The 225,560-nt window shown below is 71.1% G+C and carries 206 protein-coding genes, 4 pseudogenes and 1 riboswitch; of the genes and pseudogenes, 84 read left to right on the forward strand and 126 right to left on the reverse strand.

The annotated features are described in order from the left end of the window. Positions 1 to 320: 320 nt before the first annotated feature. Entirely contained in the window at positions 321 to 962 is a 642-nt protein-coding gene (locus tag ACZ49J_RS10340) for a DNA-3-methyladenine glycosylase (protein ID WP_467450988.1), read from the reverse strand. A gap of 172 nt (positions 963 to 1,134) precedes the next feature. On the opposite strand from ACZ49J_RS10340, the gene ACZ49J_RS10345 reads away from it, so the two are divergent. From ACZ49J_RS10345 to ACZ49J_RS10355, 3 genes are all read left to right on the forward strand, one after another. Further along, the gene (locus ACZ49J_RS10345) at positions 1,135 to 1,917 is read left to right on the forward strand and encodes a sporulation protein (protein ID WP_467450989.1); all 783 of its coding nucleotides are present in this window, start codon (positions 1,135 to 1,137) and stop codon (positions 1,915 to 1,917) included. Between the two features lie 41 nt (positions 1,918 to 1,958). Beyond that, complete coding sequence (locus ACZ49J_RS10350; RefSeq protein ID WP_467450991.1) at positions 1,959 to 2,498, forward strand: YbhB/YbcL family Raf kinase inhibitor-like protein; 540 nt, start codon at positions 1,959 to 1,961, stop codon at positions 2,496 to 2,498. Between the two features lie 169 nt (positions 2,499 to 2,667). After that, the gene (locus ACZ49J_RS10355; protein WP_467450992.1) at positions 2,668 to 3,174 is read left to right on the forward strand and encodes an HNH endonuclease; all 507 of its coding nucleotides are present in this window, start codon (positions 2,668 to 2,670) and stop codon (positions 3,172 to 3,174) included. 106 nt (positions 3,175 to 3,280) lie between these two features. On the opposite strand, the gene ACZ49J_RS10360 is transcribed toward ACZ49J_RS10355, so the two are convergent. From ACZ49J_RS10360 to ACZ49J_RS10370, 3 genes are all read right to left on the reverse strand, one after another. After that, a complete protein-coding gene (locus ACZ49J_RS10360) occupies positions 3,281 to 4,240 on the reverse strand; it encodes an SPFH domain-containing protein (RefSeq protein ID WP_467450993.1) in 960 nt (319 codons plus the stop codon). Between the two features lie 130 nt (positions 4,241 to 4,370). Beyond that, entirely contained in the window at positions 4,371 to 4,802 is a 432-nt protein-coding gene (locus tag ACZ49J_RS10365) for an NfeD family protein (RefSeq protein WP_467450995.1), read from the reverse strand. Positions 4,803 to 4,921: 119 nt separating this feature from the next. After that, entirely contained in the window at positions 4,922 to 5,713 is a 792-nt protein-coding gene (locus tag ACZ49J_RS10370; protein WP_467450996.1) for an ABC transporter ATP-binding protein, read from the reverse strand. A gap of 168 nt (positions 5,714 to 5,881) precedes the next feature. On the opposite strand from ACZ49J_RS10370, the gene ACZ49J_RS10375 reads away from it, so the two are divergent. Next, positions 5,882 to 6,670, forward strand: a complete 789-nt coding sequence (locus tag ACZ49J_RS10375; RefSeq protein WP_467450997.1) for a hypothetical protein — start codon at positions 5,882 to 5,884, stop codon at positions 6,668 to 6,670. 234 nt (positions 6,671 to 6,904) lie between these two features. Here ACZ49J_RS10375 and chpE read toward each other — a convergent pair whose 3' ends face one another. From chpE to ACZ49J_RS10390, 3 genes are all read right to left on the reverse strand, one after another. Next, positions 6,905 to 7,153, reverse strand: a complete 249-nt coding sequence (chpE, locus tag ACZ49J_RS10380; protein WP_467450998.1) for a chaplin ChpE — start codon at positions 7,151 to 7,153, stop codon at positions 6,905 to 6,907. 168 nt (positions 7,154 to 7,321) lie between these two features. Next, complete coding sequence (locus tag ACZ49J_RS10385; protein ID WP_467450999.1) at positions 7,322 to 7,963, reverse strand: response regulator; 642 nt, start codon at positions 7,961 to 7,963, stop codon at positions 7,322 to 7,324. Continuing rightward, complete coding sequence (locus ACZ49J_RS10390; protein ID WP_467451000.1) at positions 7,956 to 9,101, reverse strand: GAF domain-containing sensor histidine kinase; 1,146 nt, start codon at positions 9,099 to 9,101, stop codon at positions 7,956 to 7,958. The genes ACZ49J_RS10385 and ACZ49J_RS10390 overlap by 8 nt, the downstream gene beginning before the upstream one ends. A 243-nt stretch (positions 9,102 to 9,344) precedes the next feature. Between ACZ49J_RS10390 and ACZ49J_RS10395 the strand changes: the two genes are divergently transcribed. From ACZ49J_RS10395 to ACZ49J_RS10405, 3 genes are all read left to right on the forward strand, one after another. Then, positions 9,345 to 10,043: an SDR family NAD(P)-dependent oxidoreductase gene (locus ACZ49J_RS10395; protein ID WP_467451001.1), complete on the forward strand. Its 699-nt coding sequence runs from the start codon at positions 9,345 to 9,347 to the stop codon at positions 10,041 to 10,043. Beyond that, complete coding sequence (locus ACZ49J_RS10400) at positions 10,040 to 11,170, forward strand: S-adenosylmethionine:tRNA ribosyltransferase-isomerase (protein WP_467451003.1); 1,131 nt, start codon at positions 10,040 to 10,042, stop codon at positions 11,168 to 11,170. The genes ACZ49J_RS10395 and ACZ49J_RS10400 overlap by 4 nt, the downstream gene beginning before the upstream one ends. A gap of 303 nt (positions 11,171 to 11,473) precedes the next feature. Beyond that, a complete protein-coding gene (locus ACZ49J_RS10405; RefSeq protein WP_467451005.1) occupies positions 11,474 to 12,130 on the forward strand; it encodes a transglycosylase SLT domain-containing protein in 657 nt (218 codons plus the stop codon). Positions 12,131 to 12,305: 175 nt separating this feature from the next. Here ACZ49J_RS10405 and ACZ49J_RS10410 read toward each other — a convergent pair whose 3' ends face one another. After that, positions 12,306 to 14,861 (reverse strand): ABC transporter ATP-binding protein/permease, encoded by a 2,556-nt coding sequence (locus ACZ49J_RS10410; protein ID WP_467451007.1) that lies wholly within the window; start codon positions 14,859 to 14,861, stop codon positions 12,306 to 12,308. 241 nt (positions 14,862 to 15,102) lie between these two features. On the opposite strand from ACZ49J_RS10410, the gene ACZ49J_RS10415 reads away from it, so the two are divergent. Together ACZ49J_RS10415 and serB are read left to right on the forward strand one after the other, a co-directional pair. Next, positions 15,103 to 16,959 (forward strand): streptophobe family protein, encoded by a 1,857-nt coding sequence (locus ACZ49J_RS10415; protein WP_467451008.1) that lies wholly within the window; start codon positions 15,103 to 15,105, stop codon positions 16,957 to 16,959. 586 nt (positions 16,960 to 17,545) lie between these two features. Then, complete coding sequence (serB, locus tag ACZ49J_RS10420; RefSeq protein ID WP_467451009.1) at positions 17,546 to 18,754, forward strand: phosphoserine phosphatase SerB; 1,209 nt, start codon at positions 17,546 to 17,548, stop codon at positions 18,752 to 18,754. 66 nt (positions 18,755 to 18,820) lie between these two features. On the opposite strand, the gene ACZ49J_RS10425 is transcribed toward serB, so the two are convergent. The 4 genes from ACZ49J_RS10425 to ACZ49J_RS10440 all read right to left on the reverse strand — a co-directional run bounded on the left by ACZ49J_RS10425 (position 18,821) and on the right by ACZ49J_RS10440 (position 21,538). Further along, positions 18,821 to 19,339: a SixA phosphatase family protein gene (locus tag ACZ49J_RS10425; protein ID WP_467451010.1), complete on the reverse strand. Its 519-nt coding sequence runs from the start codon at positions 19,337 to 19,339 to the stop codon at positions 18,821 to 18,823. Positions 19,340 to 19,550: 211 nt separating this feature from the next. Then, complete coding sequence (locus ACZ49J_RS10430) at positions 19,551 to 19,766, reverse strand: hypothetical protein (RefSeq protein ID WP_467451011.1); 216 nt, start codon at positions 19,764 to 19,766, stop codon at positions 19,551 to 19,553. A 181-nt stretch (positions 19,767 to 19,947) separates the two neighbouring features. Next, a complete protein-coding gene (locus tag ACZ49J_RS10435; RefSeq protein WP_467451012.1) occupies positions 19,948 to 20,064 on the reverse strand; it encodes an SGM_5486 family transporter-associated protein in 117 nt (38 codons plus the stop codon). A 76-nt stretch (positions 20,065 to 20,140) separates the two neighbouring features. Beyond that, positions 20,141 to 21,538: a CynX/NimT family MFS transporter gene (locus tag ACZ49J_RS10440; protein ID WP_467451013.1), complete on the reverse strand. Its 1,398-nt coding sequence runs from the start codon at positions 21,536 to 21,538 to the stop codon at positions 20,141 to 20,143. A 69-nt stretch (positions 21,539 to 21,607) separates the two neighbouring features. Here ACZ49J_RS10440 and ACZ49J_RS10445 point away from each other — a divergent pair, with 69 nt between their 5' ends. Further along, entirely contained in the window at positions 21,608 to 22,351 is a 744-nt protein-coding gene (locus ACZ49J_RS10445; RefSeq protein WP_467451014.1) for a FadR/GntR family transcriptional regulator, read from the forward strand. Here the strand turns inward: ACZ49J_RS10445 and ACZ49J_RS10450 are convergent. The 3 genes and pseudogenes from ACZ49J_RS10450 to fabG form a co-directional block, all read right to left on the reverse strand. Next, positions 22,335 to 22,688 (reverse strand): annotated as a pseudogene (locus ACZ49J_RS10450) (hypothetical protein); the annotation flags it as partial. The gene ACZ49J_RS10445 and the pseudogene ACZ49J_RS10450 overlap by 17 nt on opposite strands. 213 nt (positions 22,689 to 22,901) lie before the next feature. After that, the gene (gene fabI, locus ACZ49J_RS10455; RefSeq protein ID WP_467451015.1) at positions 22,902 to 23,669 is read right to left on the reverse strand and encodes an enoyl-ACP reductase FabI; all 768 of its coding nucleotides are present in this window, start codon (positions 23,667 to 23,669) and stop codon (positions 22,902 to 22,904) included. A gap of 3 nt (positions 23,670 to 23,672) precedes the next feature. Beyond that, positions 23,673 to 24,389 (reverse strand): 3-oxoacyl-[acyl-carrier-protein] reductase, encoded by a 717-nt coding sequence (gene fabG, locus ACZ49J_RS10460; protein WP_467451016.1) that lies wholly within the window; start codon positions 24,387 to 24,389, stop codon positions 23,673 to 23,675. A gap of 249 nt (positions 24,390 to 24,638) precedes the next feature. On the opposite strand from fabG, the gene ACZ49J_RS10465 reads away from it, so the two are divergent. Genes ACZ49J_RS10465 through tyrS form a run of 3 tightly spaced genes read left to right on the forward strand, consistent with a single transcriptional unit; the run spans position 24,639 to position 28,879 of the window. Further along, positions 24,639 to 26,162 carry a TldD/PmbA family protein gene (locus tag ACZ49J_RS10465; RefSeq protein ID WP_467451018.1) on the forward strand — a complete coding sequence of 508 codons (1,524 nt, stop codon included), beginning with the start codon at positions 24,639 to 24,641 and terminating at the stop codon, positions 26,160 to 26,162. Further along, positions 26,159 to 27,553, forward strand: coding sequence for a metallopeptidase TldD-related protein (locus ACZ49J_RS10470; protein ID WP_467451019.1), 1,395 nt, complete (start codon positions 26,159 to 26,161; stop codon positions 27,551 to 27,553). Before ACZ49J_RS10465 ends, ACZ49J_RS10470 begins: the two co-directional genes overlap by 4 nt. Before the next feature lie 57 nt (positions 27,554 to 27,610). Continuing rightward, the gene (gene tyrS / locus ACZ49J_RS10475) at positions 27,611 to 28,879 is read left to right on the forward strand and encodes a tyrosine--tRNA ligase (protein ID WP_467451020.1); all 1,269 of its coding nucleotides are present in this window, start codon (positions 27,611 to 27,613) and stop codon (positions 28,877 to 28,879) included. A gap of 120 nt (positions 28,880 to 28,999) precedes the next feature. Here the strand turns inward: tyrS and ACZ49J_RS10480 are convergent, their stop codons facing one another. Continuing rightward, positions 29,000 to 29,275: a GlsB/YeaQ/YmgE family stress response membrane protein gene (locus ACZ49J_RS10480; protein ID WP_467451329.1), complete on the reverse strand. Its 276-nt coding sequence runs from the start codon at positions 29,273 to 29,275 to the stop codon at positions 29,000 to 29,002. Positions 29,276 to 29,519: 244 nt separating this feature from the next. On the opposite strand from ACZ49J_RS10480, the gene ACZ49J_RS10485 reads away from it, so the two are divergent. Together ACZ49J_RS10485 and ACZ49J_RS10490 are read left to right on the forward strand one after the other, a co-directional pair. Beyond that, positions 29,520 to 29,939 (forward strand): DUF3099 domain-containing protein, encoded by a 420-nt coding sequence (locus tag ACZ49J_RS10485; protein ID WP_467451022.1) that lies wholly within the window; start codon positions 29,520 to 29,522, stop codon positions 29,937 to 29,939. Between the two features lie 244 nt (positions 29,940 to 30,183). After that, positions 30,184 to 30,441, forward strand: a complete 258-nt coding sequence (locus ACZ49J_RS10490) for a hypothetical protein (RefSeq protein ID WP_467451023.1) — start codon at positions 30,184 to 30,186, stop codon at positions 30,439 to 30,441. 22 nt (positions 30,442 to 30,463) lie between these two features. Here the strand turns inward: ACZ49J_RS10490 and moaA are convergent, their stop codons facing one another. The 3 genes from moaA to ACZ49J_RS10505 form a co-directional block, all read right to left on the reverse strand. Beyond that, positions 30,464 to 31,453 (reverse strand): GTP 3',8-cyclase MoaA, encoded by a 990-nt coding sequence (gene moaA / locus ACZ49J_RS10495; protein WP_467451024.1) that lies wholly within the window; start codon positions 31,451 to 31,453, stop codon positions 30,464 to 30,466. Between the two features lie 189 nt (positions 31,454 to 31,642). Next, positions 31,643 to 33,268, reverse strand: a complete 1,626-nt coding sequence (locus tag ACZ49J_RS10500; RefSeq protein WP_467451025.1) for a solute symporter family protein — start codon at positions 33,266 to 33,268, stop codon at positions 31,643 to 31,645. Next, complete coding sequence (locus ACZ49J_RS10505; protein ID WP_467451026.1) at positions 33,265 to 33,621, reverse strand: DUF485 domain-containing protein; 357 nt, start codon at positions 33,619 to 33,621, stop codon at positions 33,265 to 33,267. Before ACZ49J_RS10505 ends, ACZ49J_RS10500 begins: the two co-directional genes overlap by 4 nt. Before the next feature lie 423 nt (positions 33,622 to 34,044). Here ACZ49J_RS10505 and ACZ49J_RS10510 point away from each other — a divergent pair, with 423 nt between their 5' ends. Next, positions 34,045 to 35,592, forward strand: coding sequence for a S8 family serine peptidase (locus tag ACZ49J_RS10510; protein WP_467451027.1), 1,548 nt, complete (start codon positions 34,045 to 34,047; stop codon positions 35,590 to 35,592). Positions 35,593 to 35,680: 88 nt separating this feature from the next. Then, positions 35,681 to 37,201: a S8 family peptidase gene (locus tag ACZ49J_RS10515; RefSeq protein ID WP_467451028.1), complete on the forward strand. Its 1,521-nt coding sequence runs from the start codon at positions 35,681 to 35,683 to the stop codon at positions 37,199 to 37,201. An 89-nt stretch (positions 37,202 to 37,290) separates the two neighbouring features. On the opposite strand, the pseudogene ACZ49J_RS10520 reads toward ACZ49J_RS10515, so the two are convergent. Then, a pseudogene (locus ACZ49J_RS10520) lies at positions 37,291 to 37,387 on the reverse strand (ribonuclease Z); the annotation flags it as partial. A 6-nt stretch (positions 37,388 to 37,393) separates the two neighbouring features. Beyond that, positions 37,394 to 37,474: pseudogene (locus ACZ49J_RS10525) on the reverse strand (histidine triad nucleotide-binding protein); the annotation flags it as partial. Between the two features lie 513 nt (positions 37,475 to 37,987). Between ACZ49J_RS10525 and ACZ49J_RS10530 the strand changes: the two are divergent. Next, positions 37,988 to 38,983, forward strand: coding sequence for a CopD family protein (locus tag ACZ49J_RS10530; protein ID WP_467451029.1), 996 nt, complete (start codon positions 37,988 to 37,990; stop codon positions 38,981 to 38,983). On the opposite strand, the gene ACZ49J_RS10535 is transcribed toward ACZ49J_RS10530, so the two are convergent. Next, entirely contained in the window at positions 38,883 to 39,608 is a 726-nt protein-coding gene (locus tag ACZ49J_RS10535) for a lysoplasmalogenase (RefSeq protein WP_467451030.1), read from the reverse strand. The genes ACZ49J_RS10530 and ACZ49J_RS10535 overlap by 101 nt on opposite strands. Further along, entirely contained in the window at positions 39,605 to 40,492 is an 888-nt protein-coding gene (locus ACZ49J_RS10540) for a sterol desaturase family protein (RefSeq protein WP_467451032.1), read from the reverse strand. The genes ACZ49J_RS10535 and ACZ49J_RS10540 overlap by 4 nt, the downstream gene beginning before the upstream one ends. A 220-nt stretch (positions 40,493 to 40,712) precedes the next feature. Here ACZ49J_RS10540 and ACZ49J_RS10545 point away from each other — a divergent pair, with 220 nt between their 5' ends. The 3 genes from ACZ49J_RS10545 (at position 40,713) to ACZ49J_RS10555 (ending at position 42,927) form a co-directional block, all read left to right on the forward strand. Continuing rightward, positions 40,713 to 41,687, forward strand: coding sequence for a DEDDh family exonuclease (locus tag ACZ49J_RS10545; protein WP_467451034.1), 975 nt, complete (start codon positions 40,713 to 40,715; stop codon positions 41,685 to 41,687). A gap of 130 nt (positions 41,688 to 41,817) precedes the next feature. Continuing rightward, positions 41,818 to 42,051: a hypothetical protein gene (locus tag ACZ49J_RS10550; protein ID WP_467451035.1), complete on the forward strand. Its 234-nt coding sequence runs from the start codon at positions 41,818 to 41,820 to the stop codon at positions 42,049 to 42,051. A gap of 78 nt (positions 42,052 to 42,129) precedes the next feature. Next, a complete protein-coding gene (locus tag ACZ49J_RS10555) occupies positions 42,130 to 42,927 on the forward strand; it encodes an SURF1 family cytochrome oxidase biogenesis protein (RefSeq protein WP_467451330.1) in 798 nt (265 codons plus the stop codon). Between the two features lie 7 nt (positions 42,928 to 42,934). Here the strand turns inward: ACZ49J_RS10555 and ACZ49J_RS10560 are convergent, their stop codons facing one another. From ACZ49J_RS10560 to ACZ49J_RS10575, 4 genes are all read right to left on the reverse strand, one after another. Continuing rightward, positions 42,935 to 43,888, reverse strand: a complete 954-nt coding sequence (locus tag ACZ49J_RS10560) for a hypothetical protein (protein ID WP_467451036.1) — start codon at positions 43,886 to 43,888, stop codon at positions 42,935 to 42,937. 159 nt (positions 43,889 to 44,047) lie between these two features. Beyond that, positions 44,048 to 44,251 (reverse strand): YbdD/YjiX family protein, encoded by a 204-nt coding sequence (locus tag ACZ49J_RS10565; protein WP_467451037.1) that lies wholly within the window; start codon positions 44,249 to 44,251, stop codon positions 44,048 to 44,050. Further along, positions 44,248 to 46,437: a carbon starvation CstA family protein gene (locus tag ACZ49J_RS10570; protein WP_467451039.1), complete on the reverse strand. Its 2,190-nt coding sequence runs from the start codon at positions 46,435 to 46,437 to the stop codon at positions 44,248 to 44,250. The genes ACZ49J_RS10565 and ACZ49J_RS10570 overlap by 4 nt, the downstream gene beginning before the upstream one ends. A gap of 88 nt (positions 46,438 to 46,525) precedes the next feature. Then, positions 46,526 to 46,759, reverse strand: a complete 234-nt coding sequence (locus ACZ49J_RS10575) for a DUF3311 domain-containing protein (protein ID WP_467451040.1) — start codon at positions 46,757 to 46,759, stop codon at positions 46,526 to 46,528. 168 nt (positions 46,760 to 46,927) lie between these two features. Here ACZ49J_RS10575 and ACZ49J_RS10580 point away from each other — a divergent pair, with 168 nt between their 5' ends. From ACZ49J_RS10580 to ACZ49J_RS10595, 4 genes are read left to right on the forward strand one after another with little or no spacing between them, the layout of a single operon-like run. Beyond that, positions 46,928 to 48,490 (forward strand): sodium:solute symporter family protein, encoded by a 1,563-nt coding sequence (locus ACZ49J_RS10580; RefSeq protein WP_467451042.1) that lies wholly within the window; start codon positions 46,928 to 46,930, stop codon positions 48,488 to 48,490. Beyond that, positions 48,487 to 49,098 carry a sigma-70 family RNA polymerase sigma factor gene (locus ACZ49J_RS10585; RefSeq protein WP_467451044.1) on the forward strand — a complete coding sequence of 204 codons (612 nt, stop codon included), beginning with the start codon at positions 48,487 to 48,489 and terminating at the stop codon, positions 49,096 to 49,098. Before ACZ49J_RS10580 ends, ACZ49J_RS10585 begins: the two co-directional genes overlap by 4 nt. After that, positions 49,095 to 49,412 (forward strand): hypothetical protein, encoded by a 318-nt coding sequence (locus tag ACZ49J_RS10590; protein ID WP_467451046.1) that lies wholly within the window; start codon positions 49,095 to 49,097, stop codon positions 49,410 to 49,412. Before ACZ49J_RS10585 ends, ACZ49J_RS10590 begins: the two co-directional genes overlap by 4 nt. A 52-nt stretch (positions 49,413 to 49,464) precedes the next feature. Continuing rightward, a complete protein-coding gene (locus ACZ49J_RS10595) occupies positions 49,465 to 50,220 on the forward strand; it encodes an SDR family oxidoreductase (RefSeq protein ID WP_467451048.1) in 756 nt (251 codons plus the stop codon). 11 nt (positions 50,221 to 50,231) lie between these two features. On the opposite strand, the gene amaP is transcribed toward ACZ49J_RS10595, so the two are convergent. The 5 genes from amaP to ACZ49J_RS10620 all read right to left on the reverse strand — a co-directional run bounded on the left by amaP (position 50,232) and on the right by ACZ49J_RS10620 (position 52,824). After that, positions 50,232 to 50,810, reverse strand: a complete 579-nt coding sequence (amaP, locus tag ACZ49J_RS10600) for an alkaline shock response membrane anchor protein AmaP (protein ID WP_467451049.1) — start codon at positions 50,808 to 50,810, stop codon at positions 50,232 to 50,234. Positions 50,811 to 50,816: 6 nt separating this feature from the next. Beyond that, positions 50,817 to 51,500 carry a DUF6286 domain-containing protein gene (locus ACZ49J_RS10605; RefSeq protein ID WP_467451051.1) on the reverse strand — a complete coding sequence of 228 codons (684 nt, stop codon included), beginning with the start codon at positions 51,498 to 51,500 and terminating at the stop codon, positions 50,817 to 50,819. Then, entirely contained in the window at positions 51,497 to 51,883 is a 387-nt protein-coding gene (locus ACZ49J_RS10610; protein ID WP_467451052.1) for an Asp23/Gls24 family envelope stress response protein, read from the reverse strand. The genes ACZ49J_RS10605 and ACZ49J_RS10610 overlap by 4 nt, the downstream gene beginning before the upstream one ends. After that, positions 51,880 to 52,065, reverse strand: a complete 186-nt coding sequence (locus tag ACZ49J_RS10615; RefSeq protein WP_467451054.1) for a hypothetical protein — start codon at positions 52,063 to 52,065, stop codon at positions 51,880 to 51,882. Before ACZ49J_RS10615 ends, ACZ49J_RS10610 begins: the two co-directional genes overlap by 4 nt. Positions 52,066 to 52,335: 270 nt before the next feature. Next, on the reverse strand, positions 52,336 to 52,824 hold the full coding sequence (locus tag ACZ49J_RS10620) for an Asp23/Gls24 family envelope stress response protein (protein ID WP_467451056.1): 489 nt from the start codon (positions 52,822 to 52,824) through the stop codon (positions 52,336 to 52,338). An 87-nt stretch (positions 52,825 to 52,911) separates the two neighbouring features. Between ACZ49J_RS10620 and ACZ49J_RS10625 the strand changes: the two genes are divergently transcribed. After that, entirely contained in the window at positions 52,912 to 53,655 is a 744-nt protein-coding gene (locus ACZ49J_RS10625) for a nucleopolyhedrovirus P10 family protein (RefSeq protein WP_467451057.1), read from the forward strand. Positions 53,656 to 53,831: 176 nt separating this feature from the next. Here the strand turns inward: ACZ49J_RS10625 and ACZ49J_RS10630 are convergent, their stop codons facing one another. The 3 genes from ACZ49J_RS10630 to ACZ49J_RS10640 form a co-directional block, all read right to left on the reverse strand. Beyond that, entirely contained in the window at positions 53,832 to 54,635 is an 804-nt protein-coding gene (locus tag ACZ49J_RS10630) for an enoyl-CoA hydratase/isomerase family protein (protein WP_467451058.1), read from the reverse strand. Between the two features lie 140 nt (positions 54,636 to 54,775). After that, complete coding sequence (locus ACZ49J_RS10635; protein ID WP_009337982.1) at positions 54,776 to 54,997, reverse strand: helix-turn-helix domain-containing protein; 222 nt, start codon at positions 54,995 to 54,997, stop codon at positions 54,776 to 54,778. A 381-nt stretch (positions 54,998 to 55,378) separates the two neighbouring features. Continuing rightward, on the reverse strand, positions 55,379 to 56,977 hold the full coding sequence (locus ACZ49J_RS10640) for an ABC-F family ATP-binding cassette domain-containing protein (RefSeq protein ID WP_467451059.1): 1,599 nt from the start codon (positions 56,975 to 56,977) through the stop codon (positions 55,379 to 55,381). Positions 56,978 to 57,395: 418 nt separating this feature from the next. Here ACZ49J_RS10640 and ACZ49J_RS10645 point away from each other — a divergent pair, with 418 nt between their 5' ends. Continuing rightward, positions 57,396 to 57,809 (forward strand): VOC family protein, encoded by a 414-nt coding sequence (locus ACZ49J_RS10645; RefSeq protein WP_467451060.1) that lies wholly within the window; start codon positions 57,396 to 57,398, stop codon positions 57,807 to 57,809. Positions 57,810 to 57,825: 16 nt separating this feature from the next. On the opposite strand, the gene ACZ49J_RS10650 is transcribed toward ACZ49J_RS10645, so the two are convergent. The 3 genes from ACZ49J_RS10650 to ACZ49J_RS10660 all read right to left on the reverse strand — a co-directional run bounded on the left by ACZ49J_RS10650 (position 57,826) and on the right by ACZ49J_RS10660 (position 61,686). Continuing rightward, entirely contained in the window at positions 57,826 to 59,238 is a 1,413-nt protein-coding gene (locus ACZ49J_RS10650; RefSeq protein ID WP_467451061.1) for a hypothetical protein, read from the reverse strand. Between the two features lie 302 nt (positions 59,239 to 59,540). After that, the gene (locus ACZ49J_RS10655) at positions 59,541 to 60,665 is read right to left on the reverse strand and encodes an alpha/beta hydrolase (protein WP_467451062.1); all 1,125 of its coding nucleotides are present in this window, start codon (positions 60,663 to 60,665) and stop codon (positions 59,541 to 59,543) included. Between the two features lie 289 nt (positions 60,666 to 60,954). Beyond that, positions 60,955 to 61,686: a class II aldolase/adducin family protein gene (locus tag ACZ49J_RS10660; RefSeq protein WP_467451063.1), complete on the reverse strand. Its 732-nt coding sequence runs from the start codon at positions 61,684 to 61,686 to the stop codon at positions 60,955 to 60,957. A gap of 195 nt (positions 61,687 to 61,881) precedes the next feature. Here ACZ49J_RS10660 and ACZ49J_RS10665 point away from each other — a divergent pair, with 195 nt between their 5' ends. The 10 genes from ACZ49J_RS10665 (at position 61,882) to cobI (ending at position 75,710) form a co-directional block, all read left to right on the forward strand. Further along, positions 61,882 to 62,631, forward strand: a complete 750-nt coding sequence (locus ACZ49J_RS10665; protein WP_467451065.1) for a lysozyme — start codon at positions 61,882 to 61,884, stop codon at positions 62,629 to 62,631. A gap of 273 nt (positions 62,632 to 62,904) precedes the next feature. After that, positions 62,905 to 64,140 (forward strand): inorganic phosphate transporter, encoded by a 1,236-nt coding sequence (locus ACZ49J_RS10670; protein ID WP_467451066.1) that lies wholly within the window; start codon positions 62,905 to 62,907, stop codon positions 64,138 to 64,140. Positions 64,141 to 64,159: 19 nt separating this feature from the next. Then, complete coding sequence (locus tag ACZ49J_RS10675; protein WP_152778041.1) at positions 64,160 to 64,381, forward strand: hypothetical protein; 222 nt, start codon at positions 64,160 to 64,162, stop codon at positions 64,379 to 64,381. 120 nt (positions 64,382 to 64,501) lie between these two features. Further along, a riboswitch (cobalamin riboswitch) is annotated at positions 64,502 to 64,642 on the forward strand. 110 nt (positions 64,643 to 64,752) lie between these two features. Next, positions 64,753 to 65,694, forward strand: a complete 942-nt coding sequence (locus ACZ49J_RS10680; RefSeq protein WP_467451067.1) for a cobalamin biosynthesis protein — start codon at positions 64,753 to 64,755, stop codon at positions 65,692 to 65,694. After that, complete coding sequence (locus ACZ49J_RS10685; RefSeq protein WP_467451068.1) at positions 65,691 to 67,199, forward strand: cobyric acid synthase; 1,509 nt, start codon at positions 65,691 to 65,693, stop codon at positions 67,197 to 67,199. The genes ACZ49J_RS10680 and ACZ49J_RS10685 overlap by 4 nt, the downstream gene beginning before the upstream one ends. Further along, entirely contained in the window at positions 67,196 to 70,849 is a 3,654-nt protein-coding gene (cobN, locus tag ACZ49J_RS10690) for a cobaltochelatase subunit CobN (RefSeq protein WP_467451069.1), read from the forward strand. The genes ACZ49J_RS10685 and cobN overlap by 4 nt, the downstream gene beginning before the upstream one ends. Then, positions 70,846 to 72,861 (forward strand): putative cobaltochelatase, encoded by a 2,016-nt coding sequence (locus ACZ49J_RS10695; protein ID WP_467451072.1) that lies wholly within the window; start codon positions 70,846 to 70,848, stop codon positions 72,859 to 72,861. Before cobN ends, ACZ49J_RS10695 begins: the two co-directional genes overlap by 4 nt. After that, on the forward strand, positions 72,861 to 73,460 hold the full coding sequence (cobO, locus tag ACZ49J_RS10700; protein ID WP_467451073.1) for a cob(I)yrinic acid a,c-diamide adenosyltransferase: 600 nt from the start codon (positions 72,861 to 72,863) through the stop codon (positions 73,458 to 73,460). Before ACZ49J_RS10695 ends, cobO begins: the two co-directional genes overlap by 1 nt. A gap of 7 nt (positions 73,461 to 73,467) precedes the next feature. After that, a complete protein-coding gene (locus tag ACZ49J_RS10705; RefSeq protein WP_467451074.1) occupies positions 73,468 to 74,982 on the forward strand; it encodes a cobyrinate a,c-diamide synthase in 1,515 nt (504 codons plus the stop codon). Then, entirely contained in the window at positions 74,979 to 75,710 is a 732-nt protein-coding gene (gene cobI, locus ACZ49J_RS10710) for a precorrin-2 C(20)-methyltransferase (protein ID WP_467451075.1), read from the forward strand. The genes ACZ49J_RS10705 and cobI overlap by 4 nt, the downstream gene beginning before the upstream one ends. A gap of 23 nt (positions 75,711 to 75,733) precedes the next feature. On the opposite strand, the gene ACZ49J_RS10715 is transcribed toward cobI, so the two are convergent. Then, a complete protein-coding gene (locus ACZ49J_RS10715; protein WP_467451076.1) occupies positions 75,734 to 76,462 on the reverse strand; it encodes a ZIP family metal transporter in 729 nt (242 codons plus the stop codon). Between the two features lie 165 nt (positions 76,463 to 76,627). Between ACZ49J_RS10715 and cobM the strand changes: the two genes are divergently transcribed. The 6 genes from cobM to cobC are packed head-to-tail and all read left to right on the forward strand — an operon-like array spanning position 76,628 to position 83,128. Continuing rightward, positions 76,628 to 77,521, forward strand: a complete 894-nt coding sequence (cobM, locus tag ACZ49J_RS10720) for a precorrin-4 C(11)-methyltransferase (protein ID WP_467451077.1) — start codon at positions 76,628 to 76,630, stop codon at positions 77,519 to 77,521. Beyond that, positions 77,518 to 78,768, forward strand: a complete 1,251-nt coding sequence (cbiE, locus tag ACZ49J_RS10725) for a precorrin-6y C5,15-methyltransferase (decarboxylating) subunit CbiE (RefSeq protein ID WP_467451079.1) — start codon at positions 77,518 to 77,520, stop codon at positions 78,766 to 78,768. Before cobM ends, cbiE begins: the two co-directional genes overlap by 4 nt. Then, positions 78,765 to 80,456: a precorrin-3B C(17)-methyltransferase gene (cobJ, locus tag ACZ49J_RS10730; RefSeq protein WP_467451081.1), complete on the forward strand. Its 1,692-nt coding sequence runs from the start codon at positions 78,765 to 78,767 to the stop codon at positions 80,454 to 80,456. Before cbiE ends, cobJ begins: the two co-directional genes overlap by 4 nt. A 5-nt stretch (positions 80,457 to 80,461) precedes the next feature. Then, positions 80,462 to 81,097 (forward strand): precorrin-8X methylmutase, encoded by a 636-nt coding sequence (locus ACZ49J_RS10735; RefSeq protein WP_467451331.1) that lies wholly within the window; start codon positions 80,462 to 80,464, stop codon positions 81,095 to 81,097. After that, positions 81,094 to 82,041, forward strand: coding sequence for a sirohydrochlorin chelatase (locus ACZ49J_RS10740; protein WP_467451082.1), 948 nt, complete (start codon positions 81,094 to 81,096; stop codon positions 82,039 to 82,041). Before ACZ49J_RS10735 ends, ACZ49J_RS10740 begins: the two co-directional genes overlap by 4 nt. Continuing rightward, on the forward strand, positions 82,031 to 83,128 hold the full coding sequence (cobC, locus tag ACZ49J_RS10745) for an Rv2231c family pyridoxal phosphate-dependent protein CobC (RefSeq protein WP_467451084.1): 1,098 nt from the start codon (positions 82,031 to 82,033) through the stop codon (positions 83,126 to 83,128). The genes ACZ49J_RS10740 and cobC overlap by 11 nt, the downstream gene beginning before the upstream one ends. Positions 83,129 to 83,916: 788 nt before the next feature. Here cobC and ACZ49J_RS10750 read toward each other — a convergent pair. From ACZ49J_RS10750 to ACZ49J_RS10770, 5 genes are all read right to left on the reverse strand, one after another. After that, positions 83,917 to 84,822 (reverse strand): SCO1860 family LAETG-anchored protein, encoded by a 906-nt coding sequence (locus tag ACZ49J_RS10750; protein WP_467451085.1) that lies wholly within the window; start codon positions 84,820 to 84,822, stop codon positions 83,917 to 83,919. A gap of 212 nt (positions 84,823 to 85,034) precedes the next feature. Further along, positions 85,035 to 86,126, reverse strand: a complete 1,092-nt coding sequence (locus ACZ49J_RS10755) for an amidohydrolase family protein (protein WP_467451086.1) — start codon at positions 86,124 to 86,126, stop codon at positions 85,035 to 85,037. An 18-nt stretch (positions 86,127 to 86,144) separates the two neighbouring features. Continuing rightward, complete coding sequence (locus tag ACZ49J_RS10760) at positions 86,145 to 86,939, reverse strand: amino acid ABC transporter ATP-binding protein (RefSeq protein ID WP_467451087.1); 795 nt, start codon at positions 86,937 to 86,939, stop codon at positions 86,145 to 86,147. Next, positions 86,936 to 87,784 (reverse strand): amino acid ABC transporter permease, encoded by an 849-nt coding sequence (locus ACZ49J_RS10765; RefSeq protein ID WP_467451089.1) that lies wholly within the window; start codon positions 87,782 to 87,784, stop codon positions 86,936 to 86,938. The genes ACZ49J_RS10760 and ACZ49J_RS10765 overlap by 4 nt, the downstream gene beginning before the upstream one ends. Further along, complete coding sequence (locus tag ACZ49J_RS10770) at positions 87,781 to 88,626, reverse strand: transporter substrate-binding domain-containing protein (RefSeq protein ID WP_467451090.1); 846 nt, start codon at positions 88,624 to 88,626, stop codon at positions 87,781 to 87,783. Before ACZ49J_RS10770 ends, ACZ49J_RS10765 begins: the two co-directional genes overlap by 4 nt. Positions 88,627 to 88,828: 202 nt before the next feature. Here ACZ49J_RS10770 and ACZ49J_RS10775 point away from each other — a divergent pair, with 202 nt between their 5' ends. The 6 genes from ACZ49J_RS10775 (at position 88,829) to thpD (ending at position 94,635) form a co-directional block, all read left to right on the forward strand. After that, positions 88,829 to 89,932, forward strand: coding sequence for a pyridoxal-phosphate-dependent aminotransferase family protein (locus ACZ49J_RS10775; protein WP_467451091.1), 1,104 nt, complete (start codon positions 88,829 to 88,831; stop codon positions 89,930 to 89,932). A gap of 442 nt (positions 89,933 to 90,374) precedes the next feature. Beyond that, the gene (locus ACZ49J_RS10780; protein ID WP_467451092.1) at positions 90,375 to 90,914 is read left to right on the forward strand and encodes a DinB family protein; all 540 of its coding nucleotides are present in this window, start codon (positions 90,375 to 90,377) and stop codon (positions 90,912 to 90,914) included. Positions 90,915 to 91,283: 369 nt separating this feature from the next. Further along, complete coding sequence (ectA, locus tag ACZ49J_RS10785; protein ID WP_467451093.1) at positions 91,284 to 91,844, forward strand: diaminobutyrate acetyltransferase; 561 nt, start codon at positions 91,284 to 91,286, stop codon at positions 91,842 to 91,844. Between the two features lie 115 nt (positions 91,845 to 91,959). Continuing rightward, positions 91,960 to 93,231 carry a diaminobutyrate--2-oxoglutarate transaminase gene (gene ectB / locus ACZ49J_RS10790; protein ID WP_467451094.1) on the forward strand — a complete coding sequence of 424 codons (1,272 nt, stop codon included), beginning with the start codon at positions 91,960 to 91,962 and terminating at the stop codon, positions 93,229 to 93,231. A gap of 92 nt (positions 93,232 to 93,323) precedes the next feature. After that, positions 93,324 to 93,722 (forward strand): ectoine synthase, encoded by a 399-nt coding sequence (locus ACZ49J_RS10795; protein WP_467451096.1) that lies wholly within the window; start codon positions 93,324 to 93,326, stop codon positions 93,720 to 93,722. Positions 93,723 to 93,735: 13 nt separating this feature from the next. Continuing rightward, positions 93,736 to 94,635 (forward strand): ectoine hydroxylase, encoded by a 900-nt coding sequence (thpD, locus tag ACZ49J_RS10800; RefSeq protein ID WP_467451332.1) that lies wholly within the window; start codon positions 93,736 to 93,738, stop codon positions 94,633 to 94,635. Positions 94,636 to 94,733: 98 nt separating this feature from the next. Here thpD and ACZ49J_RS10805 read toward each other — a convergent pair whose 3' ends face one another. The 7 genes from ACZ49J_RS10805 to ACZ49J_RS10835 form a co-directional block, all read right to left on the reverse strand. After that, positions 94,734 to 95,765, reverse strand: coding sequence for a maleylpyruvate isomerase mycothiol-dependent enzyme family protein (locus ACZ49J_RS10805; RefSeq protein ID WP_467451097.1), 1,032 nt, complete (start codon positions 95,763 to 95,765; stop codon positions 94,734 to 94,736). A 31-nt stretch (positions 95,766 to 95,796) separates the two neighbouring features. Next, positions 95,797 to 96,414 (reverse strand): RNA polymerase sigma factor, encoded by a 618-nt coding sequence (locus tag ACZ49J_RS10810; RefSeq protein WP_467451098.1) that lies wholly within the window; start codon positions 96,412 to 96,414, stop codon positions 95,797 to 95,799. An 89-nt stretch (positions 96,415 to 96,503) separates the two neighbouring features. Then, the gene (locus ACZ49J_RS10815; protein WP_467451099.1) at positions 96,504 to 97,553 is read right to left on the reverse strand and encodes an aminotransferase class V-fold PLP-dependent enzyme; all 1,050 of its coding nucleotides are present in this window, start codon (positions 97,551 to 97,553) and stop codon (positions 96,504 to 96,506) included. Positions 97,554 to 97,681: 128 nt separating this feature from the next. Continuing rightward, positions 97,682 to 98,416 (reverse strand): DsbA family oxidoreductase, encoded by a 735-nt coding sequence (locus tag ACZ49J_RS10820; protein WP_467451333.1) that lies wholly within the window; start codon positions 98,414 to 98,416, stop codon positions 97,682 to 97,684. A gap of 83 nt (positions 98,417 to 98,499) precedes the next feature. Then, on the reverse strand, positions 98,500 to 99,018 hold the full coding sequence (locus tag ACZ49J_RS10825; RefSeq protein WP_467451100.1) for a GNAT family N-acetyltransferase: 519 nt from the start codon (positions 99,016 to 99,018) through the stop codon (positions 98,500 to 98,502). A 52-nt stretch (positions 99,019 to 99,070) separates the two neighbouring features. After that, complete coding sequence (locus ACZ49J_RS10830) at positions 99,071 to 99,679, reverse strand: DUF1349 domain-containing protein (RefSeq protein WP_467451101.1); 609 nt, start codon at positions 99,677 to 99,679, stop codon at positions 99,071 to 99,073. Between the two features lie 169 nt (positions 99,680 to 99,848). Next, on the reverse strand, positions 99,849 to 101,378 hold the full coding sequence (locus ACZ49J_RS10835; protein ID WP_467451102.1) for an aldehyde dehydrogenase (NADP(+)): 1,530 nt from the start codon (positions 101,376 to 101,378) through the stop codon (positions 99,849 to 99,851). Positions 101,379 to 101,525: 147 nt separating this feature from the next. Here ACZ49J_RS10835 and ACZ49J_RS10840 point away from each other — a divergent pair, with 147 nt between their 5' ends. Continuing rightward, on the forward strand, positions 101,526 to 102,299 hold the full coding sequence (locus ACZ49J_RS10840) for an IclR family transcriptional regulator (RefSeq protein ID WP_467451104.1): 774 nt from the start codon (positions 101,526 to 101,528) through the stop codon (positions 102,297 to 102,299). A gap of 143 nt (positions 102,300 to 102,442) precedes the next feature. Beyond that, the gene (locus ACZ49J_RS10845) at positions 102,443 to 103,897 is read left to right on the forward strand and encodes a peptidoglycan D,D-transpeptidase FtsI family protein (protein WP_467451106.1); all 1,455 of its coding nucleotides are present in this window, start codon (positions 102,443 to 102,445) and stop codon (positions 103,895 to 103,897) included. 95 nt (positions 103,898 to 103,992) lie between these two features. Here ACZ49J_RS10845 and ACZ49J_RS10850 read toward each other — a convergent pair whose 3' ends face one another. Beyond that, positions 103,993 to 105,444 carry an NCS2 family permease gene (locus tag ACZ49J_RS10850; protein WP_467451107.1) on the reverse strand — a complete coding sequence of 484 codons (1,452 nt, stop codon included), beginning with the start codon at positions 105,442 to 105,444 and terminating at the stop codon, positions 103,993 to 103,995. A 268-nt stretch (positions 105,445 to 105,712) separates the two neighbouring features. On the opposite strand from ACZ49J_RS10850, the gene ACZ49J_RS10855 reads away from it, so the two are divergent. The 3 genes from ACZ49J_RS10855 (at position 105,713) to ACZ49J_RS10865 (ending at position 108,112) form a co-directional block, all read left to right on the forward strand. Next, on the forward strand, positions 105,713 to 106,273 hold the full coding sequence (locus ACZ49J_RS10855; protein ID WP_467451108.1) for a SigE family RNA polymerase sigma factor: 561 nt from the start codon (positions 105,713 to 105,715) through the stop codon (positions 106,271 to 106,273). After that, entirely contained in the window at positions 106,270 to 107,130 is an 861-nt protein-coding gene (locus ACZ49J_RS10860) for a hypothetical protein (protein WP_467451110.1), read from the forward strand. Before ACZ49J_RS10855 ends, ACZ49J_RS10860 begins: the two co-directional genes overlap by 4 nt. A 175-nt stretch (positions 107,131 to 107,305) precedes the next feature. Continuing rightward, positions 107,306 to 108,112 carry a pectate lyase gene (locus ACZ49J_RS10865; RefSeq protein ID WP_467451111.1) on the forward strand — a complete coding sequence of 269 codons (807 nt, stop codon included), beginning with the start codon at positions 107,306 to 107,308 and terminating at the stop codon, positions 108,110 to 108,112. Between the two features lie 644 nt (positions 108,113 to 108,756). Here the strand turns inward: ACZ49J_RS10865 and ACZ49J_RS10870 are convergent. Continuing rightward, positions 108,757 to 109,134: pseudogene (locus tag ACZ49J_RS10870) on the reverse strand (right-handed parallel beta-helix repeat-containing protein); the annotation flags it as partial. Between the two features lie 235 nt (positions 109,135 to 109,369). On the opposite strand from ACZ49J_RS10870, the gene ACZ49J_RS10875 reads away from it, so the two are divergent. After that, complete coding sequence (locus ACZ49J_RS10875; protein WP_467451112.1) at positions 109,370 to 111,613, forward strand: glycoside hydrolase family 43 protein; 2,244 nt, start codon at positions 109,370 to 109,372, stop codon at positions 111,611 to 111,613. 171 nt (positions 111,614 to 111,784) lie between these two features. Here ACZ49J_RS10875 and ACZ49J_RS10880 read toward each other — a convergent pair whose 3' ends face one another. From ACZ49J_RS10880 to ACZ49J_RS10965, 18 genes are all read right to left on the reverse strand, one after another. Then, positions 111,785 to 112,951 carry a dienelactone hydrolase family protein gene (locus ACZ49J_RS10880; RefSeq protein ID WP_467451113.1) on the reverse strand — a complete coding sequence of 389 codons (1,167 nt, stop codon included), beginning with the start codon at positions 112,949 to 112,951 and terminating at the stop codon, positions 111,785 to 111,787. Next, a complete protein-coding gene (locus ACZ49J_RS10885; protein WP_467451114.1) occupies positions 112,938 to 114,053 on the reverse strand; it encodes a pectinesterase family protein in 1,116 nt (371 codons plus the stop codon). Before ACZ49J_RS10885 ends, ACZ49J_RS10880 begins: the two co-directional genes overlap by 14 nt. Before the next feature lie 16 nt (positions 114,054 to 114,069). Continuing rightward, a complete protein-coding gene (locus ACZ49J_RS10890; protein ID WP_467451117.1) occupies positions 114,070 to 115,371 on the reverse strand; it encodes a pectate lyase family protein in 1,302 nt (433 codons plus the stop codon). A 61-nt stretch (positions 115,372 to 115,432) separates the two neighbouring features. Further along, positions 115,433 to 116,230, reverse strand: a complete 798-nt coding sequence (locus ACZ49J_RS10895) for a rhamnogalacturonan acetylesterase (RefSeq protein WP_467451118.1) — start codon at positions 116,228 to 116,230, stop codon at positions 115,433 to 115,435. A 172-nt stretch (positions 116,231 to 116,402) separates the two neighbouring features. Beyond that, positions 116,403 to 117,755 (reverse strand): ABC transporter substrate-binding protein, encoded by a 1,353-nt coding sequence (locus ACZ49J_RS10900; RefSeq protein WP_467451120.1) that lies wholly within the window; start codon positions 117,753 to 117,755, stop codon positions 116,403 to 116,405. A 208-nt stretch (positions 117,756 to 117,963) separates the two neighbouring features. Then, complete coding sequence (locus ACZ49J_RS10905; protein ID WP_467451121.1) at positions 117,964 to 118,476, reverse strand: hypothetical protein; 513 nt, start codon at positions 118,474 to 118,476, stop codon at positions 117,964 to 117,966. Positions 118,477 to 118,576: 100 nt separating this feature from the next. Further along, positions 118,577 to 120,139, reverse strand: a complete 1,563-nt coding sequence (locus ACZ49J_RS10910; protein WP_467451123.1) for a glycoside hydrolase family 43 protein — start codon at positions 120,137 to 120,139, stop codon at positions 118,577 to 118,579. Then, a complete protein-coding gene (locus tag ACZ49J_RS10915; protein ID WP_467451124.1) occupies positions 120,136 to 120,981 on the reverse strand; it encodes a DUF6807 domain-containing protein in 846 nt (281 codons plus the stop codon). Before ACZ49J_RS10915 ends, ACZ49J_RS10910 begins: the two co-directional genes overlap by 4 nt. 4 nt (positions 120,982 to 120,985) lie before the next feature. Further along, on the reverse strand, positions 120,986 to 122,161 hold the full coding sequence (locus ACZ49J_RS10920; RefSeq protein ID WP_467451126.1) for a Gfo/Idh/MocA family protein: 1,176 nt from the start codon (positions 122,159 to 122,161) through the stop codon (positions 120,986 to 120,988). Beyond that, positions 122,158 to 123,456: a pectate lyase family protein gene (locus ACZ49J_RS10925; protein ID WP_467451128.1), complete on the reverse strand. Its 1,299-nt coding sequence runs from the start codon at positions 123,454 to 123,456 to the stop codon at positions 122,158 to 122,160. The genes ACZ49J_RS10920 and ACZ49J_RS10925 overlap by 4 nt, the downstream gene beginning before the upstream one ends. Next, on the reverse strand, positions 123,453 to 124,355 hold the full coding sequence (locus tag ACZ49J_RS10930) for a carbohydrate ABC transporter permease (RefSeq protein WP_467451130.1): 903 nt from the start codon (positions 124,353 to 124,355) through the stop codon (positions 123,453 to 123,455). The genes ACZ49J_RS10925 and ACZ49J_RS10930 overlap by 4 nt, the downstream gene beginning before the upstream one ends. Beyond that, entirely contained in the window at positions 124,352 to 125,287 is a 936-nt protein-coding gene (locus ACZ49J_RS10935) for a carbohydrate ABC transporter permease (RefSeq protein ID WP_467451131.1), read from the reverse strand. The genes ACZ49J_RS10930 and ACZ49J_RS10935 overlap by 4 nt, the downstream gene beginning before the upstream one ends. A gap of 142 nt (positions 125,288 to 125,429) precedes the next feature. Beyond that, positions 125,430 to 127,253: an L-arabinonate dehydratase gene (gene araD / locus ACZ49J_RS10940; protein ID WP_467451132.1), complete on the reverse strand. Its 1,824-nt coding sequence runs from the start codon at positions 127,251 to 127,253 to the stop codon at positions 125,430 to 125,432. Beyond that, positions 127,250 to 128,161 carry a dihydrodipicolinate synthase family protein gene (locus ACZ49J_RS10945; RefSeq protein ID WP_467451134.1) on the reverse strand — a complete coding sequence of 304 codons (912 nt, stop codon included), beginning with the start codon at positions 128,159 to 128,161 and terminating at the stop codon, positions 127,250 to 127,252. The genes araD and ACZ49J_RS10945 overlap by 4 nt, the downstream gene beginning before the upstream one ends. Then, positions 128,158 to 128,814, reverse strand: coding sequence for a GntR family transcriptional regulator (locus ACZ49J_RS10950; RefSeq protein WP_467451135.1), 657 nt, complete (start codon positions 128,812 to 128,814; stop codon positions 128,158 to 128,160). Before ACZ49J_RS10950 ends, ACZ49J_RS10945 begins: the two co-directional genes overlap by 4 nt. Positions 128,815 to 129,027: 213 nt before the next feature. Further along, the gene (locus tag ACZ49J_RS10955) at positions 129,028 to 129,777 is read right to left on the reverse strand and encodes an MBL fold metallo-hydrolase (protein ID WP_467451136.1); all 750 of its coding nucleotides are present in this window, start codon (positions 129,775 to 129,777) and stop codon (positions 129,028 to 129,030) included. Between the two features lie 99 nt (positions 129,778 to 129,876). Next, the gene (locus ACZ49J_RS10960) at positions 129,877 to 130,146 is read right to left on the reverse strand and encodes a hypothetical protein (RefSeq protein ID WP_467451138.1); all 270 of its coding nucleotides are present in this window, start codon (positions 130,144 to 130,146) and stop codon (positions 129,877 to 129,879) included. A 219-nt stretch (positions 130,147 to 130,365) separates the two neighbouring features. Further along, positions 130,366 to 130,995, reverse strand: coding sequence for a TIGR03086 family metal-binding protein (locus ACZ49J_RS10965; RefSeq protein ID WP_467451140.1), 630 nt, complete (start codon positions 130,993 to 130,995; stop codon positions 130,366 to 130,368). A 146-nt stretch (positions 130,996 to 131,141) separates the two neighbouring features. On the opposite strand from ACZ49J_RS10965, the gene ACZ49J_RS10970 reads away from it, so the two are divergent. From ACZ49J_RS10970 to ACZ49J_RS10985, 4 genes are all read left to right on the forward strand, one after another. After that, positions 131,142 to 132,374, forward strand: coding sequence for an MFS transporter (locus ACZ49J_RS10970; RefSeq protein WP_467451141.1), 1,233 nt, complete (start codon positions 131,142 to 131,144; stop codon positions 132,372 to 132,374). A gap of 213 nt (positions 132,375 to 132,587) precedes the next feature. Then, positions 132,588 to 133,880 (forward strand): ABC transporter substrate-binding protein, encoded by a 1,293-nt coding sequence (locus tag ACZ49J_RS10975; protein WP_467451143.1) that lies wholly within the window; start codon positions 132,588 to 132,590, stop codon positions 133,878 to 133,880. Position 133,881: 1 nt separating this feature from the next. Next, entirely contained in the window at positions 133,882 to 134,907 is a 1,026-nt protein-coding gene (locus ACZ49J_RS10980; protein ID WP_467451145.1) for a carbohydrate ABC transporter permease, read from the forward strand. After that, entirely contained in the window at positions 134,897 to 135,769 is an 873-nt protein-coding gene (locus tag ACZ49J_RS10985; RefSeq protein ID WP_467451147.1) for a carbohydrate ABC transporter permease, read from the forward strand. The genes ACZ49J_RS10980 and ACZ49J_RS10985 overlap by 11 nt, the downstream gene beginning before the upstream one ends. A 78-nt stretch (positions 135,770 to 135,847) precedes the next feature. On the opposite strand, the gene ACZ49J_RS10990 is transcribed toward ACZ49J_RS10985, so the two are convergent. Further along, complete coding sequence (locus tag ACZ49J_RS10990) at positions 135,848 to 138,811, reverse strand: glycoside hydrolase family 2 TIM barrel-domain containing protein (RefSeq protein WP_467451149.1); 2,964 nt, start codon at positions 138,809 to 138,811, stop codon at positions 135,848 to 135,850. A gap of 198 nt (positions 138,812 to 139,009) precedes the next feature. Then, on the reverse strand, positions 139,010 to 140,053 hold the full coding sequence (locus tag ACZ49J_RS10995) for a LacI family DNA-binding transcriptional regulator (protein ID WP_467451150.1): 1,044 nt from the start codon (positions 140,051 to 140,053) through the stop codon (positions 139,010 to 139,012). Positions 140,054 to 140,370: 317 nt separating this feature from the next. Here ACZ49J_RS10995 and ACZ49J_RS11000 point away from each other — a divergent pair, with 317 nt between their 5' ends. After that, entirely contained in the window at positions 140,371 to 141,972 is a 1,602-nt protein-coding gene (locus ACZ49J_RS11000; protein WP_467451152.1) for a GxGYxYP domain-containing protein, read from the forward strand. A gap of 462 nt (positions 141,973 to 142,434) precedes the next feature. Here the strand turns inward: ACZ49J_RS11000 and ACZ49J_RS11005 are convergent, their stop codons facing one another. Beyond that, positions 142,435 to 143,607, reverse strand: a complete 1,173-nt coding sequence (locus ACZ49J_RS11005) for a hypothetical protein (protein WP_467451153.1) — start codon at positions 143,605 to 143,607, stop codon at positions 142,435 to 142,437. Beyond that, positions 143,604 to 144,575 (reverse strand): 5-dehydro-4-deoxyglucarate dehydratase, encoded by a 972-nt coding sequence (locus ACZ49J_RS11010; protein WP_467451155.1) that lies wholly within the window; start codon positions 144,573 to 144,575, stop codon positions 143,604 to 143,606. Before ACZ49J_RS11010 ends, ACZ49J_RS11005 begins: the two co-directional genes overlap by 4 nt. A gap of 247 nt (positions 144,576 to 144,822) precedes the next feature. Between ACZ49J_RS11010 and ACZ49J_RS11015 the strand changes: the two genes are divergently transcribed. The 6 genes from ACZ49J_RS11015 to ACZ49J_RS11040 all read left to right on the forward strand — a co-directional run bounded on the left by ACZ49J_RS11015 (position 144,823) and on the right by ACZ49J_RS11040 (position 150,898). Then, entirely contained in the window at positions 144,823 to 145,632 is an 810-nt protein-coding gene (locus ACZ49J_RS11015) for an NAD-dependent epimerase/dehydratase family protein (protein WP_467451156.1), read from the forward strand. Between the two features lie 264 nt (positions 145,633 to 145,896). Next, complete coding sequence (locus ACZ49J_RS11020; RefSeq protein ID WP_467451158.1) at positions 145,897 to 146,667, forward strand: DeoR/GlpR family DNA-binding transcription regulator; 771 nt, start codon at positions 145,897 to 145,899, stop codon at positions 146,665 to 146,667. Between the two features lie 85 nt (positions 146,668 to 146,752). Then, positions 146,753 to 148,123 (forward strand): ABC transporter substrate-binding protein, encoded by a 1,371-nt coding sequence (locus ACZ49J_RS11025; RefSeq protein ID WP_467451160.1) that lies wholly within the window; start codon positions 146,753 to 146,755, stop codon positions 148,121 to 148,123. Then, positions 148,120 to 149,058 carry a carbohydrate ABC transporter permease gene (locus ACZ49J_RS11030; RefSeq protein ID WP_467451162.1) on the forward strand — a complete coding sequence of 313 codons (939 nt, stop codon included), beginning with the start codon at positions 148,120 to 148,122 and terminating at the stop codon, positions 149,056 to 149,058. Before ACZ49J_RS11025 ends, ACZ49J_RS11030 begins: the two co-directional genes overlap by 4 nt. Further along, positions 149,055 to 149,912: a carbohydrate ABC transporter permease gene (locus tag ACZ49J_RS11035; protein ID WP_467451164.1), complete on the forward strand. Its 858-nt coding sequence runs from the start codon at positions 149,055 to 149,057 to the stop codon at positions 149,910 to 149,912. The genes ACZ49J_RS11030 and ACZ49J_RS11035 overlap by 4 nt, the downstream gene beginning before the upstream one ends. Next, a complete protein-coding gene (locus tag ACZ49J_RS11040; protein WP_467451166.1) occupies positions 149,909 to 150,898 on the forward strand; it encodes a zinc-dependent alcohol dehydrogenase family protein in 990 nt (329 codons plus the stop codon). Before ACZ49J_RS11035 ends, ACZ49J_RS11040 begins: the two co-directional genes overlap by 4 nt. A 232-nt stretch (positions 150,899 to 151,130) precedes the next feature. On the opposite strand, the gene ACZ49J_RS11045 is transcribed toward ACZ49J_RS11040, so the two are convergent. Next, positions 151,131 to 151,706 carry a CGNR zinc finger domain-containing protein gene (locus tag ACZ49J_RS11045; RefSeq protein ID WP_467451168.1) on the reverse strand — a complete coding sequence of 192 codons (576 nt, stop codon included), beginning with the start codon at positions 151,704 to 151,706 and terminating at the stop codon, positions 151,131 to 151,133. A 103-nt stretch (positions 151,707 to 151,809) separates the two neighbouring features. Between ACZ49J_RS11045 and ACZ49J_RS11050 the strand changes: the two genes are divergently transcribed. Then, positions 151,810 to 152,982: an epoxide hydrolase family protein gene (locus tag ACZ49J_RS11050; protein WP_467451170.1), complete on the forward strand. Its 1,173-nt coding sequence runs from the start codon at positions 151,810 to 151,812 to the stop codon at positions 152,980 to 152,982. Positions 152,983 to 153,045: 63 nt separating this feature from the next. Here the strand turns inward: ACZ49J_RS11050 and ACZ49J_RS11055 are convergent, their stop codons facing one another. After that, entirely contained in the window at positions 153,046 to 153,552 is a 507-nt protein-coding gene (locus tag ACZ49J_RS11055; protein WP_467451172.1) for a GNAT family N-acetyltransferase, read from the reverse strand. Positions 153,553 to 153,776: 224 nt separating this feature from the next. Here ACZ49J_RS11055 and ACZ49J_RS11060 point away from each other — a divergent pair, with 224 nt between their 5' ends. Beyond that, positions 153,777 to 154,010 (forward strand): hypothetical protein, encoded by a 234-nt coding sequence (locus tag ACZ49J_RS11060; RefSeq protein WP_467451174.1) that lies wholly within the window; start codon positions 153,777 to 153,779, stop codon positions 154,008 to 154,010. 74 nt (positions 154,011 to 154,084) lie between these two features. Beyond that, positions 154,085 to 155,302, forward strand: a complete 1,218-nt coding sequence (locus tag ACZ49J_RS11065; RefSeq protein WP_467451334.1) for a TerD family protein — start codon at positions 154,085 to 154,087, stop codon at positions 155,300 to 155,302. A gap of 96 nt (positions 155,303 to 155,398) precedes the next feature. On the opposite strand, the gene ACZ49J_RS11070 is transcribed toward ACZ49J_RS11065, so the two are convergent. The 5 genes from ACZ49J_RS11070 to ACZ49J_RS11090 form a co-directional block, all read right to left on the reverse strand. Further along, the gene (locus ACZ49J_RS11070) at positions 155,399 to 156,409 is read right to left on the reverse strand and encodes a sugar kinase (RefSeq protein ID WP_467451175.1); all 1,011 of its coding nucleotides are present in this window, start codon (positions 156,407 to 156,409) and stop codon (positions 155,399 to 155,401) included. A gap of 65 nt (positions 156,410 to 156,474) precedes the next feature. Then, a complete protein-coding gene (locus ACZ49J_RS11075; RefSeq protein ID WP_467451176.1) occupies positions 156,475 to 157,248 on the reverse strand; it encodes an amino acid ABC transporter ATP-binding protein in 774 nt (257 codons plus the stop codon). After that, the gene (locus ACZ49J_RS11080) at positions 157,245 to 157,895 is read right to left on the reverse strand and encodes an amino acid ABC transporter permease (protein WP_467451178.1); all 651 of its coding nucleotides are present in this window, start codon (positions 157,893 to 157,895) and stop codon (positions 157,245 to 157,247) included. Before ACZ49J_RS11080 ends, ACZ49J_RS11075 begins: the two co-directional genes overlap by 4 nt. Continuing rightward, positions 157,895 to 158,638 carry an amino acid ABC transporter permease gene (locus tag ACZ49J_RS11085; protein WP_467451180.1) on the reverse strand — a complete coding sequence of 248 codons (744 nt, stop codon included), beginning with the start codon at positions 158,636 to 158,638 and terminating at the stop codon, positions 157,895 to 157,897. The genes ACZ49J_RS11080 and ACZ49J_RS11085 overlap by 1 nt, the downstream gene beginning before the upstream one ends. Before the next feature lie 52 nt (positions 158,639 to 158,690). Next, positions 158,691 to 159,479: an ABC transporter substrate-binding protein gene (locus ACZ49J_RS11090; RefSeq protein ID WP_467451181.1), complete on the reverse strand. Its 789-nt coding sequence runs from the start codon at positions 159,477 to 159,479 to the stop codon at positions 158,691 to 158,693. 304 nt (positions 159,480 to 159,783) lie between these two features. Here ACZ49J_RS11090 and ACZ49J_RS11095 point away from each other — a divergent pair, with 304 nt between their 5' ends. Next, the gene (locus ACZ49J_RS11095) at positions 159,784 to 160,614 is read left to right on the forward strand and encodes an IclR family transcriptional regulator (RefSeq protein WP_467451182.1); all 831 of its coding nucleotides are present in this window, start codon (positions 159,784 to 159,786) and stop codon (positions 160,612 to 160,614) included. 215 nt (positions 160,615 to 160,829) lie between these two features. Here the strand turns inward: ACZ49J_RS11095 and ACZ49J_RS11100 are convergent, their stop codons facing one another. From ACZ49J_RS11100 to ACZ49J_RS11120, 5 genes are all read right to left on the reverse strand, one after another. Then, positions 160,830 to 161,846 (reverse strand): 1-aminocyclopropane-1-carboxylate deaminase, encoded by a 1,017-nt coding sequence (locus ACZ49J_RS11100; protein ID WP_467451183.1) that lies wholly within the window; start codon positions 161,844 to 161,846, stop codon positions 160,830 to 160,832. A gap of 38 nt (positions 161,847 to 161,884) precedes the next feature. Beyond that, positions 161,885 to 162,538 carry a GntR family transcriptional regulator gene (locus ACZ49J_RS11105; RefSeq protein WP_467451335.1) on the reverse strand — a complete coding sequence of 218 codons (654 nt, stop codon included), beginning with the start codon at positions 162,536 to 162,538 and terminating at the stop codon, positions 161,885 to 161,887. 102 nt (positions 162,539 to 162,640) lie between these two features. Then, complete coding sequence (locus ACZ49J_RS11110; protein ID WP_467451185.1) at positions 162,641 to 164,224, reverse strand: TROVE domain-containing protein; 1,584 nt, start codon at positions 164,222 to 164,224, stop codon at positions 162,641 to 162,643. A gap of 523 nt (positions 164,225 to 164,747) precedes the next feature. Further along, the gene (locus tag ACZ49J_RS11115; RefSeq protein ID WP_467451186.1) at positions 164,748 to 166,202 is read right to left on the reverse strand and encodes an alkaline phosphatase PhoX; all 1,455 of its coding nucleotides are present in this window, start codon (positions 166,200 to 166,202) and stop codon (positions 164,748 to 164,750) included. A gap of 529 nt (positions 166,203 to 166,731) precedes the next feature. Next, complete coding sequence (locus ACZ49J_RS11120) at positions 166,732 to 168,198, reverse strand: hypothetical protein (RefSeq protein ID WP_467451187.1); 1,467 nt, start codon at positions 168,196 to 168,198, stop codon at positions 166,732 to 166,734. A 453-nt stretch (positions 168,199 to 168,651) separates the two neighbouring features. Here ACZ49J_RS11120 and ACZ49J_RS11125 point away from each other — a divergent pair, with 453 nt between their 5' ends. Beyond that, the gene (locus ACZ49J_RS11125) at positions 168,652 to 170,478 is read left to right on the forward strand and encodes an endonuclease/exonuclease/phosphatase family protein (RefSeq protein WP_467451189.1); all 1,827 of its coding nucleotides are present in this window, start codon (positions 168,652 to 168,654) and stop codon (positions 170,476 to 170,478) included. Between the two features lie 72 nt (positions 170,479 to 170,550). Here ACZ49J_RS11125 and ACZ49J_RS11130 read toward each other — a convergent pair whose 3' ends face one another. The 7 genes from ACZ49J_RS11130 to ACZ49J_RS11160 all read right to left on the reverse strand — a co-directional run bounded on the left by ACZ49J_RS11130 (position 170,551) and on the right by ACZ49J_RS11160 (position 175,359). After that, positions 170,551 to 171,288, reverse strand: coding sequence for an SRPBCC family protein (locus ACZ49J_RS11130; protein ID WP_467451190.1), 738 nt, complete (start codon positions 171,286 to 171,288; stop codon positions 170,551 to 170,553). A gap of 29 nt (positions 171,289 to 171,317) precedes the next feature. Beyond that, on the reverse strand, positions 171,318 to 171,956 hold the full coding sequence (locus ACZ49J_RS11135) for an ArsR/SmtB family transcription factor (RefSeq protein WP_467451192.1): 639 nt from the start codon (positions 171,954 to 171,956) through the stop codon (positions 171,318 to 171,320). 89 nt (positions 171,957 to 172,045) lie between these two features. Then, positions 172,046 to 172,750 (reverse strand): antibiotic biosynthesis monooxygenase, encoded by a 705-nt coding sequence (locus ACZ49J_RS11140; protein ID WP_467451193.1) that lies wholly within the window; start codon positions 172,748 to 172,750, stop codon positions 172,046 to 172,048. A gap of 546 nt (positions 172,751 to 173,296) precedes the next feature. After that, on the reverse strand, positions 173,297 to 173,836 hold the full coding sequence (locus ACZ49J_RS11145) for a DUF3618 domain-containing protein (RefSeq protein ID WP_468348784.1): 540 nt from the start codon (positions 173,834 to 173,836) through the stop codon (positions 173,297 to 173,299). Continuing rightward, positions 173,833 to 174,270, reverse strand: coding sequence for a phage holin family protein (locus ACZ49J_RS11150; RefSeq protein ID WP_467451196.1), 438 nt, complete (start codon positions 174,268 to 174,270; stop codon positions 173,833 to 173,835). Before ACZ49J_RS11150 ends, ACZ49J_RS11145 begins: the two co-directional genes overlap by 4 nt. A 52-nt stretch (positions 174,271 to 174,322) precedes the next feature. Further along, positions 174,323 to 175,219 (reverse strand): hypothetical protein, encoded by an 897-nt coding sequence (locus ACZ49J_RS11155; protein WP_467451198.1) that lies wholly within the window; start codon positions 175,217 to 175,219, stop codon positions 174,323 to 174,325. Beyond that, positions 175,216 to 175,359, reverse strand: a complete 144-nt coding sequence (locus ACZ49J_RS11160; protein ID WP_467451199.1) for a hypothetical protein — start codon at positions 175,357 to 175,359, stop codon at positions 175,216 to 175,218. Before ACZ49J_RS11160 ends, ACZ49J_RS11155 begins: the two co-directional genes overlap by 4 nt. A 190-nt stretch (positions 175,360 to 175,549) precedes the next feature. Here ACZ49J_RS11160 and dapA point away from each other — a divergent pair, with 190 nt between their 5' ends. Further along, positions 175,550 to 176,482, forward strand: a complete 933-nt coding sequence (gene dapA / locus ACZ49J_RS11165; protein WP_467451200.1) for a 4-hydroxy-tetrahydrodipicolinate synthase — start codon at positions 175,550 to 175,552, stop codon at positions 176,480 to 176,482. Here the strand turns inward: dapA and ACZ49J_RS11170 are convergent. The 5 genes from ACZ49J_RS11170 to ACZ49J_RS11190 all read right to left on the reverse strand — a co-directional run bounded on the left by ACZ49J_RS11170 (position 176,463) and on the right by ACZ49J_RS11190 (position 181,133). Next, on the reverse strand, positions 176,463 to 177,686 hold the full coding sequence (locus tag ACZ49J_RS11170) for a WD40 repeat domain-containing protein (RefSeq protein ID WP_467451201.1): 1,224 nt from the start codon (positions 177,684 to 177,686) through the stop codon (positions 176,463 to 176,465). The two genes, dapA and ACZ49J_RS11170, sit on opposite strands and share 20 nt — an antisense overlap. Continuing rightward, a complete protein-coding gene (locus ACZ49J_RS11175) occupies positions 177,683 to 178,243 on the reverse strand; it encodes a SigE family RNA polymerase sigma factor (RefSeq protein ID WP_467451203.1) in 561 nt (186 codons plus the stop codon). The genes ACZ49J_RS11170 and ACZ49J_RS11175 overlap by 4 nt, the downstream gene beginning before the upstream one ends. A 183-nt stretch (positions 178,244 to 178,426) precedes the next feature. Further along, positions 178,427 to 179,416: a 2,3,4,5-tetrahydropyridine-2,6-dicarboxylate N-succinyltransferase gene (dapD, locus tag ACZ49J_RS11180; RefSeq protein WP_467451204.1), complete on the reverse strand. Its 990-nt coding sequence runs from the start codon at positions 179,414 to 179,416 to the stop codon at positions 178,427 to 178,429. Positions 179,417 to 180,273: 857 nt separating this feature from the next. Next, positions 180,274 to 180,813: a TetR/AcrR family transcriptional regulator gene (locus tag ACZ49J_RS11185; RefSeq protein ID WP_467451206.1), complete on the reverse strand. Its 540-nt coding sequence runs from the start codon at positions 180,811 to 180,813 to the stop codon at positions 180,274 to 180,276. After that, positions 180,813 to 181,133 (reverse strand): DMT family transporter, encoded by a 321-nt coding sequence (locus tag ACZ49J_RS11190; protein ID WP_467451208.1) that lies wholly within the window; start codon positions 181,131 to 181,133, stop codon positions 180,813 to 180,815. Before ACZ49J_RS11190 ends, ACZ49J_RS11185 begins: the two co-directional genes overlap by 1 nt. A gap of 334 nt (positions 181,134 to 181,467) precedes the next feature. Here ACZ49J_RS11190 and ACZ49J_RS11195 point away from each other — a divergent pair, with 334 nt between their 5' ends. Next, positions 181,468 to 183,168 carry a hypothetical protein gene (locus tag ACZ49J_RS11195; protein WP_467451336.1) on the forward strand — a complete coding sequence of 567 codons (1,701 nt, stop codon included), beginning with the start codon at positions 181,468 to 181,470 and terminating at the stop codon, positions 183,166 to 183,168. 55 nt (positions 183,169 to 183,223) lie between these two features. On the opposite strand, the gene ACZ49J_RS11200 is transcribed toward ACZ49J_RS11195, so the two are convergent. Genes ACZ49J_RS11200 through ACZ49J_RS11215 form a run of 4 tightly spaced genes read right to left on the reverse strand, consistent with a single transcriptional unit; the run spans position 183,224 to position 186,996 of the window. Beyond that, a complete protein-coding gene (locus ACZ49J_RS11200; RefSeq protein WP_467451209.1) occupies positions 183,224 to 184,522 on the reverse strand; it encodes an NAD(P)/FAD-dependent oxidoreductase in 1,299 nt (432 codons plus the stop codon). Next, positions 184,519 to 185,313: an amino acid ABC transporter ATP-binding protein gene (locus ACZ49J_RS11205; protein ID WP_467451211.1), complete on the reverse strand. Its 795-nt coding sequence runs from the start codon at positions 185,311 to 185,313 to the stop codon at positions 184,519 to 184,521. The genes ACZ49J_RS11200 and ACZ49J_RS11205 overlap by 4 nt, the downstream gene beginning before the upstream one ends. Then, positions 185,310 to 186,077 (reverse strand): amino acid ABC transporter permease, encoded by a 768-nt coding sequence (locus tag ACZ49J_RS11210; protein ID WP_467451212.1) that lies wholly within the window; start codon positions 186,075 to 186,077, stop codon positions 185,310 to 185,312. Before ACZ49J_RS11210 ends, ACZ49J_RS11205 begins: the two co-directional genes overlap by 4 nt. Positions 186,078 to 186,093: 16 nt before the next feature. After that, entirely contained in the window at positions 186,094 to 186,996 is a 903-nt protein-coding gene (locus ACZ49J_RS11215; protein WP_467451214.1) for a substrate-binding periplasmic protein, read from the reverse strand. Positions 186,997 to 187,227: 231 nt separating this feature from the next. On the opposite strand from ACZ49J_RS11215, the gene ACZ49J_RS11220 reads away from it, so the two are divergent. Together ACZ49J_RS11220 and ACZ49J_RS11225 are read left to right on the forward strand one after the other, a co-directional pair. Continuing rightward, the gene (locus tag ACZ49J_RS11220; RefSeq protein WP_467451216.1) at positions 187,228 to 188,451 is read left to right on the forward strand and encodes a CdaR family transcriptional regulator; all 1,224 of its coding nucleotides are present in this window, start codon (positions 187,228 to 187,230) and stop codon (positions 188,449 to 188,451) included. A 295-nt stretch (positions 188,452 to 188,746) separates the two neighbouring features. Beyond that, positions 188,747 to 189,628: an AbfB domain-containing protein gene (locus tag ACZ49J_RS11225; RefSeq protein ID WP_467451217.1), complete on the forward strand. Its 882-nt coding sequence runs from the start codon at positions 188,747 to 188,749 to the stop codon at positions 189,626 to 189,628. Between the two features lie 110 nt (positions 189,629 to 189,738). On the opposite strand, the gene ACZ49J_RS11230 is transcribed toward ACZ49J_RS11225, so the two are convergent. The 8 genes from ACZ49J_RS11230 to ACZ49J_RS11265 are packed head-to-tail and all read right to left on the reverse strand — an operon-like array spanning position 189,739 to position 196,300. Further along, the gene (locus ACZ49J_RS11230) at positions 189,739 to 190,071 is read right to left on the reverse strand and encodes a metal-sulfur cluster assembly factor (RefSeq protein ID WP_131569140.1); all 333 of its coding nucleotides are present in this window, start codon (positions 190,069 to 190,071) and stop codon (positions 189,739 to 189,741) included. After that, the gene (gene sufU / locus ACZ49J_RS11235; RefSeq protein WP_467451219.1) at positions 190,068 to 190,535 is read right to left on the reverse strand and encodes a Fe-S cluster assembly sulfur transfer protein SufU; all 468 of its coding nucleotides are present in this window, start codon (positions 190,533 to 190,535) and stop codon (positions 190,068 to 190,070) included. Before sufU ends, ACZ49J_RS11230 begins: the two co-directional genes overlap by 4 nt. 19 nt (positions 190,536 to 190,554) lie before the next feature. Next, entirely contained in the window at positions 190,555 to 191,811 is a 1,257-nt protein-coding gene (locus ACZ49J_RS11240; protein WP_467451221.1) for a cysteine desulfurase, read from the reverse strand. Next, positions 191,808 to 192,572, reverse strand: coding sequence for a Fe-S cluster assembly ATPase SufC (sufC, locus tag ACZ49J_RS11245; RefSeq protein WP_031105882.1), 765 nt, complete (start codon positions 192,570 to 192,572; stop codon positions 191,808 to 191,810). Before sufC ends, ACZ49J_RS11240 begins: the two co-directional genes overlap by 4 nt. A gap of 7 nt (positions 192,573 to 192,579) precedes the next feature. Next, positions 192,580 to 192,900 carry a non-heme iron oxygenase ferredoxin subunit gene (locus ACZ49J_RS11250; protein WP_215153832.1) on the reverse strand — a complete coding sequence of 107 codons (321 nt, stop codon included), beginning with the start codon at positions 192,898 to 192,900 and terminating at the stop codon, positions 192,580 to 192,582. After that, the gene (gene sufD, locus ACZ49J_RS11255; protein ID WP_467451222.1) at positions 192,897 to 194,081 is read right to left on the reverse strand and encodes a Fe-S cluster assembly protein SufD; all 1,185 of its coding nucleotides are present in this window, start codon (positions 194,079 to 194,081) and stop codon (positions 192,897 to 192,899) included. Before sufD ends, ACZ49J_RS11250 begins: the two co-directional genes overlap by 4 nt. A 57-nt stretch (positions 194,082 to 194,138) precedes the next feature. Then, the gene (gene sufB, locus ACZ49J_RS11260; protein ID WP_467451223.1) at positions 194,139 to 195,560 is read right to left on the reverse strand and encodes a Fe-S cluster assembly protein SufB; all 1,422 of its coding nucleotides are present in this window, start codon (positions 195,558 to 195,560) and stop codon (positions 194,139 to 194,141) included. After that, a complete protein-coding gene (locus tag ACZ49J_RS11265; RefSeq protein WP_467451224.1) occupies positions 195,557 to 196,300 on the reverse strand; it encodes a helix-turn-helix transcriptional regulator in 744 nt (247 codons plus the stop codon). Before ACZ49J_RS11265 ends, sufB begins: the two co-directional genes overlap by 4 nt. 173 nt (positions 196,301 to 196,473) lie before the next feature. Between ACZ49J_RS11265 and ACZ49J_RS11270 the strand changes: the two genes are divergently transcribed. The 4 genes from ACZ49J_RS11270 to ACZ49J_RS11285 all read left to right on the forward strand — a co-directional run bounded on the left by ACZ49J_RS11270 (position 196,474) and on the right by ACZ49J_RS11285 (position 200,124). After that, on the forward strand, positions 196,474 to 197,310 hold the full coding sequence (locus ACZ49J_RS11270) for an AAC(3) family N-acetyltransferase (protein ID WP_467451226.1): 837 nt from the start codon (positions 196,474 to 196,476) through the stop codon (positions 197,308 to 197,310). Between the two features lie 11 nt (positions 197,311 to 197,321). Then, complete coding sequence (locus ACZ49J_RS11275; RefSeq protein ID WP_467451227.1) at positions 197,322 to 198,245, forward strand: ABC transporter ATP-binding protein; 924 nt, start codon at positions 197,322 to 197,324, stop codon at positions 198,243 to 198,245. Next, positions 198,242 to 199,045 (forward strand): ABC transporter permease, encoded by an 804-nt coding sequence (locus tag ACZ49J_RS11280; protein ID WP_467451228.1) that lies wholly within the window; start codon positions 198,242 to 198,244, stop codon positions 199,043 to 199,045. The genes ACZ49J_RS11275 and ACZ49J_RS11280 overlap by 4 nt, the downstream gene beginning before the upstream one ends. Positions 199,046 to 199,116: 71 nt before the next feature. Continuing rightward, positions 199,117 to 200,124, forward strand: coding sequence for a COX15/CtaA family protein (locus tag ACZ49J_RS11285; protein WP_467451229.1), 1,008 nt, complete (start codon positions 199,117 to 199,119; stop codon positions 200,122 to 200,124). Positions 200,125 to 200,148: 24 nt separating this feature from the next. On the opposite strand, the gene ACZ49J_RS11290 is transcribed toward ACZ49J_RS11285, so the two are convergent. From ACZ49J_RS11290 to ACZ49J_RS11305, 4 genes are all read right to left on the reverse strand, one after another. After that, a complete protein-coding gene (locus ACZ49J_RS11290; protein WP_467451230.1) occupies positions 200,149 to 200,904 on the reverse strand; it encodes a nucleotidyltransferase domain-containing protein in 756 nt (251 codons plus the stop codon). Positions 200,905 to 200,921: 17 nt separating this feature from the next. Continuing rightward, positions 200,922 to 202,028, reverse strand: a complete 1,107-nt coding sequence (locus ACZ49J_RS11295) for an amidohydrolase family protein (RefSeq protein WP_467451232.1) — start codon at positions 202,026 to 202,028, stop codon at positions 200,922 to 200,924. Between the two features lie 203 nt (positions 202,029 to 202,231). Then, positions 202,232 to 202,588: a hypothetical protein gene (locus ACZ49J_RS11300; protein WP_467451233.1), complete on the reverse strand. Its 357-nt coding sequence runs from the start codon at positions 202,586 to 202,588 to the stop codon at positions 202,232 to 202,234. A gap of 93 nt (positions 202,589 to 202,681) precedes the next feature. Beyond that, positions 202,682 to 203,644 (reverse strand): heme o synthase, encoded by a 963-nt coding sequence (locus ACZ49J_RS11305; RefSeq protein WP_467451337.1) that lies wholly within the window; start codon positions 203,642 to 203,644, stop codon positions 202,682 to 202,684. 485 nt (positions 203,645 to 204,129) lie between these two features. Here ACZ49J_RS11305 and tkt point away from each other — a divergent pair, with 485 nt between their 5' ends. From tkt to pgl, 5 genes are read left to right on the forward strand one after another with little or no spacing between them, the layout of a single operon-like run. Beyond that, on the forward strand, positions 204,130 to 206,217 hold the full coding sequence (tkt, locus tag ACZ49J_RS11310) for a transketolase (protein ID WP_467451235.1): 2,088 nt from the start codon (positions 204,130 to 204,132) through the stop codon (positions 206,215 to 206,217). Between the two features lie 34 nt (positions 206,218 to 206,251). Continuing rightward, a complete protein-coding gene (gene tal / locus ACZ49J_RS11315; RefSeq protein WP_467451237.1) occupies positions 206,252 to 207,394 on the forward strand; it encodes a transaldolase in 1,143 nt (380 codons plus the stop codon). A gap of 4 nt (positions 207,395 to 207,398) precedes the next feature. Further along, positions 207,399 to 208,937, forward strand: a complete 1,539-nt coding sequence (zwf, locus tag ACZ49J_RS11320; protein WP_467451239.1) for a glucose-6-phosphate dehydrogenase — start codon at positions 207,399 to 207,401, stop codon at positions 208,935 to 208,937. Next, on the forward strand, positions 208,934 to 210,079 hold the full coding sequence (opcA, locus tag ACZ49J_RS11325; RefSeq protein ID WP_467451240.1) for a glucose-6-phosphate dehydrogenase assembly protein OpcA: 1,146 nt from the start codon (positions 208,934 to 208,936) through the stop codon (positions 210,077 to 210,079). Before zwf ends, opcA begins: the two co-directional genes overlap by 4 nt. Next, positions 210,076 to 210,858: a 6-phosphogluconolactonase gene (gene pgl / locus ACZ49J_RS11330; protein ID WP_467451241.1), complete on the forward strand. Its 783-nt coding sequence runs from the start codon at positions 210,076 to 210,078 to the stop codon at positions 210,856 to 210,858. The genes opcA and pgl overlap by 4 nt, the downstream gene beginning before the upstream one ends. A 114-nt stretch (positions 210,859 to 210,972) precedes the next feature. On the opposite strand, the gene pgi is transcribed toward pgl, so the two are convergent. The 11 genes from pgi to uvrC all read right to left on the reverse strand — a co-directional run bounded on the left by pgi (position 210,973) and on the right by uvrC (position 225,503). Beyond that, the gene (gene pgi, locus ACZ49J_RS11335) at positions 210,973 to 212,625 is read right to left on the reverse strand and encodes a glucose-6-phosphate isomerase (RefSeq protein WP_467451243.1); all 1,653 of its coding nucleotides are present in this window, start codon (positions 212,623 to 212,625) and stop codon (positions 210,973 to 210,975) included. Between the two features lie 276 nt (positions 212,626 to 212,901). Beyond that, positions 212,902 to 213,237, reverse strand: a complete 336-nt coding sequence (locus tag ACZ49J_RS11340; protein WP_003957010.1) for an RNA polymerase-binding protein RbpA — start codon at positions 213,235 to 213,237, stop codon at positions 212,902 to 212,904. A 227-nt stretch (positions 213,238 to 213,464) separates the two neighbouring features. Continuing rightward, entirely contained in the window at positions 213,465 to 213,695 is a 231-nt protein-coding gene (gene secG / locus ACZ49J_RS11345; protein ID WP_040258376.1) for a preprotein translocase subunit SecG, read from the reverse strand. Positions 213,696 to 213,810: 115 nt separating this feature from the next. After that, positions 213,811 to 214,587, reverse strand: coding sequence for a triose-phosphate isomerase (tpiA, locus tag ACZ49J_RS11350; RefSeq protein ID WP_467451246.1), 777 nt, complete (start codon positions 214,585 to 214,587; stop codon positions 213,811 to 213,813). 5 nt (positions 214,588 to 214,592) lie between these two features. Next, positions 214,593 to 215,804 carry a phosphoglycerate kinase gene (locus ACZ49J_RS11355; RefSeq protein ID WP_467451248.1) on the reverse strand — a complete coding sequence of 404 codons (1,212 nt, stop codon included), beginning with the start codon at positions 215,802 to 215,804 and terminating at the stop codon, positions 214,593 to 214,595. 188 nt (positions 215,805 to 215,992) lie between these two features. Continuing rightward, positions 215,993 to 216,997: a type I glyceraldehyde-3-phosphate dehydrogenase gene (gene gap / locus ACZ49J_RS11360; protein WP_467451249.1), complete on the reverse strand. Its 1,005-nt coding sequence runs from the start codon at positions 216,995 to 216,997 to the stop codon at positions 215,993 to 215,995. Positions 216,998 to 217,231: 234 nt separating this feature from the next. Continuing rightward, positions 217,232 to 220,183: a M14 family metallopeptidase gene (locus ACZ49J_RS11365; RefSeq protein ID WP_467451250.1), complete on the reverse strand. Its 2,952-nt coding sequence runs from the start codon at positions 220,181 to 220,183 to the stop codon at positions 217,232 to 217,234. A gap of 190 nt (positions 220,184 to 220,373) precedes the next feature. Next, positions 220,374 to 221,363, reverse strand: a complete 990-nt coding sequence (gene whiA / locus ACZ49J_RS11370; RefSeq protein WP_467451252.1) for a DNA-binding protein WhiA — start codon at positions 221,361 to 221,363, stop codon at positions 220,374 to 220,376. Further along, positions 221,354 to 222,424, reverse strand: coding sequence for a gluconeogenesis factor YvcK family protein (locus ACZ49J_RS11375; protein WP_467451253.1), 1,071 nt, complete (start codon positions 222,422 to 222,424; stop codon positions 221,354 to 221,356). The genes whiA and ACZ49J_RS11375 overlap by 10 nt, the downstream gene beginning before the upstream one ends. Next, a complete protein-coding gene (gene rapZ / locus ACZ49J_RS11380; RefSeq protein ID WP_467451254.1) occupies positions 222,421 to 223,446 on the reverse strand; it encodes an RNase adapter RapZ in 1,026 nt (341 codons plus the stop codon). Before rapZ ends, ACZ49J_RS11375 begins: the two co-directional genes overlap by 4 nt. After that, positions 223,443 to 225,503 (reverse strand): excinuclease ABC subunit UvrC, encoded by a 2,061-nt coding sequence (uvrC, locus tag ACZ49J_RS11385; protein WP_467451255.1) that lies wholly within the window; start codon positions 225,501 to 225,503, stop codon positions 223,443 to 223,445. The genes rapZ and uvrC overlap by 4 nt, the downstream gene beginning before the upstream one ends. Positions 225,504 to 225,560 lie beyond the last annotated feature (57 nt).

Consider the following 225,560-nt stretch of genomic DNA (forward strand, 5'->3'; position numbering starts at 1 on the left):
CCCGAGAGACTCTCTCGCGGCTTTCCTCCGGGCGCTTCCCTTCGGTGTTTCCGACTCTATCAGATCCTTTCGGGCCCGATTCCCCGTCGGAGGGGTTTTCGTCGGCGGGGGGTTTCCCTTTCGACGTCCACTACGTTAGCCGATTCCCTCGCGAAACTCATAATCGAGTTCCGCAGGCCTCGAATTCAGGCATGCGGGCACACCGAATTCGCCCCTGCTGAGGGAAGTCGTAGGTAGTGGGTTGGCCGCTTCCGGCTGCTGACTGAACGCAGTACCGGCTCAAGCGGCTCGGGCTACATTACGGATCTCACGGGGACGCGTCAAGTTCGGCGGCGACGGGGGGTGTGGGCCCGATACGGGCTCACCGTGGGGTCGTTGGCGATCCAGTAGCGCCAGGGGTGGACCCCTCCGTCGCCGGCGACTCCGGTCCTGGGGCCGCTGCGTACCTGGTCGGGGGCGACGGGAGTGCCGATCAGGATGCTGAAGGGGCTGTCGGGGCCCGCACAGGCGTCCGCGCCGTCGAGGGCCCGGTCCACGCTCAGGGCCGTGGCCAGGCGGGCCGGGCCTTTGGCCAGTTCCTTGTCGTTACGGGCCGAGACGCGATGTTTGCGAGCGAGCTCAGCGCCCACTATGACTTCGCCGGCCCGGAGCAGAACCGCGCTCGCTCGCCCCTCCGGGCCGCACACCAGGTTCATGCAGTGCCACATCCCGTAGGTGAAGTAGACGTACACATGGCCGGGCGGACCGAACATCACGCCGTTGCGGGGTGTGCGGCCGCGATAGGCGTGGGAGCCGGGGTCGTTCTCACCGTCGTACGCCTCGACCTCGGTGAGGCGGAGTTCGATCGGACCGTCAGGGGTGCTGCGTACGAGGACACGGCCCAGGAGGTCCGGTGCGACCTCGAGCACGGGTCGGTCGAAGAAGTCGCGGGTGAGGGGCGTACGGTCGGGGGTCGCGATCATGGCGTACGAGCGTAGTCCAGATGGGTGGGTTCCGATGGGTGGCCAGGCGGCGCCCGGCTTGGAAGGGTGAGGGCGCGGAACCGGTCACGGCTGGATCGCGTTTGTAGGGATCAAGGATCCGTACGGACAGGGCTTCACATACAGGACAGGCGTTGCCTGGGGAGGAAGAGACATGGGGTTCAAGCGGCTGCTCGCGAGTCTGGGAGCCGGTGGTGCTTCGGTCGAGACGGTGCTGACCGAGGTCAACGTCGTTCCGGGTGGTGTCGTCCAGGGTGAGGTGCGTATCCAGGGCGGCTCGGTGGACCAGCAGATCGAGGCGCTGTCGGTCGGGCTGCAGGCCAAGGTCGAGGTCGAGGGCCAGGACACGGAGTACAAGCAGGACATCGAGTTCACGAAGGCGCGGCTCGGTGGGGCCTTCGAGCTGAAGGCCGAGGCGGTCCACGCGGTGCCGTTCGGCCTGGAGATCCCGTGGGAGACGCCGATCACGATGATCGACGGTCAGGCCCTGCGCGGGATGAACATCGGTGTGACGACCGAGCTGGAGATCGCGCGGGCCGTCGACTCCGGTGACCTGGACCCGATCAACGTGCACCCGCTGCCGGCGCAGCAGGCGCTCCTGGACGCCTTCATCCAGTTGGGCTTCCGCTTCAAGAACGCGGACCTGGAGCGCGGGCACATCCGGGGGACGCGGCAGAAGCTGCCGTTCTACCAGGAGATCGAGTTCTTCCCGCCGCAGCAGTACCGCGGCCTGAACCAGGTCGAGCTGAGCTTCGTGGCGGACGAGCACGAGATGGACGTCGTGCTGGAGATGGACAAGAAGCCGGGTCTGTTCGGCGAGGGCAGCGACACCTTCCGCTCCTTCAAGGTGGGGCTGAACGACTTCCAGGGAACCGACTGGGCCGGGTACCTGAACCAGTGGCTGTCCGAGGTCGGCAGCAAGCGCAACTGGTTCTAGGCTCGTCAGCGAGCGATTCCAACCCATCAGGAGGTACCGAGGTGACCGAGCCCAACAGGCCGCCGCTTCCCCATGACTTCCATCCGGTCGTGCCGTCGTTCACGGTCACGAGCAAGGAGGTCGCGCCGGGAGCGACGCTGCAGGACGCTCAGGTCTACGCGGAGGGGAACACTTCGCCGCAGCTGCGCTGGGAGGGCTTCCCGCCGGAGACCAAGAGTTTCGCCGTGACGTGCTACGACCCTGACGCCCCCACGGGCAGTGGGTTCTGGCACTGGGTGGTGTTCGACATCCCGGCCTCGGTCACCGAGTTGCCGACGGGTGCGGGCACGGGCACGTTCGAGGGGCTTCCGGAAGGCGCGGTGCACGCGCGCAACGACTACGGGACGAAGGACTTCGGCGGTGCCGCACCGCCCCCCGGGGACCCGGCGCACCGCTATGTGTTCACGGTGTACGCCGTGGACCAGGAGAAGCTCGGCCCGGATTCGGACGCCTCGCCCGCGGTGGTGGGCTTCAATCTGCGGTTCCACACGCTGGCGCGAGCTCAGCTGATCGGTGAGTACGCGGCTGTCGCCGACAGCTGAGCTGATGCGGATCGCAGCAGACTGACGTTCATTGAACGTTTGCCCGCCTCTGGTCTTGGAATTGATCAGAGGCGGGCATTTTTTATTGCGTTGTCCATCTCGGCGTGCCCGGCCAGAGTTGATCCAAGCCCGCCAGGGGGTGGGCCGATTGCACGGGAGGTGGGCTGGAATGCGGGACACGCTGGTACTGAACGCGAGCTTCGAGCCGCTGTCGACGGTGACGCTGAACCGAGCCGTCGTGCTGGTGCTGCAGGACAAGGCCGTCGTGGAGCAGGCCCACCCCGAGCTGCGCATGCGCGGAGCCGCGGTCGACATACCGGCGCCCAGGGTGATCAGACTCTGCAGGTACGTACGGGTGCCGTTCCGAAGACAAGCTCCGTGGTCGAGGCGGGGTGTCCTGGTGCGTGACCGGCACAGGTGCGCGTACTGCGGCAGGCGGGCGACGACCGTGGACCATGTGGTGCCGCGGTCGCAGGGCGGTCAGGACACCTGGCTGAACACGGTGGCGTCGTGCGCGGAGGACAATCACCGCAAGGCGAACCGAACGCCGGAGGAGGCGGGCATGCCGCTGCTGCGGCAGCCGTTCGAGCCGACTCCGGCCGATGCGATGTTGCTGGCGCTGGGCCAGGACGACTTCGAGGCGCTGCCGGGGTGGCTTGCGCAGCCCGCGGCGTAGGGGGCTGAGGGTCTTTGGGGAACTGCGGGCCGGCTGTGGCTGGTCGCGCAGTTCCCCGCGCCCCTTCAGGGCGCAGGTTCCGCACCCGCGCCCGTAAACGACCTCATCAGTCAGTAATCGACGGCTTCTCTCGGCGCTCCGTGCCCGTGGCCTGGCCGGGGACGGTGCCCGCGCCGCCTGAACCGCCGGTCATCGGGCCGAAGTTGCCGATGGCGCCGGAGAGGCCCTTGAGGGCGTCGCCGATTTCGCTGGGGACGATCCACAGCTTGTTGGCGTCGCCCTCGGCGATCTTCGGGAGCATCTGCAGGTACTGGTACGAGAGCAGCTTCTGGTCCGGGTCTCCGGCGTGGATGGACTCGAAGACCGTACGGATCGCCTGGGCTTCGCCCTCTGCCTTGAGGGCCGCGGCCTTGGCCTCACCCTCGGCGCGCAGGATCGCGGACTGCTTCTCACCCTCGGCGGTGAGGATCTGCGACTGGCGGATACCTTCGGCGGTGAGGATCGCGGCGCGCTTGTCACGGTCGGCGCGCATCTGCTTCTCCATCGAGTCCTGGATGGACGTCGGGGGCTCGATGGCCTTGAGTTCCACACGGTTGACGCGGATGCCCCACTTGCCGGTGGCCTCGTCGAGGACTCCGCGCAGGGCAGCGTTGATCTCCTCGCGGGAGGTGAGGGTCCGCTCCAGGTCCATGCCACCGATGATGTTGCGGAGGGTGGTCACGGTGAGCTGCTCGATCGCCTGGATGTAGCTGGCGACCTCGTATGTGGCGGCCCGGGCGTCGGTCACCTGGTAGTAGATGACGGTGTCGATGTTCACGACCAGGTTGTCCTGGGTGATCACCGGTTGGGGCGGGAAGGGGACGACCTGTTCACGCAGGTCGATGCGGTTGCGGATGGTGTCGATGAACGGGACCACGATGTTCAGGCCCGCGTTGAGTGTCCGCGTGTAACGGCCGAAGCGCTCGACGATGGCGGCGCTGGCCTGCGGGATGACCTGGATGGTTTTGATCAACGCGATGAAGACCAACACCACCAGAATGATCAGGACGATGACGACCGGTCCCATCGTGTTCCCCGTACCCTTCTCCGCCTCGGTACTTCCGGAGGATCTTATGCCTGTTGAAGATCTTGCTGGTCGAGTCTGACAGAACGCGGACTGCCAGGTCGAGCGTTCGGCCGAGTTGCGTTGTACGAGGTCACATGATGATCGCCGTGGCTCCCTCGATGTCCACGACGTCCACTTCCTGGCCCACTTCGTAGGTCTGTCCGGCGTCGAGAGCGCGTGCCGACCACACTTCTCCGGCGAGCTTTATCCGGCCGCCTCTGCCGTCGACCGTTTCCAGTACGACGGCGTGCTTGCCCTTCAAAGCGTCGACGCCGGTGGCGAGTTGGGGCCGCTGGGAGCGGTGCCGGGCCGCGATGGGGCGTACGACGGCGATGAGTGCCGTGGAGACGACGGCGAAGACGACGACTTGGAGCACGATACCGGCACCGAGTCCCGCGGCCGCGGCGCCGGCGACGGCGCCCACGGCGAGCATGCCCAGTTCCGGCATCGCGGTCACAACGAGCGCGACCCCGAGCCCGGCCGCGCCGACCAGCCACCACACCCATGCGTCGATGCTGTCCACACCGTCATGGTAGGACCGTGTTGGTTCCGCCGACAGAGCGCGTGATCAAGTTGAGGCCGTCCGTCCCGGGTTGGGGGGCCGGAGGGCCCAACTCTCGGGCGGAAAAGAGGCCTTGACGCTCAGGTCAGCGGCAGGCCCTGGGCGGTCCAGCGGTCGCCGACCTGTTCGACGACCAGCGGGAGGCCGAAGCAGAGGGAGAGGTTGCGCGAGGTGAGCTCCAGCTCCAGCGGGCCCGCGGCGAGGACCTTGCCCTGGCGGATCATGAGGACGTGGGTGAAGCCGGGCGGGATCTCCTCGACGTGGTGCGTGACCATGATCATGGAGGGCGCGATCGGGTCGCGGGCGAGACGGCCGAGACGGCGTACGAGGTCCTCGCGGCCGCCGAGGTCGAGGCCGGCGGCGGGCTCGTCGAGGAGCAGCAGCTCGGGGTCGACCATCAGTGCACGGGCGATGAGGGTGCGCTTGCGCTCTCCCTCGGAAAGGGTGCCGAACTTGCGGTCCACGTACTCGGTCATGCCGAGGCGGTCGAGGAAGGCTCGGGCGCGCTGCTCGTCGACCTCCTCGTAGTCCTCGTTCCAGGTGGCCGTCATACCGTAGGCGGCGGTCAGCACGGTCTGCAGGACGGTCTGGCGCTTGGGGAGCTTCTCGGTCATCGCGATGCCGGCCATGCCGATGCGCGGGCGCAGGTCGAAGACGTCGACCTTGCCGAGGGTGTCGCCGAGGATGGTGGCGGTGCCCTTGCTGGGGAAGAGGTAGCTGGAGGCGAGGTTGAGGAGGGTCGTCTTCCCTGCGCCGTTGGGGCCGAGGATGACCCAGCGCTCGCCCTCCTTGACCGACCAGGAGACCTGGTCCACCAGAGCCCGGCCCTCCCGGACCACGGATACGTCCTCCAGCTCCAGAACATCGCTCATGAGCGCGCTGTCTCCCCTTGCAGTGTCGCCTGTCTCGGCTGTCGGCCTTGGCTCGGCTGTCGCGTACGCCGGTGGGCGCCGCCCTCGCCTGTGGTGCGCGGCCCCCAAGGAAATCTACGCCACCGGCCGGGCGGTCCATCCCCTCGGTCGGTCCTTAGGGTGGTGGGCATGCTCTCGGAACCACGCTCAGGACTTCTCGCTTCATGGGGAAATGCCCTCTTGGCTGGACTTGTCCCGCCGGACGACGCGGTGGACGCGATCGTCGGTGAGGACGCCGTGCACCGGGTCGACGGGCTGCCCGGGGAGTCGGCGCCGGTCGGTCTGACGCTGGCGCTTGGGCGGCTGCGGTCGTTGGGTGCGACCGGGCTGCGGGTGGCGCTGCCCGCGCCGGGGCATCCGCTGGGGCTGAGCGGGCCGCCGGAGTTCAATGCGCGGGCGCTGGACGCGGAGGAGGCGGTGATCTGTCACGGGGCGGCGCTCGGGCTGGTGCCGGAGGTGTGCGAGGCCGGGCCCGAGGGTGATGTGCACGTGGAGGTCGTCTGGCACTGTCTGGCCGTGCGAGAGGCTCCGCCGGCCGATGTGCCGTCCCTCGGGGAGGCCGAGCGGGAGCTCGCGGAGGCTCTGCGGGAGGCGACGGAGGTGCTGTCGCGGCTGGACGTGGCGGGCTCGGGGCCTGTGGCGGAGGCGGCGATCGACGCGTACCGGGCGCGGGCCGAGCGGGGGCGTGAGGTGTTGGCGCCGGGGTATCCGCCGCGGGCGGTGCGGGTGCTGGAGTTGGCTCAGCGGGTGGGGTTGCTGGTCTCGGTGGCGTATGAGCGGGGGCATGGGGGTGCGGTGAGTGCGTCCGAGATGGCGGCTCGGGCGGATGCCTTGCGGCCGGTGGAGCGGACGGCTCGGCGGGCGCTTGTCGCCGCGTACAACTCCGTTGTGGAGGAGCGGGAGCGGGGGGTGCGCTGACGTCTTTGGGTGCCCGGCGTGGGGGCGCTCTCCCTGGGGGCTGCGCCCCCAGACCCACGCTGGGGCGGCATGGGGTGGGTGAGTTCGTGCGGACTGTGCGTGGCTGGGCGCGCAGTTCCCCGCGCCCCTCTCGGCCTGGCGGACTCGTCCTCAAGCGCCGGACGGGCTACTCATGACTGACCGGCCCCCGGGAGGTGTTCTGGGGGCCGGTGGTCGTGGTGGGTGGGGTGGGCCTCAGTGGTTGACGCCCAGGTTGCCGAAGGCCGGGTTCAGGACGCCGATGACGTTGACGGAGTTGCCGACGGCGTTCACGGGAACGTGGACCGGAGCCTGGACGAGGTTGCCGGAGGCCACGCCCGGCGAGCCGATGGCCTTGCCGCTCGCGTGCGCCCCGCCTTCGGTGGCGGAAGCCATACCGGCACCGGCGGCAACCAGGCCACCGGCCACGAGGGTGACAGCAGCGGCCTTCTTCAGGTTCTTCACTTCTTCAGTCCTCCTTGGCGATCACTGCGGCAAGCGCCGCAGCACGCACTGAAGAACGGCCGGGGCCCGGAACAGGATGCGCCATCCGGGTGACATACACACGACGGTATGAATCTCGGCCTGGACCGTAACTTTCTGAATTGCCGCTCATCGCATCAATCCCACTGGTCACCTCGTCGCACCGTGACGCACCGCCCACAGCGCGGCCTGGGTGCGGTCGGCCAGGTCCAGCTTCATCAGGATGTTCGAGACATGGGTCTTGACCGTCTTCTCGGAGAGGACGAGGGCGCGGGCGATCTCGCGGTTCGAGCGTCCGTCGGCGATCAGGCCGAGCACCTCGCGCTCCCGCTCGGTGAGTGAACCGCCTCTGCCCTGGCCCGAGTTGGTCTCCTCCTGGGAGAGGAGCGCGCCGGCGACCTCGGGCTGGAGAAGGATGTGCCCGGCGTGCACCGAGCGGATGGCGCCGGCGAGCGCGTCGGGGTCCACGTCCTTGTAGACGTACCCGGCGGCTCCGGCGCGCAGGGCCGGGACCACCGTGCGCTGCTCGGTGAAGCTGGTGACGATCAGTACCCGCGCGGGGTTGTCGAGCGCGCGCAGTTCGCGCAGGGCCTCGATGCCGTCCATGCCCGGCATCTTGACGTCCATGAGGACGATGTCGGGCTTCAGCTCCTGGGCGCGGGCGACGCCCTCCGCGCCGTCGGAGGCCTCCCCCACGACCTCTATGTCGTCCTGCACCTCCAGGAAGGTGCGCAGGCCGCGGCGGACCACCTGGTGGTCGTCGACGAGCAGCACCTTGATTGCGTCAGCCACCGGGAACCTCCATCTCGATCGTGGTGCCCTTCCCGGGCGCCGATTCCACGGTCAGGCGGCCGCCGACCCCACTCGCCCGGTCACGCATGGAGACCAGGCCGAGGTGGCGTCCCGCGCGGCGTATGGACGCGGGGTCGAAACCGCTGCCGTCGTCGGTGACGCGCAGGACCGCCGCGCCGTCGTGCCGTTCCAGTGCGACCTCGACCCGCTCGGCCCCCGAGTGACGCAGCGCGTTGTGCAGGGCCTCCTGGGCGACGCGCAGCATCGCTTCCTCCTGCGCCGCGGGCAGGGCGCGGACGCCGCGGCTGGTGAAGGTCACGCGCGCGTCGTGGGCGCGGTCGAGGACCTGGACCTGTGTGCGCAGGGTGGCGACGAGGCCGTCCTCGTCGAGGCCCGCGGGGCGCAGCTCGACCACGGCGGCGCGCAGTTCGTCCGCGGCCTCGGCGGCGAGCGCGGCCACCTGCTGGAGCTCTCCCTTGGCGCGGCCGGGGTCCCGGTCGACCAGGGCGGCCGCGGCCTGGGCGGTCAGGCGCAGGGAGAACAGTTTCTGGCTGACCGCGTCGTGCAGTTCGTGGGCGAGGCGGGAGCGCTCCTCGGCGATGGTGAGCTCGCGGCTGCGCTCGTAGAGCCTCGCGTTCGTCAGGGCGATCGCGGCGTGCTGGGCGAGGATCGACAGCAGGTCCTCGTCCTCCGCGGTGAAGCCGCAGCCGCCTTCCGGCTTCGGGCACCTCTTGTTGGCGAGGAAGAGAGCGCCGATGATCTCGTCGCCGTCCCGGATGGGCAGGCCCAGGAAGTCGGCCAGCTCGGGGTGGGCGCTGGGCCAGCCTTCGAACCGGGGGTCCTTGCGCACGTCGGCGAGGCGCTCCGCCTTCGCCCCGCGCAGCATCGCGGCCAGGATGCCGTGCTGGCGCGGGAGCGGGCCGATGGCCTTCCACTGCTCGTCGCTCACTCCGTCGACGACGAACTGGGCGAAGCCGCCGTGGTCGTCGGGGACGCCCAGCGCCGCGTACTCCGCGTCGAGCAGCTCGCGGGCGGAGGCCACGATCGTCTTGAGGACGTCGCGCACCTCCAGGTGCCTGCTCATGGCCAGCAGCGCGGAACTCACCGCGGCGAGGCCGGACCGTGGACCTTGGCTCATGACCTCACGGTACCGGCGGGCTGTGACATCGCGGATCGGGCCTGTGGCGGCCTCCGCCTGGGCCGCGGGACCTAGGGCGAAGGGCCCTGGTCCCTTGCGGCCCGCGTACGAGGTGACCCGGACGGCCCGGTTCCTACGGTGAAGGCGTCCGACGAGAGCGGACGGCCGTCGGCGCCCGTGGGGGGGTCGGCGGTCCGAAGGCCCCGCCGGGAGCGGTGGTCACGGGACGAGGGGACGGATGTCATGCCGGTAGCGGTCATCACGGGGGCTTCGAAGGGACTGGGGCGGGCGCTCGCCACCGGTCTGGCGGAGCGCGGCTGGGACCTGGTGCTCGACGCCAGGACCGCGGATGTCCTCCAGGGGACGGCGAAGGAACTGTCCGCGGCGTACGGGACCCGCGTGGAGGCCCTCGCGGGGGATGTCGCGGACGCCGGGCACCGGGCCGGCCTGGTGGCGGCGGCGCGCCGGCTCGGCGGTGTCGACCTGCTGGTGAACAACGCGAGCGCCCTGGGCGCCGAGCCGCTCGTACGGCTGGACGAGCTGCCGCTGGAGGGGCTGCGGCGTGCGCTGGAGGTGAACGTGGTCGCCGCACTGGGTCTCGTCCAGGAGGCGCTGCCGCTGCTGCGGGCCTCCGGGGCGGGCGCGGTGATCTCCGTCAGCTCCGACGCGGCCGCCGAGGCGTACGAGACGTGGGGCGGGTACGGGGCGTCGAAGGCGGCGCTTGACCATCTGTCGGCGGTGCTCGCCGAGGAGGAGCCCGGGCTGCGGGTGTGGGCGGTCGATCCCGGGGACATGGGTACGGACCTGTACGCGGCGGCCGTGCCGGACGACGACGGTCCGCGGCCGGAGCCGGCCAGTGTCGTACCGGCCTTCCTGCGCCTGGTCGACGAGCGTCCGGCCAGTGGCCGCTACGGTGCGCCCTCCCTGCTGGAGGGTCGATGACGACCGCGGTGAGCGTTCCGGAGGAGCTCTCGGCGCGGGTGCCGGCCGAGCAGCGCGGTCCCGGTCTGGAGCGGGACGCGGTACGGCTGCTCGTCTCGCGCGGTACGGAGGTGTCGCATCACACGTTCGTGGAGCTGCCGCGGTTGTTGCGGGCCGGGGACCTGCTCGTGGTCAACACCTCACCCACGCTGGCGGCCGCCGTGGATGGTCACGTCGGGCACGCGCGCGTGGTGGTGCACTTCTCGACGCGGGGCGACGACGGGCGGTGGGCCGTCGAGCTGCGGGATCCGGACGGGAGGGGCACCACGCGCGCGCGGGCGGGTGGGCCCGCGGGAACGGAGGTGCGCCTGCCGGGGGACGTACGGCTCGTTCTGGAGGAGCCGCTGAGCGCGCGCGGTGCCCGGCTGTGGTGGGGGCGCGTGCCGGTGGGGGACGTTCCGCGGTTGCTGCGGGAGCACGGGCGGCCCATCCGGTACGCGTACACGGAGCGGGACCAGCCGCTGTCGGCGTACCAGACGGTGTTCGCGTTGCCGTCGGACGACGGTGCGGGCAGTGCGGAGATGCCGAGTGCCGCGCGGCCCTTCACCGGGCGTGTGGTGGCGGAGCTGGTGAGCCGGGGCGTGCAGTTCGCTCCGGTCACGCTGCACACGGGGGTGGCGTCCGCGGAGGCGCACGAGCCGCCGTATCCGGAGCGGTTCGCCGTGCCGGAGGCGTCGGCTCGGCTGGTCAACGCGGCGAGGGCAGAGCGAGCAAGGCGCGAAGCGCTTCCTTGGAAGGGTGGAGGTGGGAGACGGGAGGGCGGGCGGATCATCGCGGTGGGTACGACGGCCGTGCGGGCCGTGGAGTCGGCGGCCGGGCCCGACGGGGTGGTGCGGGCAGCGGAGGGCTGGACCGGTCTTGTCGTGACCCCGGAGCGCGGGGTGAGGGTGGTGGACGGGCTGCTGACCGGACTGCATGAGCCGGAGGCCTCGCACCTGCTGATGCTGGAGGCGGTCGCGGGCCGCGCGGCGGTCGACCGGGCGTACGGGGAGGCGCTGCGCGAGCGCTATCTGTGGCACGAGTTCGGAGACGTGCACCTCGTTCTCCCGGCTTCAAGGCCTCACATAGCGCATTGCGGCAGCAACTGATGGTGAGACGATCACCAGGGCGATGTGAGGCCGCACATAGGGCGCGCATCACGTACGAAGTTCCCTAGGAGGAGCAAAAGGGGCATATGAGCGGGACAGACGTACCTATCTGTCCCGTTTTGTCGTTCCCCGCTCCACTATGCAGGGTCGTACGTCACACCTTTGCCACGGCATTTTGCGGCCGCTAAGAATTGCTCTCGTCGCTCGGCGCCGCGGTTTTTCCCGCGGCGCTTGTGCTGGAAACACCGTGTCCCCACCGGCCTCAGAGCGACCTCCCCGAGCTATTCGAAGAGGTCAATCAGCATGCCCAAGTTCACCACCATCGTCGGTCGTAGTCGTGCCCTGCCCAAGGCCCACAAGCTGTCGCTTGCGGGTGTCGCGGGCCTCGGTGCCGCCTCCGTCGCCCTCACCCTGCTGCCGGGTGGCGGGCAGGCCACGGCGGCAGACACGGCCGCACCCGCCGCCCAGGTGGTGTCCAGCCAGCAGCAGGCCAAGGACGTCAAGGCCGAGGAAGCCGCCAAGAAGAAGGCCGCCGAGGAAGCCGCCAAGAAGAAGGCCGAGCAGGAGCGCGCGAAGAAGGAGGCCGCGAGCCGGTCCGCCCAGCGCGTCCCTGTGAAGGCGATCGCGGCGAAGACCTACCCTGACAACCTCGACGGGTGGATCCGCGAGTCGCTGGACGTCATGAAGAAGCACAAGATCCCGGGTTCCTACGACGGCATCAAGCGCAACATCCTGCGTGAGTCATCCGGCAACCCCAAGGCCATCAACAACTGGGACATCAACGCCCAGAACGGCATCCCGTCGAAGGGCCTGCTGCAGGTCATCCCGCCGACCTTCAAGGCCTACCACGTCGAGGGCACCTCCTGGGACATCTACGACCCGGTCGCCAACATCACCGCCGCCTGCAACTACGCGGCCGACCGGTACGGCTCCATGGACAACGTCAACAGCGCGTACTGACGCCGGCGAGGACCTCGCTCCGCGCGCACGCGGAACACGAACGCCGAAAGGGCGGCACCCTCCTGACGGGTGCCGCCCTTTCGGGCCACTTCATGGGCCGTACAAAGTCGACTGCTGACGGAGACGGCTGCTGACGGAGACGACTGCTGACGGAGACGACTGCTGACGGAGTCGACTACTTGCGCATGACCTCCGGCTCGTGGCGGCGCAGGAACCGGGCCACGAGGATGCCGCAGACCACGCCGAGGGCGATCAGGGCGGCCATGTCCAGCGCCCAGACACCGACCGTGTGATCCCACAGCGGGTCGGTCGCGGTCGGGTCGTCCTTGTTCGGGTTGACCAGGTTGAAGTCCAGCGTGGCGCCGGCGGCGGCCACCGCCCAGCGGGACGGCATCAGGTACGAGAACTCGTTCGCGCCGACGGAGCCGGTCAGGATGAACAGGCAGCCGGTGAAGACGACCTGGATGATCGCGAACATCACCAGCAGCGGCATGGTCTTCTCCGCCGTCTTGACCAGCGCGGAGATCACCAGGCCGAACATCATCGAGGTGAAGCCGAGCGCCATGACCGGCAGGCAGAGTTCCAGCTTGGTGAGGCTGCCGAGGACCAGACCCTCCTCGGGGACCTCACGCGCGCCGAAGCCGATCCCACCGACGATCAGGCCCTGGACCATGGTGATCATGCCGAGCACGATGACCTTGGACATCAGATAGGCGGAGCGGGACAGACCGGTCGCACGCTCCCGTTCGTAGATCACCCGTTCCTTGATCAGCTCACGGACGGAGTTGGCCGCACCGGCGAAACAGGCGCCGACGGCGATGATCAGCAGGACGGTGGTGGCGGTGCCGTTGGGGATCCGCAGGCCGTTGGCGCGCGGCTCGTTGGGCAGCAGGGTGTTGCCGGAGTCGATGAGCAGGCTGACCGCGCCGAGCACGGCGGGCAGGATCAGCATCAGGGCCATGAAGCCCTTGTCGGACGCGATGACCGACACGTATCTCCGGACGAGGGTGAGCAGCTGGGAGCCCCAGCCCTGTGGCTTGGGCGGGCGCATCTGCTGCGGCGGAGGCATGTGGACGGACTGGGGGGCGACCGCGTCGATGTCCGCGGCGTACATCTGGTAGTGCTGCGAGCCCTTCCAGCGGCCCGCCCAGTCGTAGTCGCGGTAGTTCTCGAAGGCGGAGAAGACGTCGGCCCAGCTGTCGTAGCCGAAGAAGTTGAGGGCCTCCTCCGGCGGGCCGAAGTAGGCGACGGCACCGCCGGGCGCCATCACGAGCAGCTTGTCGCACAGCGCCAGCTCGGCCACCGAGTGGGTGACGACGAGGACCGTACGGCCGTCGTCGGCGAGACCGCGCAGCAGCTGCATCACGTCGCGGTCCATGCCCGGGTCGAGGCCGGAGGTCGGCTCGTCCAGGAAGATCAGCGACGGCTTGGTGAGCAGCTCCAGGGCCACGGAGACGCGCTTGCGCTGGCCGCCGGACAGGGACGTGACCTTCTTGTCCTTGTGGATGTCCAGCTTGAGCTCGCGCAGCACCTCGTCGATGCGGGCCTCGCGCTCGGCGGCCGTGGTGTCGGCGGGGAAGCGCAGCTTGGCCGCGTACTTCAGCGCCTTCTTGACGGTCAGCTCCTTGTGCAGGATGTCGTCCTGCGGGACCAGACCGATGCGCTGGCGCAGCTCGGCGAACTGCTTGTACAGGTTCCTGTTGTCGTACAGGACGTCGCCCTGGTTGGCCGGGCGGTAACCGGTGAGGGCCTTCAGCAGGGTCGACTTGCCGGAGCCGGACGGGCCGATGACCGCGATCAGCGACTTCTCGGGGACGCCGAAGGAGACGTCCTTCAGGATCTGCTTGCCGCCGTCGACCGTGACGGTCAGATGGCGGGCGGAGAAGGAGACCTCACCCGTGTCGACGAACTCCTCGAGGCGGTCGCCGACGACGCGGAACGTCGAGTGGCCCACGCCGACGATGTCGTTCGGGCCGAGCATCGCCGAGCCGCTCTTGGCGATCGGCATACCGTTGACGTACGTGCCGTTGTGCGAGCCGAGGTCACGGATCTCCATCCGGCCGTCGGGGGTGGCGTGGAACTCGGCGTGGTGGCGGGAGACCTGGAGGTCGGAGACGACCAGGTCGTTGTCCAGGGCGCGGCCGATACGCATGACGCGGCCGAGGGCGAACTGGTGGAACGTGGTCGGGCTGCGGTCGCCGTAGACCGGCGGCGCCCCCGCGGCACCACCGGGTCCCTCATGTCCGTAGCCGTCGGCCGCCCGGGCCTGCTGGTGGGGTACCTGCGCCTGCTGCGGCTGCGGCCAGGCCTGTTGGGGTGCGGACTGCTGTGATGCGGCCTGCTGCGGTGCGGACTGCTGGGCCGCCCACCCCGGGTTCGCGCCCTGAGCCGCGTAGGGCTGCTGCCGCGGCTGTGCCTGCGGTGTGGCGACGGGGGCGGCCGTGCCGGTCAGGCTCAGGCGCGGGCCGTCGGTCGCGTTGCCGAGGTGTACGGCCGAGCCGGGGCCGATCTCCAGGTGGTGGATCCGGTGGCCCTGCACGAAGGTGCCGTTGGTGCTGCCGTGGTCCTCGATGACCCAACCCCGGCCAGCGAAGCTGATCGTGGCGTGACGCCAGGAAACTCTGGCGTCATCGAACACGATGTCGCCCTGCGGATCACGCCCGAGCGTGTATGCCCTGGACGGGTCGAGCGTCCAGGTTTGTCCATTCGATTCGAGTACGAGTTCCGGCACTCCACGCCCCACTGAGTTGTCCCCCGAGATACCCCCAACACAGGGAGTCTAGGGATGTCGAACATCGGGGGGAACTATTTCAGGCTCAGCCCGCTGACTGAAAGTCGGACCTTGTGAAGCGAGCGGACGAGGGCGTCGACTGGTCCCGTTGACGGGGTTGAAAACGGGCCGGAGAGTGGTAATCCGACGCGAGGGGGACATCCGCGGTGGAACACCGCGGAGCGGATCGGGGGGTCTGACCATGAGCAGCGGTACCTCGCAGCAGGCCGAGGGCGTCCCCTGGGGGGACGTCCTGCTCTCCGCGATCGCCGCTGTGAGCTGGGCGTTGATCGGTATGGCGGGGACAGCCGCGCTCGGTCTGCATCTGCTCGAAGCGGACTCGGCGGGCTCGCTCGGGCCGATGACCGCCGCGGCTGTGGCGCTTGGTGCGGGTGGTTCGGTCACGCCGTCCGGTGATGTCTCCGTCTTTGGCCTGGAAGGAATGGAGGCGACCACCGCCATACAGATCTCGCCACTCGGGGTGGGGCTCGTGGGAGCGCTCCTGCTGTCGTGGTTCTTCCTGCGCTCCCTGCGCGGGGCGGGAGTTGTGATCGCCCCCGCCGAACTCCTCGCACGCGCGGGCGCGGTGGTCGTCCTGTTCGTCGCCATGCTGGGTGGGCTCGCCTGGGCCGGGCACAGCGTCATCACCCTCGACGGCGGTTCGCTGGGGCTCGACGACATGCCCGGTGGGGACGGACTGGGCGGCGTCGAGGTGCCCGGACTCGGCGACGTCGGCGGGCTGCTGCCGGACCGGCTGGGCGACCTCATGGACGCCGAGGCGAAGGTCGGCTTCACGGTGGACACCGCGCCCACGCTGCTCGGCGGCCTGGCCTGGTGCGTCGGCGTCCTGGTGATCGCTCTGCTGGCCTCGCGCCGCACTCCCCTGCCGCCGGGCTGGGGCGCGGTGCACCGGGTGGTACGACCCGCCGCGTCTGCCCTGGTCAGCGTGTTGCTCATGGCGGTCCTCGCGGGGTTCGCGGCAGCGGCGTACGCGGCGATCGGTGACGACAACCCCCGGCGGATCGCGGGCGCGGCCCTGGTCGGTGCGCCCAACGGGGTCTGGCTGGGCATCCCGATCGGCCTCTTCGTGCCGTGGAACGGCAGGGCCACCGGTGAACTGGCGGGCCTGCTGCCCGACCCGCTCGACGAGCTGCTAGCCGCTGACTCGGACCAGCCCGTCACGCTGGGCCGGCTGGCCGAACTGGACAGCAGGGTCTGGCTGCTGGGAGTTGCGGCGGCCCTCATGATGCTGCTCGCGGGGGTACTGACCGCCGCACGTACGCCTTTTGTACGGGTATCGCGCGGGGCAGTTGTGGGGAGGCGGACCGGTGCGGATGGACCGGGCGGGGGTGCACTCGGGTTCGCGGGGCTCTGCGCACTTCGGCTGAGCATCGCGACGGCACTGGCACTGCCTCTGCTGGCCTGGCTGACCGAGGTGTCCGTGGACGCCTCGCTGTCGGTGCTCGGCTTCGACGCGTTCGGGGCCGGCATAGAGCTCCACGGGAATCTGGGGATGGCGCTGCTCCTGGGCGCGCTGTGGGGGGCGGGGGCCGGGGCCGCCGGGGCGTTGCTGGCGTGCGCGAGCGGAGCGGCGGGACGCAGTGCGTCGGGGTGGGCGCGGGGAGACGTGGGGTCGCACGGAGCTGGAGGGCTGAAGGGGCCTGGTGAGACGGGGGGCGCCCAGCACTCGTCGGGGCCCTACACGCCGAGTGCGCCGTTCCGGCCGCCGAACCCGGACACCAACCCGTACTTGCGGCTGCCGGACGAGACGCGGGGACGGGGCGACGGCTCCCGGCAGGGTGCCGGGGAGCAGCAGGGAAGCAGGGGGCGTGCCGGCAGTGCGCCACCGCCGGGCGCCGCGGGGCCCGGGCAGGGGACCGATGTGTACGGTGCGCCCACGGTCGACCGGCCGGTCACACCGCCACCGCCGAGGCCTCCGCGGCGTCCCCGGTCGGGTTCACGGGACTGGCCCGAGCCGCCACCCCCGCCGGACGACCTGCCCCCGCCGCCACCGCCACCACCGCCACCGCCACCACCGCCGAGGCCGTGGGGGCGCTGAGGCGGCGAGGGCTCGGGGAACGCGGCCACCCACGCCCGCGGTGCCACTGGTCCGGGCGCGCCGCCGGTCCAGGTGCGCCACCGGTCCGGGCACGGCACCGGTCCAGACGTGCCACCGATCCAGACGGACGTCGTCGGTCCGGGCGCCGCCGGTCCAGGTGCGCTGCCGATCCGGGCGCTGCCAGCCCAGGCGCGCCACCGGTGGGGCGCTGAGGCGGCGAGGGCTCGGGGAACGCGGCCACCCACGCCCGCGGTGCCACTGGTCCGGGTGCGCCACCGGTCCGGGCACGGCACCGGTCCAGGCGCGCCACCGATCCAGACGGACGTCGTCGGTCCGGGCACGGCACCGGTCCAGACGCGCTGCCCATCCGGGCGCGCCACCGGTCCAAGCGCGCCACCGGTCCGGGCGCTGCCGACCCGGGTACGCCACCCATCCAGGCGCGTCCCCGATTCCGGCGCGCCCCCGATCCAGGCGCACGTCGTCGGTGATCAAGGAGTACGTCATCCGCGCGCAACCCATTGTTCGCCGCCCGCTGGGGGGACCTCAGAGGCGGTGGGCACCGCGCGCCGGATACGGTGGGAACACCATGAGCGCTTCACAGACCTCTGACGTCCCCACTCTCCTTGTCAAGATCTTCGGCAAGGACCGGCCGGGTATCACCGCCGGGCTCTTCGACACCCTCGCCGCCTACTCCGTCGACGTGGTCGACATCGAGCAGGTCGTCACCCGTGGCCGGATGGTGCTGTGCGCGCTCGTGACCGAGCCGCCCGGCGGGCGCGAGGGTGATCTGCGGGCCACCGTCCACGGCTGGGCCGAGTCCATGAAGATGCAGGCGGAGATCATCTCCGGCCTCGGAGACAACCGCCCGCGAGGCCTCGGGCGCTCCCTCGTCACGGTGCTCGGGCATCCGCTGACCGCCGAGTCGACGGCCCGCATCGCGGCCCGGATCACGGCGACCGGCGGCAACATCGACCGTATCTTCCGGCTCGCCAAGTACCCGGTGACGGCGGTCGAGTTCGCCGTGTCCGGTACGGAGCCGGAGACCCTGCGAACGGCCCTGGTGACCGAGTCCGCTGCGCTGGGCGTGGACGTGGCGGTGGTGGCGGCCGGGCTGCACAGGCGGGCCCAGCGGCTGGTGGTCATGGACGTGGACTCGACGCTCATCCAGGACGAGGTGATCGAACTCTTCGCCGCGCACGCCGGATGCGAGAAGGAGGTCGCCGAGGTGACGGCGGCCGCGATGCGCGGCGAGCTGGACTTCGAGCAGTCGCTGCACGCGCGCGTGGCGCTCCTCGAGGGGCTCGACGCCTCCGTGGTGGAGAAGGTGCGCAGCGAGGTACGGCTCACTCCGGGGGCGCGCACGCTGATCCGTACGCTGAAGCGGCTGGGCTTCCAGGTCGGAGTCGTCTCGGGTGGGTTCACCCAGGTCACGGACGATCTCAAGGAGCGGCTCGGGCTCGACTTCGCGCAGGCCAACACGCTGGAGATCATCGACGGCAGGCTCACGGGCCGGGTCGTCGGCGAGATCGTGGACCGGGCGGGCAAGGCGCGGCTGCTGCGGCGGTTCGCGGCCGAGGCGGGCGTGCCGCTGGCACAGACGGTGGCGATCGGTGACGGTGCGAACGACCTGGACATGCTCAACGCGGCCGGTCTGGGCGTCGCCTTCAACGCCAAGCCGGTGGTGCGGGAGGCCGCGCACACCGCGGTCAACTTCCCCTTCCTCGACACGGTCCTCTACCTGCTGGGCGTGACCCGCGAAGAGGTCGAGGCGGCGGACATGAACGAGGACGTCTGACCCGGCACGGCTGTGTGAGGGGCCCGGCACCGATGGTGCCGGGCCCTCGTCGTGGCGATGTGGGCCTTACTCCGTGGGCGCCCAGTAGTCGAGCAGTGTGGCCACGCCCGGCTCCAGGGTCTTCCAGGTGCCGTCGAAGGAGAGCACTGCGAAGGCCGCGGCGGGGTAGCCGCGACGGCTCATCCGCTCCCGGGCGTCGCCCTCCGAGTGGCCGGCCAGGATGTCGGCCAGGCCCTGGACGCCGGGGTTGTGGCCGATCAGGAGGACGTTCTGGGCGTCGTCGGGGAGTTCGTTGAGCACGGCGATCAGCTCGCCGGGTGAGGCCTCGTAGATCCGCTCCTCATAGACCGTTTTCGGCCGATGGGGCAGCTCCTGGACTGCGAGCTTCCAGGTCTCGCGGGTGCGGACCGCGGTGGAGCAGAGGGCCAGGTCGAAGGGGATGCCGGAGTCGGCCAGCTTGCGGCCGGCCACGGGGGCGTCCTTGCGGCCCCGGTCAGCGAGCGGCCGCTCGTGGTCGGAGACCTGTGGCCAGTCGGCCTTCGCATGCCGGAAGAGGACAATCCTGCGGGGTTCTGCGACGCTCATGCGTCCCAGCTTCGCATGAAACACGCCACGGGGCGCAGGGAGTTGGCGAGCGCCTCCGGGGCTCGCGGAAGCGGTTGCCGCTGGTCGCGCTCCCCTCCGCCGCCCCGCGCCGTCTTTCCGGCGGCGTCGCGAGGCCTGACGTCCCCGGAATTCCCGGGTAACGCCACCCCGTGTCGCGGCACGGGGCTTGTCACGGTACGCCGTGCCCTCATCACCGTATGCCGTGCAGCAGTGCCTGCTGTATCCGCTCGAAGATCTGGGTGAGCGCGGGGTCGGAGGTCGCCGCGTGGGCGTCCGCGGGGTTGAGGATCAGGAGCAGGAGGGAGACGAAGGCGACCGCGGGCAGGACGAGGGCCCACCAGGGCAACCGGATGTCGACGCCGCCCGTGGTCGCCGGGTGGGGCCGGGTGCGCGTACGGGCCGACATGCCGCCTCCGTGGGTCCTCGAGTGGTCCGTGGACCGCGTCCTCGCGGCCACATCTCGAAGTTACGGAACGGGGGCGCGGCGGCCCATCCGGTGATCCACCCACTTGACCCTGACCCTTACCCCCTAGGGGATGGGGGGCCAGCCCCACCATGGGCTGCCGGGCGACGGTCCGGGCGCGTCCTCAGGGCGAGGCGATCGTCGCGATGACGGCGATGATCACGAAGATGGCGAAGAACGTGCCGAAGACGAGCAGCAGCTTCTTCTGGCCGTTCTGGGGGTTCGGGTCGAGCACGGGCATGGCGCCAGTCTCGCACCCTTCGTCCGCCCGGCCGCCAGTGGGTCTGTGTCTTTGCGGAACCAGACCCTCCCCCTGCTCAGCGCACGGCCTGGTCCTCCACGGTCCGGTCGCGGCCCGCCAGGACGCCCATCACGATCTGCGGGACCATGAGGCCCGCCATGAGGGCGAGCGGCAGCCCCCAGCCGCCGCTGTGCTGGTAGAGGACGCCGACCAGGAGCGGGCCCGGGATCGAGATCAGGTAGCCGGTGCTCTGCGCGAAGGCGGACAGCTTGGCGACGCCCGCGGGGGTCCTCGCCCGCATCCCGACCATGGTCAGAGCCAGCGGGAAGGCGCAGTTCGAGATCCCTAGCAGCAGCGCCCACGCCCAGGCGCCGCCCGCCGGAGCGACGTACAGGCCCCCGTACCCGGCGAGCCCGCACACGCCCAGGGCCACCACGATCGGGCCCTGGTGGGGAAGGCGCGTGGCGAGCCGGGGGATCAGGAAGGCCAGGGGCACGCCCATCGCCATCGTGACGGCGAGCAGCAGGCCCGCTGTGCCGGCCGGGACGCCCGCGTCGCGGAAGATCTGCGCCATCCAGCCCATCGTGATGTACGCGGCGGTGGCCTGGAGTCCGAAGAACACGGCGAGCGCCCAGGCCGTACGGCTCCGGGTGATGCGCAGCGCGTCGGGGTCCTGGCGGGAGGACTGCGCCCTCCTGGAGGCGCGGTCGCCCGCGTCGGCGGCAGGGCCGGTCTTCCGCGCGCGTGCCACCGCGGGCCACGGCAGCGCGGCCGCCGCCGCGAGCAGTGCCCACGAGGCGAGGCCCGACTGCCAGTTCCCGCCAAGGGCGTCGGTCATGGGGACGGTGATCGCCGCGGCGGCCGAGGTGCCGAGCGCCAGGGCCATGGAGTACAGGCCGGTCATGGAGCCCACCCGGTCCGGGAACCAGCGCTTGACGATCACCGGCATCAGGATGTTGCTGACGGCGATGCCCATGAGGGCGAGCGCGCTGGCGGCCAGGAAGCCTGCCGTGGTCCCCGCGTAGGGCCGAACGGCGAGGCCGGTGGCGATCGCGACCATGCCGGAGCAGACCACGGCGCCCGGTCCGAAGCGGCGGGCGAGGCGGGGTGCCATACCGCCGAAGACCGCGAAACAGAGGGGCGGTACGGAGGTGAGGAGTCCGGCGACGCTGCCGCTCATGCCGAGCCCGTCACGCACCTCTTCGAGGAGGGCGCCGAGGCTGGTGATGGCGGGGCGCAGGTTGAGCGCGGTCAGCACGATGCCGACGACCACGAGACGCGTCGCCCACGCGCGCGTGGAGGCCGCTTCGCCAGGGGACTCGGCCCCCGCGGAGCCGGCGTCGGCTCCTGCGGAACCGGCCTCGGCTCCCGCGGAAGGACGGTCGGTTCCACTGCCGCCGAAGCCGGTTCCATGGGTTTCGGTCGTCGGTCGGGATGTCGTCCGTATGCCCTCGCGTGCCATGCGACCCATCATAGAATCATAGGATGATTTGCTGTCCAGTCCCGGTACTCCACTCCCCGGGCTCCGTGCGAAGGTAACGCCATGCCGCTGAGCCATCCCCGCCGTTCGGCACTGTCCGAGCAGGTCATCGCAGCGCTGCGGAACCAGATCACCTCGGGCGAGTGGCCGATCGGTTCCCGCATCCCCACCGAGCCCGAGCTGGTCGAGCAGCTGGGCGTGGCCCGCAACACGGTCCGCGAGGCCGTACGCGCGCTCGCCCACAACGGCCTGCTGGACATCCGTCAGGGCTCGGGCACGTACGTCGTCGCGACCAGCGAGCTGGCCGGAGTGATGCACCGCCGCTTCGCGGACTCCGACCCGGACCACATCGCCGAGCTGCGCTCCGCGCTGGAGTCGAGCGCCGCCCGGCTGGCCGCCGGCCGTCGCACCGAGAAGGACCTCAAGCAGCTCGACGCGCTGCTGGTCCGGCGCGAGGAGGCCTGGGCGTCGGGCGACGCGGAGGCCTTCGTGGCAGCGGACGCGACCTTCCACCTGGCGGTGGTGGCCGCGTCCCACAACGACCCCATGACGGCGGTGTACGCCGATCTGAGCGAGGTTCTGCGGGACTGGCTGCGCTGGGACGTCGGCGAGGAGCTGACCCCGGAGACGTACATGGAGCACACCCGGCTCGTCGACGCGATCCGCGCGGGCGACCGGGAGGCGGCCGCCGCGGAGGCCGCGAGCTATCCGTTCACGTGCCGCCCCGGTCGTCCGAGCCCCGGTCGTCCGAGCCCCGGCCGTCCGAGCCCGGGTCGTGCGGAGGGAGCCGCACCCGCTGGTGACTGACCCACGCCGAGCGGACTTCCTTCCAGCAGCGGCCGGTGAGCCGCACGGTCCGCGCGGGTCCCACCTCCGCCGGGGAGCCGTCGCTGTCGAGGTCCCACCAGCGGTCGCACTCGATGTGCAGGCGTACGCGGTCGGTGTCCACATAGGCGTTGTGGCAGTACGCCACCACGCGGGAGCCCGTGACGTTCGTACGGCACTCGGCCCCGAACGGATCGTCCTCGGCGGGCGGTCGGCCGCCCAGGGGCGCCGGCGCGTGGGGTACGGCCTCGTACGGCAGAAGCGTCAGGAGGGCGGCGACGGCCACGGTCACCGGGGCGAAGCCGCGGGACGGACGCACAAGGAAGACGCGCACAAGGGTGACCTCCTCGGCCGGGCTCGGGAGGGAACGCACGTGGTCACGCGTAATCCAGACTGCGAGTCGCCGTCCTCCGCCGCCCGGCCGGATGGGCCGAACGGGGGACGCACGGGGCACTCGGGGACACGTCGAGGGCCCGCATCCGCAAGGACGGAAGCGGGCCCTCGGTCGTCGTCGAGGCCTCAGCGGCAGCGGTCACGCACCGATCGCGTGCAGACCGCCGTCCACGTGGATGATCTCGCCAGTGGTCTTCGGGAACCAGTCGCTGAGCAGGGCGACCACGCCGCGGCCGGCCGGCTCGGGGTCCTTGAGGTCCCACTCCAGGGGCGAGCGGTTGTCCCACACCGCGGCCAGTTCGCTGAAGCCCGGGATGGACTTGGCGGCCATGGAGGCGAGGGGGCCGGCGGAGACGAGGTTGCAGCGGATGTTCTGCTTGCCCAGGTCACGGGCGACATAGCGGCTGGTGGCCTCCAGAGCGGCCTTGGCCGGGCCCATCCAGTCGTACTGCGGCCAGGCGAACTTCGCGTCGAAGGTGAGGCCGACGACCGAGCCGCCGTTCTGCATCAGCGGCAGACAGGCCATGGTCAGCGACTTCAGGGAGTACGCCGAGACGTGCATGGCGGTGGCGACGGACTCGAACGGCGTGTTGAGGAAGTTGCCGCCGAGGGCGTCCTGGGGCGCGAAGCCGATGGAGTGCACGACACCGTCCAGGCCGCCGAGCTCCTCACCGACGATGTCGGCCAGCCGCCCGAGGTGCTCGTCGTTGGTGACGTCGAGCTCGACGACCTTGGTGGGCTTCGGGAGCTTCTTGGCGATGCGCTCGGTCAGCGTGGGCCGCGGGAACGCGGTGAGGATGATCTCGGCGCCCTGCTCCTGGGCCAGCTTGGCGGTGTGGAAGGCGATGGAGGACTCCATCAGCACACCGGTGATCAGGACGCGCTTGCCCTCGAGGATTCCGCTCATGGTTCAGTGACCCATTCCCAGTCCGCCGTCTACGGGGATGACGGCTCCAGTGATGTACGAGGCGTCGTTCGAGGCGAGGAACCGCACCGTCGCGGCGACCTCCTCGGGCTGCGCGTACCGGCCGAGCGGCACCTGCGCGACGATGTTCGCGCGCTGCTCGTCGGTGAGGACCTTGGTCATGTCGGTGTCGACGAAGCCGGGTGCGACGACGTTGAAGGTGATGTTGCGCGAACCGAGTTCACGGGCCAGGGAACGCGCGAAACCGACGAGGCCGGCCTTGGACGCGGCGTAGTTCGCCTGCCCCGGACCGCCGTACAGCCCGACGACCGACGAGATGAGCACGACGCGGCCCTTCTTGGCGCGCAGCATGGCGCGGTTGGCGCGCTTGACGACGCGGAAGGTGCCGGTGAGGTTGGTGTCGAGGACGGAGGTGAAGTCCTCCTCGGACATGCGCATCAGGAGCTGGTCCTTGGTGACGCCGGCGTTGGCGACGAGGACCTCGACCGGGCCGTGGGCGCCCTCGATCTCCTTGTATGCCTGCTCCACCTGCTCGCTGTCGGTGATGTCGCACTTGACGGCGAGGAAGCCTTCCTTCTGCAGGGCCTCCGGGTCACCGGAACGGTATGTGATCGCGACCTTGTCGCCGGCGTCGGCGAACGCACGGGCGATGGCGAGGCCGATGCCCCGGTTGCCTCCGGTGACGAGAACCGAGCGGCTCAACGGATCACCCTTTCATTAGCGGTGTGCCCGCCTGCCCGAACAGCTGGCTGACAAGCGGCTTCCCCGAAAACCTATCGGTCCGTTCGGCCGGGCGGGCAATCGGGCACCGACAGTGGCACACGGGAGTCACTGTCGGATCCCTACAGAAAGAGGCGACCGCCAAGGCCGCCGAACCGGAAAGACGTGGGCGCGGCGCCCGCGCGCGCGACATGATCGGACCCGACAGGCGACGACAGCAGGGAGAACTCGGTGCCTCATTCCATCGACGAAGCCTTCACGGCACTGCCCCTACGGGCCCTCGCCGACGCCGCGCTGGCACGCGCGCGTGCCCTCGGGGCCGAGCACGCGGACTTCCGGTTCGAGCGGGTGCGCAGCGCGGCCTGGCGGCTGCGGGACGCCAAGCCGGCCGGCTCGTCGGACACGACCGACCTCGGGTACGCGGTGCGGGTGGTGCACGGCGGGACATGGGGGTTCGCGTCCGGTGTGGACCTGACCATGGACGCGGCCGCGAAGGTCGCCGCGCAGGCCGTGGCCATGGCGAAGCTCTCCGCGCAGGTGATCAGGGCCGCCGGTTCCGACGAGCGGGTGGAGCTGGCCGACGAGCCCGTGCACGCCGAGAAGACGTGGGTGTCCTCGTACGAGATCGACCCCTTCACCGTGCCCGACGAGGAGAAGTCGGGGCTGATGACCGAGTGGAGCGCGCGGCTGCTCGCGGCCGACGGTGTCAACCATGTGGACGCCTCGCTGCTCACGGTGCACGAGAACAAGTTCTACGCGGACACGGCCGGGACCGTGACCACCCAGCAGCGGGTGCGGCTGCACCCGTCGCTGACCGCCGTGTCCGTCGACGAGTCCAGCGGGGAGTTCGACTCCATGCGCACGCTCGCGCCGCCCGTCGGGCGCGGGTGGGAGTACCTGACCGGCACCGGCTGGGACTGGGACGACGAGCTGGCGCGGATCCCGGAGCTGCTCGCCGAGAAGATGCGGGCGCCGAGCGTCGAGGCGGGCGTGTACGACCTGGTCGTGGACCCGTCCAACCTGTGGCTGACCATCCACGAGTCCATCGGGCACGCCACGGAGCTGGACCGCGCGCTCGGCTACGAGGCCGCGTACGCCGGCACGTCCTTCGCCACCTTCGACCAACTCGGCAAGCTGAGGTACGGCTCCGAGCTCATGAACGTCACCGGTGACCGCACCGCCGAGCACGGTCTCGCGACCATCGGGTACGACGACGAGGGGGTGGAAGGTCAGTCCTGGGACCTGGTGAAGGACGGGACCCTGGTCGGCTACCAGCTCGACCGGCGTATCGCCCGGCTCACCGGCTTCGACCGGTCCAACGGCTGCGCGTACGCCGACTCCCCCGGCCACGTGCCCGTGCAGCGCATGGCGAACGTCTCGCTCCAGCCGGACCCGGCCGGGATGTCCACCGAGGACCTGATCGGGGGCGTCGACCGCGGGATCTACGTCGTCGGTGACCGGTCCTGGTCCATCGACATGCAGCGGTACAACTTCCAGTTCACCGGACAGCGGTTCTTCAGGATCGAGAACGGGCGGATCGCCGGGCAGCTGCGGGACGTCGCGTACCAGGCGACGACCACCGACTTCTGGGGGTCCCTGGCCGCGGTGGGCGGTCCGCAGACGTATGTCCTCGGAGGCGCCTTCAACTGCGGCAAGGCCCAGCCGGGACAGGTCGCCTCGGTCTCGCACGGCTGCCCGTCCGCCCTCTTCAAGGGCGTCAACATTCTGAACACCACGCAGGAGGCCGGTCGATGAGCGCCCGCAAGAACAAGCCGCACGAGGTCGTCGAGCGTGCCCTCGAGCTGTCCCGGGCGGACGGGTGCGTCGTCATCGCCGACGAGCACTCGACCGCCAATCTGCGCTGGGCGGGCAACGCGCTCACCACGAACGGCGTCACGCGCGGGCGCACGCTCACCGTCATCGCCACCGTCGACGGCAAGGAGGGCACGGCGTCCGGTGTCGTGTCGCGGTCCGCCGTCACCGCCGACGAGCTGGAGCCGCTGGTTCGGGCCGCCGAGGCCGCCGCGCGCGGTGCGGGGCCCGCGGAGGACGCCCAGCCGCTCGTCTCCGGCGTGCCGGGGTCGCCCGAGTTCACGGACGCGCCCGCCGAGACCTCGTCCGCCGTGTTCGCGGACTTCGCGCCGGCGCTCGGGGAGTCGTTCGCCCGCGCGCGGGAGGGCGGACGCGAGCTGTACGGGTTCGCCAACCACGAGCTCGTCTCCAGCTACCTGGGGACGTCGACGGGGCTGCGCCTCAGGCACGACCAGCCGAACGGCACGCTGGAGCTGAACGCGAAGTCCCCGGACCGTACGCGCTCGGCGTGGGCCGGCAGGTCGACGCGGGACTTCAAGGACGTGGACCCGGCGGCCCTGGACGCGGAGCTGGCCGTACGGCTCGGCTGGGCCGAGCGGCGCGTGGAGCTGCCCGCCGGGCGCTACGAGACGCTGCTGCCGCCCACGGCCGTGGCGGATCTGCTGATCTACCAGATGTGGTCGGCGTCGGGACGGGACGCCGCCGAGGGCCGCACGGTCTTCAGCCGGCCGGGCGGGGGCACGCGGATCGGCGAGAAGCTGACCGAGCTGCCGCTGACGCTGCTCAGCGACCCGCACCAGCCGGGGCTCGAGTCGTCGCCGTTCGTGCTCGCGCACTCCTCCGGGGGCGACGCGTCGGTGTTCGACAACGGGCTGCCGCTGACCGCCACCGAGTGGATCAGCGGAGGCGAGCTGAAGCACCTGACGACCACGCGGCACAGCGCGGGCCTGACCGGGCTGCCGGTGACGCCGTCGATCGGGAACCTGGTCCTGGACGGGGGCGAGGACCGGTCACTGGAGGACATGGTCGCGGACACGGGGCGCGGGCTGCTGCTGACGTGCCTGTGGTACATCCGCGAGGTCGACCCGGCGACGCTGCTGCTGACCGGGCTGACCCGGGACGGTGTGTACCTCGTGGAGAACGGCGAGGTCACCGGCGAGGTGAACAACTTCCGGTTCAACGAGTCGCCGGTCGGCCTGCTGGGCCGGGCGACCGAGGCCGGACGCACGGAAAAGACGCTGCCGCGGGAGTGGAGCGACTGGTTCACCAGGGCTGCGATGCCCGCGCTGAGGGTGCCGGACTTCAATATGAGCTCTGTCAGCCAGGGCGTATAACCTCGTAGCCGGTAGTCACCCGACTGCCCGAGGATCTTTCAGGGAGATACGAGAACCGTGACGGACATCGTCGACGAGCTGAAGTGGCGCGGCGTGATCGCCCTGTCCACTGACGAGGACGCTTTGCGCAAGGCGCTCGCGGACGGTCCCGTCACGTTCTATTGCGGTTTCGACCCGACCGCGGCCAGCCTGCACGTCGGCCACCTGGTCCAGGTTCTCACCATGCGCCGCCTGCAGCGGGCGGGCCTGCGCCCGCTGGCGTTGGTGGGCGGCGCGACGGGCCAGATCGGCGACCCGCGCCCGACCGCCGAGCGCACGCTGAACGACCCGGAGACGGTCGCGAACTGGGTGACGCGCCTGCGCGGACAGATCGAGCCGTTCCTGTCCTTCGAGGGCGAGAACGCCGCCGTCATGGTGAACAACCTGGACTGGACGGCCGGAATGTCGGCCATCGAGTTCCTGCGGGACATCGGCAAGCACTTCCGCGTCAACAAGATGCTGACCAAGGACTCGGTCGCCCGTCGCCTGCAGTCCGAGGAGGGCATCAGCTACACGGAGTTCAGCTACCAGCTGCTGCAGGGCATGGACTTCCTGGAGCTGTACCGGCGGTACGGCTGCACGCTCCAGCAGGGCGGCAGCGACCAGTGGGGCAACCTCACGGCTGGTCTGGACCTGATCCACAAGCTGGAGCCGCACGCGGGCGTGCACGCGCTCGCGACGCCGCTGATGACCAAGGCGGACGGCACCAAGTTCGGCAAGACCGAGGGTGGTGCCGTCTGGCTCGACCCGGAGATGACGACGCCGTACGCGTTCTACCAGTTCTGGCTGAACGCGGACGACCGGGACATCTCCACGTACATGCGGATTCTGTCCTTCAAGTCCCGCGAGGAGCTGGAGGAGCTGGAGAAGCAGACCGAGGAGCGTCCGCAGGCGCGGGCCGCGCAGCGCGCGCTGGCCGAGGAGCTGACGACGCTGGTGCACGGGGCCGACCAGACGGCCGCGGTGATCGCCGCGTCCAAGGCCCTCTTCGGTCAGGGTGAGCTGACCGACCTCGACGACAGGACCCTGACCGCGGCTCTCTCCGAGGTGCCGCACGTCCAGGTCGCCGAGCTCGGTCCCGTGGTGGACCTCTTCGCCGAGGTCGGGCTGGTGCCCAGCAAGTCCGCCGCGCGGCGGACGGTGAAGGAGGGCGGGGCGTACGTGAACAACGTGAAGGTCGCCTCGGAGGACTCCGTGCCGGGCAAGGAGGATCTGCTGCACGGGCGGTGGCTGGTGCTGCGGCGGGGGAAGAAGAATCTGGCCGCGGTTGAGGTCACCGGAGTCTGATTCTTCCGTCGGTGTGGGCAGGCCACGGGGAGCGGGGGGCTGGTTCAGCGACGCCGCCGTGTACAGGCCGTATGTGGCTGGTCGCGCAGTTCCCCGCGCCCCTTACGGGGCTCTGCCCCCTCACACTCTCTCTCTGCGACCCCGCAGCGACGTGTACGCCATGTCGCCGAACAGGACGATCACGATCGCCGCCGCGAGCTGGAAGATGTGGCGGCCCCAGTCGATGCCGTCGGTCTCCTCGATGCCGAAGCCCCGGGCCATCGCGTTGCCGATGACGGCGCCGAGCATGCCGAAGATGGTCGTCAGCCAGAGCGGGCTGTGCTGCTTGCCCGGAATGATCGCCTTGGCCAGCAGGCCCAGGACGAAGCCCACGATGATCGCCCACAACCAGCCCATGGCTGCCTCCTCGTACGGCTCGGTGAGCTCTACACCCAGTCTCGGCCGGTACGGGGTACGGCGCATGCCGGGCGCGGCCGTACGCGCCGGGACACAGGCCGTGCGTCCCCTGACGGGTGCCCCGGTCTCGTAGGTGACGCAGACGCGGCGTAACGTTGGGCTTGTTCGGGCCCTGGTCCCAGAGCGGGTCCGGACCCGGGTACGTGCCGGGGGAGCGTCTGACGCAGGCGGGTGGTGGAACGTGATGCGGAAGCGGAGCGACGGCCAGGTCTTCCGGATCACCGGGGCCAGGCAGGGGCTCGCCGCCGACGTGCGCAGCAGGCAGCGGCGGTACGTCATCTCGATGTCGGTCCGCACGGTGTCGGTGATCGCGGCCGCGGTCCTGTGGAACGTCGAGCGGCACGTCGCGATCGTCGCACTGGTGCTCGGGGCGGTTCTCCCCTACATCGCCGTGGTGATCGCCAACGCGGGCCGGGAGAACGCGCCCTCGTTGCCGTCGACGTTCGTCACGGTCCCTCTGAAGCCGATGATCGCGCCGCCGCAGAGCGACGCCCGCGGCCAGGACCGTGACGGGGATGGGAAGGACTTCGCGGAATCCGTCCCGGAGGACGTCGGGGCCGACGCCGCGGCGGGCTTCGGCGGCGAACACCAGAAACGGACCTGACCGCCGGATTTCGCGGGAAAGCGGAATCCAACCGGCCGCCAAGCTCAGGAAAAGCTCAGATCAATCATGTTGTTCCGGTGCCGGGCGACGGGGTACCCGTGACATACTTCGTACGCGCTCCGCATCCCCCGTCGGAGCGACAGACCGACGCCGGGCAGCTCCCCCCGTGGCTGCTCGGCGTCGCTTTTTCCCGGCGCTTTTCCGTGGTGCGGGGCGTGGGCGCGGAGCGCGTTAGGGTCGGGATGTGATTCTCAACGTCCCCGGCGACGACCCCGGTTCCGAGCCGTCCTCACCGATCTGCTCCGCCAAGGGCTGCCGCGCCGACGCGGTCTGGGTACTGGCGTGGAACAACCCGAAGCTGCACACGCCGGAGCGGCGCAAGACGTGGCTCGCGTGCGAGGAGCATCGTGAGCATCTTTCGCAGTTCCTGGGCGTGCGCGGGTTCCTGAAGGACGTCGTGAAGCTGGAGGAGTGGAGCGCCCCCGAGGGCAGCGAGGGCTAGGCAGAGGACGTCCTGGGGATCGTCAGCCGCCGATCGCCGACATGGGCCGGTCCGGCTGGACGAAGGACGGGTCGTCCAGGCCCGCGCCCGCCTTCTTGCCCCACATCGCCAGCCGCCAGATGCGGGCGATCTCCTCGTCGGGGGCGCCCGAGCGGAGCGCGGCGCGCAGGTCGGTCTCCTCACGGGCGAACAGACAGGTGCGTATCTGGCCGTCGGCCGTCAGTCGGGTACGGTCGCAGGCCGCGCAGAACGGGCGGGTGACCGAGGCGATCACTCCGACGCGGTGGGGGCCGCCGTCGACGATCCAGCGCTCGGCGGGGGCGGAGCCGCGCTCGTCGGCGCCCTCGGGTGTCAGCTCGAAGCGGGTGCGCAGGGAGGCGAGGATGTCACCGGCGGTGACCATGCCCTCGCGCTTCCAGCCGTGCTGGGCGTCCAGGGGCATCTGCTCGATGAACCGCAGCTCGTAGTCGTGCTCCACGGCCCAGGCCAGCAGGTCCGGGGCCTCGTCCTCGTTCAGGCCGGGCATCAGGACCGAGTTGACCTTGACCGGGGTCAGGCCGGCCTCGCGGGCGGCGTGGAGGCCCTCGATGACGTCCTTGTGTCGGTCCCGGCGGGTGAGGGTCTTGAAGACGTCGGGGCGGAGGGTGTCCAGCGAGACGTTCACCCGGTCCAGGCCCGCCGCTTTGAGCGCCGTCGCCGTGCGCCTGAGGCCGATGCCGTTGGTGGTGAGGGACGTCTGGGGACGGGGTTCGAGAGCCGCGACGCGCTCCACGATGCCGACCAGGCCGGGGCGCAGCAGCGGCTCGCCGCCGGTGAAGCGGACCTCGGTGATGCCCAGGGTCCGGACCGCTATGTCGATGAGGCGGACGATCTCGTCGTCGGTGAGCAGGTCGGGCTTGGCCAGCCACTGCAGGCCCTCCTCGGGCATGCAGTACGTGCAGCGCAGGTTGCACCTGTCCGTCAGCGAGACCCTCAGGTCGGTGGCCTGCCGGCCGTAGGTGTCGATGAGCACGTGGGCCCCCTCCCTCGAAGCGGATCACCCATTCTCCGATACCTGTCGAGCCTACGTGACGCCACTGACAACAGGGCGGCCCGTTCTGCGGACCCGTTCTCGCGGACCTGTTCTCGCGGACCTGTTCTCACGGACGCGGCGCGGGGCCGCCGTAGAGATCTACGGCGGCCCCGCGGGCCGTGCCGGAACTCAGTGGGCCCCGGTGCCCGTGAGGGAGCGCACCTCGAGCTCGGCGTACTTGCCGGTGTCGGGCTCCTCCTTGGACAGGACCGTGCCGAGCCAGCCCATGAAGAAACCGAACGGGATGGAGATGATGCCCGGGTTCTTCAGCGGGAACCAGGCGAAGTCGACGTCGGGGAACATCGCCTTCGGGTCACCGGAGACGACGGGCGAGAACAGCACCAGGCCGACGGCGACGATGAGACCGCCGTAGATCGACCACAGCGCGCCCTGGGTGGTGAACTTCTTCCAGAACAGGCTGTAGAGGATGGTCGGCAGGTTGGCGGACGCGGCGACCGCGAAGGCCAGCGCGACCAGGCCGGCCACGTTGAGGTCGCGGGCGAGGGCGCCCAGGGCGATGGAGACGACGCCGATGAAGACGGTCGCCCAGCGGGCCGCCCGCATCTCCTCCTTCTCGCTGGCCTTGCCCTTCTTGATGACGTTGGCGTAGATGTCGTGCGCGAAGGACGACGACGAGGCGAGGGTGAGGCCGGCGACGACGGCGAGGATCGTCGCGAAGGCCACCGCCGAGATCGTGGCGAGCAGGATCGCGCCCCAGGCGGAGTCGACGCCGCCGAGGTGCAGGGCGAGCAGCGGTGCCGCCGTGTTGCCTGACGGGTTTGACTCGATGATCTCCTTCTGGGAGATCAGCGCGGCGGCGCCGAAGCCGAGGGCGATGGTCATCAGGTAGAAGCCGCCGATGATGCCGATGGCCCAGTTCACGGACTTCCGGGCGGCCTTGGCGTTGGGCACCGTGTAGAAGCGGATGAGGATGTGCGGCAGACCGGCGGTGCCGAGGACCAGGGCGATGCCGAGGGAGATGAAGTCCAGCTTGGAGGTACCGGTCGCGCCGTACTGCAGGCCGGGCTCCAGGAAGGCGGCGCCCTTGCCACTGTTCTCGGCGGCCGAACCGAGCAGGTCGGAGATGTTGAAGTTGAACTTCAGCAGCACCAGGAAGGTGATCAGGAGGGTGCCGCCGATGAGGAGCACGGCCTTGACCATCTGGACCCAGGTGGTGCCCTTCATTCCGCCGATGGAGACGTACACGATCATCAGGATGCCGACGAGGGCGACGATGGCGATCTTGCCCGCGTCGGTGGTGATGCCGAGGAGCAGCGAGACCAGGACGCCCGCGCCCGCCATCTGGGCCAGCAGATAGAAGATCGACACGACGATCGTGGAGGTGCCCGCCGCCGTGCGCACCGGGCGCTGGCGCATGCGGTACGCGAGCACGTCGCCCATGGTGTAGCGGCCGGAGTTCCTGAGCGGCTCGGCCACCAGGAGCAGCGCCACCAGCCAGGCGACCAGGAAGCCGATGGAGTAGAGGAAGCCGTCGTACCCGAAGAGGGCGATGGCGCCCGCGATGCCGAGGAACGACGCGGCCGACATGTAGTCGCCGGAGACCGCGAGTCCGTTCTGGAAGGCGCTGAACTGGCGTCCGCCCGCGTAGAAGTCGGCGGCGTCCTTCGTCTGGCGACCCGCCCAGACGGTGATGCCGAGCGTCGCCACGACGAACAGTGCGAACAGGGTGATGATCAGCGGCCGGTGCTCGCTGGCCTCGTTCGCGGCGAGAAAGGTCTGCTGTACGGGGCTCATGCGCCGCCCTCCATCCGGGACTTGATGGCCTCGGCCTTGGGGTCGAGCTTCGCGGCGGCGTGCCGCGAGTACCACCAGGCGATGAGGAACGTGGTGACGAACTGGGCGACGCCGAGGACGAAGGCGACGTTGATGTTGCCGAACAGCTTGGTGCCCATGAAGTCGCCCGCGTAGTTGGAGAGCAGGACGTACAGCAGGTACCAGGCGATGAAGGCGATGGTCAGCGGGAAGGCGAAGGAGCGGTGGGAGCGGCGCAGTTCACCGAAGTCCGCGCTCTCCTGGACCCGGACGAACTCCTCCGTCGGGGGGAGTTGGTGCTCTGTCTTCGAGGGGGGAGGTGCGTCGGTTGCCACGGAGTCTCCTCGCGTTGCGGTTTCGGGTGCCCCGGTGGACGGGGGTGACGACGGGGACGGGTCGTTTTCGGACATATGACGGCTCTGATCCTCAGGTAGATGTGGATCACCCCGGCCGGTGATGTCAGGTGCCCGGCGCGTGATCCGGCAGGGGGCCCGATGGTGCTCGGGCTCCCTGCTCAACGTCACGGCGGCGCGCGGGAACCGGTTCAAATGCCGTGCGGTTCTTTTCACAGGCGGTCGCAACTGGTCACAGGCTCGGCTCAGGCGAGGGGTTTCCCTGTACTTCGGCCGTCGTCGCCGGAAGTCGTTGCTGGCCAAGGACGGCGGGAGATAGCTTCGGCCTGCACCACCCGTCATGTACCTGCCCGGGCACCACGCGTGTCGCGGGCGGGTTTCGTTTCCGGATGATGTGGAGACCCCATGGCTCATCTGCCCTCGAGACGCCGTATCGCACTCGCGGTTCCGGTCGCCCTCTCGCTGACCGCCTCCCTCGGCTTCCTGCCGGGCGTCGCCTCGGCCGCGCCGCTGCCCTCGGCCGCCTCCGCCGCCTCGACCGCCTCGGCGACCGAGGACGGCCCGAACCTCGCGTACGTCGTCAACACGAAGGCGGACAAGCGGACCATCGCCTCCGTCAAGAAGGCGATAGCCGCGGCCGGCGGGACCGTCGTCATCACGTACGCCAAGATCGGCGTGATCGTGGTCCACTCGGCCAACCCCGGCTTCGGCGCGCAGATCCGGGCGGTGCGCGGTGTGCAGTCCGCGGGCGCCACCCGGACCACTCCCCTGGTCGCCGCGGGCACGACCGACGAGGGCGCCGCGGACTACCTGACGGCCGAGGAGGCCGCCAGGGTGAAGGCCGCGTCGGCGAAGGCCCCCGAGAGCGAGCCCCTGGAAGCCGACCAGTGGGACCTGCGGGCGATCGGCGCCGACAAGGCGGCGAAGATCAACCCGGGCAGCAGGAAGGTCACCGTCGCCGTCATCGACACCGGCGTCGACGACACGCACCCGGACCTCGCCCCGAACTTCTCCGCGTCCCAGTCGGCGAACTGCGTCGGCGGCGTCGCGGACACCAGCGAGGGCGCCTGGCGCCCGTACACGGCGGAGGACTACCACGGCACGCACGTGGCCGGTGAGATAGCCGCGGCCCGCAACGGCGTCGGCGTCGCCGGTGTCGCCCCGGGCGTGAAGGTCTCCGGCATCAAGGTCAGCGACCCGAACAACGGCCTGTTCTACCCGGAGAGCGTCGTCTGCGCCTTCGTGTTCGCCGCCGACCACGGTGTGGAGATCACGAACAACAGCTACTACGTCGACCCGTGGCTCTACAACTGCGTGGACGACCCCGACCAGAAGGCCATCGTCGACGCGGTCAACCGGGCCCAGCTGTACGCGCAGAAGAAGGGCCTGCTGAACGTGGCGTCGGCGGGCAACTCCAACCACGACCTCGCCTCCGACGCGATCGTCGACGACTCGAGCCCCGACGACTCGACCCCGGTCGAGCGCACCATCGACCCGAGCGAGTGCTTCGACGTGCCGACCCAGCTGCCGGGTGTCGTCACGGTCAGCGCGACGGGCGTGAAGAACCTCAAGTCGTACTACTCGACGTACGGCAAGGGCGTCGTCGACGTCGCCGCCCCCGGTGGCGACCGGCGCTACCAGCTCCCGGACACCCCGTCGAAGGACGGCCGGATCCTCTCCACCATGCCGAACGGGCAGTACGCGTTCCTGCAGGGCACCTCGATGGCGTCGCCGCACGTCGCGGGTGTCGCCGCGCTGCTGAAGTCGACCCACCCGTGGGCGAACGGCACCCAGCTGCAGCGGCTGCTGAAGGCGCAGGCGGACAAGACGGCCTGCCCCGCTTCCTACGACCAGGACGGCGACGGCACCCAGGACGCGGTGTGCGAGGGCGGCCCGAAGCTGAACGGCTTCTACGGGGCGGGCATCGTCAACGCGCTCAAGGCCGTCAAGTAGCCGCGGGTCCGGGCTGTTTGGTCCCCGGCACAGCCCGGACCGCTCGTACCGCGCACGTGACTCGTACCGCGAACGAACTGGAGACACCATGACAGCGCTTCGCAAGCGCTCCCGCCGCGTGGTGGCGATCCCGCTGGGGATGGCCCTGGCGACGGCACTCGCCGTCCTGCCGAACTCGACGGCGTCGGCCTCGCCCGCGGCCTCCCAGGAGACCGCCGCCGACGCCACCCCACTCAGCTACGTGGTCAACGTCCGCCCCGGGTACGGCACTTCCTCGTACGTGAAGAAGGCCATCGTCAAGGCGGGCGGCACGATCGTGACGTCGTACGACCAGATAGGCGTCATCGTCGTGCACTCCTCGGACTCGGGCTTCGCCGCGGCGATCCGCACGGTGCGCGGGGTGCAGTCGGCCGGTGCCACGCGCACCGCGCCGCTGCCCGCGCAGTCGACGGCCGACCTGGACACGCCGAAGGTGCTGACCGCCAAGGAGGCGGCCGCCGCCGACGCCGAGGCCGGCGAGGACCCGCTGCAGCCGTTGCAGTGGGACCTGCCCGCCATCAAGGCGGACAAGGCGCACGAGAAGTCGCTCGGCAGCCGGAAGGTCACGGTCGCCGTCATCGACACGGGCGTCGACGACACGCACCCCGACATAGCGCCGAACTTCGACCGCGAGGCGTCGGTGAACTGCGTGACGGGCAAGCCCGACACCACCGACGGGGCCTGGCGGCCCGGCGCGTCCGAGAGCCCGCACGGCACCCATGTCGCGGGCGAGATCGCGGCCGCGAAGAACGGTGTCGGGATGACCGGTGTGGCGCCCGGGGTGAAGGTGTCCGGCATCAAGGTGTCCACGCCGGCCGGCTTCTTCTACACCGAGGCCGTGGTCTGCGGGTTCGTGTGGGCGGCCGAGCACGGCGTCGACGTGACGAACAACAGCTATTACACGGACCCCTGGTACTTCAACTGCAAGGACGACCCGGACCAGAAGGCGCTCGTCGAGGCCATCACCCGGGCGTCCCGGTACGCGGAGCGCAAGGGCGCGGTGAACGTCGCGGCGGCGGGCAACGAGAACTACGACCTCGCCTCCGACGAGATCACCGACCCGTCGTCGCCGAACGACACGACGCCGTCGGACCGTGTGGTCGACCCGTCGGAGTGCCTCGACATCCCGACCCAGTTGCCGGGTGTCGTCACGGTCGCGGCGACGGGCGCGAAGGGCATCAAGTCCTCCTTCTCCAACCACGGCCTGGGCGTGATCGATATCGCCGCCCCGGGCGGCGACTCGACCCGCTACCAGACCCCGGCCCCGCCCGCCACCAGCGGCCTGATCCTGGGCACGCTGCCCGGCGGCAAGTGGGGCTACATGGCCGGTACGTCGATGGCGTCGCCGCACGTCGCGGGTGTCGCCGCGCTCATCAAGTCGACGCACCCGTACGCCCCGCCGGCCCTGGTGAAGGCGCTGCTGTACGCCGAGGCGGACGCCACCGCGTGCACGGACCCGTACGACATCGACGGCGACGGCAAGGTCGACGCGGTGTGCGAGGGGTCGAAGAACCGCAACGGCTTCTACGGCTGGGGTACCGCTGACGCGCTGGACGCGGTGACGAAGTAGGGCTGCGCGCAGGGATTCGGGCCGGGCGGTGTTGCACCGCCCGGCCCTTTCGCTGCGCTTGCCCTCTCGCTGCGGTTGCCCTCTCGCTGCGCAGCCGTCCCAGCGGAGCACGTACCCGTTGTGGTTGCGGTGGCGGGTCGGGACCTGGCTGGCGGTACCGAGGACCACCAGTTCGCGTACGGACACGGCGACTTACCCGGGAGGCCATTCGAGCCCGCGCCCGCCGATGACGTGCGCGTGCGCGTGGAAGACGGTCTGTCCGGCGCCACTGCCCTCTCGCTGCGCTTGCCCTCTCGCTGAGCTTTCCCTTTCGCTGAGCTTTCCCTTTCGTTGCGCGGCGCCTTGGTGCGGCTCCCTGCTGCGGCGCCTTGCTTGGTTTCGCCCCGCCGCCCCTACCCGTCCCACCCCCAGGGGCTCCGCCCCTTCGACCCCGCACGGGGCTCCGCCCCGGGCCCCGTTTTCGGGGGCCGGCCCCCGGGCCCTCGCTCCTCAAACTCCCCCAGCTACCGCTGGGAGGCGCCCCCAAGGGGCTGAATTGCCCCGGCCGGGGCTTGGATTCCCAGCCCGTCCGGCGTTTGAGGACGAGGCCGTCAGGCCGATGGCGGGGGTCTGGGGGCGCAGCCCCCAGGGATGGGACGGGTAGGGGCGGCCGGGGCGCGACCATCGGTGAGGCGTGGCGCGCTTGAATCGAGGGACGGGCCGAAGCGTACCTATGGGCGGAATACCGTATGCCCAGTTGTTTTCCATGACTTGCCCTGATCTGTGACAACTGGGGAAGCTCTGGGGGTGAGCTTGACCAGACCGACAGCCGACACCGCGCGTCCCGGTGTCGGGCGGGCCGTCACCGTACTCGTCCTGGTGGCCGGCGCCGCCCTGCTCCCGCTTCTCGGACCGCGTGTCGCCCTGGACGGCACCGGCGAGGCGGTGGCTCCGGGAGCCGGCGGCATCACCGTGCTGCGCACCGTGCTGTTCGCCGCGTTGTGCGTTCCGGTGGGCGAGTTGTTCGCGGCGTGGCTGGCGCGCCGGGTGCCGGGGGCGCCGGCGGAGGCGCCGCGCAGTTGGTCGCCGTACGCGGCCGCCGCCGGTTTCGTCGCCGCGCTGGGCCTCGCCTCGGTCGTGGCGACCGGCAACCTGGTGCCGCGGAGCCCCGCCGACATCGACATCGGGGGCCTCTACGAGACCCGGGACGGCACACTCGCCCTCCTGGAGGTGAACGCGTTCGCCGCGGCCGGCCTGTGCGCCCTCTCGCGCCGCCCCGCGACGCAGGCGTGGCCGCTCGTCGCGGTCGCCGTCGCGGAGGCCCTGCGCGCGCATCCGACGACCGAGCACGATCCCCTGGTCGGCAGCGGCCTGACGCTGGTTCACCTGGTGTGCGCCACCCTGTGGGCGGGCGGACTGTTCCACGTCCTGCGGATGTTCCGGCGGTGGGGCCTGCCGGACGTCACGGGGGCGGGTGCCGCGTTGCTGGGCCTCTACGCGCGCGTGGCGGCCGTTCTCCTTGCCGTCATCACCGCCACCGGGGTGTGGAGCACACTGCGCCGCATGCCGCCGGACACGGTCATGGAGCAGCTGACCGCGACGGCGTACGGACGCACCCTGCTCGCCAAGGTGCTCCTCGTGGCCGTCGTCGCGGTCCTCGCGCTGGTGGCGCGCGTCCGGCTGGCCCGCGCGAGCGACCCGCTCAGCGCCTGCTCCCCCGCGCGTGCGGAGGTGGTGGTGCTGGGCGCGACCGTCGCGGTGTCGGCGCTGCTGACGGCACTGCCGGTGCCGATCCGCTGGTGACGCCGGACGTGCCCCGTACCAGCAGATACTGGGCCGCGAGATAGGTGAGCATGATCCACAGGTCCGGGCGCGGAGGCTGCGGCCAGTCGGCGACACCGGTCGCGATGAGCGTGTCGGACAGCAGGAACAGCGCACCTCCGAGCCCGGCGACGGGTCCGGCCCGCCCGGCCCGGTGGGCCATGGCGGTGAGCAGCAGGCTGTACCCGGCGACGGGGACGCGCAGTTCGGCGGGCAGGCCGGGCCACAGCAGGGCGAGGGTGACGACGAGGACCGTGCCGTACCCGGCCGCCACGAGCACCGAGCGCCCGGACCCTCCGGATCGCCCGGCCCGCCCGCATCGCCCGAAGAGCAGCAGGTAGCACACGTGTCCGGCCGCGAAGCACCCCATCCCGGCCAGGAACGCGGGCTCCGCGTCGGACAGCAGCAGCACGTCCCCTCCCCAGCCGCACAGCAGCGCGGCGACCAGCAGCCCGGGGCCGCCTCGCACGTGGACATGGGCGGCGAGCAGCGGCATCAGCAGTGGTTTGGCGAGGGCGTGGCCCGGGGTGAATCCGGCGGCGAGCGACCCGAGGTCGACGGCGGCGGCGAGGGCGAAGAGGACGAGCGGCGCCCTGCCGCCTCTCACGCCACGGGCTCCGTGACCGTCGGGCCGGACGCCTGCGCCTGTCCCGTGTCCGGCCGCGCCGGTCGCCAGCCAGGGCCTCGGAACACCCGCCCGGCCCGCTCGCCCCAACTCCCGGCCGCCCGCAGGTCCCTGGCGATGGCGGCGTACTCGTGGGTGGCGACCCTCAGCGGGTTGTACGTGTCGATGTTCTTCGTCAGCCCGTACACCGGCCGCTCGGTCTCCGCGGTGAACGACCCGAAGAGCCGGTCCCAGACGATGAGGATGCCGCCGAAGTTCCGGTCCAGGTAGCCGCCCTGGGAGGCGTGGTGGACGCGGTGGTGCGAGGGCGTGTTGAAGACGAACTCGAAGGCCCGGTGCAGCGTGCCGATGCGCTCGGTGTGGATCCAGAACTGGTACACGAGGTTCGCGGAGGAGCAGAACGCGAGCGCGGCCGGATGCACCCCGAGGGCGACGAGCGGGACGTAGAACGGCCAGACGGTCCACGTCGTCCACGGCTGGCGCAGGGCGGTGGTGAGGTTGAACTTCCGGCTGGAGTGGTGCACGACGTGGCAGGCCCACAGGATGCGGACCACGTGGTGGCCGCGGTGCGACCAGTAGTAGAGGAAGTCCTGGGCGAGCAGCATCAGCGGGACGGTCCACCACAGCACGGGCACCCGCAGGGGCGTCAACTCGTAGACCGCCGTGTAGACGGCGACGATCGGGATCTTCCAGAGGAAGTCGAAGACGAGCGAGCCGAGCCCCATGCCGACGCTCGTCGCGGAGTCCTTCGCCTCGTACCCCGCCGCGTCGTCATCGGGATGGATCCGCACGCTCACCACCTCGACCACGGTGAGCAGGACGAAGGCGGGTATCGACCACAGCACGACATCGGGCAGGTTCGGCATGTGGGCACCGTAGAACCGCCGGTCAGCGACGGCTAGACGTTGTTACCCACAAGTATGACCGGTGGTACGCGCTTGCTTCTTGGCCACCTCCGCCAAGGGCGGTAGGCACTCACCCGAACACGCGCCCGTCTGGGAGGACTTGGTCAACCGCCCTCTGTCAGGGCCCGTTCGGGGTGGTGGGCGTTCGGGCTGTCAGTCGTGGCCCGTATCCTCAGTGACCATGCTCGAAGACCGTACGACCGCGCCGTCCGACGCACCTTGGCCGACCGCGTACCCGCGGGGGTACGCGGTCGTCGACGTGGAGACCACGGGCCTGGCCCGGGACGACCGCATCATCTCGGCGGCCGTCTACCGGCTGGACGCGCGCGGCGAGGTCGAGGACCACTGGTACACGATGGTCAACCCGGAGCGTGACCCCGGGCCGGTGTGGATCCACGGTCTGACGAGCGACATGCTCGAAGGAGCCCCGCTCTTCCAGGACATCGCCGAGGAGTTCTCCGCCCGTCTGGCGGACCGTGTGCTCGTCGCGCACAACGCCGTCTTCGACTGGTCGATGATCGCCCGGGAGTACGCGCGCGCGGAGCGTGAGGCTCCGGTGCGGCAGCGGCTGTGCACCATCACGCTCTCCAAGGAGCTGGGGCTGCCGCTGCCCAACCACAAGCTGGAGTCGCTGGCCGCCCACTTCGGCGTCGCGCAGCGGCGGGCGCACCACGCGCTGGACGACGCGCGCGTGCTGGCCGAGGCGTTCCGGCCGAGCCTGCACACGGCAGCGAGCCGGGGCGTACGGCTGCCGCTCCTCGAATGCAGGCCGCTGACCGAGTGGTCCGGCTCCGCGCACATCGGGCGGCAGTCCTCCGGGGGCTACGGGCCCGGGAGTTGGCGCCCGTCGCGCAAGCGGCCCCCGTGCCCGTACCCGAACCCGGGGCGCTACGAGGAGGGCAAACCGCTCAAGCAGGGCATGCGCGTCGCCTTCTCGGGGGACACCTCGGTCGACCGCGAGCTGCTGGAGGACCGCGCCGTCGAGGCCGGGCTGCACGTCGCGACAAGCCTGTCCCGGCTGACCAGCCTCCTCGTCACCAACGACCCGGACTCCGGCACGTCGAAGGCGGCCAGGGCCCGGCAGTACGGGACGCCGGTGATCGACGAGGCGGCGTTCGGGCAGCTGCTGCGGGACGTGGAGCCGGCGGAGGGGTGATCCCCGCGGCTCCGGGGAGGGGGCGGCGGGGTGACGGCGCGTCCGGGTGCCCCGGGCGTACGGGTGATTGGCCGGCGACTCGCCCCGCGCCCGCTCGCCCGCGCCGCGTCGGCGCCGCACCCTGTGGCGCATGACACGTTGCGAAGTCTGCGGAAACGACTACGGCATGACCTTCGAGGTGCACGCCCAGGGCGCGGTGCACGTCTTCGACTGCTTCGCCTGCGCGATCCACCGCATGGCACCCATCTGTGAGCACTGTCGCGTCCAGATCATCGGGCAGGGCGTCGAGGCGGACGGCCACTGGTACTGCGGCGCCCACTGCGCCCGCGCGGAGGGAAAGGCGGGCATCGTCGACCGGGTCTGAGCTACCGGAGAGGGCTGTCGCGGACCTCGGCGCCCACCCGCGTGCAGGCACCCCATGACCGAGTTGTACGGTCGTGGGGTGTACCGCTTCCTGTTGTCCCGGCAGTGGGTGATCCTCACGCTGGTCGCCCTCCTCCTCATCCCCACGATGATCAGGCTGGGCATCTGGCAGATGCACCGCTACGAGGAGCGCACCGCCAGGAACCAGCTGGTCGCCGACGCGCTGGGCGCCAAGCCGGTGCCCGTGGAGGACATGACCTCCCCCGGGCACACCGTCACCCGTGACGAGCGGTACCGCACGGTGACCGCGAAGGGCCGCTTCGACACCGACGACGAGGTCGTCGTCCGCCGCCGCACCAACTCCGACGACGAGGTGGGCTACCACGTCCTGACCCCGTTCGTCCTCGACGACGGCAAGGTCCTGCTCGTCAACCGGGGCTGGATCCCCTCGGACGGCCCGAGCCAGACCGCCTTCCCGAAGATCCCCGCACCGCCCCGCGGCGAGATCACCGTCACCGGGCGGCTCATGCCCGACGAGACGACCGCGGCGAGCGGCATCAAGGACCTCAAGGGGCTGCCGGACCGGCAGATCATGCTGATCAACAGCGAGGAGCAGGCCAAGCGCCTCGGCACCGAGGTGCTCGGTGGGTACATCGCGCAGACGGCACCGGAGCCGAAGGGCGACACCCCGGAGCTGATCGGCAGGCCCGGCGACGAGGACGCGGCGCTGAACTACGCGTACGCCATCCAGTGGTGGCTGTTCTCCGCGGGTGTCCCCGTGGGCTGGGTGATCCTGGTCCGCCGTGAACGCCGTGACCGCGCGGCGGCGGCCTCCGCCCCCGCCAAGGAGCAGGAGTCGGCCCCGGCACCGGCGTAGCCGTCCCTCACGTCCGGTGCCGGCCGGTGAGCCGGTCCCGCCAGTAGACGAACGTGCGTTCCGGCTCGGGCAGCAGGTCCCACGGGTGGCGTGTCATGTGGCGGCCGATGCGCCGGAAGACAGGGGCGGCCTCCCGGGGAAGGTGCGCTCGGGTCAGCGCGAAGGCCAGGACGTTGAGGTCGGTGACGGCTTCGGCGTGGGACACGGCGGCGGCGTGGAACCAGCCCCTCAGGGCCACGTCGATCTCCTGGCCCGCCCGGGGCTCCGTCCAGTCGCCGCTCGCGCCGAGCGCGGCGAGAGGCGAAGCCCCCTGGCGGTGGGCCGTCAGTTCGACGCGGGCCGCCACCGGAAGCAGCGCGACCGGCGACCCGTGCGGCGCACGGGCGGCGGCCTGCCAGGCGAAGTCCATCATGTCGGGGACCGTGCCGTGTCCGCGCGGGGACAGGTACCGCAGCAGCCGGTGGTACGACGTCCGCAGCCAGGGCGCGCGGTGGACGGCCTCGGTCCACACGGGAACCGCGTCCTTGACCGGCACGGCACAGGAGTGCATCAGGGACAGCAGCGCCAGCCAGGGGACCGGGTCCTCGGGGCAGGCCCCGGCGGCGAGCAGGCATGTCTGTTCGGCGCGGCGAACGGCGGCGTGTCCCTCGGCCGGCGCCCGGGTCGCCTCGACGTGGGCCCGCAGGACCAGGGCGTCCCCGTCGCCGGGCCGGTCGGCGGCCCACCGCTGCGAGACCGCGGCCGGGAGGCAGGCCGCCAGGACGGAGACCCGGTGGGCCCTGCGGTCCCAGTCGCGCCCCGTGGCATGCAGCAGTTCGGCCACGGGCTCCCAGAGGGGACGGGTCCGGCCCGCGCCGAGGCCGTGGAGCTGCTGGGTGGGCAGGAGTTCGGTCAGGGTCGTGTGCAGGGGGTCGTCGTCGAGCTCGGGGCGGATCAGCAGGGAAGGGCGGCGTCTGAGCATCTCGGGTCCCGCCAGGGGCGTTCGGGGGTGTCGGGGGTGTCGCTTCCGTCGCTTGGTGTCGCTTCGTGCCGCTTGGTGGAGCGGGGCGGGCGTGCCGTCAGGGCCGGTAGGACGCTGAGAAGGCACGCCCGCACCCGGCGGGTCACCGCCGTGCCGGGGTCAGCAGCAGCGGCCGGGGGACTCGCACTCACGCCGCAGGGTGCGCATCCGCTGGTACTCCCGGCGGGTGGGTACCGGGGCGCGCGGGTGGTGGCGGCGGTGACGTGCGCAGTAGCGGTCGTACTCGGCCTCGCCGGTCAGTTCCCGCGCGTACCAGAGCACGGTGCCGAGCACCTTGCGGACGGCGCTCCGGGCGGCCGTCATGAGCCGGCCCTTGCCGCCCCCACCAGCGACTCACCGTCGCGCTGCTCGGGCACGTCGATACGGGACTCGACGTACGGCGCCTCGGTCGTCGGCAGGGGTTCGGCGGAGCGCAGGGCGCGGACGCACACCACCGCGCAGTTGACCAGGACGACGAGGACCAGCAGCAGGAAGATCGCCATGATCACGCCGTCGACGGTGTTGTTGAGGACGATGGTGTGCATGTCGTCCGTGTTCGTGGCGCCCGGCAGCAGCTTGCCGGTGTCGATGGCGTCGGCGTAGAGGTCCCGCGCGGCGAAGAAGCCGATCTTCGGGTCGTCCGAGAAGATCTTCTGCCAGCCCGCCGTGAAGGTGACGGCCACGTCCCAGGCCAGCGGGATTCCGGTCACCCACGCCCAGCGCAGTTTGCCCGCCTTGATGAGCATCGTCGTAGTGACGGCGAGGGCGACGGCGGCCAGCAGCTGGTTGGCGATGCCGAACAGCGGGAACAGCTGCTTGATGCCGCCCAGTGGGTCGGTGACCCCGGCGTAGAGGAAGTAGCCCCAGGCGCCCACGACCAGGGCGCTGGTGATCCAGATGCCGGGCTTCCAGGTGACGCGGCCGATGGGCTTCCAGACGTTGCCCAGCATGTCCTGCAGCATGAAGCGGCCCACGCGGGTGCCGGCGTCCACCGTGGTCAGGATGAACAGGGCCTCGAACATGATCGCGAAGTGGTACCAGAAGGCCTTCATCCCGGCGCCGCCGAACACCCCGGAGAAGATCTCCGACATGCCCACGGCCAGGGTGGGGGCGCCTCCGGAGCGGCCCACCAGCGTCTGCTCCTCGACGGCCCTGGCGGCGGCGGTCAGCTGGTCCGGTGTGATGGAGAAGCCGAGGTTCTTCACGGCCTCCGAGGCGCTCTCCACCGTCGGGCCGAGCAGGGCCGCCGGGGAGTTCATCGCGTAGTACAGGCCGGGTTCGAGGACGCAGGCGGCGATGAGCGCCATGACGGCGACGAAGGACTCCGTGAGCATGGAGCCGTAGCCGATCAGCCGGACCTGGGACTCCTTCTGGATCAGCTTGGGGGTGGTGCCGGAGGAGACCAGGGCGTGGAAGCCGGACAGGGCGCCGCAGGCGATGGTGATGAACAGGAAGGGGAACAGGGACCCGGCGAAGACCGGCCCCGCGCCCGTCGAGGCGAACTCGGTCACCGACTCGGCCTTGAGCGCCGGAGCGGCCACCACGACGCCGACGGCCATCAGGGCGATGGTGCCGACCTTCATGAAGGTGGACAGGTAGTCACGGGGGGCCAGCAGCATCCACACGGGGAGCACGGAGGCCACGAAGCCGTAGCCGACCAGGCAGAAGACCAGGGTCTCCGGGCTCCAGACGAAGTACTCGGCGAGCGAGGAGTCCTGGATCCAGCCGCCGCCGAGGATCGCGAGCAGCAGCAGGGCCACACCGATGAGGCTGGTCTCCACGACCCGGCCCGGCCGCAGATAGCGCAGGTAGAAGCCCATGAAGAGGGCGATGGGGATGGTCATGGTGACCGAGAAGGTGCCCCACGCGGACTCGGCGAGCGCGTTGACGACGACCATCGCCAGCACCGCGAGCAGGATGATCATGATGGCGAAGACGCCGATCAGCGCGGCGGCACCGCCCACCCTGCCGATCTCGTCACGGGCCATCTGGCCCAGGCTCTTGCCGTCCCGGCGCATGGAGAGGAACAGCACGATCATGTCCTGGACGGCACCGGCGAAGATGACGCCCGCGATGATCCAGATCGTGCCGGGCAGATAGCCCATCTGCGCGGCCAGCACCGGGCCGACCAGCGGGCCCGCGCCGGCGATCGCCGCGAAGTGGTGGCCGAAGAGGACCCGCTTGTCGGTGGGGTGGTAGTCGACGCCGTCCTCGAGCCGTTCCGCGGGGGTGGCGCGGGTGTCGTCGACCTGGAGGACCCGGCGGGCGATGAACCGCGAGTAGAAGCGGTAGGCGATGGCGTACGAGCCGAGGGCGGCCATCACCAGCCAGACGGCCGAGATCTCCTCGCCCCGGGAGAGCGCGAGGACACCCCAGCCGACCGCGCCCAGCAGGGCGACGGATGTCCACAGGATGATCGAGCGAGGGGTCGGCCGGGACCGCGGAGACGGATCGGACGGTGGCCCGTCCGGCGCCGGACGGCCGGATTCGGGCATGACTGATGTGGGCATGGCGGCTCCTCACCTGAGCGGTGGTGTCGGTGGTACGGCGGTACGAGAGACGGGTGTACGGCGTACGGGACGTGCGGCAGTGCGCGGATCAGGGGTCGTGGCGCCGGTCGTGCCTGGTCAGCGCGTACGCGGCGAGCAGGCAGAGGCCGCACCCCGGTACCCAGGCGAGCTGGTACCAGTAGAAGAACGGCGTCCCGGCCAGTCGCGGACTCGCACCGGCGTACCAGGGGACCCACAGCAGCCCCGCCGCGGGCGCGAGGAGCAGCAGCGTTGCGGCGACGCGCCGTACGCGCCGTAGCCGGTGGTGTCCGGTGCGTGCCATGAGCTGCTCTCCTCTCCCGCTTGCTGTCGGTCTGTGCAAGAGTTGCCCACCCGCTGCACCTGGTTGACAGCGAATTTCCAGAAGATTTCCCGCCGGTTCCCTGTCCTCCGAACCGGCCGCCCGCGCAACCAACAGGCGAGGGCCCAGGCACACCAAGGACGGTGACCCATGGCGGATGGCGCCATGACCGCGACGTTCCTCGCCGTGATCGGCGGGGCGTCGCTGCTCGCCGTCACCGCGCGCCGTCTGCGCCCCGTCGACCGGCTGCCGTCGCTGGAGGGCTGGGCGCTCGCCGACCGCGGCCTCGGCCCGGTGTGGACCTGGCTGCTGCTCGGCGGCACGATCTTCACCGCGTACACGTTCACCGCGGTCCCGGGCCTCGCGTACGGCAACGGCGCGCCCGCCTTCTTCGCGGTGCCGTACACGGTGATCGTCTGTCCGCTGGCCTTCGTGCTGCTGAGCCGGCTGTGGACGGTGGCCCGCCGCCACGGGTACGTCACCGCCGCCGACTTCGTGCGCGGACGCTACGGTTCGCCGCCGCTGGCGCTGGTGGTGGCGCTGACCGGGATCCTCGCGACGATGCCGTATCTGGCGCTGCAGCTGCTGGGCATACGCGCGGTGCTGACGGCCGGGGGCCTGTACCCGAGGGGCGCGGCCGGGGACCTGGTGATGGTGGCGCTGTTCGCGGGGCTGGCCGTCGCCACCTACCGGCACGGGCTGCGCGCGCCGACCGTGATCTCGGCGCTCAAGGCGGTGGCCGTGTTCGTGTCGCTGACCGCCGTGTGCTGGCTGGTCCTGGAGCGGCTCGGCGGTCCGGGCGCGGTCTTCGAGGGCGCGGCGGAGCGGCTCGGCGGGACCGGCCCGGCGGACTCCGCTCTCCTGCTGTCCCCCGAGCAGCAGCCCGCCTACGCGACGCTCGCCCTGGGTTCGGCGCTGGCGCTGCTGATGTACCCGCACGTGCTGACGGCCGGTTTCGCCGCGGACGGTCCGCGCACCCTGCGCAAGGCCACGGTGGCGCTGCCCGCCTGGACGGGCCTGCTCGCTCTCTTCGGCTTCCTCGGTATCGCGGCGCTCGCGACGGGGGTGCGGGCGCCCGAGGGCGGGGCCGAGGCCGCGGTGCCGATGCTGGTGGACCGGCTGATGCCGGGGCCGCTGGCCGGGCTGGTGTTCGGCGCGATCACCGTGGGCGCGCTGGTCCCGGCCGCGGTGATGTCGATCGCGGCCGCCACGAGCTTCGTACGCAATGTCTACGTCGAGTACGTCCATCCGACGGCCACGCCGAAACGCCAGGTGCGCGTCGCCAAGGCGGTGTCGCTGACGGCGAAGGTGGGTGCTGTGGCGTTCGTGTTCGGGCTGCGCGACCAGGACGCCATCAACCTGCAGCTCCTCGGTGGCGTCTGGATCCTGCAGATCTTCCCGGCGGTGGCCGTGGGGCTGTTCACAAGGCGGCTGCATCCCCGGGCGCTGCTCGCCGGGTGGGCCGTGGGCATGGTGGCCGGGACGTTCCTGGTGGTGCGGGAGGGGTTCTCCTCGATCGTGCCGTTCGGCCCCGCCGACCGGCCGCTGGAGGTCTACGCGGGCCTGGCCGCCCTCGCCCTCAATCTGACCGTGACCGTGGTGGGCACCGCGGTCCTCGAACGGCTCGGCGTCCCGCGCGGCGCCGACCTGACCGACCTACCGTCCCGCCTGGCCGTCAGGCGGCGCCCCGAGACGGGAGCGAACAACCCGTGAGACGCAGACCCTTTACGCCCGTACCCGCGGCTGCCGCACCCCCCGCTCCCGTACGCGAGCCGCTCGTCCCGCGGCCCGCCGCCGAACCGCTCGCCCCGGCGGTGAGTGATCCGGAGGAACTGGAACGCGAGGCGGGCCTCGCCCGGCTGTTCGAGCTGCACTACTCGTCGATGCTGCGCCTCGCCGTGCTGCTCGGCGCCGACGACCCGGAGAACGTGGTGGCCGAGGCCTACTACCAGATCTACCGGAAGTGGCGGCGGCTGCGGGACGTCGAGGCGGCCGAGGCGTACCTGCGCTCCACGGTCTGCAACCTGACGCGGATGCGGATACGGCACCTGCAGGTCGCCCGCAAGCATGTGGAGACCCCGCCGGACGAGCTCGTCGCCTCCGCGGAGAGCACCGCGCTGCTCCACGACGACCAGCGCGTGCTGATCGACGCGTTGCAGCACCTGCCCGCCCGGCAGCGCGAGGCGCTCGTCCTGCGCCACTGGCTCGGGCTGAAGGAGAGCGAGATCGCCGCCGCGATGGGCATCTCCTGCGGTTCGGTCAAGACCCACACGGCTCGCGGCCTCGCCGCGCTGACCCAGGCGATGGAGGCCCGGCGATGAACGACACCTCACCGGACACTACTGAGGGCGCCTTTTCGGACCCTACGGCCGAGGACCGCACCGAACAGGAGCTGCGCGCGGCACTGGAGGCGCTGGCCGGCGGGGTCATGCCCGCTCCCGACGCGTACCGCACCGCCCGCGGCGACTGGCTGCGCCGCGAACGCCGGCGCCGGCTCGTCCTCGCCGTCCTGATCGCCGTCGTCTTCGCCCTCGCCACACTGATCGGCCTGTGGGTCCTGAACCAGGCCCCGTCCGACCCCGGCGTCATCTTCTCGGGCGGCGGAGGTCCAGTGGCGGGGACGGGTCCGGGCTGACCCGGGGAGGGGGCCCGGAGACGGACGGAACGGATGGGAGAGGATAGGGGCCATGGATCTTGGAGTGAAGGACCGTGTGTACGTCGTCACCGGAGCGACCCGCGGGCTCGGCAACGCGAGCGCGCGGGAACTCGTCGCCGACGGCGCCAAGGTGATCATCACCGGGCGGGACGAGAAGAGCGCCGCCGACGCGGCGGCCACGCTCGGCCCGAACGCCGTGGGCGTCGCCGCGGACAACGCCGACCCGCAGGCCGCGGCCCGGCTCATCGCCGCCGCACGCGAGCACTTCGGCGGGTTCGACGGCATCCTGATCAGCGTCGGCGGTCCGGCGCCCGGGTTCGTCGCGGACAACACGGACGAGCAGTGGACGGCCGCGTTCGAGTCGGTGTTCCTGGGAGCGGTCCGGCTGGCGCGGGCCGCGGCGGCGGAGCTCGGTGAGGGCGGTGTCATCGGTTTCGTGCTGTCCGGCTCCGTGCACGAGCCGATTCCGGGGCTGACCATCTCCAACGGGCTGCGCCCCGGTCTCGCGGGCTTCGCCAAGTCCCTCTCCGACGAGCTCGGTCCGCGCGGTATCCGTGTGGTCGGTCTGCTGCCGGCCCGTATCGACACCGACCGCGTACGGGAGCTCGACGGTCTCTCGGCCGACCCGGAGGCTACCCGCGCGGGCCACGAGTCCCGTATCCCGCTGCGCCGGTACGGCACGCCGGAGGAGTTCGGGCGCACGGCGGCGTTCCTGCTGTCGCCCGCCGCCTCGTACCTGACGGGCATCATGCTGCCGGTGGACGGCGGGGCACGGCACGGCTTCTGAGGCCTGCGCGCTCAGCTCACCCGCTCGGCCCTGTGCTTGACGCCTCGCAGGCGGACCTCGGCGGGGAGCGCGGCCAGCCCGGCCGAGTCACGGGCGTGTGCGAGGGCCTCGGTCGTCAGCCGGCTCAGGGCGTCCCCGGGGTCCGCGTGCGAGGCGAGCAGCAGCCGCATCCGCGCCTCCGGGGTGCGGCGCCGTCCGGTCAGCCGCGCCTGGGCGCGCTCCACGCCGTCCAGCTGCCCCGCCTCACCGGCGAGTACGCCCTCCAGGGCGCGCCCCCGCAGCAGGGCGCCCTCGCCGTCGCCGGTGTCGACGAGCACCTCGCCCAGCCGGTGGCGCCGCAGCACGGCGGTCAGCCACCACAGGGCGAGCAGCAGCAGGACCGCGAGTACGGCGATGACGGCGGGCCACCACCAGCCCTCGTCTCGCCACCGTGTCCGGGCGGAGTCGCTGAGCAGGACGTCGTCCCGCCCGTCGTGCACCCACCAGGACGGCGGGTCGGCTCCGAGCCCGACGGCGAGCACGGACCCTCCGGCCACGACGAGCAGCAGGCCGACGAGGCCCAGCAGCACCCGGTTGACGATCCTCAGCACCGGACCTCACCCCTTCCGTCCGGGACGCCGGACGTGTACGGCCAGCGCGGGCGGCCGGGACAGCCCGAGGCCCCGGATCCCGTCGGCGAGCGTGGCGTCGAGGTCGGCGCGCACCTCGTCGAGCTCGCGGAAGTGCGCGACCGCGCGGGCGTCGACCTTCCCGCGGCCCACGCGGACCCGGGCGCTCTGCACGCCCGCGACCTCCATGGCACGGTCACGCAGCGCGGTCGCCGCGGCCTCCCGGTGCAGTCCGGCCCGGACGTGGGGGTGTACGCGCCGCATCGGCAGCACGCCACGCAGCCCGGGGGTCAGGGCGAGAACGAGCAGCCAGAGGCCGAGCGCCGCGGCGACCGCGGCCCCGGCGAGCACCCACACGTCGTCCAGGGGACGTTCGGCGAGTTCCCGGGCGAGGGTCTTGCGCCACTGCATAGCGGGCCGGTCGGCGCGGACGGCGGCGACGTCGTACAGGAGGAGACCGCAGCCTGCGAGGAGCAGCAGCGCGACGACGCCCGCGGGGATGCGGCGCGAGGACCAGAAACGCCTCTCGTGGCCGTTCTCGCTGTCGAGGGCGGGCGGCGGGTCGTACCCGGCCGCCGACGTGGACTGGACGGGGTCGTCGCCGGACGCCTTCTCCATGACCGGCAGCCGCTGTGTGCCGTGCGTGCCTTCGGTGCCCTGCGACTCGCTCATCGGGTCCTCCCGTGTGCCGCGCCGGGAACGTGCGCGAGGTGCAGCCGCTCGACCAGGACGGCCACCTCGGGTACGTCCATCCCCGCCAACGCCTCTACCCGCTGGGTGACCCGGCGACGCACGGCGGCGCAGCGGGCGCCGATGTCGGAGGGGTAGTCGAGTTCGAGTCCGACGCGGATGCGCGCGGTCTCGTGATGGACGACGGCGCTGGCGTGCGGGGGCATGGCACCGGGCGGCAGCGCTTGCAGTGCCTCACGCGCCGCCTGCGAGGCGATCTTCGCCACGACGCGGTCGGCGATCCGGGTGGCGCCCCGGTCGGCCGGCGCGATGCCCGCGCCCGGCCGGTGGTCCTCGTCGGAGCGGCTGCCGTCCACGGGGGTCACCGCCGCCGGTCGCCACGCGGGCGGAAGAAGTCGCCGAGGTCCATGTCCCCCTCCAGGAGCCGGCCGACGACGAAGCCGATGGCACCCAGCGCCGCCACCAGCACGAAGGCACCGAAGCCGCCGAAGTACCCGGCGAAGCCCAGTGCCATTCCGGCGATCATGCCGATCACGGCCAAGTTCATGCTGTGCTCCTAGGGCTTGTGCGGGTGTATCAGGGCGCTCCCCTGGCTCTCTCGGGCGATTTCCCGGATCGCCAGGGGTTTGCTCAAACCATTCCCCGGCCGCCATTCCCGACTCGCGCGAGGCTTTCGGGCCCACCAGCGGTGGTTTCCCGTGGCTCGCTCAAGCCGGTTCGTTCAGGCCGGGCTCACTGCAGTCGCGTCACTGAGTTGGCTCACTGAAATCTGGCCCACTGAAACCGGGCTCACTGAATCGGGCTCACTGAATCGGGCTCACTGAAGGCGGCCCTCTTCTTCTTCCTCCTCGTCCGGCAGCTTCACGTCGCTGACCGCGATGTTCACCTCGACGACTTCGAGGCCTGTCATACGCTCCACCGCCGCGACGACGTTCTCCCGCACGTCGCGGGCGACGTCGGCGATGGACACGCCGTAGTCGACGACGATCTCCAGGTCGAGGGCGGTCTGCACCTCTCCGACCTCGGCCTTCACACCCCGGGTGACCGCCTTCGATCCGCCGGGCACCCGGTCCCGCACGGCCCCGAAGGTCCGTGACAGGCCGCTGCCCATGGCGTGCACACCGCCCACGTCCCGTGCGGCGAGCCCGGCGATCTTCTCGACCACTCCGTCGGCGATGGTGGTACGTCCCCGGGTGGCGGGGTCTCCCCCACCACGCCTGGTGGCCTTGCGGGTACCGACGCCCGGTGCCGGCGCCGTCTCGCTCTCGGGGTCCCCCGTCCGGTTCCGCTGCGTCATGTCGGTCATGCCGTACGTCCCTTCCGGTTTGTCCTCCTCCGACCACATTAAGTGGGGTTGCGTGGTCTCGCGCCAGGGATGCGGCAGGCTGGAGCAATGACGGTGGACGGATGGGCGAAAGCAGTACGGCAGCAGGTCGCGCTCGGGAGACTGCTCCCGCTGGGCGGCCCGCGCGACGGCGCGTGGATCACGGAGAAGGCGGCCGGCTCGGTCCTGCGCCGCGCGGGTGACTCGACACACGGGGTCCGGCTGGGCAGGCTGCGGATCTCACCGACTGATCCGGACGCGTCGTACGACCCCGCGGTGCCGCGTCCCCCGAGCGCGCTGCCGCCGGGGCCGCTGCGGATCGACGCGGACTTCCGGGCGTCGGCGGACCCCACGGCCCCCGCCACCGAATCCCTGCCGGCGACGGCGGCCCGGCTCCGGGCGTCGCTGGCCACCGCGGCGGAGGACCACCTCGGCCTGACGGTGACGGAGGTGCATCTGCGGGTGACGGACCTGCTGGACGCCGGCGAGGACACCGCGCCCGCCCCGCCCGACGAGGAGCGGCCCGGCGGTGAGCCCCCGCCCGAGCGGCCCGGCGACGGCGAGGAGGCCCGCGTGGCCGCTGCCGCGCTGTCCGTGCCGGGGGTGACCCGGCTGACCGGGGTCCTGGGCGGGCCGGACCGCGCGGTCCACATCGACAGCGGCCCCGCACTGCCACGCCGCCATGTGCGCGTGGAGGTGGCGGTCACGACCGGGGAACGCGTCCTCGACGTGGCGCGCGGGGTGCGCGCGGCCGTGGGGGAGGCTCTGCCCGGCCATCCGTCGGTGGCGGTCGTGGTGACGGCGGTGGACTGACGCGGGGTCCGGCGGTTCGGTCGTGCCGCCGCGGGCGGCGGCGCCGATGCTTGGCGGGCGGGGGCGCCTCGGGCGGAGTGGCTGACGCTGTCCCGCGGCTGCGGGCCCACTGCGGCTGGTCGCGCCCACGCGGCGGAGCCGCATGTTCAGCACAGGCCCGCGCCCCCTGCCCCCGTCTACTCCCCGATCCCCGCCAGGTCCCGCAGCCGGCGGGTCTGCGCGGCGCGTTCGGCCGCGCGCTGGTCGTCGTAGGTGCGGTCCTGTGCCCCGCGCACCAGCGCCTTGGTCTCGATGACGGCGTCGCGGGGTGCGGCGAGAACGGCGGACGCGAGATCGCTCACGGCGTCGTCGAGCTGGTCGGCGGGCACGGCGAGATTGGCGAGGCCCGTCCGCACCGCCTCCTCCGCCTGGACGAAGCGCCCGGTCACGCAGATTTCGAGCGCGCGACCGTACCCGACCAGGCTCACCAGGGGGTGGGTGCCCGTCAGGTCGGGCACAAGTCCGAGGCTGGTCTCGCGCATGGCGAACTGCACGTCGTCCGCGACGACGCGCAGGTCACAGGCGAGCGCGAGCTGGAAGCCCGCACCGATGGCGTGTCCCTGCACTGCGGCGATGGACACGATGTCGCTGCGCCGCCACCAGGTGAACGCCTCCTGGTACGCGACGATGATCGCGTCGAGCTCGGCGTCGTCGCTCCGCGCGAGATCGACGAACGACGGCTCTCCCTCGATTCCCTCGGGCGTGAACATCTGCCGGTCGAGCCCCGCCGAGAACGACTTGCCCTCGGCGCGCAGCACGACCACCCGGACTGAGCCCGGGAGCGCCCGGCCGACCTCGGCCAAGGCCCGCCACAGAGCGGGGCTCTGGGCGTTGCGCTTGGCCGGGTTGGTCAGCGTCACCGTGGCGAGCGCCTCATCGACGGTGAGGCGTACGCCGTCCTTGTCGAGTACGGGAGCGAGGTCCTTGTCGAGCGAGGTCATGGGCGCCTCCGGTGTGTGCGGTCGGTCGGGACGCCGTACGTCGTCGCACGACGGCGCCCTCAAGTGACTGCACAGTAACCACCCGGCCGGTCATCTGATCGACCGGGTGGTCACCGTCGAAGCCGATGAGCCGCCCGGCGTCAGGCCGACGTGGCCTTCTTGCCCCGCGTCGCCCCGCCGCGTCCTCGCAGCGTGACGCCCGACTCGCTGAGCATCCGGTGGACGAAGCCATACGAGCGGCCGGTTTCCTCGGCCAGCGCTCGGATGCTCGCACCGGAGTCGTACTTCTTCTTCAGGTCTGCCGCGAGCTTGTCGCGCGCGGCGCCGGTCACCCGGCTGCCCTTCTTCAGAGTCTCGGCCACCCGTGCCTCCTCATGGGAAGTGCGCTCTGGTCTCCTCATGATCACCCCTCCGGGGCGTGATGGCCACCCATTCGGCAAGGTCCGTGCGACAAGCTTGTGACGACAGGAGCACATCCCCACGAGCGGAATATGGAATTCCGCGCAAGCGTGTCCGTACGGCTGAACGGGTTGTTCCGCGAAGCGGCAGGTCAGGGGCGCGCGACGGCCGAGCCCCCGGCTCGGGAGGGCTCGGCCGCGAAATCGATGTAGGACACACCTCGGTACGAGGAGATCTCACACAGATGATGGATCACGGATCGGCCGAATGATCCATACGCAGTGGATCAGTCATTCGATCAAGCGGAAATGACCCCGCGGTGGCTTCCTGGTGACGTCCGGTGGTCAGGCCAGGGCGACGAGATCGGCGTAGTCGGCACCCCAGAGGTCCTCGATGCCGTCGGGCAGCAGGATGATCCGCTCGGGCTGCAGCGCCTCGACCGCGCCCTCGTCGTGGGTGACCAGGACGACCGCGCCCTTGTAGGTGCGCAGGGCACCGAGGATCTCCTCACGGCTGGCCGGGTCGAGGTTGTTGGTCGGCTCGTCGAGCAGGAGGACGTTCGCGGCGGAGACGACCAGAGTCGCCAGCGCGAGACGGGTCTTCTCTCCGCCGGAGAGGACCCCGGCCGGCTTGTCGACGTCGTCACCGGAGAACAGGAACGAGCCGAGCACCTTGCGCACCTCGACGAGGTCCATGTCGGGCGCGGCCGAGCGCATGTTCTCCAGCACCGTGCGGTCCGGGTCGAGCGTCTCGTGCTCCTGCGCGTAGTAGCCGAGCTTCAGGCCGTGGCCTTCGATCACCTGGCCGGTGTCGGGCTTCTCCACGCCGGCCAGGAGGCGGAGCAGGGTCGTCTTGCCCGCGCCGTTGAGGCCGAGGATGACCACGCGGGAACCCTTGTCGATGGCCAGGTCGACGTCGGTGAAGATCTCCAGCGAGCCGTACGACTTGGACAGGCCCTCGGCCGTGAGCGGGGTCTTGCCGCAGGGGGCGGGCTCCGGGAAACGCAGCTTGGCGACCTTGTCGGACTGGCGCACCGCCTCCAGACCCGCCAGCAGCCTGTCCGCGCGGCGGGCCATGTTCTGCGCGGCGACCGTCTTGGTGGCCTTGGCGCGCATCTTGTCGGCCTGCGCGTTCAGGGCGGCGGCCTTCTTCTCCGCGTTGGCGCGCTCGCGCTTGCGGCGCTTCTCGTCGGCCTCGCGCTGCTGCTGGTACAACTTCCAGCCCATGTTGTAGATGTCGATCGCCGCGCGGTTGGCGTCCAGGTAGAACACCTTGTTGACCACCGTGTCGACGAGGTCCACGTCGTGGGAGATGACGATGAAGCCGCCGCGGTAGGTCTTCAGGTAGTCGCGCAGCCAGACGATCGAGTCGGCGTCGAGGTGGTTCGTCGGCTCGTCGAGCAGGAGCGTGTCCGCGTCGGAGAACAGGATGCGGGCCAGCTCGATACGCCGGCGCTGACCGCCGGAGAGCGTGTGGAGCGGCTGGCCGAGCACCCGGTCGGGCAGGTTCAGCGCGGCGGCGATGGTCGCGGCCTCGGCCTCGGCGGCGTATCCGCCCTTGGTGAGGAACTCGGTCTCCTGACGCTCGTACTGCTTGAGCGCCTTCTCGCGGGTGGAGCCCTTACCGGTGGCGATGCGCTGTTCGTTCTCGCGCATCTTGCGCAGCAGTACGTCCAGGCCGCGCGCGGACAGGACGCGGTCGCGGGCGAGCACGTCGAGGTCGCCCGTGCGCGGGTCCTGCGGCAGGTAGCCGACCTCGCCGGAGCGGGTGACGGTGCCCGCGGCGGGGATTCCCTCGCCCGCGAGGACCTTGGTCAGGGTGGTCTTGCCGGCGCCGTTGCGGCCGACGAGGCCGATGCGGTCGCCCTTGGTGATGCGGAAGGAAGCGGACTCGATGAGGACGCGGGCACCGGCGCGCAGCTCGATACCGGAGGCGGAGATCACGGACAGACTCCAGGGCAGGGTCGTTGACGGCGGGGTGGGCGGCTGAGGGCGGTCACGCCGTCTAATGCGCGAGGAGAATGGCCATGAGGCCGATTCTAACGGGGGCGGCAAGCGGTTTTCCGCCCCCACCGCACGGGCCCACGTGGTCTCGGTCACCGAGGGCGGCGGGGGCCGGGCGGCGAACGCGGTCGGTGGCGGGGCGCAGCGTAGGGGGTGTGTGCCCCGGCGTCCGTGTGACACGGCGGCGCGTCCCCCGTACGGAGCACCGCCCGGTGACGCGCTCCGTGGAGTCGTACCAGAGTGGTGCGCGAGGGCCGGTTCCCGGCTCCCAGGGGCGTTGTCAGTGGCCGGTGCGAGACTGAGCAACAGGCCGGATTTCCGGCGGATTCCGGCACCGGGACATGAGGAAGTGATCGGCATGGCAGGAACGGGCGGCGGGCGTCCGAGCGTCTGTCCGACGCTGCTGTACGCGGACGCGAAGGCGGCGATCAGGCAGCTCACGGAGGCCTTCGGCTTCACGGCGCTGGCGGTGTACGAGGGCGAGGACGGCACGGTGCAGCACGCCGAGCTGGCGCAGGGCAACGGCGTGGTGATGCTCGGCTCCAAGGGCCGCGGCGGCGTCTTCGACAGCGCCATGAAAGGCGCCGGCACCACGGGGGTGTACGTCGTGGTGGACGACGTCGACGCACACCACCGGCGGGCCGTGGAGCACGGCGCGGAGATCCTGATGCCCCCGACCGACCAGGACTACGGGTCGCGCGACTACATGGCCCGGGACGCGGAGGGCAATGTGTGGAGCTTCGGCACGTACGCCCCTGAGACAGGCCCCTAGCTCTGCCGTCCGGGCGTCAGTCGCCGCCGGTGTGGACCTGGAAGGCGGCGCGGCGTACTGCCTTGGCCAGGGCGGGGTCGGGGTGTGCGGCGGCGAGGGCGACCAGGACCTGCACGGTGCGGGGGTGCCCCACGGCCCGGACCTCGGCGAGGAGGGCGGGCACGGTGGCCTGGACCGCGGACTCCAGGTGCCGTACGAGCAGCGGGGCCTCACCGTGGTCGGCCACGGCGGCGGCCGTGTCCACCCAGAGCCAGGTGGCCTCGTCGCGGGTGAGCACCTCGTGGGCTTCCTCGGGGTCGGCGCCGTCGTGCTCGGCGAGCCACAGCAGGGCGTAGGGCCGCAGCGGCGTCTCGTCGACCACGGCGCGTACGTCGGGCTCGGCGGGGGCGCCGACGACGCGGAGCGCCTCGAAGGCGAGGCCGCGCAGCAGGGCGTCCTCGCCGCGGGCGGCGTCGAGGAGTTCGGTGACGGCGCTGCCGACGGGGCGGGCGGCGAGCCAGGCGCGGTACTCGGCGCGGGCGGCGTTTGGCCGGAGCTGGGCGCAACCGCGGAGCATGTCCTCGGCGGAGACCTCGATGTTCCCGGCGGGGCTCTGCGCGGCGACGCAGATCTGCTCCAGCTTCACCCACACGGCCCAGCTGCCGAGCGGGGTGAGCGTGGCCTGTCCGTCGCCGTAGGTGAGGGCGCCGACGGAGGCGAGCGCGCGCAGGGCCCAGTCGAGGAGGGGGGCGAGCGGGGTGCCGTCCGGGCCCGGCTCCGGCTCCTGGGCGTCCGCGCCGGGGGCGGGCTGCGGCCCGAAGGGGATCTCACAGCGTTCGGTGCGCAGTTCGGTGACCCGCTGCTGAAGGAGGTCGAGGAGCTGCTCGACGGGGACGGGGCCGGCGGAGAGCTGGAGGAAGGAGAGGACCTGGGGCATCGCGGAGACGACCTCGGCGACGGCGGCGGGCTCGTGGTCCGCGGGTTCCGGGTGGGCGAGCGACCAGGCGTCGAAGAGGGCGACCCAGCCGCGCAGGACGGCGCTGTCGTCGCGGTTCCAGGCGCGCAGCCGCCAGCCGGGGCGGGCGGTGTCGCCGTGCACCTCGACGAGCCCGGCGAGACGTGCCGTGTCCCAGTCGTGGCGGACCTGATCCGGGGTCAGCCCCAGCTCGGCGGCCGCCCGTTCGGCGGTCGCCGCGGAGAGGGTGCCCTTGCCGTCGGAGCTCGCGCCCCCGCGGCCGGGGCGGAGGGCGGCGTCGGCCCAGCGGGCGACGCGGGCCGCGTCCGCCAGGCCGGCGCGGGCCATGCGGGCGAGTTCCGCCGGCGGCGGGGTGCCCTCCGGGGGGCGGGGGGCCGGTCGGCGGCGCTGGGTCACTGCTGCTCGTGGAGCGGCGGCCAGGTTTCGCGGGCTGACGAGTCGGAGCCTGGAGTCGCGCGGGTTACGGGACGTCACGGGGGCAGTCTTCCGGTTGACGGTCCGAAAACCCAAACGGAATGTCACGCGGGGCGACGGGGATGGCCAACGCACGGGCTCCACAAGGGCTTGACACGTGTGAGTGACGCCTTGCCCGGCCCGGAAGCGGAATGAGCGCCGCCGCCACGGGAGGGCGGGGACCGGGGGGCGTGGGCAGGGGCTGAGCGCGTATCGGCGCCTCGGTGGTCCCCGTCGTCACACAGCGCAGCACAGCCGCGCCGCCCTCAGGGGCCTCGCCGGTCACGTCAGCTACATCGCCATCCTCTACACATCAAGGGCGTCTACATCAAGGGCGTCAGGAAGCGGCGCAGGGCCTCCTCGTAGCCCGCCGGGTCGGCGTTCCACATGGCCCCGTGGGGGGCGTTGGGGACCGTGCGCAGGGCGACCTGGTTCGGGGTGCGGTCGGCGAGGGCGCGGGAGAGGGACCAGGGGGCGATCGTGTCGTCGGGGCCGTGGAAGATCAGGACCGGCACCTCGAACTGGTCGGGGGCGGCGGCCTGGACGCGGTCGCCGCGCAGGCCGGTGCGGCCCTGGGCGGCGCGGACGGCCAGCGGCAGCAGGGCGCCGGGAGTACGGCGGGCCGCCGCCAGGGCCCGCAGCGCGGTCTCCCAGCTCAGGACCGGCGAGTCCAGCACGAGGCCGGTGACGCGCTCGCGCAGGGCGGAGTGGGCGGCGGCGCGCAGGGCCATGGTGGCGCCGGTGGACCAGCCGTGCAGGACGACCTGCTGGGCACCGTGGTCCACGGCGTAGCGGATGGCCGCGTCGAGGTCGCGCCACTCGGTCTCGCCGAAGTGGTTCAGTCCGTCCGGGGACCGGGGCGCCCCGGGGTCGCCGCGGTAGGCGGGAACGAGGACGGGGATCCGGCGGTCGTGGAGGAACTGAAGGATGTTCAGGGCCTGTTCGCGGGTGGCGCCCAGGCCGTGCACCGCGATGACCCAGGTGTCGCGGGCGGCGGGCACGAACCAGGCGGGCATGGCGCCCAGTTCGCCGGGCACCTCGACGTCGGTGTGGTGGAGGCCGAGGGCGGCGCCCGGGTCACCGAGGTGGAGGTTCGGGGTGAACCACACCTTGTCGCCGGGTTCGAGGGTGCCGTGGGTGACGCGCTCCAGGCGGCGGACGACGGTGTCGGCGGAGTGGTCGGCCGCGTCCAGGACCGGGCCGACGACCGCGTGCGAGCCGTTGCCCGTGAGGCCGTACCTGCCGGGCCGCTGGGAGGCGAGGTCCCGGGTGAGCGTGATCTGCCCCGCGGCCGTCGCGTGGACGGTCAGCCGGGGTTCTGTGGGCAGCCGACCGCCCGCCGGCGCCTTCAGCGCGGCGTCACTGGCGAACCGGCCGACGGCGATGCTCGCCGCGCCGGCTGCGAGGGCGACGGTGGCGGCCGCGGCCGCGGCTTTGACTGTGCGCACGCCTCCAGTGTCCTGTCAGATAAAGCCCCCGGCCAGCGGGAGGACGGTTCGAGTGACGGCCCCGGTGGAAATCCGGGGAGCGCCCGGCGGACGTCCGGCAGGCATGTCCCCGCCGCCCGTTCCGCCGTCGCCGTCAACGCCGCGGGTGCCCTTCCCGGACCGCCTCACACCCCGTCCGCCCTTCCCCGTCCGCCCTCACCGGTCGCCCTTCCCCGTCCGCCCTCCCCGTCCGTCCTCACCGGTCGCCCTTCCCCGTCCACCCTCCCCGCCCGTCCTCACCGGTCCGCTTTCACCCCGGCTGCCCGTACCCCCGCAACCGCTCCCCCACCTCGGCCACCTGCTCGGGGCTCAGGAGCGTCGGGGTCAGTCCCGGCACGGAGGACGCGGTGAGCCAGACGCGGCACATCCACTCGAGTTGGGCCGTGCGGTCGTACGCCTCCAGGAGGGTGGATCCGTAGGTGAGCGTGCCGTGGTTCTGCAGGAGGCACGCTGTGCGGCCCTTCAGGGCCCGCAGCATGTTCTCGGCCAACTCCCGCGTGCCGTAGGTCGCGTACGGGGCAACCCGGACCGCTCCCCCGAGGGCGGCGGACATGTAGTGGATCAGCGGCAGTTCCCGTACGAGCGTGGAGACGGCCGTGGCGTGGACGGCGTGGGTGTGGACGACGGCGCGGGCGCCGGTGGCGCCGTAGACCGCCAGGTGCATGGGGAGTTCACTCGTCGGGCGGAGGGAGCCGAGGACCTGGCGGCCGTCGAGGTCGACGCCCAGGACGTCGTCGGGCGACAGCCGGTCGTACGGCACTCCCGTGGGCGTGGCCAGGATCGTGTCGCCGACGCGTACGGAGACGTTGCCCGACGTGCCGACGACCAGACCGTCGGCCACGGTCCGGCGGGCCGTCGCGACGAGTTCGTCCCACGCCCGCACCACCTGTTCCGGCACACCGCCTCCCCCTGCGGCGCCCGCACCCCCCTCGCTCCCCCGCGCGTCCCGTACGTCTCCCGAGTCCCGCCCCTGATCGGCCATGCCCCGATCCTGACAGGTCGCACGGCGGAGGTGGCGCCGAGCGGGGTGCGTGTAGGCCGGAAGGGCGGCCTCCGGCAGCGCCCTTATAGGGACAGGTCCCCTTCGGGCATGAATGGCCAGTGACCGCCCGTATTCCGGTGATCTTCCAGTAGCCTCTGGACGATTTTTCGCACACATCGCCATTCCGGGGGAAACATGGCCTGTGACCGCAAATCGACCCGTCACCGTTCCCGCCTCGTGGCGGCCTCGGTGGCGACGCTCGCGCTGGGGGGAACCGCTCTCGCCGAGATTCCCGTCGCGGCCGCGAGCAACCCCAGGGGACACGACGTCTCCTCACACCAGAAGAACGTGAACTGGCCGAAGGCGAAGTCGAAGGGCGCCAGGTTCGTCTACGTCAAGGCGACCGAGTCCCACACCTACCGCAACCCGTACTTCGGCCGGCAGTACAAGGGCTCCCGCGACGTGGGGCTGATCCGCGGCGCCTACCACTTCGCGGTACCGGACAAGTCGTCCGGCAGCACCCAGGCCGCGTACTTCGTGCGCAACGGCGGGGCCTGGCGCGCGGACGGCTGGACGCTGCCGCCGGCGCTCGACATCGAGTACCACCCGTACGACAGGCGGAGGAAGTGCTACGGCCTGAGCAGCAGCGGGATGGTCAGCTGGATCAAGGCCTTCAGCGACGAAGTGAAGCGGCGCACCGGCCGGCGTCCGGTGATCTACACGACCACGCACTGGTGGAAGACGTGCACCGGCAACAGCAGGGCCTTCGGCGCGGACCACGCCCTGTGGCTCGCGCGCTACAACTCGTCAGGGGCCGGCGAGCTGCCCGGGAACTGGACGTTCTGGACGATCTGGCAGCACGACAGCGACAGCGGCGCCCTGCCGGGTGACCAGAACCTGTTCAACGGGTCGATGACCCAGCTGAAGAGGTTCGCGAAGGGGTAGCGCTCCGCCGGAAGCGCGACGGCGAAGCCGCACATCGACACGGCCGCGCCCCTTCGTGGGCGCGGCGCCGCCTCCGGAAGGTATACAGAGGGTATGCGGAGCAGAACAGTCCGCATACGTTCGAACCCCAGCAGCCCAGGCACCCACCCCTCGCCACAAACGGAATGCCGACACCGCGATCGATACATCCCTCGGTTCAGCCCAGTTCATCTTCCGTTCACCCAGGTTGCCTACGGTCAACGTGCCACTGACGTCCGAAAGAAGCCCGGGTAAATGGAAAACTTCTCGCTGATCCTCGCGATCGTGGTCGTCACCGCGCTCGCGTTCGATTTTACGAACGGTTTCCACGACACCGCCAACGCGATGGCCACCACCATCTCGACCGGCGCGATGAAGCCCAAGGTCGCGGTGGCCATGTCCGCCGTGCTCAACCTTGTCGGCGCGTTCCTCTCCATCGAGGTCGCCAACACGATCTCGAAAGGTCTCGTCGACGAGACCGGTATACGACCAGAAGTGATCTTCGCCGCGTTGGTCGGCGCCATCCTCTGGAACCTGCTGACCTGGCTCGTCGGACTGCCGTCGAGTTCGTCGCACGCCCTCATGGGCGGTCTGATCGGCGCGACCGTCGCCTCGGCCGGCCTGGGCGCGGTGCACGGTGACGTCCTCGTCACGAAGGTACTGATCCCCGCCGTCGCGGCGCCGCTGGTCGCGGGCATCGCCGCGATGCTCGCCTCACGGCTGACGTACACCCTCGGCAAGAACGCCCACGAGAAGGCCACGTCCAAGGGCTACCGCGCCGGCCAGATCACCTCGGCCGGCCTGGTCTCCCTGGCCCACGGCACGAACGACGCCCAGAAGACGATGGGCATCATCACCCTGGCCCTGGTCGCCGGCGGCGCGATCGCCCCCGACTCCGACCCGCCGGTCTGGGTCATCCTCTCCGCCGGTGTCGCCATCGCGCTCGGCACCTACCTGGGTGGCTGGCGCATCATCCGCACGATGGGCAAAGGCCTGACCGACCTCCAGCCGCAGCAGGGCTTCGCCGCCCAGACCAGCGCGGCGACGGTCATCCTGGCCTCCTCCCACCTCGGTTTCTCCCTCTCCACCACGCACTCCGTCTCCGGCGCGGTGATGGGCGCGGGGCTCGGCCGCAAGGGCGGTGTGGTCCGCTGGTCCACGGCCACCCGCATGTTCGTCGCCTGGGGCCTGACGCTCCCGGCCGCGGCCGTGGTCGGCGCCGGAGCCGAGTGGGTGACCTCCTTCGGCACCTGGGGCACGACGCTGGTCGCCGTCTTCCTCGTCGCGTCCAGCGCCGCCATCTGGCTGCTCTCGCGCCGCGAGGTGGTCGACCACACCAACGTCAACGACACCGACGAGCCCGCCGGCGTCGTGACCACGGCCATCGCGGCGGTCACCCCGCCCCCGGCAGGCCCGCTCACCGACGACCTCGCGGCCACCGCCACCGTCTCCGCCGACACCCCGGCGAAGTCGTCGGCGCCCGCTCTCTGAGCAAGGGAAACACACCACCATGCACATCGACTGGGCAGCCCTCGGCTCCGTGTTCGGAGTCAGCCTCGTGGTCACCGTGGCCCTCGTCGGCCTCTTCACCCTCGGCATCGTCGGCCTCTCCAAGCGCGAGACGGCCACGGCCTCCGGCAACTCGGCGGCTCTCGCCACGACGGCGGCGTACGCGTGCTTCGCCGCCTGCGCGGCGGCGGTGGCGTACGGGATCTATCTGATCGTGGCCTGACACCGGCACACGACAGAGACACGCCAAGCAGTGGGGTGCGGGACGGATCACCGTCCCGCACCCCACTCGTATGTGGGCCTCAGCACACTCTCCCTTCGCAGGTCAACGGCAAGTTGACGCCCCTTCCAACCCCGTGGTGGACTGCCGGAGCCATGTACGGGCGGCAGAAGAGGAAGCCGGTGGAAGTCCGGCGCGGTCCCGCCACTGTGACCGGGGTAGCCATCCCCGGGAGTCAGGAACTCTCGCCGTCGGTCTCGTCGAACCAGGGCGTGGACACCCTGAGTGAGGACATATCGCCATGCTCGGCTGCCGATTGAGTGTCAGCACCACCGCCCTGCCGGAACCCGCGGCCACAGCGGTCGGCTGAACCGATGCGTGCCGATCGCGTGTTCGCGTACGGCGCCGCCGCCGGGCTCCTCGGTGACCTGCTCCTGGGCGATCCCCGCCGGGGGCACCCGGTCGCCGTGTTCGGGCGGGCCGCGGGTGCCGTGGAGCGGGTGTTGTGGCGGGACCACCGCGGGTGGGGCGCGCTGCACACCCTCGTGTGCGCCGGTGGCGCCGTCACGTTCGGAGCCGCCGCCGCTGGTGCCGTGAGAACGTCGTCCGCCGCCTCCGTCGCTCTGACCGGCGCGGCCACCTGGGCCGTCGTCGGGGGTACTTCGCTGGCGCGCGAGGCCAGGACCATCGGGCGTGCCCTGCGGACGGGGGACGTCGAGGGCGCCCGGACGCGGCTGCCGCATCTGTGCGGGCGGGACCCGCAGGCCCTCGACGCCGACGGGATCGCCCGGGCCGTCGTCGAGTCGGTCGCCGAGAACACGTCGGACGCCGTGGTGGGAGCCCTGGTGTGGGGTTCCGTCGCGGGAGTGCCGGGGCTGCTCGGGTTCCGGGCCGTCAACACCCTCGACGCCATGGTCGGCCACAAGTCGCCCCGCTACCGGCGCTACGGCTGGGCCTCCGCCCGGCTCGACGACCTCGCGGGGTGGCCGGGGGCCCGGCTCACCGCCGTCCTCGCCGCCGTGGCGGGCCCCGATCCCCGGGGGGCCGTTCGGGCGTGGCGAGCCGACGCGGGCCGGCACCCGAGTCCCAACGCCGGTCCCGTGGAGGCCTCGTTCGCGGGTGCCCTGGGGGTGCGGCTGGGCGGGACCCTGTCGTACGGCGGACGTGTGGAGCATCGGCCCGTGCTGAACGGGGAGGGGCGTGCCGTGGAGGTGGGCGACATCGAACGGGCCGTGCGCCTGTCACGGCGGGTGAGCTGGCTCGCGTTGGGGGCGGCCGTCGCCGTGAGGCTCGTCGCGAGGGGGCGGAAGGCATGAGCGGGGGTCTTCTCGTCGCCGGCACCACCTCGGACGCGGGCAAGAGCGTCGTCACCGCCGGGATCTGCCGGTGGCTGGTCCGGCAGGGCGTCAAGGTCGCGCCGTTCAAGGCGCAGAACATGTCCCTCAATTCGTTCGTGACGCGCGAGGGTGCCGAGATCGGGCGGGCGCAGGCCATGCAGGCCCAGGCCTGCCGGGTCGAGCCGACCGCGCTGATGAATCCCGTGCTGCTGAAGCCGGGAGGGGAGCAGAGCAGTCAGGTCGTGCTCCTCGGCAAGCCCGTGGGCGAGCTGAGCGCGCGCGGCTACCACGGCGGGCGGCAGCAGCAGCTCCTCGGCACCGTGCTGGACTGCCTCGCGGAGTTGCGGGGCACGTATGACGCGGTGATCTGTGAGGGCGCCGGTTCTCCCGCCGAGATCAATCTGCGGCGGACCGACATCGTGAACATGGGCATCGCCCGCAACGCCGGGCTTCCCGTCCTCGTCGTCGGCGACATCGACCGGGGCGGCGTCTTCGCGTCCTTCTTCGGGACCGTCGCCCTGCTGTCGCGCGAGGACCAGGCCCTGGTGGCCGGGTTCCTCGTCAACAAGTTCCGCGGGGACGTGTCCCTGCTGGAACCCGGCCTGGACATGCTGCACGGGCTCACCGGCCGCCACACGTACGGCGTCCTGCCCTTCCGGCACGGGCTCGGGATCGACGAGGAGGACGGGCTGAGGGTCTCCCTGCGGGGGACGGTACGGGAGTCGAACGTCGCCCCTCCGGTGGGTGAGGACGTGCTCCGGGTCGCCGTCTGCGCCATCCCCCTCATGTCCAACTTCACCGACGTGGACGCGCTGGCCGCCGAGCCGGGTGTCGTCGTGCGCTTCGTGGACCGGCCGGAGGAGCTGACGGACGCCGACCTGGTGGTGGTCCCGGGTACGCGCGGAACCGTACGGGCCCTCCAGTGGCTCAGGGAGCGCCGGCTCGCGGACGCCCTGGTCCGCAGGGCCGCGGAGGGACGCCCGGTCCTCGGCGTCTGCGGCGGCTTCCAGATCCTCGGCGAGCACATCGAGGACGAGGTCGAGAGCCGTCTGGGCCGCGTCGACGGGCTGGGGATCCTGCCCGTGCGGGTGCGGTTCGCCCGCGAGAAGACCCTCACCCGGCCGGAGGGGGAGGCCCTCGGCGAGCGGGTCGAGGGGTACGAGATCCATCACGGGGTCGCCGACGTCGTGGGTGGTGAGCCGTTCCTGGACGGCTGCCGGGTCGGCCAGACCTGGGGCACGCACTGGCACGGCTCGCTGGAGTCGGACGGTTTCCGGCGGGCCTTCCTGCGGGAGGTGGCCGCCGCCGCGGGCCGCCGCTTCGTACCGGCCCCCGACACGTCGTTCGCCGCGCTGCGCGAGGAACAGCTCGACCGGCTCGGCGACCTGATCGAGGAACACGCGGACACGGACGCGCTGTGGCGGCTCATCGAGTCGGGCGCGCCGCAAGGACTGCCTTTCATTCCACCGGGAGCGCCCGCATGAGCACAGTGTTGTTGTTGTCGACCGCCGACACCGATCTGCTGGCGGCCCGGGCCTCCGGTGCCTCCTACCGGATCGGCAACCCGACGCGGGTCGATGTCGCGGAGGAACTGCCGGGGCTGATCGAGGGCGCGGACGTCGCCGTCGTACGGCTGCTGGGCGGCAAGCGCGCCTGGGAGGACGGACTGGCCGCGCTCAGGGCGTCCGGCGTCCCGACCGTGCTGCTCGGCGGGGAGGCCGTGCCCGACGCGGAGTTGATGGCCGAGTCGTCCGTGCCGGCCGGTGTGGTGGCGGAGGCGCTGCGGTACCTCGTCGAGGGCGGGCCTGCCAACCTCACCGAGCTCGCCCGGTTCCTCTCGGACACCGTGCTGCTGACCGGCGAGGGCTTCGACGAGCCGCGGAAGATGCCGGAGTACGGCGTGCACGGCGAGCGGGCCCTCACCGAGGGCCGCCCCACCGTGGGCGTGCTCTTCTACCGGGCCCACGAGCTGAGCGGCAACACCGCCTTCGTGGACACGCTGTGCGACGCCATCGAGGCGCGCGGCGCCAACGCCCTGCCGGTGTACTGCGGTTCGCTGCGCGGCGCGGACGCCGGGCTGTACGAGCTCCTCGGGCGGGCCGACGCGCTCGTCGCCACCGTGCTCGCGGCCGGCGGCACGCACGCCTCTCAGGCGTCGGCGGGCGGTGACGAGGAGTCCTGGGACATCGGGGCGCTCGCCGACCTGAACATCCCGGTGCTGCAGGGGCTCTGCCTCACCTCCTCGCGCGCCGCCTGGGACGAGTCCGACGCCGCCCTCTCCCCCATGGACGCGGCGATGCAGGTCGCGATCCCGGAGTTCGACGGGCGGCTGATCACGGTCCCCTTCTCCTTCAAGGAGCAGGGCCCCGACGACGTCCCGGTGTACGTCGCCGACCCCGAGCGGGCCGCGCGGGTCGCCGGGATCGCCGTACGGCACGCGCGGCTGAGGCACAAGCCGAACACGGAGAAGAAGCTGGCGCTGGTCTTCACCGCCTATCCGACCAAGCACTCCCGGGTCGGCAACGCGGTCGGGCTGGACACGCCCGCGTCGGCGGTACGCGTGCTCGACGCGCTGCGGGACGCCGGGTACGGCCTGACCCAGTACCCCGACAACGGCGACGAGCTCATCCACCGCCTCATCGAGGCCGGCGGTCACGACGTCGAGTGGCTGACGGAGGAGCAGCTGGCCGCCGCGCCCGCGCGCGTGCCGCTGGCCGACTACCGGGCGTGGTTCGACAAGCTCGACCCGGAGCTGCGGGACGCGATGACCGAGGCGTGGGGCGAGCCGCCGGGCAGCCTGTACGTCGACGGGGACGAAATCGTGCTCGCCTCCCTGCAGTTCGGGAACGTCGTCGTGATGATCCAGCCGCCGCGCGGCTTCGGCGAGAGCCCGATCGCGATCTACCACGACCCCGACATGCCGCCCTCACACCACTACATGGCGGCGTACCGGTGGCTGGAGAACAGTTTCGGCGCGGACGCGATCGTGCACATGGGCAAGCACGGCACGATGGAGTGGCTGCCGGGCAAGGGGCTCGGGCTGAGCGGGAGTTGCGCGCCGGACGCCGTGCTCGGCGAGCTGCCGCTGGTCTACCCCTTCATCGTCAACGACCCCGGCGAGGGCACCCAGGCCAAGCGCCGCGGGCACGCCACGGTCGTCGACCACCTCGTCCCGCCCATGGCGCGTGCCGACACCTACGGCGACCTCGCCAAGCTGGAACAGCTCCTCGACGAGTACGCGCTCGTGTCCGACCTGGACCCGGCGAAGGCCCCGGCCGTCCGGGCGCAGATCTGGACGCTGGTCAAGGCGGCCGAGCTGCACCACGACCTGCACGTCGACGAGCAGCCCGAGGACGACGACTTCGACGAGTTCGTCATGCACATCGACGGCTATCTGTGCGAGATCAAGGACGTGCAGATCCGCGACGGCCTGCACATCCTCGGTGGCGGGCCGGTGGGCGAGCCGCGCGTCAACCTCGTGCTCGCCGTGCTGCGCGCCTCCCAGGTGTGGGGCGGGCAGGCGAACGCCCTGCCGGGGCTGCGCGCCTCGCTGGCCGCTCATTTCGGCCTGGTGGAGAAGGAGTTGCTCGCCGAGCCGGGTGCTCCGGTGAAGGTGCCGGTCGAGCTGACGGACCGGGTGGACGGCCCGTCCCGTACGGCCGCCGACGCCGTGGACCTGCTGGAGCAGCTGTGCCGGCGGGTCGCGGAGGGCATGGAGGAGCGCGGGTGGGACGCGGCGGCCGTGCCGTCCCTGGTGCGGGACGTGCTCGGCACCGAACTCCCCGACGCCGTCGCCGTGCTGGAGTTCGCGTGCACCGAGGTCGTGCCGCGGCTGGAGAGGACCACCGACGAGATCGGGCACATCCTGCGTGCCCTCGACGGTGGTTATGTCCCGGCGGGCCCCTCGGGCTCGCCCACGCGCGGGCTCGTCAACGTCCTGCCGACCGGCCGCAACTTCTACTCGGTCGACCCCAAGGCCATTCCGTCCCGGCTGAGCTGGGAGGTCGGGCAGTCGCTGGCGGACTCGCTGGTCGCCCGCTATCTGCAGGACACCGGTGAGTACCCGAAGTCCGTCGGCCTCACCGTCTGGGGCACGTCCGCGATGCGCACCCAGGGCGACGACATCGCGGAGATCCTGGCGCTGCTCGGCTGCCGCCCGGTCTGGGACGACGCCTCGCGCCGGGTGACCGGGTTCGAGGTCGTGCCGCTGGCGGAGCTCGGCCGGCCGCGCATCGACGTCACGGTCCGCATCTCCGGGTTCTTCCGGGACGCGTTCCCGCACGTGGTGGGCCTGATCGACGACGCGGTGCGGGCGGTGGCGGAGCTCGACGAGCCCGTCGGCCAGAACTACGTGAAGGCCCACGCCGACGAGGACACCGCCGAGCACGGCGACCGGCGGCGCGCGACGGCCCGGGTCTTCGGGTCCAAGCCGGGCGCGTACGGGGCCGGTCTGCTGCCGCTGATCGACGCCCGCAACTGGCGCTCCGACGCCGACCTCGCCGAGGTGTACGCGGTGTGGGGCGGTTACGCGTACGGGCGCGGGCTCGACGGGCGGGCGGCGCGCGGGGACATGGAGACGGCGTTCCGGAGGATCGCGGTCGCCGCGAAGAACGTCGACACCCGCGAGCACGACCTCGTCGACGCGGACGACTACTTCCAGTACCACGGCGGCATGGTGGCCATGGTCCGGCACCTGACGGGCGCGAGCCCCGAGGCGTACGTCGGTGACTCGGCCACGCCAGACCAGGTGAAGACCCGCACGCTCGGCGAGGAGACCCACCGCGTCTTCCGCGCCCGCGTGGTCAATCCGCGCTGGATGGCCGCGATGCGGCGCCACGGCTACAAGGGCGCCTTCGAGATGGCGGCGACCGTCGACTACCTCTTCGGGTACGACGCCACGGCCGGGGTCGTCGACGACTGGATGTACGAGAAGCTCAGCGCCGAGTACGTCTTCGACGCGGAGAACCGGGACTTCATGAAGAAGTCCAACCCCTGGGCGCTGCGCGGCATCACCGAGCGGCTGCTGGAGGCGGCGGACCGGGGGCTGTGGGCGGAGCCGGACGCGGACACGCTGGAGCGGCTGCGCGCCACCTACCTGGAGCTGGAGGGCGACTTGGAGGGCGACGAGAAGTGAGTGTTCCGTTTCCGTTCACGGCCGTCGTCGGCCAGGACGACCTGCGGCTCGCGCTGCTGCTGAACGCGGTGTCGCCCGCGGTGGGCGGCGTGCTGGTGCGGGGTGAGAAGGGCACCGCCAAGTCCACGGCGGTGCGCGCCCTGTCGGCGCTCATGCCTCAGGTGGACGTCGTCGCCGGGTGCCGCTTCTCGTGCGACCCGGCGGCCCCGGACCCCGCGTGCCCGGACGGGCCGCACGAGACGGGCGCGGGCGCGTCCCGTCCGGCCCGCATGGTGGAGCTGCCCGTCGGCGCCTCCGAGGACCGGCTCGTGGGCGCGCTGGACATCGAGCGGGCGCTCTCCGAGGGCGTGAAGGCCTTCGAGCCGGGGCTCCTCGCGGACGCGCACCGGGGGATCCTCTACGTCGACGAGGTCAACCTGCTGCACGACCACCTGGTCGACCTGCTGCTGGACGCAGCCGCGATGGGCGCGTCGTACGTGGAACGCGAGGGCGTGTCCGTACGGCATGCCGCGCGGTTCCTGCTCGTCGGGACCATGAACCCCGAGGAGGGCGAGCTGCGGCCGCAGCTGCTCGACCGGTTCGGGCTGACCGTGGAGGTCGCGGCCTCGCGGGAGCCCGAGCAGCGGGTGGAGGTCGTACGGCGGCGGCTCGCCTACGACGACGACCCGGCCGGTTTCGCCGCTCGCTGGGCCGACGAGGAGGCCGCCGTACGGGCCCGGATCGTGGCCGCGCGGGAGCTGCTGCCGTCGGTGCGGCTCGGCGACGGGGCGCTGCGGCAGATCGCGGCGACGTGTGCGGCCTTCGAGGTGGACGGCATGCGGGCCGACATCGTGATGGCCCGTACGGCGACCGCGCTGGCCGCGTGGGCCGGGCGGACCGACGTGCTCGCCGAGGACGTACGGCAGGCCGCGCTGCTCGCGCTGCCGCACCGGCGGCGGCGGAACCCCTTCGACGCGCCGGGGCTCGACGAGGACAAGCTCGACGAGACCCTGGAGGAGTTCGGGGAGCCGGAGGACGACGATCCGGACCCCGACGGGCCCGGCGGGGGCGGTCCGGGCGATGGCGGCCAGCCGCCGCAGGACGGCTCCGACGGTCCTGAAGGCGGCGACACGGGCGCACGGCCCGAGACCGGGGAGGGCGGGGAACCGCAGAACTCGGGTGCCGGTTCGGGCGAGCAGCAGCCCGTACGCGCCTCCGAGCCCTTTCGTACGAAGGTGCTGAGCGTGCCCGGCCTCGGCGAGGGTGCCGCCGGGCGGCGTTCGCGGGCGCGGACCGAGCACGGGCGGACCACGGGCGCCCGGCGGCCGCAGGGGGCGCTCACGAAGCTGCACCTGGCGGCGACCGTGCGGGCCGCCGCGCCCCATCAGCGGGCGCGGGGCCGGTCGGGGCCCGGGCTGGTCGTGCGCCGGGACGATCTGCGGCAGGCCACGCGTGAGGGGCGCGAGGGGAACCTCGTGCTGTTCGTCGTGGACGCCTCCGGGTCGATGGCGGCACGGCAGCGGATGAGCGCCGTGAAGGGGGCTGTGCTGTCGTTGCTGCTGGACGCGTACCAGCGGCGGGACAAGGTGGGGCTGGTGACGTTCCGGGGGTCGGCGGCGGAGGTCGCCCTGCCGCCCACGTCGTCGGTGGACGCGGCGGCGGCCCGGCTGGAGTCGCTGCCCACGGGTGGGCGGACGCCGCTCGCGGCCGGGCTGCTTCGTGCGCACGAGGTGCTTCGGGTGGAGCGGCTGCGGGATCCGGCCCGGCGGGCGCTGGTCGTCGTGGTGACGGACGGGCGGGCCACCGGCGGCCCGGAGCCTGTCGCGCTCGCGGGGAAGGCGGCCCGGCTGTTCGCGGCCGAGGGTGTCGCGTCCGTGGTCGTGGACTGCGAGTCGGGGCCGGTGCGGCTGGGGCTGGCCGGGCAGCTCGCGGGTGAGCTGGGCGGTACGGCGGTGACGCTCGACGAGCTGCGGGCGGACTCGATCGCCGGGCTGGTGAAGGAAGTTCAGGGAAGTTCGAGGAGGGCCGCGTAGTGCCGCAGGGGCAGCCGAGTGTGGTGCCGGACGACGGTCTGACGACTCGTCAGCGCCGTAACCGGCCTCTTGTCGTCGTCCACACGGGAATCGGGAAGGGCAAGTCGACCGCTGCCTTCGGGCTCGCTCTGCGCGCCTGGAACCAGGGGTGGCCCATCGGGGTGTTCCAGTTCGTCAAGTCGGCCAAGTGGAAGGTCGGCGAGGAGAACGCGCTGCGCGTACTGGGCGCGTCCGGTGAGGGCGGGTCCGTCGACTGGCACAAGATGGGCGAGGGCTGGTCGTGGGTCCAGCGCGACGATCAGATGGACAACGAGGAGAAGGCCCGGGAGGGCTGGGAGCAGGTCAAGCGGGATCTGGCGGCCGAGACGTACAAGCTGTACGTGCTCGACGAGTTCGCGTACCCGATGCACTGGGGATGGGTGGACACCGACGAGGTCGTCGACGTGCTCCGCGACCGGCCCGGGACCCAGCACGTCGTGATCACCGGGCGGAACGCGCCTGAGAAGCTCGTCGACTTCGCCGATCTCGTGACCGACATGTCCAAGGTCAAGCACCCGATGGACGCGGGCCAGAAGGGCCAGAGGGGCATCGAGTGGTGATGTTCTCGTGACGTCCTCGTCGTCCGTGCCCCGGCTGGTCGTCGCCGCGCCGGCCTCCGGCAGCGGCAAGACCACCGTCGCCACGGGGCTGATGGCCGCGTTCGCCGCGCGGGGGCTCGCCGTGTCCCCGCACAAGGTGGGGCCGGACTACATCGATCCCGGGTATCACGCGCTCGCCACCGGGCGGGCGGGGCGGAACCTCGACGCGTACCTGTGCGGGCCGGAGCTGGTCGGGCCGCTGTTCGCGCACGGGGCGCGCGGGTGTGATCTCGCGGTCGTCGAGGGTGTGATGGGGCTGTACGACGGGGCCGCGGGCGAGGGCGAACTCGCGTCCACCGCTCACGTCGCGAAGCTCCTGCGGGCGCCGGTCGTGCTGGTCGTCGACGCGTCGTCGCAGTCGCGGTCGGTGGCGGCGCTGGTGCACGGGTTCGCGTCGTGGGATCCGCAGGTGCGGGTCGGGGGCGTGATCCTGAACAAGGTGGGGTCGGACCGGCACGAGGTCTTGCTGCGGGAGGCGCTGGACTCCGTCGGAGTGCCGGTGTTCGGGGTGCTGCGGCGGGCCGAGCAGGTGGGTACGCCTTCGCGGCACCTGGGACTGGTGCCGGTCGCGGAGCGGCGGGCTGCCGCTGTCGAGGCCGTGGACGCCATGGCGGGGCAGGTGGCTTCGGGGTGCGACCTGGAGGGGCTGCTTGCGCTGGCGCGGACCGCGGGGGCGTTGCCGGGTGCGGCTTGGGACGCGGCTGAGGTGCTTGGTTCTTCGCCCCCGTCGCCCCTTCCCGTTCCCGACCTCGGGGGCTCCGCCTCCGAACCCCCGTATCGGCCTGAACGGCCTCGTCCTCAAACTCCCCCACTCTCGGCTTCGCTCGAGCGGGGGGACCCCCACGACGGGCTGGGGGGTGCGGACCGGCCTGATGGCGAAAGGCCGGTCGTCGCCTTCGCCGGTGGGCCCGCCTTCACGTTCTCCTACGCCGAGCATGCCGAGTTGCTCTCCGCCGCGGGCGCTGACGTCGTCATCTTTGATCCCCTGCGTGACGAGCAACTGCCCGACGGCGCCCGTGGGCTGGTCATCGGTGGCGGGTTCCCCGAGGTGTACGCCGCCGAGCTGTCCGCCAACGAACCCCTGCGCAAAGCCGTCGCCGCCCTCGCGGAGAGCGGTGCTCCCGTCGCCGCCGAGTGCGCGGGGCTGCTGTATCTGTGCCGGGAACTCGACGGGCAGCCGATGTGCGGGGTGCTCGACGCCGGGGCCCGGATGTCCGAGCGGCTCACGCTCGGGTACCGGGACGCGGTCGCCGTGAGCGACAGCGTCCTCGCCCCCACCGGGACCCGGATGCGGGGGCACGAGTTCCACCGGACCGTGGTCGAGCCGGGGGCGGGGGCGGATCCCGCGTGGGGCGTGCGGGCGCCGGACAGGCGCGTCGAAGGTTTCGTGCAGCGAGGCGTGCACGCGAGTTATCTGCACACCCACTGGGCGTCCTCGCCCGGTGTGGCCCGTCGGTTCGTGGAGAGGTGCCGGACGTCATGAGCAGCAGGCTGATCGGAGTCGGGGTCGGGCCCGGTGATCCCGAGCTGGTGACCGTCAAGGGAGTCAACGCCCTGCGGGCGGCCGGCGTAGTCGTCGTACCCGTCATGGACACCGGTGAGCCCGGACGGGCCGAGGCCACCGTGCTGCACTACGTGCCGGAGGAGAAGGTCGTACGGGTCGTGTTCGCGCTCAACGAGCGCACCGACCGGGAGCGGCGCGAGGCCGCGTGGGACGCCGCCGGGCGGCGGGTGGCCGAGCTGCTCGGAACGTACTCCTCCGTCGCCTTCGCCACCATCGGTGACCCGAACGTGTACTCGACGTTCACCTATCTCGCGCAGACGATCGTGGAGTTGGTGCCCGGGGTCGGTGTCGAGACCGTGCCCGGGATCACCGCCATGCAGGACCTCGCCGCCCGGTCCGGTGCCGTCCTGACCGAGGGAACCGAACCGCTGACGCTCGTGCCGGTGACCGCGGGAGCCGCCGCGCTGAAGGAGGCGCTGGGCGGGCCCGGCACGGTCGTCGCGTACAAGTTCGGGCGGCAGGCGCGGGAGGTGGCCGAGGCGCTGCGGGAGAGCGGACGGGCCGAGGGCGCCGTGTGGGGGTCCGCGCTCGGGCTGCCCGAGGAGTCCATCCGGTCCGCCGGCGAGCTCGGCGACGGCCCCCTTCCCTACCTCTCCACCCTCATCGCGCCCGCCCGGCGCGACGGCGGACGCGGCGGGAAGTTGTGAGCCGCACCGGTTCGAGAGCGGGGTCAGCCCGCCACTCCCACCACCAGCCAGATGAAGCCCGCGCCCGTCACCGTCGCCAGCAGGGTGGATCCCGCCGGGTGCTCGTGGTGTGCCTCGGGGAGGATCTCGGCGGCGGCGAGGTACAGCAACGCCCCGCCGAAGAAGCCGAGGTAGCAGCCGAGCGCCTGCTCGGGGATGGTGAACAGCAGGGTCGAGGCCGCGCCGGCCACGGGCGCCGCCGCGTCCGCGAACAGCATCACGAGGGCCCGGCGGCGGGCGTTCCCGTACAGGCTGGTGATCGTGTACGTGTTGAAGCCGTCCGCGAAGTCGTGGGCGATCACCGCGAGCGCCACGGCCGCGCCCATGCCGCCGCCCACCTGGAAGGCGGCGCCGATCGCGATGCCGTCCATCGCGCTGTGGCCGACCATCGCGGCGGCGGCCGTGAGACCGACCTCGGGAGTGCGGCCGTTCTTCTCCTCGGCCCCGTGCGCCGCCTGACGGGCCGCCAGCAGGCGTTCCACCATGTGGGCCAGCAGGAAACCGGCCACGAAGAGCAGCAGGGCCGCCGGTACGCCGTGGATCTCTTCGCCGGCCGCCTCCAGTGCCTCCGGCAGCAGGTCCAGGCCGACCACGCCCAGCATCAGGCCGCCGGCCAGGCCCAGCACCAGGTGACGGCGGTCCGTCACGCGCTGTGCCGTCCAGCCGCCGGCCAGCGTCATCAGGAACGCGCCGAGCGCGACGAAGACCGCCATGTGCCCTTGCTATCCGATCGGCGGGCGTTCACGTACGCGGCGCCCCGCACGACCCGCCACTCGCCCTAGGGCGAGAGCGGGCACCACCCCGAGCAGCGCCCGGCGTCACCCCCCCAGCACCACCCCCGAGCAGTACCAGCACCACCCCAGAGAGGACCGATCCCCATGGCCGATGCCCCCGCCGGCAAGGTGACCTTCGTCGGTGCCGGCCCCGGCGCCGCCGACCTGCTGACGTTCCGTGCCGCACGCGCGATCGCGGAGGCGGACGTCGTGATCTGGGCGGCCAGCCTCGTGCAGGCGGAGGTCCTCGACCACGCGCGCGAGGGTGCTCAGATCCTGGACTCGGCGACGATGTCGCTGGAGGACGTCGTCGCCGTGTACGAGCGCGCCCGCGAGGAAGGGCTGAAGGTCGCCCGTATCCACTCCGGTGACCCGGCCCTGTGGGGCGGCACGCAGGAGCAGCTCGACCGGTGTGCCCGGATCGGGATCGCGACCGAGGTCGTGCCCGGGGTGTCGTCCTTCTCGGCCGTGGCCGCGCTCGCCCAGCGGGAGCTGACCGTTCCCGAGGTCGCCCAGTCCGTGGTGCTGACCCGGCTCGGTGGCGGCAAGACGCCCATGCCGCCGGGTGAGGAGGTGCGGGAGTTCGCGCGGCACGGCACGACCATGGCGGTCTTCCTGTCCGCGGCCCGCAGCGGCCAGCTGGTGCGGGAGCTCCTTGAGGGCGGCTATCCGACCGGCACGCCGGTGATCGTCGCGTACCAGGCCACCTGGCCCGAGGAACTGGTCGTGAAGTGCACGATCGGGACGCTGGAGGAGACCGTGAAGGAGCACAAGCTGTGGAAGCACACGCTGTTCCTGGTCGGCCCGGCCCTTGACGCGCACGGCACGCGTTCGCACCTGTACCACCCGGGCCACTTCCACGGCTACCGGAAGGCCGACCCCGCGGCGCGCAGGGCCCTGCGTGAGGCGCGGCGGGACACGGCGGCAAGGGACACGGAGGCAACGCAGACCGCGGCAAGGGACACGGCCGAGGGTGCCGGGCGAGGGGCCACGCCGTGATCACCGTCATCGGTACGGGGACGGGGGCGCCCCTCACCCCGGACGCCAAGAAGGCGCTGGCCGGGGCGGCGCTGGTCGTGGGGGCGCGCAGGCATCTGGAGGCCTCGGCGCTGCCGAGCACGGTCGAGCGGGTCGTCCTCGGCCCGCTGGCGCCCGCCCTGGACGCGATCCGGGAGCACCTGGAGAAGGACGAGGAGCGGCGGATCGTCGTCCTCGCCTCGGGCGACCCCGGCTTCTTCGGGATCGTCCGGGTGCTGGCCCAGCGGTTCGGGTCGCGGCGCCTCGACGTGCGGCCGGGTGTGTCGTCCGTCGCCACCGCCTTCGCGCGGGCCGGGCTCACCTGGGACGACGCGGTGGTGGTGAGCGCGCACGGACGTGACCTGCGGACCGCGCTGAACGTGTGCCGGGCCCAGCCGAAGGTGGCGGTGCTGACGGGGCCCGGCTCCGGGCCCGCCGAACTGGGCGCGGGGCTCCGGTCGAGCGGGCGTGTCCTCGTGGTGGCGTCCGCGCTGGGCGACCCCCGGCGGGAGCGGATCGAGCGGGTCACACCGGCCGAGGCCGCGAGCCGCGGGTGGGGCCCCGCGGTGAACGTCGTGCTGTGCCTGGACGAGAAGCGGACGGTCGCCCCGCCGCGCACCGTGGCCGGGCCCGCGCCCCGGCCCGCCGGATGGGCCCTGGACGAGGAGGCGTTCGCCCACCGCGACTCGATGATCACCAAGTTCGAGGTGCGGGCGCTGGCGCTGGCCCGGCTCGGCCCGCGCCTCGGCGACCTGGTCTGGGACATCGGCGCGGGCTCCGGTTCCGTGGCCGTGGAGTGCGCTCGGCTGGGGGCCGCCGTGGTCGCGGTCGAGAAGACGCCGGACGGCGTGGAGCGGGTCCGCGCCAACGCGGCCGCGCACGGCGTCGACGTCCAGGTCGTGCACGGGGCGGCGCCCACCGTGCTGTCCGATCTCGACGATCCGGACGCCGTGTTCGTCGGCGGCGGGGGGCGCGAGCTGCCCGCCATCGTCACCGCCTGCGCCCGGCGCGCCCGGCGGACCGTGGTGGTCGCCATGGCGGCGCTCGACCGGGTTCCCGCAGTGCGGGAGGCGCTCGCCGGCGCCGGATTCGCGTGTGACGGCGTCCTGTTGCAGTCGTCGCGGCTGGCGCCGCTGCCGGGCGACGTGACCCGGCTGGCGGCGACCAACCCCGTCTTCCTGCTGTGGGGCGTGAGGCCTCCGGCACGTACCGAAGGAGTAGCCCAGTGATCGGCCTGATTTCCGCCACGGCGGCGGGCGCGGCCGCCCGTGACCGGCTGGCCGCTGCGTGGCCGGAGCGCACACGCGTGTACGACGGTCCCGTACGGGATGCCGTGCGGCGGGCGTTCGGGGAGTGCGAGCAGTTGGTGTGCTTCCTCGCGACGGGCGCGGTGGTCCGGCTTCTCGCCCCGCTGCTCGGCGACAAGGCGTCCGATCCGGGGGTGGTGTGCGTGGACGAGGCCGGGCGGTTCGCCGTGTCCCTCGTCGGCGGGCACGGGGGCGGCGCCAACGAACTCGCCGTGGAAGTGGGCGAGTTGCTCGGTGCGGAGCCGGTGGTGACGACCGCGACAGACGCGGTGGGCGTGCCGGGGCTCGACACGCTCGGGTGGCCCGTGGAGGGCGATGTCGCCGGGGTGACACGTGCTCTGCTGGACGGTGAGCCGGTCGTGCTGGAGACCGAGGTGGCCTGGCCGTTGCCTCCGCTGACGGTGGCGGACCGGGGTTCGTACGTCATCCGCCTCACCGACCGGGCCGTCGAGCCCGCCCGGCACGAGGTCGTCCTGCGTCCGCCGTCCCTCGTCGTCGGGGTGGGCGCCTCCCGGGGTGCTCCCGTGGAGGAGGTCCTCGGGCTCGTCGAGGGCGCCCTGCGGGACGCGGGGCTGTCCGTCCGCAGCGTGGCCGAGCTCGCGACCGTGGACGCCAAGGCCGGTGAGCCCGGCATCGTCGGGGCGGCCGAACGGCTCGGGGTGCCCGTGGTGACGTACACCGCTGAGGAGTTGGCCCTCGTCCAGGTGCCCAACCCGTCGGACGCGCCGCTCGCCGCCGTCGGCACGCCGTCCGTGGCCGAGGCCGCGGCCCTGGTGCGCGGTGGTGAACTCCTCGTCCCGAAGCGGAAGTCCGAGCGCGCGGACGGCCGTCCCGCCATGGCGACCTGTGCCGTCGTACGGCGGCCGGGGCGCGGGCGGCTCGCCGTCGTCGGCCTCGGTCCCGGCGCCCGTGACCTGCTCACCCCCCGCGCCCGGGCCGAACTGCGCCGCGCGTCCGTGCTCGTGGGCCTCGACCAGTACGTCGACCAGATCCGCGACCTGCTCCGGCCCGGCACCCGGATCCTGGAGTCGGGGCTCGGCGCCGAGGAGGAGCGGGCGCGTACGGCGGTCGCCGAGGCCCGGCGCGGGCAGGCGGTCGCGCTGATCGGCAGCGGGGACGCGGGGGTGTACGCGATGGCGTCGCCCGCGCTGGCGGAGGCGTCCGACGACATCGACGTGGTGGGTGTGCCCGGTGTCACGGCGGCGCTCGCGGCCGGCGCGATCCTGGGCGCTCCCCTCGGCCACGACCACGTGTCGATCAGCCTGTCCGACCTCCACACCCCGTGGGAGGTCATCGAGCGGCGGGTGCGGGCCGCGGCGGAGGCCGACATCGTCGTGACGTTCTACAACCCCCGCAGCCGTGGCCGGGACTGGCAGCTGCCGAAGGCGCTCGCGATCCTCGCGGAGCACCGGGAGCCGACGACTCCGGTCGGTGTCGTCCGCAACGCCTCACGGCCCGACGAGTCCAGCCGTCTGACGACGCTGGAGGCGCTGGACCCGGCGACCGTCGACATGATGACGGTCGTGACCGTCGGCAACACGGCGACCAGGGAGATCGCGGGGCGCATGGTGACGCCCCGTGGTTACCGATGGCAGGAGGAGGCCCAGTGAGCCAGGTGTTCCCCGAGGGCCGGGTCGTGCACCCGATCGAGGCGGAGTCCTTCCGGCGGCTGCGCGCCCGCCTGGACACCTCCCCCTTCCCGCCGCTGACCCGCGCGGTGGTGGAGCGGGTGATCCACTCGGCGGCCGATCTCGAGTACGCGACCGACCTCGTCATGGACGAGGGCGCGCTGGAGACGGCGCATGCCGCGCTGCACGCCGGGGCGCCGGTCGTCGTCGACGTGGAGATGGTCGCGGCGGGCATCACGCGCCGCGAGACCGTGTGCCGTCTCAAGGACGCGAAGTCCGGCCCGGGGCTGACGCGTTCGGCCCACGCGGTCCGGCTGGCGTACGAGGAGGTGGGCCCCGGAGCGCTGTGGGTGATCGGCTGTGCGCCCACCGCTCTGGAGGAACTGCTCACCCTGGACGCCCGTCCGGCGCTCGTCATCGGGCTGCCCGTCGGTTTCGTGGGCGCGGCCGAGTCCAAGGCAGCGCTGCGCGAGAGCGGGCTGCCCGCCGTCAGCAACGTCTCCGAGAAGGGTGGTTCGGCGGTCGCGGCAGCCGCGTTGAACGCCCTGCTGTACCACCCCGTATCGTCACCCACCACATCATTCACATCCCCCGTATCGCCCGTCTCGAAGGAGAAGTCGTGACCACCCCGTCCCCCGCCCTGCTCATCGCCGGTCACGGCACCCGGGACGACGCGGGCGCCGAGGCGTTCCGTTCCTTCGTACGGGAGCTGGGGCTCCGGCACCCCGAACTGCCCGTGGCGGGCGGGTTCATCGAGCTGTCCCCGCCGCCGCTCGGGGAGGCGGTGGCCGAGCTGGTGGAGCGCGGGGTGCGCCGTTTCGCCGCCGTGCCGCTGATGCTGGTGTCCGCCGGGCACGCCAAGGGGGACATCCCGGCGGCGCTGGCCCGCGAGAAGGAGCGCCACCCCGGGATCTCGTACGCGTACGGGCGCCCGCTGGGCCCGCACCCGTCGCTGCTGAACGTGCTGGAGCGGCGCCTGGACGAGGCGCTGGGCGGCGAGGGCCGTACTCCGGGGGACCGGGCCGATGTGACGGTACTGCTGGTCGGGCGGGGGTCCACGGACCCCGACGCCAACGCCGAGGTGCACAAGGCGGCGCGGCTGCTGTGGGAGGGGCGCGGGTACGCCGGTGTGGAGACGGCGTTCGTGTCGCTGGCGGCGCCGGATGTGCCGGCGGGCCTGGACCGGTGCGCGATGCTGGGCGCCCGGCGGATCGTGGTCCTGCCCTACTTCCTGTTCACGGGCGTCCTCCCGGACCGGGTGCGCCAGCAGACCGAGGGCTGGGCGGCCGCCCACCCCGAGGTCGAGGTGCTCTCGGCCGACGTCATCGGTCCCGAGCCGGAACTCCTCGACCTGGTGATGGAGCGGTACGAGGAGGCGGTGAAGGGCGACCTGCGCATGAACTGCGACTCGTGTGTGTACCGGATCGCGCTGCCGGGCTTCGAGGACAAGGTGGGCGTGCCGCAGCAGCCGCACTACCACCCGGACGACGACGGCCATCACGACCACCACGGTCACCACCACGGACATCATCACCACGGGGGGCACGCACACTCGCATGCGCACTGAACACGACGGCGGGCGCCCCGGCCCCGGTGGCGGCCACGACCTGCGGCACCACGGTGACGCCGAGGTCCGGGACGACGGGGCCGCGCTCACCGATCTCGCGGTGAACGTCCGCGCGGACACGCCTCCGGCGTGGCTGCGGGACCGCATCGCCGAGTCGCTGGCCGGGACGGGCCTCGCCGCCTACCCGGACGGCCGGGCCGCGCGGGCGGCGGTGGCGGCGCGGCACGGGCTGCCCGTGGAGCGGGTGCTGCTGACGGCGGGCGCGGCGGAAGCGTTCGTGCTGCTGGCGCGGGCCCTGAAGGTACGTCACCCCGTCGTGGTCCACCCGCAGTTCACGGAGCCGGAGGCGGCGCTGCGGGATGCGGGACATACGGTGGGCCGGGTGCTGCTGCGTGCGTCGGACGGGTTCAGGCTGGACCCGGGGGCCGTGCCCGAGGACGCGGACCTGGTGGTGATCGGCAACCCGACGAACCCGACATCGGTGCTGCACCCGGCGGGGATCGTCCGCGAACTCGCCCGGCCGGGGCGGACGTTGGTCGTGGACGAGGCGTTCATGGACGCCGTGCCGGACGAGCGTGAGGCGCTGGCGGGGCGGTCGGACGTACCTGGTCTCGTCGTTCTGCGCAGCCTCACCAAGACGTGGGGGCTGGCGGGGCTGCGGATCGGTTACGTACTGGCGGCGCCGGAGACGATAGCCGAGCTGGAGCGCGCCCAGCCGCTGTGGCCAGTGTCGACGCCCGCCCTCGCGGCGGCGGAGGCGTGTGTGTCGGCGGGGGCGCTGGCGGAGGCGGCTGCCGCGGCGCGGCGCATCGCCTTGGACCGGGCCCATCTCGTGGCCGGGCTGCGGGAGTTCGCGTCGGACGGGCTTGTGCTCGCCGAGCCCGCGGAGGGGCCGTTCGTGCTGGTGCGGCTTCCGCGTGCCGCGCGTGTACGGCACCACCTTCGGGATCTCGGCTTCGCCGTGCGTCGTGGGGACACGTTTCCCGGGCTCGATGAGGAGTGGCTGCGGGTGGCGGTGCGGGATCGGGTGACGGTGAACCGGTTTCTGCAGGCGCTGGACAGGGCGGTGACGTTGGCGGGGCGCTGAGGGGTTCGGTGGGGTGGGTTGTTCTCGCCCCCGCCGCCCCTACCCGTCCCATCCCCAGGGGCTCCGCCCCTTCGACCCCGCCAAGGGGGCCGCGCCCCCTGGACCCCCGTCCCTCTGGGGCTCCGCCCCGGACCCCGTTTCGGGGGCCGGCCCCCGGACCCCCGCTCCTCAAACGCCGGAGGGGCTGGATGGTGCGCGGCGGCGCTGGATGCATGCGGGGGCTGGATGGCGGCGGCAGGGTGGATGGTGCGGGCGGCGCTGGCACATGCGAGGCCGGGCTGGAGCGTGCGGGGTGCGCTGCACATGCGGGGCCGGGCTGAAGCGTGCGGGGTGCGCTGCACATGCGGGGCCGGGCTGGAGCGTGCGGGGTGCGCTGCACATGCGGGGCCGGGCTGAAGCGTGCGGGGCGCGCTGCACATGCGGGGCCGGGCTGAAGCGTGCGGGGCGCGCTGCACATGCGGGGCCGGGCTGAAGCGTGCGGGGCGCGCTGGCACATGCGAGGCCGGGCTGAAGCGTGCGGGGCACGCTGGCACATGCGAGGCCGGGCTGGGATTTCCCGCTGGGGCTGGGGGTTCCGGCTGGGGCTGGGGTTTTCCGGCTGGGGCTGGGATTTTCCGGCTGGGGCTTGAGTTTTCAGCCGAGGCCAGGCATATCCAGCCCGTCCGGCGTTTGAGGACGAGGCCGTCAGGCCGATGCGGGGGTCTGGGGGCGCAGCCCCCAGGGACAGGATGGGACGGGTAGGGGCGGCGGGGGCGAGGAAAAACCGGCCCCCGCCCCGGCCCCCGCCCTCAGCCCTTCCCCCTCCGCGCCACCGCCACCGCTCCCCCACCCACCGCGAGCAGCGCGACCGCCCCACCGGCGATGTACGGCGTCATCGAGTTGCCCCCGGTCTCCGCGAGGTCGGACCCGGAGCCGCCACCCTGCGGCTTCACCTCGGACACGGAGTCGGAGTCGGAGTCGGACGGCGAGGACGCCGCCGGCGACTCGCAGGTCGCGCCCGCCAGCGTGACCGTCCCCTCCACCTCGGCCACGTTCAGCTTCAACGGGTTGATGGACACCTTGAGTTCGAGGGCCGTCGCGGCGGCCGTACGGGACGTGGTCCCCGTACGGGAGAGGTCGAGGGTGACCTCCCCGACCCCCGGCACCTTGACCTCCGTCGTACCGCCCGCGGAGACCGTGACCTTCTTGCCGAGCACCGTCACCGCGCCCGCCACGTCGGACTCGGCCACCGGCTTCCGGCCCGCCTCGCACGTCGCGCGGGACGTCACGCTCTCCAGCTCGATCAGGGAGAGGAGCGGAAGACCCGGAACGTGGATCTTCGCGCCCGCGAGGTCGGTGCGGCCCTCGGCCTCCGTCGCGGACTCCGTCGCCTTCGCCGTGGCCACGTCCGCGCGCAGCACGCGGAACGGGCGGCCTCCGTCCACCCCGTCCAGCCGCGCGCTCAGCGTGCTCCGCTCGGCGTCCGCCGGTGCCTGCACCTCGTTGAGCGAGACCGCGAGGGGGACGTTCACGGTCTTGTTCGCCAGGTGCACGTCGAGTCCGGTGCGGAGCACGACGGCGCTCGCGCGACCGTGGTCCTCGGTCGCGTGGGCGGCGCCCGCGCCGGCCAGGACCGCGGGACCGGCGGTCATGACCGTGGCCGCCGCGGTGGCGGCCCAACGGCGTGCGGGCAGGCGGAAGTTGTTGCCGTTCAAGGGTGGGCTCCCAGGGAAGTATCGCTTCGGGACCCCGCAAGAATCGCGGACGGAGAGTGAACCGTCAGCAATCTGACGGGAGTTCACCCCTACGTGACGTTTCCGTGCACACCTTCGAATCCCTTGGCACGCACGTTCTCCACAGTCACCCCGGCCACCACGGGCCGGTTACCACGGCCCGGTCACCGCCGCCCGGCGACCTGCGCACCCTTTCAGCCGACCACCCTCCCGTTCAGCACCACGCGTCGCGGCGCCGCCAGCACCCGTACGTCGGCTCGCGGGTCGCTGTCGTAGACCACCAGGTCCGCGGGCGCCCCCTCGTCCAGCCCGGGACGGCCGAGCCAGCTGCGGGCGCCCCACGCCGTCGCCGACAGGGCCTGGACGGGCGGGATGCCCGCGGTGACCAGTTCGGCGACCTCCGCGGCCACCAGCCCGTGGGCGAGCGAGCCCCCGGCGTCGGTGCCGACGTACACCGGGATCCCGGCGTCGTACGCGGAGCGCACCGTGTCGTAGCGGCGTTCGTGCAGCCGCCTCATGTGCGCCGACCAGCGCGGGTACTTCCGCTCGCCGCCCTGCGCGAGACGCGGGAACGTCGCGATGTTCACCAGGGTGGGGACGATGGCGACGCCGCGGGAGGCGAAGAGGGGGATCAGGTCCTCGGTGAGGCCCGTCGCGTGCTCGATGCAGTCGATGCCCGACTCGACCAGGTCCTTCAGGGAGTCCGTCGCGAAGCAGTGGGCCGTGACGCGGGCGCCGAGGCGGTGGGCCTGAGCGATCGCCGCCTCGACGGCGTCCCGGGGCCAGCAGGCGGACAGGTCGCCGAGGTCCCGGTCTATCCAGTCGCCCACCAGCTTGACCCAGCCGTCGCCGCGCCGGGCCTCCTGGGCGACGTAGGCGACCAGTTCGTCCGGCTCGATCTCGTGCGCGAAGTCGCGGATGTAGCGGCGGGTGCGGGCGATGTGCCGGCCCGCCCGGATGATCTTCGGGAGGTCGTCGCGGTCGTCGATCCAGCGGGTGTCGGAGGGCGAGCCGGCGTCCCGGATCAGCAGGGTGCCCGCGTCGCGGTCCGTGACGGCCTGCTTCTCGGAGACGTCGTCGGGGACGGGGCCGTGGGTGTCGAGGCCGACGTGGCAGTGCGCGTCGACCAGGCCCGGCAGCGCCCAGCCCTCGACCGTACGCACGTCACGGGCACCGGCGGGGCGGTCGTAGGAGATCCTCCCGTCGACGACCCAGAGTTCGTCCCGGACGTCGTCGGGCCCCACCAGGACCCGCCCCTTCACGTGCAGCACCGTGCGATCGTTCATGCACCGCACCCTAATGACCTACTGGTCCGTCTTGCCCACCTGGTCCGATGTCTCCTCCGTCACCTCGGCCATGGCCGGGTCCAGGAGCCGGGAGAGGAAGTGGCGGGTGCGTTCGTGGCGGGGGTCGCCGATCACCTGTGCCGGGGCGCCCTCCTCCACGATCACGCCGCCGTCCATGAAGACGACCCGGTCGGCGACCTCCCGCGCGAAGCTCATCTCGTGGGTGACGACCATCATCGTCATGCCCTCGTTCGCGAGCATGCGCATGACGCCGAGGACATCGCCCACCAGCTCCGGGTCCAGCGCCGACGTCGGCTCGTCGAAGAGCATCACCGCGGGCCCCATGGCGAGCGCGCGGGCGATGGCGACGCGCTGCTGCTGGCCGCCCGAGAGGGAGGACGGGTAGGCGCCCGCCTTGTCCGAGAGCCCCACCCGCTGGAGGTTGTCCGCGGCCACCCGGGCCGCCTCCGCCTTGTCGCGCTTCAGCACCCGGCGCTGCGGCAGCGTGAGGTTCTCGGTCACCGTCAGGTGCGGGAACAGGTTGAACTGCTGGAAGACCATGCCGATACGGCGGCGTACGGCGTCGATGTCCACGTCCGGGTCGGTGACCTCGGTGCCGCCGACGAAGACCTGGCCCTTGTCCGGCTCCTCCAGCAGGTTGACGCACCTGAGCAGCGTCGACTTGCCCGAGCCGGACGGGCCGATGACACAGACGACCTCGCCCTGCTCGATCTCCAGGTCGATGCCCCGCAGGACCTCGTTCGCGCCGAACGACTTGTGCAGTCCGCGGACCTGGATCTCCGGTTCGCTCATTTCACGGCCTCCTGGGCCTTCGCCTCCATGCGGCGTACGACGAAGCCGAGCGGGATCGTGACCAGCAGATAGCACAGGCCGGCTACGAGGATCGGCGTGGAGTTGGCCGTCTGGCTGGCCAGGTCGCGGCCGAACTTGGACAGTTCGCGCTCCTGAAGGGTGACGCCGAGGAACAGCACCAGCGAGGAGTCCTTGAAGAGCAGGACGAGTTCGTTGGTGAGCGGCGGGAGGATGATCCGGAACGCCTGCGGGATGATGATCGAGACCATGGCCCGCGCGGGCGAGAAGCCCAGTGAACGGGCCGCCTCCATCTGCCCCTTGGGCACCGCCTGGATGCCCGCGCGGATCGTCTCGGCCATGTACGCGGCGGCCACCAGGCCGAGCGCGAGGGCGACCTTGCCGTACGTGCCGCCGACGATCTCCGTGCCCGGGAACGCCAGCGGCACCGCCACGCCGATGAAGATGAAGATCAGCAGGGCGGGCAGGCCGCGGAAGATCTCGATGTAGACGCCCGCGAGCCAGCGGTACGGGCCCACCGACGACAGCCGCATCAGCGCGATCACCATGCCGAGCACCAGCCCGACGGCGAAGCCGGTCACGGTGTAGAGCACGGTGTTCTTCAGCGCCAGGGTGATGACGTCCGGGAACATCCGCTCGGCGATGTCCGTCTGCGCGAACTGGTTCTGCAACTGGCCCCAGTCGGCCGTGACCGCGAAGGCGATCACGGCCACGACGAAGACGGCGTACTGGACGCCGCGCGACAGGCTGCGCTTCTGGCGCCGGGTCAGGCCCTTCCGCTTGGGCCCGCCCCTCACCTCTGTCACCTCTGTCCTCGTGCCGGTCATGAGGCGGAGGGCGACGCCACGGACGCGTCGTAGGGACCGATCCACCGCTCGTACAGCTTCTTGTACGTGCCGTCGCTCTGCGCCTGCTTGAGCGCCTTGTTGATGGCGGCGAGAAGCTTGGTGTTGCCCTTCTTGACGGTGAAGCCGTACTGCTCACCGGTGTTGATGTTGTCGGCGACCTCGAAGGCGGCGGCGTTGGCCTTGTCCTTCATCCAGCCCTGGACGACGGGGTAGTCGATGACGACGGCCTGGACCTGGCCGGTGCGCAGCCCGTTGAGGACGGCGTCGGAGGACTCGAAGGAGGTCGCATCGAGCCCCTTGCTCTGGGCGTACTCCTCGCCGGTGGTCTGTGCCTGGGCGCCGACCTTCTTGCCCTTGAGGTCGGCGAAGGAGCCGATGCCGCTCTTCTTGGTGGCGAGGACGGCCTGGGTGGCGTCGAAGTACGGGTCGGAGAAGTCGACGTTCTTCTTGCGTTCCTCGGTGATCGTCATACCGGCCGCGGCGAGGTCGCACTCGCCGGAGTTGAGGAAGGCGCCCGTCTTGAAGTTCTCGAAGGGGGTGTCGAGGATCTGCTGCTTCACCCCCAGGTCCTTGGCCACGAGGTCGATCAGCGAGACGTCGAAGCCCTGCACCTTGCCGTCGATCTCCGACTGGAAGGGCGGGTACGGCAGGTGGGTGCAGGTGGTCAGCTGACCGGCCTTCACCAGGGTGACCCCGCCGGCGGCGGTCTTCGTGCCGCTGCCGCCGTCGTCCGTCGAAGTACAGCCGGCGACGAACAGCAGGCCGGCCGTCGCGGTGGTGGCGGCCAGGATGCGGGTCCGGCGTCCGGGGACCGAGTTCACGGGGACCTCCAGTGAGACAACGAATGGTTCCGATTATAAGGAAAGCTTGGGTCCCCCCAAATCATTCCCATGGTCATCGAGCGGCACCACCTGCGACTTATCGGCACAGCTCGCGCGGTTACGCTCGAACCTGGTCAGCATGCACATGCGGATCAGCGACCGGACCAAGCCATGCCTACCCCCGAGCGAGGAGAGCACCCCCGTGACACACCCCTTTCTGGATCTGGCCCCGATGAGCGCCGCGCGCTTCGCCGCGATCGAGGACCGGGTGGCTCGGCTGCTGGCCACCGAACAGGACGTGGTGATCACACAGGGGGAGGCGCTCCTGCCCCTGGAAGGCGCGATCCGTGGCGCCGCGGGCCCCGGCACGACCGCCCTGAACGTGATCACCGGCCCCTACGGACAGACCTTCGGGAACTGGCTGCGGGACTGCGGGGCGAGGGTCATCGACCTGGCGGTGCCCTTCCACACGGCGGTCACCGCCGAGCAGATACGTGCCGCGTTCGCCGAGCACCCCTCGATCGACTTCGTGTCACTGGTGCACGCGGAGGCGGCGACCGGGAACACCAACCCGGTGGCGGAGATCGGTGCGGTGGTCCGGGAGCACGGCGCCCTCTTCTACCTGGACGCGGTCGCCTCGATCGCGGCGGAGCCCGTGCTGCCGGACGCGTGGGGTGTGGACCTGTGCGTGATCGGGGCGCAGAAGGCGATGGGCGGCCCGGCCGGGGTGTCCGCGATCTCGGTGAGCGAGCGGGCGTGGGCGCGGATGGCCGCGAACCCGGGGGCTCCGCGGCGCTCGTACCTCTCCTTGCTGGACTGGAAGGAACGGTGGATCGACGGCGGACGCCGTGCCCTGCTGCACGCGCCCGCCCAGCTGGAGATGCTCGCGCTGGAGGCGTGTGTGGAGCGCATCGAGGCGGAGGGGCTGGCCTCGGTGATGGGCCGTCACGCCTCGGCGGCGGCGGCCACGCGGGCGGGGGCGCTCGCGCTGGGCGGAGGGCTGGAGCCGTACGTGTACGAGGCCGTGGACGCGGCTCCGGTGGCAACGACGTTGCGGGTTCCCGCCGATGCCGACGCCTCCGAGGTGGTCGCGAAGGCGCTGGCCGCCGATCCGTCCGTGCCGCTGGCGGCGGGGGGCGGCGCCCTCGCGCGGGAGATGATCCGCGTGAACCACTACGGTCCGGACGCCACGGTGGAGGTTGTCCGGGCGGCCCTTGCCGCGATCGGCGGTGCGCTGGCGGAGACGGGGGTCACGGTGGACGTGGAGGCGGCTCGGGGTGCGGTGGCGGAGGCGTGGCCGGTCTAGGGCGTCGGCGCGTGGGGCGCTCTCGGGCCTGGTGGACGAGGCGGCCATGGACGTGGTGCCAGTGGTCTCCGGCTCGGGCAAGCGGTGCTTCGGAGCGGTCGATGCCCGGCATCTGCGGGGCTGTCGGGGCGGTTACAGCGGTGAGCGCGCTGGGGTGCTGCGTGTTTCTCGCCCCCGCCGCCCCTACCCGTCCCATCCCCAGGGGCGCTGCCCCTTCGACCCCGCTCGGGGCTCCGCCCCGGACCCCGCTCCTCAAACGCCGGAGGGGCTGATTCTCAGCCCCTCCGGCGTTTGAGGACGAGGCCGTCAGGCCGACAGCGGGGGTCTGGGGGCGCAGCCCCGAGGGGACGGGAATGGGTAGGGGCGGCGGGGGCGGGAAACAATCCCGCCGCCCCGCCGCCGGAGCGTGCCGCCCCGCCGGCACCTCTGCCATGATCCCCGCATGAACACCACCACCAGCGGCGACATAGCCGTTCAGACCCTCCCCGACGGCCGCCCCATCCCCCTCATGACCGGAGACGAGCGGCCCATGCTGGAGAGCTGGCTCGCCTTCCACCGCGCCACACTGGCGCTGAAGTGCGCGAACCTGGAGGACGCCCAGTTAAGGACGGCGTCGGCCGAGCCGTCGGGGCTCACCCTGCTGGGGCTCGTACAGCACCTCGCCGAAGTGGAACGCACCTGGTTCCAGCGCGTACTGGCCGGCCTTGACGTACCCCGCCTGTTCGGCCCCACCGGATTCGAGCTCGACCCCGGTCGCGGCATCGACGAGGCGCTCGCGGTGTGGCGCGAGGAGGTGGCGCGCGGTGAGGAGCTGTCCGCCGGGCGCTCCCTCGACGACACGGGACGGATCGCGGACGGCCCGATGGCCGGACTGGAGGTCAGCCTCCGCTGGATCCTGATCCACCTGATCGAGGAGTACGCGCGCCACAACGGCCACGCGGACATCGTCCGCGAGCGCATCGACGGAGTCACCGGGTCCTGAGACCGCCCGCAACCGGTCGCCGCACCCCGCTCCACAGGGCGGGGTGCGGAAATTCACATATACTGTTCACTCAAATGCAATAAACCAATTCAGCGCAGCTTCCCATATTCTTCTGCCCGCTTTTCCGGCAGCTAAACGCGTAGGTTTCGCGAACGCCAACCGGTGTAATTCGGGTAGATCTCGTGAGAGTTACGCTCATGTGACCGACCCCACAGAGCGCCCCGTTCATCCCGGAATATCCGGGCAAAACACCAGCTTTCGCCGCCCTCTCACGCGGCCGCACACGCGCGCGAGATAACACAAAAAGGCCGCTCACGTAACCCCCAGCCCCGATGCAATTTCAACTTTCGCTGGGTAAATTCAATTGGCATGACTGCCGCACAAGCAGACCTGCCGAACCTGACGGACCTGCCGGCGGAATTCCTGGAAATGCCGGAGGGGCTGCGGATCGACCGTCCCGACGTGGCGGACGGTGCCGCGCTCTGGCGCCTGGCCCGGGACTCCCGCACTCTCGACCTGAACTCCTCGTACAGCTACCTGCTGTGGTGCCGTGACTTCGCCGCCACCTCCGCGGTGGCGCGGGACACGCGGGACGGCCGGCCCGTCGGCTTCGTCACCGGATACATCCGGCCCGAGCGTCCGGACACCCTCCTCGTGTGGCAGGTGGCCGTCGACGCCTCCCAACGGGGCCGCGGGGTCGCCGCCGCACTGCTGGACGGGCTGACCCTCCAGGTCGCCCGGCAGCACCGGCTGACGACCGTCGAGACCACCATCACACCGGGCAACACCGCTTCGGAGCGCCTGTTCGCCTCGTACGCCGCGCGGCACGGGGCCACCGTCGAGCGCGACGTCCTGTTCGAGGCGGGACAGTTCCCGGACGGCGGGCACGAGCCGGAGGTCCTCCACCGCATCGGCCCGCTGTCCGTGTGACGTCCGTGTGATCCACCGAAACAGCCTGTCCCCCACTCCCCCTCACTCCGCCCGAGACCAGCCAACCCGATCCCTCACTCCTGCAGTCCCCCCACGCATCGAGGAGCGATTCGCCGTGACCATCACCCAGCCCGACCTGAGCGTCTTCGAGACCCTGGAGTCGGAGGTGCGCAGCTACTGCCGCGGCTGGCCCACCGTCTTCGACCGCGCGCAGGGCAGCCGCATGTACGACGAGGACGGCCATGAGTACCTGGACTTCTTCGCGGGCGCCGGATCACTCAACTACGGCCACAACAACCCCGTACTGAAACGCGCGCTGATCGACTACCTGGAGCGCGACGGCGTCACCCACGGGCTCGACATGTCGACGACCGCCAAACGCGCCTTCCTCGAGGCGTTCCAGAACCTGGTGCTGCGCCCGCGCGACCTGCCGTACAAGGTCATGTTCCCGGGCCCGACCGGCACCAACGCCGTGGAGTCCGCGCTGAAGCTGGCGCGGAAGGTCAAGGGGCGGGAGGCGATCGTCTCCTTCACCAACGCCTTCCACGGGATGTCGCTCGGCTCGCTCGCCGTGACCGGCAACGCCTTCAAGCGCGCCGGTGCCGGGATTCCGCTCGTGCACGGCACGCCCATGCCGTTCGACAACTACTTCGACGGCCAGGTCCCGGACTTCCTGTGGTTCGAGCGGATCCTGGAGGACCAGGGCTCCGGGCTCAACAAGCCGGCCGCGGTGATCGTCGAGACCGTGCAGGGCGAGGGCGGCATCAACGTCGCGCGCCCCGAGTGGCTGCGCGCCCTCGCCGACCTGTGCGAGCGGCAGGACATGCTGCTGATCGTCGACGACATCCAGATGGGCTGCGGGCGGACCGGTGCCTTCTTCTCCTTCGAGGAGGCCGGCATCACCCCCGACATCGTCACGGTGTCCAAGTCGATCAGCGGTTACGGACTGCCCATGTCCCTGTGCCTGTTCAAGCCCGAGCTCGACATCTGGGAGCCCGGCGAGCACAACGGCACCTTCCGCGGCAACAACCCCGCGTTCGTGACGGCCGCCGCGACGCTGGAGACGTACTGGGCCGACGGCTCCGCCATGGAGAAGCAGACCCGCAAGCGCGGCGAGCAGGTCGAGCAGGCCCTGGCCGCCATCGCCGAGGAGCACCCCGCCGAGGTCAAGGAGTACCGCGGGCGCGGCCTGGTGTGGGGCATGGAGTTCCACGACAAGGACCGCGCGAACCGGATCGCGAAGCGCGCCTTCGAACTCGGCCTGCTCGTCGAGACGTCCGGCCCCGAGAGCGAGGTCGTCAAGCTGCTCCCCGCGCTCACCATCACGCCGGACGAGCTGGACGAGGGGCTGCGCACCCTGGCCCGCGCCGCCCGCGAGACCGCCTGAGCCGCACAGCCGCATCCGCACAAGCCACATCCCACACAAGCCACATCCCGTACATCAACACCCCGACAACACCAAGGAGGCGTCACCGCACCGTGATCGTCCGTTCTTTCAAGGAGCTCGAGGGCACCGACCGGCACGTCAAGGCCGCGTCCGGTACCTGGGAGAGCAAACGCATCGTCCTCGCCAAGGAGAAGGTCGGCTTCTCACTGCACGAGACGGTCCTGTACGCGGGTACGGAGACCTCGATGTGGTACGCGAACCACATCGAGGCCGTCGTGTGCGTCGAGGGCGAGGCCGAGCTCACCGACGACGAGACCGGGCGCAAGTACACGATCACGCCCGGGACCATGTACCTCCTCGACGGGCACGAGCGGCACACGATGCGGATCAAGAAGGACTTCCGCTGCATCTGTGTCTTCAATCCCCCCGTGACCGGACGGGAGGACCACGACGAGAACGGCGTCTACCCGCTGCTGACCGAGGAGGCCTGAACCCATCATGACCATGACACCCACGCCCACCGCCGTAACCGACCTCTATCCCAGCCGCGGCGCCGCGGAGGTGTCCGTCCCGCGCCAGGACCCGGTCGTCTGGGGCGCGCCCAACACGCCCGGCCCGATCTCGCTCACCGACCTCCAGTCGTACGAGCGGGACGGCTTCCTCGCCATCGAGGAACTCATCAACGACGAGGAAGTCGCGCTGTACCGCGCCGAGTTGGAGCGGCTCGTCACGGACCCGGAGATCCGCGCCGACGAGCGCTCGATCATCGAGCCGAAGTCGAAGGAGATCCGTTCCGTCTTCGAGGTGCACAAGATCAGCGAGGTGTTCGCGAACCTCGTGCGCGACGAGCGCGTCGTCGGGCGGGCGCGGCAGATCCTCGGCTCGGACGTGTACGTCCACCAGTCGCGGATCAACGTCAAGCCGGGCTTCGGGGCCAGCGGCTTCTACTGGCACTCCGACTTCGAGACCTGGCACGCCGAGGACGGTCTGCCGAACATGCGCACCGTGTCCGTCTCGATCGCGCTGACCGAGAACTACGACACCAACGGCGGTCTCATGATCATGCCGGGGTCGCACCGGACGTTCCTCGGGTGTGCGGGGGCCACACCGAAGGACAACTACAAGAAGTCCCTCCAGATGCAGGACGCCGGCACCCCGTCCGACGAGGCGCTGACCGCCATGGCCAGTGAGTACGGCATCAAGCTGTTCACGGGCAAGGCCGGTTCGGCGACCTGGTTCGACTGCAACTGCATGCACGGCTCCGGCGACAACATCACGCCGTTCCCGCGCAGCAACGTGTTCATCGTGTTCAACAGCGTGGAGAACGCGGCGGTGGAGCCGTTCGCGGCGCCGGTGCGCAGGCCCGAGTTCATCGGGGCGAGGGACTTCACCCCCGTGAGGTGACCCACGCGGTACGGCGGAACGGGCCCGGTGCCTCCTTGTGAGGTGCCGGGCCCGCCCGCGTCGGCCGGCCGGGGAGGTGGGTCATGCTGCCCCGGCGGTCACAGCCAGGACATGGCCGCCGCCGTCTCCAGTACATTCCGTACGGCGCCCTCGTCGCCCGTGGCGCCGCGCGGTACCGCGTCCGGCGCGTACCGGCCGCCGAGGAGCAGGCAGAAGTCGACCGGGTCGAGGACGAGTTCGGCCTGCACCGGCTCGTCCTCGGAGCCGATGACCCACTGGGCCTCGGGCTCCGCGCCCGCCATCGCCAGCAGGACCGGCGGCGCGCCGCTGAGGGCCAGGCCGAGGACCCGGACGGCCAGGCGGACCAGCAGCCACAGGTGCTCGTCGGGCGGCGGCGGGACGGGCAGGCCGAGGGCGCGGCCAAGATCGTCGGTGTGGATCCAGGTCTCGAAGGCGCGCACGAGGAAGTGGTCGGCGACGGGCAGGCGGAGGCCCATCAGTGTGGTGGCGTGCGCGGCGCGCACGGTGTCGTGGGCCTCGGGTGTGGCCAGCAGGTCGGCGGCCTGCGCGGCCCACGCCGCGACGGTGTCCCCGGGGGCGCGCGCGAGCTCGTGAGCGATCACGTCGGCGGTGCGCGCGTTCCAGGCGTCCTCCCAGGGGGTGCCCTCGGGGACCGGCGAGGCGGGGACGCGCGGGTCGAGGCCCAGACGCAGGGCGAGCGGCTCGTCCGCGGCGAGGAGGTGGGCGACGGTCGCGTGTGCGTTCCAGTCGTGCACGACGGGTGTCGCCCAGCGGCCCTCCAGCTCCCGCACCAGTGCCTGGAGCCCCGCGACGGCCGCGGCGTAGGGAGCGGCGTGCGGGGCGACGCGTGCGGGGCCGGGGCGAGCGCGCAGCGCGGCGGCGAGCACACCGGCGGCGCCGCCGGCCGCGCCGCTTCCGGCGCCGTTCAGCCGGGGGGCGGTCAGGGGCCCGTCCAGCAGGCGCACGGTGTCCCTGAGCCGCTCGGCCTCCGCCGCGCAGGACTCGCACTCGGCCAGGTGCAGCGGCACGGTCTTCTCCTCGCCGGGCAGCAGCGCGCCGACGGCCCATGCGGCCAGCAGCTCCCGTACGCCGTCGTGGTCCGTGGCCATCACACGCCTCCTTCCGCTGCCCGTACCACCATCATGCGCCCCTCGCCTGCGCCGGGTCGGGCGGGTCCGCCAGGGACTCCGCGAGTTTCCGCAGCGCGCTGCGCAGCCGGGTCTTCGCGGTTCCCTCGGGTATGCCCAGCTCGACGGCGGCCTGCCGGTAGGTGCGTCCCGCGAAGTAGGCGAGGTGCACGACCTCCCGCTGGGGCTGCGGGAGCTCGGCGAGGGCGGAGTGCAGCAGCAGCGAGCGCTCGCGGTCGACGACCGCCTCGTCGGGCCGCGGCCCGGCGTCGGGGATGGCCTGCAGCGCCGAGTCGTCGGCGCGGGCGTCCTTTCGGTGCCGGGCCTCGCTGCGCACCCAGTCCACGGCCCGCCGGTGGGCGACCGTGGACAGCCAGGTGCGCAGCGAGCCCCGGCGCGCGTCGAAGGCGTACGGCCTGCTCCACAACTGCGCGAAGACCTCCTGTGCCACGTCCTCGGCGGCGGCCGGGCTGCCCGTGACCCGTACGGCCACCGCCCGGACGAGCCCGCCGTACGCGTCGTACGCCTCGTTCAGCGCGGACTCGTCCCCGTACACCAGCCGCCGATGCAGCTCCGCATCGGCGGGAACGCGCGCGGTCTTCTCGGCCGCCTGCTCCACCGGCACCATCACCTCCGTGATGCCTTCCTAGCGTCCCTGCGGGGTCCGCGCCAGTGGGTCGGCCGGATAGGGCCGTCGCGCCGGCCGGACCCCGCCGGGGATCAGCCGGAGAGGACGTCGAGGAGCCGGTCGACGTCGGCAGGCGTGTTGTACAAGTGGAAGGCCGCCCTCAAGTGGCCCGCGCGGTCGGAGACCTCGACTCCGGCACGACTCAATTCCGCCTGTCGGTGGCCCAGTCCGGGCACCGAGACGATGGGTGAGCCGGGCGCGGGGACGGGGGCGTGGCCGAGGGCGCGGAGCCCCGCCAGGAAGCGTTCGGCCAGGGCGAGGTCGTGCTGCCGGATGCGCTCCACGCCCAGTTCCTCGACGAGTTCGAGTGAGGTCCGGGCGCCCGCGTACGAGAACAGCGCGGGGCTCTCGTCGAACCGGCGGGCGGAGTGGGCGAGTTCCTGGACCGGGCCGTAGCAGCTGTCCCACGGCTTCTCCCCCGCGACCCAGCCGGCGAAGACGGGGGTGAGTCCGCCGAGGTCCTCCGGGACGACCAGGAAGGCCGCGCCGCGCGGGCAGACGAGCCACTTGAAGGCGACGGAGGAGACGTAGTCGTACGCGTCCGCGTCGAGGGGCAGCCAGCCGGCCGCCTGGGAGGCGTCGACGTACGTCCGCGCGCCGTGGGTGCGCGCGGCCTCGCGGATCGCGTCCAGGTCGGCGATCCGGCCGTCGGCGGACTGGGCGGCGCTGACCGCGACGAGCGCGGTGCCCGGCCGCACCGACTCGGCGATCCGCTCCAGCGGGACCGCGCGCACCTTCAGGTCGCCGCGGATGTGGAAGGGGTTCACCACGGAGGTGAAGTCGGCCTCGGCGGTGAGGACCTCGGCGCCCTCGGGCAGCGAGGCGGCGATGAGCCCGCTGTAGACGGCGACGGAGGCCCCGGCCGCGACCCGGCTGCCGGGAACCCCGAGCAGCCGGGCGAAGCAGGCGCGCACCGCTTCCACGTCGGCGAACATGTCCGTGGGTTTGCCGGCCGCGGCGGACTCCACGGCGACCCGCATGGCGTCCACCGTGCGGGCGGGCAGCAGCCCGGTGCTCGCGGTGTTCAGATAGGTGTTCTTCGGGGCGAACTCGGCGCGTACGAGGCTCTCGAAGGTCTCCATGGCTCCACTGTGCGGCCCAGGGGACTCCTCGTCCATTGAGATGTTTTGCGTGTTTGCCCTAAGCGATGCTTATGCATGGCCCGTGACCTGGGCCGTCGCGCCCCGAGGACAACCGGACCCCGACGGCGCTACTCGGAGACCGCCGGCGGCACCGCGCACCCGTCAGGGCCGCACGCCTCCCCCGAGGCGGCGTCCTCGTCCTGGACGAGCCGCAGCGGGGGCCGCGAACCCCACGCCTCACTCAGAGCCCGGCTGAACACCTCGGCGGGCTGAGCCCCCGACACCCCGTACTTGCGGTCGAGGACGAAGAAGGGCACACCGTTCGCACCGAGCTGCGCCGCCTCGCGCTCGTCGGCGCGCACCTCGTCGGCGTACGCCGTCGGATCGGCGAGGACCTCGCGGACGTCGTCCGCGTCGAGGCCGGCCTCGACGGCGAGTTCGACGAGGTAGGCGTCCGCGTCGGCGAAGAGGGACCGCTCCTCGGCGAAGTTCGCCCGGTAGAGGATCTGGAGCAGCGCGTCCTGCCTGCCCCGCTCCTTGGCGAAGTGGAGGAGGCGGTGCAGGTCGAGGGTGCTGCCGTGGTCGCGGCCCTCGGTGCGGTACGCCAGTCCCTCGGCGGCGGCCTGGGCGCCCAGGTTCTCCTCCCCCGCCCGTGCCTGCGCCTCGCTCATCCCGTACTTCTGGCTCAGCATCGTCAGGACGGGCTCGATGTCGCCCTTGGCGCGGTGCGGGTCGAGCTCGAAGGAACGGTGCACCACCTCGACCTGGTCGCGGTGCGGGAAGGCCGCCAGCGCCTTCTCGAAGCGGGCCTTGCCCACGTAGCACCAGGGGCATGCGATGTCTGACCAGATCTCGACGCGCATCGTGGCAGCTCTCTCCAGGTCGTACGGGTCCACGGGGACGGAGCCTCCCTCCGCCGCGTAGATGAACGTTCAAGCAGCAGCGTTCATTCCCCGGGTACGGACAGGCGCAGGTACAGGTGATGGTCCCCTTCGGCGGGCGGGTTCCGCGGGTCGGGGGTCCAGCCGTGCCGGGCGTAGAAGGCCTGGGCCCGTCTGTTGTGGACATGCACGTCGAGGACGGCCGTGCGCCGGCCGTCGGCCTGCCACTGCTCGACGCAGGCCGCGTGCAGCTCCGCTCCGATGCCGCGCCGCCAGTGGTCCGGGTCGACATGGAACTGGAAGAGCTTGACCGATTCCGGCGGAGCGGCGGCGGGCGTGCGGAACGAGGCCACGGCGACGACGCGGCCGTGTTCGACGGCGCACAGCACATGCCCGTCCGGCCGCTCGATGGCGTCCAGCCAGCGGGCGGCCCAGTCGGTGCCGGGGTCGGGCAGGCCGTCGGGGTAGTACGTCGAGCGTGCGCGTCCGTGCAGGTCGGCGATGATCCGGGCCTCGGCGGGCAACGCGGTCCTGATCACGCGCGCTCCGGTCACGCGGTCACGGTTCACACGAACTTCGATCATGCAGCGGAGGACGTGCCCTTCCCCGTGGCGGTTCCCCCCGTACGGCTGATCCTCAGCTGCCGTCGCGCAGCCCGTCCGGCCAGGCGTCGCGGTACTCGATGTGGTCGAAGGTGACCACGCAGCCCTCGCCCACCGGCGACTGGGTCATGAACCCGACGAGCGCCGCCGACGTGGGCCCTTCGTGCCCCAGGGTGAACAGCCGGACGAAGGTCCACTTCCTGCCGTCGCGGGAGGCGTGGAAGGCGAAGGCCCGGCCGGTGCGGCTGACCCGGAGCCAGACGGAACTCCCCTGCACGGTGAAGGAGTTGGCGTCGTCGGAGTGACCGCGGGTGACGACCGTGCAGACCGTGGGCACGTCCGGCGAGTACTCCAGGCACAGCTTCGCCCAGTCCCGGGGGCCCACCTGGACGTAGAGGGCGCCCGCGTCGAAGGAGGCCGCGAAGCCCACCGTGACGCGGGCGATCAGCTGGAAGTCCCCTTCCGGCTCACCGAGCAGCCGCGGCGCGTCCGACGCGGGCTCCAGCGCCTCCCCGGTGGGCGGCACGAACCGGTCCTCCCGGGCTCCCGCCCACCCGCTGAGCACGTCGTCCTCGTGGGACCAGTGCCCGTCGGGACCATAGGTGCGCAAGGGAAAGGGGAGTTCGGGAATTTTCACGTCCATTGGGAGAGTGTCCCAGGTCCAGTACGCGGGTGCGGTACCGCGCCCCTTTCAGGGGCGCGGGGCTGTATTGGACATGCGGCTCCGCCGCGTGGGCGCGAGCAACCACGGACAACCAGCAGCCGCCAACGAACCCCGCACCCCCACGGCGCTCCCGCAACAAAAGCCCGTACTACCGCTCCAGCCGCCCGTTGAACCGCCGCGGCAGTCCCAGGGGGTTGTCGTCCCGAAGCTCCGGCGGCAGCAGCGCCTCCGGCGCACCCTGATACGCGACTGGCCGCAGCCACCGCTCGATCGCGGTCCCACCCACCGACGTGGACGTCGACGTCGTAGCCGGGTAGGGACCACCATGGTGCTGGGCCGGAGCCACAGCCACACCCGTGGGCCAGCCGTTCACCAGCACACGCCCGGCGAGCGGCGTCAGCTCGGCGAGGATCTCGGCCCCCCGGCCCTCCCCCGCGGCCTCGGCGTCCGACAGGTGGACCGTCGCCGTGAGGTTGCCCGGCAGACGCGACAGCACCGCGGTCGCCTCGGCCTCGTCCTCGTAGCGCGCCACGACCGTGAGCGGCCCGAAGCACTCCTCCAGCAGCAGGTCGTGCTCACCCTCCGCGGCCAGCCTGCTCGCGGGGACGGTCAGGAAGCCGGGGCTCACCGTGTGCTCGCCGCCCGCGCCCGCGGTGACCGGCGACTCCACGTCGGGCAGTTCGGTCCGCTCCGCGACGCCGGCGATGAAGTTGTCCCGCATGCGGTGGTCCAGCAGGACCCCGGAGTCGACGTCGCTCACGGCGTCGGTGAGCGACTTCAGGAGCCGGTCACCGGCCGCGCCGGCCGGCGCCAGCACCAGTCCCGGCTTCACACAGAACTGGCCCACGCCCAGCGTCATCGAGCCCGCGAGCCCGGCCCCGATGGCCTCGGCACGCTCGGTGGCCGCGGCCTCGGTGATCACGACGGGGTTCAGGGAGCCCAGCTCGCCGTGGAACGGGATCGGCACCGGACGCGCGGCCGCCGCGTCGAACAGGGCACGGCCACCCCGTACGGAACCGGTGAAGCCGGCCGCCGCGACCAGCGGGTGCTTGATCAGCTCGATGCCCGCCTCGAAGCCGTGCACGAGACCGACGACACCGGCCGGGATGTCGTGCTCGGCGGCGGCCCGGCGCAGCGCGGCCGCGACCATCTCGGACAGCGCCGGGTGGTCGGGGTGGGCCTTGACGACGACGGGGCAGCCCGCGGCGAGCGCGCTCGCGGTGTCGCCGCCCGCGACGGAGAAGGCGAACGGGAAGTTGGAGGCGGAGTAGACGGCCACGACGCCCAGCGGCACCTTGTAGCGGCGCAGGTCCGGGATCGGCGGGGTCGCGGTGTCGTCGGGGTGGTTGATCACCACGTCGAGGAAGGCGCCCTCGTCGACGATGTCCGCGAAGGCCCGCAACTGGAAGCAGGTGCGGGCGAGTTCTCCGGTGAGCCGGACCGGGCCGAGCGCGGTCTCCGCGTCCGCGGCCTCGACGAGGTGGTCCTTGGCCGCCTGGAGCTGCTCGGCGGCGGAGCGCAGGAACGCGGCGCGTACCGTACGGTCCGCGAGGGCGCCGCGCGCGGCGTGGGCGGCGCGGACGGCCTCGTCCACCTCCTGGGCTGTGGCCTCCACCGCAACCTGTTCACGCTGCTTCCCGGTTCGGGGGTCGACACTCCAGACTGGTGCTGCTGCCACCGCGGGTCCCTCCACATTGATGTGCCGCATTTGCTCTGCCGCAGTTGTGATGCCATTCACCAGGGACGTTCGATATGCTGAACGCTGTCTCTGATGATGAATATGCTGTTGGAGACTATTTCCGGTCGGACGAAGGGGTCAAGGGCGATGTCGGCAGCCGAGACTGGCGGCGGGGCACAGGTCAAGTCCGCCGTACGCACCGTGGAACTGCTCGAGTATTTCGCCGGCCGCCCCGGAATGCACTCCCTCGCCGCCGTACAGGAGGCCGTGGGCTACCCCAAGTCCAGCCTCTACATGCTGCTGCGCACCCTCGTCGACCTCGGCTGGGTCGAGACGGACGCGACGGGCACACGGTACGGCATCGGGGTGCGGGCACTGCTGGTCGGCACCTCGTACATCGACGGCGACGAGGTGGTGGCCGTGGCCCGCCCGACGCTGGACCGGCTCTCGGACGACACGACGGAGACGATCCACCTGGCGCGGCTCGACGGCACGAACGTCGTCTACCTCGCGACCCGCCAGTCCCAGCACTATCTGCGGCCCTTCACGCGTGTGGGCCGGCGCCTGCCCGCCCATTCGACCTCGCTCGGCAAGGCCCTGCTCGCCACCCACACCGACGAGCAGGTCCGCAAGTTGCTCCCGGAGACGCTCCCCGCCTTGACGGAGCACACGATCACCGACCGGGAGAAGCTGATCGAGGAGCTCCACCAGGTCCGCGAGCAGGGCTTCGCCGTCGACCGCGAGGAGAACACCCTGGGGCTGCGCTGCTTCGGCGTGGCGATCCCGTACCGCACGCCCGCCCGTGACGCCATCAGCTGCTCGGTGCCGGTGGCGCGCCTCACTCCCGCCCACGAGCAGATGGTGAAGGACGCCCTCTTCGACGCCCGCGACCGGCTGACGCTCGCCACCCGCAGACTCTGACCCGCTAGCCGTGCCCTCATGAGGGGACGCCCGAGAAGACGCGATCTCGAAAACGCGATCAAGAAGACGCGATCATGAAGGGACGATGAGAAAACCCTCGGAAGGGAACAACTGATCCCATCCCGCTCGTCTTTCCGGGCGGCATGAACAAGACGATCAGGCGGACCGCCGTCTTCGTGCTGCTGCTGGTGTTCTCCCTGCTGATCAGGGCGACCTGGGTGCAGTTCTACGAGGGCCGGGCGCTCGCGGACAACAAGGACAACCGGCGGCTCGTGATGGAGCAGTACGCACAGCCGCTCGGGAACATCATCGTGGCCGGCGAAGCGATCACCGGCTCGAAGCGGACCACGGGCAGCGACCTCGCGTACCAGCGCACGTACAAGGACGGCGCGCTGTACGCGGCCGTGACCGGCTACAGCTCGCAGGTGTACGGGGCGACGCAGCTGGAGGGCATCTACCGTGACCTCCTCGACGGCACCGACACACAGCTGAAGAACCCGCTGGACGTCATCACCAACAAGCGCGCGGCGCCCGGCGACGTGGTCACGACCATCGACCCGGACGTGCAGAAGGCCGCCTACGAGGCGCTCGGCGACAAGAAGGGCGCGGCCGTCGCCATCGACCCGTCGAGCGGGAAGATCCTCGGGGTGGTGTCCACGCCGTCGTACGACCCTGGCACGATCAGCGGCACAGGCGACGGTGCGGCCTGGAAGAAGCTCACCGAGGACCCCGACAAGCCGCTGGTCAACCGCGCGCTCCGGCAGCCGCTGCCGCCGGGGTCCACGTTCAAGCTGGTCGTCGCGGCCGCCGCGCTGGAGGACGGGCTGTACGCGTCGGTGGACGAGCGGACCGACAGCCCGGACCCGTACACGCTCCCCCTGACCAACCGCGAGCTGTCGAACGAGAACCCGAGCGCGCCCTGTGAGAACGCCTCGATCCGGGTGGCCCTGCAGTACTCGTGCAACAACGTCTTCGCGAAGATGGCCGTCGACCTGGGCCAGGACAAGGTGCGGGCGATGGCGGAGAAGTTCGGCTTCGACGACGCGACGCAGGACGTGCCGGTGCGGGCGTACGAGAGCGTGTACCCGAAGGACATGGACAAGGCGCAGACGGCCCTGTCGGGCATCGGCCAGTTCGATGTGACCGCGACCCCGCTCCAGATGGCCATGGTGTCGGCGGCGATAGCCAACGGCGGCAAGCTGGTCTCGCCGCACATGGTGTCCCAGACCAGTGACGCCGAGGGCAATGTGATCGAGGACTACGACAGCAAGGCCTCCACCAAGGAGATCGTCAGCTCTGCGACGGCCGAGCAGCTCCAGTCCGCCATGCAGACCGTCGTCGAGGAGGGCACCGGGACGAACGCGCGGATCTCCGGGGCCACCGTCGGCGGCAAGACCGGTACGGCCCAGCACGGCGAGAACAACAGCCAGACGCCGTACGCCTGGTTCACCTCGTACGCGAAGTCGGACGCGACCGGCAAGGAGGTCGCCGTCGCGGTGATCGTCGAACAGTCCGACGCGGCCCGCTCGGAGGTCAGCGGCAACGGGCTGGCGGCACCGGTGGCGAAGGCGATGATGCGGGCGGCGCTGAAGAATTGAGCGCACGGAGTGAACCTCCGCCCCACGAGGACCATCTGACAGGACGGGCCGCCCCTTCCCCCCAGGGGCGGCCCGTCACACGTCGGGCCGGACCGCTACTTGACGCCGAAGAGCTGCTCGATCGGGTCGATCGCGAAGTACACCAGGAACAGCGCCGAGGTCCCCCACAGCAGCCAGTGCACCTGCTTCGCCTTGCCGAGCACCGTCTTGATCAGGACGTACGCGAGGAAGCCCGCGCCGATGCCGTTGGTGATCGAGTAGGTGAACGGCATCACGGCGATCGTCAGGAACGCGGGGATGGCGATCTCGTACTTGTCCCAGTCGATGTGCTTGACCTGAGTCATCATCAGGAACCCGACGGCGACGAGCGCCGGCGCGGCGGCCTGCATCGGGACGATGGTCAGCAGCGGGGTCAGGAACAGCGCGCAGGTGAAGAGGCCGCCGGTGATCAGGTTGGCGAAGCCGGTGCGCGCGCCCTCGCCGACACCCGCCGCCGACTCGATGTACGAGGTCGCCGAGGACGAGGAGGCGGCACCGCCCGCGACCGCCGCCGCACCGTCGATGAGGAGGACCCGGCCGAGGTTCGGCACCCTGCCCTGCTCGTCGAGGAGTCCGGCCTCGGCGCTGATGCCGACGACCGTGCCCATGGTGTCGAAGAAGTCCGACAGGATGAGGGTGAAGACCAGCAGGACGACCGTGATGACGGTGGTCTCGCCGAACGCGCCGAACAGGCTGAAGTCGCCGAGCAGCCCGAACTCGGGCGCGGCCACGATGTCGTCGGGAACCTTCGGCGTGGTCAGGCCCCAACTCTTGATGTCGGCGGCCGAGTTGATCACGATCGCGACGACGGTCATGACGAGGATGCTGATCAGGATCGCGCCCTTGACCTTGCGGGCGAGCAGTCCGATGGTCAGCAGCACCCCCAGGCAGAACACGAGGATGGGCCAGCCGGACAGCGCGCCGGTGGCACCGAGCTGGACCGGGACGGTGGTGTTCGCGACGTCCGGGATACGGGTGACGAACCCGGCGTCGACGAAGCCGATGAAGGCGATGAACAGGCCGATGCCGACACTGATGGCCTGCTTGAGCGGTTGCGGGATGGCGTGCATGACGGCCTCGCGCAGACCGGTGACCACCAGCACGCAGATGAGCAGGCCTTCGAGGACCACCAGGCCCATGGCGTCGGCCCAGCTCATCAGCGGGGCGATCTGGAAGGCGACGACCGCGTTGAGGCCAAGGCCGGCGGCCAGGGCGAGGGGCAGGTTGCCGCCCACGCCCATGATGATCGTCATCACCGCGGCGACGAGGGCGGTGGCGGTGACGAGTTCGGCGCCGTCGAGCTGGTGCCCGAACTTGTCCTTGGCGCTGCCCAGGATGATGGGATTCAGGACAAGGATGTACGCCATCGTGAAGAACGTGGCGAAGCCGCCGCGTATCTCCCGGGCGAAGGTGGAGCCCCGGGCGGTGATCCTGAAGAAGCGATCGACGCTGTTCTCCCCGGGTGGCGCGGCTCCGGGCCGGTCGGCCACCTTCTGTGCTTCGGACATGGCGGTACTCCTCGTAACGTGCGTGCGGGATGCACGAATTGCTGGCTGGATTGTTCCGTTGTCGAACGCGTTTCAGGTTTTCTCCGTGTTACGGAATCAGAGTTCTGCCTGCAGGACACCGTTCGAAGCCCCGTACGAACGTCGTTCACGATCACTGCTACTCTTCCGGATCTCGCCCGGGTCATCCACGGATGATCACATGTCGTCCACATGGCGCGCACCGGCACCCACCGGGTGCGAGGAGCCGCAACGAGGAGAGAGGTCGCCCGTGGGCACAGTCGTCGACGACGCGGCCTCCGCGGAGTTCCACGCCTTCTTCGAGCGGCACTATGCCGAACTGGCGCGGCTGGCCCACCTGTTGACGGGCGAGGCGGACGCGGCCGACGACCTCGCCGCGGACGCGCTGCTCGCCCTGTGGCACCGCTGGGACCGGGTGCGCGCGGCCGACCACCCGGTGGCGTACGCGCGCGGCGTGGTCGCCAACCTGGCCCGTACCCGCATCCGCGGCGCCGTCCGTGAGCGCCGCCGGATCACCCTGTTCTGGTCGCAGCGCGAGGAGAAGACCGAGAACCCCGACATACCCGGCATGGTGGACGTACAGGAGGCTCTGCGCAGACTGCCGTTCCGCAAGCGGGCGTGCGTGGTGCTGCGCCACGCCTTCGACCTCTCCGAGAAGGACACCGCGCTCGCGCTGGGTGTGTCGGTCGGTACGGTGAAGAGCCAGACGTCGAAGGGAATGGCCGAGCTCCAGCGGCTGCTCGGGACGACGGAGCCTCCGCGACAGATCCACAGGGCGGCGTTCGGGGCTGCCGGAGGAAGGAACCGATGAAAGAGGTGCGGGACGTGCACGAGGAGTTGCGCGCCCGCCTGCGCGAGGCGGGCGAGGCGCACGAGCCCGACCGCGCCCGCATCCTGGCCCGGATCGAGCGCGGTATGGCCGGGGACGTCCGTCCCGAGCGTCCCGCGCGTCCGCCCCTGGTCGGCTGGGCCCGGGTGGTCGGCGCGACGGCCGCGGCCGCGGGTCTCCTCGCCGTGGGCGGCTACGCGGTCGCCTCGGCCGTCAAGGGCGACGAGCCGGCGGAGCGGACGGTCACCACCTCCCCCACCCCGACGCCGTCGCCGGACGCGACGTTCCGGCCGCCGGTGAAGCCGGACCCGAAGCCCTCGGCCGGCGAACCGGACAAGAAGCCGAGCCCGACCGCCCCCTCGCGCCCCCCGGCGGCCGAGAACTCCGCCCCCGCCCCGCTGCCGGAGATGTCGGACGCCGAGGACGGCCCCCTCCGGTCGAACGGCTCCGTCGACCCGCACAGCAACGACTTCTGGGCGCAGAGCAACCTCACCCTGAAGACCGGCGAGGAACTCACCGCGCTCACCGTCGAGTTGCGCGTCGCCCTGACCGACGGGGTCAACTCCGCGGGCGCCTGGCGCTCGCTGCCCGAGGACGACTTCACGCTGACGATCGGCGAGAGGGACGGCTTCCTCGTGTACCGGTGGGTCCTCAAGGAGGGCCGTACGGTGCCGGAGGGCGAGTTCGTCTTCGCGGGCCAGTACGACCACGCGCGCGGCGGCCGGGACGCGAGGGACGACCGGTACACGATGACCGCGGCGGCGGACGGCGAGCGGTACACCGTGGGCGGTGACTTCACCCGCGGCGGCGACGAGAACGCCGACGAGGGCGACTCGTGACGCCCCGCCGACGACTCATGGCGGCTCATGGCGGCTCATGGCGTTCCGCCGGCGCGGGCCTGACCAGCACGTGAGACCGGCCGGAGAAAATCTCCGGCACCCGGCAACCCTTTCCCACCCGGTGGCGACCAGCAGTCGCAGGCAACAGCTCTGATCCCCCACCGAAGGAACGGGAATGACTTCACGTGCAGAGCACCGCGCGCACCACCGCCACCGGCCGTTACGGAGGCGTGCCGTCCTCAGCGGCCTGGGCGCGTTCGCGCTGACGGGTGCCGCCATCGTCAGCAGTTCCATGCTGTCCACCGCGAGCGCGGCGAGCTGGCCGACCCCCACCTCCAGCCGGCCCGTGTCCTCGACCATCTCCGTGTCCGGCGTCCGCGACGGCGGCATGGTGCGCTACTACGGCAGCGGCGACCTGGCGGGCGACGGCCAGGAGGAGGGCCAGGACCCGATCTTCAAGCTCGCGGCCGGCGCGACGCTGAAGAACGTGATCATCGGCGCGCCCGGCGCCGACGGCATCCACTGCGAGGGCAACTGCACCCTGCAGAACGTGTGGTGGGAGGACGTCGGCGAGGACGCCGCGACCTTCCGCGGCGGCAGCACCTACACGGTGACCGGCGGCGGCGCCAAGAAGGCCGCGGACAAGGTCTTCCAGCACAACGGGCCCGGCACCCTGAACATCTCGAACTTCGCGGTAAGCGAGTTCAAGACGCTGTACCGCTCCTGCGGCGACTGCTCCACGCAGTACACGCGCAAGGTCAACCTCAGCAACATCGAGGTGACCGGCACGGGGTCCACCGCGCGTCTCGTCGGCATCAACGTCAACCGCAACGACGTCGCCACGCTGCGCGGCATCACGATCCTCAACGACGCGAGCCGCAAGGTCGTCCCCTGCCAGAAGTACAACAACAACACGGCGGTCGGTACGGGCCCGGACAGCACCAACTGCCTCTACTCGTCGTCCGACATCACGTACAGGTAACGCGTCACTCCTGGGTACGGAGACAACCACATCCTCAGTTTCAGCGTCCTAGGAGTGCAAGGATCTGCTGGTCCGAGCCCCCCTCGGCCAGGCAGAGGAGCGCCCCCACCGGTGACGACCGGTGGGGGCGCTCGCGCAGCTTCGTTCAGTCCGCCCAACTGTTCGCCGCGGACACCGTGGACGGCCCCAACTCGGAAGCCCCCTTCTCGTTCCCCACGGAGACATTGCGCGCTAAGCGTGCCGTACCCGTGGCGAAGTAGAACCGTCCTGTGGACTGAGCAGAAGTGAGTCCTGCTCAGCCGCACGCCCCGAACGGTCTTGGGCGCTCCCCCACTGCCTTAAGGGCGTGGGAGGTACCCCCAGGTCCCCGGCGTACTCAACCCCGGGACAGCGATCTCGCTGGTGGAGCGGGGGCCCCGCACTCCCCCAGCTACCGCTGGGGGTACCCCCAGGCGCCGCACCCGGCGTCCCAGATCGCACGATCACCGTAGCCCGACCAGCCCATCGCGCCGCAAGCCCAGAAGCCGACCATCACACGATCGAGCTAAAGCGACGTTATGCACGCTCCACAGCGATCAGCTGACGGCCCCTGCTCCGCATTGACGTAAGCAGTGGTGCGGCTCAACAGAAGCGAAGACACACCTGTTCTGGACGGTCCAGTGGTCGCCGTGGATCCCGGCGAGCCAGGAGCCGGCGGCGAGCTTCGAGCCGTCGATCCTCACCTTCTCGCCGCCGTACGCCCGGAGGGTGATCCGTGCCGAACTGGTGCCGCCCGCCGTGGACTTGAGAGTCTTCGTCGGGTAGTACGTGCCCCCGCGCACCTGGATGGTCCGGCCCGCGGAGGCATTCGCCACGGCCGACTCCAGCTGGGCGGTGGAGGTGACGGTGACCGTGGTGGCGGCGGCCCGGGCGCCGTCGTCCGCGAGACCGAGGTGGACACCGCACGCCCCCGAGGCGACGGCCACCGCGGCGGCGATCGACAGGGTGCGGGTTCTGCGGTGGCGTCCCCTGCTCTGACGCACTTGGTCTTCCTTTCCTGGGGACGTGGCGCGAAGCGGGCCGGATGGGCCGCCCCGGCCCGCTTCTGACTCCCTGGTCGCCGCCGTGACCGGAAAGGGTTGCCGTGGTCCAGACAAAAGCGATCGAAAATTTCGCTCAGGATCGTCACGTGCACACCGATTGACGCGCCGACTCCCACTGGTGAGACTCCAGGAACCCGTATCCAACAGAATTCACCAGACTCACACAGGATGTGTCATGCGCCCCACCGCCCGTACGCTCCTGCTCCCTCTGCTTGCCCTCTTTCTGAGCCTGCTGGCCGCACCACCCGGTGCGGCCCGGTCCGCGGCCCAGGCATCGGCACAGCCATCGACCCAACCCTCGGAACGGTCCGTGAACAAACCCAAGTACGCCGGCTACCTCTTCGCCTACTTCACCGGCGAGGGCACCGCCGACGGCGAGCAGATCCGCTACGCCCTCAGCCGGGGCGACGATCCCCTGCACTGGCGGGAGCTGAACGCCGGCAAACCGGTCCTCACCTCCACCATCGGCGAGAAGGGCCTGCGCGACCCGTTCGTGATCCGCGCCCCCGAGGGCGACAAGTTCTACATGATCGCGACCGATCTGCGCATGTACCAGAACAGCAGCGGCAGCTGGGACGAGGTCCAGAGACACGGCAGCAAATCGATCATGGTGTGGGAGTCCACGGACCTGGTGCACTGGACCGACCAGCGCCTGGTGAAGGTCTCCCCCGACAACGCGGGCAACACCTGGGCACCGGAGGCCTACTGGGACGACAGCCTCGGTGAGTTCGTCGTCTTCTGGGCGTCGAAGCTGTACGCGGACGACGACCCGGACCACACCGGCTCGACGTACAACAAGATGCTGTACGCGACGACGAAGGACTTCCGCACCTTCAGCGAGCCGAAGGTCTGGGACGACCCCGGCTACTCGGTCATCGACTCGACGGTCGTGAAGCACAAGGGCACGTACTACCGCTACACCAAGGACGAACGGGACCCCACCTCCTCCAGCCCGTGCTCGAAGTTCATCACCGCGGAGAAGTCGACGTCGCTCACCGACACGTCGTACGACTTCGTCTCGGACTGCATCGGCCGCGGCTCCATCGACCGCGGTGAGGGCCCGACGGTGTTCAAGTCCAACACCGAGGAGAAGTGGTACCTGTTCATCGACGAGTACGGCGGCCGCGGCTACGTGCCGTTCGAGACCACCGACCTCGACTCGGGCGAGTGGACCATGTCGAAGAACTACCAGCTGCCCGCGAGCCCGCGGCACGGCACGGTGATGCCGGTGACGCAGGAGGAGTACGACCGGCTGCTGGCCGCGTACCCGGTGAGCCCCACCTCGGTCGTGGACGCGACGGTGAAGGGCCAGAAGGGGTACGCGATCGTCACGGAGGACGCGAACAAGGTCGTCCTGCCCATGGAACCCGGCGCCGACCTCCGACGGCTCGCGCCCAAGCTCTGGCTCGGCCAGGGCGCCACGGTGAGCCCGAAGTCCGGTACGCGCCGTGACTTCCGCACCCCGCGGAAGTACACCGTCACGGCGGCCGACGGAACGAGGCGCACCTGGACGGTCGAGGCGGTGCCGACCCGCAGCCCGGTCCTGCCCGGCCTGTACGCCGACCCGGACATCAAGTACATGAACGGCCGCTACTGGATCTATCCCACGACCGACGGCTTCCCCGGCTGGAGCGGCACGCGGTTCAAGGCGTTCTCGTCGAAGAACCTGGTCAACTGGACGGACCACGGCGTGATCCTCGACCTGGGACCCGACGTGTCCTGGGCCGACAAGAACGCCTGGGCCCCGGCGATCGCCGAACGCGACGGCAAGTACTACTTCTACTTCTGCGCCGAGCAGCAGATCGGCGTGGCGGTGGCCGACTCCCCCGCCGGTCCCTTCAAGGACGCGCTCGGAAAGCCCCTGGTCGCCAAGGGCGGTTCACTGAAGGGCCAGATGATCGACCCCGCGGTCTACACGGACGACGACGGGCAGTCGTACCTGTACTGGGGCAACGGACACGGCTATGTCGTGCCGCTGAACGGCGACATGGTGTCGTTCGACGCGAGCAAGGTGCAGGACATCACCCCGGACAACTTCCGGGAGGGCTCCTTCGTCATCAAGCGCGACGGCACGTACTACTTCATGTGGTCCGAGGACGACACCCGCAGCGAGAACTACCACGTGGCGTACGCGACGGGACCGTCCCCGCTCGGACCGTGGACCAAGCGGGGCACGATCCTGTCGAAGCGCCCCGAGTACGGCATCCTCGCCACGGGCCACCACTCGGTGGTCAACGCCCCCGGCACGGACGACTGGTACATGGTCTACCACCGGTTCGCCCTGAACGGTCCGGGCAGGTCCGGCGGGGACGGCACGCACCGGGAGACGACCGTCGACCGCATGGAGTTCGCGGCCGACGGAACGATTCTGCCGGTGGTGCCCACTCTGGAGTCGATCAAGCCGGTGCGACGGGGCTGAGGTTCGGTCCGTCGTCGCGCCGATGGTGGTGCTGCCCGTGGTCAGGAACGTGGTCACGGGCAGCGCGCCAGTGCGGCGAGGCCGGCGCCGAAGGGCGAGTGCCGTGCCCAGGGTGAGAGCGGTACGACGGGACATGGGGATCCTTTCGCCGTGCCGGGGAGAGGGGACGGTTCACAGGACGGCGCCGAGCCAGGCGAAGACCTCGTCCTGCATGCGGTCGACGAAGACATGGCCGAGGTCGGGCCAGACCTTGGTGCGCAACCGCTCCCCGGCGTGACGTGAGCGCCAGACGGCGCGCAGCTTCTCGTACGCGACCCGGACCCCCTCGGCGGTGAACAGGGAGTCCTGGGCGCCGTGGAAGAAGAGCATCGGCCTGGGGGCGGCGATGCTCGCCACGTCGGGGAAGTCGAGGTGCCGGGCGAGCCCGGGATGGAGCATGTAGTAGGCGGACTGGCCGCGCAGGATGTTGTTGCCGGGCACCATGACCTCCTTCAGCCCGGTCATCCAGCACACGCTCGCCGCCGCGGCGACGTGGTCGCTGAGCGCGGCGGTCTGCCAGGCGCGGAAGGCACCCATGGAGAAGCCGACGGCCGCGACCCGCCGCCGGTCCACCCGGTCAAGGCCGGCCAGGAAGTCCGCGGCGCGCGCGTCCTCCCTGGCCATGAGGCCGGCGAGGGACGAACCCAGGTGGTAGAAGTTGCCGGCGAGGGCCTGCTGCTGCTCGTAGGTGACCGGCCCGCGGTCGCCCCAGCCCAGCGCGTCCAGGGCGAGGACGACGTAGCCGCGCCGGGCCAGTTCGTCGCCGACGAACCGTCCGCTGAAGTACCGGTCGGCCCACGCCTGCGCGGAGGCGAGCCGAGCCTCGCCGTCGCCCCAGGGCCGGACCAGTTTCTCCTTCCCGATGTCGAACTTCGCGCCGTGGTCGTGGAGCAGCAGCACGGCCGGGAACGGTCCGGTGCCGTGCGGGGTGAGCAGGGCGCCCCGCACGCGCTCGTGACGGGTGAGAGCGAGGGTGACCGACTCCCGTGTGCAGCCCTCGGCCTCGGCACGCGCCCCGAACTCGGGCGCGTACGGTGTGCCGTCGTCGGGCCCGACGATCAGGTGCTCCTCGACCTTCGCGCGGGCGGCCCGCCGCCAGGCCCGGAAGTCCCGGACCGGGGAGGTGCCCCAGGCGAGCGGGAAGCGGAGCTCGTCCTTGAGGAGCGGGTGGAAGTCGGGCAGCGGTCCCTCCACGATCGCCGGCTCCGAGGCCGCGTGGGCGGGGCCGGGCGCGGCGAACAGGGCCGCGCCCGTTCCCACGACGAACGCCCGCCGCCCCACCGGTTCACGGGCACGCATACGGCCTCCAGTCCCCGAGGTACGTCTCCCGGGTGTGCGAACGGGCCTCGGCGGCGCTCAGCTGGGGGCGGTTGTCGGGCACGGGGACCGCCGCGCCCGGCCCGGTGTTGCGGTACTCGGCGAACCGCTTATCCTGCCAGGGGAATCCGGAGGACATGTTCGTGTAGGGCGCCACCTCGTCGATGCCGGCGCCGAGGTGGGTCCCGCGCACGGTCAGCATGGGCCGGGCGGTGGTGTCCGAGCTGGGCACCCACGGGCGGGCGAGCTTGTAGTAGCCGTCCGGCGCCTCGCTCGTGACACGGCTCCCGGTCACCAGGTAGCCGCGCGGATTGGCTCCCGCGGTGGACGGCGCGAAGACGAACCCGTACGGCGCCCCGCCCAGGTCCGTACGGGTCAGGGTGTGGAAGTGGCAGCGCTCGAACACGGCGGTGGCCCGTCCGAAGACGAAGTCCACGTCCCCTTCGGCGTAGCAGTCCCGGAAGTACTGGCGGGCGAACGTGCCCAGCGCCATCGAGTCGGCGTACAGCGTGTCCTGGTGCCCGAGGAACCGGCACCGCACGAACGCCGACCGGTCCCCCTGGACCTTGATGGCGACCGCCTGCGTGCCGGTGATCCGGGGGTGGTCGGCGCGCAGCCAGTCGTTGGCGAAGGTGATGTCCCGCGCGGTGAACCCGTCGGCCTGCACGAGGGTGGTGGCGGACCCGGTCGTGCCGTAGGTGCCGCCGCCGGGCTTCGGGGTGCCTGCGGCGTTGTCGTACACGACCACGACGTCCCGCGCGTCACCGGAGGCGCCGATCCAGGTCATCCCGGTACGGGCGACGCTCACCGCGACCGTCTCGCGGTAGGTGCCCGGCGCGATGACCAGGGTGTACCCGCTGCCGACGGCGGCGGTCACGGCCGCCTGGACGGTGGAGTGGTCGCCGAGTCCGCCGGGGTGGACGTACAGGGTCCGCTCGTTCAGCCGCGCGGACGGCGACCCGTACCGCCCGAAGGGAGAGCGCCCGCGCGCGTGGGCGTTCCCGCCGGCCCCGAGGGCGAGCGCCGCACCGACGCTCGCGACCACGAACGACCGCCGGTCCAGGGGCAAGGATGTCAGGCTCATGCAACTCAGGGCCATGTCAGCAGACCTCTCCGGCACCCGCGCGGCTCCCGACGATCCCCGGCACGGCCCGCGGCGAGTCGACCTTCGTCCGCAGCGTCGGCGTCCACCCGGCACCGGACTGCAGGGTCTCCCCCGGGATCTCGGCGTTGTGGACGGCGATGAGATCGGTGAGCTTCCCGTTGACGTAGTTGTGCTCGGCGGTCAGGGGCGCCTCGTTCCACTTCTTCAGGGTCTTGCCGGCACTCGCCCCGGCCGGGAGGGAGAAGGCGTTGTGCGTGGCGTACAGCCGCGAGGACGCCCCGATACCGAAGACGTAGGCGAACGGCTGGTCCTTCGTCACGACGAAGTGGTTGTTGTACGCGTCGACCTGCCCGAACCGGACCCGCGGGGCGCGCTCGACGATGCCCTGGAAGCGGTTGTGGTGCAGCGTGACCTTGAGCTTGCCGGAGTCGGTGGAGCCCGCGCCGTCGCTGTTGCCGATCAGCATGGTCTTGTCGTGGTCCTTGAACGAGTTCCAGGACACCGTCACGTGGTTGGCGCCGCGCACGATGTCGGCGAGGCCGTCGTGCTGCTGGTAGACCTTGCCGAAGTACGACGGCAGGGTGCTGTCCGGGTAGCGGCCGTCGGTGAGCGTGTTGTGGTCGATCCACACGTGCGTGGAGCCGTGGACGACGACGCCGTCGTACTCGGAGTTCCAGGCACCGGTCTTGTTGTCGTCCGTCGGATCCCACTGCGGGAAGCAGTCGATCGGGGCCTCGAGGGTGAGGTTGCGGAGGATGACGTTGTCGACGCCCTTGATCTGCAGGCTGCCGCCGAGGATGCCGGAGCCCTTTCCGACACCGACGATGGTGGTGTTGGAGGGGATGTCGGCCTTGATGGCCTTGTCCTGGTCGGCGGCGGACGCGGCCCGCAGGTCCTCCTGCTCACCGCTGACCGGGGTGTCGTGTCCCCAGACGGCCGGGTCGTAGTCGGCCAGGTACTGCTGGAAGTCGTACCCCTCGGCCGCGAACGCGTCACAGCCCTCGGACACGGCGTCGATCATTCCCTTGACCTTGATGATCCTGGGCGCGCTCCCCCCTTCCTTGAGCGCGGCTCTGAACTCCTCCCAGGTGGTCACGGTGTAGACGTGCGCGGCGTCGGCGGCCGACCCTCCGGTGGTCCCGGCCCCCTCCGAGCCCCAGCCGTCCCCGGCGGCGAGGGTCTCGCGGCCGAGGTCGCGGTCCTGGGCGTGGGCGGCGGGGCCGGTGACGGCGAGCACGAGCGCGGTGAACCCAAGAACGGACGTCATGACATGGGCATGCCAGATACAGGTACGCATGTGTGCGGGGTCCTTTGCGAGTGAGGAAAGTCGTACGGGGTTGCGCTGTCGCGCGGCGCTCCTACGCGGAGGCTTCAGGCCACGTGATCCAGGACTCCTGGATCACGTCGTCCAGCCGGCGCACGTCCCGAGGCGTCAGCACCCGGCGACGCAGCAGCTCACCGGCCACGAGCCGGGCCACGGCGATCGCCCCCGGCGGATTGAAGTGCGTGTTGTCCTGCTCTGTCCCGGTCCAGTTGAAGTACTTCTTGGTCTCCTCGACGCCGAGCCGCTGCCACAACGCGATGGACAGCGCCTGGATGTCGAGCAGCGCCACCCCGTCCTCCTCGGCGAGGGCGCGCATCGCCGCCGGGTAGTCGCCGTGGGTCGGCAGTGCCTTGCCGTCCGCGTCGAACCTCCGGCGCTCGACGGAGGTGGCGAGCACCGGTCTGGCCCCCCGGGCACGCGCTCCGTCGACGTACAGACGCAGATGGTCCTGGTACGTCGTCCAGGGCTCGGTGTAGCGCGCGGGATCGGCGGCCTTGGAGTCGTTGTGCCCGAACTGGATCAGCAGGAAGTCGCCGGGCCGGATGGCGCCGAGGATGACGTCCAGCCGCCCCTCGTCGACGAAGCTCTTGGAACTCCTGCCGTTCACGGCGTGGTTGGCGACCGGCAGGTCCCTGCTCAGGAAGAAGGGAAGCGCCATGCCCCAGCCGGTCTCAGGGGCGGCGTCGGCGTACTTCTGGGCGGCGGTGGAGTCACCGGCGATGTAGACGGTCCGCACGCGCCGGGAGCCGGTGGCGGAAGCGGGGGTCGCCGCGAGGGCGAGCGGAGCGGCGGCGAGCGCCGCGGTGGTGACCTGTCTGCGGGTGAGTGACACGGGGGTGCCTTTCTCAACAGGCGTACTTGAAGAGGGGTGTTCAGCGGTGCCTTTCGAAGTGGGGGGGTAACCCCGCGCCCCTGAAGGGGCGCGGGGCTGTGCTCGATCTGCGGCTCCGCCGCGGGCGCGACCAGCCACATACGGTCCGCGGTCAAGAACCGACCTCAGCCGATTACGAACCCTTCTGCTCGTTCCACTCGGACTGCGCCTCGTTCAGCTGGTCGGCCAACGTGTTCAGGAAGTCCTCCGCCTTCATGGACCCGTTCATGACCTTCTGGAAGTTCGGCTCGTTGTCCGTCTTCGAGATCGTGTTCCAGTCCGGCAGGTAGTACGGCAACTGCACGATCGTCGTGGACCCGTCCGTCAGCGCCTGCGCGGCCAGCTTCGTCGGCTCGGCCTTGGAGACCCACGCGTCACCCGCGGCGTCGTTGTTCGCCGGGACCTGCCCCGCGGACTCGTTGAACTTGGAGTTCTCCGCCTTCGAGAGGGCGAACTCGATGAACTTCCAGGCCGCCTCCTTGTTCTTGGAGGCCTTGAACACGCCGAGCCCGTCGACCGGGTTGGACACCTGGACCCGCTTCCCACCGGGCCCGATCGGCTGCGGGATGCCCCGGAACTTGTCGACCCCGAGCGCCTTCACGTGATCCTGGTACGACCCCAGGTTGTGGTTCAGCATGCCGATGGTGCCGGAGTCCCACTGGGCGACCATCTTGGTGAAGTCGTTGTTGAGGTCGGCCGCGGGGGTGACCTTCTTGTAGAGGCCGACGTACTTCTTCAGGGCGGCCACGTTCTTCGGGTCGTTGACCGTGGTCTTCTCACCGCCGGCGTCCCAGAACGACGTGATGCCGGACTGCCCGTACATCGCGTCCAGCGCCTGGGCGATGGAGCCGGCGCCACCGCGGATGGTGTAGCCGAACTCGTTCCTGCTCTTGTTGGTGAGCTTGTCCGCGGCCTCGTAGAACTTGTCCCAGGTGGTCGGCTCGTCCAGGCCCGCCTTCTTGAACAGGTCGGTGCGGTAGTACAGGACGCCGTTGTTCGCGGAGGTCGGGATCGAGTACAGCGTGCCGTCACCGCCGCCCGCGGCCTTCAGCGACTCGACCATGTCCTTGTTCAGCTTGCCGTTGAGGGACGACTTGGCCAGACGGTCGTCCAGCGGCTCCAGCGCGTTCTGCGCGGCGAACCCGGCGAGCATCGCCGCGCCGACGCCTCCGACGTCCGGGAGGCCACCGCCCTGGAGGGAGGTGTCGACCTTGGACTGGTACTCGGTGGCGGCGATCCCGACGTACTTGACCTTGATGTCCGGGTTCGCCTTCTCGAAGTCGGCGATGATCTGCTTCCAGATGTCGGTGCGAACACCGCCGTTGTTGTCCCAGAAGACGATCTCGCCCTTGCCGCTCCCCTCGGCGCCCTTGTCTCCGGCCGCGCCGCTGCCGTCGTCACCGCAGGCGGTGGCGGTCAGGGCGAGGGCGGATCCCAGGGCGACGGCCACGGCGGCGCGCCTGCTTCTGCGAATGCTGATCTTCATTGAACTGCTCTCTTCTTCTGGATCCAACGAGGGTTTATGAAGTTGTGGGGGGCTCTGGGGGGGGCGCCGAGCGGACTCAGCGGCGTCCGGCGCCGCCGGTGTGGGGTGCCCAGCCGTCGGTGCCGGCGAGGTAGTTGGTGACCGTGTACGTGTCCGCGTCCGCGGCGGGCAGCTGCGGCCGGTCGGCGGTGACCATGGCGCCCTGCCCCTACGTGCGGTACTCGGTGAACCGGGCGTCCTTCCACGAGAACCCGCTCATGTCGGTCCACGGCGACGACTTGACGGCGGGCAGCTCGGTGTCCCGGAACAGGACCTGCGCGACGGCGTTCGGCTCGCCGCCCGGGTGCCAGGGCCGCCCGAGGTTTTCGCCCTGGACGAGCTCCCCCGTGGTGCCGACTCCGATGATGGTCTTGTCCGAGGCCACGACCACGTTCGCCCCGAAGGGCTCGGCCTTGATCGTGCCGGCGATCCGGATGACGTACGGCTCCTCGGCGGCCGCGTACTTCTCCAGGGACGCCTGGTCGGTGACCGTCACCACCTTGCCGCCCGCGCCGCCGGTCGTGCCGCCGTCGAGGGAGGCGAAGCCGTGGGGCTTGTCGCTCCAGGTCCGGTAGGCTGCCGCGGGGGTCTCGGCCGTGTCCGGGGCCGGGGCCGCGTCGGCCGGGTGAGGGCTCCCAGCCCGAGCGAGGCCACCAGGGCGGCGACCGCGACCAGCGCCCACGAGGGGGCCCGGTCTCGGCCCCGGCTCTGGCAAGCGCTTGCCATGGAGGTGCGTCATTGCGGCTCCCAACTGGCGTGACTGGGCGTACAGGTGGGCTGGGTTACGAAGGGACGATCCGGAACTGCGTGAACGTGGCCGCCCCCGCGTGTCCCCCGCCGGTGGGCGCGACCGCGAACAGGCCGAGCAGGGCGCCGACCCAGCGCCAGGGGGTGGCGGCGAAGACCTGACCGGAGGGCCGGAAGCCACGGCCGTCCCCGGTGTCGTACGAGAAGCGGCAGCGCGCCCCGGCGCCGATCGCGATCCGCAGCCGGGCCCGTCCCTCGGGGGCCGGCCGCGGGTGGGCGGCGTCCCGTTCCCGGTCGGCGACCGACTCGCCGAACCGGTGCACGAGGTGCACGCTCCCCTCCGCGCCCCGCTGGAGCCCGATCCAGCTGAACGCGTCGCCGAGAACGACGAGCCCGGCCCGGGCGCCCTCCTCCTCACTGTCGAGCCGGAGTCCGACCTCCACCGTCACGGGGACGCCGGGCATCCGCTGGGTGAGCACGTTCGGCAGCTTGCGCGGGTCGTGCGCGTCGGCCGTCCGTACGCAGGTCAGCCGGAGCCCGTCGCCGGAGTGGTGGGTGGCCCAGCCGTCCCGGGGGTTGGCGGTCCACTGCCACTGGCGTCCGAAGCGACCGCCGGGGAAGTCGTCGTCGGTGGCGGGCGCGGCCGGCGGCTGCGGTGGCAGGGCGGGTTTGCGGTGGCCGGTGACGGGGCTTCCCTCGTCACCCATGACCGGCCACCCGTCCGTGTCCCAGCGCACGGGCTGGAGGTGTACGACCCGTCCGTACGCGCCCCGCTGCTGGAAGTGCAGGAACCAGTCCTCGCCGGCCTGCGTGCGCACCCAGCCGCCCTGGTGGGGGCCGTTGACGTCGGTGTCGCCCTGCTCCAGGACGACCCGCTCCTCGTACGGGCCGAAGAAGTCACGCGAGCGGAAGGCACCCTGCCAGCCGGTCTCGACGCTCCCGGCGGGGGCGAGGATCCAGAACCAGCCGTCGTGCCGGTACAGCTTGGGCCCTTCGAGGGTGAACCAGCCCGGCAGCCGGTCCCCGTCGACGATCACCTTGCCCTCGTCGAGCAGGCCGGTGCCGTCGGGGTCCATCCGGTGCCCGGTGAGCCGGTTCTTGATCCCGGAGCGGGACTTGGCCCAGGCGTGCACGAGGTAGGCCTCGCCGGTCTCGTCGTCCCACAGGGGGCACGCGTCGATGAGTCCCCGGCCCGCCTTGACCAGGTGGGGCCGGGTCCAGGGGCCTCGGATCTCGGGCGCGTTGACCTGGAAGACCCCCTGGTCGGGGTCGCCCCAGAAGATCCAGAACCGGTCGCCGTGGTGCCGTAAGGAGGGCGCCCACACTCCGCAGTCGTGCCGTGGGGAGCGGAACTCCGCTCCGGGCTCCAGGCGCTTCAGGGCGTGTCCGACCAGCGTCCAGTTGACCAGGTCGCGGGAGTGCAGCAGCGGCAGGCCGGGGGCGCGGCCGAAGCTGGAGGCCGTGAGGTAGTAGTCGTCGCCGACGCGGCAGATGTCGGGGTCGGACCAGTCGGCGTTCAGGACCGGGTTGCGGTAGGTGCCGTCGCCGAGGTCGGCGCTGAAGGCGGGCGCGCCGCCGGTGGCCTGGGGCGTACTCACGGGGACACCGCCTTCCGCACCAGCGCCGCCACTTCGAGCTTGGGGAGGACGCCGTCGGCGACGACGGTCACGACCCGCCGGACGAGGGTCTCGCCCGGCTCGATCGGCACGCGCTCGTCGTGGGCGAGGGAGGAGCCGACGCCCGGGTACTCCCCGGCGCGCACGAACCACGGGTCCTCGCGGGTGGCGTCGGTGGCCCCGGCGAAGACCAGCGTCCAGGTGGAGCCCGCGAGGGCGACCCAGTCGGCGCGGGTGCCGTGCACCTCCGGCTCGCCCTCGCGATCGAGGGTGAAGACGCGCGGCCCGGTGGCCTCCTTGCGGGCGCGCCAGAAGAAGCCGCCGTAGGCCGCGCCGGGCCGTCCGTTGGTGGCGGGGCTGCCGATCGACAGCGGTTTTGGGGTGATGTTGGTGAGCGAGAACGTGAAGTCCAGCGCCCAGGCGAACTCGGTGAGTTCGGTGGCCGCGACCGTACGGCGCTCGCGCAGCAGCTCGCCTGCGGCCGCCACCCAGCGCAGCTCCTCGATGAAGCCGTCGGGGTCGCGGAGCTGGAAGGCGGCGTGCCGCTGGGAGCCGTGGTTGTCGAGCTCGGTCGGGCCCTGGTCGCGGACGAAGGTGCGTCCGCCCCAGAAGTTGTGCCCCTCGACGTCGGGAACGGCGACACCGACGCCGAGGTGGTGCGGGTGGTCGGCCGGACTCAGTTCGGTCACGGCCGTACCGGACAGGGTGGTGACGGGGTGGAGGTAGGGACGTGGGGAGAGTCTGGTGGGCAGCTCCGGGCGGGTGATGTAGCGGCCGACGGGGCGGCCCGCGACGCGCAGGACCAGCGAGTCGTTGTTGATCATGTGCTCACCTCTTTCGCGGAGGCTGTGGGAGGGCCCAGGGGGCGCCCAGCTCGGAGTAGAGGGCGAGGGTGTCGGCGGCCGAGGCGACCAGGCCGTCGATACCGTGGACGACGCGGCGGTTCTCCTCGGGCAGGAGGTGCCACGCCTCGGCGGGCAGTGGGGCGGGGTCGGGTGCCCGTCGAATCGCTTCAACGACCTTCATGAAGGCGCCCGTCCCGTCGGGCGCGACCAGCAGTTCGTCGCCGTCGACGAGGTGGCCGACGAGGTTCTCCAGCAGGTCCGTGCGGCCGTACTCGATCTCCTCGGGGCCGTGCCCGGCCCGCTGGACCAGCACGCGGTCCTGCTTGTACCAGAAGGTGATCCGGCCGCTGGTGCCGTGCACGAGGACGTACGGCTCGTCGGGGTGCTCGGCGCACAGCGTGGCGGCGACGGTGACGCGCCCGCCGCCGGCCGTGGTGACCCGCACGCACGAGGTGTCGTCGGACTCGATCTCGTTGGCGCGCAGCAGCTCGGTCTCGATGCCGGTGACGTCCTCGGCGCGGGTGGCCCCGGCGAGCGCGAGGCCGGTGGCGACGGCGTGCGCGAGGGGGTTGGTGAGGGCGCCGTCGAGGACGTCGACGCCGTTCATGCGGCGCTTGCCCGCCCAGGGTGCCCGCCGGTAGTAGGCCTCGTCGCGTGCCCATGCCCCGGCCCCGCCGATGCCGGTGATCTCGCCGAGGGTGCCGTCGGCGACCAGTTCGCGGATCGCGGGCAGGGCGTGCGAGCCGAGCGACTGGAAGCCGATCTGGCAGGCCACCCCGGCAGCGGCGACCCCGTCGGCCATACGGCGGAACTCGGCGTACGACGGCGCGGGCGGCTTCTCCAGCAGGAGGTGGACGCCCCGCTCGGCCGCGGTGAGCGCGAGGTCGGTGTGGGTGGGGATGGGCGTGCAGATCACGGCGACGGCGGCGCCGGTGGAGTCGAGCAGGGCGCCGAAGTCGTCGGACTGCTCGGGCGTGCCGAGGCCGTCCAGTTCCTCGGCGGTGAGCGGGGTCAGCTCGCAGACCCCGGCGAGCCGGACGACGCCCTTGTCCGCCAGGCGGCGGATGTTGGCCAGGTGCCAGCGGCCGTGGCCGCGGGCTCCCGCCAGGACGACGGGCAGCGGGAGGGCGTGGGAGCCCTTCGAGGTCGCAGTGGTCATCGGATCCTCCCGGCGCCCGCGCCGCGGGCGACCTCGCGGTCCGCCTGCCGGGCGCTGTCGATCTCCCCGTGCAGCGTGGGCGTCCAGCCGACGTCGGCGGTCAGGTCGCGTTCGCTGCCGGAGTTGTACGCGTTGTAGATGGTCAGCAGGTCGACGGGGTAGCCGTTGAAGAGGCTGCCGGTGGCGTGGAAGGCGGTGCCGTTCCAGCTCTTGACGAGGTCGGCGACCTCGATGTGTCCGGGCGTGGTGAAGGCGTTGTTCTCGGCGTACACGGCGGACTCCGTGGACACGCCGATCGAGTAGCGGTAGTCGTGCACGTCCTCAGGAACGACATAGCGGTTGTTGTAGACGTGGACCTGCCCGAAACGGACGCGCGGCGCGCGCTGTACGACGCCCTCGAACTCGTTGTGGTGCAGGGTGACGCGCAGTTTGCCGCGGTCGCCGGTGGCGGTGTCGCCGTTGCCGATGAGCATCGCCTTGTCGTGGTCGGCGAACCGGCTCCACGACACGGTCACCAGGTCGGAGCCGTTCGTGATGTCCAGCAGACCGTCGTGGCGCAGGTGGTTGCGGCCGTAGTAGGTGGGCTCGTCCTCGTCGGGGTGGCCCTTGTCGGACGCTGTGACGTGGTCGATCCACACGTGGGTGGCGCCGCGCAGCCAGATGCTGTCGTACGCCGTCTTCCAGTCGCCGAGGCCGCCGGTGTTGGGCTGCCAGACGGGGAAGCAGTCGTAGGCGTCGCGGAGTTCGAGGTTGCGGACGATCACGTTGTCCGCGCCCCTGAGCTGGAGGCCGGCGCCCATGAGGACGGCCTTGTCGCCGAGCCCCACGATGGTCGTGTTGGACCCGACGGCCAGCTCGACCCGTTCCGCCTGCTTGGCCGCCGAGGCCTGCCGGGCGTCCTCCTGCGGCCCGCTGGGCCTGGCGGAACCCCAGGTGCGCGGGTCGTACGCGGCGAGGTACTTCTTGAGGTCGTAGCCGTCGGTCGCGTAGTCGTCGCAGTCGAGCCTGTCGCCGTCGTCGGTGGTGTTGGCGTCGATCGTGCCGGCGATCCGGATGATCTTCGGGGTGGCGCTGCCCCCGTCGAGCGCGCGGACCAGCTCGCTCCGGTCGCGCACGGTGAAGACGTGGGCGTCGTCGGCGGTGGAACCCCCCGTGGTCCCACCGTCGGCCGCGGCCCAGCCGTCGTCCGCGGCGAGCGTGTCGCGGCTGATGTCGCGGGGCTCGGCCCCGGCGGGGGTGCTGAGCACCAGCCCCAGCAGTCCGGCCACGGCGGCCGGTTGAAGATGTCTTCTCATCCCTTGACCGCCCCCGCGCTGAAGCCGGTGATCAGCCACTTCTGGATGAAGGCGAACACGATCACCACGGGTACGGCGGCGATGATGCCGCCGGCGGCGAGCGCGCCCAGGTCGACGCTGTCGGCGCTGAGCAGGGTGTTCAGGCCGACGGGGATGGTCTGCTTCTCCTGGTTGGAGAGGAACATCAGCGCGAACAGGAAGTGGTTCCAGGAGTGCACGAAGGCGAAGGAGCCGACGGCGATCAGGCCGGGCCGCAGCAGCGGCAGCACGACCACCCGGAAGCCGCTGAACCGGTTGCAGCCGTCGACCCAGGCGGCCTCCTCCAGGGAGTACGGCACGTTTCTGATGAACCCGCTGATCAGGATCATCGACAGCGGCAGCTGGAAGACGGTCTCGGCGATGATGACGCTGCCGAGGGAGTTGATCATCCGCATCTCGGCGAAGATCTGGAACAGCGGCACCAGCAGCAGCGCGCCCGGCACGAACTGGGAGCACAGCAGCGCCAGCATGAACGCGCGCTTGATCCTGAAGTTGAAGCGGGCCAGGGCGTACCCGCCGGTGAGGGCGACGACCGTGGTCATGAACAGCGTCGCGACACCCACCAGGACGCTGTTCTGGAAGTAGGTGCCGAAGGCCCGCTCGGTCCACACCTTCTCGAAGTGCTCGAACGTGATGGGCCACGGCACGAGCGAGGTGGAGCCGGGCTCGCGCAGCGCGAACAGCAGGATCCAGTAGAAGGGGACGATCGTGAAGAGCAGGTAGATCGACAGCGGCAGGTAGATCTGCCAGCGCGGGACCTCGTCCCAGGCGCGCCGGGCCTTCCTCGGCCGGCGCGGGGGTTCCTCGGCGGCGGGGGCGGGCGTCACCGGGGCGGTCTTCTCGGCGTCCTGGGTGATCACTTGTCGTCGCCTCCGAACTTGCTGAGCCGCAGGTAGACCATCGAGCAGAAGAGCAGAATCACGAACGCGACCGTGGTCAGGGCGGAGGCGTAGCCGAAGTTGTGCGCGTCGACGGAGGTGTTGGCGATGTACAGCGGGAGGGTGGTCGTCGCCCCCGCCGGTCCGCCTCCGGTCAGGGTGTAGAGCAGGTCGACGTTGTTGAACTCCCACACGGCGCGCAGCAGCGTGGACAGGATGATCGCGTCCTTCAGGTGGGGCAGCGTGATGTGGACGAACTGCCGGACGCGGCTCGCGCCGTCGACCTCGGCGGCCTCGTAGAGGTCCTTCGAGACGGACTGGAGGTCGGCGAGGATGAGGATCGCGAAGAAGGGCACACCGCGCCACAGGTCGGCGACGATCGCGGCGGGGAAGACGGTGGAGGTGTCGGAGAGCCAGCTGACGCCGTAGTCACCGACGCCCATGTCCGCGAGGTAACGGGTGATGCCCGTCTGGGAGTTGTAGAGCAGCACCCAGATCGCGGAGGTCAGCACACCGGAGACGGCCCACGGGGAGAACACCATCGCGCGGCCCAGCGCCCGGCCCACGAAGCTCTGGTTGACGATCAGCGCGAGCGCCAGGCCGAACAGCAGCTGCAACCCGACCTCGACCACGACCCACTTGGCGCTGAAGACCAGCGTGTCCCAGAACTGCGGGTCCTTCGTGAAGATCTGGACGAAGTTGTCGAAGCCCGCGTACCCGTCCCGCCAGGGCTTGGTGGGGTTGTAGTTCTGCAGGCTGTAGTAGAAGACGCTGATGACCGGGTAGGCGATGAAGCCGAGCATCAGCAGGCCCGCCGGCGCGATCAGCAGGTACGGGAGCCTGCGCGGCGTGGCTGATCCGCGGCGCCGCCGGGGTGGCGCGGGCTGTTTCGCCACGGCTGCGGCTTGGGCCATGACTGTCTCTCCGTTCTGCGACTTGCCTGGCAAGCGCTTTCACGTACGGTGTGCGAGGTCCGGACCGTGAGGAACGACGGCCCTGTGGCGCTGTGCTGAGGTGGCGCTGTGGTGCGGTGGCGCTGTGCTGAAGTGCTGTGGCTCAGCCCGCGTACGGGTCCGGCACCTTGCCCGGCCTGGCCAGGAACTCGAAGTCGCAGCCGGTGTCGGCCTGCGTGATCTGCTCGTTGTAGAGCGCGCCGTAGCCGCGCTCGTACCGCTCGGGCGGCGGCGTCCACGCGGCCCTGCGGCGCTGAAGTTCCTCGTCGTCCACGTCGAGGTGGAGGGTGCGCGCCTCGACGTCGAGGGTGATCAGGTCGCCCGTCCGTACCAGGGCGAGCGGCCCGCCGACGTACGACTCGGGCGCCACGTGCAGCACGCACGCGCCGTAACTCGTGCCGCTCATCCGGGCGTCTGAGATCCGCACCATGTCCCGGACGCCCTGCTTCAGCAGGTGGTCGGGGATGGGCAGCATGCCGTACTCGGGCATGCCCGGGCCGCCCTTGGGGCCGCAGTTGCGCAGCACCAGCACGCTGTCCGCGGTGATGCCCAGGGACGGGTCGTTGATCGTCCGCTGCATCGTCCTGTAGTCGTCGAACACGACCGCGGGACCGGTGTGCTTGAGCAGGTGCGGCTCGGCGGCGATGTGCTTGATGACCGCGCCGTCGGGGCAGAGGTTTCCGCGCAGCACCGCGACTCCGCCCTCCTTCGCGACCGGGTTCTCCCGGGTGCGGATGACGGCGTCGTTGTGGACGAGCGCGCCGTCGAGCTGCTCGCGCATCGTGTCGTACGACACCGTCGGCCGGTCCAGGTGGAGGAGGTCGGTGATCCGGGACAGGAACCCGGGGAGCCCGCCCGCGAAGTGGAAGTCCTCCATCAGGTACGTCTGTCCGCCCGGCCGGACGTTGGCCAGCACCGGCACCGTGCGCGCGATGCGGTCGAAGTCGTCCAGCGTGAGCCGGACGCCGGCGCGGCCCGCCATGGCGATCAGGTGGATGACGGCGTTGGTGGAGCCGCCGAGGCCGAGGACGGTCGTCACCGCGTCCGCGAAGGCCTCCGCGGTGAGGATCTGCGACAACTTGCGGTCCCTGCGGACGAGTTCGACGATCCGGAGCCCTGATGCGGCGGCCATCCGGTCGTGTCCGGAGTCCACGGCGGGGATGCTGGACGCGCCCGGGACGGTGACCCCCAGCGCCTCGGCGGCGGCGGTGAGCGTGGACGCCGTACCCATCGTCATGCAGTGGCCCGGCGACCGCGCGAGCCCGCTCTCCAGTTCCTGCATCTCGCAGTCGCCGATGAGCCCGGCGCGCTTGTCGTCCCAGTACTTCCACATGTCGGTGCCGGAGCCGAGGACCTCGTTGCGCCAGTGCCCCGGCAGCATGGGCCCGGCGGGCACGAACACGGTCGGCAGGTCGACGGACGCGGCCCCCATGAGCAGCGCGGGCGTGGACTTGTCGCACCCGCCCATCAGCACGGCGCCGTCCACCGGGTACGACCGCAGGAGCTCCTCGGTCTCCATGGCGAGCATGTTGCGGTAGAGCATCGGGGTCGGCTTCTGGAAGGTCTCGCTCAGCGTCGACACCGGGAACTCCAGCGGGAAGCCTCCGGCCTGCCACACACCCCGCTTGACCGCCTGGGCGCGATCACGGAGGTGTACATGACAGGGGTTGATGTCGGACCAGGTGTTGAGGATCGCGATGACCGGCTTGCCCAGGTGCTCCTCGGGCAGATAGCCGAGCTGGCGGGTGCGGGCGCGGTGGCTGAAGGAGCGCAGGCCGTCGGTGCCGTACCACTGGTGGCTGCGGTACTCCTCGGGACGCTTCTCGGCGTTCTCGGCGTTCTCGGCGTTCTCGGCGTTCTCGGCGTTCTCGGCGTTCTCGGCGTTCTCGTTCTCGTCGTTCTCGGTGTTCTTCTCCGGGTTCGTCATACGGACCACCCTGCGGCGATGGCGGCGACCTCGGCGCGCTCGTCCTCGGGCAGTGCCCTGCTCGGCGGCCGGACGTCGCGGCGGCACAGGCCGAGCGAGGCGAGGGCCTCCTTGACCACGGTCACGTTGTTGGCGGAGCCGTTGGCGGCGCGCAGCTCCTCGAAGCGGCGGATCTGCTCCCAGACCTTCATGGCGGCCGGGTAGTCCGCCGAGCGAAGCGCTTCGATCATGTTCAGCGAGACGGCCGGGGCGACGTTCACGAGCCCCGAGGTGAAGCCGGTGGCGCCCGCCGAGAAGTACGAGGGCGCGTACGGCTCGGCGAGGCCGGCCACCCACACGAAGCGGTCGAGCCCCGCGTCCCGCGCGAAGGCGGCGAACCGGGCGGCGTCCGGCACGGCGTACTTCACGCCGATGACGTTCGGGCAGGCGTCCGCGAGTTCGGCGAGCCGGGCGCCCGGCAGCAGCGCGTTGCGCAGGTACGGGACGACGCCCAGTTCGGGCACGGCCTCGGCGATGGCGCGGTGGTAGTCGACCCAGCCGGCGTCCGACACGTACGGGTGGACGGGCTGGTGGACCATCACCATCTGGGCGCCGGCCTCGCGGGCGTGCCGGGCGGAGGCCACGGCGGTGGGCACGTCGTGTCCGACCCCGACGAGGACGACCCCCCGGTCGCCGGCCTCGTCCATGGTCAGCTCGGTGACGAGCTTCCGCTCCTCGGGGGTCAGGGCGTAGAACTCACCGGTGTTGCCGTTCGGCGTGAGGGTCCTGATCCCGCCGTCGAGCAGCCGACGCAGCAGGGCCCGGTGGGTGTCCCGGTCGACGGTGCCGTCCTCGGCGAACGGGGTCACCGGGATCGCCACGACGTCGGCCAGGGCCGCCCGCTGGGTCTCGTACGTCACGCTGCTCACTGATGGCCTTCCTCTTCGTGGACCTCGGGGAAGGCCCGCTGGACGAACGACGCGATGTGCGCGTGGAGGGCGGCGGCGGCCCCGTCGGCGTCACCGTCGAGGGCGAGCCGCAGGATCTCGCGGTGCTCGGTGGCCTCCCGCTCCCAGGAGGGGTTGGCGGCCCAGGCGACCGCGGAGACGAGCGCGGCCTGGTCCCGTACCTCGTCGAGCATCCGGCCGAGGAGCGGGTTGCCGCAGGAGGTGTAGAGAGCACGGTGGAACTCCCGGTTGGCCAGGGAGCGTTCGGCCGTGTCCACCGCCTGGTCGGAGCGGGCGAGCGCGTCCTGCGCCGCTTCCAGCCCGGCCCCCCGCCGTACGGACCGCCGCAGGGCCTCCGGTTCCAGGAGCAGCCGTACGTCGTACACCTCGCGTGCCATGTCCGCGTCCACCATGCGCACCGTGACGCCCTTGTACTGGCTCATCACGACGAGTCCCGTACCGGCCAGGGTCTTCAGGGCCTCGCGCACGGGCGTCTTGGAGACCCCGAACTGCGCGGCGAGCTCGGTCTCGACGAGCGCCTGGCCCGGCGTCAGCTGCCCGGTGAGGATGCGGTGTTTGATCCCCTCCAGCACGAACTGCGTGCGGGACGGGATCGGGGTGGGCACAGAGGTCATGCGCGCCTCTCGGATCTCACGGATCTCGGGATCGGATCACATATCGCGTCTCATATATGACGTACGAAGTACGACGCGTTGAAGGTAGGAGGGGCCCTGTGTTTCGTCAATGCTTCTGGCGAAGGTAGTTGAGGTGACGTGCGGAGGACCCCAGTCCGGTTCTGTGCCGGCCTCGCGGTCTCCTGACCCTTTGACCTCGCGTTTTCGGGCTGCCTACACGACCGTGGTGATGCCCTCGCGCGCGCACTCGGTCGGTCCGCCGAACACCGCGGCGGCCCGCTCGGCCGCCGACTCGCGGGTGAGCGTGGGGCCGACATGGGTGACGAGGAGCCTGCCCGCGCCCTTCGCGTAGGCCCCCGTGTCCTCGGGAGTGAGGTGCACGCGCCGTTCGCCTTCGCGATACTGGTCGATGTCCGCCTCGCACAGGAACAGGTCGGCGCCGCCGGCGAGGTCGGCGAGCGCGTCGCACGGTCCGGTGTCCCCCGAGTACGCCAGGACCTTCCCCTGGCACTCGGCGCGCAGCCCGTACGTCTCGGTGTCGTGGCTCACCGCACGTGCGCCCAGAGTGAGGTTCCAGTGCCGCACCGCATGGCCGTCGTACAGGGGGCGGATGTCGAACACGCCGCGCAGGAACGCCGGGTCCGACTCCCCGAAGAACCCCGCGAGCTGCTGTCCGACGTCACCTGGCGCATAGAGGGGGATCGGCGCGGGCAGCGTGAGCCCGCCGAACGCGAACCCGTACGCGGCGGCCAGCAGATCGGCGCTGTGGTCCGCGTGCAGATGGGAGATCCAGATCGCGGTGAGGCGCGTCGGGTCCGTGTGCCGCTGCAACTCGGCGAACGTGCCGAACCCCGCGTCCACCCACACTTCGGCGCCCCCGCCGCGCAGCAGATAACCGGAGCACGGGCGCCGCGGTCCGGGGTGAGGGGACGCGGTGCCGAGGACAGTGAGGCTCAGGGGCATGCGGTGAGCGTACGGCCGCCCCGCGTGCCGCGTCCGTGGTTCGCGGCTCCCATAATCATCCGTTAAGGCGGGCGGCCGGCAGCGGTGGGCACCGGCTGCTCAGGCAGTGGTACGGGCCACGACGAGTCGACGGCACCGCTCCGCACGCTCGGCGAGTTCACCGCCGCTGCCGGAGAGCTCGGCCAGGTAGTGGAGCAGGCCCGTGACGGCGTCGTAGTCCGGGCCGTCGGCGAGGAATACCTCAGTCGCCTCCTCCACCGTGTCCTCCGGGCCGAGGGGGAGCACCCGGAACAGCCCGAAGAACCTGGTGGCGTCGTCGTCCGGCGATTCGGCAGGGCCGGACAGCAGATCGGTCCACGCTCCCGACACGCCGCCAGTCCCGAGGTCACCGTGTCCAGCATGGCCTTCTCGAACAGCAGGTCGGGATCATCGGGCTCGGCGCGAACGCCGGGGCGTCCTCGCCAGAGCAGGTGAAGTCGGCGACGGCCTCGTCGAAGCGGCTGGTCTGCCGATGAGTCTCCCCGCGTGCGGCGAGCGCCCGCAGAGAGCCTCGTCCGTCGCGGTACCAGGGCCCAGGCGTGGTCCGGGTCACGAACCGGCGCGCCCGTGGGATCGGTGACCGTCTCGCGGGGGCCGCCAGCCGGGATCCCGTCCGCTCAGCCCGATCACGCGGTCGAGGAGGGGCGCGTCGTCCGGTACGGGCACGACCGGGCCGAAGATGCCGCCGCCCCGGGTCGGGTCGTCGGCCGCGGCGAGGAGGAAGCGGTGCGCCGCTTCCAGGGCGTCCGGGTCGGGCTCGTAGTCCTGGCCGGTGGCGCGGGCGAGGTCCCAGCCGTGGACGACGAGTTCGTCGACGGCCACGGCAGCGGCGACCGGACCCGGCAGGGTCACTCCGCCCGCCCTGGTCTCGCCCGTCCGGGCAGCGGGGTCGCGCCAGGCCTCGGCCAACTCGTCGAGGACCGTGGGCAGGGTCTCGCGCCAGCCGGGCTCCACGTCCGGCACGGTGGCGTCCGGGCTCGTGTCCGTCGTGACGCCCAGCTCCTTGCGGCCGGCGTCCCGGAAGGCGACGGCGAGCCCGACCAGGTGGCCCAGCAGATGGCGCAGGGCGTACTGCGGGCACGGTGTGGGGGCGGCGAGCTGCTCGTCGGTCACGGCCTCCGCGAGGCGCGCGACGATCCGGGTCTGCGGTCCGAGGTCGAGCGTCGTCGTCTCGGTCATCAGCCTGCTCCTGTCCTTCGTTTCCTTCCTTCGCCGGTGAGGACCCCCGCCGTACGCGAAACTCATCGCCCCACGCACCCGGCCCGCCGTTTCTACGGCGCCTGACCGATCCTGACGCCGGGGCCTTAGAACCACGATGACCAGGCATGACGACCACAACAACACGGGCGACGCGGGCGACCTGGCGCAGGTGGGCCCTGGTGCGCGTCCTGGGGGACCGCAACGCGGCGCTCTACCTGACCGCGGTCCTGGTCTCCGGCTTCGGCACGTCCGCGCTGTGGCTGGCGTCCGGCATCTGGGTCAAGGACCTCACCGGGTCGAACGGCCTGGCCGCCCTCTCGATGCTGGCCATGTGGGCGCCGACCCTGTGCGGCCCCCTCCTCGGGGCCCTCGCCGACCGCGTCCGCCGCAAGCCGCTCCTGATCTCGACGAACATCGCCCTGGCGGCGCTCCTGGCCTCCCTCCTCGCCGTCGACTCGGCGGCAGGCCTGTGGCTGCTCCTCGCGGTCCTGCTCGTGTACGGCGCGGCGGGTGTCGTCCACGACGCGGCGGAGGCGGCGCTGGTGGCCACGGCGGTGGACCCGTCTCTGCTCGGCGACTTCAACGGCCTGCGGATGACCGTCAACGAGGGCATGAAGCTGGTGGCCCCACTGGCCGGGGCGGGGATCTACGCGGCCTGCGGCGGCGCGGGCGTGGCGCTGCTGGACGCGGTGACGTTCGTGCTGGCCGCGGCCCTGTACGGGTGCCTGCGCGTCAAGGAGTCCGAGCCGCAGCCGCCTGCCGCGGGGTGGCGGGCGCGGACCGCCGAGGGTGCCCGCTTCCTGTGGTCGCACCGGCCCCTGCGCTCCCTGGTCCTGGCGGGCGGCGCCACCATGTTCCTCTCGGGCGTCAACGGTGCCACGGCCTACGCCGTCGTGGACTCCCTCGGGCACTCCCCCACCTACTCCGGTGTGCTGTACGTCGCCCAGGGCGCCGGCTCGGTGGCGGTCGGGCTGCTCTCCGGTCCGCTGATGCGGCGCCTCGGCGAACGGCGGTTCGCGTTGTACGGGATCGCGCTCACGGCGGTCGCGGTGGGAGTGCGGGCGGTGCCGTCCGACGCGGTGGCCCTGGGGGCCGGTGCGGTGCTGGGGGCGGGGCTTCCGTGCGTGCTCGTCGCGGCGCTCACGGTGGTGCAGCGGGAGACGCCCGGGTTGCTGCTCGGGCGGGTGGCCGGGACCGCCCAGACCCTGCTCTTCGCACCCACGGCGGTCGGGCTGGCGGTGGGTGCGGGGCTGGTCGAGGTCGTGGCGCTCCAGCCGCTGCTGGCCGGTCTGGGCCTGGCCGCCCTCCTGCCGGCCTGGCACCTGCGGAGCCCCCATCGCTTGCGTCCTCTTTGTTGACACCCACTTTGAGGCGCGCGCATACTCCTCGGCAACGTTCACGTGAACGTTCACGGACAGCGTCATGTACAGCACAGCCGGCCCCCGGCGGTGCCCCCGCCGGCCTTCCCCGTACTCGCCCCCGCAGGGCCCGGCCACAGCCGATCGACCCTCCTCAACCGGCACCACGTGGCCCCACGCGCGCCTGCCCCGGAACAAAGTGAGTGTTCGAACATGAAGCCATCTCTGTCGAGGAGAGGTCTTCTCGCAGCTTCGCTGGGCGGCACGGGCGCCGCTCTGCTGGGTCTCACGGGCTGCGGCGCCTCCTCCGGTTCGGTGTCCGCCGGTACCGGCCACCTCAGCCTCTGGTACTGGACGGGAGCACTGAGCAACCGGCTGCTGGCCGTCGCCCGCAAGGGGGTGCCCGGCGTCCCCGGCCTGAAGGTGGAGAGCGCCCCGCTGGGTGACATCTACGGCAAGCTGCTCACCGGGCTCGCGGCCCGTGCCTACGTGCCGGACATCACGGCCCTCAACTCCGATGTCGCCAGCTTCTTCCCGAACGAGGACCAGTTCCTCGATCTGAACAGCCTCGGCGCGGCCCGCCTCAAGGATCAGTACCTCGACTGGAAGTGGCAGGGCGGCATCGCCCCGTCCGGCCGGATGATCGGCTTCCCCATCGACGGCGGCCCCTCCGCGCTGTACTACCGCAAGGACATCTTCGACAAGGCCGGGCTCCCCTCCGACCCCGAGGAACTGGCGCAGACCGCCTCCAGCTGGGAGGGCTACTTCGCGGTCGGCCGAAAACTCAGGTCCGCGGTGCCCGGCAGCTTTCTCGTCGGCAACATCGCGAGCGTCTTCCGGATGTCCCTGCTGCAGAGCCCGAAGCAGTTCGTCGACCGGGACAACCGCTTCATCGGAGACCAGGAGCACGTCAAGCGCTGCTGGGACCTGGCGGTGGAAGCGCTCCGGCAGAAGCTCAGCGCCAAGACCAACGACGGGACACCGGACTCCAACACCGCCTACGCGCAGGGACGTGTCGCCTCCGCCTGCAACGCCGTCTGGTGGATGGCCGGGATCAAGCAGATCGCCGGCAAGACCTCCGGTGCCTGGCGGGTGACCAGGATGCCCGGTGGGGCGGCAAACTACGGCGGCTCCTTCCTCGCCCTCCCCAAGTACTGCCGAGAGCCGGAGCGCGCGTTCGCGTTCGTCACCTGGCTGCTGGACCCGGCCAACCAACTGGCGGCCTACCAGGAGATGGGCCTGTTCCCGACCACTCCCGCCGTCTACGACAAGCCCGCGATGCGCAAGCCCGACAAGTTCTTCGGCGGCCAGCGCCCCGTGGACGTCTTCGGACGAGCCGCCGAGCAGGCACCCGTCGTCTACTTCAGCCCCTACGAGGGCACCGCTTCCACCCCCGTCTACCAGGAGCTGACCAACGTGGAACTGCTCGGCAAGAACCCCGACAAGGCGTGGCGGGACGCCATGGCCGTTGCGGAGAAGACCCTCTCGCAGAAGGGGGTGAGCTGAGATGGCCGTGGCCGGAGCCACCGGTGCGCCCAGCACCGAGCCGAGGAGCCTGCGGGCCGGGAAACAGCGAGGGCAGGCGACGGCCGGGAAGCGGTTCAACAGCCCGGTACGGCGTAATCTGCCCGTCTATCTCGCCATCTCGCCGTTCTATGTGCTGTTCGCCGTGTTCGGCGTGTTCCCCGTCGTCTTCTCGCTCTACCTGTCCTTCCAGGACTGGGACGGCATCGGGGACATGCGCTTCGTCGGCTGGCAGCAGTACGACTGGCTGCTGCACGACAGCGTCTTCTGGAAGTCCATCCTCAATACGTTCGAGATCTGGTTCCTGTCCACGGTGCCGATGCTGTTCCTGGCCCTGGTCATCGCCTTCCTGCTGAACTCGCAGGTCCGGTACAGCATGGCGTACCGGGTGGCCTACTTCATCCCCAACGTCACCTCGATGGTCGCGATGACCATCGTGTTCGGGTCGGTCTTCGCTCAGGCGGGGCTCGGCAACTCCCTGCTGAAGGCGGTCGGCCTCGGTGACTTCGGATGGATGACGTCCGCCTGGGGAATCAAGGTGTCCCTCGCCATCATGATCATTTGGCGGTGGACCGGTTACAACGCCCTCATCTTCCTCGCCGGACTGCAGGCCATTCCCTCCGAGCTGTACGAGGCCGCCCGGGTCGACGGGGCGAGCAGTTGGCAGACCCTCTTCCGGGTCATTCTCCCGCAGCTGCGGCCGGTGGTGCTCTTCACCGTCATCACCTCGAGCATCAACGGGCTGCAGATCTTCACCGAGTCCCAGGTGCTCTTCCAGGCGAGCAACGGGTACTCCACCGGAGGCCCCGGTCAGGAGGGCATGACGATCGTGCTCTACCTGTGGCAGAAGGCCTTCGGCGACCACCAGTTCGGCTACGGCGCGGCGATCGGCTGGGCCCTGTTCGTCATCGTCGCGGTCTTCGCCGCCATCAACTGGCGGCTGGTCGCCAGGTTCGGCGAGGACCGCCCTGCCACCTCGAGGCGCTGGAGGTTCAACCGTGTCCGCTGACACCAGGACGACCGGCCGTACCGGCGTCGCCATCGGCTCCGGCAGCAGGGCCAGGAGACTCGCGGTGCACGCCGCGCTGCTGGGGGGCCTGCTCGTCTCCGTCTTCCCGTTCTACTGGCTGATCGTCATGGCCTCCCGCACCACCGACGAGATCTTCCGCTACCCGCCCGTCCTCGTCCCCGGCAGCCATCTGCTGAACAACATGGCGACGGTGCTGGACCGCGTCGCCTTCTTCGGGTCCCTGGTCAACACGCTTGTCGTCGCGCTCGCCGGCACGGCCCTGGTGCTGTTCTTCGACTCGCTGGCCGCGTTCGCCTTCGCCAAGTACCAGTTTCCCGGCAAGAAGTTCCTGTTCGTCATCCTGCTGTCCACCTACATGATCCCCGCCCAGCTGTCCCTGGTGCCGCAGTTCGTCACCATGGCGCATCTCGGCTGGGTGGGCTCCCTCACGGCCCTGATCGTCCCGGGGGCGGCCAACGCCTTCGGCATCTTCTGGATGCGGCAGTACGCCGAGAACTCGCTGCCCGACGAACTGCTGGACGCCGGACGGATCGACGGCGCCGGCTTCTTCCGCCTGTACTGGACCATCGCGGTGCCGCTCTTCCGGCCCGCCCTGGCGTTCCTCGGCATCTTCACCTTCATCGGCGCGTGGAACGACTACATCTGGCCCCTCGTCATCATGATCGACCCGGACCGCCTCACCCTGCAGGTGGCGCTGGCCCAGCTCAACAACGTCTACGGACAGGACTACGCGGTCGTCATGGCCGGCGCTCTGATGAGCGTGGTGCCGCTGATCATCGTCTTCGTCATCGGCGCCCGGCACTTCCTGCGGGACCTGGCCGCCGGCGCCATGAAGATGTGACCCGGCCCCGGACCGCCGCGTTCGAGCCCCCGTGGGCAGGTCCCCACGGGGGCTCGAACGCGGCGAGACCCCGGGGCCCTACCCGCGAGGGCTCAGCCGCAGCGACCAGGTGGACGGTGCCGCCTCCAGGCGGTGGGCCGGCAGTACGCCAGGACCGCACGAGGCGGAGCCGAGTCCGTACTGGGCGACGTCCAGGTGGAGGAAGAGCCGGTCGGAGGGAACCAGGTCGGTCGTGTGCCGGGCCGACTCCAGGTCCCCCGTGGTCCAGCGCCGAGCGGTGAGGGAGAAGCGCGGAAGGCCCACGGACTCCATACGCACCGCGGGGCCGTCACCGCCGCTCAGTTCGGCCCATCTGACCTCCGCCCGGGCCCCGTTCTCCTGCGGCACCACGTACGGGGTCTGCAGAGCGTCCACGGTCGACGAGAAGAGGCCCACCCGCGCCGCCGCCCGGCTGTCCGGATACGCCTCGCCGGGCCCGAGGCCGAACCACCGGACCTGATGCAGCCGGCCCGGCACCGCCATGCGTACGCCCAGGCGCGGCAGGCCACCGCGCCAGTCACCCGTCGGCTCGACCCGGACGGTCAGTACCAGCCCCGATCCATCGGCGTCGAGGGCCCACCGGTACTCGACCGTCATCCCCGACGCCTGGGCCGCGGCCGCCACCCGCGCGCGCACCAGCAACCCGTCCGGACCGTCCGCCACCTCGTCGACGCGGTGCAGCAACCGGTCCAGACCCGCCTGGCGCCACCACCGCACCGCCGAGTCGTCCGGCGGGCCCCACAGGGAGGCCGAGCGGTCGTTGCAGGTCGGTGCCCGCCACAGGTCCAGCACCGGGCCGTCGACGTCCATCGCCCCCAGCCGCACCAGGCGCCCGGAGCGCCCGTCGAACTCGCCGGAACCGAGCATCAGGCGGCCGCCCGGACGCCGCCGCGGAGCGGGAGCGAGCCGCGGACCGGCGCCGCGCCGCGTCGGCTGTTCCGTCTCCGTCAGGGGCGATGTGTGGGGCACCTGCGCCCAGGCGACCTCGTGGCCGGCCGGGGCCCAGGGCTGGTCCTCGGCCAGCAGCGCGCTGATCGTGATCCAGCCCTCGCCGTCCACTGGCGGGAGGGCCGGCAGTTCGATCTCGGCGTACTCACCCGCCGCGACGGGGGGCACCGGGAGGGCCTTGACCACCACCGGCAGTCCGTCCGCGGAGAGCGCAGCCTCGAAGCGGAGATGGGAGAGGTCGCGGAAGTCGTACCGGTTGTTGATCCGTATCCGGCGGCCGTTCTCGTCCCCGCGGCCCCCGGCGGGTCGGATGGCGACCGGCTCGACGGTCTTCTTCAGTTCCGCGAGTCCCGGCGACGGTGTGCGGTCCGGGAAGACCAGACCGTCGATGACGAACGTGCCGTCGTGGTACGGCTCGCCGAAGTCGCCGCCGTACGCGAAGAACTCGCGCCCGTCCGGCGTCCGTTGCCGCAGTCCGTGGTCGATCCACTCCCACACGAAGCCGCCCTGCAGCCGCGGATACCGCTCGAACAGCCGCTGGTACTCGACCAGCCCGCCCGGGCCGTTGCCCATGGCGTGGGCGTACTCGCACAGGATGAACGGCAGCGAGCGCCGCCGGGCGTCCGCGGCGGGGTCGTCCAGCGGGGGCTCGGCGTGCCTGCCGATCGCCTCCACCTCGTCGTGCGGCAGGTACATCCGGCTGTACACGTCGCTGTGCCGGCACTCTAGGTCGCCCTCGTCGTGCAGGGGCCGCCCCGGATCGCGTCCGCGCACCCACGCCGCCATCGCGTCCAGGTTGCGTCCGCTGCCGGACTCGTTGCCCAGTGACCACATCACGACGGACGGGTGGTTCTTGTCGCGCTCCACCGTGCGGCGTATCCGGTCCATGCAGGCGTCGGCCCATTCCGGAGCGTCGGCGGGGTTGCCACGCCAGTCGGCCGCGGAGAAACCGTGGGTCTCCAGATCACACTCCACCACCACCCACAGGCCCAGTTCGTCGCACAGGTCCAGGAACCGCGGATGGGGCGGGTAGTGGCTGGTACGGACGGCGTTGATGTTGTGCCGCTTCATCAGCAGCACGTCTTCGCGGTCGATGCCGGCGGGCAGTGCGCGACCGTGGTCCGGATGGTGCTCGTGGCGGTTCACGCCACGCAGCAGCAGCGGACGCCCGTTGACCCGGAGCTGTCCGTCCTCGACGGCGACGGTACGGAAGCCGATGCGCACCGTCACACGTTCGGTGCCGGTGGCCAGCGCACCCTCGTAGAGCCGGGGCGTCTCGGCCGTCCACGGCGCCACGCCCCGCACGTCGAGGGTGTGCCCGGCGGGCACGTCCTCGATCCCCAACTCGGGGACACTGAGCCGGGCTTCGGCGCCGTCGCGGGTCACAGCGTCCACACGGAGCGTTCCGCGCCCCGTCGAGGTGTCGTAGCCGGCGTGCACGAAGACGTCCTCGACACCGCCCGGCGGACGCCGGATCAGCGTCACCTCGCGGAAGATGCCCGGCAGCCACCACATGTCCTGGTCCTCCAGATAGCTGCCGGACGACCACTGGTGCACGCGCACCGCGAGGACGTTCCGTCCGGCCCGCAGATGAGGTCCGGCGGCGAACTCGACCGGCAGGCGGCTGCCGCGGGTGACGCCCAGTTCCCGCCCGTTGAGCCAGACCCGGGCGCAGGAGTCCACCCCCTCGAACCGCAGCACCGCCGGTTCTCCGCTCCACGACTCGTCCAGTTCGAAGACGAGCCGGTGGTCGCCGGTGGGGTTCTCGTCGGGCACCCGTGGCGGGTCGAGCGGGAAGGGATAGCCGATGTTCGTGTAGACGGGGGAGCCGTACCCGTGCAGCGGCCAGTGGGAGGGCACCGGCAGCGGACTCCAGGAGCCGTCGTCGAAGTCTTCCGCCCAGAACCCGTGGGGGGCCAGGTCCGCGGTGGGAGAGAGGTGGAAGCGCCACAGGCCGTTCAGGCCGACGGTGGGCGCGTCGGTCCTGAAGGGGGCGGCCCGCGCCGGCCTGGCTCCGTATCCGGGCGAGGTGTCTTCGTAGTACGGGTGCGACATGCACGATTCCTGGTGTCGAGGGGCGAACGAGCGAGGACGGGACGTCGCGTCGGGCGGCCAGTGCGGATCAGTACCCGTGAACGTTCACGTGAACGATAACGAAGAATCGTGCCCCGTACCGGATCCGGTGTCAACAGGGCGGGGCGGGGCGGGTACGAGGCCTGAGGACGCGTCAGGCGCGCGCGGCCGGGCCGGAGGTCACGCCGAGGACCGCAGGACGAGTTCGGGCCGCACCCAGGCGTCGCCCCCGTACGGGGGCTTCTCGTCGGCGCTCAGCTGGGCCGCCACCTGCTCGACCGCGAGCCGTCCCAGCTCCCGCTTGTCGATGCTCAGGGTGGTCAGGGGCGGTTCCACCAGTTCCCCCAGCGCGAGGCCGTCGAAGCCCAGGACGGCGACGTCGTCCGGTACCCGCAGCCCCCGGCGGCGGGCGGTCCGGATGGCGCCGACCGCGATCAGGTCATTGAAGCCGACCACGGCCGTGACCTCCGGATGCGCGTCCAGCAGCGCCTCCATCCCCCGCTCGCCGGCCGACACCCTGTGCCGGTCGCAGGAGATCACCCAGTCGGGCCCCACCGGCAGGCCGTGCAGCCTCACCTGGGCCAGGAACTGTTCCCGGCGGATGCTGGGCCGATCGTCCGGTGACCCGTCGAGCATGCCGATGCGGCGGTGCCCGGCGCCCGTCAGATGCGTGAACGCCTGCCGCATACCGGCCGCGACATCGATGCCCACCGACCCGAAGCGCGTCTGGTCCGCGCCCCGCTCCAGGAGCACCAGGGGCATCCCCGGTGCGTGCCGGGCCAGCATGTCGTCGGCGCCGGCGCAGTGGCCGATGATGGCGTCGGCCTGCCGGGAGAGCACGGCGAGCGCCTCCCGCTCCTTCCCCTCGTCATTGCGCGAGTCGCACACGATCACATGCCAGCCGCGCTCCTCGGCCACCTCCAGGACCGCGACCGCGACCTCGGCGAAGTACGGATTGCTCAGGTCCGAGATGAGAAGGCCGAGGGTGATCGCGTTCTGCCGCCGCAGTCCTTGGGCGAATCGGCTCGGCCGGTATCCCAGGGTGCGTGTGGCCTCCAGGACCCGCTCCTTCGTGGCGGGGTCGATCTCGCCCTTGTCGTTGATCGCGCGGGACACGGTCTGCCGGGACACCCCCGCCAGCTTCGCCACGTCGTCGATCGTCGTCCGGCGTCTGGCGACCGGGAGAGAACCGAGCTCCGGCCGCTCGTCGTACTTGCCCGGCACCGCGCTATACCGCCCTCTGTCTGGGTCCTGTCGTGGAGACCTTAACCGGACCGCCTCCCGCCGCGACGTTCGTTTCCGGCCCGTGCGGGATATTGACAACGCTCCCCGGTCACCGCAGCATACTGCCGTTCGGCCATCCGTGAACGTTCACGTGATCGTTATCGGCACGTTGGCGGCGGCAGTACGCCGCCGCAGACCACCTCTCCGCCTGGCGCATGGTCGGGAACCCGGCTCCCGGCCGATCGCTCAGGCGCTTTTCCACCGGGCCCGTTCCCGGCACGGCCGCCGGGCCTCCTGAGAGAAATCGGTGAGCACCTGTGATCAGTAGGAGAACCTTCGGCCTCACAGCGCTGGCCGCCGCCGCCCCGCTGGCCCTCCCCGGGAGCGCCACGGCGGCGGTGCCGGGTACCGGTGGCGCCGTCGACGCGCGCTCGGTGAGCGCCGCGCGTGGCATCGCCCTGCCCAAGGGTGTGGCCCTGCGCAGGCTCGACGTCATCCCGTCCGGCAACCTCACCAGCGACCCGGACCGGGTGCTGGTGGCAGCGCTCCAGGGTCTGGTCGCCAGGACCTCTTCGGAGCACATCTTCATCGACGAAGGCGGACCGGGAGCCGTCTGGAAGGATTTCCTGCACACCGGGTACGGCGTGGTGCTCGACGACAGCCGCCCGACCTGGCCCGCCCTGCTGCAGCGCTTCCGGCAGTACCTCGCGGGCTACGTCCTCTACGACATGACCGGCAATCCGCCGTCCGTCAACGTGGCCTCGTCGCTGAGCGGCCCCATGCGCGCTCTCCCCGTCGACGTCTCCCAGGAGGCCCAGGTCCGGGCCCTGGGCCTCACCCACCAGGTCGTCGACGTCACCGGCCGCACGGAGAAGTGGGCCTACGGCCGATACAGCGGGTTGTTCTCGCGGACGACGGCCGCGGAACTGAACCCGTCCGTCCGCTACCACCTGCGCGACTACATCGCCATGACGGACGCGTTCACGTTCTACGACGGCGTGACCGACTGGCGTGCGCAGGTCCTGAGCGCCCTGAAGCCGGGCGCAGCGCTGATGGGGTACGGCAACAACGAGTACGACATGGTCGAGCAGGCCTCCCAGCACGGCGTCACGTCCATTCCGTCGGACCTGGCGCCCAACCTCTCGGCGCTGAGCGCCGTCCACGGCACCGAGGGACTCAGGCAGAAGCCGCAGCCGGCCCCGGCCACCCGGAACAAGCACTACGTGACGTTCGTCATCAGCGACGGCGACAACGTTGCCTGGAACCTGTGGGGACTCCAGGAGTACTTCACCAACCCCGACCGCGGCCGCTTCGACATCGGCTACGGCATCAGTCCCTCCCTGGTCGATCTGGCTCCGGCGGCGATGCGCTGGTACTACGAGAACGCCTCGCGCGGCGCGGCGAACGACTGCTTCATCGCGGGGCCCAGCGGCTCCGGGTACGTCTTCCCGGCCAAGATGCCGCCCGGCGACCTCGCCCTCCTCACCGACCGGCTGAACGCGTACATGGCCGCCGGCGACATGCGGATCTCCGAGATCCTCGACGACCAGGACGCCTTCTTCCGCACCGACGTGTGGTCGGCCTACCTCCGGCAGCCGAACATCGACGCCCTGTTCTTCTTCGGCTACGGCGACACCGACCGGATCAGCGGCCGGATCAGCTGGGTGAACGGCAAGCCCGTGATCGCCCAGCGGGACGTGCTGTGGGCCGGTCTCACCGAGGAACAGGACCTGATCCGGAACATCAACTCCCGGCCTGCCGCCCCGACCAGCGCCGACGGCTACACGCTCGTCCTGGTGCACTGCTGGACCAAGACCCTGTCCGACATCAGGACAGTGGTGGACGGACTCGGTCCCGACGTCGAGGTGGTGACCCCCCGGGCGTTCACCGACCTCATCGTCCGCAACCGCGCCCGCTGACGCCGGATCGGCCGACCGCCCGGGTGCGTCGTGGGCCCCGCCGGACGCAGGACCGGGTGACCGAGGAGCTGGAGGCGGTGATCGATGCCCCGCAGCGTGCGGCGGCGGGTGGAGCGGGCCGGGACACGGTCGGCACCGTGGTGTTCGAAGCGGCCCCGCCTGCGCGGGCCGGCATCCCGGGCGCGAGGGCCGGCCCGCCCGGGCCGCGCGGTGTCCGCCGCCGGGCGGCCGGAAGGCGGTGTCGTCCTCGACAACGGACTGCCGCGGTGACGGCGGACCCGCGCGGTCCGGTCACCTCGGTGGACGACGTCGCCACCGGGCGAGGCGGTCGCGCCCGGCGGCGCGTCGTCAGCCCAGGGGCCCGCCCCGTGACACGGGTTCAGAGCCCCTCCGTCCGACTGAGGCCGTGCGGTGCGTTCGGCGGCACGCAGGGGCATGGGGCGGCGGGCGGTCCTGGGATGCTCATCCCCACCCCGCCAACGCCTCCCGCACCGCCCCCAGATCCCCGTCCGACGCCAACCCCGCGTGATACAGCCGCAGTTCCGTCGCCCCGTGCTCAGCCGCCCGGACCGCGTCCGCCGCGAGCGTCCCCGGGCTCCCGCCCATCCCCGACACCACGGTGAAGTTCGCGGCCAGCACCGCCCCCTCCCGCCCCTGCTCCGCGAACGGCGTCAGCAGCCCCGGCCCGCCCGCACAGGGCACGACCACTCCGTCCGCGACGGACAGGATGTGCGCGGGATCGACACCAGGGTTCGCCCCCACGCGGTAGGCGAACGGATCGGCGTGCAGCAGCACCTGGAAGCCCTCGGGCGCCGCGCCCCGGACGGCGCCGACCGCCGCTTCCTGAAGCGTACGGGCGATGTCGTCACGCCACGCCCGCGTACCCGCCGCCCGGCCCTCACCGAGCAGCTTCTCCACGGCCGGCCAGCCCCCGTCGTCGGACGCGTCGCCCCGCCACACCGGCTCCAGCGCGCCCCGCACGGCCGCCGCCAGCTCCTCCGCGTCGAGCCCCTGGGCCCCGTACCCCTCCCGGCACGTCCCGCAGAAGCACAGCGACATCAGGTACGTCCCGGCGTCCCCGAGCGCGACCCCGCCGCTCTTGTCGTGGGCGTGGAGGTGGGGCAGCCCGTACCAGCCGAGCGACTCCAGCTCGGTCCCCCGCGCCCCCGGCCGCACGGCCGCCTCGACGGCCAGGTCCACCAGGTACTGCCGGGTCTCCGGCTGCGCGATACACGGCGCCCACGCGTACCGGTCGCCGTACGCGTTGACCACGGACGTGTCCGGGAACTCGGCACCCAGCCGGGAGTTGTGCGCGAGCACGACCCAGGTGTGCACCTCAAGACCGGCGGCCGCCAGCGCCTCGGCAGCCTCCCCGTACGCGTCCCCGGGCGCCCACTCCCCCGCGGCGTACGGCCGCAGGCGCCGCCCCGACCACCGCGCGTCCTCGGGCGGGTAGAGCACGGCGGCGTGCTCGGCCGTGACGATCCGGTGCCGGGGGTGCCGGGGCGTGAGCGCACGCGTGGAGTGGTACGCGGAGGCGAGCGTCACCTGCCGCACACCGAGCCCCGCGATGCGCTCCCCGGCCGCCGGGTCCCCGTTGACGTCCCAGGGGTAGACGAACGCCGACGCCTTCACCTGTCCTCCTCTACCTGGCTCTCGAGCAGCGCGTACCCGCGCTCGATCAGCTGCGCGAGCTGCTTGACATGGTCCTCGGCCGGTTCGTGCAGTGGCGGCCGCACCTCCCCGACGTCGAGTCCGCGCATCCGCACCCCGGCCTTCACCAGGGACACCGCATACCCCCGTCCCCGCGCGCGCAGTTCCACGAACGGCCGGTAGAAGCCGTCCAGCAGCCGTTCCACCGCCCTGTCGTCGCCCTCGTTGAACGCCTTGTGGAAGGCGAGGGCGATCTCGGGTGCGAAGCAGAACACCGCGGACGAGTACAGGGTGATGCCGATGCCCCGGTACGCGAGCCCCGTCAGTTCGGCCGTCGGCAGGCCGTTGAAGTACAGGAACTCGCCCGGGACCTCGCTGCGTACGGCGCTCACGATCCGCTGCATCAGGTCCAGGTCGCCGAGGCCGTCCTTGAAGCCGATGACGCCTTCGGTGCGGGCGAGTTCGACCGCCGTCCCGGGGGTGAAGACGGCGTTGTCGCGCTGGTAGACGATCAGCGGGAGCGCGGTCGCCGCCGCCAGTTCGCGGTAGTGCCGCAGCAGGCCCTCCTGGGCAGCGTGCACGAGGTAGGGCGGCATGGCGAGCAGTCCGTCGGCGCCGGCCTCCTCGGCGAGCCGCGCGTACCGTACGGCGAGCGCGGTCCCGTACCCCGCGCCCGCCACGACCGGCACCCGGCCGGCGGTCTCCTCGACGGCGGCGCGGACACAGCTCTGGAACTCCTCGGGCGCGAGCGCGTGGAACTCGCCCGTGCCGCAGCACGCGAAGACGGCGGCGGCCCCGGCGTCGACACCCCGGCGCACATGCGTGCGGTAGGCGTCCAGGTCGACCGCGCCGTCCGGGCCGTAGGCCGTGACGGGGAAGAACAGCGGCCCGCTGGGGATACTGAGCCGAGCAGCGAGGGGGGCTGAGGTCACGGGCTCTCCCAAGTCCATGTCTCTGATCAGTGTCTATATTTCTGAACCCGCCCACGCTAAGCCGCCCCCTTCGGGCCGGTCAAGCACGCCAACACGCGAGACACCAGCGGATTTCCTCCCTTGACGCGTCGTCACCACCCCTTGACGCAGGCGACCGGGACTCCTTAGCGTGTCCACGCATGTGAATGTGGTACGCACATGCGCACAGCACTCATCGCAATCCGGTGATTCGCACGCGCTTCCGGTGACTCAAGGAGACCCGAGGATGCCCGCTCCCCGTACCGTTCTGCTCACCGGCGCCGCCGGCGGACTCGGCACCCTGATGCGGGAGCTGCTCCCGGAGTACGGCTACGAACTCCGCCTCCTCGACGTACGCCCCGTCGAGGGCGAGCCCGACGCGATCACCGCGGACCTCGCCGACCGGGACGCGCTGCACGAGGCCGTCCGGGGCGTCGACGCGATCATCCACCTCGCGGGCATCTCCCTGGAGGCCCCGTTCGAGAAGATCCTCAAGGCGAACATCGAGGGGACCTACAACCTGTACGAGGCCGCCCGTGAGGAGGGGGTCAAGCGGATCGTCTTCGCCTCCTCCAACCACGCCGTCGGCTTCACCCCCCGCCCCCAGGGCGACGACCCCCTGATCCCGATCGACACCCCGCGCCGCCCCGACACCTTCTACGGCCTTTCCAAGTCCTTCGGCGAGGACCTCGCCCAGCTCTACTGGGACCTGCACGGCATCGAGACCGTCTCCGTACGCATCGGCTCCTGCTTCAGGGAACCCACGAGCGTGCGCATGCTGTCGGTCTGGATGAGCCCCGAGGACGGGGCCCGCCTCTTCCACGCGGCCCTGACCGCCGAGGACGTGAAACACACCGTCGTGTACGGCTCCTCCGCCAACACCCGCCTGTGGTGGGACCTGACGACCGCCCGCGCCCTCGGCTACGAGCCGCGGGACGACTCCGAGCCGTACGCCGAGAAGCTGATCGCGGAGCAGGGCGAGCTCGACCCTGACAACGTGGCGCACGCCTACCTCGGCGGCCACTTCGTGAGCGAGCCGCCCATCTGGCCGTATTGACGCGGCGATATTCACGCGGCGATCGGCGCATGACGGCGGCGGGCGGGCACCGAACGGGCCCGCCCGCCGCCGCATTCGGGCACGCCTGCTGCCCGATCTCCCCTCCGCCCCAGGTCCGAGGCGGGCGGCCACCGCCCGAAACGGGCGCAGACGGGCACCATCGGGCCTGCAACAGGCCTGGTCAGTGACGCGCACCCGCTGTAGAACTTCCCCCATGGGCCCCACCGGGCCCGAACGGGCAGTTCCGGAAACGCGGAGGGGCAGGTGTCGGCCATGAGTGCGGAAGAAAGACAGCGCGAAATCGTCAAGGCCGCCCGCCGCACGGGTTCGGTCGACGTGACCGCGCTCGCCGCCGAACTGGGCGTCGCCAAGGAGACCGTACGACGCGATCTGCGTGCCCTGGAGGACCACGGCCTGGTCCGCCGCACCCACGGCGGGGCCTATCCGGTGGAGAGCGCCGGTTTCGAGACGACGCTCGCCTTCCGCGCCACCAGCCACGTCCCCGAGAAGCGGCGGATCGCGACCGCCGCGGCCGAACTGCTCGCAGACGCCGAGACGGTCTTCGTCGACGAGGGCTTCACCCCGCAGCTCATCGCCGAGGCCCTGCCCAGGGACCGGCCCCTGACCGTGGTCACCGCCTCCCTCGCCACCGCGGGCGCGCTCGCGGAGGCGGGCAACACCACCGTGCTGCTGCTGGGCGGCCGGGTGCGCCCCGGCACCCTCGCGACCGTCGACCACTGGACGACGAAGATGCTCGCCGGGTTCGTCATCGACCTGGCCTACATCGGCGCCAACGGCATCTCCCGCGACCACGGGCTCACCACCCCCGACCCCGCGGTCAGCGAGGTCAAGGCCCAGGCCATCCGGACCGCCCGGCGCACGGTCTTCGCCGGCGTGCACACCAAGTTCGGCGCGGTCAGCTTCTGCCGGTTCGCGGACATCGGCGCGCTGGAGGCGATCGTCACCAGCACGCTGCTGCCCGCGTCGGAGGCCCACCGGTACTCGCTGCTGGGACCCCAGGTCATCCGAGTCTGACAACCGAACCCACACCCGTAAGGGCACCCCCACGCCCACACCCGCCCCTTATCTCCCCATTTACCCCTACGCCCAGGAGCGATCCATGCGAATCCCGAGCCGACGGAGGCCGCGCACCGCACTTGCCGCGGCCGCCGCAGGGACGCTGCTCGCCCCGCTGCTCTCCGGCTGCTGGACCGGAGCAGGCGGGACGGGTGCCGGCGGCGACTCCATCAACGTCCTGATGGTCAACAACCCGCAGATGGTGGAGCTGCAGAAGCTCACCCGCGCCCACTTCACCAAGGACACCGGCATCAGGGTGAACTTCACCGTCCTGCCGGAGAACGACGTCCGCGACAAGATCAGCCAGGACTTCGCCAACCAGGCGGGCCAGTACGACGTCGCCACGCTCAGCAACTACGAGATACCGATCTACGCCCGCAACGACTGGCTGCACGAGATGAACTCGTACATCGCCAAGGACGCGGCCTTCGACGAGCAGGACATCCTCAAGCCGATGCGCCAGTCCCTGACCGGCGACGACGGCAAGCTCTACGGGCAGCCGTTCTACGGCGAGTCGTCCTTCCTGATGTACCGCAAGGACGTGTTCGCCGAGAAGGGGCTGACCATGCCCGAACACCCCACCTGGCAGCAGGTCGCCGACCTCGCCGCGAAGGCCGACGGTGCCGAGTCCGGCATGAAGGGCATCTGCCTGCGCGGCCTGCCCGGCTGGGGCGAGGTGATGGCCCCGCTCACCACCGTCGTCAACACCTTCGGCGGCACCTGGTTCGACAAGGACTGGAAGGCGCGCCTGAACTCCCCCGAGTTCGAGAAGGCCACCAAGTTCTACGTCGACCTCGTCCGCGAGCACGGCGAGTCCGGCGCCGCCCAGTCCGGCTTCGCCGAGTGCCTGAACAACATGACCCAGGGCAAGGTCGCCATGTGGTACGACGCCACGTCGGCGGCCGGCTCCCTGGAGGCCGCCAAGTCCCCGGTCAAGGGCAAGATCGGCTACGCGCCGGCGCCGGTGGAGAAGACCAGGTCCTCCGGCTGGCTCTACACCTGGGCCTGGGGCATCCAGCAGGCGTCGCGGAACCCCGACAAGGCCTGGAAGTTCGTCTCCTGGGCGTCCAGCAAGCAGTACGAGCAACTCGTCGGCGACAAGATCGGCTGGTCCAACGTCCCCGCGGGAAAGCGGGCCTCGACGTACACCAATCCGGCCTACGTCAAGGAGGCCGCCGCCTTCCAGGAGATGACGAAGGAGGCCATCGAGGGCGCCCGGCCCACCGACCCGGGGGTGCAGCCGCGCCCCGCGCCCGGCATCCAGTTCGTCGGCATCCCCGAGTTCACCGACCTCGGCACCAAGGTCTCGCAGGAGATCAGCGCGGCCATCGCCGGACGCCAGTCCGTCGAGTCGGCCCTGAAGAAGTCGCAGGCGCTCGCCGAGCGCATCTCCGAGGAGTACGAGGGACGATGACCGCGACCACGACCGCCCCGATAGCCACAGCGCCCGTGCGGACGACGGGCAAACCCTCGACGCGCCTGCGCGCCTGGGCCACCCGCGCCCCGCTCCTGCCCGCCCTCATCTTCATGATCGTCGTCACCCAGCTCCCGTTCGTGGCGACGCTGGTGATCTCCTTCTTCGACTGGAACTCGCTCTACCCCGACGCCCGCAGCTTCACGGGCTTCGCCAACTACGAACAGGTGCTGACCGACCCCGACCTGCGCCGCTCCGTGTGGACGACGGTCGTGCTCACGGTCGCCGTGGTCCTCGTCAGCCTGCTCCTCGGCCTCGCCCTCGCCCTGCTCCTGGACCGCCGCTTCCGCGGCCGGGGCATCGTCCGCACCCTTCTGATCGCCCCGTTCCTGGTGGTCCCGGTCGCCGCGGCCCTGCTCTGGAAGCACGTGCTCTACAACCCCGAATACGGCCTGTTCAACGGTCTGTTGCACTACGTCGGCGGCCCCCAGCCGGACTGGATCTCCGACACCCCGCTGCTCGCGGTCGAGGCCTCCCTGATCTGGCAGTGGACGCCGTTCATGATGCTGATCCTGCTGGCCGGGCTGCAGAGCCGCGACCACCAGCAGATCGAGGCGGCCCGCGTGGACGGCGCGAGCGACTGGCAGATCTTCCGCCACCTCACGCTGCCGCACCTGCGCCGCTACCTGGAGCTGGGCGCCCTGCTGGGCTCGATCTACATCGTCCAGAACTTCGACGCCGTCTTCACCATCACCTCGGGCGGCCTCGGCACGGCCAACCTCCCCTACACCGTCTACCAGACCTTCTACCAGGCCCACGAGAACGGCCTCGCCTCCGCCGCGGGCGTCCTCGTCGTCATCGGTTCGATCATCATCGCGACGTTCGCCCTGCGCGTGGTCTCGTCGCTGTTCCGCGAGGAGGTGTCCCGCGCATGAGCGCCACCGCGAATGCCGCACGTGTACGTCCCCGTCGCGCCCGGGGAGCGAGCCTGGGCCTGGCCGCCTGGCTGGTGGGCCTGCTGTTCTTCCTGCCCATCGCCTGGATGGCGCTGACGTCCTTCCACTCGGAGTCGGACGCGGCGACCAACCCGCCGTCCTGGGCGGCCGCCCTCACCCTCGACGGCTACCGCGAGTTCTTCGGTGTGGGCGGCGGCGCGAGCCCGTGGCCGTCGCTCATCAACTCCACGGTGGCGTCTCTGGCGTCGACGCTGTGCGTCCTGCTGCTGGCCCTGCCGGCGGCATACGCCCTGTCGATCCGCCCGGTGAGGAAGTGGACGGACGTCCTGTTCTTCTTCCTCTCCACGAAGATGCTGCCGGTGGTGGCGGGCCTCCTCCCGATCTACCTCTTCGCCAAGAACACCGACTTCCTGGACAACATCTGGCTGCTGGTCATCCTCTACACGTCGATGAACCTGCCGATCGCCGTGTGGATGATGCAGTCGTTCCTGGCGGAGGTGCCGGTGGCGGTCATCGAGGCCGCCCAGCTGGACGGGGCGCGCCTGCCGACGGTCCTGGCGCGCGTCGTGGCCCCGATCGCGGCACCGGGGATCGCGGCGACGGCCCTGATCTGCTTCATCTTCAGCTGGAACGAACTGCTCTTCGCGCGCGTGCTGACGGGCGTCGTCGCCGAGACGGCCCCCGTCTTCCTGACCGGCTTCATCACCAGCCAGGGCCTGTTCCTGGCGAAGGTGTGCGCCGCGTCGCTCGTCATCTCCCTGCCGGTGCTCGCCGCGGGGTTCGCCGCCCAGGACAAACTCGTCCAGGGCCTGTCGTTGGGAGCCGTGAAATGAAGGCCGCCGTCATCGAGTCCGTGGGCAAGGCTGTCGTCGCGGAGGTGCCGGACCCGACGCCAGGGCCACGGGAGGTCGTGGTGGAGGTGGCCGCCTGCGGCCTGTGCGGCACGGATCTGCACATCCTCCAGGGCGAGTTCGCGCCGAAGCTGCCGATCGTGCCGGGGCACGAGTTCGCCGGCGAGGTGGTCGGGGTGGGAACCCAGGTCACGGAGGTGTCGGTCGGCGACCGGGTGGCCGTCGATCCCTCCCTGTACTGCTACGAGTGCCGGTACTGCCGTACGGGCCACAACAACCTCTGCGAGCGCTGGGCCGCGATCGGGGTGACGACGGCGGGGGGCGCGGCCCAGTACGCGGTGGCGCCGGTGGCCAACTGCGTACGGCTCCCCGAGCACATCCGCACCCAGGACGCGGCCCTCGTGGAGCCCCTGTCCTGCGCGGTCCGCGGCTACGACGTGCTCCAGTCCCGCCTCGGCGCCCACGTCCTGATCTACGGCTCGGGGACGATGGGCCTGATGATGCTGGAACTCGCGAAGCGTACGGGGGCGGCGAGCGTGGACGTGGTGGACGTGAACCCGTCCCGCCTGGAGACGGCACGGCAGCTGGGCGTCTCGGCGTCCGCCGCCTCGCCCGACGAACTGGACCGCCCCCAGGGCTGGGACGTGGTGGTGGACGCGACGGGCAACGCGGCGGCGATCCAGGACGGCCTGGACCGGGTGGCCAAGGCCGGTACGTTCCTGCAGTTCGGGGTGGCCGACTACGCCACCCGGGTGACGATCGATCCGTACCGCATCTACAACCAGGAGATCACGATCACGGGCTCCATGGCGGTGCTGCACAGTTTCGAGCGGGCGGCTGAGCTGTTCGCGGCGGGTGTCCTCGACCCCGGCATCTTCATCAGCGACCGCCTGCCCCTGACGAGCTATCCGCAGGCGCTGGACCAGTTCGCGTCGGGGGTGGGGAGGAAGATCGTGGTGGTTCCGTAGGGAGAGGGCGGCTGTTCGGGGGCCGTGAGTACCCAGGGGTGTCCCAGGGCGGCTCCGGGCGGCACCCCGCGGCCCTCCAGTCGTTCGCAGCGAAGCGCGAGCGGCTGCTGCCCCGAGAGGCCCGCACCATCCTGTCGCTCGCGTCCACTTCATGGCCGAGGGTGCCCGGCTGACCTGCGGGCGGCTGTGGACGGCCGTCAACTGCGCCGGGCGCCAACGCGGTTCGTAACGATCACTCCGCCGATCCGGGGTGTTTGCGCCGGTTGGCGTGGAAGCGCGCTTTCTTCTGACGATTCCCACACGTGTTCATGTCACACCATTTGCGGGTGCGGCTCTGACTGGTGTCGAAGAAGGCGGCCTGGCAGGTCGGTGACGCACACAAGGCCAGTTTCCCGTCCCGTTCGCCTGCGATGATGCTGATCGCGTCGGCGGCGATCACGCTGAGGGCATCCTCCACGCAGGAAGCCGAGCCGAGCCGCCATCGCCGCTCGCCCTCGGGCGTCAGGATCGCCGCGGCCCGCCCCTGAACGCTGCGGTCATTGATGACCTGGACAGCGGACGCAGGGAGAGTGTCCTGGATCGCGGCCGCCGTCGCGGCGACGTGAATCGCCTCCCTCAACTCCCGGGCGAGGTCGAGCTGGGCAGTGGTGCAGGAGTCCACGGCGAGGTCGTTCACCGCCAGCCAGTCGACGAGCCGCTGCGGCGTGGGGATGCGCTCCACCGCCTTGCCCTGACGCTCCGTCAGAGTCGCGGTGAAGCTGGTCGCCAGCACCTTGCCGAGGCGGAAGTCAGGGAACCCAGCGCGCATGGAACCACCTTAGCCGGTTGCAGGCCGACATGATGACATGTTAGAACCGGCTTAGCCGGTTCGCGATGGTTCGCAGCCGGTTCCGCGATGGCCAGGAGGTCTCATGCCCCGCCCGACCCGCGACGTTCAACCATTTGAAGCCCACGCGACTGACGCCGACCTCGACGATCTGCGCGCGCGACTGGCCGCGGCGCGGCTACCGGAGACCGAGACGGTCCATCGCGCCGCGCCCGACCCCCGCCGATGGGAACAGGGCGTTCCTCTCGCCGACCTCGTCGATGTCGTGAACTACTGGCGCACCGGGTACAACTGGCGGTCGTTCGAGGAACGCCTCAACCGGATCGGCCAGTTCCGCGCGACCATTGATGATCTGGGAATCCACTTCCTGCACCGTCGATCCGCGCGCGCGGATGCCACTCCTCTGATCCTGACGCACGGCTGGCCAGGCAGCATTGCCGAGTTCGTCGATGTGGTGGACGAGCTGGCGGATCCGGAAGACGCGCAGGCGCCGGCGTTCCACGTCGTGGTCCCGTCGCTACCAGGCTTTGGCTACAGCGACAAGCCGGCCACCACCGGGTGGGGAACCGAAAAGATCGCGGCCGCGTGGGTGGAACTGATGGGAAGGCTCGGCTACAGCAGGTTCGTGGCCCACGGCGGCGACTGGGGAGGGAACGTGACCACGGTTCTCGGCGGCAGGTTCCCGGCGCACGTTCTCGGCATCCACACCACGTTCGCGGAGGGACCGCCCGGGCTGACAACGGACGGGCTGACGGCGGTCGAGCGCGAGTGGACCGAGGAAACCCGCCATTTCTGGCGCCACCGCGCGGCGTACGCGAAGCAGCAGGCGACCCGGCCGCAGACCATCGGCTACTCGCTCGTCGACTCGCCGGTCGGGCTTCTCGCCTGGATCCTCGACAAGTTCGCCGAGTGGTCGGACACCGAGGACAGCCCGTTCGAGACGATTTCCATGGACCGCGTACTTGACGACGTCACCCTGTACTGGCTGACGCGGACCGGCGCGTCGGCGGCCCGCATCTACTACGAAAGCCACAACTCGCTGGACCCCGGGCTTCGGGTCGACGTCCCGTCAGCGATCACCATGTATCCCCGCGACATCGAGAAGTGTCCGCGACCCTGGGCACAGGAGCGGTACCGGCAGATCGTCCGGTGGAGGTCGCCCGAAAGCGGGGGACATTTCCCGTCGCTGGAGGCCCCCGGGTATTTCGTCGAAGATCTGCGAGAAGGCCTCTCGGCAGTGCTGGCCGCTGCTCGGTGAACGCGGCTCGTCGCCCGGCACGGAAAGGCCCCGCGACTGCGTGCGCTACGTGACGCCGCAGTGTCACAGAGCCCGGCGCATGCACGTACGAGGCCACCGGTCCAGGCCGTGTGCCGTTTCACGTCGACGGATCTCCCGCATGCCAGGAGTAAGCCTGCTGTCGTCCACGAACTGGAAACCGCACCGAAGGTAGTAGGGGGCGTTCCAGGGGACCTCGGTGAACGTGGTGAGAGTCAGGGCGGGTGCCCCCTCGCTCCTGGCACGATGGGCCAGATGGTTCAGCAGGGAGCGGCCGATACCGCGGCGCGCGGAGGACCGGTGCACCGAAACCTGCTCGACATGGAGGTTGCCGTCGACGCGGTCGGCGATCAGGTAGGCCACCGGAGTGTCGGCATCGTCGACCGCGACCCAGGCCAGCCCGGCGTGGTGGTAGCGGGCGAGCTCGGCGAGCGGCAGCGGCTCATCATCGGCGATCTCCGGCATGCCAATGTCCCGGAAGCACTGCCCGGCGGCCCTCTCGATGTCCTGGAGGAGTGGCAGCTCGTCCAGGTGCACGGCACGGATATGCATGAACGCATTCTCCGAGGCCGGCCGGATCATGCCACCGAATAAAGGATGCCGTGACGCCGCACCCCGGCCGGCGGCCCCGGCCGGCGGCAGGGTGCACCTCTGGTGCCGCGCACCGGGCGGCCCCGGAGGGGCCGGAGGGCAGCACCTCCCGGGGATGAGACGGGTCGGGGCGGCGGGGCGAAAAATCCCTGGTCACAGCCGCCCGCCCGGCCTACCATCCCGCCATGCCCCGACCCCACGGCTTCACCTACACACAGCACCCCGACGGCACCCTGCAGATCACCCACCACGGCCACCCCGCAGGCACCCTCCGCGGCCCAAGGGCCGACCGGTTCCTCACGGAAGTGACCAGCGGCGACCCCCAGCTCGTCATGGCCCGCTGGACCGGCAACTACAAACGCGGCAACGAACGCACGGCCCGCGACCACCCCCGCAACCAACCCCGCCCCCGCCGCTGACCCGAACGGCCGCCGGTCAGCCCCTGGTAAGGGAACGGTAAAGCGACCTGGATCGTTCACGGGGCATGACAGCTATGACCCCCGGCTCGAACATCCCTCTCTCCACCGCCCGCGTGGCGGTGGACGTCGCCGCCCCGGTGCGGCTCGACGTATCGGGCCTGCTGCTCACCGCCGACGGCAAGGTGCGCTCCGACGACGACTTCATCTTCTACAACCAGCCGAGCGGCCCCGGCGTGACGTACCGCTCCGGCGGCGGCACCAGCCCCGACGCGATCACGGTCGACACCACCGCCGTCCCCGCGGGCATCGAGAAGATCGTGGTCACCGCGAGCCCCGACGCGGCGGGCCAGACCTTCCAGGGCATCGAACCCACGGCCACCATCCGCAACGCCGACGACAACTCCGTCCTGGCCACCTTCACCCCGCCCCAGCTCGGCACGGAGACGGCCCTGGTGGTCGTGGAGATCTACCTGCGCAACGGCGCTTGGAAGGCCCGCGCGGTCGGCCAGGGGTACGCCAACGGCCTGGCGGGCATCGCCACCGACTTCGGCGTCACGGTCGAGGAACCGGCACCCGCCTCCGCTCCGGCAGCCGCACCGGCCCCGGCACCGGCGGCCCCCGTCGCGCCTCCGCAGCCCGCGGCCCCGCCCGCACCCGCCGTGCAGCCCCCGGCCGCTCCCCCGGCGCCCGCCGCCCCGCCCGCCCCCGGCGCCGGCAAGATCAACCTCGACAAGGGCCGCGTCAGCCTCCAGAAGAACCAGACGGTCTCCCTCGTCAAGGGCGGCCGCCCGCTCCTCTCCCAGGTCAAGATGGGCCTCGGCTGGGAGCCCGCGTACCGCGGCAAGGACATCGACCTGGACGCCTCGGTCATCGCCTACGGCCCGCAGCGCAACCACATCGACAGCTGCTACTTCGGCAAGCTGACCATCGTGGGCGGCGCCATCAGGCACTCCGGTGACAACCTCACCGGTGAGGGCGGCGGCGACGACGAGGTCATCACGGTCGACCTCGGCCGTCTGCCCCAGGAGGTCACCGGCCTGGTCTTCACGGTCAACTCCTTCTCCGGGCAGAAGTTCACCGAGGTCGCCAAGGCCTACTGCCGCCTCCTGGACGCCGCGACCGGCGAGGAGCTGGTCCGCTTCGACCTCACCAACGCCGAGGCGCAGACCGGCGTGATGATGGCGAAGCTGATCCGCCAGTTCTCCGGGGAGTGGGACATGACGGCGATGGGCGACTTCGTGAAGTCCCGCACGGTGAGGGGGATGGTGAAGCCGGCGGCCCAGGCGCTGTAGCCGGCCGGCCCGCGTCGACGACGTCCGGCGTGCCCCGCCGACGGGGCACCCGGCGCGTACCGCTCCATCTTCGTCGCCCCCGCCGCCAGGTCAGCGTCAGGTCAGTCGCAGAGCGGTCCAGGCCGCGTCGTCGAGTGCGAGGTGGTGGTCGAGTGCGGCCCGGGGCAGAACAGGGGGCACGTCCTCCCGGGTTCCGAGGGTCGCCGCCGCCAGCAGGTGCCCCAGACGCAGTCCGTCCGCCGCGCCGCGGCCTTCGAGGAGTGCCGCGAGGCAGCCGGCGGCGAAGGCGTCACCGGCTCCCACGCGCTCGACGACCCGCCCGGCCGGTGTGGGGACGAACGTCTCTTCGCCGTCGGCCGTGTACGCCGTCGCTCCGTTCCAGGCGTCCTTGACGACGAGAGCACGGCCGGGGCCGAGCAGGTCGCGGATCTCCTTGGCGCCGCGGGTGCCCCACAGGGTCTCGGCCTCGTCGCGTCCGACGAAGACGACGTCGGCGGCGCGTGCCAGCGCCCGCAGCACGGGTGCCGCGTCGGCGGGGCGGTGCCGCCAGAGGGCGGGGCGGTAGTTGACGTCGAAGGAGACGACGGGTCCGGGTACGGCCCGGCGGCAGACGATGTGGGTGACCAGTGCGGCGCAACTGTCCGACAGTGCCGGGGTGATCCCGGAGACGTGCAGGACGCGCGCCCGGTGGAGCAGCGGACGGCTCGTCAGGCGGGGGGCCATGGCGGCGGCCGCGGAGTTCCGGCGGTAGTAGTACGTGCCGGTGCCGTCGGGGCCGGGGTCCTTGAAGTAGACGCCGGTCGGCCGGTCCGGGTCCGTCTCGGCGGCGGAGACGTCGACACCGCGGGCGGTCAGGTCGTCCAGGACGCGCCGTCCGAGCGGATCGTCGCCGACCCGGCCCAGCCAGGCGACGCGGTGCCCGAGGGAGGCCAGGGCGCAGGCCACGTTGGACTCCGCTCCGCCCACCGCGAGCAAGAGCGTGCGCTGGTGTGCGAGGGGCCGGGTGTCCGCGGGGCTGAGTACGGCCATGGTCTCTCCGACGCAGACCACGTCGGCCGGCGGCGGGTCGCCGGAGGGCGGGCCGGGAGGGGGGAGGGGGAACAGCACGAGGGTTCCTTCGGCGGAGGGTCCGGAGTTTCCGGGGCGCGGTGTCGGTTCGGTGGGAGAGCCCCTCAGGTGTCGAGGACCCGGTGCAGGAACTGCTGGGTGCGCTCTTCGGCGGGGTTGCCGAAGACCTGCTCGGGCGGACCCTGTTCGAGGACCACTCCGCCGTCCATGAAGACGACGCGGTCGGCGGTGTCCTTGGCGAACCGCATCTCGTGGGTGACGACGACCATGGTCATGCCGTCCTCGGCGAGGGAGCGCATGACGCCGGTGACCTCTCCCACGAGTTCGGGATCGAGGGCGGAGGTCGGTTCGTCGAAGAACATGATGGCGGGGTCCATGGCGAGCGCGCGGGCGATGGCGACGCGCTGTTGCTGCCCTCCGGAGAGCTGCGCCGGGTAGGAGTCGGCCTTGTCGCCGAGCCCGACCCGGGCCAGGGCGGCACGGCCGCGCTCCTCGGCCTGGACGCGGGGAAGCTTCCTGACCTTCAGCAGGGCGAGGGTCACGTTGCCCAGCGCGGTCCTGTGCGGGAAGAGGTTGAACTGCTGGAAGACCATCCCGACGTGTCCGAAGATCTCGGGTGCGCGCCCCCGGTCGTGCAGGGGTACGCCGCCCACCCACACCTCGCCGCTGTCCGCCCGCTCCAGGTCGCACATGATCCGCAGGAGGGTGCTCTTGCCGGAGCCGCTGGCGCCGATGAGGACGACGACCTCGCCGGGTTCCACGTCGATGTCGACGCCCTTGAGGACCTCCAGGTCGCCGAAGCGTTTGTGCACGCCGGACAGGGAGATCCGGGAGGTGGTCACCGCCTTCTCCTGGGCGGCTGGCTCGGTGGTCTTCATGCGGTGACGGCCTTTCTCTCCATGTGCCGCACGAGGAGCGACAGCGGGTAGCAGATGACGAAGTAGAGAACGGCGACGGCCAGGTAGGACGTGGCGGGGTCGCCCACGCGGTCGATGACGGCCTGTCCCTGGCGGACCAGTTCGACGTAGCCGATCACCACGGCGATCGAGGTGTCCTTGATCAGGGAGAGGTACTGGCCGACGAGCGGCGGAAGGACGATCGCCCGGGTCTGCGGAAGGATGACGCTCAGGAACGTCTGGACGCGGGGCAGGCCGAGCACGCGCGCCGCCTCCCACTGGCCGCGGGGTACCGCCTCGATGCCGGCGCGGAAGATCTCCGCGATGTAGGCGCCCTGGTAGAGGGTGAGGGCGAGCAGCGCCGCGCCGAAGACGGTGAGGCCCGCGAGGTTCAGGTAGGCCGCGCCGAAGTAGATGAAGAGCATCTGGATGAGCAGCGGTGTGCCGCGGAAGACCTCCAGGTAGCCGCGGCCGAGCTGGGCCAGCACGGGGACACGGCTGGTGCGTACGGCAGCGACGACGAGGCCGAGGAGTGTCGCGGTGGCGATCGAGGCGATCGACAGCAGGACGGTCGCCCACAGGCCGGAGAGGTACAGGTCGCGGTTGGACCAGATGACCGACCAGTCCATCAGGCCTCCTTCTGGACGGGACGGCCGCTACGGGCGGGAAGCAGACGGCGTACGGCGCTCAGGGGGCGCGGACGTACGGAGGTCTCCAGCGGGGGCTTGAAAGCGGCCCGCCCGACGAGCCCGGCCACGAGGACGACCGCGTTGGTGAGGACCAGGTACAGCACCGCGGCGATGCCGAAGACCTGGACGGTCAGCAAGGTGCGGGAGTTGATGACCATGGCGGTGCCGGTCAGCTCCGGGACGGAGATGGCGGACAGCAGCGACGAGCCCAGGATGATCTGGACCAGTTGGTTCACCACCGCGGGGTAGACGTTGCGCAGGGCCTGCGGGAGCACCACGTGCGCGAAGGTGCGCATGGGGTTCAGGGCCAGCACCCGGGCCGCTTCCCGCTGGCCGCGCGGGACGGCCTGGATGCCGGCCCGGAAGATCTCGGTGAGGTAGGCGCCGACGTTGACGCCGAGGGCGAGGACGCCCGCCTGCACCGGGCTGAGTCGCAGACCGGCGGAGGGCAGCGCGAAGTAGGCGACGAACATCTGCAGCAGGACGGGCGTGTTGCGGATGACCTCGACGTAGACGGCGGCGGGGGCGCGCAGCACCGTGAAACGGGATCTGCGGGCGAGCGCGCCGAGCAGGCCGAGGGCGAAGGCCAGCGCGAAGGCCTCGAGCGACAGTTTCAGGGTCAGCCAGGCGGCGTCGAGGTAGGTGGGCCAGTCCCGGAGGGCGTAGCTCCAGTCGGTGAACATGGGACTCCTCCACGGGGCGGCGGCAGGACAGGGTGCCGCCGCCCGCCGGGGCTCAGTAGGACGGGTTGAGCGGGTAGACGCGGTCGACGCCGAACCACTTCTTGTAGAGGGCGTCGGACTGGCCGGAGGTGTTGAACTCGCGCAGCCAGGTGTTGACCCACTGCAGCCAGGTGGCGTCGCCCAGCGGGACGCCGATGGCGTTGTACTCCAGGGGCACCACGGAGTCCTTGGTGACCTTGAGGGAGGGGTCCTGCTTGGCCTGGTAGTTCAGGAAGTTGGAGTCCTCGACCATGGCGTCGGCCTGGCCCTGCTTGACCGCGAGCACGGCGGCGGAGGAAGTGTCGTACTCCTGGATCTTCGCCTGGGAGTTGCCGGCCTTGACCGCGTCACCGTTGGTGGAGCCCTTGGTCACCGCGACGGTCTTGCCCGTGAGGTCCTTGATGGTGGAGATGCCGCTGGACTTCTTCACCAGCAGAACCTCACCGGCGACGATGTAGGGGTCGCTGAAGGCGACCTGCTTGGCGCGCTCGGAGGTGGTGGTGAAGTTGCAGACCACCGCGTCGACCTTCTTGGTCTGCAGGTTGGGGATGCGGTTGGCGGACGTCGTGTCGACGATCTTGACCTTGACGCCGAGCGCCTTGGCCATGGCGGTGGCGACGTCGACGTCGAACCCCTGCGGCTTGTCGGACTTGTCCTTGGAGCCGAACGGCGGGAACGTCAGGCAGCTGGCGACGTTGAGGGTGCCGCGCTTGATGACGTCCTGCAGTGTCGAGGACTGCTGGCCGGCGGCCGCGGTGCCGCTGCCGGAGCTGCAGGCGGCGAGCGATGCGGCGGTGGTCACACCGACACAAAGCGTCATCAAAGTGCGAGTAGGGTGACGAAATCTCATCGCGGAGGCTCCCTTCCGGGAGAGTTCTGGGGAGAGTTTCGGGGAGAGGGGCCGCGCCGGCGGCGGCCGGGAGAGGGCCTGGTCGCCATCGACTCCAGCTTGTTTTGCTATGCAAAACTGCGTTCCGCATAGCGTTGCGGAGAAGTTAGCCCGGCGCCACCCGGTCGTCAACGGCCGATTTCAATATGTGACATAGCGTTTTGCAATGCAGTACACTGGGACTCCCGCACAGCAGCCGTCCACAGGAGGAACCGGCGTGGCCTCGCCCGACAGCTCGAACCCCATCCCCGACGCGTCCGAGCCCCGCCGCAACGCGTCGTCGTCCCTGCGGCGCGCGCTGAGCATCCTGATGTACCTGGCGGAGGACGAGGGGCACCCACAGGGAGCCTCCCTGACCGATCTCGCCACGGGGCTGGGGCTGAGCAAGAGCACCGTGCTGCGGCTCGTCGGGCCCCTGCGGGAGGTGCGGCTCGTGGACCAGGACCCGGAGAACGGCCTCTACCGGCTCGGTCCCCAGAACGCCCTGCTCGGCCAGCTCTACCAGGAGCGGCTCGACGTCCGGCGGACGGCGGCACCCCTGCTGCACCAGCTCGCCCAGGACGTACGGGAAGCAGTGCACCTGGTCAGCTTCGATCCCCCCGAGATCGTCTACATCGACAAGGTCGAGAGCCCCCAGGCCGTCCGCATGCACTCCCGGGTGGGCGGACGCCAGCCCGCCTACTGCACGGCCACGGGCAAGGCCTTCCTCGCCCACGCCACGGACGACGTCCTCGACCAGGTGCTCGCGGCCGGCCTGCCCGCACGCACGCCGGCCACCCTCACCTCGCCCGACCAGCTGCGCGCCGACCTCGCCCGCATCCGGCAGCGCGGGTACGCCATCGACGACGTGGAGAACGAACTGGAGATCCGCTGCGTCGCCGCGCCGGTCTTCAACCACAGCGGGGCGGTCGTCACGGCGGTGAGCATCTCGGGCCCGGCCTCACGGGTGACGCACGACCGCCTCGCCGAGATCGGGACACGGGTCACGGAGACGGCCCAGGCCCTCACGGAGCGCCTGGGCGGAGTCGTCCTGTCCCCCGGCCGGTAGGGCGCGCGGGCCGCGCCCCATGCGCTGGGGTGCGCCGCGCTGAGGGCGCCGACTGCGCGGCTCGCCCGCAGCCTGGGCGGACCGAGGGCACAAGGGCAGGCCGACGGCGACAGACCGACCAGGCACCGCGAGACGCTCTCCGCGCTGTGCCCCTTCACGGCCGGCCGATCACGCGTCGCACGGAGCGCACCCGCCGCGACGGCGGGTGCGCCCGGTTAGAACAGCGCGCTGTACGCGTTGAGCGCGGGCTGGCCGCCCAGGTGCGCGTAGAGGACGGTGGAGTCGCGACCGATCTCGCCGCGGGCCACCAGGTCGATCATCCCGGCCATGGACTTCCCCTCGTACACGGGGTCGGTGACCATGCCCTCGGTGGTGGCCGCGAGGCGCATCGCGTCCAGCGTCGTCTCGTCCGGGACCCCGTACGTGCCCGCGTGGTACCGCTCGTCCAGCTCGACGTCCGCCTCCGTCAACTCCTTGCGTACACCGATGAGCCCGCCGGTGCGGTGGGCGATCCGGGCGATCTGCTCACGGGTGCGGGCGGGCGCGGCCGACGCGTCGATGCCGAGCACCCGCCGGGGACGCCCGCCGGCCTCCTGAAGCGCCGCGAACCCGGCGACCATGCCGGCCTGCGTCGAACCCGTCACGGAACACACCACGACGGTGTCGAAGAAGACCCCCAACTCCCTCTCCTGCTCGGCGACTTCGTACGCCCACCCGGCGAAACCGAGCCCGCCGAGGGGGTGGTCGGAGGCGCCGGCCGGAATGGCGTACGGCTTGCCGCCGCCCTCCTCGACCTCCTTGAGCGCCTGCTCCCAGCTCTCCTTGAACCCGATACCGAAGCCCGCCTTGACCAGCCGTACGTCGGCTCCCGCGAGGCGGCTGACGAGGATGTTGCCGACCTTGTCGTACACGGCGTCCGGCCAGTCGACCCAACTCTCCTGCACCAGTACGCACTTGAGCCCGGCGCGGGCCGCGACGGCGGCGACCTGACGGGTGTGGTTGGACTGCACCCCGCCGATGGAGACCAGCGTGTCGCAGCCCTGCGCGAGGGCGTCGGCGACGAGGTACTCCAGCTTGCGGGTCTTGTTCCCGCCGTACGCGATACCGGAGTTGCAGTCCTCACGCTTGGCCCACAGGGCGGCGCCGCCGAGGTGCTCGGTGAGCCGGTCCAGACGGTGCACGGGCGACGGCCCGAAGAGGAGGGGGTAACGCTCGTAGGAGGCAAGGGACATGGGCGTACTCCCTGGGTTCAGTGGGTCTCTTCGCCTGTTCAGTGAGGCTCTTCGCCGTCGAGCGCGTCCATGCTCGCGAGGCTGCGCCAGATCTCCGCCGTGACGCGGACCGCCTCGTCCACGTCACCGGACGCGCAGGCCTCGATCAGCTGCTCGTGCAGCCCGGCCGAACGGCAGTTGCCGCCCTCGCCGAAGCGCCGTCGCTCCAGCCGCCGGATGAGCGGGGTGTAGCGGGCGATGGTGGCGGCGGCCGCACGGTTGCCGCTGACCCGTACGAGGACGTCGTGCAGTTCGTCGTCGGCGCGCAGCGCGGTGTCCACGTCACCGGCGTGCACGGCTCCGGCGAACCGCTCGTTGGCCGACCGCATCGACTCCACGTCGGCGGCGAACAGCCGGGGCACCGCGACCCGGGTGACCAACTCGTGCATCGCCCCGACCACGGACGCCGCGTCCCGCACGTCGGAGGCGACGACCGGTGTCACCCGCGTGTAGCTCTGCGGCTTGCTCTCCAGCAGCCCCTCGTCCACGAGCCGCGAGAACGCCTCGCGCACCGGAGCCCGCGACAGCCCGAGCCGCTCCGCGAGGTCCGCGTCCCGCACCACCGTGCCGGGCTCGATCTCCCCGGCGACGATGGCGTCCCGGAGCGCTTCGTAGGCGCGGTCCCTGAGGAGGGTGCGGCGCACCGGCTGCATGGAGTTCACAACTGACATGTTAGATGTCAATCCGGCCGGGCACAAGGGAGTGGCCCGCACCGAAGTGCGGGCCACTCCCCACCGGGCCTCAGGCCGCCAGGTTCAGGCCACCCACGGCCAGTCCGCGTTCCGTGCCGCCTCCAGCAGCGGGACCATCCGGAACGCCGCGTCCGTCAGGCCGCCGAAGGTGTGCCTGTTCCCCTTACCGGAGGGGCCGTGGCCCGCCCGGTAGCCGGCCAGGTTCCAGGTGTAGACCGGCACGTGGGCCGGAACCTGCTCGGTCGGGTCGCCGTGGTGGCTGTACGCGTACTGCTCGTCCGTGACGATCAGCACCCGGTCGTGCTTCCTGTAGTGGCGCCGGACCGCCTCGGTGGTGTCGGTGCCGCCCAGATCGCCGAAGCGGCCGAGGATCTTCAGCACCGACTCGCCCCTGCGGAACCGCACCCTGCGGCTGCTCGTGCCGAACTCGACGAGGTCCGCGTCCGCCGCCCGCAGCGCGAGCGCCGTGCCGAAGACCGCCGCCGCGTCGGCCCGGTTGAGCCTGGAGCGGTCGGACATCCGCGAGTAGAACATCGAGCCCGAGCGGTCCACGAGCACCAGAGTCCGGCCGGGCAGCGCGGGCACGTTGGCCAGCGAGTGGCCGAGCGCCTGCTCCAGCGGGTACGACCAGCGCAGCGAGGGCGCGTGCTGGTACGCCGCGAGGTAGCGGAACGGGAACTGCCGCGAGCGCGCGACCTCGGCCGGGTCGCTGATACGGGCGGCGACCTGTGCCGCTGTCTCATCCGAGACGCCGGCCTCGTCGAAGTTCCTGAGGTTGCGCACGAGCGCCATCGCGCCCATGGACGGGATCACGGCCTCCCAGGCCGCCTTGTCCATCGGCCCCTGCAGCCAGCCCGCCAGCGCCTCCCACGTCATCCCGGCCGCCGCGAGCCGCTCGGCCCCGCCGTCCGAGGTGACGACCGCGCGCCGCTCCTCCACCGGCAGCGCCATCAGCTCGCGGTGCGCGGTGAGCAGCCGGTTCGACGCAGGCGGCACGGCGGTGTCCGGGTTGTGCCGGCGGTCCAGCGCGTACTGGAACAGCTCGCCCTGCCACGGCTTGCCGGGGTCCGGCGCCGCGTGCACCAGGTTGAGGATGTCACCGAAGCGGTATCCCTTGGACGCCGTGTCGTACTTCAGCAGCGCCTTGCCCCCGTACAGACGTCGTACGGCGTCGGCGATGCCGCGCTTGACCGGCTTGGGGACGGCGCGACCGTACGTCGAGGTCCAGTACGCGAGCAGTTCGCCGGGCTCGTCGGGCCGCTGCAGCACGGAGGCGATGACCTGCCGGTTGGCCGGCCCGTCGGTGGCGCCCGCGTCGAGGCGCGCCTTCACGTACTCGGCGGCGCCCACGATCGAGGCGGTCCGCAGGTTGCCCTCGCCGCGCAGCCAGCCGAGCAGTCCGGCGGTCCACGCGGGGTGCGTGACGGCGAGCTCGCGCACGAGCCGCGCGAACCGGTCGTCCCGGTCGGCGCCGTCCTCGTAGAAGGTCTTCTGCGCCACGAAGTTGGAGACCGCGAGCAGGAAGAGCTCGGAACGCGGATCCCGCGCACGGCCACGGCCGCCCTCGTAGGTGCGGAGCACGCGGCCCGTGGACGTCACGCGGGAGGTGGGCCGGTCCCTGCTTGCCCTGGTGTTGAATCGCGCCATGGTGAATTCCCCCGAATTCGTTGGTGTTTCGGAAGGAGGCGCGACAAAAGGAGGGTGGCCGAGGTCAGGAATCGGCGGCGTGACTATAACCTAGCGCGTCTTCCATTTCCGCCACACCGGCCCTGGGCCGGTGACGGGATTCGAACCCGCACCCGTGTTGACGGACTAGGGCCCTGAAGTATCCGCTGCCTGCGCACCGGACACCCACCATGTGCCGCACCTCCCGAGATCAAGTCGGCGGCGGCATGGGATTCTTTTGAGAGAAGAAGTAGCCGCAGCCCGCGCACCGGGAGGTGCATGAAGTTGTGGTGTCCAGAGTTCAAGGCCGGCGGAACCGACGTAGGTGCTCTGCCCCTGAGCTACACCGGCACGTTGTACCGGTGGCGGGACTCGAACCCGCGACCGCCCCATTATCAGTGGAAGTAGGTCCTGCCTTCGCACCTGGACGTGCATTACTTTAGGAGGACGTTCGCGGGCCGGGCGAGCGAATTAATGGCGCTTACGGTGTCACCACTTCGGGCTGTTACCGCTTCTGGCGCTTCCAGGGGCCCGTGATGGCGAGCAGGATGCCCGGGTCCTGGATGTTGGCGTACAGGGTCTTTCCGTCGGGCGAGAAGGTGACGCCGGCGAACTCGCTGTACTCCGGCTCCTCTTCGGTGCCCACGTTCAGGTCGTTGCGGGCGATGGGGTACGTGCGGCCGCTGTCCGTGGCGCCGAAGAGGTGCGAGACACCCTCGCCGTCCTCGGCGAGGATGATGCCGCCGTACGGGGAGACGGTGATGTTGTCGGGGCCGTCGAAGGCGCCGTCGGCGGACGGGTCGGGGTTGACGCCGAGGAGGACCTTCAGCGTCAGGGTGCGGCGCTTGGGGTCGTAGAACCAGACCTGGCCGTCGTGCTGGACGGGGCTCTCCTCACGGGCGTACGAGGAGACGATGTACGCGCCGCCGTCGCCCCACCACATGCCCTCCAGCTTCCGGGCGCGGGTGACTTCGCCGGCGCCGAACTGGTTGCGCACGGCCACGGTCTTCGCGTCCCGGTCGGGCACGTCCACCCAGTCGACGCCGTACACCGTGCCGATCTTGGTGGCGCGGGACAGGTCGTCGACGTAACGGCCGCCGGAGTCGTAGCACTTGGGCGCCTGCAGGACGCCGGCGTCGTCGGCGAGCGTACGGAACTTCCCGGGGCCGTACGCGAAGCCCTTCGGCGGGGTCCATCGGAAGAAGAGGCCGTTGGGGCCCGCGGCGTCCTCGGTGAGGTAGGCGTGGCCGCGCTTGGGGTCGATGACAACGGCCTCGTGGTCGTAACGGCCGAAGAACTTCAGGGGCTTGGGGTCGCGGTTGGCGCGCCGGTCGCAGGGGTCGACCTCGAAGACGTAGCCGTGGTCCTTGGTCATGCCGTTGACGCCGGCCCTGTCGGAGTTCTCCTCGCAGGTGAGCCAGGTGCCCCACGGGGTGCTGCCGCCCGCGCAGTTGGTGGAGGTGCCCGCGATGCCGACCCACTCGGCGACCGTGCCGTCGGGGCGGACCTCGACGACCGTGCAGCCGCCGGACGCGGCCGGGTCGTACACGAGGCCCTCGGTGAGCGGCACGGGGTACGCCCACTTGCTGCGGGGGCCCTTCAGCTCGTGGTTGTTGACGAGGAGGGTGGTGCCCCGGGGGCCGGGGAAGGCGGCCGTGCCGTCGTGGTTGGAGGGTGTGGACTCGCCGGACTCCAGCTTGGTCCTGCCGCTGTAGGTGATGATCTTGTACGTGAACCCGGCGGGGAGGGCGAGGATGCCCTTCGGGTCGGGGAGCAGCGGTCCGTAACCGACTCCGCCGCCGTGCCGCTCCGCCGCTCCCTCGCTCTCCTCCGCGCTGTCGGTGCCGGTGGACGCGAGGGCGTTCGGGGCGGTGGCGAGGGCGCCTACGCTGCCGGCGAGCGCGACGCCGGCTCCGGTGATCGCGGAGCGTCTGGCGAAGTCCCTGCGGGTGAGCGACATGGTGTCTCCTGTGACGGTGGAGTTATGCCGTGGAGGGTGGCGGGCCCGGTTTTCGGACACACGGTTCCGCTCGTGCCTGAACGGCGGTTGAACGTGGGCCGACGCCGAGGCGTTGCCCTGAGGTACCTCGCCCCCGCCGCCCCTACCCGCCCCGTCCCCAGGGGCCCCGCCCCTTCGCCCCCTGGACCCCCGTCCTTTCGGGACTCCGCCCCGGACCCCGCTTCGGGACCGCCCCCCGACCCTCGTCCGTTTCGGGGCTCCGCCCCGGACCCCGCTTCGGGGGCCGGCCCCCGGACCCCCGCTCCTCAAACGCCGGAGCGGCTGGAGGTCAGAACCCGGAGGGCTGAGGCGCGGGGAACCGCGCGCCGTTCAGGGGCGCGGGGAACTGCGCGATCAGCCCCCACCCACCCGCAGCCAACCCAGCCACCCCACCACCCACCACCACCGGGGGGTCTGGGGGCGCAGCCCCCAGGGATGGGACGGGTAGGGGCGGCGGGGGCGAGGAACCCCCTGCCGCCACACCCCGCGCTCACTCCCCCCGCTGAGACCTCGCCTTGAACGCCGCCTTACGCGCCTCCTTGGCGACCTTCTTGTCGGGGTGGAGACGCCCCATCGCCTCCAGCACATCCGGCGTCGCGGGATGATCGACCCGCCACGCCGCGGCGAAGAATCCGCTGTGCTGCCGGGCGAGCCCCTCCACCAGCCCCTGGAGCTCCTCCGAGTTGCCCTCGGCGGCCAGCTGCGCGGCCACCGTGTCGACGGTCAGCCAGAACACCATGGCCTCGGACGGCGCGGGCACGTCCGAGGCGCCCCGCTCGGTGAGCCAGACCCGCGCGAGCCCGCCCAGTTCCGCGTCGTCGAGGACCTCACGGAGCGCGGGCTCTGCCGAGGGGCCCACGAGGGACAGCGCCTGCTGGCAGCGCAGTCGCCGGAGCGGGGCGCCCGGATCGGAACCCCGCGCGGCCGCCAGCAGCTCACGGGCCGCCGCGAGGGGCTCCCGGCGGGCCAGCCACTGCTCCGTCTCGGCCTGCGCGGCGGCCTGCGGGAAGGTGGCCGTACCGTCGAGCAGCGCGTCGGCGCCCTTGTCCGCGAGATCACCGACCGCGGGCGCCGGAACACCGGCCTCCAGCAGCCGGGCCCGCAGCCCGTACAGCCCGAGCGGGGTGAGCCGCACCATCCCGTACCGCGTGACGTCGGTCTCGTCGACGGCCTGCGCGGGCTCCCCCGTGGTGTTGCCCCCGTCCACGTCCCGATCCGCGTCCGCGTCCGCGTCCGCCATGAGCGCCTCGTCGACGGGCTGGTACGAGACGAGCCCGACCGGCTCCAGCAGCCGGAACTGCTCGTCGAGCCGCATCATCGCGTCCGACACCTGCTCCAGCACGTCGTTGGTGGGCTCCCCCATGTCGTCGGGGACGATCATCGACGCGGCGAGGGCGGGGAGCGGCAGCGGACCGTCGCCCGGCCCGTCCTCGCTCACGGTCAGCAGGTAGAGGTTGCCGAGCACCCCGTCGAGGAACTCCGCCTCCGCCTCGGGGTCCCAGTCCAGCTCGGAGAGGTCGACCGGGCCGCCCTCGGCCACGGCGTCGACGAGGTCGTCGAGCTCGGGCACGGCCGCGTCGGCCAGGACGGTCTCCAGCGCTCCGAGCCAGACGGCCAGCACGTCCTGGGGGCCCCCGGCGGTGAGTGTCCGAAGGTCCGCGCCCGCGGTGACGGTGCCCTCCTCCTCGTCGACGATCTCCACGAGCCCGGTGTCGACGGCCACCCGCCATGCCTCGCTCGCGAAGGCCGCCGCGTCATCGCCCGTGAGACCCAGTTCGGCGGCGGCGCCCGGCAGTTGCTCGTCGATCAGCTCGCCGCCGACGCCCACACGCGTCTCAGGTCCGGCCCAGCGGGCCAGCCGCGCGGCGCGCGAGAGGAGGGGTGTGGCGAGCGCGTCCCGCGCCAGCTCCGCTTCGGAGTGCAGCCGCACCGGCGGCAGGGGGGAGCTGTCTGACATCGGCTGGTTTCTCCTCCGGACGAACTTGGCGGGCCCCGCGGCGCCTCCGCGCCGGTGCACCACACCACCACGAGTCAGGTGCTGCGGCATCTACGGCACCACTGGCCAGTCAAACACGAACCATCAGGGCGGGCAGTACGCGCACCCGGCGCCGCGGCCGCCTTCCGGACACACGAGAGCCGGTCACCGGCCCGCAACACCATCTGCGGCTCAGCCTAGACGGATTTCCCCCCATGCCGCCCAGTTCACGATCCCGCCAGGAGCCGTACATGGCTGAAACCTTGACAACTGGCCTGAGCAGGCAGGAGATTGACGCGCGTAGAAACTCACGAGTAGCTCCCGCACGGCTGCCCGACCCGGTTTCTACGCGCGTCGCCACCGCCCCACCGGTTGCTTTTCGCCCGTCGTTCCACTCTCGTCCCGGCGCCCACGCACGTCCCCGGAGGGATTCCCTTGCCGAGCAGGAGAACCGCGCGCATCGCCGCGCTCACCGTCGCCGTCGCCTGTTCCGCGGCGTCCACTGTGGTGGTCACCAGCACCGCCCACGCGGACACCGTGAGCATCCATGACATCCAGGGCACCACCAGGATGTCCCCGCTGGCCGGCCAGCAGGTCACGAACGTGGCGGGCATCGTCACGGGCGTCCGGACCTACGGCTCGTCGCGCGGCTTCTGGATACAGGACCCGCAGGCCGACGACAACCCGGCCACGAGTGAGGGCGTCTTCGTCTTCACCGGTTCCGCCCCGAAGGTCGCCGTCGGCGACGCGGTCACCGTCTCCGGCACGGTGACCGAATTCGTACCGGGGGGCACGTCGTCCGGAAACCAGTCCCTGACGGAGATCTCCCGCCCGACGGTGACGGTGGTCTCCGGTGGCAACGCCGTTCCGGCCGCCGCGGTCGTCGACGCCAGGTCGGTGCCGTCCGCGTACACACCGGCCGGTGACGCGGCCGCGAGCGGTTCGATCAACGGGCTGCCCCTGGAGCCCCGGAAGTACGCCCTGGACTACTACGAGTCCCTGGAGGGCATGAACGTCCAGGTCGCCGACGCCCGCGTGGTCACCGCCACCGACCCGTTCACCGAACTGTGGGTCACGGTGAAGCCGTGGGAGAACGCCAACCGGCGCGGCGGCACCGTCTACGGCTCGTACACCTCGCAGAACACCGGCCGGCTGCAGATCCAGTCGCTGGGCGCGGTCGCCGACTTCCCGAAGGCGAACGTGGGTGACACGCTGGCGGGTACGACGGCCGGCCCGCTGGACTACAACCAGTTCGGCGGCTACACGCTCGTCGCGAGCCGGCTCGGCACCCTGGAGCAGGGCGGCCTGGAGCGCGAGACGACCCGCAAGCAGTCGCGCGGCGAGCTCGCGGTGGCGACGTACAACGTCGAGAACCTGGACCCGTCCGACAGCACGTTCGCGGACCACGCGAACGCGATCGTGAACAACCTCCAGTCGCCCGACATCGTCGCCCTGGAGGAGATCCAGGACAACAACGGCGCGACGAACGACGGCACGGTAGCCGCCGACCAGACGGTGAAGAAGCTGGTCGACGCGATCGCGGCGACCGGCGGTCCGGCCTACGAGTGGCGGTCCATCGACCCGGTCAACGTCGCGGACGGCGGCGAACCGGGCGGCAACATCCGCCAGGTGTTCCTGTTCAACCCCGAGCGGGTCTCCTTCACCGACCGCGCCGGCGGCGACGCGACCACGGCGGTCGGCGTGACGAAGGTGCGCGGCAGGGCGCAGCTGACCGTCTCCCCCGGTCGCATCGACCCGGCCAACGAGGCCTGGAAGAACAGCCGCAAGCCGCTCGTCGGCGAGTTCACCTTCCGCGGCAAGACGGTGTTCCTGATCGCGAACCACTTCGCGTCGAAGGGCGGCGACCAGTCGCTGCACGCGCAGTACCAGCCGCCGACGCGCAGTTCGGAGACCCAGCGCCACCTCCAGGCGACCGCGGTGAACACGTTCGTCAAGGAGGTCCTGGCGACGCAGAAGGACGCGGACGTCATCGCCCTCGGTGACATCAACGACTTCGAGTTCTCCGGCACGGCGAAGCTCCTGGAGGACGACGGCGCCCTGTGGTCGGCGATCAAGTCCTTGCCCAAGAGCGAGCGTTACACGTACGACTACCAGGGCAACAGCCAGGTCCTGGACCAGATCCTGATCAGCCCGTCGATCCGGCGGAGCTGCGAGTTCACGTACGACAGCGTGCACATCAACGCGGAGTTCCACGACCAGATCAGCGACCACGACCCGCAGGTGCTGCGGTTCCGCCCCTAGCTCCCACGGCTGGTCGACCACTGAGCCCGGCCCTCGTCAGGGGGCCGGGCTCAGTCGCGCACCGGGACGGGTTCAGGCGCCGAACACCCCGTTCAGCCAGCCCTTCCACGCGAGTTCGTCGTGTCCCGCGTCGGCGTCCGGAGCGAAGTCGTGGATGCTGACGCCGACCATGTAGCCCCAGTGGTTGCGGCCGAAGAAGCGGATGAGCGCGGTGTCCGTACGCAGCCCGATGAAGTACGGGTTGCGGTAGTCGACCACGGCGTCGAGGGTCTGCCCCTCGGGCCCCCGCGCCCGGACGCGCTCGCCCTCACCGGTCTCGTCCGTGAGACCGAGCGCTCGGCCGACGGCGGCGAACGCGTCGGGTGCCTTGGACGCCTCGGGCCCGTCGAACGTGGTGAAGGCGACCGGCCGCCCGTCGAAGTACGTCAGGTACTGGCGCAGGGTGTGCAGGTAGAAGTCGGTGTGCTTGGCGGCGCCGTCGTACTGGTTGTCCCAGTCGTCGACGAAGATGCCGCTGTGGACGTACCGCACCCAGGCGCGGCGGCCCTCGTCGCGCGGCTCGACCGTGTAGTCGAGCTGGTTGAGGGTCTGCTCGGAGATGCCCTCCACGTCCTCGACGCGGTTGGTGTACCGGCGCGGCGGGTCCCATGCGGTCACGGTGGAACCGAAGGGGCCCTTGCCGCCCTCGCGCGGCTCGGGGGCCTCCATCGGCCACAGCCAGCCGCCGGTGCCGCTGGTGAAGGCGTCCCACACCTGCTCGGGTGTGGCGTCGACCTCGAACTCGCTGACGATCTCGAATTCCTTGGACATGGTGGGCTCCTGCACATCAAGTGGTCGTGTCATCGGGGAAGTCCGGGGAAAGCCTCGGGTTCGGCGCCCCTCGGCTCATCGCTCTCCGGCTTGACCGTGGGATGGACGGCGACGACGATCCGGTGGCCGCGGCCCGCCTCGGCACCGGGGGCGTCGTACTTGCGGATGAGGGCGCTCACACCGGCGGTCAGCTCCTCGATGAAGGCGGCCCGGTCGGCGGCGGAGGCGAAGGTCACCTCGCCGTCGAGCGCGTAGGTGGCGAGTCGCTTGCGGGCCTTCGCCGCGCCTCTGATCAGGGTGCCGACGTCCCGGACGAGCCGGGCGCCGAGCGCGAGCAGCCAGCGGGCGGAGAGCTGGTCCCGGAAGCGGTCCGGGTCGGGCTGCAGGGCGGCGAGCGCGAGGGGCGAGATGACGTACGACGCGGCGGTCGCCCGCATCAGCCGCTCGGTGACGTTGCCCTTGCGGCGCTCGCCCGCCAGCTCCACCAGGCCGTGCCGCTCCAGGGCCTTGAGGTGGTAGTTCACCTTCTGCCGGGGCAGTCCGACCTTGCCGGCCAGCATGGCGGCCGACGCGGGTCCGGCCGCCAGCTCGGCGAGCAACCGGGCCCGTATGGGGTCCAGCGAGACGGCTGCCGCCTCCGGGTCCTCGATCACGGTCACGTCCAACATGGCTCCACCCTCCCACCGAAAACTTTTTTTGTCCAGACGGCTGAACTTTTCGGCGAAAGGGTAGGAGGACCGGAACCGTCAGGTGAGCGTCACTCGGGGACGAGACCCAGGGCGTGGCTGTACCGGCTGACCGTGCTGCTCTTCAGCCCGGGCCATGTCTGCACCCGCTCCCACCGCTCGCGGGCCGCCGGCGTGCCGATCCCGTCGCCGGGTGCGGTGAGGGCGTCGATGTGGGCCTGGGCGGTCTCCCACTCGGCGTAGTTGAGGACCCTGGTGCCGTCGGTGGAGAGGTGGAAGTGGGCGGAGATGCCGCCGGGGTGCGGGTCCGGCTCCGCGGCGAGGGCGTCGAGGACGGCGTCGACCCAGGCCCGCTGCCGGCCGGGGTCGGCCCCCTCGAACTCGACGTCGACGATCACGATGCAGCCCGGTACCGGTGGCTCGTCCCGCGTCAGGCTGCGGTACCGGCGGTACCGTCCGAGCCACTGGCGCTCGATGCCCGGCACGGCGGTGTCGATCTCGTCGTTGCGCTCCTGCCGCTGAGTCCTCACGAACGCCTCGTACGCCTGCTCGTCGGTCCACTGCGAGTGGTGGAGCAGGGTCGAGCCGTCCAGCCCGGTGTAGAGGTGGTACCCGAGCAGCGAGTCCGTGGGCCAGGGCCGCCGCTCCCAGGCGGCGGCCACGGCCTCCACGGTCTGCCGCTGGCGGAGCGGTGTCCCCACCTTCCAGGTGCTGAAGAAGGGCGCCCCCACGTCGGCGAGGTCGAGTCGGGGATGGGTGTGGGTACGGCGGGGCATGTCGGCCTCCGGTGATCGGTACGGGTGCGTGTATCGATCACCTTTCAACCTCAACCAAGCCTGAGGTCAAGGGCAGGGACGCTCTCGTCTGCGGGTTTTGTCCGTGGGGCTACCGCGGGTCCGTCGTCGTTGATCGCGCAGTTCCCCGCGCCCCTGAAGATCACGAGCCGCACCCGGCATCATTTGCGCACCCCAACCGGCCGCCGCGCACCAACGCGCAGGCACCGGCACCACCACTCACCTGGAGTCGCCGACGCGCCCAAGGGGGCGGGCCGGGAGGTGTCCGCCCGCAGCGGCCGGCGTCCGCCACCGAGAGGCTGATGCACCCGCAGCACCGCCGGACCGAGGACGGAGACCTCCCGACGCGCCCCCGACCACGATCAATCGCGTAGGCGCACCAGCCCCCGAGGGGCCGCAGACACTCGACGACCGGCGGGGCACGCCCCCAAGGGGCGCGGGGAACTGCGCGACAAGCCAGAACCGACCCTCAGCCGCTCCCACACAGAACCGGGCAGACGCGAACGCACGCCCCCGAGGGGCCACCCGCTACCGGTCCCGGAGCCGGCGCAGACGCCGGGCGACATCGCGGCGGAGTGCCGCGGAGGAACCACGGCGCCCACTCAACAGCACCCGCGGAGCACCGCGACGCCCACTCAACAGCGCCCCCGGACCACCGCGACGCCCACTCAACAGCGCCCCCGGACCACCGCGACGCCCACTCAACAGCGCCCCCGGACCACCCCGACGCCCACTCAGCAGAACCCGCGGAGCGTCATGCTGTCGCCAGGCCAGCGCGCCCGCGGCCGCCGCGGCGACGCCCACACCCACACCGCCGATCACCACGGCCCGCGGCGTACGCACGCTAGGCACCCGTTCCCGCACGGAGTGCGCCGCATGGGACGCCGTGCCCCTCAGCTCGGCCACCTGGGCCCGGGCCCGCGCCTTCACGTCGGTCTTGGCGACCAACTCCTCCACGGTGTCACCCAGTTGGTGACGCGTCATCTCGATCTGCTGCCGCAGTTCGTCGGGCCCCTTGGCCCCGGCCGAACCCGTCGAACCGGCCGAACCACCGGAGGTACTCGTCATCGGTGCGCCCTTCCCTTGATCTCCTCGACGTCCGCCCTGACGCTGTCGATGGCCCGCGCGGGCGTGGCCGGCTTCGCACGACGCAGCTGGGCGCGCCCGGTCGCCGCCAGCACGGCCGCGATGGCGAAGAGCACTCCCGTGATGATGAGCGCGGCGGCCCACACGGGCACCGCCAGCGAGAGTGCCGCCACGCCGGCGCCCGACAGGGCCATGAGGCCCACGTAGCCGACGGCGCCGGCCGCACCCAGCAGCCCGCCGCCTCGGCCCGCGCGCCGCCCCTTCTCGGCGATCTCCTCCTTGGCGAGGGCGAGTTCCTGCCGTACGAGCGTGGAGAGCTGTTCAGTTGCCTGCCCGACCAGTTCACCGACGGAATGGCGCTCGTGGCGCTCGGCCGCCGTGGGTCGCGCGGGCCTGGTGTCCAGGGTCCCGGTCACTGTGCCGCCTCCTCTCGTCCGGGGCCTCTCCGAGTACCCGGCCCTGGCCGCGCTACCCCTGCGGAGACGATCCCCGCGGCGGCGCCCCGGGTCCGGGCCCCTCGCCGAGTCTGGCCAGCTGGCTCTGGAACCAGTCGAGCCGCGCCTGCAGCAGCGCCGCCTCGGCGATGAGCTCGGGGACACCCAGATCCCCAGGCAGCCCGGGCAGTCCGGGCGAACCGGACGGGCCGAATGGACCGGATGAGGGATGGGAGGACGCGTTGGACGACGAACTGGGCATCGCGGCATCGGACGACGGACCGGGCATCGCGCCGGACGACGCATGGGGTAGAGCGGACGGGCGACCTGACGGACCGCTCACCACCGCACCCGCACCCGAACCCGAACCCACACCCGCACCCGCACCCGCACTCCCCCCGGCCACCCGCACCCGCAACCCGCCCCCCGCCAGCCGCGCGAACGTCGCGAGCGACAGGGACGTACGCCCGCGCAGGCAGCCCGCGCACGCACCGGCCAGGGCGCGCCAGCCCGGCCGCCCCCAGCCGGCGTCGGCCAGCGCCACGGCCGCCGCGCCGCACGTGCAGGGCCCGACCGTCGCCCACCGCACCCGCTGGCGCGCGTACCGGAAGCCGAGCTCGAAGCGGATGTACGAGCCGAGGACGGAGACCTCCAGCAGCACGGCCGCGCGGTGCTCGGCCGTGCACAGCAGGGCCTCGGCCGCCGCGGGGTCGTGCACGCAGTGGAAGCCGCAGTCGCACAGGCGCGCGGGGGCACGGTGCTTGAGCCCGTAGACGCACCGGGCCTCGTCGAGGACCCCGTACGGCAGCGCGCCGCCCAGCGACACCCCGGTGAACCCGGCCCGCGAGCCGTCCTGGGACAGCATCGGGTGGGCGATCTTGTACCCGGTCGGCGGCTCCGCCGGACGTTCCTCGGGGAGCCGCAGTCTCATCGCGCTACCGGTACCTCTTCGGCCGCGGCCGTCTGCGGCGCCTCGGCCTCCTCGGCCTCCTCGGGGAGAAGCAACTCCTCCTCGTACGGCTGCTCCTGCTCCTCCGCGACCCCGGTGGCGAGTGCCTTGCCGAGCCTCATGACGCCTCCCATGACCGTGACCTGACGTTTGCCGGCCTTCCTCGCCATGGTGACCCAAAAGGGGCGGCTTGGCACCAGGGCCTGGTACCTCCGCGGCAAGGGCGCACGACACGTCCGTGTAGCTTCTCTTCCCGTTACCTCGTAGGAGAATTAAGTGGAGCTTCACTCTCGTCCGGTCGAGACTGCCTCCATGACGACTCCGACGACTCCGACGACTCCCCGCGGGTGCCGCCCCGCCCCCTTCGGCCGCGCCCTGTGCGCGATGATCACGCCCTTCACCGCGGAGGGCGCTCTGGATCTGGACGGCGCGCAGCGCCTCGCCGACCGTCTGGTGACCGGGGGCTGCGACGGTCTGGTCCTGTCCGGTACGTCGGGCGAGTCGCCCACCACGTCGGACGCGGAGAAGGCGGAGCTCGTGCGCGCGGTCCGCGCGGCGGTCGGGGACCGCGCCCACATCGTCGCGGGCGTCGGCACGGCCGACACGCGGCACAGCGTGGAGCTCGCCCTGGCGGCCGAGAAGGCGGGCGCGGACGGCCTGTTGGCGGTCACGCCGTACTACAGCAGACCTCCACAGGACGCCGTCGAGGCCCATTTCCGCGAGCTCGCCGACGCCGCCGGGCTGCCGATCGCCCTCTACGACATCCCCGGCCGCACCGGCACCCGCATCGAGCCGGAGACCATGATCCGGCTCGCCGGCCATCCGCGGATCGTGGCGGTCAAGGACTGCGCGTACGACCTGCTCGGCACGCAGAAGGTGCTGGCGGAGACGGAGTTGGCGTACTACACGGGCTGCGACGAGTACGTGCTGGCGCTGTACGCGATCGGCGGGAGCGGCTATGTCAGCACCGTGGCCAATGTGACACCTCGTCACTTCCGGGCAGTCATCGACGCGTTCGACGCGGGCCGGACCGCCGACGCGGCCCGGCTTCAGCGGCTCACCATCCCGCTCACGGAGTTGATGATGGGCTCAGGCCTGCCCGGCACCGTCACCGCGAAGGCGCTGCTCGGGCGGCTGGGGCTGCCGGCCGGTCCGGTGCGGTCGCCGCTGCGGCCCGCCGGCCGGGAGACGGCCGACGAGCTGCTGGCGGCGTACGAGGAGCTGGTCAGCTCCAGCGCTCGGTGAACATCGGGACCCAGCGGCCCGGATAGTCGGCCGACGCCTTGCGGAAGTCGCTGAGCTGGACGACCTTGTCGCTGCCGATGGTGATGAGCAGGAGCTGGTTGCGGAACTCGTCCGTGCCGCTGCACCGCCTGGGGTCGCATCCCCAGGCGATGAGCCGCTTGTTGTCGGCCCAGGCGAGGAGCTGCTGCCCCGGAACGGTCGTGACGCGCTCGCCGGTGCGCGAGTCGAGGATCTCCGAGGAGATCTCGTCACCGTCGCCCGCGAAGGGGCCCCCGACGAGCTTCCCGTCGGGCGAGAGGCCCGCCTCCGCCCAGCTGATGTGCTTCTCGGCCGGCGGAATGCCCGTCCTGTTGCCGTCCAGGTCGTAGTACTCCCGCCCCGGTTCCTCGGAGATTCCCGCGTACACGTACTTGCCGTCGTGGCTGAACTCGAAGTCCCCGCGGGGGTTGGGCGCCCAGCCCATCTCGTCCTTCCAGTAGGGCGCCTTGTGCCACTCCTCCTTGCCGGAGTCCACGTCCACGACGGAGAACCCGGTCCGGCTGGCCACGGGCCCCGGGACCGTCTTGCCGTCGACCTTCTGGGGGTGGTCGACGAAGCTGCGGTCGGGGTTCTTGGAGTAGGTCGTCGCCACGAGCTTCTCGCCGTCGGGCGAGAAGGCGACCCCGGCCACCCCGTGCTCGACCGGGATCCAGCGATTCACCTTGCCGGTGATCATGTCGAGCAGACCGATGCGCCGGGCGGGCAGTTCGCCCTCCAGCACGGCGGCGGTGCGCATACCGGGGGCGACGTCCAGGAAGGCCCACTTGGCCTTGCGGTACTTTCCGGTCTTCTGGTCGAGCAGCCCGTACACCCGCTTGGAGATCACGTCCCCGCCCGGCTGCTTGTCGTTCTCCCGCACGAAGAACGCGGCCAGTGCCGTGTCGCCCGCGGCGATCATGTCCCGGGGCGGTGACTGGCGGGGGTGCCCGATGATGTCGCTCTTGTTCATCTCGCTCGCGGGCCGGACGTCCTCCCCGCCCCCGGACAGGGCGGGCACCAGCCCCGCGCCGACGGCGAGGGCCGTGACGGCGGCGGCGCCCACGATCGTGCGGTTCCGGCGGCGGCGCCGGACGGTCAGCACCCGGTCGGCGAAGCCCGGCGGGACGGGCGCGGGTTCGGCGGCCTGCTCGCGGAGCGCGTCACGCACCAGTTCGTCGACGTTCACGGACGCACCTCCATGGGCGAGTAGTCGCGGGACGACGGATCCCGCTCGGCGTCGGCCGGCCCGAGCGCGGCCAGCTCGGGCGCGAGGGCGCGCAGCCGGGCGAGCGACCGGTGCGTGGTGGACCGTACGGTGCCGACCGAGCAGCCGAGGATGCGGGCCACGTCGGCCTCCGGCAGGTCCTCGAAGTAGCGCAGGACCAGCACGGTCCGCTGGCGGGCGGTGAGCCGGGCCAGCGCACCGCGCATGAGCAGGCGCAGTTCGGCGGCGGCCGCGCCGTCCGAGGGGCCGCTCGCCTCCGGCGGTTCGGCGACGCTGACCTCGCGGCGCCGCCACTTCAGGCGCCAGCGGCTGACCTGCTGCCGGTACAGGATCTGGCGGACGTACGCCTCGGGCTCGTCGATACGGTGCCATCGTCCCGCGGCCTTGATCAGGGCGTTCTGCAGCAGGTCCTCCGCCGCGTGCCGGTCCCCGCCGCTCAGCAGCACCGCCGTCTTCAGCAACGCCGGCGACCGGCCGGCCACGAACTCCCGGAAACTCTCCTGGCCTTCGGCATCCATCGTCACCTTCTCTTCCCCGGCGGTGCCCTGTGCCCCACCCCTGCACTCCTTGTGACGCGCGCGGCCGGGCGCTGCTATGCCACTTGGCCGCGAGGCACCGCGAAGAAAGCCGGGCGCCCTCCCGCTGCTCGCGGGAGGGCGCCCTCGTCCTGGACCGCGCGGTCCTGGCGGTACTGGCGGATCCTAGTTGTGGCTGTGCAGGATCTCGTTCAGGCCGCCCCAGACCGCGTTGTTCGGGCGGGCCTCGACCGCGCCGCTGACGGAGTTGCGGCGGAACAGGATGTTGGAGGCCCCGGAGAGCTCGCGGGCCTTGACGATCTGGCCGTCGGGCATGGTGACGCGGGTGCCGGCGGTGACGTACAGGCCGGCCTCGACGACGCACTCGTCGCCGAGGGCGATGCCCACGCCCGCCTCGGCGCCGATCAGGCACCGCTCGCCGATGGAGATGATCACGTTCCCGCCGCCGGACAGGGTGCCCATCGTGGACGCCCCACCGCCGATGTCGGAGCCGTCGCCGATGACGACGCCGGCGGAGATGCGGCCCTCGACCATCGAGGTGCCGAGCGTGCCCGCGTTGAAGTTCACGAAGCCCTCGTGCATCACGGTGGTGCCCTCGGCGAGGTGCGCGCCGAGCCGCACGCGGTCCGCGTCGGCGATACGGACGCCCTTGGGGGCGACGTAGTCCGTCATGCGCGGGAACTTGTCGACGGACGTCACCTGGAGGTGCAGTCCTTCGGCGCGCGCGTTGAGCCGGACCTTCTCGAGGTCGTCGACGGCGACCGGCCCGAGCGAGGTCCAGGCGACGTTGGCGAGGAAGCCGAAGATGCCGTCGAGGCTCTGGCCGTGCGGCTTGACGAGCCGGTGCGAGAGCAGGTGCAGGCGCAGGTAGACGTCGTGCGCGTCGATCGGCTTTTCGTCGAGGGAGGCGATGACCGTGCGGACCGCGACCACCTCGACGCCCCGGCGGGCGTCCGGGCCGATCGCCTTCGCGGCGCCCTCGCCGAGCAGTTCGACGGCCCTCTCGGCGGACAGCCGCTCGCTGCCGGCCGGTCCGGGCTCGGCCGTCAGCTCGGGTGCGGGGAACCAGGTGTCGAGGACGGTGCCGTCGGCGGCGATCGTGGCGAGACCGGCGGCCACGGCGCCGGTGGTGCGAGGAGCAGTCGTGTCGGTCATGGGGGCAACCTAACCGGCGGGGGGCCGCGGAGGCGAACCGGTGGGAGGGGCGTCTCATGTGCCGGTCGTCGGCGCCAGGGCTTCTCTCGCCCCCGCCGCCCCTACCCGTCCCATCCTGTCCCTGGGGGCTGCGCCCCCAGGCCCCCGCATAGGCCTGACGGCCTCGTCCTCAAACGCCGGACGGGCTGGATAAGCCCAGCCTCAGCCGAAAACCCAAGCCCCGGCCGGGAAAAGCCCAACACGGCCTCGCCCCCGCCAGCGCGGCCCGCACGCAGCCCGGCCCGCCCGCTCCAGCGCCGCCGCGCACCATCCAGCCTCGCCCACACGGTCCAGCCCACCGGCACCATCCATCCCCGCCGCGCACCGACCAGCCCCACCACCACCATCCAGCCCCACCCAGACCACAAGCCCGCCTGCACCAGTCAGCACTGGCGCACCACCCAGCCCACCGGCACCATCCATCCCCGCCGCGCACCGTCCAGCCCCACCACCACCATCCGGCCCCACCCAGACCACCGGCAGCCCCACCCAGACCACCAGCCCGGCCTGCACTGTGTGCACCACCGAGCCCGCGGCACCATCCAGTCCCCCCGGCACCACCGAGCCCACGCACCATCCAGCCCCACCCGGGCCACCCAGCCCCACCGGACCACCCAGCCCCGCCACGCACCATCCAGCCCCTCCGGCGTTTGAGGAGCGGGGGTCCGGGGGCCGGCCCCCGAACGGGGTCCGGGGCGGAGCCCCGAAAAGGACGGGGGTCCAGGGGGCGCAGCCCCCTTGGCGGGGTCGAAGGGGCAGCGCCCCTGGGGATGGGACGGGTAGGGGCGGCGGGGGCGAGGAAAAACCCGGCCGCCACGTCAGCGCGTCAACACACGCCCCAACATCTCCCGCGCATACCCCTCGTCATACGCCACCCCCGTCAGCAACACCTGCAGACAGATCCCGTCCACCAGAGCGACCACGGCCCGCGCGGTAACCGGATCGGTACGCCGAGCGAGCAGATCGGCGAACTCCCGCACCCACTCCGCCGCGACAGACCGCAACGCGGGCCTCCGCAGAGCCGCGAGGTACAGCTCGTACTCCAGTTCCACCCCCGTGCGATCCCCCGCGAGCCACTCCCCGGTCAGCGCGGCGAGCTCACCGGCCAGATCGACCCCGGGGTCCTGCAGCGCGCCACGCGCGGCGACAGCCTTGGCGAACCCCTCGTTGGCCTGACGCAACGCCGCGACCATCAGCTCGTCGAGGGTCTTGAAGTGGTACGTCGTCGAGCCGAGCGGCACATCCGCCTCGGCGGCCACCGACCGGTGACTCAGCCCGGCGAGGCCCTGCGCGCCGACGACCCGGATCGCGGCGTCGATGATCCGCTGCCGCCGCTCGGGGTCGTACCTGCGGGGCATCAGTGCGCGCCTCCCAGGTTCAGCACCACCACTCCCCCGATGATCAGCGCTATCCCGGTGACCTTGGCGACGCTCAGGCCCTCCCCGAACAGCACCAGCCCGAGCAGGGCGACGGTCGCGGTGCCCGCCCCGGACCAGATCGCGTACGCCGTGCCGATCGACAGCGTCTTCAGAGTCTGCGCGAGCAGCACGAAGGACACGACATATCCGAGGAAGGTGATCAGCGAAGGCCCCAGCCTGCTGAAGCCGTCGCTGTACTTCATGGCGGTCGTCGCGGCGACCTCGGCGGCGATGGCTCCGGCGAGGAGTACGTATCCCATGTGTACGAGTGTACACATCGTTGCGTACGCCCGTACACATCAGCTGATGAGCGACTCCACCGGACCTTGCGGGGATATGAGCGGTCAGGCGCCACGCTTGCTCGGATTCCGCGATAGCCCTAGGTGTTACCCGTGGTTACAGTCCAGCCCCATGAGCGCAACAGGCACACACCACACGAGGTCATGGTTACGCGCCGGAACTGCCGGAGCGCTGGTGGCAGCCGTGCTCGCCACGGCACCGGCGGCGGACGGCGCACCGGCGGCGGACGGCGCACGGGCGGCGGACGGCGCACCCGCGAGGGACGCCACCGCGGCCCGCGCCGACAGCGCCACCGTGGCCGCTGCCGACAGCGGCGCCGCGGCCGTGTCCCGTACGGAGACACCCGTGGCGTCCACGTCCCCCGTCACCGACGTCGTCGAGACCCGGGTCTCCCTGCGGGTGCCGTTGCCCGCCTCCGCCGGCGCCCACCCCGAGCGCTGCGACCGGCTGTGGTACCTGCGCTACCGGTCCGCGTCCGGCCCGGCCGACTCCGCCGCGGCGGACAGGATCCTCGTCGCCCAGCCGGGGATCCTGGAGGGCGCGGGCGCCTTCGACAGCGTGGCCCGCAACACCGTGAAGGCGGCGGCCGGGCAGGGGAAGCACATCGAGTTCTGGGCGCTGGACCGCAGGTCCAACTGTCTGGAGGACAACACCGGGATCGCGAGCGGAGACACCGCCAGGGCCGTCGACTACTACTACGGCGGCGGTGAGGTCGACGGCCGCAGGTTCTCGGGTTTCCTGACCAGTGATCAGGCCGGCTGGCTCGCGGAGGTCGGTCTGGAGCAGACCGTCCGCGACCAGTACGACCTGCTGGCCGCCGAACTCCCCGACCAGCGGCTGCGCAAGGAGAAGGTGCTGTGCGGCGGGCACTCGCTGGGCGGGGTGCTCACCGGGGTCTTCGCCACCTGGGACTTCGACGGGAATGCCGCGACGACGGCCGACGCGGGGTTCAACCAGTGCGCCGGCTACTTCGCGCTGGACACGACGATCTCCACGTCGCTGGACGACCTCCAGGGCAACTCCGGCGACGGAGACGGGGGCGGCGGGGACGGGTCCTTGAACGGCACCCTCCTCCCCGAGGGCACCGTCCCGGACACCGGTCTCGGACTCGCCGCCGTGCGGGCCGGGCTGCGTACCGGCGTCCTGCCGCGCTTCCTCGGCCTGCCCGTGGTCCTCAATCCCGAGACGATGAACCTCCTGGCGATCGGCGGTCTGGCGGCCCGTAACGCCCCGGACGCCGAGTCCGCGTTGCTGGAGACGGTGCCCCGCAACACCAATCTGGACGTCACGTCCCGCACCCTCTTCTCCAAGGACGCGGGCGTGTTCCTCAGCGGCAGGCCGACGATCAGGGACTTCCGCCTCACCAACGCGGCGGTGCTCGGCGCCTTCATGGACGACAACTCGGCGCCGCTGGCGTTCCTCCAGACCAGCGTGGGCCTGTTCGACAGCCCCGGCGGCGGCCGGATCACCGACAAGGAGTTCCCCGTCTCGAACGACGTCGAGGGCTCACCGGCCCTGTTCGGTACGGAGCTGAAGGCGATCCCGGACCAGCCCGACGGCCCGCTCCACACCTGGCGGAACTTCGACCGCGTGGGCGCGCCCGACGACCCGGTGCACCGCTCCAAGGACGGCACGCCCTTCACGACGGCCGCCAAGGAGGTCACGGACATCCGGGAGCTGGCCCGCAGCCTCGCCGAACAGCCGCTGGACTTCACCGAGGACTACTTCCCGACCCGGCTGGTCACGGACATCCAGCTGATCGACGACCCCCAGCTCGCCCGCAAGCTGGTCCACCCGGGCGGCCTGACCGCCAATCCCCGTGTCACCTTCCTCGCGGGCGACGGCATCCTCGCCGACCACGTCCCCGCCGACGGGAACCCGGTCGTCCTGCCCGGCTACCAGCACCTGGACGTCCTCACGGCGGCGCCGGTGCAGAACGGCGGCGGCCGGGAGCAGATCTCCGTACGGTTGTCGGCGTTCGCGGCCAGGCCCTGAGGCCGGCGCCGGCCGCGGGGCTCACGCGGCCACGGGGTTCACCCACCCGCGGGGCTCACCCGCCCAGCCGCTCGAAGCCGAAGGGCGCGAGCGGCTCCGGGCGGCGGCCCGTACGGACGTACTCGGCGAGCCGGTGCCCGGTGACCGGGCCGAGCGTGACGCCGAGCATGCCGTGTCCCGTGGCCGCGAACGCGTTGTCGTGGCCCGGGACACGGTCGATGACGGGCAGCCCGTCGGGGAGGAACGGGCGCCCGCCGACCCAGGGATCGCGGATCAGGCCCACCAGGTCGTCCGGATCGTCGAACCAGCGGCCCAGGTAGTGCCGGCTGGCGAGGGCGACGGCGACGACGCGGCGCCAGTCGAGGCGGTTGTTGTTGCCGCTCAGCTCCATCGTCCCGCCGATCCGCGTGGTCCCGCCGATCGGCGAGGCGACGGCCCGGCGCTCACCGAAGTACAGCGTGTGCCGGGGCGCAGGGTCCAGGTCCACCGAGAAGCTGTAACCCTTGCCCGCCTGCAGGGGCAGCGGACACCCCATGGCGCCCAGCAGCCCCGCGGACCGCATGCCGGCCGCGATCACGACGGCCGCGCACGGCATCTCACCCGAACCGGTGCGCACCGCGGTGACCCGGCCCCCCGTGGTGCGGAACCCCGTGACCTCCGCGTTCTCGTGGACCTTCACCCCGGCCGCGGCGAGTGCCTCCCCGAGTCCCCGGGCGAACGCCTCCGGGTCGACCACCCCTTCTCCCTCGACGAGGTAGGCCGCGCGCACCCCGGTCGACAGCGCGCCGTCGAGCAGCCTGGCCTCGTCGCCGGTGACGACGTCGTCGGGCATCGGGTAGCGGCCGTCGGCCATCTCCCGCTGGAGGGCGAGATGGTGGCGGGCCTCGGACGGTGACAGGAAGGCGTGCACCATGCCGGGGCGGGTCAGGGTCGTGGTCACCCCGGCGTCGCGCAGGCCGTCGAAGAGGTCGAAGGTGTCGCGGTTCAGCTCGGCGACGGCCGCGTAGCCGCGCCGGAACGCGGCCGGTGTGCTGCTGCGCCAGAACCGCCACAGCCACCGGACGAACGCCGGGTCGGGCAGGGGCCGCAGATAGAGCGGCGAGTCCGGCCGGCCCAGCGACCGCAGGGCGTAGCGCACGACTCCGGGCGCCGGGACGGGCGTGGAGTGGCTGAGGCAGACCCAGCCCGCGTTGCCCCGGGAGGCCCCGGAGCCCAGGGCGCGCCGTTCGACGACCTCCACGGGCAGTCCGGAACGGGCCAGGTAGTACGCGGTGCACAACCCGACGACACCACCGCCGACGACCACGACCGGGCTGTCGCCGACGGGTCCGGGCGCGTCCCGTCCCCCGGTCATGAGGCCGACCCGTACGACGCGAGGAACTCCCGGGTCCGGGCCCGGGCCGGGTTGTCGAGGACGTCCCGTGGGTCGCCCTCCTCGACGATGCGGCCGCCGTCGACGAAGACGACGTGGTCGGACACCTCGCGGGCGAAGGGCAGTTCGTGGGTGACGAGCAGCATCGTCATGCCGTCCGCGGCGAGTTCGCGCATCACGCTGAGCACCTCGCGGGTGGCCTCCGGGTCCAGCGAGGACGTGGGTTCGTCGAAGAGGAGGACCTCGGGCTTGAGGGCCAGTGCCCGGGCGATGGCGACGCGCTGCTGTTCGCCGCCGGAGAGCTGGTCGGGCTGGGCGAGCCCGCGGTGGGCCACGCCGACCCGGCGCAGGAGTGCGACGGCCCTCTCCAGCGCCTCCTGCTCGGGTACGCCCGCCTTGCGCTGGGCCAGGACGACGTTCTCCACGGCCGTGAGGTGCGGGAACAGGTTGAACTTCTGGAAGACCATGCCGACGGTGCGGCGCAGCCGGGGCAGGTCGCGGCAGACCGTACGGCCGCCGCGGTGCACCACTTCGCCGGCGACCTCGACGATGCCGTTGTCGGGGCGTTCCAGCAGGTTGACGCAGCGCATCAGGGTGGTCTTGCCGCCGCCGCTCTGCCCGATGACGCTGACGATGCGGCCGCGGCCGACCTCCAGGTGCACGTCGTCGAGGACGAGGCGGCCGTCGAAGGACTTGCTGAGGCCCTCAATGCGTACGACGGTCTCGGTGGGGGCGGGTCCTGTCCTGTGGGCCGTGGTGACGGGCTCGGTCATACCGCCGCCTCCTTCCGTTCGACATCTGCCCCGATGTCCCCTCGGAGGTCGGCCGCGAGCAGTGCGCGGGCCGCCCGTACCCGCCGCCGGCGCCACGGGGACAGGGGCACCCCGGCCCGTACCTTGCGTTCCAGGAGCAGCAGGAGCTGGGAGAGCGGGTAGCAGAGGGCGAAGTAGATCGCCGAGATGACGAGGTAGACCTCCAGCGCCCGGAAGGTGGCCGAGGTGATGAGGCGCCCCTCGGACATCAGCTCGGCCGCGGAGACGGTGACGAGCAGCGAGGTGGACTTCAGCAGGTCGACGAGCATGGTGTTGGTGCCGGGCAGCGCCTGCCGTACGGCCTGCGGCAGGACCACGTGCCCGAAGATGCCCGCCCGGCCGAGCCCCAGCGCCTCGCCCGCCTCCGTCTGTCCGGCGTGGACGCCGCTGATCGCGGAACGGAAGATCTCGGAGAGGTAGGCGGCGTAGAAGACGACCAGGCTGAGGCTGCCGGCGGTGAACACGTCCAGGCGCAGTCCCGCCGAGGCCAGGCCGAAGTAGGCCAGGAAGATGATGGCGAGGAGCGGGACGTTCTTGAAGACCTCGGTGTAGACGGCGGCGACGGCGCGCGCGGGCCAGGCCCTGCTCAGTCGGAGCAGCGCCACGGCCAGGCCGAGGAGGACGGCGCCGACGAAGCTCACGACCGTGTACGAGACGGTGCGGCCGAGTGCGTCGAGGAGGTCGGAGCGGTAGTCGGACCAGGGGACTTGGAAGAGACCGGACATGAACTGACCTCGCCCCTCACTGTCCGATGGACGGCGGCGTCCAGTCCTGCGGCCGGTCCACGCCCCGGCGCGCGGTGGCGACGTCGGCGGCGGGCTTGAGGAACTGCCCGGGATCGCCGCCGTACTTCTTCACGAGCTTCTCCATCTCGCCATTGGCGTACATGGCGTCGATCTGCTCGGAGATGGCCTTCTCCAGCTTCGTGGCCTTCTTGGGGAGGTAGAAGCCGGTCTGGTACGGCTGGAAGTACTGGTAGGCGGGCTTGGCCTTGACCTGGGCGGCGGTCGGCGGCGTCAGGTACTGGGTGCTGATCTTCAGGTCCGGGCGTTCCTTCTGCGCGGCGATGATGATCAGCGGGTCGAGGAACCCGACGTCGACGCGGCCGGCGCCGAGGTCGTCGAACACGCCGTTGGCGTCGGGGTAGGCGTGCAGCTTGGCGCCGGGCACCGCCTGGATGGACTTGACCCAGACGTAGCCCTCGACGGTGCCCAGCTGCAGGCCCTTGAGGTCGTCGACGGTCTGGTACGTCTTGCCGCTGCGGACGGCCATCGCCGGGGGCGAGTAGTAGGGCGGGTCGGTGAACAGGCCCTGCTTCTGTCTGTCGGCGGACCAGGCGACGCCGCCGATCGTGATGTCGACACGGCGGGACTGCACTCCGGCGAGCATGCCGGCGAAGTCCGTCACCTGGGGCTTGATCTTGAGGTCCAGCTTCTTGGCCACGTAGGTGAGGATGTCGCCGTCCAGTCCGACGATCTTGTCGTCCTGGACGCTGGTGTACGGCGCGTACGGCTGGACGGCGACCTTGATCACGCCCGGTTCGAGCGTGCCCAGCGCGGCGGTCTTCGCCGAGACGTTCGCCGGGGCGTCGTCGCCGCCGGAGCCGCAGGCGGCGAGGGTGGAAACCAGCAGGAGTGAGGACAAAGCGGTAGCAACTGAGCGCACACGGTTCATCGGCGTGGGCCTTCCGTACCGGAAGTGAGGACACCCGCCGTTCACCGCGATGTGCCCCCGGCGGGGTGTGATGGTCCCCATACGCTAGGGACAGGCCCGCGGTGCGTCACCGTTCACTTCGTATGAAGTTGTGGCTGGAATCGCTCGCTCCCCTGTACGGTGCGTCCAACCCGGGCCCGCCCCTCGACGGGAGGAACGTCCGTGCTGAGCCCGTCACTCGCGCAGGAGATCGCCGGGGACACCTCCGCGGTCATCGGTTTCAACGTGCTGATCACCGATGCGGAGGGCATCGTCATCGGCAGCGGCGACACCAGCCGCGTCGGCACCTTCCACGAGGCGTCCGTCGAGGTCCTGCGCACCCAGGAGCCCGCCGCCCACACCGCGTCCGAGGCCCATCGCCTGCGCGGGGTGCGGCCCGGCATCACCCTGCCGCTGGTCACGGGCGGCCGCGCCGTGGGCACGGTCGGGATCACGGGCACGCCCGCGCAGGTGCGCCGCTTCGGGCTGCTGGTGAAGCGTCAGACGGAGATCCTGCTCAGGGAGTCCGTGATGCTGCGTTCCCGGCTGCTCGCCGAGCGCGCGGCCGAGAAACTGCTGGCGGACATCGCCTCCTACGATCCGCAGGTCGTGGAGGGCGAGTTCCTCATGTTCCGGGCGGCGGAGCTGGGCTTCGACCTGCGGTTGCGGCGAGTCGCGGTGGCGTTCGAGGTGACGGTGCCGGATGCGGGCACCCGCCGGCAGGGCGCCCCCGCCCGGGACATGGCCCTGGTCCGCTCCGAACTGCTGCGCACCGTCCGTGAGATCTTCGCCGACCCGCAGGACATCGTGGCCTCCACGGCGCCCGGCTGGATCGGTGTGCTGCACCGGCTGCCGGACCGGCGCCCGATGGACGCCCTGACGGCCGACTGCAGGCGGGTGGTCGACGTCGTCGCCGCGCAGGACGGCCTCATCACCCAGGTCGGGATCGGTGAACCGGCCGCCTCCGTGGGCGGGTTGCACGACTCGTACCAGGACGCGTGCGACGCCCTGCGCCTCGGCACCCGCAGGGCGAGCACAGCGAGATGGGGGTCCCCCCGCCCGAAGGGTGGCGAAGGCGCACCCGTCCACCTCATCACGGACCTGCGGGTCCATCAGGTCCTGGCGGAGGTGGGCCGGCCGGCCCGCAACCGGCTGCTGGACCGCACGGCCGCGGAACTGCGGACCCAGCCGGACTGGCCGGTGCTCCGCGACACGATCACCGCGTGGTGCGAGAGCGGCTTCAACCTCGTACGGGCGTCCGCGGCACTGCACATCCACCGCAACACCGTCGTCTACCGCATGCACAAGATCGAACAGCTCACGGGCCGCCCCCTGCGCGACCACCGCACGACGATGGCTCTGTACCTGGCCTGCCTGGCGGACCAGTTGGGTGGAGGCGCCCCGTAACCAACCAGGCGGACGCGTCCGCCGCCACTGTGACATCCACCGCTGCCCCAGCACCCGAGGCACCTGAGAAAAAGATGTGAATGTGGCGTAAAGCCTCAACCCGCCCTCGCAAACTCAGGATTACCTGAGAATCCGATCACCGAAAGCCTCCCTGCTACCCACGAGTTCCACTACTGTTTCACCAGTCACACACCCGGTAATCGCGGCCACAGCCGCAAGCCACGTGTCAGTGACCCCCTTTCCCCCTGTGCCGATATCGCGTACGCCCGTGGTGGCGACGCGGAGGGAACCGCGCATGCACGATGAAAAGCCCGGATCCGATCCGGACCTGCTCCCCGTCCTGTGGAGCTCGCCCCCCAAGGTGTGGGAAACCGGTGAGTCACCGGATCAGACCCGGGTTCCGGGCACACGCAGGCTGTGGGCTGCGGGCGCGCTCGCCGTCGCGGTCCTGGTAGGCAGCGTGACCGCGATAGCCCTGCAGGAGCCGCACACCACGAACTCGGCGACGGAGCGCACGGGCCGCACGACGACGGCCGACGATCCGATCGTGCCCACCGTTGTTCCCGCCGCCCCGGACGGCAAGAGCGGCCTGTCCTCCCCGCAGCCCGCCACGTCGAAGAGCTCGGCCTCCTCCGACTCCCAGCAGGGCGGCTCGAAGGCCGAACCCGAGCCGTCGAAGTCGAAGGCCGAGTCGGGGTCGGGGTCCGGGACCAGCAAGAAGCCGCCATCCTCCTCCCAGCCCTCGACCTCGTCCTGGAAGTCCGTACGGTCCGTCAACTACCCGGACCGCTACTGGCATCTGCGGAGCGGCGTGATCCGGCTGGACCGGGTGAGCTCCAGCAGCGGTAGCGAGACCAGGGAGGACTCCACCTTCAAGGTCGTCTCCGGGCTCGCGGACTCCTCCTGCTACTCCTTCCGCATGGAGGACGGCCGCTACGCACGCCACCAGAGCTTCGTTCTGCGCGTGGACCGCAACGACGGCTCGCGGCTGTTCGAGCAGGACGCCACGTTCTGCCCCCGCCGCTCCTTCTCCTCGGACGCGATCATGCTGGAGTCGGTCAACTACCCCGGCCGCTTCCTCCGTCACAGGGACTTCGTCCTGCGCCTGGAGCCGGTGCAGAACAGCCAGGTGTACTGGGCGGACACGGCGTTCCGGCTGGTGAAGGGGCTGGCCTGACCTCATACGGGAGCTGACGCCCCGTGCATGACTGTGGCCCCCGGCGCGCTGCCGGGGGCCACAGTCATGCGGGTGCGGGACGAGCGGGTGCTCGGACGGAGCGGGTGCTCTCAGACGTTGAACCCGAGCGCACGCAGCTGCTCACGGCCGTCGTCCGTGATCTTGTCGGGGCCCCACGGGGGCATCCAGACCCAGTTGATGCGCAGTTCGCTCACGAGGCCGTCCGTGGCGGACTTGGCCTGGTCCTCGATGACGTCCGTCAGCGGGCAGGCCGCGGAGGTCAGGGTCATGTCGACGGTCGCGATGTTCGCGTCGTCGACGTGGATGCCGTAGATGAGGCCGAGGTTGACGACGTCGATGCCCAGCTCGGGGTCGACGACGTCCATCAGGGCCTCGCGGAGCTCCTCCTCCGAGGCCGGCTTCATCTCCACGGTGTCACTCATGCCGTCTTCCTTTCGGCGTCGGCTCCGCCCAGGGCCTGGGCCGTCGCGTCCTTCCACGCCATCCAGCTGAGGAGGGCGCACTTGACTCGGGCCGGGTACTTGGAGACACCGGCGAACGCGACCGCGTCCTCCAGGATGTCCTCCATCGCGTCGTCGGGCTCGATCCGTCCCTTGGACTGCATCAGCTCCAGGAAGGTCTCCTGGATCTTCTGCGCCTGGGACAGGTCCTTGCCCACCAGGAGCTCGTTCAGCACGGAGGCCGAGGCCTGGCTGATGGAGCAGCCCTGGCCCTCGTACGAAACGTCGCTGATCGTCGTGCCGTCGTACTTCACACGCAGCGTGATCTCGTCCCCGCACGTCGGGTTCACGTGGTGCACCTCGGCATCGCCATCCCGAAGACCACGCCCGTGGGGGTTCTTGTAGTGGTCCAGGATGACTTCCTGGTACATCGAGTCCAGCTTCATGCGATCGCTCGCCAACCCCTCAGCCGAAGAAGTTCCGTACGTGCTCCAGTCCGTCGACCAGAGCGTCGATCTCGGCCGGCGTGGAGTACAGATAGAACGACGCTCGCGTGGTCGCAGGAATTCCGTACCGCAGGCAGACGGGGCGGGCGCAGTGGTGGCCGACCCGGACCGCGATGCCCTGCTCGTCGAGGACCTGGCCCACGTCGTGCGGGTGGATGTCGCCGAGCGTGAAGGAGATCGCCGCGCCCCGGTCCTCGGCCGTGGTGGGGCCGATGATGCGCAGGTCGGGGACCTCACCGAGCTTGCGCACCGCGTACTCGGTGAGCGCGTGCTCGTGGGCGAGGACCTTGTCCATGCCGATCGACGACAGGTAGTCGATCGCCGCTCCCAGACCCACCGCCTGAGCGATCGGCGGAGTGCCCGCCTCGAACTTGTGCGGCGCGGGTGCGTACGTCGACGAGTGCATCGACACCGTCTCGATCATCTCGCCGCCGCCGAGGAACGGCGGGAGGTCCTCCAGGAGTTCCTGGCGGCCCCAGAGGACACCGATGCCGGTCGGGCCGCACATCTTGTGGCCGGTGAAGGCCACGAAGTCGGCCTGGAGTGCCTGGACGTCGAGCGGCATGTGCGGCGCGGCCTGCGAGGCGTCGATGCAGACGAGCGCGCCCACCTCCTGCGCGCGCCGGATGATCGTCTCGACCGGGTTCACCGTGCCGAGGATGTTCGACACCAGCACGAAGGAGACGATCTTCGTCTTCTCCGTGATGATCTCCTCGATGTTCGACAGGTCGAGGCGGCCGTCGTCGGTGAGGCCGAACCACTTCAGCTTCGCGCCCGTGCGCTGCGCCAGCAGCTGCCACGGCACGATGTTGGAGTGGTGCTCCATCTCCGTGATGACGATCTCGGTCTCGGAGTCCACGCGGTAGGGCTCGTCGGCCCAGCCCAGCATGTTCGCCACGAGGTTCAGCGACTCCGAGGCGTTCTTGGTGAAGATCACCTCGTCGCGGCTGGGCGCGTTGATGAACTCCGCGACCTTGTCGCGCGCGCCCTCGTACAGCGCCGTGGCCTCCTCGGCGAGCACATGCACACCGCGGTGGACGTTGGCGTTGTAGCGCTCGTAGTACTCGCTCAGGGCGTCCAGTACCTGGCGCGGCTTCTGCGAGGTCGCCGCGTTGTCCAGGTACACGAGCTTCCGGTCGTCGTGGACCAGACGGTCCAGGATGGGGAAGTCCTTGCGGATCGCCTCGGTGTCGAGGAGGCCCGGCAGCTGTGTCACGCGGATGCGCCACCCTTCACGTATGCCTCGTAGCCCTCGTTCTCCAGCTTGTCCGCGAGCTCGGGGCCGCCGGACTCGGCGATCCGCCCGGCGGCGAACACGTGGACGTGGTCGGGCTTGATGTAGCGCAGGATGCGCGTGTAGTGGGTGATCAGCAGGGTGCCGACCTGGCCGCTCTCGCGGACGCGGTTCACGCCCTCCGACACCACGCGGAGCGCGTCGACGTCGAGGCCGGAGTCGGTCTCGTCGAGGATCGCGACCTTCGGCTTGAGCAGCTCCAGCTGGAGGATCTCGTGGCGCTTCTTCTCACCGCCGGAGAAGCCCTCGTTCACGTTGCGCTCGGCGAAGGAGGGGTCGATGGAGAGGCGCTCCATGGCCTCCTTGACCTCCTTGACCCAGGTGCGCAGCTTGGGGGCCTCGCCGCGGATGGCGGTGGCGGAGGTGCGCAGGAAGTTGGAGACCGAGACGCCGGGGACCTCCACCGGGTACTGCATCGCGAGGAACAGGCCGGCGCGGGCGCGCTCGTCGACGGACATCTCCAGGACGTCCTCGCCGTCGAGGGTGACGGTGCCCTGGGTGATGGTGTACTTCGGGTGACCCGCGAGCGAGTAGGCGAGGGTCGACTTGCCCGAGCCGTTGGGGCCCATGATGGCGTGCGTCTCGCCCTGCTTCACGGTGAGGTCGACGCCCTTGAGGATCTCCTTCGTGGCGTTGTCGGCCTCGACGGTGACGTGCAGGTCTCGGATTTCAAGCGTTGCCATGGGTGCCTCAGGACTCCTGGGTGAGGGAGACGAGCACGTCGTCCCCTTCGATCTTTACGGGGTATACGGGGACGGGGCGCGTCGCGGGAAGGCCGGACGGCTTGCCGGTGCGGAGGTCGAAGCTGGAGCCGTGCAGCCAGCACTCGATCTGGCAGTCCTCCACCTCGCCCTCGGAAAGGGAGACGTTCGCGTGCGAGCAGATGTCGTGGATGGCGAACACCTCCCCCTCGGTCCGCACGACCGAGACCGGCGTGCCGTCGAGTTCCACCCGCTTCGGGGTGTCCTCCTCCAGCTCGCTCAGCCCACAGGCGCGTACGAAGGTCGTCATGCGACCGAAGCCTCCAGCTCCTCTTCGATCTTCGCGATGAGGCGCTCCTCGATGTCCTCGACACCGATCTGCTGGACCAGCTCGGCGAAGAAGCCGCGGACGACGAGACGGCGGGCCTCGTGCTCCGGGATGCCGCGGGCCATCAGGTAGAAGAGCTGCTCGTCGTCGAAGCGGCCGGTCGCGGAGGCGTGGCCGGCGCCGACGATCTCGCCGGTCTCGATCTCCAGGTTCGGCACGGAGTCGACGCGGGCGCCGTCGGTCAGCACCAGGTTGCGGTTCATCTCGTAGGTGTCGGTGCCCTCGGCCTTGGCCTCGATCAGCACGTCACCGATCCACACCGCGTGGGCGTCGTCGCCCTGGAGCGCGCCCTTGTAGACGACGTTCGACTTGCAGTGCGGGGTGTTGTGGGTGACCAGGAGGCGGTGCTCCTGGTGCTGCCCGGCGTCGGTGAAGTACAGACCGAACAGCTCGGCCTCGCCGCCGGGGCCCGCGTAACTCACGCGCGGGTGGAGGCGTACGACGTCGCCGCCGAAGGTGACGACGACCGACTTGAAGCTCGCGTCGCGGCCGACGAGCGCGTTGTGCTGGGCCACGTGTACGGCCTTGTCGTCCCAGTCCTGGACGGAGACGACGGTCAGCTTCGCGCCGTCTCCCAGGAGGTAGTCGACGTTGGCGGCGAGCACGGCGTCACCGGTGTGGTCGATGACGACGACGGCCTCGGCGAAGGCGCCCAGTTCGATCACCTGGTGGCCGAAGGCGGTTCCGCCCTCGCCGTGCACGGCGACGCGGATCGGCTCGGTGAGGACCGTCTCCTTGGGGACGCTGATCACGCCGGCCTTCTCGAACGCGGAGTACGCCTGGGCGGCGACGCGGTCCACGGGGGTGCCCGCCCTGCCGATCCGCGCGTCGTCGCGGCCGACGGTCTCGACGGTGACTCCCTCGGGGGCCTGGACGTCCACCTTCACGCCGGTGCCGTTCGCGACCGCGGTGCCGTCGTGCAGGCCGCGCAGGCGCTCCAGCGGGGTGAAGCGCCACTCCTCCTCACGGCCGTGGGGGACCGGGAAGTCCGCCACGTCGAAGGACGGCGGCGCGCTCATGCGCGACACGACGGTCGACTCGGCCGCGACGGCGATCGAGCCGGCGGTGGTGGAGCCCACCGGGATGTTCTGAGCCTCAGCCATGGCTGCTCTAGTGCTCGCTTTCGTTGACGTAAGGGGCGTGATGGACGGGCGGAGGCGTCAGCCGACCGCGCCCTCCATCTGCAGCTCGATCAGCCGGTTGAGCTCCAGCGCGTACTCCATCGGCAGTTCCTTGGCAATCGGCTCGACGAAGCCGCGCACGATCATCGCCATCGCCTCGTCCTCGCTCAGACCGCGGCTCATCAGGTAGAAGAGCTGGTCCTCGGAGACCTTGGAGACGGTCGCCTCGTGGCCCATGGACACGTCGTCCTCGCGGACGTCCACGTACGGGTAGGTGTCCGAGCGCGAGATGGTGTCGACGAGCAGAGCGTCACAGAGGACGTTGGACTTCGCACCCGGGGCGCCCTCGCCGATCTCGATCAGACCGCGGTAGGAGGTGCGGCCACCGCCACGCGCCACCGACTTGGAGACGATGTTGGAGGAGGTGTTCGGGGCCATGTGGACCATCTTGGCGCCCGCGTCCTGGTGCTGGCCCTCGCCCGCGAAGGCGATGGAGAGGGTCTCGCCCTTGGCGTGCTCGCCCATCAGGTAGACGGCGGGGTACTTCATCGTCACCTTGGAGCCGATGTTGCCGTCGATCCACTCCATGGTCGCGCCCTCGTAGGCGACGGCGCGCTTGGTGACCAGGTTGTAGACGTTGTTCGACCAGTTCTGGATGGTCGTGTAGCGGCAGCGGGCGTTCTTCTTGACGATGATCTCGACGACCGCGCTGTGCAGGGAGTCGCTCTTGTAGATCGGGGCGGTGCAGCCCTCGACGTAGTGCACGTAGGCACCCTCGTCGACGATGATCAGGGTCCGCTCGAACTGGCCCATGTTCTCCGTGTTGATGCGGAAGTAGGCCTGGAGCGGGATCTCCACGTGCACGCCCTTCGGCACGTAGATGAAGGAGCCGCCGGACCACACGGCGGTGTTCAGCGCGGCGAACTTGTTGTCACCGGCCGGGATGACCGTGCCGAAGTACTCCTTGAAGAGCTCGGGGTGCTCCTTCAGGGCGGTGTCGGTGTCGAGGAAGATGACGCCCTGCTCCTCCAGGTCCTCGCGGATCTGGTGGTAGACGACCTCCGACTCGTACTGGGCGGCGACACCGGCGACGAGGCGCTGCTTCTCCGCCTCGGGGATGCCGAGCTTGTCGTAGGTGTTCTTGATGTCCTCGGGCAGGTCCTCCCAGGACTCCGCCTGCTTCTCCGTGGAGCGCACGAAGTACTTGATGTTGTCGAAGTCGATGCCCGACAGGTCCGAGCCCCAGTTCGGCATGGGCTTCTTCTCGAAGAGCTTGAGACCCTTCAGACGCAGCTTGGTCATCCACTCCGGCTCCGACTTCTTGTCGGAGATGTCGCGGACGACGTCCTCGTTCAGGCCGCGCCTGGCTGAAGCGCCGGCGGTGTCGGAGTCGGCCCAGCCGTACTCGTACTTACCCAGGCCCTCGAGTTCGGGGTGGGCAGTCTCCGTGGGGAGAGTCATGCGGGGTTCCTCCCGGCCGTGCTTGCAGATGCGGTGTGGGAAATCTTGGGGATGAACGTCGTGCAGACGCCGTCGCCGTGGGCGATGGTCGCCAGTCGCTGGACGTGCGTTCCGAGCAGCTGGGAGAAGATCTCGGTCTCCGCCTCGCAGAGCTGCGGGAACTCTTCCGCGACATGAGCGACAGGGCAGTGGTGCTGGCACAGCTGCTCACCGACCGGTGCGCTACGCGCCGTAGCAGCGTACCCGTCCGCGCTCAGGGCCTTGGCCAGGGCTTCGGTCCGCTCCTCGGGGGCAGCGGCCTCGATCGCCTCGCGGTACGCGGCGGCCTGCTCGGCGATTCTCGCGCGCGCGAAGGCGACGACGGCCTCGTCCCCGCCGAACCGCTCCTGGATCCAGCGCAGGGCGTCCGCGGCGAGCTTGTCGTAGGACTGGTCGAAGGCGTCCCGGCCGCAGTCGGTCAGGGCGAACACCTTGGCGGGCCGGCCGCGCGTCCGCGCGCCGTAGACCCGCTGCTCGCGGGCCTCCACGACATCGTCGGAGACCAGCGCGTCCAGGTGACGCCGTACGGCCGCCTGGGTGAGGCCCAGCCTCTCGGCGAGCGCGGCGACGGTCGAGGGGCCGTGGTCCAGGATGGACCGCGCGACCCGGTTGCGCGTGGAACGGTCCGAGCGCATCCCGGCCGCGAGCTCCTCCTGAGGGGCCCCGTTGGGGGTTCCCTGAGCCTCGCCGACGTTTTTCACAACGCCATTGTTGCGTAATTCCGCGGAGCGGAGCAAGCGAGGTCCGGAGCACCCAGCCGTGCCGTGCGTCACTTAGGTTTACCTAAGCCACCACCCGAGCTGACCTGCGTGAACGATCTCTGATCGATCAATTGAGTGGTGTGACCACGCTTCTTGCGGGAAACTGCCGAACCATGCCGACACCCGCTCCCACCGGCCCACTCGTCACCCGTGACTCGCTCGCCGCGGACCTGCGCTCGCTCGGCGTCCGGCCCGGCGAAACCCTCCTCGTCCACTCCTCCCTCAGCGCGCTCGGCTGGGTCAACGGAGGCGCCGTCACCGTCGTCCTCGGACTGCTGGACGCCCTCGGTCCGGACGGCACCCTCGTGGTCCCCACCCAGACCGGCCACCTCTCGGATCCGGCCCTGTGGACCGACCCTCCGGTACCCGAGGAGTGGTGGGCGGCCATTCGGGCGACGATGCCCGCGTACGACCCGCTCGTCACGCCCTCACGCGGGGTCGGCGTGGTCCCGGAAACCGTACGCGTCTGGCCGGGCGCCCTGCGCAGCGCGCACCCCCAGACCTCCTTCGCGGCGATCGGGCCGCGCGCGGCGGCACTCCTCGACGGGCACGCGCCCGACTGCCGGCTGGGCGAGCACAGTCCGCTGGCCCGCCTTGAGGAGACGGGCGCGCGGGTCCTGCTGCTGGGCGCGGACTACGACGCGTGCACCAGTTTCCACCTCGCCGAGTACCGGATACCCGCGCCTCTCGTCGAGGTCGGCCGGCCGGCGCCCGGCGGCGGCTGGGAGACCGTGACGGAGGTGTCGATCACCTCGGACCGGTTCGACGAGCTGGGCCACGACTTCGAGCGGGACCGTAGCGTCGTACGCGGCCGGGTCGGCGCCGCGGACGCGCGGCTGTTCCCCGTGGCGGACGCGGTCGCCTACGCGGAGCGGTGGCTGGCCGTGCACCGCCCCCGCGAGGAGGGCCTCTTCGCCCCCGCCCGCCCGGCGCCCCGGCCGCGTCCCTAGACTTGGCGTCCATGCAGAGTGAGCCCGTGGTCCAGGTCCGTTCCCTGGTGAAGCGGTACGGCCGGAAGACCGCGGTGGACGGCCTCGACCTGGTGGCGAGAGCGGGCGTCACCGCCGTACTGGGCCCGAACGGAGCGGGCAAGACGACCACGGTGGAGACCTGCGAGGGCTACCGGAAGCCGGACTCGGGGACGGTCCGCGTGCTCGGCCTCGACCCCGTACGACAGGCCCGTGACCTGCGCCCGCGCATCGGCGTCATGCTCCAGTCCGGCGGTGTCTACTCGGGCGCCCGGGCGGACGAGATGCTCCGCCACGTGGCCCGGCTCCACGCGCACCCCCTGGACGTGGACGCGCTGATCGAGCGGCTCGGCCTCGGCTCCTGCGGGCGCACCACCTACCGCCGTCTCTCCGGCGGCCAGCAGCAGCGCCTCGCGCTCGCCATGGCCGTGGTCGGCCGCCCCGAACTGGTCTTCCTCGACGAGCCGACCGCCGGCCTCGACCCGCAGGCCCGGCGGGCGACCTGGGACCTGGTGCGAGACCTGCGCGCGGACGGCGTCTCGGTCATCCTGACCACCCACTACATGGACGAGGCCGAGCAGCTCGCCGACGACGTCGCGATCATCGACGCCGGCCGCGTCATAGCCCAGGGCTCCCCCGAGGAGCTGTGCCGGGGCGGTGCCGAGAACACCCTGCGCTTCACCGGCCGGCCCGGCCTCGACGTGAGCTCCCTGCTGAAGGCACTCCCGGCGGACAGCACGGCGGCGGAGCTGACCCCGGGCGCGTACCGCGTCGTCGGCAAGGTCAACCCCCAGCTGCTGGCCACGGTCACCTCCTGGTGCGCCCAGCACGGTGTGATGCCGGAGAAGATCTCGGTGGAGCGGCACACCCTGGAAGACGTGTTCTTGGAGCTCACTGGCAAGGAGTTGCGCGCATGAGCGGCGGTACAGGTGGTACGGGTGCGCGGACCAGTGCCGTCGGGACGTACGCGCCGAAGCCGGGAGCGGCCCCGCTGTCGCGGATGATCGGGGCGCAGGCGGCCCTGGAGACCAAGATGCTGCTGCGCAACGGAGAGCAGCTGCTCCTCACGGTCGTGATCCCGACGATGCTGCTCACGCTGTTCAGCACCGTGGACATCGTCGACACCGGCTCCGGGGAGGCCGTCGACTTCCTCGCGCCCGGGGTCCTGGCCCTCGCCGTGATGTCGACGGCGTTCACCGGCCAGGCCATCGCGACGGGCTTCGAACGCCGGTACGGCGTGCTGAAGCGACTCGCTGCCTCCCCGCTCCCCCGCTGGGGGCTGATGACCGCAAAGACGATCTCCGTGCTGGTCACGGAGGTCCTCCAGGTGATCCTCCTCACGGTGATCGCCTTCGCGCTCGGCTGGTCCCCGCACGGCAACCCCTTCGTCGTTCTCCTGCTCCTGGTCCTCGGCACGGCCGCCTTCTCCGGGCTGGGCCTGCTGATGGCGGGCACGCTCAAGGCCGAGGCCACACTGGCCGCCGCCAACCTGGTCTTCCTGCTGCTGCTCGTGGGCGGCGGCGTGATCGTGCCGCTGGACAGGTTCCCGGAGTCCGCCCAGAACGTCCTCGGGCTGCTGCCGATCTCGGCCCTGTCCGACGGCCTGCGGGACGTGCTCCAGCACGGCGCGGGGATGCCGTGGGGCGACCTCGGGGTCCTGGCCGCGTGGGCGGTGCTCGGGCTGGGCGCCGCGGCGCGCTTCTTCCGCTGGGAGTGAGCCACGGCCGGAAGACCTCGGGCGGAATGAGGACCACCCCTCGTGAAACCGTGCACAAGCGGCGGCCTACCATGGGGCGCGTGCCAAAAGTGACCCGCGCCGACGCCACCGCCTTCGTGCGCAACCCCGCCGTCTTCATCGCCGAACGCTGGACACCGACCCACAGGACGGTTCAGCGGGCGGCCCTCGCCGCACTCGTCATGTCGGTGGTCATCGTGGTCACCGGCGGCGCCGTACGCCTCACGGGCTCGGGTCTCGGCTGCCCGACCTGGCCCAAGTGCACCGACGACTCACTCACCGCGACCAGCGCGATGGGCGTGCACGGCGCCATCGAGTTCGGCAACCGCATGCTGACGTACGTGCTGTGCGCCGCCGTCGGCTGGGCGATCGTCGCCGCCCGCGCGCACAAGCCGTGGCGGCGGGACCTGACGCGGCTGGGCTGGGCCCAGTTCTGGATCGTCATGGGCAACGCGGTGCTCGGCGGCATCGTCGTCCTGGTCGGCCTCAACCCGTACACGGTCGCCGCGCACTTCCTGCTCACCTCGGCCCTCATCGCGGTCGCGACCGTCATGTGGCAGCGCACGCGGGAGAGCGACGCCCCGCCGCGCCCGCTGGTCGGCAAGGCCGTGCAGCAGCTCGTGTGGTTCCTGGTCGCGGCGACGGTCCTGCTGATCGCGGTCGGTACGGTCGTGACCGGCGCGGGTCCGCACGCGGGCGACTCCAGTGACGTGGAGCGCATGCCGGTGAACTGGGAGGACGTCACCAAGCTGCACGCCGTGCTCGCCTGGATCGTGGTGACCCTGACGTTCGCCCTGTGGTTCGTCCTCAAGGCGGTCGACTCCCCCAAGGTTCCGCTCCACCGCACCCGCGACCTGTTCCTCGTGCTGCTCGCACAGGGCGTCATCGGCTACGTCCAGTACTTCACCGACCTGCCCGAGGTGCTGGTGGGCGCGCACATGCTGGGCTCCTGTCTGGTGTGGATCGCCACCTTGCGCGTGGTGCTGTCGCTGCGGGAGCGGCCGGAGATCACGGTGGACGTGCCGGAGCCGTCGACGGAAGCGGTGCCCACGCGCGCGTGAGTCACGCGTGGGGCCACGCATGGCTCACGTGTAGTCCCGTACGAGAGCCTCGATCGCCGGGCCGAGGTACGCCCTGGTCAGCTCGGCCCTGCGGGCCGTCCACTCCTCGGTCGGCACGGCACCCGGTCCCTCCTCGTATCGGCGCCGCCTGACGTCCTCGACCACCTCGACGGGAGCGCCCAGGCGGGGCAGCAGGTCGAGGGCCTCCTTCTTGGTGATCAGCCGACCCTCCTTCAGGGTGACCGCGGCCCGTGCGTACGTGACGATTCCCAGATCGACCCAGACGTCCCGCGTCCAGTTGCTCGCCCGGTCGACCTCCCGTCGCCAGAAGTCCCGCTGGTCGCGCACGACGAACTCCGCGAGTTCGAGGTCCGTCACCGGCGGCAGCAGGCCCTTGGGCGGCTCTCCGTGCAGCACCAGCCCGAAGGTGTGCAGCTCGCGCCGGGTCACGGGGGTGACGGGCCGCTTGAACAGTTCCTCGTGCGCCCAGGTGAGGTGCCGCCGCTCCGCCCCTGCCGCACTTCGGGGTGTCAGATAGGTGCAGTGCAGGTTGCCGGTGAGCGGCTCGTGCCGCAGACGGGCATGCAGCCGTGCTACCCGCCAGACGTCTCTCGTCGTGATCGGGTCGTCCAGGACCGCGATCAGGTCCAGGTCGCTGCGGCCCTCCTGGTAGTCGCCCCCGCCGAGTGAACCGTGGGCCCACACGGCGACGGGGGCCAGGTCGCGCAGTTCGGTGAGGAAGCGGTCGAGGAGGCGGTCGGTCGCGTCACTGCGGGTCATGCAGTCAGTCTCGACCGTCACTCCAGCCCGTACACCCGTTGCGCGTTCCCCGCGGCGATCAGTCCCGCCACCCGCTGAGCGTCCGCCAGCGACCACGAGCCCTCGGCCACCCACGTCCCCAGCACCCGCGCCAGCGACTCCCGGAACAGCCGGGCGCCCACCACGTGCAGTTCGGGCAGGCCGTGGGCGCCGCTGGAGAAGAGGAGCTTGCCGAACGGTGCCAGCTCCAGCACCTCGGCGAGGACGGCGGCCGCCCGCGCGCCCGTCCGGACGAGCTCGGCGCCCAGATCGGCGTACACGTGCGGGAAGACCGCGGTGAGGTGGGCCGCGTGGCGGTGGTAGGGGTAGCCGTGCAGCAGGACCAGGTCGGTGCCCAGGCCGGCGGTGGCCCGGGCGAAGTCGGTGAGGAGCACAGGGTCCGCGCTGTCGGCGCGCGGGCCGGGTTCCCCGAGGCCGGCGTGGAGCTGGAGGGGCAGGCCGGAGGCGACCGCGATCCAGAGCAGGTGGCGGAGCAGCACGGGGTCGGTGAGCGTGCCGCCGACCCCGCGGTCCGCGAGCCAGCGACCGGCCGCGCCCCGCACCTCCCCTGGCCCGGGCGGCTCCGGCGCGAGCGCGAGACCGTGCCGCACGCCCGCCACGGAGGTGAAGGCGACCGCGTTGGCCGCGGCTCCGTGCACCGACTCGGCGAGGTTGGTGAGGAACGACTCGACGGTGCCGGAGGTGTCGGCGACCTGCTCGGCGAGGAGTTCGAGACGGACGATCTCGTGGGCCTCGGCCGTGCCCGCGGAGGCCATCTCGGCGGGGCCGGTCAGATCGCCGGGCAGACCGGTGTCCACGAGGTACGTGGTGATGCCGCTCCCCCGCAGCAGCAGCCGCCCCGCCTCCAGGACGCCCAGCTCACGGCGCCGGGCCAGGTAGCGGGCGGGCGGACAGTGCGGCTCCAGGCCGAGCAGGGGCGGGCACCAGCGGCGTACGGCGAAGCCGGTCTGTGTGTCGAAGAACGTGGTGCCGGACGCGGGCGGGCCCTCGCTGCGCGCGAGGTGGGCCTCGAACGTGCCGAGGCCCAGTTCCGTCCGCAGCACGCCGTGACAGTACTGGTCGACCAGGGACGGCGTTTCGATCATCCGAGGACCCCCGTGTAGACGCTGCGCTGCTTACAGGTCTTAACGGGTGAACCGGGGACTAGGTGTTGCTCTCACTGAGGAGGCCGTGGGAGCGGTCTGTTCGTAGGGGTGCGTCCGGGTCGGCGACTGCGGGCCGTCAGCGGTTGCTCGCGCAGTTCCCCGCGCCCCTTACGGGGCGCGGCCCTGGCCTGGTCGCGGAGCCCTCAGCCGTTGCGCGGGCCGCCCAGCTGGATGCCCGCCATGCGGCTCCACTCGTACGGACCTGTCTTCACCTTGGCCGCGAAGTCGCCGTCGAAGTCGTCGTGGACGGTGACTCCGGCCCTCTGGACGGCCTGCTCGGCGATGGCGTAGGTGGGGGCCACGAGGTCGCCCCAGCCGCCGTCCTCGCCGACCAGCACGATGCGGGCGCCGCGCTGGCCGATGTACGCGACCTGGGCCTCGGCCCCGCCGTGGGCCTTGGAGAAGGAGCCGATCTGCTTGGCGAGCCGGGCCGCCGTGCGCTCGGCCTTCGTGGACTTCTTCGCGCCCGTGCCCTCGTCAACCTGCTGTGTGTCTGCCATGTCCAGATGCTACCCACGGGTAGATCAAACGGCGACGGGCGAGGTGCGTGGCCTTGACCACGTACCCCGCCCGAGCGGCGAATCGAGGAGCGGCTAGCGGAGGAACGGGTCCACCGCGATCGCCACGAACAGGATCGACACATAGGTGATCGACCAGTGGAACAGCCGCATCTCCTTGAGCTTGGCGCCCGTCACCTCGGCCTTGGCGCGGTTCATCAGGCCGTGCGCCTCCCACAGCCACATGCCGCCGGCCAGCAGCGCGACCGCCGTGTAGAACCAGCCCGTGTAGCCGAGGGGGGTGAGCAGCAGCGAGACCGCGACCATCACCCAGCTGTAGAGGACGATCTGCTTGGCGACCACCTTGTTGGAGGCGATGACCGGCAGCATCGGCACGCCCACGCGCGCGTAGTCCTCCTTGACCTTCATGGACAGCGGCCAGTAGTGCGGCGGCGTCCAGAAGAACATGACGAGGAAGAGGATGATCGGCGCCCACGACATGGAGTTCGTCACGGCCGACCAGCCGATCAGCACCGGGAGGCAGCCGGCGATGCCGCCCCACACGATGTTCTGCGAGGTACGGCGCTTCAGGATCATCGTGTACACGACGACATAGAAGAGGAGCGCGCCCAGCGCGAGCCAGGCCGACAGCCAGTTGACGGTCAGGCCGAACAGAAGGGTCGAGACGACGGCGAGGGTGATGCCGAACGCGAGGCACTCGCGCGGGCTGACCATGCCGGTGACCAGGGGCCGCTGCGAGGTGCGGTCCATCAGAGCGTCGATGTCACGGTCGATGTACATGTTCAGCGCGTTGGCGCCGCCCGCGGACAGGTACCCGCCGACGCAGGTGAGCAGCACCAGCTTGAGGTCCGGCACGCCCTGTTCCGCCAGGAACATCACCGGCACCGTGGTGATCAGCAGAAGCTCGATGATCCGCGGCTTGGTCAGTGCCACGAACGCCTTGACGCGGGCCGCGAACGGCCGCTGGCCCCGGCTGCTGCTCGTGCTGCTCGCCCCGAGAACTCCCGGTGGACGGGATTCGACGGCCGTCACGTACACCCCTGACAGAGACATCCCAGCGAGCCTCGGTGGAACACCCGGTACCGGTGTGAACAGCCGGTAAAGGCTCGCGCGTACTCACGGAACTGTATCCGCTGCCCGAACCGCGCCCTTCGTGGGGGTGGGGTCGTGTTGGAAGGCGGTGCGGGAAGGGGGCACCGGCCCCCTGTGCGGGGTGCAACGGCGCCCTTTGCGAGGTGCGGCGGCGTTCGCGCGAAGAGCCGAGCCCCACTCGATTGAGCGCGGCGGCGGCCTGGCGCGTATTCACGTGTCGACTACGGAATCCACGGGTCTCACTATGCGGAATCCGCCGGTCGGGCGGCGGATCGGGGACGGTCCCGGCAGTCTGGAACGACTGTGGGGTGACGCCCGAATGACTCTGGAACGACTCGAAAAATCGCGCGTTCTTCCAGGGGTAGGCTCGACAGCGGCCGGTGCCGCCGAGAACACCGGCATGGACATGTGGAGAGGAGCCCTGACTCAGGGTGAGCACCAAGCCGACCACTACAGATCTCGCGTGGACCGATCTGGACACGCGGGCCGTCGACACCGCCCGCGTCCTGGCCGCCGACGCCGTACAGAAGGTCGGCAACGGCCATCCCGGTACGGCGATGAGCCTCGCGCCCGCCGCGTACACCCTCTTCCAGAAGGTGATGCGCCACGACCCCTCCGACCCGGACTGGACCGGCCGTGACCGGTTCGTGCTGTCCGCGGGCCACTCGTCCCTGACCCTCTACACCCAGCTGTACCTGGGCGGTTTCGGCCTGGAGCTGGACGACCTGAAGGCGTTCCGCACCTGGGGTTCGAAGACGCCGGGCCACCCCGAGTACGGGCACACCAAGGGCGTGGAGACGACGACCGGCCCGCTCGGCCAGGGCGTCGCCAACGCGGTGGGCATGGCGATGGCCGCCCGCTACGAGCGCGGTCTGTTCGACCCGGACGCCGCTCCCGGCACCTCCCCCTTCGACCACCACGTCTTCGTGATCGCCGGTGACGGCTGCCTGCAGGAGGGCATCTCCGCCGAGGCGTCCTCGCTGGCCGGTCACCAGAAGCTCGGCAACCTGGTCCTGTTGTGGGACGACAACCACATCTCGATCGAGGGCGACACCGAGACGGCCGTGTCCGAGGACGTCGTCGCGCGGTACGCGGCGTACGGCTGGCATGTGCAGCGGGTGGAGCCGAAGGAGAACGGCGACCTCGACCCGGCCGCGCTGTACGAGGCGATCCAGAAGGCCAAGGCGGTCACCGACAAGCCGTCGTTCATCGCGATGCGCTCGATCATCGCCTGGCCCGCCCCGAACGCGCAGAACACCGAGGCCGCGCACGGCTCCGCTTTGGGCGAGGAGGAGGTCGCGGCCACCAAGCGCGTCCTCGGCTTCGACCCCGAGCAGCACTTCGAGGTGGCGGACGAGGTCCTGGCCCACGCGCGCGCGTTGGGTGAGCGTGGCCGTGAGGCCCGCGCGGTGTGGGAGAAGCAGCTTGGGGAGTGGCGCACCAACAACCCCGAGCGTGCTGCCGAGTTCGACCGGATCTGTGCGGGCGAGCTCCCCGAGGGCTGGGAGTCGCACCTGCCCGTCTTCGAGGCCGGCAAGGGTGTGGCCACGCGTGCCGCGTCCGGCAAGGTGCTGCAGGCGCTCGGCGCGGTCGTCCCGGAGCTGTGGGGCGGCTCGGCCGACCTGGCCGGCTCCAACAACACCACGATCGACAAGACGAGTTCGTTCCTGCCGGCGGACAACCCGCTGCCGGAGGCGAACCCGTACGGCCGCACGATCCACTTCGGTATCCGCGAGCACTCCATGGCCGCGGAGATGAACGGCATCGCCCTGCACGGCAACACCCGTATCTACGGCGGCACCTTCCTGGTGTTCTCCGACTACATGCGCAACGCGGTGCGCCTGTCGGCGCTGATGCACCTGCCGGTGACGTACGTGTGGACGCACGACTCCATCGGCCTGGGCGAGGACGGCCCCACCCACCAGCCGATCGAGCACCTCGCCTCGCTGCGCGCGATCCCGGGCCTGAACGTCGTCCGCCCCGCCGACGCCAACGAGACCGCCATCGCCTGGCGCGAGATCCTCAAGCGGTACACCAAGGAGTTCGGCAAGGGCGCCCCGCACGGCCTGGCGCTGACCCGTCAGGGCGTGCCGACGTACGAGCCCAACGAGGGTGCGGCGAAGGGCGGTTACGTCCTGTTCGAGGCCGAGGGCGGCGAGGCGCAGGTCATCCTCATCGCGACGGGCTCCGAGGTGCACGTCGCCGTGGAGGCGCGTGAGCGGCTCCAGGCGCAGGGCGTGCCCACGCGGGTCGTGTCCATGCCGTCCGTGGAGTGGTTCGAGGAGCAGGACCAGGGGTACCGGGACAGCGTCCTGCCGCCGGCCGTGAAGGCGCGTGTCGCGGTCGAGGCCGGGATCGGACTGACCTGGCACAAGTACGTGGGAGACGCGGGCCGCATCGTCTCGCTGGAGCACTTCGGTGCGTCGGCCGACGGCAAGGTCCTCTTCCGCGAGTTCGGCTTCACTGCCGAGAACGTTGCCGCCGCCGCCCAGGAATCGATCGCGGCCGCCCAGCGCTGACGCTCATATACGACACGTAGGAGATGCATTTTCGATGACAGACGCACTGAAGCGCCTCTCCGAGGAAGGCGTCGCGATCTGGCTGGACGACCTGTCGCGCAAGCGGATCACGTCCGGCAACCTCGCCGAGCTGATCGACCAGCAGCACGTCGTGGGCGTCACCACCAACCCCTCGATCTTCCAGAAGGCGATCTCGCAGGGCGACGGCTACGACCAGCAGCTGTCGGACCTCGCCGCCCGCAAGGTCACCGTGGAAGAGGCCATCCGCATGATCACCACGGCGGACGTGCGGGACGCCGCGGACATCCTGCGCCCGGTCTTCGACGCCACCGGCGGCCAGGACGGGCGGGTCTCCATCGAGGTCGACCCGCGCCTGGCGCACAACACCAAGGCGACGGTGGCCGAGGCCAAGCAGCTCGCCTGGCTGGTGGACCGCCCGAACACGCTCATCAAGATCCCTGCGACGCACGCGGGCCTGCCCGCGATCACCGAGACCATCGGGCTCGGTATCAGCGTCAACGTGACGCTGATCTTCTCGCTGGAGCGCTACCGCCTGGTCATGGACGCCTACCTGGCGGGTCTGGAGAAGGCCAAGGAGCGCGGCCTGGACCTGTCGAAGATCCATTCGGTGGCGTCGTTCTTCGTGTCCCGTGTGGACACCGAGATCGACAAGCGGATCGACGCGCTCGGCACGCCCGAGGCCAAGGCGGCCCGCGGCAAGGCGGGCGTCGCCAACGCGCGGCTCGCCTACCAGGCGTACGAGGAGGTGTTCGGCTCTGCCGACAATTCGACACAGTCCTCCGACCGCTGGAGCGCGCTGGAGAGCGCGGGCGCCAACAAGCAGCGTCCGCTGTGGGCCTCGACGGGCGTCAAGGACAAGGCGTACAAGGACACGCTGTACGTCGACGAGCTGGTCGCGCCGAACACGGTGAACACCATGCCGGAAGCCACCCTGTTCGCCACCGAGGAGCGCGGCGAGATCCGGGGCAACGCGGTCGCCGGCACGTACGAGCAGGCGCGTGCCGACCTCGACGCGGTCGAGGCGCTCGGGATCGGCTACGACGAGGTGGTCCAGCTCCTGGAGGACGAGGGCGTCGAGAAGTTCGAGGCGTCCTGGAACGACCTGCTCAAGTCGACCGAGGCGGAGCTGCAGCGCCTCGCCCCCTCGGAGGGCTGAAACCTTGGCCCCCCTTTCCGGTACCGGAGCGAATCCGCTTCGTGACCCCGCAGACCGACGGCTCCCGCGTATCGCGGGGCCGTCGGGCCTGGTCATCTTCGGCGTCACAGGCGATTTGTCACGTAAAAAGCTGATGCCTGCGGTGTACGACCTCGCCAACCGCGGGCTGCTGCCGCCGGGCTTCTCGCTCGTCGGCTTCGCCCGCCGCGAGTGGGCGCACGAGGACTTCGCGCAGGAGGTCCACGACGCGGTCAAGGAGCACGCCCGCACGCCCTTCCGCGAGGAGGTCTGGCAGCAGCTCATCCAGGGCATGCGCTTCGTCCAGGGCACCTTCGACGACGACGACGCGTTCGAGCGGCTGCGCGAGACGATCGAGGAGCTCGACAAGGCGCAGGGCACGGGCGGCAACTTCGCGTTCTACCTCTCCGTCCCGCCGTCGGCGTTCCCGGTGGTCATCCAGCAGCTGAAGAAGCACGGGCTGGCCGACCAGACGGGCGGCTCCTGGCGCCGCGCGGTCATCGAGAAGCCCTTCGGCCACGACCTGAAGTCGGCCGAGGAGCTCAACGGGCTCGTCCACGAGGTCTTCGCCCCGGACCAGGTCTTCCGCATCGACCACTACCTGGGCAAGGAGACCGTCCAGAACATCCTGGCGCTCCGTTTCGCCAACCAGATGTTCGAGCCGATCTGGAACCGGTCCTTCGTCGACCACGTGCAGATCACGATGGCCGAGGACATCGGCATCGGCGGCCGCGCCGGCTACTACGACGGCATCGGCGCCGCCCGTGACGTCATCCAGAACCACCTGCTGCAGCTGATGGCGCTGACCGCCATGGAGGAGCCCGCCTCCTTCGACGCGGACGCGCTCGCCGCCGAGAAGACCAAGGTGCTCGGCGCGGTGCGGCTGCCCAGGGACCTGGGCCGGGACACCGTGCGCGGGCAGTACTCGGCCGGCTGGCAGGGCGGCGCGAAGGTCATCGGCTACCTCGAAGAGGACGGCATCGACCGCCAGTCGAAGACCGACACGTACGCGGCGATCAAGCTGGAGATCGACAACCGCCGCTGGGCGGGTGTCCCGTTCTACCTGCGCACGGGCAAGCGCCTGGGCCGCCGTGTGACGGAGATCGCGGTCGTGTTCCAGCGCGCCCCGCACTCCCCCTTCGACACCACCGCCACCGAGGAGCTCGGCCAGAACGCGGTCGTCATCCGCGTCCAGCCCGACGAGGGCGTCACGGTCCGCTTCGGCTCCAAGGTGCCCGGCACCTCCATGGAGATCCGGGACGTGTCGATGGACTTCGCGTACGGCGAGTCCTTCACCGAGTCCAGCCCGGAGGCGTACGAGCGCCTCATCCTCGACGTCCTGCTCGGCGACTCGAACCTCTTCCCGCGCACCGAGGAGGTCGAGCTGTCCTGGGAGATCCTCGACCCGATCGAGGAGTACTGGGACAAGCACGGCAAGCCCGCGCAGTACCCGGCGGGCACTTGGGGCCCGGTCGAGGCGGACCAGATGCTGCAGCGAGAAGGACGGAGCTGGCGCCGGCCATGAAGATAGACCTCACCGACACCACGGCGAGCAAGATCAACAAGGCGTTGGTCCGGGGCCGCCGCGCCATCGGCACGCCCGCCGTCGGCATGGTGCTCACCCTCGTCATCGTCACCGACGAGGAGAACGCCTACGACGCCCTGAAGGCCGCCAACGACGCCTCGCGCGAGCACCCCTCACGCACCCTCGTCGTCATCCGCCGTGTCTCGCGTTCGCTCCGCAACCGTACGTCGTCCCGGCTGGACGCCGAAGTGCGGGTGGGAGCGGACGCGGGCACCGGCGAGACGGTCGTGCTGCGGCTGTACGGCGAGGTGTCGGACCATGCCCAGTCCGTCGTGCTCCCGCTGCTGCTGCCGGACGCCCCGGTCGTGGTCTGGTGGCCGGTGGGCGCCCCGCGCGACCCGGCCAAGGACCCGCTGGGCGCGCTGGGCCAGCGCCGGGTCACCGACAGCTACTCGGCGGAGAAGCCCGTCGACGAGCTGCGGGCCCGGGCAGACAGCTACGAGCCGGGTGACACCGACCTCGCGTGGGCCCGGATCACGCCGTGGCGCTCCGTGCTGGCCGCCGCCCTCGACCAGGTGCGCTGCGAGGTCATCTCGGCCGAGGTGACGGGCGAGGAGTTCAACCCCAGCGTCGAACTGCTGGCCATGTGGCTCGCCGACCGGCTCCACGTACACGTCCGGCGCGGTGTCTCCTCCGGTCCCGGTCTGACCGGGGTGCGGCTGGAGACCACCTGCGGTCCCATCGCGCTGCACCGGCCGGACGGGGCGATGGCCACGCTGGAGGTCCAGGGCCAGCCGGACCGCGCGGTGGCGCTCAAGCGGCGCGAGACGTCCGAGCTGATCGCGGAGGAGCTGCGGCGGCTCGACCCGGACGACACGTACGCGTCGGCACTGCGATTCGGGGTGGACCGGCTGGGCGGGAGCACGCCGAGCGTGCCGAAGGTCCCGGCTCCCGCGTCGCCCGCGCCGTCCGAGGTGCCGGACGCGCTCCCGCCGGGGTCGCAGCCGGGATCGGAGTCCTCCGCGCGGACGTCCCTGCCCGCCCTGCCGGCCGCCCCTCCCGCGTCGTCCTCGGTCGACGGTGACGGCGACCGGCCGTCCCCCGCACAGATGCCCCCGGTCAAGAAGGCGGCGACGAAGTGAGCACTCCCCAGTTGGTCGTGCACCACGACAAGGAACTGATGGCGCAGGCCGCCGCGGCCCGGCTGATCACGAAGATCGTGGACGCCCAGGCCTCGCGCGGTTCCGCCTCCGTGGTCCTCACCGGCGGCCGCAACGGCAACGGCCTGCTGGCCGCCCTCGCCGCGGCCCCCGCCCGGGACGCGATCGACTGGGGCCGCCTCGACCTGTGGTGGGGCGACGAGCGGTTCCTGCCCGAGGGCGACCCGGACCGCAACATCGCCCAGGCCCGCGAGGCGCTCCTGGACTCGGTGCCGCTGGACCCGAAGCGCGTGCACGCCATGCCCGCGTCGGACGGTCCGTACGGCGCCGACGTGGACGCGGCCGCAGCCGGTTACGCGGAGGACCTGGCGCGGGCGGCGGGCCCGGAGAACCACGGAGCTGTCCCCACCTTCGACGTCCTGATGCTGGGCGTCGGCCCGGACACCCATGTGGCGTCCCTCTTCCCGGAGCTGCCCGCGGTGCGGGAGACCGAGCGGACGGTGGTCGGCGTGCACGGCGCCCCCAAGCCGCCGCCCACCCGGGTGACCCTCACGCTCCCCGCGATCCGCGCGGCGCGTGAGGTGTGGCTGCTGGCCGCCGGTGAGGACAAGGCGCAGGCGGCGGCGATCGCGCTGTCGGGCGCGGGTGAGGTCCAGGCCCCGGCGGCGGGCGCGTACGGCCGCTCCCGCACGCTGTGGCTGCTGGACGCGGCGGCGGCGTCGCGGCTGCCGCGGTCGCTGTATCCGCCGGCGTCGCCCTGAGCGCTGCTTGACGGTCGTCGCCCTGAGCGCTGCTTGACGGTCGTCGCCCTGAGCGCTGCTTGACGGTCGTGGCGCAGAGAGCCCCAGGCGGAGTGCCTGGGGCTCTCGGTGTTTCTACCGGCCGCGCAGCCGACGGTACTTGGCGACCAGGGCCGCCGTGGACGCGTCCAGACCTGGTACGTCCGCACCCTCGGTCAGGGCGGGCTCGACGCGCTTGGCGAGGACCTTGCCGAGTTCGACGCCCCACTGGTCGAAGGAGTCGATGTTCCAGATCGCGCCCTGGACGAACACCTTGTGCTCGTACAGCGCGATGAGCTGGCCGAGGACCGACGGGGTGAGTTCCTTCGCGAGGATCGTGGTCGTCGGGTGGTTGCCCTTGAACGTCTTGTGCGGCACCAGGTCCTCGGGGACCCCTTCGGCCCGCACCTCCTCGGGCGTCTTGCCGAAGGCCAGCGCCTGGGTCTGGGCGAAGAAGTTGGCCATCAGCAGGTCGTGCTGGGCCTTGAGCCCGTCGCTGAGCTCGGCCACCGGCTCGGCGAAGCCGATGAAGTCCGCCGGGATCAGCTTCGTGCCCTGATGGATGAGCTGGTAGTACGCGTGCTGCCCGTTCGTCCCCGGCGTGCCCCACACCACCGGCCCGGTCTGCCACTCCACCGGCCGGCCGTCCCGGTCCACGTACTTGCCGTTGGACTCCATGTCCAGCTGCTGCAGGTACGCGGTGAACTTGGACAGGTAGTGGCTGTACGGCAGCACGGCGTGGGACTGCGCGTCGTGGAAGTTGCCGTACCAGACGCCCAACAGGCCCAGCAGCAATGGCACGTTGGACTCGGCGGGAGCGTCGCGGAAGTGCTCGTCGACGAGCCGGAACCCGTCGAGCATCTCCCGGAAGGCCTCCGGGCCGATGGCGATCATCAGCGACAGACCGATGGCGGAGTCGTACGAGTACCGCCCGCCGACCCAGTCCCAGAACTCGAACATGTTGGCCGTGTCGATACCGAAGTCCGACACCTTCCCGGCGTTCGTCGACAGCGCCACGAAGTGGCGGGCCACCGCCTCCTGGCCGGCCTTGAGCTCGGTGAGCAGCCAGTCGCGTGCCGAGGTCGCGTTCGTGATCGTCTCGATCGTCGTGAACGTCTTCGAGGCGATGATGAACAGCGTCTCGGCCGCGTCGAGGTCGCGTACCGCCTCGTGCAGGTCGGCGCCGTCCACGTTCGACACGAACCGGACGGTGAGGTCGCGGTCGGTGTAGGAGCGCAGCACCTCGTACGCCATGGCCGGGCCCAGGTCGGAGCCGCCGATGCCGACGTTCACGATGTTCTTGATGCGCTTGCCGGTGTGCCCGGTCCATTCTCCGGAGCGGATCCTCTCCGAGAAGGCGGCCATCCTGTCGAGCACGGCGTGGACACCGGGTACGACGTTCTCCCCGTCGACCTCGATCACCGCGTCGCGCGGGGCGCGCAGGGCCGTGTGCAACACGGCCCTGTCCTCGGTGGTGTTGATCTTCTCGCCGCGGAACATGGCGTCGCGCAGCCCGAACACGCCGGTGGCGGCGGCCAGCTCCCTCAGCAGCCGCAGCGTGTCGTCGGTGACCAGGTGCTTGGAGTAGTCGACGTGCAGATCACCGACCTCGAGCGTGTACCCGGCGCCGCGTCCGGGGTCGGCGGCGAACAGCTCGCGCAGCTGGACGTCCCCCAGCTCCTCCCGGTGCTTGGCCAGTGCCGTCCACTCGGGCGTCTGGTTGAGCCTGGTGCGGCTGTCTGCGTTCATCTGGGACTTCAGCCTTCTTTCCTGTCCTGCGTGCCTTGCCCGGTGCCGGTCCCAACCTAATGGAGCGCGGCGGCGCTCCGCCTCGGGGCAGGGGAAAGAGAGCTCGGGACTGCGGGTGGTTGGTTCACTGCGGGACCGCTGTGGCTGGTCGCGCCCACGCGGCGGAGCCGCATGGCAAACAGAGCCTCGCGCCCCTGACTGGGCGCACCCCACCCGGAGGCGTTCCCAGACGCCTCCGGCCAGACACCCTCTCGGGGCCTGGCCGGTGCTCAAGTCCTAGATCTCGCCGCGCAGTTTGGCGAGGGCCTCGGCGAGGATCGCCTCGCCGTCCGCGTCGCTGCGCCGCTCCCGTACGTACGCGAGGTGCGTCTTGTACGGCTCGGTGCGCGGCGGGTCCGGCGGGTTGTCCCGGTCCTGTCCTGCGGGGAAGCCGCAGCGCGGACAGTCCCAGGTGTCGGGGACCTGCGCGTCGCTGGCGAAGCTCGGCTGCGTCTCGTGCCCGTTGGAGCACCAGAAGGAGATGCGCAGCCGGGGGGCGGACTCGCCGCGCTCGGCCTCGCCCATCGGCCCCGCCCCGACCCGGCTTCCTCGGATCGCGTTGCCACTTGCCACGGTCGTAACTCCCTGCGTGATGGTGCCGCGAAGCGAGTCGGCGTGACGCTTCGCTGCGAGCGCCTCAGTCTACGTAAGGCCCAACGCGCGTCCAGTGATTGGAGTTACACCCCGCCCCCTAGACGCAAGCCCCATGATAGGCCGCGTTGTTGTACGCGTACCGAGCATGGGGCTTTACGTGCGGATTGGTGCGTCTGTGACGCGTTGCCGTACCTGGGGCCTGTCGGTCAGTTGTTGACCTTCATCAGGAGGCCGAGTACGACAATGCACGCGAACCACAGCAGACCGACCACCACGGTGATCCGGTCGAGGTTGCGCTCGGCGACCGAGGAGCCGCCGACGGACGACTGCATGCCGCCACCGAACATGTCGGAGAGGCCGCCGCCCTTCCCCTTGTGCATCAGCACCAGCAGCATCAGCAGCAGGCTGAAGACGATCAGGGCGATCGAGAACCCCATAACCACGGCTGGACCAACTTCCTCGGACAGATATCGACGACGGGGGCCGGGCGGCATGGTCCATCATGCCTGTCCGGCCCCCGCAAGGGTACGACGGATCGCGGCCACCGCACACTTACTGGTCGCGGAACCGCACGATCTTGACGAACTCGTCCGCGTCCAGGGAGGCGCCGCCGACCAGGGCGCCGTCGATGTCGGCCTGGGCCATGATCTCCGCGACGTTGCCCGCCTTGACGGAGCCGCCGTACTGGATGCGGACCTGGTCGGCCACCTCCTGCGAGTACAGCTCGGCGATCTTGCCGCGGATGGCCGCGCAGACCTCCTGGGCGTCCTCGGCGCCGCAGACCTTGCCGGTGCCGATGGCCCAGACCGGTTCGTAGGCGATCACGATCGACTCGACCTGCTCGGCGGGGACGTCCTTCAGGCCGCCCTCGACCTGGGTGAGCGTGTGCGCGACGTGGTTGCCCGCCTCGCGGACCTCCAGTTCCTCACCGACGCACAGGATCGGGGTGATGCCGTGCTTGAAGGCGGCCTTGACCTTGGCGTTGCAGAGCTCGTCGGTCTCGTTGTGGTACTGGCGGCGCTCGGAGTGGCCGACGGCCACGTAGCTGCACTTGAGCTTGGCCAGCATCGGGCCGGAGATCTCGCCGGTGTAGGCGCCACTGTCGTGGGCCGAGATGTCCTGCGCGCCGTACTTGATCTTGAGCTTGTCGCCGTCGACCAGGGTCTGCACGGAGCGCAGGTCGGTGAAGGGCGGCAGGACGGCGACCTCGGTGGCGTCGTAGTCCTTGTCCGCGAGGGCGAAGGCGAGCTTCTGGACGTGCGCGATGGCCTCGAGGTGGTTGAGGTTCATCTTCCAGTTGCCCGCCATCAGAGGCGTGCGCGTGCTCATGTGGGTCAGTCCTCCAGTGCGGCGAGGCCGGGGAGCGTCTTGCCCTCGAGGTATTCGAGGGAGGCGCCGCCCCCGGTCGAGATGTGGCCGAATGCGCCCTCGTCGAAGCCCAGGGTGCGCACGGCCGCGGCGGAGTCTCCGCCGCCGACGACCGTGAAGGCCTTGGAGTCGACGAGTGCCTGGGCGACCGCCTTGGTGCCCTCGGCGAAATCGGGGTGCTCGAAGACGCCCATCGGGCCGTTCCAGAAGACGGTGGCGGCGTCGGTGATCTTCGAGGCGTAGAGCGTGCCGGTCTCCGGACCGACGTCCAGGCCCATCTGGTCGGCCGGGATGGCGTCCGCGGCGACGGCGGTGGCGCCCGCCGGAGCCTTGGTCTTCAGGTCGGGGAACGCGGACGCGACGACCGCGTCGACGGGCAGGACCAGCTCGACGCCGGTCTTCTCCGCGCGCTCGATGTACTCGGTGACCGCCGCGATCTGGTCCTCCTGGAGGAGGGACGCGCCGATCTCGTACCCCTTGGCCTTGAGGAAGGTGTACGCCATGCCGCCGCCGATGAGGATGCGGTCGGCCTTGCCGAGCAGCTGGTCGATGACGGCGAGCTTGTCGGAGACCTTGGCGCCGCCGAGCGCGACGACGTACGGGCGCTGGACGTCCTCGGTGAGCTTCTTGAGGACGGCGACCTCGTTCGCGATCAGGTAACCGGCGGCGTGCGGCAGGCGGGCCGGGAGGTCGTACACGGAGGCGTGCTTACGGTGGACGGCGCCGAAGCCGTCGCCCACGTAGACGTCGGCGAGGGCGGCCAGCTGGTCGGCGAAGGCGCCGCGCTCGGCGTCGTCCTTGGAGGTCTCGCCGGGGTTGAAGCGGAGGTTCTCGATGACCGCCACCTGGCCGTCGGTCAGGGCCGCGACGGTGGCGGTGGCGGACTCGCCGACCGTGTCCGTGGCGAACCGGACCTCGTCGCCGAGGAGCTCACCGAGGCGGGCGGCTGCGGGGGCGAGCGAGAAGGCCGGGTCCGGGGCGCCCTTGGGGCGGCCGAGGTGCGAGGCGACGACCACGCGCGCACCCGCCTCGGCGAGCGCCTTGACGGTGGGCACGACGGCGCGGATGCGGCCGTCGTCGGTGATGGTGGTGCCGGCGAGCGGCACGTTGAGGTCGGCGCGGACGAAAACCCGCTTGCCCGCGACTCCTTCGGCGAGGAGCTCGTCGATCGTCTTCATAGAGTGACTCCTGGGTAGGGCTCTGAGTCTATTTCCCGCGAACACATCAGCCGTCAATTGAGGAACCACGACGGCGAGCAACGAGGTTCGCGAGAGCGGCGCCGGTTCAGGCGCAAAAAGGGGGGCCCGGTCAGCGCGCCCTTGCGCTGCCCGAGCCCTGCCTCACAACGAAGTGCCTGCTCCGGGAGTCAGAGCTGCTCGCCCACGAAGACCGTGAGGTCGACGAGGCGGTTGGAGTAGCCCCACTCGTTGTCGTACCAGCCGACGATCTTGACCTGCTTGCCCTGGGCCATGGTCAGGGAGGAGTCGAAGGTGCAGGAGGCCGGCCAGTTGACGATGTCCGAGGAGACGATCGGGTCCTCGGTGTACTCGAGGATGCCCTTCAGTTGCCCCTCGGCGGCCTTCTGGAAGGCGGTGTTGATCTCGTCCTTGGTGACCTCGCGGTCGAGCTCGATGACGAGGTCGGTGACCGAGCCGGTCGGGACCGGGACGCGCATGGCGATGCCGTCCAGCTTGCCCTTGAGCTGCGGCAGGACGAGGGCGGTGGCCTTGGCGGCACCGGTGGTCGTCGGGATGATGTTCTCGGCGGCGGCACGGGCGCGGCGCAGGTCCTTGTGCGGGAAGTCCAGGATGCGCTGGTCGTTCGTGTACGCGTGCACCGTCGTCATCAGGCCCTTGACGATGCCGAAGTTCTCGTCGAGGACCTTCGCCATCGGCGCCACGCAGTTGGTGGTGCAGGAGGCGTTGGAGATGACGTGGTGGTTCGCCGGGTCGTACTTGTCCTGGTTGACGCCCATCACGATGGTGATGTCCTCGTCCTTGGCCGGAGCCGAGATGAGGACCTTCTTGGCGCCGCCGGCGATGTGCTTCTCGGCGTCGGCCTTCTTCGTGAAGATGCCGGTCGACTCGATGACGATGTCGACGCCGAGCTCGCCCCACGGGATGTCGGCGGGGTTGCGCTCGGACAGGACCTTGATCGTCTTGCCGTCGACGGTGATGGTGTCCTCGGTGTGGGACACCTCGGCCTTGAGACGGCCCAGGATGGTGTCGTACTTCAGCAGGTGAGCGGTGGTCGCGGTGTCACCCAGGTCGTTGACAGCCACGATCTCGATGTCTGCACCCTGCTCCAGCAGCGCGCGGAAGTAGTTACGACCGATGCGGCCAAAGCCGTTGATGCCTACGCGGATCGTCACGAACCGATCTCCTCGTTGGTACGCCGGTTGCGGACCGGCGAGCTGTATGGGATGTCCCCGACCGCATACGACCCTACCTCCCTGAGGCGGCCGAAGTGACATCGAGCACGCCCCATACACGGCAGGGCGGTCCGTACCCGCCAGTAGGGGTACGGACCGCCCTGTTTCTGCAACCTGATCACCTGACAACGGTCACCGGCCGGTCACCTTGTGCCGGGCGGCGCCCGGCCGGTGTCAGCGCTTCAGCGCGGCCAGCGCCTTGCGCACCAGAGCCGTACGGTCGGCCGCCGCGGTGACGTGTTCCAGGCCGAATCCCAGCAGCACGCTGTCCCCGGTGGTGACCGCTCCGTATGTCCTGAACAGCGCCCCCGACAGACCCCAGTCCTTGACGACCGCAGGGCTGCCCGCGGGCGGTCCGGGTGTGCTCCAGGCGCCCAGGGACGTCTCGAAACCGTCGGTCTGACCGGCCGTGCCGCCGATGACGACGGAGGCGTTGTCGGCGAGGACGCCGCGCCCGCCGGTCCCGGGGTCGGTGATGTGGCTCAGCGACACCTCGACCGTCTTCCCGGCGTACGCGGACAGGTCGAACTCGACCTGCTGCCAGCCGTCGGAGGCTCCGGTGAAGCTGTTCCAGGAGCCGCTGGTGCCGGTGGGCGTGCAGCCGCCGTCGCCCAGGGTCAGGTACCGCTTCAGGGCGGGGTGGGCCTGGATGAAGTACCCGGCCTCGCACTCGGCGGGCACGGTGGTGGAGGTGGCCCCTCCGCTCTCCGGGAGCGTGGTCCAGTCGTCCGCCCCGGAGGTGTGCGCCTCGAGCACCGCGTGGTCGTAGCCCTCCTCGGTGTTCCACAGCAGCTGGGTGCGCAGGACGGGCTTGTCGGCGGCGCTCACCGAGGTGAGGTCGATGGTGCGGGTGAGGCGGTTCCAGGCGTAGTCGGTGTGCGTGACGGCCGCCATGGACGCGCCCTCGTACGGGCCGAACGGATTGACGGTCCCGGGGTACTCGCCCGCGCCGGCGCTCTCGAACTGCGGGAACGTCTCCACGGGCAGGGCGTCGGAGGTGACGCCGAACGACCCGGCCGCGTTCAGCGGGTTGCCGGGCGCGTCACCGAGGGTTCCCGTGACGCCGGCGAGCCTGCCGCTGCCCGCGAAGGCCGTGGCGTTCGGCAGGGACGTGCGGGTGTGGGCGCCCAGGTAGTACTGGCTGAAGTCGTTCGACAGGGTGCCCCCGCCGAGGTCGACGGAGCCGCCCGCGGTCTCGCCCGCCTCGATCAGCTTGCCGCCCTCGTTGAGGTAGGCGCGCAGTTCGAGCTGGGTGGCGTTGCCCGGGCGGACGGCGCCCGTGTAGTGGACGACCGTCCTGAAGTGGTCCAGCACGCCGAGCGCGTCCGGGGCGCCCTGGGTGGCGACGTCCCAGACGATCGCCTTCTTGCCGTTCGCCCTCAGCGCGTCCACGTACGTCTGCGCCTGGGTCTGGGCAGCGCCCTCCTCGGCCACGACGAGCGTGTCCGCCCTGGGCCGCTCGGCGACCGTGTACGTGAAGTGCTCGCTGGAGGTGCGCTTGCCGCTCCTGGTCCTGCCGGTGAACCAGACCTCGACCTTGTCGCCCGGGTCACCGTCCTCGACCTTGGCCCGGTACTCGTCGAAGTACAGGTTGTCCTCACCGCCGTACCTCTCGCCGCCCTTCCAGGCCTTGAGCTCCGTGTCGTGCGTACGGCCCCCGTTGACGCGGTAGTTGAGTTCCTTGTCGCGCACGGACCTGCGTGCGACGACGGAGACCTCCTGGTCGGCGCCGCGCGCGTACGACGTGCTGAAGCCGGCCGGGGTGAAGTCGGGGGCGTCGATGCCGACGGACGACTTCGGCTGGTCGGGCCTCGCGGCGGACTCGGCGACGGAGAGCGCGAACGGGATGTTCTTCTCGAACTCCTGCTGGATCAGTTTCTCGTCGTCCGGGAAGGTGAAGATCGACTCGCAGTCGCCGGGCTTCCAGGCGTCGTCCGGGTCGACGTTGGACGCCGTCTCGCAGGTCGACATCTCCGGGGTGAACATGGCCGTGCCGTTGACGTTGGCCGCGTGGCCGTCCGCCTCGCCGTTGGTCGTGTAGAGCTCGGAGGACAGCTGCGGGTGGTAGCCCGGGATCGCCGGGTTCTCGGGCGTGCCGGCGAGGGACTTGTAGAGCACGTCGTCGGGGGTGGAGGTGGCCACCTGCCAGCCGACTCCGTAGAGGATCAGTTCGGCGGCCGAGTGGTAGTTGATGCCGTACTCGAAGCCGATGCGCTTCTGGAAGCGGTCGAGGGCCTTGGTCTCGGGCTCGGAGTTCGGGCCGGCGCCGCGGTAGGTCTGACTGGTGGGGAACGGGGACGAACCCTCGTCGTCGTAGCCCCACTTGTAGGCGAAGTTGCGGTTGAGGTCGACACCGTCGCCGATCGTGATCCGGCCGTCGCCGTTGTTGTCGCGCATGTTCTTGCGCCACTGGCGGTCGCCGTCGGCCTGGTGGGTGAAGTCGTAGCCGTCCGGGTTGGCGGAGAGCACGAACCACAGCTCGGTCGAGTCGACGATCTTCTTGATGCGCTTGTCGGTCCGGTAGTTGTCCAGGTAGTGGTGGAGCAGCCGCCTTGTCATCTCGGGCGTGATCCACTCGCGCGCGTGCTGGTTGGACAGGTAGAGGACGGAGGGCTTGGCGCCGTCCTTGGTCTTCCTGGCGTTCTTGGTCAGTTTGAGCGCCAGGATGTCCTGCCCCTGGACGGTCTTGCCGATGGAGACCACCTTGGTGAGGGACGGGTTCTTCTGGCCCGTCCGCAGGATCTCCTCCTTGAGGTTGCCCGCCCCGCTGTAGGGCCGGTAGACCCCGTCCCCGGCGGCGGCCACGCGTGCGCGGGCCCTCGCGTCGAGCGTGTGCTCCTTGAGGTCGACGCCCTTCTGCTCCAGCTGTTCGGCCTGTTTGCCGGTCAGGTAGACCTCGACGGTGGCTGTGCCCTTCTCAGGCGCCTGTTCGCCGAGTTCGTGACTGTCCTGGCCTGCCGCCAGCAGCAGGGGTATCTGCTGCTTGGTGACCTCGGCACGGTAGACCTTGACCTCTTCCGCGCCGGGAGAGCCGCTCGCCTGAGCGGCCTGGGCGATGGGCGCCAGTCCCGCACCGCCGAGCAGGAGTGCGCCAACAGCGAGGATCGGTCTCGCTCTTCGTCTCATGAGCCCCCCTTGCAGTGGTTCGCCACAGCGGCGAACAGATGCCAGGCTCATGACAGTTCATGATCGAGTCAAGGGCGCCTCGGCGCGGGGCAACGCAGTTCCCAACTACGTGGAACGCCGGTGCCGACAGCACCCGAGTGGGCGTAGGCACCGGCGCGTTGACGAGTCGTCGGACTTGTCCGACGATCCGTCATCCCACCAGGTTGTCGGCCATCTCCTCGGTGAGGTTGGACTCCGTACCCGGGATGCCGAGATCCGAGGCGCGCTTGTCCGCCATGGCGAGCAGCCGGCGGATACGGCCCGCGACGGCGTCCTTGGTAAGGGGCGGATCGGCGAGCGCGCCCAGCTCCTCCAGGGAGGCCTGCTTGTGCTCCATGCGCAGCCGTCCGGCTGCCGCGAGGTGCTCGGGGACCTCGTCGCCCAGGATCTCCAGGGCACGCTGGACCCGGGCACCGGCGGCGACGGCCGCACGCGCGGAGCGGCGCAGGTTGGCGTCGTCGAAGTTGGCGAGCCGGTTCGCCGTGGCGCGGACCTCGCGGCGCATCCGCCGCTCCTCCCAGGCCAGCACGGACTCGTGGGCGCCGAGGCGGGTGAGGAGCGCGCCGATCGCGTCACCGTCCCGGACGACGACCCGGTCAACGCCCCGCACCTCGCGGGCCTTCGCGGCGATCGACAGCCGCCGGGCCGCGCCGACCAGCGCGAGCGCGGCTTCCGGGCCCGGGCAGGTCACCTCCAGGGAGGACGAGCGGCCGGGCTCGGTCAGGGAGCCGTGCGCCAGGAACGCCCCGCGCCAGGCCGCCTCCGCGTCACAGGTCGCCCCGGAGACCACCTGCGGGGGCAGGCCCCGGATGGGGCGGCCCCGGCCGTCGACGAGCCCGGTCTGACGGGCCAGCTGGTCGCCGCCTCCGACCACGCGCACCACGTAGCGGGAGCCGCGGCGCAGTCCGCCGGGCGCCATCACGATCAGCTCGGAGCTGTGGCCGAAGATCTCCAGGATGTCCCGTTTGAGCCGGCGCGCCGCCATCGCCGTGTCCAGCTCCGCCTCGATCACGATGCGCCCGCTCACCAGGTGCAACCCGCCCGCGAACCGAAGGATCGCCGAGACCTCCGCCTTTCTGCAGCAGGTCCGGGTGACGGGTAGCCGGGAGATCTCGTCCTTCACCGCTGCCGTCATCGCCATGGGCCGATCCTTCCATGCATCCGAAAAATACGGTCGTACGCGGCGGCCAGCAGCTCCGGGTCGTGCCGCGGCGAGCCGTCGGTCCGTGCCACCGGCGCCAGCTCGACCGCGGCGCCGAACCGCTTGGCCGCGTCGGTGAGCGACGCGCGGTCGGGCACGGCGGCCGTGTCGGCCAGCACCACGTCCAGGGCGAGTTTAGGGGCGTGTCGTGCCAAAACCTCCAAATGACGCTGCGGGGAGAAGCCCTCGGTTTCTCCGGGCTGCGGGGCGAGGTTCAGCGACAGCACCCGGCGCGCCTTCGTCTCCGTGAGAGCGTCGAGCAACTGGGGCACGAGGAGGTGCGGGATGACCGAGGAGAACCAGGAGCCGGGACCGAGCACCACCCAGTCCGCGTCCAGGACCGCCTCGACCGCCTCGGGGACCGCGGGCGGGTCGTGCGGCACGAGGTGCACGGACTGCACCTCGCCGGGGGTGAGCGCCACGGTGGCCTGTCCCCGTACCGTGTCGACGTCGTCCGGGCGGCCCGGGTCATGGCCCCTGACCAGGGCCTGCAGCTCCAGGGGTACGGCCGACATGGGCAGCACCCGGCCCTGGGCGCCCAGCAGCTTGCCGACCAGGTCGAGGGCCTGGACGTGGTCGCCCAGCTGCTCCCACAGGGCGACGATCAGCAGGTTGCCGACCGCGTGCTCGTGCAGGTCGCCCTTGGACTGGAAGCGGTGCTGGATGACGCGGGCCCAGGTCTGGCCCCAGTCGTCGTCTCCGCACAGCGCGGCCAGCGCCTTGCGCAGGTCGCCGGGCGGGAGCACACCGAGCTCGTCGCGCAGGCGCCCGCTGGAGCCGCCGTCGTCGGCCACGGTGACGACGGCCGTGAGATCGCCGGTGATCCGCCGCAGGGCGGCGAGTGAGGCTGACAGGCCCATGCCGCCGCCGAGCGCGACGACCTTCGGCTGGGCTCCCCGCCGGCGTCCCCGCCCGCCGCGGGCCTCGGCGGGCCTGCCCCCACGCTCCTCCTGGCTGACCCGGCGCAGCCTGCTCAGCCGCAGAGCGGCACGTGCCGTCATTCGCGGCCCATGTCGCGGTGCACGACCACGGTCTCCACGCCCTGGGAGGCGAGGCGGGCGGCGAGCTTCTCGGACGTGGCGACCGAGCGGTGCTTGCCGCCGGTGCAGCCGACCGCGATGGTCACGTACCGCTTGCCCTCACGGCGGTAACCGGCGGCGATGAGCTGCAGCAGCTCCGCGTAGCGGTCGAGGAACTCCTTGGCCCCGGGCTGGTTGAAGACGTAGTTGGAGACCTCCTCGTTGAGCCCGGTGTAGGGGCGCAGCTCGGGGACCCAGTGCGGGTTCGGCAGGAAGCGCATGTCCACGACCAGGTCGGCGTCCACGGGGAGGCCGTACTTGAAGCCGAAGGACATGACGGTGGCCCGCAGCTCGGGCTCCTCCTCGCCGGCGAACTGGGCGTCCATCTTGGCGCGCAGCTCGTGCACGTTCAGGCTGGAGGTGTCGATGACGAGGTCGGCGTCGCCGCGCAGCTCGCGCAGCAGTTCACGTTCGGCGGCGATGCCGTCGACGATGCGGCCGTCGCCCTGGAGGGGGTGCGGGCGGCGCACGGACTCGAAGCGGCGGACCAGGGCCTCGTCGGAGGACTCCAGGAAGACGATCCGCCGGGTGACGTGCTTCTCCGCCAGATCGGCGAGGGACTCTCGGAGGTTGTCGAAGAAGCGGCGGCCGCGGACGTCGACGACGACCGCGATCCGGGCGACGTTCCCCTGGGAGCGGGCGCCGAGCTCCACCATGGTGGGAATCAGCGCGGGCGGCAGGTTGTCGACGACGAACCAGCCGAGGTCCTCCAGGCACTTGGCGGCCGTGGACCGTCCCGCGCCGGACATGCCGGAGATGATGACCAGCTCGGGGATGGCCGCTTCGGGGACCCCGGGGGCCGTTTCGATGCCCGTACTCACGTGTGCTCCGTCTTCCTGGGGCGCTGGGTGCTGTGAGGCGTGCTCGCCCGCTGCCGCGGGGGCTTCCTCGGGCCGTGCTGTGTGTTCCTGGTGCTCTTCTTCGCGGATGTCGTGCTCGGTCATGTCTCCTGCCCCCGTCGTTCGTCCGGGGCTCCCGCGGACACGGGCTCCCCCGAGGAGCCCTCCGCCGTCTCGGGCATCTCGTCTTCCTCGTCTTCCAGGATCTCTCCGGTCGCCATGTTGACGGCGGGTGCGGCCGGGGCCGCGCCGGCCAGGGCGACGGCGATCGTCTCGGCCGTCTTGCGGCCTATGCCGGGGACCTCGCAGATCTGGTCGATCGTCGCGGACCGCAGCTTCTTCACCGATCCGAAGTGCTTGATCAGCGCCTGTTTGCGGGTGTCTCCGAGGCCCGGGACCTCGTCCAGCGGGCCGGCCCGGAAGCGCTTGGCCCGCTTGGTGCGCTGGTAGGTGATGGCGAAGCGGTGGGCCTCGTCACGGACGCGCTGGAGCAGGTACAGGCCCTCGCTGGTGCGGGGCAGCACGACGGGGTCGTCCTCGCCGGGTACCCAGACCTCCTCCAGGCGCTTGGCGAGGCCGCACACGGCGATGTCGTCGATGCCGAGCTCGTCGAGGGCCCTGCGGGCGGCGGCGACCTGCGGCTGCCCGCCGTCCACGACGACGAGCTGGGGCGGGTAGGCGAAGCGCTTGGGGCGGCCGTCGTCCTCGGTCAGGGGGCTCTCGCCGTCGGCTTCCTCGCCGTCGGCCCACTCCCCGGTCCTCTCCTTCTCGGCGAGGTACCGCCTGAAGCGGCGGGTGATCACCTCGTGCATGGAGCGGACGTCGTCCTGGCCCTCGAAGCTCTTGATCTGGAAGCGGCGGTACTCGCTCTTGCGCTGCAGGCCGTCCTCGAAGACGACCATGGAGGCCACGACGTCGTCGCCCTGGAGGTGCGAGATGTCGTAGCACTCGATCCGCAGGGGCGCGCTGTCCAGGTCGAGGGCCTCGGCGATCTCCTCCAGGGCGCGCGAGCGGGTGGTCAGGTCGGAGGCGCGCTTGGTCTTGTGCAGGGCGAGCGCCTGCTGGGCGTTGCGCTGCACGGTCTCCATGAGCGCCTTCTTGTCGCCGCGCTGCGGGATGCGCAGCGACACGTTCGACCCGCGGCGGTCGGTGAGCCACTGCTGGACGGGGTCCACCGGCTCGGGCAGTGCGGGGACCAGCACCTCCTTGGGGACGGCGTCGCCGGTCTCCTCGCCGTAGAGCTGCTGGAGGGCGTGCTCGACGAGGTCGCCGGTGGTGACGGCCTCCACCTTGTCGGTGACCCAGCCGCGCTGGCCGCGCACGCGTCCGCCGCGGACGTGGAAGATCTGCACGGCCGCCTCCAGCTCGTCCTCGGCGACCGCGATCAGGTCCGCGTCGGTCGCGTCGGCGAGCACGACCGCGTTCTTCTCCATGGCCTTCTTCAGGGCCTCGATGTCGTCGCGCAGGCGGGCGGCCCGCTCGTACTCCATCTCGTCGGCGGCCTCCATCATCTGCTTCTCGAGGCGGCGCAGATAGGTGCCGGTGCGGCCGGCCATGAAGTCGCAGAACTCGTCGGCCAGTTCGCGGTGGTCCTCGGGGGAGATCCGCTCGACGCAGGGCGCCGAGCACTTGCCGATGTAGCCGAGGAGGCAGGGGCGGCCGGTACGGGTCGCGTTCTTGAACACGCCCGCCGAGCAGGTGCGCACGGGGAAGACGCGCAGCAGCAGGTCCACGGTGTCGCGGATCGCCCACGCGTGCGCGTACGGCCCGAAGTAGCGCACGCCCTTCTTCTTGTGACCGCGCATCACCTGCACGCGCGGGAACTGTTCGTTCATCGTCACCGCGAGGTACGGGTAGCTCTTGTCGTCGCGGTACTTGACGTTGAACCGGGGGTCGAACTCCTTGATCCAGGAGTACTCCAGCTGAAGGGCCTCCACCTCCGTGGACACCACCGTCCACTCCACGGACGCGGCCGTGGTGACCATGGTGCGGGTGCGCGGGTGGAGTCCCGCCAGGTCCTGGAAGTAGTTGGCCAGGCGCTGGCGCAGGCTCTTCGCCTTTCCGACGTAGATCACCCGGCGGTGCTCGTCACGGAACTTGTAGACCCCGGGTGAGTCCGGGATCTGTCCCGGCCTGGGGCGGTAGCTGGAGGGGTCGGCCATGTTCCACACCCTACTGGCGGGGACCGACATCGCGGCGGCCCTGTGGACAGAGCCCGC

It is taken from the genome of Streptomyces sp. NPDC030840 (genome assembly GCF_055572015.1).

Bases quoted from the DNA above. Each gene is read 5' to 3' on its own strand.
- ACZ49J_RS10340 (WP_467450988.1), bottom strand. From the start codon at position 962: ATGATCGCGACCCCCGACCGTACGCCCCTCACCCGCGACTTCTTCGAC.
- ACZ49J_RS10345 (WP_467450989.1), top strand. From the start codon at position 1,135: ATGGGGTTCAAGCGGCTGCTCGCGAGTCTGGGAGCCGGTGGTGCTTCG.
- ACZ49J_RS10355 (WP_467450992.1), top strand. From the start codon at position 2,668: ATGCGGGACACGCTGGTACTGAACGCGAGCTTCGAGCCGCTGTCGACG.
- ACZ49J_RS10360 (WP_467450993.1), bottom strand. From the start codon at position 4,240: ATGGGACCGGTCGTCATCGTCCTGATCATTCTGGTGGTGTTGGTCTTC.
- ACZ49J_RS10370 (WP_467450996.1), bottom strand. From the start codon at position 5,713: ATGAGCGATGTTCTGGAGCTGGAGGACGTATCCGTGGTCCGGGAGGGC.
- ACZ49J_RS10375 (WP_467450997.1), top strand. From the start codon at position 5,882: ATGCTCTCGGAACCACGCTCAGGACTTCTCGCTTCATGGGGAAATGCC.
- ACZ49J_RS10390 (WP_467451000.1), bottom strand. From the start codon at position 9,101: ATGAGCCAAGGTCCACGGTCCGGCCTCGCCGCGGTGAGTTCCGCGCTG.
- ACZ49J_RS10395 (WP_467451001.1), top strand. From the start codon at position 9,345: ATGCCGGTAGCGGTCATCACGGGGGCTTCGAAGGGACTGGGGCGGGCG.
- ACZ49J_RS10400 (WP_467451003.1), top strand. From the start codon at position 10,040: ATGACGACCGCGGTGAGCGTTCCGGAGGAGCTCTCGGCGCGGGTGCCG.
- ACZ49J_RS10405 (WP_467451005.1), top strand. From the start codon at position 11,474: ATGCCCAAGTTCACCACCATCGTCGGTCGTAGTCGTGCCCTGCCCAAG.
- ACZ49J_RS10415 (WP_467451008.1), top strand. From the start codon at position 15,103: ATGAGCAGCGGTACCTCGCAGCAGGCCGAGGGCGTCCCCTGGGGGGAC.
- serB (WP_467451009.1), top strand. From the start codon at position 17,546: ATGAGCGCTTCACAGACCTCTGACGTCCCCACTCTCCTTGTCAAGATC.
- ACZ49J_RS10425 (WP_467451010.1), bottom strand. From the start codon at position 19,339: ATGAGCGTCGCAGAACCCCGCAGGATTGTCCTCTTCCGGCATGCGAAG.
- ACZ49J_RS10430 (WP_467451011.1), bottom strand. From the start codon at position 19,766: ATGTCGGCCCGTACGCGCACCCGGCCCCACCCGGCGACCACGGGCGGC.
- ACZ49J_RS10435 (WP_467451012.1), bottom strand. From the start codon at position 20,064: ATGCCCGTGCTCGACCCGAACCCCCAGAACGGCCAGAAGAAGCTGCTG.
- ACZ49J_RS10440 (WP_467451013.1), bottom strand. From the start codon at position 21,538: ATGATGGGTCGCATGGCACGCGAGGGCATACGGACGACATCCCGACCG.
- ACZ49J_RS10445 (WP_467451014.1), top strand. From the start codon at position 21,608: ATGCCGCTGAGCCATCCCCGCCGTTCGGCACTGTCCGAGCAGGTCATC.
- fabI (WP_467451015.1), bottom strand. From the start codon at position 23,669: ATGAGCGGAATCCTCGAGGGCAAGCGCGTCCTGATCACCGGTGTGCTG.
- ACZ49J_RS10470 (WP_467451019.1), top strand. From the start codon at position 26,159: ATGAGCGCCCGCAAGAACAAGCCGCACGAGGTCGTCGAGCGTGCCCTC.
- ACZ49J_RS10480 (WP_467451329.1), bottom strand. From the start codon at position 29,275: ATGGGCTGGTTGTGGGCGATCATCGTGGGCTTCGTCCTGGGCCTGCTG.
- ACZ49J_RS10485 (WP_467451022.1), top strand. From the start codon at position 29,520: ATGCGGAAGCGGAGCGACGGCCAGGTCTTCCGGATCACCGGGGCCAGG.
- ACZ49J_RS10500 (WP_467451025.1), bottom strand. From the start codon at position 33,268: ATGAGCCCCGTACAGCAGACCTTTCTCGCCGCGAACGAGGCCAGCGAG.
- ACZ49J_RS10510 (WP_467451027.1), top strand. From the start codon at position 34,045: ATGGCTCATCTGCCCTCGAGACGCCGTATCGCACTCGCGGTTCCGGTC.
- ACZ49J_RS10515 (WP_467451028.1), top strand. From the start codon at position 35,681: ATGACAGCGCTTCGCAAGCGCTCCCGCCGCGTGGTGGCGATCCCGCTG.
- ACZ49J_RS10540 (WP_467451032.1), bottom strand. From the start codon at position 40,492: ATGCCGAACCTGCCCGATGTCGTGCTGTGGTCGATACCCGCCTTCGTC.
- ACZ49J_RS10545 (WP_467451034.1), top strand. From the start codon at position 40,713: ATGCTCGAAGACCGTACGACCGCGCCGTCCGACGCACCTTGGCCGACC.
- ACZ49J_RS10550 (WP_467451035.1), top strand. From the start codon at position 41,818: ATGACACGTTGCGAAGTCTGCGGAAACGACTACGGCATGACCTTCGAG.
- ACZ49J_RS10560 (WP_467451036.1), bottom strand. From the start codon at position 43,888: ATGCTCAGACGCCGCCCTTCCCTGCTGATCCGCCCCGAGCTCGACGAC.
- ACZ49J_RS10565 (WP_467451037.1), bottom strand. From the start codon at position 44,251: ATGACGGCCGCCCGGAGCGCCGTCCGCAAGGTGCTCGGCACCGTGCTC.
- ACZ49J_RS10570 (WP_467451039.1), bottom strand. From the start codon at position 46,437: ATGCCCACATCAGTCATGCCCGAATCCGGCCGTCCGGCGCCGGACGGG.
- ACZ49J_RS10575 (WP_467451040.1), bottom strand. From the start codon at position 46,759: ATGGCACGCACCGGACACCACCGGCTACGGCGCGTACGGCGCGTCGCC.
- ACZ49J_RS10580 (WP_467451042.1), top strand. From the start codon at position 46,928: ATGGCGGATGGCGCCATGACCGCGACGTTCCTCGCCGTGATCGGCGGG.
- ACZ49J_RS10590 (WP_467451046.1), top strand. From the start codon at position 49,095: ATGAACGACACCTCACCGGACACTACTGAGGGCGCCTTTTCGGACCCT.
- ACZ49J_RS10595 (WP_467451048.1), top strand. From the start codon at position 49,465: ATGGATCTTGGAGTGAAGGACCGTGTGTACGTCGTCACCGGAGCGACC.
- ACZ49J_RS10605 (WP_467451051.1), bottom strand. From the start codon at position 51,500: ATGAGCGAGTCGCAGGGCACCGAAGGCACGCACGGCACACAGCGGCTG.
- ACZ49J_RS10615 (WP_467451054.1), bottom strand. From the start codon at position 52,065: ATGAACTTGGCCGTGATCGGCATGATCGCCGGAATGGCACTGGGCTTC.
- ACZ49J_RS10620 (WP_467451056.1), bottom strand. From the start codon at position 52,824: ATGACCGACATGACGCAGCGGAACCGGACGGGGGACCCCGAGAGCGAG.
- ACZ49J_RS10625 (WP_467451057.1), top strand. From the start codon at position 52,912: ATGACGGTGGACGGATGGGCGAAAGCAGTACGGCAGCAGGTCGCGCTC.
- ACZ49J_RS10630 (WP_467451058.1), bottom strand. From the start codon at position 54,635: ATGACCTCGCTCGACAAGGACCTCGCTCCCGTACTCGACAAGGACGGC.
- ACZ49J_RS10645 (WP_467451060.1), top strand. From the start codon at position 57,396: ATGGCAGGAACGGGCGGCGGGCGTCCGAGCGTCTGTCCGACGCTGCTG.
- ACZ49J_RS10660 (WP_467451063.1), bottom strand. From the start codon at position 61,686: ATGGCCGATCAGGGGCGGGACTCGGGAGACGTACGGGACGCGCGGGGG.
- ACZ49J_RS10665 (WP_467451065.1), top strand. From the start codon at position 61,882: ATGGCCTGTGACCGCAAATCGACCCGTCACCGTTCCCGCCTCGTGGCG.
- ACZ49J_RS10670 (WP_467451066.1), top strand. From the start codon at position 62,905: ATGGAAAACTTCTCGCTGATCCTCGCGATCGTGGTCGTCACCGCGCTC.
- ACZ49J_RS10675 (WP_152778041.1), top strand. From the start codon at position 64,160: ATGCACATCGACTGGGCAGCCCTCGGCTCCGTGTTCGGAGTCAGCCTC.
- ACZ49J_RS10680 (WP_467451067.1), top strand. From the start codon at position 64,753: ATGCGTGCCGATCGCGTGTTCGCGTACGGCGCCGCCGCCGGGCTCCTC.
- ACZ49J_RS10685 (WP_467451068.1), top strand. From the start codon at position 65,691: ATGAGCGGGGGTCTTCTCGTCGCCGGCACCACCTCGGACGCGGGCAAG.
- cobN (WP_467451069.1), top strand. From the start codon at position 67,196: ATGAGCACAGTGTTGTTGTTGTCGACCGCCGACACCGATCTGCTGGCG.
- cobI (WP_467451075.1), top strand. From the start codon at position 74,979: ATGAGCAGCAGGCTGATCGGAGTCGGGGTCGGGCCCGGTGATCCCGAG.
- ACZ49J_RS10715 (WP_467451076.1), bottom strand. From the start codon at position 76,462: ATGGCGGTCTTCGTCGCGCTCGGCGCGTTCCTGATGACGCTGGCCGGC.
- cobM (WP_467451077.1), top strand. From the start codon at position 76,628: ATGGCCGATGCCCCCGCCGGCAAGGTGACCTTCGTCGGTGCCGGCCCC.
- cobC (WP_467451084.1), top strand. From the start codon at position 82,031: ATGCGCACTGAACACGACGGCGGGCGCCCCGGCCCCGGTGGCGGCCAC.
- ACZ49J_RS10755 (WP_467451086.1), bottom strand. From the start codon at position 86,126: ATGAACGATCGCACGGTGCTGCACGTGAAGGGGCGGGTCCTGGTGGGG.
- ACZ49J_RS10760 (WP_467451087.1), bottom strand. From the start codon at position 86,939: ATGAGCGAACCGGAGATCCAGGTCCGCGGACTGCACAAGTCGTTCGGC.
- ACZ49J_RS10765 (WP_467451089.1), bottom strand. From the start codon at position 87,784: ATGACCGGCACGAGGACAGAGGTGACAGAGGTGAGGGGCGGGCCCAAG.
- ACZ49J_RS10780 (WP_467451092.1), top strand. From the start codon at position 90,375: ATGAACACCACCACCAGCGGCGACATAGCCGTTCAGACCCTCCCCGAC.
- ectA (WP_467451093.1), top strand. From the start codon at position 91,284: ATGACTGCCGCACAAGCAGACCTGCCGAACCTGACGGACCTGCCGGCG.
- thpD (WP_467451332.1), top strand. From the start codon at position 93,736: ATGACACCCACGCCCACCGCCGTAACCGACCTCTATCCCAGCCGCGGC.
- ACZ49J_RS10805 (WP_467451097.1), bottom strand. From the start codon at position 95,765: ATGGCCACGGACCACGACGGCGTACGGGAGCTGCTGGCCGCATGGGCC.
- ACZ49J_RS10815 (WP_467451099.1), bottom strand. From the start codon at position 97,553: ATGGAGACCTTCGAGAGCCTCGTACGCGCCGAGTTCGCCCCGAAGAAC.
- ACZ49J_RS10820 (WP_467451333.1), bottom strand. From the start codon at position 98,416: ATGCGCGTCGAGATCTGGTCAGACATCGCATGCCCCTGGTGCTACGTG.
- ACZ49J_RS10825 (WP_467451100.1), bottom strand. From the start codon at position 99,018: ATGATCGAAGTTCGTGTGAACCGTGACCGCGTGACCGGAGCGCGCGTG.
- ACZ49J_RS10830 (WP_467451101.1), bottom strand. From the start codon at position 99,679: ATGGACGTGAAAATTCCCGAACTCCCCTTTCCCTTGCGCACCTATGGT.
- ACZ49J_RS10840 (WP_467451104.1), top strand. From the start codon at position 101,526: ATGTCGGCAGCCGAGACTGGCGGCGGGGCACAGGTCAAGTCCGCCGTA.
- ACZ49J_RS10845 (WP_467451106.1), top strand. From the start codon at position 102,443: ATGAACAAGACGATCAGGCGGACCGCCGTCTTCGTGCTGCTGCTGGTG.
- ACZ49J_RS10850 (WP_467451107.1), bottom strand. From the start codon at position 105,444: ATGTCCGAAGCACAGAAGGTGGCCGACCGGCCCGGAGCCGCGCCACCC.
- ACZ49J_RS10860 (WP_467451110.1), top strand. From the start codon at position 106,270: ATGAAAGAGGTGCGGGACGTGCACGAGGAGTTGCGCGCCCGCCTGCGC.
- ACZ49J_RS10865 (WP_467451111.1), top strand. From the start codon at position 107,306: ATGACTTCACGTGCAGAGCACCGCGCGCACCACCGCCACCGGCCGTTA.
- ACZ49J_RS10875 (WP_467451112.1), top strand. From the start codon at position 109,370: ATGCGCCCCACCGCCCGTACGCTCCTGCTCCCTCTGCTTGCCCTCTTT.
- ACZ49J_RS10880 (WP_467451113.1), bottom strand. From the start codon at position 112,951: ATGCGTGCCCGTGAACCGGTGGGGCGGCGGGCGTTCGTCGTGGGAACG.
- ACZ49J_RS10885 (WP_467451114.1), bottom strand. From the start codon at position 114,053: ATGAGCCTGACATCCTTGCCCCTGGACCGGCGGTCGTTCGTGGTCGCG.
- ACZ49J_RS10890 (WP_467451117.1), bottom strand. From the start codon at position 115,371: ATGCGTACCTGTATCTGGCATGCCCATGTCATGACGTCCGTTCTTGGG.
- ACZ49J_RS10900 (WP_467451120.1), bottom strand. From the start codon at position 117,755: ATGAAGATCAGCATTCGCAGAAGCAGGCGCGCCGCCGTGGCCGTCGCC.
- ACZ49J_RS10915 (WP_467451124.1), bottom strand. From the start codon at position 120,981: ATGATCAACAACGACTCGCTGGTCCTGCGCGTCGCGGGCCGCCCCGTC.
- ACZ49J_RS10920 (WP_467451126.1), bottom strand. From the start codon at position 122,161: ATGACCACTGCGACCTCGAAGGGCTCCCACGCCCTCCCGCTGCCCGTC.
- ACZ49J_RS10925 (WP_467451128.1), bottom strand. From the start codon at position 123,456: ATGAGAAGACATCTTCAACCGGCCGCCGTGGCCGGACTGCTGGGGCTG.
- ACZ49J_RS10935 (WP_467451131.1), bottom strand. From the start codon at position 125,287: ATGGCCCAAGCCGCAGCCGTGGCGAAACAGCCCGCGCCACCCCGGCGG.
- araD (WP_467451132.1), bottom strand. From the start codon at position 127,253: ATGACGAACCCGGAGAAGAACACCGAGAACGACGAGAACGAGAACGCC.
- ACZ49J_RS10950 (WP_467451135.1), bottom strand. From the start codon at position 128,814: ATGACCTCTGTGCCCACCCCGATCCCGTCCCGCACGCAGTTCGTGCTG.
- ACZ49J_RS10955 (WP_467451136.1), bottom strand. From the start codon at position 129,777: ATGCCCCTGAGCCTCACTGTCCTCGGCACCGCGTCCCCTCACCCCGGA.
- ACZ49J_RS10965 (WP_467451140.1), bottom strand. From the start codon at position 130,995: ATGACCGAGACGACGACGCTCGACCTCGGACCGCAGACCCGGATCGTC.
- ACZ49J_RS10970 (WP_467451141.1), top strand. From the start codon at position 131,142: ATGACGACCACAACAACACGGGCGACGCGGGCGACCTGGCGCAGGTGG.
- ACZ49J_RS10975 (WP_467451143.1), top strand. From the start codon at position 132,588: ATGAAGCCATCTCTGTCGAGGAGAGGTCTTCTCGCAGCTTCGCTGGGC.
- ACZ49J_RS10980 (WP_467451145.1), top strand. From the start codon at position 133,882: ATGGCCGTGGCCGGAGCCACCGGTGCGCCCAGCACCGAGCCGAGGAGC.
- ACZ49J_RS10990 (WP_467451149.1), bottom strand. From the start codon at position 138,811: ATGTCGCACCCGTACTACGAAGACACCTCGCCCGGATACGGAGCCAGG.
- ACZ49J_RS11010 (WP_467451155.1), bottom strand. From the start codon at position 144,575: ATGGACTTGGGAGAGCCCGTGACCTCAGCCCCCCTCGCTGCTCGGCTC.
- ACZ49J_RS11015 (WP_467451156.1), top strand. From the start codon at position 144,823: ATGCCCGCTCCCCGTACCGTTCTGCTCACCGGCGCCGCCGGCGGACTC.
- ACZ49J_RS11025 (WP_467451160.1), top strand. From the start codon at position 146,753: ATGCGAATCCCGAGCCGACGGAGGCCGCGCACCGCACTTGCCGCGGCC.
- ACZ49J_RS11030 (WP_467451162.1), top strand. From the start codon at position 148,120: ATGACCGCGACCACGACCGCCCCGATAGCCACAGCGCCCGTGCGGACG.
- ACZ49J_RS11035 (WP_467451164.1), top strand. From the start codon at position 149,055: ATGAGCGCCACCGCGAATGCCGCACGTGTACGTCCCCGTCGCGCCCGG.
- ACZ49J_RS11040 (WP_467451166.1), top strand. From the start codon at position 149,909: ATGAAGGCCGCCGTCATCGAGTCCGTGGGCAAGGCTGTCGTCGCGGAG.
- ACZ49J_RS11045 (WP_467451168.1), bottom strand. From the start codon at position 151,706: ATGCGCGCTGGGTTCCCTGACTTCCGCCTCGGCAAGGTGCTGGCGACC.
- ACZ49J_RS11050 (WP_467451170.1), top strand. From the start codon at position 151,810: ATGCCCCGCCCGACCCGCGACGTTCAACCATTTGAAGCCCACGCGACT.
- ACZ49J_RS11055 (WP_467451172.1), bottom strand. From the start codon at position 153,552: ATGCATATCCGTGCCGTGCACCTGGACGAGCTGCCACTCCTCCAGGAC.
- ACZ49J_RS11060 (WP_467451174.1), top strand. From the start codon at position 153,777: ATGCCCCGACCCCACGGCTTCACCTACACACAGCACCCCGACGGCACC.
- ACZ49J_RS11065 (WP_467451334.1), top strand. From the start codon at position 154,085: ATGACCCCCGGCTCGAACATCCCTCTCTCCACCGCCCGCGTGGCGGTG.
- ACZ49J_RS11075 (WP_467451176.1), bottom strand. From the start codon at position 157,248: ATGAAGACCACCGAGCCAGCCGCCCAGGAGAAGGCGGTGACCACCTCC.
- ACZ49J_RS11080 (WP_467451178.1), bottom strand. From the start codon at position 157,895: ATGGACTGGTCGGTCATCTGGTCCAACCGCGACCTGTACCTCTCCGGC.
- ACZ49J_RS11085 (WP_467451180.1), bottom strand. From the start codon at position 158,638: ATGTTCACCGACTGGAGCTACGCCCTCCGGGACTGGCCCACCTACCTC.
- ACZ49J_RS11100 (WP_467451183.1), bottom strand. From the start codon at position 161,846: ATGTCCCTTGCCTCCTACGAGCGTTACCCCCTCCTCTTCGGGCCGTCG.
- ACZ49J_RS11105 (WP_467451335.1), bottom strand. From the start codon at position 162,538: ATGCAGCCGGTGCGCCGCACCCTCCTCAGGGACCGCGCCTACGAAGCG.
- ACZ49J_RS11110 (WP_467451185.1), bottom strand. From the start codon at position 164,224: ATGGCGCGATTCAACACCAGGGCAAGCAGGGACCGGCCCACCTCCCGC.
- ACZ49J_RS11115 (WP_467451186.1), bottom strand. From the start codon at position 166,202: ATGTCGCTCACCCGCAGGGACTTCGCCAGACGCTCCGCGATCACCGGA.
- ACZ49J_RS11120 (WP_467451187.1), bottom strand. From the start codon at position 168,198: ATGTCAGACAGCTCCCCCCTGCCGCCGGTGCGGCTGCACTCCGAAGCG.
- ACZ49J_RS11130 (WP_467451190.1), bottom strand. From the start codon at position 171,288: ATGTCCAAGGAATTCGAGATCGTCAGCGAGTTCGAGGTCGACGCCACA.
- ACZ49J_RS11135 (WP_467451192.1), bottom strand. From the start codon at position 171,956: ATGTTGGACGTGACCGTGATCGAGGACCCGGAGGCGGCAGCCGTCTCG.
- ACZ49J_RS11140 (WP_467451193.1), bottom strand. From the start codon at position 172,750: ATGCCCCGCCGTACCCACACCCATCCCCGACTCGACCTCGCCGACGTG.
- ACZ49J_RS11145 (WP_468348784.1), bottom strand. From the start codon at position 173,836: ATGACGAGTACCTCCGGTGGTTCGGCCGGTTCGACGGGTTCGGCCGGG.
- ACZ49J_RS11155 (WP_467451198.1), bottom strand. From the start codon at position 175,219: ATGAGACTGCGGCTCCCCGAGGAACGTCCGGCGGAGCCGCCGACCGGG.
- ACZ49J_RS11160 (WP_467451199.1), bottom strand. From the start codon at position 175,359: ATGAGGCTCGGCAAGGCACTCGCCACCGGGGTCGCGGAGGAGCAGGAG.
- dapA (WP_467451200.1), top strand. From the start codon at position 175,550: ATGACGACTCCGACGACTCCGACGACTCCCCGCGGGTGCCGCCCCGCC.
- ACZ49J_RS11175 (WP_467451203.1), bottom strand. From the start codon at position 178,243: ATGGATGCCGAAGGCCAGGAGAGTTTCCGGGAGTTCGTGGCCGGCCGG.
- dapD (WP_467451204.1), bottom strand. From the start codon at position 179,416: ATGACCGACACGACTGCTCCTCGCACCACCGGCGCCGTGGCCGCCGGT.
- ACZ49J_RS11185 (WP_467451206.1), bottom strand. From the start codon at position 180,813: ATGCCCCGCAGGTACGACCCCGAGCGGCGGCAGCGGATCATCGACGCC.
- ACZ49J_RS11190 (WP_467451208.1), bottom strand. From the start codon at position 181,133: ATGGGATACGTACTCCTCGCCGGAGCCATCGCCGCCGAGGTCGCCGCG.
- ACZ49J_RS11200 (WP_467451209.1), bottom strand. From the start codon at position 184,522: ATGACCGGGGGACGGGACGCGCCCGGACCCGTCGGCGACAGCCCGGTC.
- ACZ49J_RS11205 (WP_467451211.1), bottom strand. From the start codon at position 185,313: ATGACCGAGCCCGTCACCACGGCCCACAGGACAGGACCCGCCCCCACC.
- ACZ49J_RS11210 (WP_467451212.1), bottom strand. From the start codon at position 186,077: ATGTCCGGTCTCTTCCAAGTCCCCTGGTCCGACTACCGCTCCGACCTC.
- ACZ49J_RS11225 (WP_467451217.1), top strand. From the start codon at position 188,747: ATGCACGATGAAAAGCCCGGATCCGATCCGGACCTGCTCCCCGTCCTG.
- ACZ49J_RS11230 (WP_131569140.1), bottom strand. From the start codon at position 190,071: ATGAGTGACACCGTGGAGATGAAGCCGGCCTCGGAGGAGGAGCTCCGC.
- sufU (WP_467451219.1), bottom strand. From the start codon at position 190,535: ATGAAGCTGGACTCGATGTACCAGGAAGTCATCCTGGACCACTACAAG.
- sufC (WP_031105882.1), bottom strand. From the start codon at position 192,572: ATGGCAACGCTTGAAATCCGAGACCTGCACGTCACCGTCGAGGCCGAC.
- ACZ49J_RS11250 (WP_215153832.1), bottom strand. From the start codon at position 192,900: ATGACGACCTTCGTACGCGCCTGTGGGCTGAGCGAGCTGGAGGAGGAC.
- sufD (WP_467451222.1), bottom strand. From the start codon at position 194,081: ATGGCTGAGGCTCAGAACATCCCGGTGGGCTCCACCACCGCCGGCTCG.
- sufB (WP_467451223.1), bottom strand. From the start codon at position 195,560: ATGACTCTCCCCACGGAGACTGCCCACCCCGAACTCGAGGGCCTGGGT.
- ACZ49J_RS11270 (WP_467451226.1), top strand. From the start codon at position 196,474: ATGCCGACACCCGCTCCCACCGGCCCACTCGTCACCCGTGACTCGCTC.
- ACZ49J_RS11275 (WP_467451227.1), top strand. From the start codon at position 197,322: ATGCAGAGTGAGCCCGTGGTCCAGGTCCGTTCCCTGGTGAAGCGGTAC.
- ACZ49J_RS11280 (WP_467451228.1), top strand. From the start codon at position 198,242: ATGAGCGGCGGTACAGGTGGTACGGGTGCGCGGACCAGTGCCGTCGGG.
- ACZ49J_RS11285 (WP_467451229.1), top strand. From the start codon at position 199,117: ATGGGGCGCGTGCCAAAAGTGACCCGCGCCGACGCCACCGCCTTCGTG.
- ACZ49J_RS11290 (WP_467451230.1), bottom strand. From the start codon at position 200,904: ATGACCCGCAGTGACGCGACCGACCGCCTCCTCGACCGCTTCCTCACC.
- ACZ49J_RS11295 (WP_467451232.1), bottom strand. From the start codon at position 202,028: ATGATCGAAACGCCGTCCCTGGTCGACCAGTACTGTCACGGCGTGCTG.
- ACZ49J_RS11300 (WP_467451233.1), bottom strand. From the start codon at position 202,588: ATGGCAGACACACAGCAGGTTGACGAGGGCACGGGCGCGAAGAAGTCC.
- tal (WP_467451237.1), top strand. From the start codon at position 206,252: ATGACAGACGCACTGAAGCGCCTCTCCGAGGAAGGCGTCGCGATCTGG.
- opcA (WP_467451240.1), top strand. From the start codon at position 208,934: ATGAAGATAGACCTCACCGACACCACGGCGAGCAAGATCAACAAGGCG.
- pgi (WP_467451243.1), bottom strand. From the start codon at position 212,625: ATGAACGCAGACAGCCGCACCAGGCTCAACCAGACGCCCGAGTGGACG.
- secG (WP_040258376.1), bottom strand. From the start codon at position 213,695: ATGGGGTTCTCGATCGCCCTGATCGTCTTCAGCCTGCTGCTGATGCTG.
- tpiA (WP_467451246.1), bottom strand. From the start codon at position 214,587: ATGAGCACGCGCACGCCTCTGATGGCGGGCAACTGGAAGATGAACCTC.
- ACZ49J_RS11355 (WP_467451248.1), bottom strand. From the start codon at position 215,804: ATGAAGACGATCGACGAGCTCCTCGCCGAAGGAGTCGCGGGCAAGCGG.
- ACZ49J_RS11365 (WP_467451250.1), bottom strand. From the start codon at position 220,183: ATGAGACGAAGAGCGAGACCGATCCTCGCTGTTGGCGCACTCCTGCTC.
- whiA (WP_467451252.1), bottom strand. From the start codon at position 221,363: ATGGCGATGACGGCAGCGGTGAAGGACGAGATCTCCCGGCTACCCGTC.
- ACZ49J_RS11375 (WP_467451253.1), bottom strand. From the start codon at position 222,424: ATGACGGCACGTGCCGCTCTGCGGCTGAGCAGGCTGCGCCGGGTCAGC.
- rapZ (WP_467451254.1), bottom strand. From the start codon at position 223,446: ATGACCGAGCACGACATCCGCGAAGAAGAGCACCAGGAACACACAGCA.
- uvrC (WP_467451255.1), bottom strand. From the start codon at position 225,503: ATGGCCGACCCCTCCAGCTACCGCCCCAGGCCGGGACAGATCCCGGAC.